Annotated in this window: 207 protein-coding genes, 1 tRNA gene, 5 pseudogenes and 2 riboswitches (1 of these 215 cut by a window edge); of the genes and pseudogenes, 63 read left to right on the plus strand and 150 right to left on the minus strand. The window is 51.7% G+C overall.

Going from position 1 to position 230686, the window contains the following annotated elements; translation table 11 throughout:
• Positions 1 to 99: 99 nt before the first annotated feature.
• The 5 genes from PEH01S_RS01180 to PEH01S_RS01200 all read right to left on the minus strand — a co-directional run bounded on the left by PEH01S_RS01180 (position 100) and on the right by PEH01S_RS01200 (position 7131).
• The gene (locus tag PEH01S_RS01180) at positions 100 to 975 is read right to left on the minus strand and encodes a hypothetical protein (protein ID WP_127483655.1); all 876 of its coding nucleotides are present in this window, start codon (positions 973 to 975) and stop codon (positions 100 to 102) included.
• 213 nt (positions 976 to 1188) lie between these two features.
• Positions 1189 to 2019: a hydroxyethylthiazole kinase gene (gene thiM / locus PEH01S_RS01185; RefSeq protein ID WP_127483656.1), complete on the minus strand. Its 831-nt coding sequence runs from the start codon at positions 2017 to 2019 to the stop codon at positions 1189 to 1191.
• Positions 2012 to 2830: a bifunctional hydroxymethylpyrimidine kinase/phosphomethylpyrimidine kinase gene (gene thiD, locus PEH01S_RS01190; protein WP_127483657.1), complete on the minus strand. Its 819-nt coding sequence runs from the start codon at positions 2828 to 2830 to the stop codon at positions 2012 to 2014. Before thiD ends, thiM begins: the two co-directional genes overlap by 8 nt.
• 79 nt (positions 2831 to 2909) lie before the next feature.
• A riboswitch (TPP riboswitch) is annotated at positions 2910 to 3009 on the minus strand.
• Between the two features lie 73 nt (positions 3010 to 3082).
• A riboswitch (TPP riboswitch) is annotated at positions 3083 to 3183 on the minus strand.
• 268 nt (positions 3184 to 3451) lie between these two features.
• The gene (locus PEH01S_RS01195; RefSeq protein WP_127483658.1) at positions 3452 to 5329 is read right to left on the minus strand and encodes an ABC transporter ATP-binding protein; all 1878 of its coding nucleotides are present in this window, start codon (positions 5327 to 5329) and stop codon (positions 3452 to 3454) included.
• The gene (locus tag PEH01S_RS01200) at positions 5326 to 7131 is read right to left on the minus strand and encodes an ABC transporter ATP-binding protein (protein WP_127483659.1); all 1806 of its coding nucleotides are present in this window, start codon (positions 7129 to 7131) and stop codon (positions 5326 to 5328) included. The genes PEH01S_RS01195 and PEH01S_RS01200 overlap by 4 nt, the downstream gene beginning before the upstream one ends.
• A 228-nt stretch (positions 7132 to 7359) precedes the next feature.
• Here PEH01S_RS01200 and PEH01S_RS35260 point away from each other — a divergent pair, with 228 nt between their 5' ends.
• Complete coding sequence (locus PEH01S_RS35260) at positions 7360 to 7665, plus strand: Rossmann-fold NAD(P)-binding domain-containing protein (protein WP_246062754.1); 306 nt, start codon at positions 7360 to 7362, stop codon at positions 7663 to 7665.
• A 9-nt stretch (positions 7666 to 7674) separates the two neighbouring features.
• On the opposite strand, the gene PEH01S_RS01210 is transcribed toward PEH01S_RS35260, so the two are convergent.
• Positions 7675 to 8097, minus strand: a complete 423-nt coding sequence (locus tag PEH01S_RS01210; protein WP_127483660.1) for a VOC family protein — start codon at positions 8095 to 8097, stop codon at positions 7675 to 7677.
• 133 nt (positions 8098 to 8230) lie between these two features.
• Between PEH01S_RS01210 and PEH01S_RS01215 the strand changes: the two genes are divergently transcribed.
• The 12 genes from PEH01S_RS01215 to PEH01S_RS01265 all read left to right on the plus strand — a co-directional run bounded on the left by PEH01S_RS01215 (position 8231) and on the right by PEH01S_RS01265 (position 18870).
• The gene (locus PEH01S_RS01215; protein WP_127483661.1) at positions 8231 to 9178 is read left to right on the plus strand and encodes a helix-turn-helix transcriptional regulator; all 948 of its coding nucleotides are present in this window, start codon (positions 8231 to 8233) and stop codon (positions 9176 to 9178) included.
• 202 nt (positions 9179 to 9380) lie between these two features.
• On the plus strand, positions 9381 to 10253 hold the full coding sequence (locus PEH01S_RS01220; RefSeq protein ID WP_127483662.1) for an aminoglycoside 6-adenylyltransferase: 873 nt from the start codon (positions 9381 to 9383) through the stop codon (positions 10251 to 10253).
• 119 nt (positions 10254 to 10372) lie between these two features.
• A complete protein-coding gene (locus PEH01S_RS01225) occupies positions 10373 to 10615 on the plus strand; it encodes a hypothetical protein (RefSeq protein WP_025852148.1) in 243 nt (80 codons plus the stop codon).
• Positions 10616 to 11000: 385 nt separating this feature from the next.
• On the plus strand, positions 11001 to 12329 hold the full coding sequence (locus PEH01S_RS01230) for a helix-turn-helix domain-containing protein (RefSeq protein ID WP_127483663.1): 1329 nt from the start codon (positions 11001 to 11003) through the stop codon (positions 12327 to 12329).
• Between the two features lie 854 nt (positions 12330 to 13183).
• Positions 13184 to 14533, plus strand: a complete 1350-nt coding sequence (locus PEH01S_RS01235; protein WP_127483664.1) for a helix-turn-helix domain-containing protein — start codon at positions 13184 to 13186, stop codon at positions 14531 to 14533.
• On the plus strand, positions 14530 to 14652 hold the full coding sequence (locus tag PEH01S_RS35745; protein ID WP_281281412.1) for a hypothetical protein: 123 nt from the start codon (positions 14530 to 14532) through the stop codon (positions 14650 to 14652). Before PEH01S_RS01235 ends, PEH01S_RS35745 begins: the two co-directional genes overlap by 4 nt.
• A 158-nt stretch (positions 14653 to 14810) precedes the next feature.
• Positions 14811 to 15371: a cupin domain-containing protein gene (locus tag PEH01S_RS01240; protein ID WP_127483665.1), complete on the plus strand. Its 561-nt coding sequence runs from the start codon at positions 14811 to 14813 to the stop codon at positions 15369 to 15371.
• 445 nt (positions 15372 to 15816) lie between these two features.
• Complete coding sequence (locus PEH01S_RS01245) at positions 15817 to 15978, plus strand: aspartyl-phosphate phosphatase Spo0E family protein (RefSeq protein ID WP_246062763.1); 162 nt, start codon at positions 15817 to 15819, stop codon at positions 15976 to 15978.
• On the plus strand, positions 15971 to 16222 hold the full coding sequence (locus PEH01S_RS01250) for a hypothetical protein (RefSeq protein WP_246062755.1): 252 nt from the start codon (positions 15971 to 15973) through the stop codon (positions 16220 to 16222). The genes PEH01S_RS01245 and PEH01S_RS01250 overlap by 8 nt, the downstream gene beginning before the upstream one ends.
• 162 nt (positions 16223 to 16384) lie before the next feature.
• Positions 16385 to 16909: a HEAT repeat domain-containing protein gene (locus tag PEH01S_RS01255; RefSeq protein ID WP_127483666.1), complete on the plus strand. Its 525-nt coding sequence runs from the start codon at positions 16385 to 16387 to the stop codon at positions 16907 to 16909.
• A gap of 610 nt (positions 16910 to 17519) precedes the next feature.
• The gene (locus tag PEH01S_RS01260; protein WP_127483667.1) at positions 17520 to 18416 is read left to right on the plus strand and encodes an AraC family transcriptional regulator; all 897 of its coding nucleotides are present in this window, start codon (positions 17520 to 17522) and stop codon (positions 18414 to 18416) included.
• Between the two features lie 73 nt (positions 18417 to 18489).
• Positions 18490 to 18870 (plus strand): RidA family protein, encoded by a 381-nt coding sequence (locus PEH01S_RS01265; protein ID WP_127483668.1) that lies wholly within the window; start codon positions 18490 to 18492, stop codon positions 18868 to 18870.
• A 789-nt stretch (positions 18871 to 19659) separates the two neighbouring features.
• On the opposite strand, the gene PEH01S_RS01270 is transcribed toward PEH01S_RS01265, so the two are convergent.
• Genes PEH01S_RS01270 through PEH01S_RS01285 form a run of 4 tightly spaced genes read right to left on the minus strand, consistent with a single transcriptional unit; the run spans position 19660 to position 22381 of the window.
• Entirely contained in the window at positions 19660 to 20217 is a 558-nt protein-coding gene (locus PEH01S_RS01270) for a GNAT family N-acetyltransferase (protein ID WP_127483669.1), read from the minus strand.
• A 21-nt stretch (positions 20218 to 20238) separates the two neighbouring features.
• Positions 20239 to 20439 carry a hypothetical protein gene (locus tag PEH01S_RS01275; protein WP_127483670.1) on the minus strand — a complete coding sequence of 67 codons (201 nt, stop codon included), beginning with the start codon at positions 20437 to 20439 and terminating at the stop codon, positions 20239 to 20241.
• 2 nt (positions 20440 to 20441) lie between these two features.
• Positions 20442 to 20651, minus strand: coding sequence for a GNAT family N-acetyltransferase (locus PEH01S_RS01280; RefSeq protein WP_174807088.1), 210 nt, complete (start codon positions 20649 to 20651; stop codon positions 20442 to 20444).
• Between the two features lie 26 nt (positions 20652 to 20677).
• Complete coding sequence (locus PEH01S_RS01285) at positions 20678 to 22381, minus strand: ankyrin repeat domain-containing protein (RefSeq protein ID WP_281281413.1); 1704 nt, start codon at positions 22379 to 22381, stop codon at positions 20678 to 20680.
• A gap of 184 nt (positions 22382 to 22565) precedes the next feature.
• Here PEH01S_RS01285 and PEH01S_RS34415 point away from each other — a divergent pair, with 184 nt between their 5' ends.
• Positions 22566 to 22703 carry a hypothetical protein gene (locus PEH01S_RS34415; RefSeq protein ID WP_164827615.1) on the plus strand — a complete coding sequence of 46 codons (138 nt, stop codon included), beginning with the start codon at positions 22566 to 22568 and terminating at the stop codon, positions 22701 to 22703.
• A 141-nt stretch (positions 22704 to 22844) separates the two neighbouring features.
• On the opposite strand, the gene PEH01S_RS01290 is transcribed toward PEH01S_RS34415, so the two are convergent.
• The 15 genes from PEH01S_RS01290 to PEH01S_RS01360 all read right to left on the minus strand — a co-directional run bounded on the left by PEH01S_RS01290 (position 22845) and on the right by PEH01S_RS01360 (position 37364).
• Positions 22845 to 23168, minus strand: a complete 324-nt coding sequence (locus PEH01S_RS01290; protein WP_127483672.1) for a hypothetical protein — start codon at positions 23166 to 23168, stop codon at positions 22845 to 22847.
• A gap of 165 nt (positions 23169 to 23333) precedes the next feature.
• The gene (locus PEH01S_RS01295) at positions 23334 to 25049 is read right to left on the minus strand and encodes an adenine deaminase C-terminal domain-containing protein (RefSeq protein WP_127483673.1); all 1716 of its coding nucleotides are present in this window, start codon (positions 25047 to 25049) and stop codon (positions 23334 to 23336) included.
• 21 nt (positions 25050 to 25070) lie between these two features.
• Positions 25071 to 26132, minus strand: a complete 1062-nt coding sequence (locus PEH01S_RS01300) for an ABC transporter ATP-binding protein (RefSeq protein WP_025852170.1) — start codon at positions 26130 to 26132, stop codon at positions 25071 to 25073.
• Positions 26133 to 26147: 15 nt separating this feature from the next.
• Positions 26148 to 26936 (minus strand): ABC transporter permease, encoded by a 789-nt coding sequence (locus tag PEH01S_RS01305; RefSeq protein ID WP_127483674.1) that lies wholly within the window; start codon positions 26934 to 26936, stop codon positions 26148 to 26150.
• A 5-nt stretch (positions 26937 to 26941) separates the two neighbouring features.
• Positions 26942 to 27763, minus strand: coding sequence for an ABC transporter permease (locus PEH01S_RS01310; protein ID WP_025852173.1), 822 nt, complete (start codon positions 27761 to 27763; stop codon positions 26942 to 26944).
• 30 nt (positions 27764 to 27793) lie between these two features.
• Positions 27794 to 28726, minus strand: a complete 933-nt coding sequence (locus tag PEH01S_RS01315) for a nucleoside hydrolase (protein ID WP_127483675.1) — start codon at positions 28724 to 28726, stop codon at positions 27794 to 27796.
• A gap of 93 nt (positions 28727 to 28819) precedes the next feature.
• Entirely contained in the window at positions 28820 to 29902 is a 1083-nt protein-coding gene (locus PEH01S_RS01320; RefSeq protein ID WP_127483676.1) for an ABC transporter substrate-binding protein, read from the minus strand.
• 244 nt (positions 29903 to 30146) lie between these two features.
• Entirely contained in the window at positions 30147 to 30494 is a 348-nt protein-coding gene (locus PEH01S_RS01325) for a hypothetical protein (RefSeq protein ID WP_025852176.1), read from the minus strand.
• Between the two features lie 277 nt (positions 30495 to 30771).
• Complete coding sequence (locus PEH01S_RS01330) at positions 30772 to 31080, minus strand: hypothetical protein (RefSeq protein ID WP_127483677.1); 309 nt, start codon at positions 31078 to 31080, stop codon at positions 30772 to 30774.
• A gap of 328 nt (positions 31081 to 31408) precedes the next feature.
• Complete coding sequence (gene pdaA, locus PEH01S_RS01335) at positions 31409 to 32188, minus strand: delta-lactam-biosynthetic de-N-acetylase (protein ID WP_127483678.1); 780 nt, start codon at positions 32186 to 32188, stop codon at positions 31409 to 31411.
• A 103-nt stretch (positions 32189 to 32291) separates the two neighbouring features.
• Complete coding sequence (locus PEH01S_RS01340; protein ID WP_127483679.1) at positions 32292 to 33113, minus strand: PfkB family carbohydrate kinase; 822 nt, start codon at positions 33111 to 33113, stop codon at positions 32292 to 32294.
• A 31-nt stretch (positions 33114 to 33144) separates the two neighbouring features.
• Positions 33145 to 33972 (minus strand): carbohydrate ABC transporter permease, encoded by an 828-nt coding sequence (locus tag PEH01S_RS01345; RefSeq protein WP_246062756.1) that lies wholly within the window; start codon positions 33970 to 33972, stop codon positions 33145 to 33147.
• 3 nt (positions 33973 to 33975) lie between these two features.
• The gene (locus tag PEH01S_RS01350) at positions 33976 to 34806 is read right to left on the minus strand and encodes a carbohydrate ABC transporter permease (RefSeq protein WP_127483805.1); all 831 of its coding nucleotides are present in this window, start codon (positions 34804 to 34806) and stop codon (positions 33976 to 33978) included.
• A 135-nt stretch (positions 34807 to 34941) separates the two neighbouring features.
• Positions 34942 to 36225 (minus strand): ABC transporter substrate-binding protein, encoded by a 1284-nt coding sequence (locus PEH01S_RS01355; RefSeq protein WP_127483680.1) that lies wholly within the window; start codon positions 36223 to 36225, stop codon positions 34942 to 34944.
• Between the two features lie 161 nt (positions 36226 to 36386).
• A complete protein-coding gene (locus PEH01S_RS01360; RefSeq protein ID WP_127483681.1) occupies positions 36387 to 37364 on the minus strand; it encodes an SIS domain-containing protein in 978 nt (325 codons plus the stop codon).
• 349 nt (positions 37365 to 37713) lie between these two features.
• Here PEH01S_RS01360 and PEH01S_RS01365 point away from each other — a divergent pair, with 349 nt between their 5' ends.
• Entirely contained in the window at positions 37714 to 38430 is a 717-nt protein-coding gene (locus PEH01S_RS01365; RefSeq protein WP_127483682.1) for a GntR family transcriptional regulator, read from the plus strand.
• Positions 38431 to 38759: 329 nt separating this feature from the next.
• Here the strand turns inward: PEH01S_RS01365 and PEH01S_RS01370 are convergent, their stop codons facing one another.
• The 4 genes from PEH01S_RS01370 to PEH01S_RS01385 all read right to left on the minus strand — a co-directional run bounded on the left by PEH01S_RS01370 (position 38760) and on the right by PEH01S_RS01385 (position 42134).
• Positions 38760 to 40217 carry a catalase gene (locus PEH01S_RS01370; protein ID WP_127483683.1) on the minus strand — a complete coding sequence of 486 codons (1458 nt, stop codon included), beginning with the start codon at positions 40215 to 40217 and terminating at the stop codon, positions 38760 to 38762.
• 133 nt (positions 40218 to 40350) lie between these two features.
• Positions 40351 to 41175: a response regulator transcription factor gene (locus PEH01S_RS01375; RefSeq protein ID WP_164827616.1), complete on the minus strand. Its 825-nt coding sequence runs from the start codon at positions 41173 to 41175 to the stop codon at positions 40351 to 40353.
• The gene (locus PEH01S_RS01380) at positions 41154 to 41546 is read right to left on the minus strand and encodes a Fur family transcriptional regulator (RefSeq protein ID WP_025852193.1); all 393 of its coding nucleotides are present in this window, start codon (positions 41544 to 41546) and stop codon (positions 41154 to 41156) included. Before PEH01S_RS01380 ends, PEH01S_RS01375 begins: the two co-directional genes overlap by 22 nt.
• 111 nt (positions 41547 to 41657) lie before the next feature.
• Positions 41658 to 42134 carry a hypothetical protein gene (locus PEH01S_RS01385; RefSeq protein ID WP_025852194.1) on the minus strand — a complete coding sequence of 159 codons (477 nt, stop codon included), beginning with the start codon at positions 42132 to 42134 and terminating at the stop codon, positions 41658 to 41660.
• A gap of 231 nt (positions 42135 to 42365) precedes the next feature.
• Here PEH01S_RS01385 and PEH01S_RS01390 point away from each other — a divergent pair, with 231 nt between their 5' ends.
• From PEH01S_RS01390 to PEH01S_RS01400, 4 genes and pseudogenes are all read left to right on the plus strand, one after another.
• Complete coding sequence (locus PEH01S_RS01390) at positions 42366 to 43058, plus strand: response regulator transcription factor (RefSeq protein ID WP_025852195.1); 693 nt, start codon at positions 42366 to 42368, stop codon at positions 43056 to 43058.
• A 1690-nt stretch (positions 43059 to 44748) separates the two neighbouring features.
• Positions 44749 to 44829, plus strand: a pseudogene (locus PEH01S_RS36060) (hypothetical protein); the annotation flags it as partial.
• A 353-nt stretch (positions 44830 to 45182) separates the two neighbouring features.
• Entirely contained in the window at positions 45183 to 45371 is a 189-nt protein-coding gene (locus tag PEH01S_RS36065; protein ID WP_407669407.1) for an ATP-binding protein, read from the plus strand.
• A gap of 182 nt (positions 45372 to 45553) precedes the next feature.
• Entirely contained in the window at positions 45554 to 46219 is a 666-nt protein-coding gene (locus tag PEH01S_RS01400; protein WP_127483686.1) for an NAD(P)H-dependent oxidoreductase, read from the plus strand.
• Positions 46220 to 46290: 71 nt separating this feature from the next.
• On the opposite strand, the gene PEH01S_RS01405 is transcribed toward PEH01S_RS01400, so the two are convergent.
• The 4 genes from PEH01S_RS01405 to PEH01S_RS01420 form a co-directional block, all read right to left on the minus strand.
• A complete protein-coding gene (locus PEH01S_RS01405) occupies positions 46291 to 47097 on the minus strand; it encodes a potassium channel family protein (protein WP_164827618.1) in 807 nt (268 codons plus the stop codon).
• 363 nt (positions 47098 to 47460) lie between these two features.
• Positions 47461 to 50613 carry a fibronectin type III domain-containing protein gene (locus PEH01S_RS01410; RefSeq protein WP_164827620.1) on the minus strand — a complete coding sequence of 1051 codons (3153 nt, stop codon included), beginning with the start codon at positions 50611 to 50613 and terminating at the stop codon, positions 47461 to 47463.
• A gap of 216 nt (positions 50614 to 50829) precedes the next feature.
• Positions 50830 to 56178, minus strand: coding sequence for a fibronectin type III domain-containing protein (locus PEH01S_RS01415; RefSeq protein ID WP_127483689.1), 5349 nt, complete (start codon positions 56176 to 56178; stop codon positions 50830 to 50832).
• 238 nt (positions 56179 to 56416) lie between these two features.
• A complete protein-coding gene (locus PEH01S_RS01420) occupies positions 56417 to 57631 on the minus strand; it encodes a multidrug effflux MFS transporter (protein WP_025852200.1) in 1215 nt (404 codons plus the stop codon).
• Between the two features lie 304 nt (positions 57632 to 57935).
• Here PEH01S_RS01420 and PEH01S_RS01425 point away from each other — a divergent pair, with 304 nt between their 5' ends.
• Positions 57936 to 59276 carry a cytochrome ubiquinol oxidase subunit I gene (locus PEH01S_RS01425; protein ID WP_127483690.1) on the plus strand — a complete coding sequence of 447 codons (1341 nt, stop codon included), beginning with the start codon at positions 57936 to 57938 and terminating at the stop codon, positions 59274 to 59276.
• Positions 59269 to 60306 (plus strand): cytochrome d ubiquinol oxidase subunit II, encoded by a 1038-nt coding sequence (locus tag PEH01S_RS01430; RefSeq protein ID WP_025852204.1) that lies wholly within the window; start codon positions 59269 to 59271, stop codon positions 60304 to 60306. The genes PEH01S_RS01425 and PEH01S_RS01430 overlap by 8 nt, the downstream gene beginning before the upstream one ends.
• Before the next feature lie 72 nt (positions 60307 to 60378).
• Here the strand turns inward: PEH01S_RS01430 and PEH01S_RS01435 are convergent, their stop codons facing one another.
• A complete protein-coding gene (locus PEH01S_RS01435) occupies positions 60379 to 61251 on the minus strand; it encodes a GNAT family N-acetyltransferase (RefSeq protein ID WP_246062765.1) in 873 nt (290 codons plus the stop codon).
• A 124-nt stretch (positions 61252 to 61375) separates the two neighbouring features.
• Complete coding sequence (locus PEH01S_RS01440) at positions 61376 to 62362, minus strand: lipoate--protein ligase (RefSeq protein ID WP_127483692.1); 987 nt, start codon at positions 62360 to 62362, stop codon at positions 61376 to 61378.
• A gap of 228 nt (positions 62363 to 62590) precedes the next feature.
• On the opposite strand from PEH01S_RS01440, the gene PEH01S_RS01445 reads away from it, so the two are divergent.
• The 3 genes from PEH01S_RS01445 (at position 62591) to PEH01S_RS01455 (ending at position 66145) form a co-directional block, all read left to right on the plus strand.
• Positions 62591 to 62941: a c-type cytochrome gene (locus PEH01S_RS01445; RefSeq protein ID WP_025852209.1), complete on the plus strand. Its 351-nt coding sequence runs from the start codon at positions 62591 to 62593 to the stop codon at positions 62939 to 62941.
• Positions 62942 to 63151: 210 nt separating this feature from the next.
• Complete coding sequence (locus tag PEH01S_RS01450; protein WP_127483693.1) at positions 63152 to 63838, plus strand: queuosine precursor transporter; 687 nt, start codon at positions 63152 to 63154, stop codon at positions 63836 to 63838.
• A gap of 783 nt (positions 63839 to 64621) precedes the next feature.
• Entirely contained in the window at positions 64622 to 66145 is a 1524-nt protein-coding gene (locus tag PEH01S_RS01455) for an MDR family MFS transporter (protein WP_025852212.1), read from the plus strand.
• Positions 66146 to 66194: 49 nt separating this feature from the next.
• Here the strand turns inward: PEH01S_RS01455 and PEH01S_RS01460 are convergent, their stop codons facing one another.
• From PEH01S_RS01460 to PEH01S_RS01475, 4 genes are all read right to left on the minus strand, one after another.
• Positions 66195 to 66773, minus strand: a complete 579-nt coding sequence (locus PEH01S_RS01460; RefSeq protein WP_025852214.1) for an NAD(P)H-dependent oxidoreductase — start codon at positions 66771 to 66773, stop codon at positions 66195 to 66197.
• 57 nt (positions 66774 to 66830) lie between these two features.
• Positions 66831 to 67409, minus strand: coding sequence for a TetR/AcrR family transcriptional regulator (locus PEH01S_RS01465; RefSeq protein ID WP_025852216.1), 579 nt, complete (start codon positions 67407 to 67409; stop codon positions 66831 to 66833).
• Between the two features lie 131 nt (positions 67410 to 67540).
• Complete coding sequence (locus tag PEH01S_RS01470) at positions 67541 to 68719, minus strand: NAD(P)/FAD-dependent oxidoreductase (RefSeq protein ID WP_025852218.1); 1179 nt, start codon at positions 68717 to 68719, stop codon at positions 67541 to 67543.
• A gap of 32 nt (positions 68720 to 68751) precedes the next feature.
• Positions 68752 to 69189 (minus strand): DUF1641 domain-containing protein, encoded by a 438-nt coding sequence (locus tag PEH01S_RS01475; RefSeq protein WP_025852220.1) that lies wholly within the window; start codon positions 69187 to 69189, stop codon positions 68752 to 68754.
• 442 nt (positions 69190 to 69631) lie between these two features.
• Between PEH01S_RS01475 and PEH01S_RS01480 the strand changes: the two genes are divergently transcribed.
• A tRNA-Asp gene (locus tag PEH01S_RS01480) sits at positions 69632 to 69708 on the plus strand.
• 210 nt (positions 69709 to 69918) lie between these two features.
• Positions 69919 to 70872 carry a tRNA glutamyl-Q(34) synthetase GluQRS gene (gluQRS, locus tag PEH01S_RS01485; RefSeq protein WP_127483694.1) on the plus strand — a complete coding sequence of 318 codons (954 nt, stop codon included), beginning with the start codon at positions 69919 to 69921 and terminating at the stop codon, positions 70870 to 70872.
• Between the two features lie 153 nt (positions 70873 to 71025).
• Here gluQRS and PEH01S_RS01490 read toward each other — a convergent pair whose 3' ends face one another.
• The 16 genes and pseudogenes from PEH01S_RS01490 to PEH01S_RS01560 form a co-directional block, all read right to left on the minus strand.
• Positions 71026 to 71997, minus strand: coding sequence for an ABC transporter substrate-binding protein (locus tag PEH01S_RS01490; RefSeq protein WP_025846604.1), 972 nt, complete (start codon positions 71995 to 71997; stop codon positions 71026 to 71028).
• Positions 71998 to 72037: 40 nt separating this feature from the next.
• On the minus strand, positions 72038 to 73063 hold the full coding sequence (locus PEH01S_RS01495) for a FecCD family ABC transporter permease (protein ID WP_025846606.1): 1026 nt from the start codon (positions 73061 to 73063) through the stop codon (positions 72038 to 72040).
• Complete coding sequence (locus PEH01S_RS01500) at positions 73060 to 74100, minus strand: FecCD family ABC transporter permease (protein WP_051570213.1); 1041 nt, start codon at positions 74098 to 74100, stop codon at positions 73060 to 73062. Before PEH01S_RS01500 ends, PEH01S_RS01495 begins: the two co-directional genes overlap by 4 nt.
• Positions 74072 to 74668, minus strand: coding sequence for a nitroreductase family protein (locus PEH01S_RS01505; protein WP_025846608.1), 597 nt, complete (start codon positions 74666 to 74668; stop codon positions 74072 to 74074). Before PEH01S_RS01505 ends, PEH01S_RS01500 begins: the two co-directional genes overlap by 29 nt.
• 109 nt (positions 74669 to 74777) lie before the next feature.
• On the minus strand, positions 74778 to 76307 hold the full coding sequence (locus tag PEH01S_RS01510) for an AraC family transcriptional regulator (RefSeq protein ID WP_127483695.1): 1530 nt from the start codon (positions 76305 to 76307) through the stop codon (positions 74778 to 74780).
• 101 nt (positions 76308 to 76408) lie between these two features.
• Complete coding sequence (gene abc-f, locus PEH01S_RS01515; protein WP_127483696.1) at positions 76409 to 78355, minus strand: ribosomal protection-like ABC-F family protein; 1947 nt, start codon at positions 78353 to 78355, stop codon at positions 76409 to 76411.
• A 97-nt stretch (positions 78356 to 78452) separates the two neighbouring features.
• Positions 78453 to 78596, minus strand: coding sequence for a hypothetical protein (locus PEH01S_RS34425; protein ID WP_164827622.1), 144 nt, complete (start codon positions 78594 to 78596; stop codon positions 78453 to 78455).
• A gap of 89 nt (positions 78597 to 78685) precedes the next feature.
• Positions 78686 to 81277, minus strand: coding sequence for a chemotaxis protein CheW (locus PEH01S_RS01520; protein ID WP_025846613.1), 2592 nt, complete (start codon positions 81275 to 81277; stop codon positions 78686 to 78688).
• A gap of 36 nt (positions 81278 to 81313) precedes the next feature.
• Positions 81314 to 81742: a chemotaxis protein CheW gene (locus PEH01S_RS01525; protein ID WP_025846615.1), complete on the minus strand. Its 429-nt coding sequence runs from the start codon at positions 81740 to 81742 to the stop codon at positions 81314 to 81316.
• Positions 81743 to 81920: 178 nt separating this feature from the next.
• Positions 81921 to 83312, minus strand: a pseudogene (locus PEH01S_RS01530) (HAMP domain-containing methyl-accepting chemotaxis protein); the annotation flags it as partial.
• A gap of 42 nt (positions 83313 to 83354) precedes the next feature.
• On the minus strand, positions 83355 to 83804 hold the full coding sequence (locus PEH01S_RS01535; RefSeq protein WP_127483697.1) for a PAS domain-containing protein: 450 nt from the start codon (positions 83802 to 83804) through the stop codon (positions 83355 to 83357).
• Between the two features lie 165 nt (positions 83805 to 83969).
• Complete coding sequence (locus PEH01S_RS01540; protein ID WP_127483698.1) at positions 83970 to 86132, minus strand: LuxR C-terminal-related transcriptional regulator; 2163 nt, start codon at positions 86130 to 86132, stop codon at positions 83970 to 83972.
• Positions 86133 to 86449: 317 nt separating this feature from the next.
• Positions 86450 to 87124, minus strand: a complete 675-nt coding sequence (locus tag PEH01S_RS01545; protein ID WP_127483699.1) for a YceI family protein — start codon at positions 87122 to 87124, stop codon at positions 86450 to 86452.
• Between the two features lie 352 nt (positions 87125 to 87476).
• Entirely contained in the window at positions 87477 to 88061 is a 585-nt protein-coding gene (locus tag PEH01S_RS01550) for a YdeI/OmpD-associated family protein (protein WP_127483700.1), read from the minus strand.
• 56 nt (positions 88062 to 88117) lie between these two features.
• The gene (locus PEH01S_RS01555) at positions 88118 to 88957 is read right to left on the minus strand and encodes a 1,4-dihydroxy-6-naphthoate synthase (RefSeq protein WP_127483701.1); all 840 of its coding nucleotides are present in this window, start codon (positions 88955 to 88957) and stop codon (positions 88118 to 88120) included.
• The gene (locus PEH01S_RS01560; RefSeq protein WP_127483702.1) at positions 88954 to 89634 is read right to left on the minus strand and encodes a futalosine hydrolase; all 681 of its coding nucleotides are present in this window, start codon (positions 89632 to 89634) and stop codon (positions 88954 to 88956) included. Before PEH01S_RS01560 ends, PEH01S_RS01555 begins: the two co-directional genes overlap by 4 nt.
• Positions 89635 to 90553: 919 nt before the next feature.
• Between PEH01S_RS01560 and PEH01S_RS01565 the strand changes: the two genes are divergently transcribed.
• The 3 genes from PEH01S_RS01565 (at position 90554) to PEH01S_RS01575 (ending at position 93567) form a co-directional block, all read left to right on the plus strand.
• The gene (locus tag PEH01S_RS01565; RefSeq protein ID WP_174807089.1) at positions 90554 to 91405 is read left to right on the plus strand and encodes a helix-turn-helix domain-containing protein; all 852 of its coding nucleotides are present in this window, start codon (positions 90554 to 90556) and stop codon (positions 91403 to 91405) included.
• A gap of 70 nt (positions 91406 to 91475) precedes the next feature.
• Entirely contained in the window at positions 91476 to 92480 is a 1005-nt protein-coding gene (locus PEH01S_RS01570) for an ABC transporter substrate-binding protein (protein ID WP_127483703.1), read from the plus strand.
• Positions 92481 to 92517: 37 nt separating this feature from the next.
• Complete coding sequence (locus PEH01S_RS01575; protein ID WP_025846630.1) at positions 92518 to 93567, plus strand: NAD(P)/FAD-dependent oxidoreductase; 1050 nt, start codon at positions 92518 to 92520, stop codon at positions 93565 to 93567.
• A 135-nt stretch (positions 93568 to 93702) separates the two neighbouring features.
• Here PEH01S_RS01575 and PEH01S_RS01580 read toward each other — a convergent pair whose 3' ends face one another.
• Positions 93703 to 95061, minus strand: a complete 1359-nt coding sequence (locus PEH01S_RS01580; protein WP_127483704.1) for a sodium-dependent transporter — start codon at positions 95059 to 95061, stop codon at positions 93703 to 93705.
• A 244-nt stretch (positions 95062 to 95305) separates the two neighbouring features.
• Here PEH01S_RS01580 and PEH01S_RS01585 point away from each other — a divergent pair, with 244 nt between their 5' ends.
• Entirely contained in the window at positions 95306 to 95533 is a 228-nt protein-coding gene (locus PEH01S_RS01585; protein WP_025846633.1) for a PspC domain-containing protein, read from the plus strand.
• Positions 95534 to 95577: 44 nt separating this feature from the next.
• Positions 95578 to 96162, plus strand: a complete 585-nt coding sequence (locus tag PEH01S_RS01590) for a PspA/IM30 family protein (RefSeq protein ID WP_025846634.1) — start codon at positions 95578 to 95580, stop codon at positions 96160 to 96162.
• 54 nt (positions 96163 to 96216) lie between these two features.
• Here PEH01S_RS01590 and PEH01S_RS01595 read toward each other — a convergent pair whose 3' ends face one another.
• The 13 genes from PEH01S_RS01595 to PEH01S_RS01655 all read right to left on the minus strand — a co-directional run bounded on the left by PEH01S_RS01595 (position 96217) and on the right by PEH01S_RS01655 (position 108450).
• Complete coding sequence (locus PEH01S_RS01595; RefSeq protein ID WP_025846635.1) at positions 96217 to 96855, minus strand: TVP38/TMEM64 family protein; 639 nt, start codon at positions 96853 to 96855, stop codon at positions 96217 to 96219.
• 46 nt (positions 96856 to 96901) lie between these two features.
• A complete protein-coding gene (locus PEH01S_RS01600; protein WP_025846637.1) occupies positions 96902 to 97216 on the minus strand; it encodes an MGMT family protein in 315 nt (104 codons plus the stop codon).
• A 12-nt stretch (positions 97217 to 97228) separates the two neighbouring features.
• The gene (locus PEH01S_RS01605) at positions 97229 to 97816 is read right to left on the minus strand and encodes a DNA-3-methyladenine glycosylase (protein WP_127483705.1); all 588 of its coding nucleotides are present in this window, start codon (positions 97814 to 97816) and stop codon (positions 97229 to 97231) included.
• A 231-nt stretch (positions 97817 to 98047) separates the two neighbouring features.
• A complete protein-coding gene (locus tag PEH01S_RS01610) occupies positions 98048 to 98995 on the minus strand; it encodes an aminopeptidase (protein WP_127483706.1) in 948 nt (315 codons plus the stop codon).
• Between the two features lie 38 nt (positions 98996 to 99033).
• A complete protein-coding gene (locus PEH01S_RS01615) occupies positions 99034 to 99705 on the minus strand; it encodes an AroM family protein (protein ID WP_127483707.1) in 672 nt (223 codons plus the stop codon).
• A 46-nt stretch (positions 99706 to 99751) separates the two neighbouring features.
• On the minus strand, positions 99752 to 100699 hold the full coding sequence (locus PEH01S_RS01620; RefSeq protein ID WP_127483708.1) for a DUF1177 domain-containing protein: 948 nt from the start codon (positions 100697 to 100699) through the stop codon (positions 99752 to 99754).
• Between the two features lie 83 nt (positions 100700 to 100782).
• Entirely contained in the window at positions 100783 to 101571 is a 789-nt protein-coding gene (locus tag PEH01S_RS01625) for an IclR family transcriptional regulator (protein WP_173426544.1), read from the minus strand.
• A gap of 46 nt (positions 101572 to 101617) precedes the next feature.
• Complete coding sequence (locus PEH01S_RS01630) at positions 101618 to 102583, minus strand: ABC transporter ATP-binding protein (RefSeq protein ID WP_127483709.1); 966 nt, start codon at positions 102581 to 102583, stop codon at positions 101618 to 101620.
• Positions 102580 to 103557: an ABC transporter ATP-binding protein gene (locus PEH01S_RS01635; RefSeq protein ID WP_127483710.1), complete on the minus strand. Its 978-nt coding sequence runs from the start codon at positions 103555 to 103557 to the stop codon at positions 102580 to 102582. Before PEH01S_RS01635 ends, PEH01S_RS01630 begins: the two co-directional genes overlap by 4 nt.
• Before the next feature lie 33 nt (positions 103558 to 103590).
• On the minus strand, positions 103591 to 104850 hold the full coding sequence (locus tag PEH01S_RS01640; RefSeq protein ID WP_127483711.1) for a M20 family metallopeptidase: 1260 nt from the start codon (positions 104848 to 104850) through the stop codon (positions 103591 to 103593).
• Positions 104851 to 104879: 29 nt separating this feature from the next.
• The gene (locus PEH01S_RS01645) at positions 104880 to 106469 is read right to left on the minus strand and encodes an ABC transporter substrate-binding protein (protein WP_025846653.1); all 1590 of its coding nucleotides are present in this window, start codon (positions 106467 to 106469) and stop codon (positions 104880 to 104882) included.
• A 44-nt stretch (positions 106470 to 106513) separates the two neighbouring features.
• Positions 106514 to 107392 (minus strand): ABC transporter permease, encoded by an 879-nt coding sequence (locus tag PEH01S_RS01650; RefSeq protein ID WP_051570221.1) that lies wholly within the window; start codon positions 107390 to 107392, stop codon positions 106514 to 106516.
• A gap of 47 nt (positions 107393 to 107439) precedes the next feature.
• Positions 107440 to 108450 (minus strand): ABC transporter permease, encoded by a 1011-nt coding sequence (locus tag PEH01S_RS01655; RefSeq protein WP_025846660.1) that lies wholly within the window; start codon positions 108448 to 108450, stop codon positions 107440 to 107442.
• Positions 108451 to 108891: 441 nt separating this feature from the next.
• Between PEH01S_RS01655 and PEH01S_RS01660 the strand changes: the two genes are divergently transcribed.
• Both PEH01S_RS01660 and PEH01S_RS01665 read left to right on the plus strand, forming a co-directional pair.
• Entirely contained in the window at positions 108892 to 109197 is a 306-nt protein-coding gene (locus PEH01S_RS01660) for a ferritin-like domain-containing protein (protein ID WP_063185333.1), read from the plus strand.
• 24 nt (positions 109198 to 109221) lie between these two features.
• The gene (locus tag PEH01S_RS01665; protein WP_127483712.1) at positions 109222 to 109566 is read left to right on the plus strand and encodes a spore coat protein; all 345 of its coding nucleotides are present in this window, start codon (positions 109222 to 109224) and stop codon (positions 109564 to 109566) included.
• Positions 109567 to 109611: 45 nt separating this feature from the next.
• Here PEH01S_RS01665 and PEH01S_RS01670 read toward each other — a convergent pair whose 3' ends face one another.
• Entirely contained in the window at positions 109612 to 110442 is an 831-nt protein-coding gene (locus PEH01S_RS01670) for an undecaprenyl-diphosphate phosphatase (RefSeq protein WP_127483713.1), read from the minus strand.
• A gap of 138 nt (positions 110443 to 110580) precedes the next feature.
• Complete coding sequence (locus PEH01S_RS01675; protein ID WP_127483714.1) at positions 110581 to 111459, minus strand: LysR family transcriptional regulator; 879 nt, start codon at positions 111457 to 111459, stop codon at positions 110581 to 110583.
• Positions 111460 to 111588: 129 nt separating this feature from the next.
• On the opposite strand from PEH01S_RS01675, the gene PEH01S_RS01680 reads away from it, so the two are divergent.
• Positions 111589 to 112329, plus strand: coding sequence for an SDR family NAD(P)-dependent oxidoreductase (locus PEH01S_RS01680; protein WP_127483715.1), 741 nt, complete (start codon positions 111589 to 111591; stop codon positions 112327 to 112329).
• Positions 112330 to 112360: 31 nt separating this feature from the next.
• Here PEH01S_RS01680 and PEH01S_RS01685 read toward each other — a convergent pair whose 3' ends face one another.
• The 3 genes from PEH01S_RS01685 to PEH01S_RS01695 form a co-directional block, all read right to left on the minus strand.
• Positions 112361 to 112840: an EVE domain-containing protein gene (locus PEH01S_RS01685; protein WP_127483716.1), complete on the minus strand. Its 480-nt coding sequence runs from the start codon at positions 112838 to 112840 to the stop codon at positions 112361 to 112363.
• 31 nt (positions 112841 to 112871) lie between these two features.
• Positions 112872 to 113411, minus strand: a complete 540-nt coding sequence (locus tag PEH01S_RS01690; RefSeq protein ID WP_127483717.1) for a DinB family protein — start codon at positions 113409 to 113411, stop codon at positions 112872 to 112874.
• Positions 113412 to 113475: 64 nt separating this feature from the next.
• Positions 113476 to 114423, minus strand: a complete 948-nt coding sequence (locus PEH01S_RS01695; RefSeq protein WP_127483718.1) for a helix-turn-helix transcriptional regulator — start codon at positions 114421 to 114423, stop codon at positions 113476 to 113478.
• A 219-nt stretch (positions 114424 to 114642) separates the two neighbouring features.
• Between PEH01S_RS01695 and PEH01S_RS01700 the strand changes: the two genes are divergently transcribed.
• The 3 genes from PEH01S_RS01700 to PEH01S_RS01710 all read left to right on the plus strand — a co-directional run bounded on the left by PEH01S_RS01700 (position 114643) and on the right by PEH01S_RS01710 (position 118170).
• On the plus strand, positions 114643 to 115209 hold the full coding sequence (locus PEH01S_RS01700; RefSeq protein WP_025846675.1) for a beta-class carbonic anhydrase: 567 nt from the start codon (positions 114643 to 114645) through the stop codon (positions 115207 to 115209).
• 109 nt (positions 115210 to 115318) lie between these two features.
• On the plus strand, positions 115319 to 117442 hold the full coding sequence (locus PEH01S_RS01705; protein WP_127483719.1) for a cadherin-like beta sandwich domain-containing protein: 2124 nt from the start codon (positions 115319 to 115321) through the stop codon (positions 117440 to 117442).
• A gap of 128 nt (positions 117443 to 117570) precedes the next feature.
• Positions 117571 to 118170 carry a short chain dehydrogenase gene (locus tag PEH01S_RS01710; protein ID WP_025846678.1) on the plus strand — a complete coding sequence of 200 codons (600 nt, stop codon included), beginning with the start codon at positions 117571 to 117573 and terminating at the stop codon, positions 118168 to 118170.
• Between the two features lie 20 nt (positions 118171 to 118190).
• Here the strand turns inward: PEH01S_RS01710 and PEH01S_RS01715 are convergent, their stop codons facing one another.
• The 18 genes from PEH01S_RS01715 to PEH01S_RS01800 all read right to left on the minus strand — a co-directional run bounded on the left by PEH01S_RS01715 (position 118191) and on the right by PEH01S_RS01800 (position 136478).
• The gene (locus PEH01S_RS01715) at positions 118191 to 118859 is read right to left on the minus strand and encodes an MgtC/SapB family protein (RefSeq protein WP_036712938.1); all 669 of its coding nucleotides are present in this window, start codon (positions 118857 to 118859) and stop codon (positions 118191 to 118193) included.
• Positions 118860 to 119169: 310 nt separating this feature from the next.
• Complete coding sequence (locus PEH01S_RS01720) at positions 119170 to 120429, minus strand: sugar ABC transporter substrate-binding protein (protein ID WP_127483720.1); 1260 nt, start codon at positions 120427 to 120429, stop codon at positions 119170 to 119172.
• A 51-nt stretch (positions 120430 to 120480) separates the two neighbouring features.
• Positions 120481 to 121299 (minus strand): carbohydrate ABC transporter permease, encoded by an 819-nt coding sequence (locus tag PEH01S_RS01725; protein ID WP_127483721.1) that lies wholly within the window; start codon positions 121297 to 121299, stop codon positions 120481 to 120483.
• Positions 121289 to 122149 carry a carbohydrate ABC transporter permease gene (locus tag PEH01S_RS01730; protein WP_127483722.1) on the minus strand — a complete coding sequence of 287 codons (861 nt, stop codon included), beginning with the start codon at positions 122147 to 122149 and terminating at the stop codon, positions 121289 to 121291. Before PEH01S_RS01730 ends, PEH01S_RS01725 begins: the two co-directional genes overlap by 11 nt.
• A 26-nt stretch (positions 122150 to 122175) precedes the next feature.
• On the minus strand, positions 122176 to 122895 hold the full coding sequence (gene treR, locus PEH01S_RS01735; RefSeq protein ID WP_025846687.1) for a trehalose operon repressor: 720 nt from the start codon (positions 122893 to 122895) through the stop codon (positions 122176 to 122178).
• A 5-nt stretch (positions 122896 to 122900) separates the two neighbouring features.
• Complete coding sequence (gene treC, locus PEH01S_RS01740; protein ID WP_281281414.1) at positions 122901 to 124583, minus strand: alpha,alpha-phosphotrehalase; 1683 nt, start codon at positions 124581 to 124583, stop codon at positions 122901 to 122903.
• 242 nt (positions 124584 to 124825) lie between these two features.
• A complete protein-coding gene (locus tag PEH01S_RS01745; RefSeq protein ID WP_246062757.1) occupies positions 124826 to 125491 on the minus strand; it encodes a stalk domain-containing protein in 666 nt (221 codons plus the stop codon).
• Positions 125492 to 125617: 126 nt separating this feature from the next.
• Positions 125618 to 126955: an ABC transporter substrate-binding protein gene (locus PEH01S_RS01750; RefSeq protein ID WP_127483725.1), complete on the minus strand. Its 1338-nt coding sequence runs from the start codon at positions 126953 to 126955 to the stop codon at positions 125618 to 125620.
• Between the two features lie 43 nt (positions 126956 to 126998).
• The gene (locus tag PEH01S_RS01755; RefSeq protein WP_127483807.1) at positions 126999 to 128159 is read right to left on the minus strand and encodes an efflux RND transporter periplasmic adaptor subunit; all 1161 of its coding nucleotides are present in this window, start codon (positions 128157 to 128159) and stop codon (positions 126999 to 127001) included.
• Positions 128160 to 128190: 31 nt separating this feature from the next.
• Positions 128191 to 129024 carry a carbohydrate ABC transporter permease gene (locus PEH01S_RS01760; RefSeq protein WP_127483726.1) on the minus strand — a complete coding sequence of 278 codons (834 nt, stop codon included), beginning with the start codon at positions 129022 to 129024 and terminating at the stop codon, positions 128191 to 128193.
• Between the two features lie 60 nt (positions 129025 to 129084).
• The gene (locus PEH01S_RS01765; protein ID WP_127483808.1) at positions 129085 to 129951 is read right to left on the minus strand and encodes a carbohydrate ABC transporter permease; all 867 of its coding nucleotides are present in this window, start codon (positions 129949 to 129951) and stop codon (positions 129085 to 129087) included.
• Between the two features lie 210 nt (positions 129952 to 130161).
• Complete coding sequence (locus PEH01S_RS01770; protein ID WP_025846703.1) at positions 130162 to 131256, minus strand: sensor histidine kinase; 1095 nt, start codon at positions 131254 to 131256, stop codon at positions 130162 to 130164.
• Positions 131249 to 131944 (minus strand): response regulator transcription factor, encoded by a 696-nt coding sequence (locus PEH01S_RS01775; RefSeq protein WP_025846706.1) that lies wholly within the window; start codon positions 131942 to 131944, stop codon positions 131249 to 131251. The genes PEH01S_RS01770 and PEH01S_RS01775 overlap by 8 nt, the downstream gene beginning before the upstream one ends.
• A 52-nt stretch (positions 131945 to 131996) precedes the next feature.
• Positions 131997 to 132884, minus strand: coding sequence for a VanY-A/VanY-F/VanY-M family D-Ala-D-Ala carboxypeptidase (vanY, locus tag PEH01S_RS01780; RefSeq protein WP_127483727.1), 888 nt, complete (start codon positions 132882 to 132884; stop codon positions 131997 to 131999).
• Between the two features lie 94 nt (positions 132885 to 132978).
• The gene (locus PEH01S_RS35755; protein WP_218032691.1) at positions 132979 to 133926 is read right to left on the minus strand and encodes a hypothetical protein; all 948 of its coding nucleotides are present in this window, start codon (positions 133924 to 133926) and stop codon (positions 132979 to 132981) included.
• A gap of 393 nt (positions 133927 to 134319) precedes the next feature.
• Positions 134320 to 134817 (minus strand): phage tail protein, encoded by a 498-nt coding sequence (locus tag PEH01S_RS01790; RefSeq protein ID WP_025846712.1) that lies wholly within the window; start codon positions 134815 to 134817, stop codon positions 134320 to 134322.
• A 21-nt stretch (positions 134818 to 134838) separates the two neighbouring features.
• A complete protein-coding gene (locus PEH01S_RS01795) occupies positions 134839 to 135303 on the minus strand; it encodes a GNAT family N-acetyltransferase (protein WP_127483728.1) in 465 nt (154 codons plus the stop codon).
• Positions 135304 to 135554: 251 nt separating this feature from the next.
• Positions 135555 to 136478 carry an AbrB/MazE/SpoVT family DNA-binding domain-containing protein gene (locus PEH01S_RS01800; RefSeq protein ID WP_127483729.1) on the minus strand — a complete coding sequence of 308 codons (924 nt, stop codon included), beginning with the start codon at positions 136476 to 136478 and terminating at the stop codon, positions 135555 to 135557.
• Positions 136479 to 137112: 634 nt separating this feature from the next.
• On the opposite strand from PEH01S_RS01800, the gene PEH01S_RS01805 reads away from it, so the two are divergent.
• Positions 137113 to 138195, plus strand: coding sequence for a 3'-5' exonuclease (locus tag PEH01S_RS01805; protein ID WP_127483730.1), 1083 nt, complete (start codon positions 137113 to 137115; stop codon positions 138193 to 138195).
• 156 nt (positions 138196 to 138351) lie between these two features.
• On the opposite strand, the gene PEH01S_RS01810 is transcribed toward PEH01S_RS01805, so the two are convergent.
• The 4 genes from PEH01S_RS01810 to PEH01S_RS01825 all read right to left on the minus strand — a co-directional run bounded on the left by PEH01S_RS01810 (position 138352) and on the right by PEH01S_RS01825 (position 140559).
• Complete coding sequence (locus tag PEH01S_RS01810) at positions 138352 to 139146, minus strand: arsenite methyltransferase (protein WP_127483731.1); 795 nt, start codon at positions 139144 to 139146, stop codon at positions 138352 to 138354.
• A 190-nt stretch (positions 139147 to 139336) separates the two neighbouring features.
• Positions 139337 to 139780: a MarR family winged helix-turn-helix transcriptional regulator gene (locus PEH01S_RS01815; RefSeq protein WP_127483732.1), complete on the minus strand. Its 444-nt coding sequence runs from the start codon at positions 139778 to 139780 to the stop codon at positions 139337 to 139339.
• 33 nt (positions 139781 to 139813) lie between these two features.
• Complete coding sequence (locus PEH01S_RS36070) at positions 139814 to 139990, minus strand: phosphatase domain-containing protein (RefSeq protein WP_407669405.1); 177 nt, start codon at positions 139988 to 139990, stop codon at positions 139814 to 139816.
• Complete coding sequence (locus PEH01S_RS01825) at positions 139987 to 140559, minus strand: TetR/AcrR family transcriptional regulator (protein ID WP_127483733.1); 573 nt, start codon at positions 140557 to 140559, stop codon at positions 139987 to 139989. Before PEH01S_RS01825 ends, PEH01S_RS36070 begins: the two co-directional genes overlap by 4 nt.
• Positions 140560 to 140782: 223 nt before the next feature.
• On the opposite strand from PEH01S_RS01825, the gene PEH01S_RS01830 reads away from it, so the two are divergent.
• Positions 140783 to 141721 (plus strand): ketopantoate reductase family protein, encoded by a 939-nt coding sequence (locus PEH01S_RS01830; RefSeq protein WP_127483734.1) that lies wholly within the window; start codon positions 140783 to 140785, stop codon positions 141719 to 141721.
• Positions 141722 to 142132: 411 nt separating this feature from the next.
• On the opposite strand, the pseudogene ppsA reads toward PEH01S_RS01830, so the two are convergent.
• The 3 genes and pseudogenes from ppsA to PEH01S_RS01850 form a co-directional block, all read right to left on the minus strand.
• Positions 142133 to 144759 (minus strand): annotated as a pseudogene (gene ppsA / locus PEH01S_RS01840) (phosphoenolpyruvate synthase).
• Positions 144760 to 144809: 50 nt separating this feature from the next.
• Positions 144810 to 145400, minus strand: coding sequence for a TetR/AcrR family transcriptional regulator (locus PEH01S_RS01845; RefSeq protein ID WP_025846728.1), 591 nt, complete (start codon positions 145398 to 145400; stop codon positions 144810 to 144812).
• Between the two features lie 153 nt (positions 145401 to 145553).
• The gene (locus PEH01S_RS01850) at positions 145554 to 145895 is read right to left on the minus strand and encodes a zinc ribbon domain-containing protein YjdM (protein WP_127483809.1); all 342 of its coding nucleotides are present in this window, start codon (positions 145893 to 145895) and stop codon (positions 145554 to 145556) included.
• 338 nt (positions 145896 to 146233) lie between these two features.
• On the opposite strand from PEH01S_RS01850, the gene glpT reads away from it, so the two are divergent.
• Together glpT and PEH01S_RS01860 are read left to right on the plus strand one after the other, a co-directional pair.
• On the plus strand, positions 146234 to 147601 hold the full coding sequence (gene glpT, locus PEH01S_RS01855; protein ID WP_127483736.1) for a glycerol-3-phosphate transporter: 1368 nt from the start codon (positions 146234 to 146236) through the stop codon (positions 147599 to 147601).
• Positions 147602 to 147807: 206 nt separating this feature from the next.
• Positions 147808 to 148347 carry an NAD(P)H-dependent oxidoreductase gene (locus PEH01S_RS01860; RefSeq protein WP_127483737.1) on the plus strand — a complete coding sequence of 180 codons (540 nt, stop codon included), beginning with the start codon at positions 147808 to 147810 and terminating at the stop codon, positions 148345 to 148347.
• Between the two features lie 3 nt (positions 148348 to 148350).
• On the opposite strand, the gene PEH01S_RS01865 is transcribed toward PEH01S_RS01860, so the two are convergent.
• Positions 148351 to 149121 (minus strand): ArsR/SmtB family transcription factor, encoded by a 771-nt coding sequence (locus PEH01S_RS01865; RefSeq protein ID WP_127483738.1) that lies wholly within the window; start codon positions 149119 to 149121, stop codon positions 148351 to 148353.
• Positions 149122 to 149284: 163 nt separating this feature from the next.
• Between PEH01S_RS01865 and PEH01S_RS01870 the strand changes: the two genes are divergently transcribed.
• Genes PEH01S_RS01870 through PEH01S_RS01880 form a run of 3 tightly spaced genes read left to right on the plus strand, consistent with a single transcriptional unit; the run spans position 149285 to position 150637 of the window.
• Positions 149285 to 149836, plus strand: a complete 552-nt coding sequence (locus PEH01S_RS01870) for an NADPH-dependent FMN reductase (RefSeq protein ID WP_174807090.1) — start codon at positions 149285 to 149287, stop codon at positions 149834 to 149836.
• A 26-nt stretch (positions 149837 to 149862) separates the two neighbouring features.
• Positions 149863 to 150210 (plus strand): ester cyclase, encoded by a 348-nt coding sequence (locus PEH01S_RS01875; RefSeq protein WP_127483739.1) that lies wholly within the window; start codon positions 149863 to 149865, stop codon positions 150208 to 150210.
• 25 nt (positions 150211 to 150235) lie between these two features.
• On the plus strand, positions 150236 to 150637 hold the full coding sequence (locus PEH01S_RS01880; RefSeq protein ID WP_127483811.1) for an ester cyclase: 402 nt from the start codon (positions 150236 to 150238) through the stop codon (positions 150635 to 150637).
• Positions 150638 to 150743: 106 nt separating this feature from the next.
• On the opposite strand, the gene PEH01S_RS01885 is transcribed toward PEH01S_RS01880, so the two are convergent.
• Both PEH01S_RS01885 and PEH01S_RS01890 read right to left on the minus strand, forming a co-directional pair.
• Positions 150744 to 151976 carry a cytochrome P450 family protein gene (locus PEH01S_RS01885; protein ID WP_127483740.1) on the minus strand — a complete coding sequence of 411 codons (1233 nt, stop codon included), beginning with the start codon at positions 151974 to 151976 and terminating at the stop codon, positions 150744 to 150746.
• Positions 151977 to 151994: 18 nt separating this feature from the next.
• A complete protein-coding gene (locus PEH01S_RS01890; RefSeq protein WP_246062759.1) occupies positions 151995 to 152696 on the minus strand; it encodes a TetR/AcrR family transcriptional regulator in 702 nt (233 codons plus the stop codon).
• Positions 152697 to 152832: 136 nt separating this feature from the next.
• Between PEH01S_RS01890 and uraA the strand changes: the two genes are divergently transcribed.
• A complete protein-coding gene (uraA, locus tag PEH01S_RS01895; RefSeq protein ID WP_127483742.1) occupies positions 152833 to 154107 on the plus strand; it encodes a uracil permease in 1275 nt (424 codons plus the stop codon).
• A 71-nt stretch (positions 154108 to 154178) separates the two neighbouring features.
• On the opposite strand, the gene PEH01S_RS01900 is transcribed toward uraA, so the two are convergent.
• Positions 154179 to 156407 (minus strand): alpha-galactosidase, encoded by a 2229-nt coding sequence (locus PEH01S_RS01900; RefSeq protein ID WP_127483743.1) that lies wholly within the window; start codon positions 156405 to 156407, stop codon positions 154179 to 154181.
• Positions 156408 to 156622: 215 nt separating this feature from the next.
• Between PEH01S_RS01900 and PEH01S_RS01905 the strand changes: the two genes are divergently transcribed.
• From PEH01S_RS01905 to PEH01S_RS01920, 4 genes are all read left to right on the plus strand, one after another.
• Positions 156623 to 157492 (plus strand): AraC family transcriptional regulator, encoded by an 870-nt coding sequence (locus PEH01S_RS01905; RefSeq protein WP_127483744.1) that lies wholly within the window; start codon positions 156623 to 156625, stop codon positions 157490 to 157492.
• A gap of 126 nt (positions 157493 to 157618) precedes the next feature.
• On the plus strand, positions 157619 to 158479 hold the full coding sequence (locus PEH01S_RS01910) for a GRP family sugar transporter (protein WP_127483745.1): 861 nt from the start codon (positions 157619 to 157621) through the stop codon (positions 158477 to 158479).
• Positions 158480 to 158626: 147 nt separating this feature from the next.
• Positions 158627 to 159094: a hypothetical protein gene (locus PEH01S_RS01915; RefSeq protein ID WP_025846755.1), complete on the plus strand. Its 468-nt coding sequence runs from the start codon at positions 158627 to 158629 to the stop codon at positions 159092 to 159094.
• Between the two features lie 84 nt (positions 159095 to 159178).
• The gene (locus tag PEH01S_RS01920; protein WP_127483746.1) at positions 159179 to 160144 is read left to right on the plus strand and encodes a hypothetical protein; all 966 of its coding nucleotides are present in this window, start codon (positions 159179 to 159181) and stop codon (positions 160142 to 160144) included.
• 58 nt (positions 160145 to 160202) lie between these two features.
• Here the strand turns inward: PEH01S_RS01920 and PEH01S_RS01925 are convergent, their stop codons facing one another.
• The 6 genes from PEH01S_RS01925 to PEH01S_RS01950 all read right to left on the minus strand — a co-directional run bounded on the left by PEH01S_RS01925 (position 160203) and on the right by PEH01S_RS01950 (position 167336).
• Positions 160203 to 161618 (minus strand): serine hydrolase domain-containing protein, encoded by a 1416-nt coding sequence (locus tag PEH01S_RS01925; RefSeq protein ID WP_127483747.1) that lies wholly within the window; start codon positions 161616 to 161618, stop codon positions 160203 to 160205.
• Positions 161615 to 162193, minus strand: a complete 579-nt coding sequence (locus tag PEH01S_RS01930; protein ID WP_127483748.1) for a TetR/AcrR family transcriptional regulator — start codon at positions 162191 to 162193, stop codon at positions 161615 to 161617. Before PEH01S_RS01930 ends, PEH01S_RS01925 begins: the two co-directional genes overlap by 4 nt.
• A gap of 115 nt (positions 162194 to 162308) precedes the next feature.
• Positions 162309 to 164873: an ABC transporter permease gene (locus PEH01S_RS01935; RefSeq protein ID WP_127483749.1), complete on the minus strand. Its 2565-nt coding sequence runs from the start codon at positions 164871 to 164873 to the stop codon at positions 162309 to 162311.
• The gene (locus tag PEH01S_RS01940; protein WP_025846761.1) at positions 164870 to 165553 is read right to left on the minus strand and encodes an ABC transporter ATP-binding protein; all 684 of its coding nucleotides are present in this window, start codon (positions 165551 to 165553) and stop codon (positions 164870 to 164872) included. The genes PEH01S_RS01935 and PEH01S_RS01940 overlap by 4 nt, the downstream gene beginning before the upstream one ends.
• 96 nt (positions 165554 to 165649) lie before the next feature.
• On the minus strand, positions 165650 to 166651 hold the full coding sequence (locus tag PEH01S_RS01945; protein WP_127483813.1) for a sensor histidine kinase: 1002 nt from the start codon (positions 166649 to 166651) through the stop codon (positions 165650 to 165652).
• A 1-nt stretch (position 166652) separates the two neighbouring features.
• Positions 166653 to 167336: a response regulator transcription factor gene (locus tag PEH01S_RS01950; RefSeq protein ID WP_127483750.1), complete on the minus strand. Its 684-nt coding sequence runs from the start codon at positions 167334 to 167336 to the stop codon at positions 166653 to 166655.
• Positions 167337 to 167528: 192 nt separating this feature from the next.
• Between PEH01S_RS01950 and PEH01S_RS01955 the strand changes: the two genes are divergently transcribed.
• Entirely contained in the window at positions 167529 to 168113 is a 585-nt protein-coding gene (locus PEH01S_RS01955; protein ID WP_127483751.1) for a DUF4062 domain-containing protein, read from the plus strand.
• Between the two features lie 1209 nt (positions 168114 to 169322).
• On the opposite strand, the gene PEH01S_RS01960 is transcribed toward PEH01S_RS01955, so the two are convergent.
• A complete protein-coding gene (locus PEH01S_RS01960; RefSeq protein WP_025846766.1) occupies positions 169323 to 169868 on the minus strand; it encodes a helix-turn-helix domain-containing protein in 546 nt (181 codons plus the stop codon).
• A gap of 332 nt (positions 169869 to 170200) precedes the next feature.
• Here PEH01S_RS01960 and PEH01S_RS01965 point away from each other — a divergent pair, with 332 nt between their 5' ends.
• From PEH01S_RS01965 to PEH01S_RS01980, 4 genes are all read left to right on the plus strand, one after another.
• Positions 170201 to 171097: an MBL fold metallo-hydrolase gene (locus tag PEH01S_RS01965; protein ID WP_025846767.1), complete on the plus strand. Its 897-nt coding sequence runs from the start codon at positions 170201 to 170203 to the stop codon at positions 171095 to 171097.
• 42 nt (positions 171098 to 171139) lie between these two features.
• Positions 171140 to 172132, plus strand: coding sequence for an alpha/beta hydrolase (locus tag PEH01S_RS01970; protein ID WP_025846768.1), 993 nt, complete (start codon positions 171140 to 171142; stop codon positions 172130 to 172132).
• Positions 172133 to 172253: 121 nt separating this feature from the next.
• The gene (locus PEH01S_RS01975; protein ID WP_025846769.1) at positions 172254 to 172634 is read left to right on the plus strand and encodes a RidA family protein; all 381 of its coding nucleotides are present in this window, start codon (positions 172254 to 172256) and stop codon (positions 172632 to 172634) included.
• 44 nt (positions 172635 to 172678) lie between these two features.
• Positions 172679 to 173590: a DMT family transporter gene (locus PEH01S_RS01980; RefSeq protein ID WP_127483752.1), complete on the plus strand. Its 912-nt coding sequence runs from the start codon at positions 172679 to 172681 to the stop codon at positions 173588 to 173590.
• 176 nt (positions 173591 to 173766) lie between these two features.
• On the opposite strand, the gene PEH01S_RS01985 is transcribed toward PEH01S_RS01980, so the two are convergent.
• From PEH01S_RS01985 to PEH01S_RS02005, 6 genes are all read right to left on the minus strand, one after another.
• Entirely contained in the window at positions 173767 to 174045 is a 279-nt protein-coding gene (locus PEH01S_RS01985) for a hypothetical protein (RefSeq protein WP_054974593.1), read from the minus strand.
• 150 nt (positions 174046 to 174195) lie between these two features.
• Positions 174196 to 174468 (minus strand): hypothetical protein, encoded by a 273-nt coding sequence (locus PEH01S_RS01990; protein ID WP_127483753.1) that lies wholly within the window; start codon positions 174466 to 174468, stop codon positions 174196 to 174198.
• A 261-nt stretch (positions 174469 to 174729) separates the two neighbouring features.
• Positions 174730 to 174876, minus strand: coding sequence for a hypothetical protein (locus PEH01S_RS34435; protein ID WP_164827624.1), 147 nt, complete (start codon positions 174874 to 174876; stop codon positions 174730 to 174732).
• 224 nt (positions 174877 to 175100) lie between these two features.
• The gene (locus PEH01S_RS01995) at positions 175101 to 177029 is read right to left on the minus strand and encodes a DUF3732 domain-containing protein (protein ID WP_127483754.1); all 1929 of its coding nucleotides are present in this window, start codon (positions 177027 to 177029) and stop codon (positions 175101 to 175103) included.
• Between the two features lies 1 nt (position 177030).
• Positions 177031 to 177522: a three component ABC system middle component gene (locus tag PEH01S_RS02000; RefSeq protein WP_127483755.1), complete on the minus strand. Its 492-nt coding sequence runs from the start codon at positions 177520 to 177522 to the stop codon at positions 177031 to 177033.
• Complete coding sequence (locus tag PEH01S_RS02005) at positions 177519 to 178721, minus strand: ABC-three component system protein (RefSeq protein WP_127483756.1); 1203 nt, start codon at positions 178719 to 178721, stop codon at positions 177519 to 177521. The genes PEH01S_RS02000 and PEH01S_RS02005 overlap by 4 nt, the downstream gene beginning before the upstream one ends.
• A 356-nt stretch (positions 178722 to 179077) precedes the next feature.
• Here PEH01S_RS02005 and PEH01S_RS02010 point away from each other — a divergent pair.
• Positions 179078 to 179371 (plus strand): annotated as a pseudogene (locus PEH01S_RS02010) (23S rRNA (pseudouridine(1915)-N(3))-methyltransferase RlmH); the annotation flags it as partial.
• 135 nt (positions 179372 to 179506) lie between these two features.
• On the opposite strand, the gene PEH01S_RS02015 reads toward PEH01S_RS02010, so the two are convergent.
• Positions 179507 to 179848: a helix-turn-helix domain-containing protein gene (locus tag PEH01S_RS02015; RefSeq protein ID WP_054974591.1), complete on the minus strand. Its 342-nt coding sequence runs from the start codon at positions 179846 to 179848 to the stop codon at positions 179507 to 179509.
• Positions 179849 to 180364: 516 nt separating this feature from the next.
• Here PEH01S_RS02015 and PEH01S_RS02020 point away from each other — a divergent pair.
• On the plus strand, positions 180365 to 182041 hold the full coding sequence (locus PEH01S_RS02020; protein WP_164827626.1) for a methyl-accepting chemotaxis protein: 1677 nt from the start codon (positions 180365 to 180367) through the stop codon (positions 182039 to 182041).
• Positions 182042 to 182206: 165 nt separating this feature from the next.
• Here the strand turns inward: PEH01S_RS02020 and PEH01S_RS02025 are convergent, their stop codons facing one another.
• The 5 genes from PEH01S_RS02025 to PEH01S_RS02045 form a co-directional block, all read right to left on the minus strand.
• On the minus strand, positions 182207 to 183880 hold the full coding sequence (locus PEH01S_RS02025) for a response regulator (protein WP_127483759.1): 1674 nt from the start codon (positions 183878 to 183880) through the stop codon (positions 182207 to 182209).
• Between the two features lie 12 nt (positions 183881 to 183892).
• Positions 183893 to 185626: a sensor histidine kinase gene (locus PEH01S_RS02030; protein WP_127483760.1), complete on the minus strand. Its 1734-nt coding sequence runs from the start codon at positions 185624 to 185626 to the stop codon at positions 183893 to 183895.
• 38 nt (positions 185627 to 185664) lie between these two features.
• Positions 185665 to 186549: a carbohydrate ABC transporter permease gene (locus PEH01S_RS02035; RefSeq protein WP_174807091.1), complete on the minus strand. Its 885-nt coding sequence runs from the start codon at positions 186547 to 186549 to the stop codon at positions 185665 to 185667.
• 34 nt (positions 186550 to 186583) lie between these two features.
• Complete coding sequence (locus PEH01S_RS02040) at positions 186584 to 187471, minus strand: ABC transporter permease (RefSeq protein ID WP_127483815.1); 888 nt, start codon at positions 187469 to 187471, stop codon at positions 186584 to 186586.
• A gap of 116 nt (positions 187472 to 187587) precedes the next feature.
• A complete protein-coding gene (locus PEH01S_RS02045) occupies positions 187588 to 189219 on the minus strand; it encodes an extracellular solute-binding protein (RefSeq protein WP_127483761.1) in 1632 nt (543 codons plus the stop codon).
• A gap of 411 nt (positions 189220 to 189630) precedes the next feature.
• Here PEH01S_RS02045 and PEH01S_RS34440 point away from each other — a divergent pair, with 411 nt between their 5' ends.
• Positions 189631 to 192249, plus strand: a complete 2619-nt coding sequence (locus PEH01S_RS34440) for a DUF4855 domain-containing protein (RefSeq protein WP_164827628.1) — start codon at positions 189631 to 189633, stop codon at positions 192247 to 192249.
• Positions 192250 to 192582: 333 nt separating this feature from the next.
• Entirely contained in the window at positions 192583 to 193731 is a 1149-nt protein-coding gene (locus tag PEH01S_RS02055) for a response regulator (protein ID WP_127483762.1), read from the plus strand.
• Positions 193732 to 193810: 79 nt separating this feature from the next.
• Here the strand turns inward: PEH01S_RS02055 and PEH01S_RS02060 are convergent, their stop codons facing one another.
• The 8 genes from PEH01S_RS02060 to PEH01S_RS02090 all read right to left on the minus strand — a co-directional run bounded on the left by PEH01S_RS02060 (position 193811) and on the right by PEH01S_RS02090 (position 199138).
• Positions 193811 to 194848: an SMI1/KNR4 family protein gene (locus PEH01S_RS02060; RefSeq protein WP_307720059.1), complete on the minus strand. Its 1038-nt coding sequence runs from the start codon at positions 194846 to 194848 to the stop codon at positions 193811 to 193813.
• 86 nt (positions 194849 to 194934) lie between these two features.
• Positions 194935 to 195201 carry a hypothetical protein gene (locus PEH01S_RS35975; RefSeq protein WP_307720060.1) on the minus strand — a complete coding sequence of 89 codons (267 nt, stop codon included), beginning with the start codon at positions 195199 to 195201 and terminating at the stop codon, positions 194935 to 194937.
• Positions 195202 to 195247: 46 nt separating this feature from the next.
• The gene (locus tag PEH01S_RS02065) at positions 195248 to 196042 is read right to left on the minus strand and encodes a hypothetical protein (RefSeq protein ID WP_127483763.1); all 795 of its coding nucleotides are present in this window, start codon (positions 196040 to 196042) and stop codon (positions 195248 to 195250) included.
• Complete coding sequence (locus PEH01S_RS02070; protein WP_246062761.1) at positions 196035 to 196370, minus strand: DUF2834 domain-containing protein; 336 nt, start codon at positions 196368 to 196370, stop codon at positions 196035 to 196037. The genes PEH01S_RS02065 and PEH01S_RS02070 overlap by 8 nt, the downstream gene beginning before the upstream one ends.
• A gap of 49 nt (positions 196371 to 196419) precedes the next feature.
• Complete coding sequence (locus PEH01S_RS02075; RefSeq protein ID WP_161782202.1) at positions 196420 to 197271, minus strand: DMT family transporter; 852 nt, start codon at positions 197269 to 197271, stop codon at positions 196420 to 196422.
• Positions 197261 to 197686 carry an NUDIX domain-containing protein gene (locus tag PEH01S_RS02080; protein WP_127483764.1) on the minus strand — a complete coding sequence of 142 codons (426 nt, stop codon included), beginning with the start codon at positions 197684 to 197686 and terminating at the stop codon, positions 197261 to 197263. Before PEH01S_RS02080 ends, PEH01S_RS02075 begins: the two co-directional genes overlap by 11 nt.
• A 45-nt stretch (positions 197687 to 197731) precedes the next feature.
• Positions 197732 to 198421, minus strand: coding sequence for a class I SAM-dependent methyltransferase (locus PEH01S_RS02085; protein WP_025844566.1), 690 nt, complete (start codon positions 198419 to 198421; stop codon positions 197732 to 197734).
• Positions 198422 to 198766: 345 nt separating this feature from the next.
• The gene (locus PEH01S_RS02090) at positions 198767 to 199138 is read right to left on the minus strand and encodes a winged helix-turn-helix transcriptional regulator (protein WP_025844564.1); all 372 of its coding nucleotides are present in this window, start codon (positions 199136 to 199138) and stop codon (positions 198767 to 198769) included.
• A 133-nt stretch (positions 199139 to 199271) separates the two neighbouring features.
• On the opposite strand from PEH01S_RS02090, the gene PEH01S_RS02095 reads away from it, so the two are divergent.
• On the plus strand, positions 199272 to 200489 hold the full coding sequence (locus tag PEH01S_RS02095) for an MFS transporter (protein WP_127483765.1): 1218 nt from the start codon (positions 199272 to 199274) through the stop codon (positions 200487 to 200489).
• A 131-nt stretch (positions 200490 to 200620) separates the two neighbouring features.
• Positions 200621 to 201463: an aldo/keto reductase gene (locus tag PEH01S_RS02100; protein WP_025844560.1), complete on the plus strand. Its 843-nt coding sequence runs from the start codon at positions 200621 to 200623 to the stop codon at positions 201461 to 201463.
• A 467-nt stretch (positions 201464 to 201930) separates the two neighbouring features.
• On the opposite strand, the gene PEH01S_RS35980 is transcribed toward PEH01S_RS02100, so the two are convergent.
• The 12 genes and pseudogenes from PEH01S_RS35980 to PEH01S_RS02155 form a co-directional block, all read right to left on the minus strand.
• On the minus strand, positions 201931 to 202230 hold the full coding sequence (locus PEH01S_RS35980; RefSeq protein ID WP_307720061.1) for an NUDIX hydrolase: 300 nt from the start codon (positions 202228 to 202230) through the stop codon (positions 201931 to 201933).
• A gap of 276 nt (positions 202231 to 202506) precedes the next feature.
• Entirely contained in the window at positions 202507 to 204036 is a 1530-nt protein-coding gene (gene ahpF / locus PEH01S_RS02110; RefSeq protein ID WP_025844556.1) for an alkyl hydroperoxide reductase subunit F, read from the minus strand.
• 13 nt (positions 204037 to 204049) lie between these two features.
• Positions 204050 to 204613 (minus strand): alkyl hydroperoxide reductase subunit C, encoded by a 564-nt coding sequence (ahpC, locus tag PEH01S_RS02115; RefSeq protein ID WP_025844555.1) that lies wholly within the window; start codon positions 204611 to 204613, stop codon positions 204050 to 204052.
• A gap of 177 nt (positions 204614 to 204790) precedes the next feature.
• Complete coding sequence (locus PEH01S_RS02120) at positions 204791 to 205804, minus strand: ABC transporter substrate-binding protein (RefSeq protein ID WP_127483766.1); 1014 nt, start codon at positions 205802 to 205804, stop codon at positions 204791 to 204793.
• 225 nt (positions 205805 to 206029) lie between these two features.
• Positions 206030 to 207529: a malate:quinone oxidoreductase gene (locus PEH01S_RS02125; protein ID WP_025844551.1), complete on the minus strand. Its 1500-nt coding sequence runs from the start codon at positions 207527 to 207529 to the stop codon at positions 206030 to 206032.
• 446 nt (positions 207530 to 207975) lie between these two features.
• Positions 207976 to 209109, minus strand: coding sequence for a hypothetical protein (locus PEH01S_RS02130; protein WP_127483767.1), 1134 nt, complete (start codon positions 209107 to 209109; stop codon positions 207976 to 207978).
• Entirely contained in the window at positions 209106 to 210557 is a 1452-nt protein-coding gene (locus PEH01S_RS02135) for a sensor histidine kinase (protein ID WP_127483768.1), read from the minus strand. Before PEH01S_RS02135 ends, PEH01S_RS02130 begins: the two co-directional genes overlap by 4 nt.
• Before the next feature lie 12 nt (positions 210558 to 210569).
• A complete protein-coding gene (locus PEH01S_RS02140; RefSeq protein WP_127483769.1) occupies positions 210570 to 211268 on the minus strand; it encodes a response regulator transcription factor in 699 nt (232 codons plus the stop codon).
• Positions 211269 to 211398: 130 nt separating this feature from the next.
• Positions 211399 to 212094 (minus strand): acid shock protein, encoded by a 696-nt coding sequence (locus tag PEH01S_RS02145; RefSeq protein WP_127483770.1) that lies wholly within the window; start codon positions 212092 to 212094, stop codon positions 211399 to 211401.
• 205 nt (positions 212095 to 212299) lie between these two features.
• Positions 212300 to 212407: pseudogene (locus PEH01S_RS36280) on the minus strand (TMEM175 family protein); the annotation flags it as partial.
• A 58-nt stretch (positions 212408 to 212465) separates the two neighbouring features.
• Positions 212466 to 213161, minus strand: a complete 696-nt coding sequence (locus tag PEH01S_RS02150) for a hypothetical protein (RefSeq protein WP_127483771.1) — start codon at positions 213159 to 213161, stop codon at positions 212466 to 212468.
• An 81-nt stretch (positions 213162 to 213242) separates the two neighbouring features.
• Positions 213243 to 213458, minus strand: a complete 216-nt coding sequence (locus PEH01S_RS02155; protein ID WP_127483772.1) for a hypothetical protein — start codon at positions 213456 to 213458, stop codon at positions 213243 to 213245.
• A 388-nt stretch (positions 213459 to 213846) separates the two neighbouring features.
• Here PEH01S_RS02155 and PEH01S_RS02160 point away from each other — a divergent pair, with 388 nt between their 5' ends.
• A complete protein-coding gene (locus tag PEH01S_RS02160) occupies positions 213847 to 214233 on the plus strand; it encodes a hypothetical protein (RefSeq protein ID WP_127483773.1) in 387 nt (128 codons plus the stop codon).
• 422 nt (positions 214234 to 214655) lie between these two features.
• Here PEH01S_RS02160 and PEH01S_RS02165 read toward each other — a convergent pair whose 3' ends face one another.
• On the minus strand, positions 214656 to 215603 hold the full coding sequence (locus tag PEH01S_RS02165) for an iron-hydroxamate ABC transporter substrate-binding protein (RefSeq protein WP_025844539.1): 948 nt from the start codon (positions 215601 to 215603) through the stop codon (positions 214656 to 214658).
• 490 nt (positions 215604 to 216093) lie between these two features.
• On the opposite strand from PEH01S_RS02165, the gene PEH01S_RS02170 reads away from it, so the two are divergent.
• On the plus strand, positions 216094 to 216261 hold the full coding sequence (locus PEH01S_RS02170; RefSeq protein WP_407669406.1) for a hypothetical protein: 168 nt from the start codon (positions 216094 to 216096) through the stop codon (positions 216259 to 216261).
• A 28-nt stretch (positions 216262 to 216289) separates the two neighbouring features.
• Here PEH01S_RS02170 and srtB read toward each other — a convergent pair whose 3' ends face one another.
• From srtB to PEH01S_RS02185, 3 genes are all read right to left on the minus strand, one after another.
• Complete coding sequence (srtB, locus tag PEH01S_RS02175; protein WP_127483774.1) at positions 216290 to 217069, minus strand: class B sortase; 780 nt, start codon at positions 217067 to 217069, stop codon at positions 216290 to 216292.
• Between the two features lie 19 nt (positions 217070 to 217088).
• Positions 217089 to 223289 (minus strand): DUF7601 domain-containing protein, encoded by a 6201-nt coding sequence (locus tag PEH01S_RS02180; RefSeq protein WP_164827630.1) that lies wholly within the window; start codon positions 223287 to 223289, stop codon positions 217089 to 217091.
• 557 nt (positions 223290 to 223846) lie between these two features.
• Positions 223847 to 224224: a winged helix-turn-helix transcriptional regulator gene (locus tag PEH01S_RS02185; protein WP_127483776.1), complete on the minus strand. Its 378-nt coding sequence runs from the start codon at positions 224222 to 224224 to the stop codon at positions 223847 to 223849.
• A gap of 126 nt (positions 224225 to 224350) precedes the next feature.
• On the opposite strand from PEH01S_RS02185, the gene PEH01S_RS02190 reads away from it, so the two are divergent.
• The gene (locus PEH01S_RS02190) at positions 224351 to 225394 is read left to right on the plus strand and encodes a zinc-binding alcohol dehydrogenase family protein (RefSeq protein ID WP_025844531.1); all 1044 of its coding nucleotides are present in this window, start codon (positions 224351 to 224353) and stop codon (positions 225392 to 225394) included.
• A gap of 227 nt (positions 225395 to 225621) precedes the next feature.
• Here the strand turns inward: PEH01S_RS02190 and PEH01S_RS02195 are convergent, their stop codons facing one another.
• From PEH01S_RS02195 to PEH01S_RS02210, 4 genes are all read right to left on the minus strand, one after another.
• Positions 225622 to 226392: a hypothetical protein gene (locus PEH01S_RS02195; protein ID WP_127483777.1), complete on the minus strand. Its 771-nt coding sequence runs from the start codon at positions 226390 to 226392 to the stop codon at positions 225622 to 225624.
• Positions 226393 to 226542: 150 nt separating this feature from the next.
• The gene (locus tag PEH01S_RS02200) at positions 226543 to 227322 is read right to left on the minus strand and encodes a hypothetical protein (protein WP_127483778.1); all 780 of its coding nucleotides are present in this window, start codon (positions 227320 to 227322) and stop codon (positions 226543 to 226545) included.
• A gap of 6 nt (positions 227323 to 227328) precedes the next feature.
• Positions 227329 to 229044, minus strand: a complete 1716-nt coding sequence (locus PEH01S_RS02205) for a DEAD/DEAH box helicase family protein (protein WP_127483779.1) — start codon at positions 229042 to 229044, stop codon at positions 227329 to 227331.
• A 12-nt stretch (positions 229045 to 229056) separates the two neighbouring features.
• Positions 229057 to 230686, minus strand: the 3' portion of a protein-coding gene (locus tag PEH01S_RS02210; RefSeq protein WP_127483780.1) for an ATP-binding protein. It continues 953 nt past the right edge of the window; only the last 1630 of its 2583 coding nucleotides appear in the window; its start codon lies beyond the right edge, outside the window; the stop codon is at positions 229057 to 229059.

Below are 230686 nucleotides of genomic sequence, written 5' to 3' on the forward strand. Positions count from 1 at the left end.
AAAGAGCCCGCCGCTCCCCTTCGGGAACGGCGGGCGAACCGGCGGCATCGAAAAAAAAGATGACTTCTTGAATTCAGAAGTCATCTTTGGCCGTATGATTTAATTGGCTCCATCAATTGCGGTGATATCACTTTCAATGATAACCGGCTGTTTGACGATTTCCCCAACCGCCCCGAGTACTCCGGACGTATTATTTCCCCAGCCATAAACTTTGCCGTCGCTTTTAAGGGCGATAACAAAGTGATCTTTCACAACAATATCCGTGATGCCGGTTAATCCTGGAATCTTGGTTTTTACCACTCTTTTCGTTGTGTCGCCAAGACCTAGCTGTCCATAGTCGTTGCTTCCCCAAGACCATACCTCGCCGTTAGTATCCAAAAGATACATCGAGTTATCTCCTACAAATAATTTTGTGGTAGTAGGAGTGGGATTAGGATTAGGATCAGGGGTGACATCCGGAGCAACGAGATCCCCTGTTTCACTAATATCAATAGCGTCAAAGACGAATAGCCCGTCATCCTTTGACTGCACTTTGACTTTATGTTTGGCGTCATTTAAGCCTGTAATCTCAAAATTTAATACTTGAGCTGCAAAACTCGAAGAATACTGCGAAAAACTTCCTTTTAAGGCGCCATCAATGTAAACTTCAATATTCGCCAATGCGCTTCTATTGCTAAAATTAGCACCGATAAATCTCATTTTTGTTCCAGTAAAATAAAATTCGACCGAATCTTTGCCTGAAACTCCGTAGCCGGTGTCGTTATATAATCCTTGTCCGCTGTTTTGATTTAGTGGAGTTCCATTATACTTAATCCACGGATGATGATCGTCAAACCTTTTCCAACCTTGTTCCGGTGCTGTTAGCTGTCCCCCAACCGTAGCTGCTTTCGCGGTTTGAGCAAAACCAGGAAAAACCAAAATGCTCAAAACAATAAAAGATAATGCCACCAATAAAATACTCTTTTTCCTAACCAATAGATTACACCTCTTTGCTGTTTTCCATCATTATATACTCCATTTGTCCTATTTATCAAATGAAAAATAGTTCTTTTGTAATGAAAATCACATCGATTTTCGTCATGGACTGCTGCCAAAATTCCGGTTGTGCAGGATGATATGAAATTGTTTCTTACCAAGCGGCTCTACCGGCAAGGCGCCGGTTTGGCTTGAGAGATTCCGCCATCCATCTCAGGCTTCATATACTTTGGCCCTCTCGTGCATCGTTTGGGAGTTTATTTTGCTTATTTCATCGATGAGAGCTACACGGTAGCTGCCGTTTCCTTGTTGACCGGCCGTTTCATAAGCAAGCTCCCCTGCAATCCCCATACACAAAAGACCGGCGACGGCCGCCATGCGGTAATCCGCCGTCACGCCGCAGAATGAGCCGATAAGGGAAGTACTCATACATCCTGTACCGGTGATAGAGCCGAGCATGGGATGCCCATTCTCCATACAAATGACGCTTTTGCCATCGGATACGATATCGGTTGCGCCGGTGATGGCCACCGTACAGTGATATTGCTCCGCCAATTTGTTCGCAATATCGATGCCGCTTTGCAGACCGTTTTCCAAGTCCGCTTCGGAGGCGTCCACACCTTTCGTCGTTGCCTGGAGTCCGGCGATAAAACGGATTTCAGACATATTGCCGCGGATGACGCTGAATTTTAACTGTTCAAGCATCATTCTAACCGTCTGATTGCGAAGCTTCGACGCGCCCGCGCCCACGGGGTCCAGAACGACGGGGGTGCCCATCTCATTTGCTTTCTTCCCCGCGGCAAGCATGGATTCTACGGTTCGCGTATTCAATGTCCCTATATTCAACACAAGCGCGGAGGATATGGCGGTCATGTCAGCGGCTTCTTCGATATCGTCCGCCATGATGGGAGAAGCGCCGATGGCAAGCGTAACGTTGGCGCAGTCGTTTACCGTCACATAGTTGGTAAGATGGTGAACCAAAGGCTTTGTTCGCCGGACGCTGCCCAATAAATCGCCGATGCTTGAGGTTGGATTATTATTCATGGATCTCAGCTCCATTCTTTAAGCCGTTGTGGTAAAGCTCATAAAAATGATGAGTGGGACCGTGCCCCTTCCCGATCGACAAGGAGTGCCGAATGGCCGTTGTGATATATGCCTTCGCTCGACGTACCGCTTCCTGTAAGCTGCACCCCAATGCGAGGTTGGAGGCAATAGCGGCCGAATAGGTGCAGCCTGTGCCATGCGTATTTTTGGTCTCAATACGCTCGGCATCAAACGTATAAAACCGCTCCCCGTCAAACAATAGATCCAGCGCGCTTCCTGCGGCATGACCGCCTTTGACAAGGACGTTTTTACAACCCATACGATGAATCGCCGCGGCCGCTTTTTTCATATCTTCGACATTGTGAATTTGCATACCGGCGATCTTCTCCGCTTCCGGAATATTGGGAGTAAGGAGGTCGGCGAACGGAATAACCTTTTCGATCAGCGTGTCTATGGCCTCGGGGTTCATAAGCGGACAGCCGTTTTTCGCATACATCACAGGGTCGAGAACAATATTAGCGGGAGCGTATTGTTTGAGCTTTCCTGCGACGGCCTCCATGCAATTGGGCTGTGAGAGCATACCGATCTTTACAGCGTCCACGTCAATATCCTCAAACACGGCGTCGATTTGTTTTTCGATCATATCGGGCCTGACATCCTGGATGTCAATGACGCGGCTCGTGTTTTCGGCGACCACCGAAACAATGACGCTCATGCCAAAAACGCCATGCGCCGAGAATGTTTTTAAGTCGGCTTGAATGCCGGCGCCTCCGCTGCAATCCGAACCGGCAATCGTCAATACTTTTTTCAAGTCTATCATCTCCGCTCTGTTAAATGAATAAAATAAAAAGCCCTTGTCCTACTGCTGACAAGGGGAAAATAACACGCACGATCCATTGTTATTTGCTTCCCTACGCCAGTATTAACTAACAGGTTCAATGGGTCAGGTTTTAACCTTCTCAACCGCGAACGGTCCCCCCGCAAACAATAAACACTATTCAGTTTTAGCATATAAAAATAGAGCGCTCTCCCGTTCGTGGAATGCGCCCTAATCATATACATAGAGATGTAATGATTCGCTTCCCTACGCCGGTATTAACCAACAGGTTCAAAGGGTCAGGTTTTAACCTTCTCAACTACAACGTAGTCCCCCCGCAAATTAGTTTCATTGAAACATACGCTTTTCCAAAAGTCAAATGCATCGGAGCGATTTCTTCAAACCACCTGTTCGGCAGATCGGACGGCTTCCTGTTCTTCTTTAGTTTGATTTGGAATCTCATAGCAAGCGAAAAAACCACCGTCGTCAGGTTGGGTGACCTGATCGGTGGCTTTTCCTAGGTAATAACTTTTTCAAACCCGGTTGATGTACCTTGGCTGACTCCGCCTGGCACGGACAGCCTATCCACTTAGCCTAAGGCAGGCTCCCGCCAGCTCACCCCGCCTCCTGTCCCCGCCCTCCGCCGGTGAACTGGCTGCGGTACAGCTCGGCATAAAAACCTCCTTGCGCGAGAAGCTCCTCGTGGGTACCCTGCTCGATCACGCTGCCTTTGTTCATGACGAGAATCAGATCGGCCTCGCGAATCGTGGATAAGCGGTGCGCAATGACGAAGCTGGTTCTGCCTTTCATCAGCTCGTTCATCGCCTTCTGAATATGGACCTCCGTCCGCGTATCGACGCTGCTGGTCGCTTCGTCGAGAATCAGGATCGCCGGGTCGGCGAGAATCGCGCGGGCAATGGTCAGAAGCTGCTTCTGGCCTTGCGAGATATTCGACGCTTCCTCGTTCAAGACCGTATCATAGCCGTCCGGCAGCGTCCGGATAAAGTGGTCCGCATGCGCCGCCCGCGCGGCCTGAATGATCTCTTCCTCGCTTGCCCCTTCGCGGCCGTATGCGATGTTGTCCCGGATCGTCCCGTTGAACAGCCACGTATCCTGAAGCACCATGCCGAACAAGCTTCGCAGGTCGCCGCGCTTCATTTCCGTAATATCCGTACCGTCGATGGTAATCCGGCCGTCGCCGACCTCGTAGAAGCGCATCAGCAGGTTAATCAATGTCGTTTTGCCCGCGCCGGTCGGGCCGACGATCGCGATCGTCTGTCCCGGCTTGACGTCGATGTTCATGTTGTCGATCAGCACGTCATCCGGCTTATAGCCGAACCGGACGCCTTCGAACCGCACCTCTCCCTTCGCCGCGCCAAGGCGTTTTCCCTCGGCATGCTCCGGGTCTTCCTCCGGCTCGTCCAGCAGCTCGAACACACGTTCCGCCGAAGCGATGGTCGACTGAATGACGTTGGCAATCGTCGCCAGTTGGGTGATCGGCATGAAGAACTGCCTGGAATATTGAATAAACGCTTGAATGTCGCCAATCTCGATCGACCTCTTCGTGACCAGGAGCCCGCCGACGACACTGACGAGGACGTAGCCGACATTGCCGATAAAGCTCATCATCGGCATGATGATGCCCGAAATAAATTGCGCCTTCCAGCCGGACTCGTACAGCTTCTCGTTAATGCCGTTGAACGTGTCGACCGACTGGCGCTCGCGGCCGAACGCTTTGACGATTTTGTGGCCCGTATACATTTCCTCCACGTGCCCGTTGAGCTCGCCAAGCGACTTTTGCTGCTCCTTGAAGTAGCCTTGCGAGCGGGAGGCGACCGCCTTGGTCACGAGCAGGCTGAGCGGCAGCGTCAGGAACACGATCAGCGTCATGATCGGACTGATCGTCAGCATCATCGCGATGACGCCGACCAAGGTGATCAGAGAGGTAATCAGCTGCGTCAAGCTTTGCTGCAGCGTGCTGCTGATGTTGTCCACGTCGTTCACGACGCGACTCAGAATTTCCCCGTTCGTCTTCGAATCGAAGAACTTGAGCGGCAGCCGCGCCAGCTTCTCATTCACCTCTTTGCGCATGGCGTACACCGTCTTCTGCGCTACGCCGGCCATCAAATACTGCTGCACATAAGCGAACGCCGCGCTCACGATATACAATACCGCCAGCATCAGCAGAATATAATGCACATAGCCGAAATCGATATGCGCTCCCGGCACGCCCTTCAGCTTCTGCATCAAGCCCTCGAACAGCTTGGTGGTCGCCTGTCCCATCAGCTTCGGACTGATGATGCTGAATATCGTGCTGATCACGGACGCGGCAAACACGGCGAGCAATTGATATTTGCGGGGCAGCAAATACCGGATCAGCCGCTTCAAGGTGCCTTTGAAATCCTTCGCCTTCTGCACCGGCATCCCCATCCCCGGGCCTCTTCCAAACGGGCCTCCGCCGCCGGGACCCGGGGTTTTGCGTTGTTCACTCATCGAGTCTCCTCCTTTCCGGCGCGCAATGCGACCGCGTCTTCATCCGCTTCTTCCGCCCCTTGGGCCGCGCCGCTTCCGGCAAGCTCGTCCTCGGAAAGCTGCGAGGATACGATTTCCCGGTACACCTTACAGGTGTCCAGCAGCTCCCGGTGCCGGCCAATGCCCGCGATCCGGCCTTCGTCCAGGACGACGATCCGGTCGGCATCGATCACCGTGCTGACTCTCTGCGCCACGATAATGACGGTAGCCTCTCCCGTCTCTTCCCGCAGGGCCGCCCGCAGCTTCGCGTCCGTCTTGAAATCGAGCGCCGAGAAGCTGTCGTCGAACACGTAAATATCCGGCCGCCGCACCAGCGCGCGGGCAATCGAGAGACGCTGCTTCTGCCCGCCGGATACGTTCGACCCGCCTTGAGCAATCACGGAATCGAAGCCGTCCTTCATCTCGCTTATAAATTCCGTCGCTTGCGCGATATCGGCCGCATGGCGAATTTCTTCCTCCGTCGCATCCTCTTTGCCGTACCGGATATTGTCCCGGATCGTCCCCGAGAACAGCACGGCTTTTTGCGGAACGAATCCGATCTTGGCGCGCAGCGCTTCCTGCGTCATCTCTCTGACGTCCGTGCCGTCCACCAGCACGCGCCCTTCGGCTGCGTCGTAGAACCGCGGGATAAGGCTGATCAGCGTCGATTTGCCCGCGCCGGTGCCGCCGATGATCGCCGTCACTTCCCCAGGCCCCGCTGTGAACGTGATGCCTTCGATCGCCGGTTTCTCTGCGCCCGGGTAGCTGAACGATACTTCCTGAAACTCGACATATCCTTTAAGCGTACCGCCGTCTTTGGCTTGTTCGGGATCGTTCAGCGTGGGCACCATGTCCAGCACCTCCCGGATCCGGGCAGCGGAAACCGATGCGCGCGGAATCATGACGAACATCATGGACACCATCATCAGCGAGAACATGATCTGCATCGCGTACTGCAGGAATGCCATCAGCGAACCGACCTGCATATCGCCGCTGTCGATGCGGAAGCTGCCGAACCAAATAATCGCAATGGTCGCAAAATTCATCGTCAGCATCATGACGGGCATCATGGCCCCCATGATCCGGTTCACTTTCAGCCCCGTCCCGGTCAGGTCGAGGTTAGCCTCGTTAAACCGCCGCTTCTCGTGCCCGGCGCGGTTAAACGCACGAATGACGCGAATCCCGGTCAGCCCTTCGCGCAGTACCAGATTCAGCTTGTCGAGCTTCGTCTGCATCGCTTTGAACAGCGGAATGCCTTTGCTTGCAATGAAGAAAATCGCTCCCACCAGCACGGGGATAATCACGATCAGGACCAGCGACAGCTTGGCGTCCTGCGATACGGCCATGACGATCCCCCCGATACAGAGCATCGGCGCGCTGACCATCATCCGCAGCATCATCGTAAGCACCTGCTGTACCTGCGTGATGTCGTTGGTCGTCCTCGTGATCAGCGAGGCCGTGCCGATCCGGTCAAACTCCTGCAGCGAGAAATTCTCCACATGCTCGAATACGCTGCCGCGCAGCCGCTGGCCGAAGCCTGCGGCCACCTTGGAGGAATAATAGCTCGCCGCGACGGAACAGACCGTGCCGGCTGCCGCCACCAGCAGCATAAAGCCTCCGATCCGCAAAATATAGGGCGTATCTCCCTGCACAACCCCAATATCGACAATGTCGGCCATGAGCGTAGGCAAATACAAATCGGATAAAGACTGCAGGAAAATCAAAGCCAGAACGATCGCGATAGACGCACGGTACGGCTTCAAATAAGCAAACAACTTCAACATGCTTCATGATCATCTCCGCTCGCTTGGATCTGTCCTCGGCACCTCAAGATGCCGGTTAGATAGACCATTGAATATTTTAGACATTATTAATTAAATAATTTAATTTTATGTCCGGTTTTCGTCCCTGTCAAATCCAAATTCGACTAAAAAAAGAATGCCCCTCCCCGATTCAGGCGGAACATTCTGACCTACGATGACAGCGGAAGTACTATAAAAGGGGGGATTCGGATGCGGGACCGCACCGTGATCGTAACGGGGGCCAACTTTGGGATGGGGCTCGCTGCAACAGTGGAGCCGGCGAGGCTGGGGGCGCATGTCATTAGCATGCCGCAGCCGGGAACGCGGCGTATAGACGCTGCAGGAAGCGTAGCGGCAGTGCGGCTGATGAAGCTGGATCTCGGCGTCGACCGCGCCACCGGGTTCGGCCGCAGGATTCACGCCCGGCTGCGGCCGTTTTTCCTAGCCCCCGAGGCGCTCGCCCGCAGGCCATGGGCCTGGAGCGAGCAGGAGGTAGGGCTTTCCGTCAGAACCTGAAGCATCAGGTTACGGTCTTTTGGTGAAGATTTGGAAGGTGACGCCGAATTTATCCGTAACCATGCCGTAAGCGGGGCTAAAATAAATCTCCTCCAGCGGCATCTTCACCTCACCATCCTGCTGAAGCGCTTCGAACAAGCGCTTCGACGTTTCGACATCGCCGCTCGTGATGCAGATGCTCAGTTGGTCGCCCCGCTGTCCAAATTCGCCCGGGTACCCATCGGCCACGAACAACTCCGCGTCGCCGATCTTGAGCACGCTGTGCGCCACACGCGATTTTACCTCCTCCGGCATCGGCTGCCCGGGGGTTTCCGGCGCTTGACCGAACAATTGCTTGAACACGACCTTGGCTCCCAAAGCTTGCTCGTAAAAACGGATCGCATCTTCCGCCTTGCCATCCAGCATAATAAAAGGGGTAACCTGCAACGTCATCCTTCAACAGCTCCTTTGTTTGGTTTCATCGATTCGGCCGGCTTCGTTTCCTTCAGCTGGTCTTGGTTCTTATTGTAGCTTATAATAGTGACAACTATTGTCACAAATACAAAAATAAAATCGGAGCCATGCGATGTCCAAATCAAAACGACTCATGGAATTGATGATGATCGTCAACCGAAAGAAGAAATTTACCGTCAAAGAGCTGGCGACCGAGTTTAACGTATCGACGAGGACGATTTTGCGCGATTTGCAGGAATTGAGCGAGCTTGGAGTGCCGTTGTATTCGGAGGTGGGACCTCACGGCGGGTATCAGGTATTGAACGAACGCATTTTGCCCCCGATCGCCTTCACCGAGGAGGAGGCTGTCGCCATCTTTTTCGCATGTCATGCGCTGCGCCACTATGCTTATCTTCCCTTCGAGACGGAATCTTCCTCCGCCTTGAGCAAATTTTATTTTTACATGTCGGGGGATGTCCGCGACCGGATCGATGAGATGAAGAACCGGATCGATTTTGTAATCCCGTCGAGACAGGCGAAGTTCCCTTACCTGTCGATTCTGCTGGACGGAGCCATCCGGCAACAGGTGATCCGCATCGAATACGAATCGCGCGATGGCGTGTCCGCCCGACTCATACAGCCGGTCGGCATTTTTGCCAGCAGCGGCTTATGGTACTGTCCCGCCTACTGCTTCCTTCGCGAAGATATCCGCTTGTTCCGGTGCGACCGGATCAGGTCCGCGGCGGAGGACACTTCCGGAACGCAGCCGCTCGACCTCCGGCATCTCCACCTCGGCAACCGGGAGGCACTGATTCCGGCGGAGCAGGAATTCACCAATCTGTATGTGGAGCTGAGCGAGGAGGGAGTCCAAAAATGCGAGGGCGAATATTGGTCGTCCACCAAGCTGCATCGTCGCGAGGACGGCACCGGATGGCTGGAAGGCCACATGCCGAAGAGGGACATTCCGTTTCTGGCGCAGTTTTTCATCGGCTTGGGCGTAGATGCGACGGTGAAATCACCGCCGGAGCTGCTCGATGACATGAAACGGAGGCTGGCCGAGATGATGGCGAGGTACGGCTAGCAGCCCAATGGAAGAAGTGCTGTATCCTTCCACAAACTGGAGTTATAATAGTGAGACAGGAGGACGATAATCATGAAAAAGCTGTTGGATAAATTATAACGTCTCGATCTAAAAGCATCCGATGTCGTCCGTATTCGCGGACCGCCGCCTGCCTCGTTGGAATGCCAAACCCAAACTATACCCTACGGAGGTTTGAACGAGGATGAGAAACGAGCAGGAAATGCTGAATGTAATTCTGGATATTGCCAGAAACGACGAGCGAATCCGGGCGGTCGGGATGAACGGGTCGCGAACCAATCCGAATGCGCCAAAGGATGTTTTTCAGGATTATGATATTGTGTATATCGTTCATGATCTGCAGTCTTTAATTGAAGATAATCAGTGGATTGACCGCTTCGGCAGCCGAATGATCATGCAGAAGCCGGAAGAGATGGAGCTTATTCCTCCGGAATCGGATGGAAGGTTCCCTTATCTGATGCTGTTTACGGATGGCAACCGGATTGACTTGACCCTGTGTCCCTTCGAGGATAAGGACAACTGGAACAACGACGATACACTGGCCGTCGTTTTGTTGGACAAGGACAATTGTCTTCCCCAGCTTCCGGCCCCGACAGACGAGGATTACTGGGTAGAGCGCCCGTCGGCCAAGCTTTTTGCCGATTGCTGCAACGAATTCTGGTGGGTTTCCACGTATGTGGCCAAAGGCTTGTGGAGGCAAGAAATGCTTTATGCCCAGGATCATTTGAACGTCGCCGTGAGACCGATGCTGATTCAAATGCTCGACTGGCAGGTTGGCATTCACACCGATTTCTCGATCAGCACAGGCAAAAACGGCAAATATTTAGAGAAGCATCTTTCGAGGGAGAGCTGGCACGAATTGATGTCCACCTTCCCGGACGCAACTTATGAAGGAGTATGGCGGGCTTTATTTGCCATGGGGGACTTGTTCCGCCGAACCGCGCAGGATGTGGCGAGCCGTTTGAACTACGAATATCCTCTGGAGGACGACAAGCGCGTCACCGCCTACTTAAAGCATGTTCGGAATTTAGCTCCGGACGCTAGTGAAATTTATTGATTGTTATGAGCTGAGCCTCCCGCCATGGGAGGCTTTAAATAATAAAAAAAGTTTTGAACCCATTTAAAGAATTAAAATGGTTACGCCTGGGGCAACCTAATTCTAAAACGGAGGTTTTTATGGAACTGTTTAGAGATGGCGAACCCCATCCTTTGTATGATGAGATTATGGGTTTGAAAGATGCAAAAATGCGTAACGTTGCCATTAAAGCTGTTAATGGAGTAATTTTAGTATCTTACATTGACGATAAGTGGATTATCACTTTAAATGACCGCTTCCAGTTGGAAAGTGCTAATATTACCGAAATCATCGATCATGTGGACAAACTGCATGGAGATAATTCCAATGTATTCATTCGCTGAGTTGAGTTATAGAAAAAGACAAAGAAGGGGTAGAGGATGAATCTATCCTTTTTTGTTGTCCCTAAGAAAAAGATTGGGGATTAAGCGAATGGGCAGAATAGCTGTGGGTACTGTTTCTCCATGAATGATTCCGACGGGAAACAATAGTTTTATTGAGAAAGTGAAATAAGATACTTGTATACCCCTGAGTCTACAGTGGAGCCTAAAGTTGGACTTCTGTTTGGAGCGAAATGGAAGGAAAATGTCCCCAAATGCTGCTGCGACTTAATCCAGCGCCTCACTGACACTTGGTTGTATGCGCATTTATTTAAATGTGGTATTTTCATTTTATTTTGATGGCATATTAAGGTAAAATTGATTTATATTTCTAAGGGAGGATTTCTTCGTGCGGGGTGTCAATCGTCCTTTGCGTTGGGAAATTGAAGACCATATGAAACTGCACGGCTATAACCTCAATCAAGTGGCTGAGTTAGCGGGGATCAACGCAGGAAATTTAAGTAGAGCCTTGAATGGTGTAGCCCGTTCGATCACAATCGGTCAATTGGATGCTTTGGCCAAGCTTTTTGGCCAAGCACCCGGCTGGCTGTATGAGCTGTATATCGAAGAATGCATTTCGGAGGAAAAATGGTCCCGGCGGCGGTTGATTCCTTACTTAGTGCGATGCGCAGAGCTCGGCCGTCATGATTGTATTGAACCGGTGATCTCCAAGCTTCTTGATAACCCGAAGAACGTATCCATTATTTTTGCCGCGGCAGAGAAGTTGTTCCAGATGGAGAGACTGCAGGAAGCAGAGCATTTCTACCAAGTCGTAATTGACGGGACCAAGGATAGCTTCTCCGAGATGCTGGCTATGAGTCATTACCGATTATTTCTCATAGCTCAAGGTACGGATGCGGAGAAAAATTGGAGGGCGGCCATTCGGTTTGAACCGTACAGAAACCGTCTGCCCGAACACCTCCAATTGGCGGCTCTATTGAAGCTGACCAAAGTCTGCTTTGCATTGCAGAAGTGGGACGAGGTTGAGAAATTCGCGGATGAGCTAGCAGAGTTAAGTATGGCATTATGCAGAACCCGAGTGAAGATTGAGAGCGAGCGACATCTGGTATACTATTACGGAGCTGGGCTTTTGTTTAAAGGCGCTACATTAGAAAAACGAGGGTTATATGACCAGTCCAAAAAATATGTTCGTGGCTATGCTAATCTGGAATGGCCGGAACCGCTCGATGAAGAAGTCAAAAAAGAAGTAGAAATGTTTAAAATCTGGGGAAAAGCGAATTTATACACGCTTGAGGTGCTGGCCGGGAACGAAGGCATTATTGACGAATATGCCGATTATCTGGCGAATCTTAACTGGCTTGCAGATATTCTGGCCGGATTGATCACGATCTTAAAATCAGCAAATACATATGCTTTCTCTGTCGATCACGTATTGTCGCGTTTTTCTGAAACCATTCATGCTTTTCATTCCTTTAACGACGATCTCATCCTTTCGGATCGACACCTTCGATTTAGGTATCATAAAGCTATTTATGAGTTCAGGCACGGACGAATCCAAGCAGGACTGGACGAGACGTTGCAGTGCCTTGCCTTGGCCCACAACATGAGCCGGAATGAGGATTATGTCCGCTGCACCGCCTTATTTGAACAATATAAGGACTATGCGTCAGAACAGCAAATAGAAAGCTTCCTCCAATATCCTATCAGAGCTGTTTAACGTTTCATTTAGACACTTTTGACAGCTGTTTTAGTAGCATTCGGGACGAAACGCTCCCGAATGCTTTTTTTGTCGAAAATAATTATTCCAAAAACCATAAATCCTGTATATGGAAAACGATCAATATAATAGGATTCGGGGACGGTTAATATGAATAAAAAGCTAAAACGGAAAATTAGGAAGCTGCGGCAGCGGTTGATGAGATTGGTTGAGCAAAAGCTTATCGTCAGACGAGGAGTACACAGCTAAGAGATGATTCCTGTACTCGTCAGGGGTCATCTTTTTTTTTATTCCGTTGGAACGCCCTGAAATCAGGTTACACATTTATTCCATGGAAAACCCCGAAAAAAGGATGAGATGTAATGAAGGAACAAAACCCAGGTGAATATCGGCCCCAGACCGATGCTTGGAAACCGCGTCATCCCCAATCCTATTGGGGTAAGTTTGCGGAAGAATCGTTGCCGTGGTATTGGAAACTGTTGGGGTACGGGGGAAGAGGCCTAATCTATGCGCTAGGTGTCTGTTATGCCGCTCTTGCCATAGCCGCTATGTTCTATTATGTCATTGCGTTCGCTCGTTTCGTACTTCATTAGCCATCCCCACCCGCAATGTCGTTTGCATTTCCCCATGGATTACCCAAGGTTAATTTTAGTTTATTCCTCATAATTAAACCCAACCTATAGAAAAAGATAAAAACTTCCTTTAAAGTCAAGATTTCGCGAAAGATAGATAAATTTTTTTGATGAAAATTGTAAAATAAACCCTTATTTTCAACCAAACTATGAATATTTTCGTTTCATAGCAATGGTATATTGTGGTAAAATATACTTATAAATTTGAGGAGGGCGCCTTTTATGCGGGTTGTTAACCGGTCTTTGCGCGTGGAAATTGAAGACCAAATGAAGCAGCATGGCTATAACCTGAATCAAGTGGCTGAATTGACGGGGATTAATGTCGGAAATCTCAGCATGGCGTTGAATGGTGTTTCCCGCGCAATGACAATCCGTCAATTAGACGCTTTGGCAAGAGTGTTCGGAAAGGTTCCCGGATGGCTATATGAGCTATATACGGAGGAATGTATTTCCGAAGAGAAATTGTCTCGGCCGCGGTTAATTCCGTATCTGGTACGATGTGCCGAAGTTGGCAGAAACGATTGTATTGAACCGGTCATCTCTAAGATTTTGGATAATCCGAAGAACGTATCCGTAATTTTTCCTGTTGCGGAAAAGCTGTTTCAGAAAGGAAGATATAAGGAATCGGCTCGTTTTTATCAACTTGTTGTCGACAATGTAAAAGATAGTTTTTCCGAGATGCTAGCCATGAGCCACTATCGTTTATTTCTGATCGCTCAAGGCACAGATGCCGAGAAGAACTGGAAATCGGTTATACAATTTGAACCTTTTAGAAAACGTTTGCCGGAAAACCACCAACTTGCGGCACTTTTAAAGCTGGCCAAGGTTTGTTATTCGTTGGAGAAATGGGACGAAGTCGAACGGTTTGCTGAAGAACTCATAGAACTAAGTTCTATTCTCCACGAGCTAAAAACGGAGGAAGCAGTAGCCGTTGAGCATCACCTAGTATATTATTTTGGCATGGGTTTATTATTTAAAGGCATTGCGCTGGAAAAAAAGGGGCTATACGAAAAGGCTAAGAAAGTCGTACAAGAGTATGCTGATCTCGAAGCGTTACTTAGGCCGCTTGACGAGGCGGGCCGCAAAGAGGCTGAACAATTTAAAGTTTTCGCGAAAGCGAATCTTTTCACGCTTGAAGTATTGATGGGTAATGATAGCATACTAGACGAATACGCTGAATATTTAGAAAATCTCAATCAAGTGAATGAGATTTTGTCTGGATTGACCACGATTCTAAAAGCTGCGAATATTTACGGCTTCTGTGTGGATCAAGTTTTGGAGCGTTTTTCCTGGTCTATCGATCGCTTCACTATGTTTGACAACGACTTAATTAATTCTGGAAGACACCTTTGGTTTCGCTATCATAAAGCAGTTTATGAATTCAAGAACGGGCGAGTGGATAAAGGCATTGATGACACGGTATGCTGTATGTCCTTAGCCAAAAAAATGAACCGGCATGAGGACTTTGTCCGCTGTGTTTCCTTATTTGAAAAACATCGAGGACAAGCATCGATGCAACAAATCAGGCGTTATCAATTTGTCGCAATAAGAGAGGAGATGCAGGAAAGATGAAAGCTTTTATCCTGATGTTGGTTCTAGGGTTTGGATTGTTTAGCGGAACGCAGTATTTAGAGATTATTCAAAGTCCGCCTTCTATTATCAAACTGCTTGATCATGGGGCAGACTACTAGACTGGCGGAATACTTCTTGACGTTTCAGGGTATTTTTTTGTCGAAAGAAGATGAGCTAACAAAAATTTCTCAAAGTAACTCATCACAGAACAAAAGTACCTTCCCAAGCCATCGTGAATAACCTATTTTATGCTTTGTGAAGGGAAGGATTAAACCAAATGTATTACTTTGAGTATATGTATCCATATCCGTACTACGTTAACGAACCCATGTATAACTATGCAAGACAACCTATGTACTGGGCGATTCCACCAGAAATAAGCCATTCAAACCAATTCGGTCATCGGCAATCATCAAAGATGAAGGGTAAAATCGAGTTAAAAGATTACGGAAGAATACCGTTTGTTGTGGATATTAACGAGGCTGCCAAGCAAAACAATACCTTTCGGACCGCCATATGGTCAGGAAATAACCTACAAGTGACTCTGATGAGTATCAATGTCGGGCAAGACATCGGTTTAGAAGTTCATCCTACCGTTGACCAATTCTTGCGTATTGAAGAGGGGCAAGGTGTCATCCGTATGGGTGATACTAAAGATACCGTAAATTTTGAAAAAAGGGTATATGATGATGATGCAATCATGATACCTGCTGGTAAATGGCACAATTTAATAAACACGGGCAATACCCCGCTTAAACTTTATACGATCTATGCTCCACCTCAGCATCCATTTGGTACGGTTCATAACACGAAAGCGGACGCAATGGCTGCTGAATAAAACCATATACTTACAGAAGTTCTCCATTCTCATCCTCAATGAAACTTATTGCCACTTATTAGCGTTATGCTGGTGTAGACTAATATGTTAATAGGGGATTCAGAAGGACGTGTTTTGTTAGTAAAGCACAGCTACGGCAAGAACTATGGGGACCCCGACCAATTAGTGACTTTACGATTAAACGAATACAGGATGCCTTTAATCCGACTAGACAGCAGCTATTTCACATCGTAGGACCGAGACAATGGATTGAATAATACCCTCGCTTGATATCACCGCCTCTTCAAGGGGCGGTTTTCTTATGAGCGCAGACTAGGAAGAAGCATTTGGGACAACACACTCCTGGATGCATTTTTTGTCGAAAAAAATATTTCTCAAATGCTAAGACCCTTAATATGGAAAAATGGCATTATTATAGAGTTGGGGATGGTGGATAACTATGAATATGAAACTAGAACGAAAAATCAGGCAGCTTCGTCAGCAGTTGGTGCGATTGGTTGAGGAGAAAGGTTCACTATCACACGAGGAGGTGGTACAGCTAAGTCAACGTCTGGATCAATACATTCTCATGGCTCAAAAGTCTTCGAAGCTGAAAGTGTGTGGATGATACAATGCACCATGATTATTTATTGGCCGGGGAAAGCGAGGAGCGGATTCTCTATCTTGCCCGGATTGGCGCGATCTTCGAGAGGCTATACGGCCTCAAGGATTTACACGATGCTGAAAGCAGGGCGATGGCGAACGCCGGAGTTACGGCCAAAATGCTGGCCGAGCTTGGTTACAGTAGCGAGCAAATTGAAACTGTTTTGCGCGAGCGGCTGTTCTTCTATAAGCAAAAAACGAACCACTAGTATACCGATTCAAGAAGCGGCAAAACTCCATGCCATATTTCCAACGGAAAACAGCCGTTCCGTGCTGACTTAAATTAACCTTGGAAGCAGATCATGATTGGAACGGAGGATGTGACTCCTTGGAGCTGAACTTTGGATCTTTAGGAGGATTCGATGACATATATGAATTCCGCACAAGCCATTATGTTTTTGAAAAATAACCAGCCCTTCACCAAAGATACGGAGGAAAAGTTCGAGGTCATCAAAAAGTATAACGACGTGAGGGTACACTTTTTAAACCATCCTGATCCTCAGTGCATTCCATTATTTCTAAATTCATTTGGCGAAGGCAGCGGCTTCGGGGTCTATCAGCTGATTGAAGATGTTTTGATGAAGTATTCGATAGAGCAAGTCGTTCCGCACTTAATTACCGCATTACATAGCGAACATATCGGCGTGAGGTATTGGTGTGCGCATATCGCTGCATCTTTTCCAACCCCAAGTTTAATTACACCTCTCAGTAATCTGCTTAGCGACCCTGATCCCGATATTAGATGTGCGGCAGTAACTGCCTTGTCCCAAATCGAGGATGACAGGATTATCGGTCTATTCAAGGGAGTTCTGGAAAAAGAAACCGACTCGGACGTGCTTGAACACATTCAAGAAGCTCTGACTGAACCCAAATTAACTTCGCTAACCCCCAAGTAACCTTGAGTGGCACTTCTGCCCATCAAGGTTACTTTTATTAAATAAAGATTTCCAGGATTTACGCTAGGAAATTCTTATTGGCATGTTATTTTATGTTAATTCCCCGTTATGGTAGTATGGTTTTATAGATTTAGGGGAGGGTGTTCCGTGCGGGTGGATAATCGCTCTTTGCGGTTGGAAATTGAAGACCAGATGAAGCTGCATGGCTACAACCTGAATAAAGAGCCGAACTGACGGGGATTAACGCCGGAATTGGATGTCTTGATTCCACGCGGCTTTTAGAATTGCCATACGGCAGCCCTCATAAAATAAGTATTTTCTTAGTGCTTAGGTTTTCTTAGTGCTTAGGTTGAGATAAGTCCCCTGTTTAAGCACTACATGCTACCCGCGTACGTTCTTTTATTAGTAATTATATAATGAGGAGGACGTAGCCCAAGCGAAGGCGCGGGAGCGTCCTTTTTATTGAACTAACGGGCAGGTTAGCGGAAGGTGATTCTGATAAAATGCGATGAGAACTTAAAATGTCCAGGAAGACAAAACTTTGTTGTGCACAAATAGTTGCGATGCGATATCTCTGGTAATTTATACTGTGGTTGAAAGGAGGAATCTGATGGATTGGCTTGAACGGATGAACCGGGCGATGGACTATATCGAAATGAACTTGGCAGGGGAGATTGAACTGAGTGAAGTTGCGCGTAGAGCTTGCTGTTCGTCTCATCAGTTCCAGAGGATGTTCTCGTTCATTACCAATGTTACACTGGCGGAGTACATTCGGCGCAGAAAGCTCACCCTTGCCGCACTCGAATTGCAGAATAACGGGGCGGCCAGAGTGATTGATATCGCCATGAAATACGGCTACGAGTCCCCAGTTTCTTTCGCGCGAGCGTTTCAATCTCTTCATGGAATCACGCCGGCAATGGCTCGACAAGACGGAATTGCTCTTAAAGCCTATCCGCGCCTCTCCTTCCTGATCACGATCAAAGGAGTAGATGCGATGAATTATCGCATTGAAACGAAGGAATCATTCGAAGTATTCGGCATGGAAAGAGTTTTTTGTAACGATGGAAGCGGTGATGCACCGAACACGCCGGCACTATTCTGGCAACAAAGCCACGACAATGGCGAAGTTGAGCAACTTGCTGCTAACGCCGGCGACTTGCCCAGTTTCGTAAGCCAAGATTCATACAAAGTACATGGGGTTTGCAGTTACAAGAATACAGGGAACGAAACTTTCCCGTATATGCTGTGTGCCTTTAAGAGCGGAACCAGTAACATAAACGGATATTCAACCATAACAATTCCCGCTCAAACATGGGCCATCTTTCCCTCGGAACCAATTGCCCGGGATGCGTTCGGTGAAACCATTGAGACGTTGTATCGACGATTTTATACGGAATGGCTTCCGACATCAGGCTACGAGCAGGTGGGTGAAATAGAATTACAAGTTTTCGGTGAAAGAGCTGGGTTTCATTCCGTTGAACTATGGTTCGCCGTAAGGAAAACCTAAGATACACTTCCGAGTTGGAGCACATGCCGAGATGGTGTGTGGAAAATAATAGGATGATAAGGGAGATGAGATTGTGAACAGAAAATTCAACCCTCCGGGAATGGTTTCCTCAGACATATATCATCACGGAGTTGAGGTTACGTCTTTCCAACGGATGCTGTTCATTTCAGGTCAAGTAGGTGTGGGACCGGACGGAATTCCCGGCAAAGATATTCGGCAACAAACGGAGTTGGCGATCAATAATTTATATAAAGTTCTTGCCGGCGCAGATATGGATGCAAACGACATCGTAAAATCCACGATCTATTTAACGGATGAGAATTTGCTTGGTGCCTTCATGGAGGCTGGTGCAGGGTACTTGCCTACCCCTCCCCCGGCGACGACGTTAGTTATTGTCAAAGCGCTCGCTTCACCGGATTTGCTCGTTGAGATCGAAGCCGTCGCAGCGAAGTGACGTTCTATTGCTCCTTTTATGCCCGAGTATCGGGGGAAAAAGTTACCCAGGGAGCAGAGTGCCGCGGCCTCTGTTCTTTTTCTTTTATGTAACGGGCAACAGACTGACAGACGATCGGCGGCCTCGCTGCGCTAACGGGAGACGTTAGTTCAATAAATTGAATTTTACCACTTTTTGGCAACATGCTAAAATAATTTAGTACCAGTTAACCTCTGAGTCTAATGTGGAGCTTAGAAAGACTTCTAATAAGTATTTGTGGTAACTGGTACGGTATTTAGAAGGAATTGGCCTTGAATAGGCGTATATATAATTTGTGCAGTGACCTCTAAGGGAACAACCGCCAGAGTAGGTTTGGAGCCGGCAGGACATCCTCCTGGACTTCTTTAACAGAAATGAGGCGCTCCATGATTTGGCGCTGCACATTTGATAATTATTCAACCTGTCGAAATGACAGGTTTTTTTGCGTAAAAATACAAAGAACTTAACAGAAGGGTCGGAAATTGTTCCCTTTCGTCGAAAGGAATTACCTAGAAGCCCTTTAAAGTTATTGAGGCGGATTCTCGACCCCTCAGTCGATTATGGGTAATGCACCGAATCTCTAAAACCTGACATGCTACATTGGGCCCATTAAGGCTACATTTTTAAGTTGGATTTTTAATTGATTTTTATCAAAATCGTCCCAAATACTGACGGGCGCGCGTCCGATGACAGCGAAGTCGGGACGGTTGTCACCGTTGGGAAGCACTGGCACAAGCGGCTCGGCGAGCCGTCGCGCTGTCGGGCATGAGCTCATTCGGACGGCGTGCCCGGATACCATACGCCGAGCCACTGTTCGGCGCCGTAGTCCTCGAACCGCTCCACCTCGGTGAACCCCAGCTTCGCCGCGACGCGCATCGAGGCCTCGTTGGCGGTCTGGGTGGAGAGCACCACCGGCTCGCCGGGATGCGCGTCGGCGAACCAGTCGAGCACCGCTGCGCACGCCTCGGTGGCGTACCCGCGTCCCCACGCCTGCGGCAGGAACATGTAGCCGAGTCCGGGCTCCCCGCCCTCTGGACGGATGTGACCCTTACGCTCCGGGTCGCGCCGATCGAGCGTGATCATGCCGATCGTTGTTCCGTTGAGCTCAACCACGAAGAAGCCAAAGCGCTGCCCGGGCACCTCGGGCAGCGCGCGCTCGAGCTCGTCACGCGGTCGGGAGCCGCCGACGTAGGTGCCCACCTCTGGTGAGGCGAACAGGTCGATCAGCGCCGCACGGTCCCGGGCCTCGGACTGGCGGAGCACGAGCCGCTCGGTCATGATCGGGGCAGGTGGCCAGGCGACGGGGTGCACTGTGATTTCATCCGACATGTTGTAATCTCCCTTCTCTATTTAATTCCGTTTGTCAATATTGGGATACCCTATCCCTTCCTCAAGAACCAACACTTTTGTTTCAGCATCAATCGAGTCCAGGTTGTTAGGTGCTTTTGAGGTATCGACCGATGGGCCAGGGCCGACTTTTTTAAACAATCCATTTTCAGTATAGATTTTTTCAACAGAGTTCTGAAGCTCCTCCATTTGCACGGTAGTCATTTTCAGTCTAATCCTATTTTTTCTCTGGACACCCCGAAGCGATACCATGAGAGATCAAGCTCCATCTCTATGAGATCGAATCCCGGCGCAAAACCGCCCGGGACTACCCGCTCCACAACGAACCCGAAGCGCTCGAAAAAGCCGCGGCTGTACTGCGTCGTCTCAATCGTCACGATGGAAAACTGCGGCTCCGCCGTCGCAATCCGCTGCAATCGCCCGGCAAGAAGCTGCCCGACGCTTACATGATGGAAGCCCCGTGCATAAGCAAGATCTCGTAAACGTCCCGGCTTCCTTCCGCTTTAGCCGGGACGACCGCTCCCGCTTGAATCAGTGCCTCGACCACAGCAGCATGCTGCATCGGATGGGAGCCGTTGCAGTGCATCGAACCGTGGATAGCGCTCTCCAGAGGCGTTCCGCCGTATCCGTTTTGGACCGAAACCGAGGCACCGCCAGCCAGCAGCACCCGAACCGTGTCGAGATGGCCAAACCACGCCGCGATGTGAAGTGCCGTACCTTCTTCCCTGCTCGTCTCCTTGTCGAAACCGGCCTCCAGCATTAGGCGAACAGCGTCCGCCCGCCCCCGTTCGGCGAACTCCAGCAGCATCTCGCGGTCATCCGCCGTCAAGGCGGACAGCAGAGCCGGGTCTTCCTCAAGCATAGCGCGTATACGCTGCTCGTCGGCTGCGGCGCAGGCGCCGAGGAATTGATCGATGGACCCGGCTTCGCGGATAGCCCCGTGGCGAAGCAGCAAAGCCGCCGTTGACGTTTCTCCGAAACGAACCGCGAGCACGTAGGCTGTTTTGCCGTCCGTCCTCCGGGCATTCACCTCGGCTCCGTGCTTCAGCAGCAGCTCGACAATGGCCTGCGATCTTCCCCGATAGACAGCCCAATGCAGCGCCGTATTGCGCTGCTCGCCCAGCGTAAGCGCCAGATCAGCCCCGTGCTCCAGAAACCACCGGACCCCGGCTTCATCGTCATAATCGAGCTTACGGAACAAAGCAGGCGTCGCATTGACGTCCACGCCGTATTCATGGAGCAGATCAAGGCAATCGTTCCGGGAAAGCTCGGCCGCGTGGTACAGCGTTTCCCCATCGTTCGGCTCCGCACCGGCCGCGAGCAGCGCTCGTCCAACCTCCATATGCCCCGCCATCCCCAGCGCTCCGTAGAGAACGGGCAGCTTGCGTTCATACGGATCATCCGGGTCTACCATGAAGGCGTTCGGGTTCGCCCCGCCCGCGAGAAGCATTTGTGCGGCTTGCGCGAAGCTTCGGCTTTTCTCGGCATCTCTGAGAAGCCAGGAGAAGCACAAATAAAGAAGCGGCTCCGCTTGGAACGGTCCTCCCGGCTTGACCGCAGAAGCGGGGTTTCGTTTCAAGTGGGCGGCAACAGCATCCGCATCCCCGGCGGCCGCAGCCGTATAAATGCTCGTCTTGGTCAAGCCCGGATGAGCCGCGAGAATCGCCCTCGCCGTCGCTTCATTCCCTTCCAGGGCAGCTTGCAAAAATTCGTCCGCCCAGTCCCGATTCGTTTGCATCTCCATCACCCTTATAATTTGTTGAAGGTTATCGACATAAGGACCCATTCCTTCTTCCACGGCAAGCTCGGCCTTCCGGATCGCCTGGACGGCCAACTGCAGGTTCCAAATCTTACGCTCGATCCACTCCCGCTGCATCGCGAGAAGCGCCGACAGCTGAATATCCTTGTTCTCGACAATCCGCCGAATCTGCTTCAAGGAAAAGCCGACGAACTTTAGCGTCACAATTTGCTGCAGCCGGACGAAATCCTCCTTCGAGTAAAGACGCTGTCCCGATTCGGAACGGTGTCCCGGTTTTAGCAAACCCATTCGCTCGTAATAGCGCAAAGTACGCGTGGTCACACCCGCCATTTCCGCAAACTTTCCGGTTCGGTATAAGCTTTGTTCTTCTTTCTTTATTTTCGGCACCTCCCTTTTGGCTGAAAGTGAATACCCTTGCCTTGATCTTAACAGACGACGTTACGTCAAAAGCAAGCATCCATGATAAAAATTCGGGCAAAGAAATTTATCATTGGACTAAAATCCCATAAAATAATATTATTGGTTTATATCGGAAATATCGGAATCATTCACAACAAAAAGGGGGGGCGGGATGGAGGAAGACAACAGCGGCAAGGTCGGCTTGATTGTCGCTTCGGTCTTGATCGGGGGCATTCTTTTGATCGCAGGCTTTTTCCTGCTCGGTTACATGGGGATGATGAGTCTGGAAAAGGAACGGCGCGGGCCGTGAATTGCCGGATCAAGCTTATTCCAACGGAGTTCAGAGACGAAGGGGGACGGTGGCATTGAGTCTTAAATATCCTTTGAGCTTCGGGATTGTTCTGGGCGTCATCCATTTCGTGTGGGGCTTGGTGATTCCCGATGTTTGGATTTAGCCGCTTGTTTCGTCATGGCGCTGGAATATCCGCTCGATAAAATGGGTATCACCAGCCGAGTAATCCCGGTCCCAGTGGGGATAGGAGCTTTCATCATGATCCTCATTTTGTTTACCTTCATCACCCGATGAGCGTTTGTGGTGGCACTTCGGCGGCTTTCCGTTGATGCTTATTTTCGTCCCCATAGGGCCATTGTCGTCATTTCCACTAAACTCACGATGATAAAAACGACGGTTCCTAACAGAAGAGAGGCTTGAAGCTCCACCTTCAAAAGGATAGGCAACATTATAAATAAAATCATAAAATTCAACACATTCCATGCCAGTCTCTTTTTAATAAAATGAATCAGGATTGGCTTCATCGGGTCATCTCTCCTTTCAAGTCCATCTAATTTTACCATAATCTTGATGCGCAATGCGAAACGGCCCTTGCCCGCAGCTTTGCGGCAAGAGCCGTTTGTTCGTCTATTATCAACCTTTCGTAGGCTACGCCTCGACCAAAAGCGGCACGACTTTGCCCGCGTTCACATCGATCAGGCCCAGGTCGGTAATTTTGAGCGCCGGGCTGACTGGGAGCGAGTGCGTGCTGATCGACATGATCGGGTTGTAGTGCTTATACCCGAGCGACTCCATCGCTCTGCGCAGCTTCTCGACTTCCTTCGCCGTCTCGTCGAGCGGCGCTTCGGTCAGGATGCCGCCGACAGGCAGCGGCAGGTGTGCCAGCACTTGGCCCGCTTCCACGACGCAAAAGCCGCCTTGGCTGCGGATCACCTCGTTAGCCGCCAGCGCCATATCGGCCGGGTTGTGCCCGACCACAAGCAGGTTGTGGTTGTCGTGCGAATACGTCGTCGCCACCGCGCCGCGCTGAATCGTATCTCCGCCGATCAAGCCGTACGCCCGGTTCCCGTTCTTGCCGTACCGCTCGAACGTCGCGATAAGCGCGTACGGGCTTTCCTGCCAGCGCAGCTCGCCGTCCCGGATCTCGACCTCGCCCCGCACATCTTCCGTGAAGGTGGAGCCGTCCTTGACCAGCATCACGCGGCACGCATGCCGGCCGTCCGGCGCGCCGTGCGGGCGCACGGCAAAGTCCGCTTCTGCCAGCAGCGGCAGCTGCACGCTTTGGTAGTAGTGCGCCGGGAACGCGTGGCCGTTTTCCTTCGGAACATACGCCTCACGCACGTCGTACACCTTGCGCCCCTGCTTGTACACTTGGCCGATCGCGAGCTCCCGCAGGTCCGACAGCAGCACGAAGTCGGCAACTTTGCCCGGGGCAATCGCGCCCCGGTCGTGCATCCGCATCCGGCGTGCCGGGGTAAACGTCGCAGCGTAGATCGCCTTCTCCGGCGTCATGCCCATGCGGATCGCTTTGCGGACGATATGGTCCAGATGACCGCGCCGCTGGAACGAATCGGCCATCACGTCGTCGGTGACGAAGCAGAAGTGTTCGGAGACGTCGTTCTGGATCAAGTAGTTCATGACATCGTCCGTCATCGACTTTTCTTGAAGCTCGATGAACATGCCCGCACCGATGCGCGCTTCCATCCCTTCGATCGTCTGATGCGTGTGGTCCGAGTCGACCCCGGCATAGATGACCCGGTGCAGATCCAGATCGAGCAGCTTCGGAACATGCCCCTCAATGACGAGCTTCGGATAATGCTTGCGGATGTGCGCCAGAATCCGGTTCGTTTTGCAATCCGGGTCCGTGATGACGTCGACGTAGTTCATGATCTCGCCGAGACAAATAATGTCTTCCGTCCGCAGCAGCTCGTCCATATCTTCGATCTCGATCGTGCCGCCGGTCGATTCCATCGACGTGGCCGGGACCGAGCTCGGAATCGCGTAGAACATGTCCGCCACGCAGTCGCGGCTCGCCTCAATCATCTGCTTCACGCCGCTCAGGCCGAAGACGTTCGCCATCTCATGCGGCTCGGGGACAATGGTCGTCACGCCGCTGCGGATCAGCCCGTACGAGAACGTCTCCGGGGTAACCATCGTGCTCTCGATATGCAGGTGAATGTCGACCAGACCGGGGATCATGTAGCGCCCTTGACCGTCCACGATCTCGCCGGCTTCGAACGTCTCCGTCCCGCGTCCGCCGATATACAGGAACGTTCCGTTCAAGACGGCGACATTGCCTTGAACGAACCTTTTAAAATAACTGTTGTAAACGTGTACCTTCTCGATCAGTAAATCCACTCGCATGCTGCCGGTACCTCCAAGTCGTTAGTCTACCAGGACCAATCTGTCCGCAGGGAACAGCAAATGCACCATTTGCCCGCTGCTGTAGGGAACTTCCATTTCTTTATTGACCGTAAAATCCCCAAGGTCCGTCTCGACGACGTACTGGTAGCTTCTTCCCAAAAACGTGCTTACCTTGATGCTGCCCCGCACCCGGTTCGGTCCGTGACCGATCTCCTCTGCGGTGCCGAGCTGCATATCGTCGGGGCGAATCGCGCCCTTCCGGCTTGCGGCGCCTTCCGCGCCGGGCTGTCTGGCGGCGTGGAACGTGTAGCCCTTCACCTTCAGCTCGATGCCGTCGCCGGCTTCGCGGCGTTCCTCGAAAGCGATGAAGTTGTTGAAGCCGATAAACCGGGCGACGAATTCGGTTTTCGGGTATTTGTAGATCGTGGAAGGCCGGTCCAGCTGCTCAATGACGCCTTTGTTCATGATCGCGACGCGGTCGGAGATGGAGAAGCACTCCTCCTGGTCGTGCGAGACGTACACGGTCGTAATGCCGAGCTCCTGCTGAATGCGGCGGATCTCGACGCGCATATTCACGCGAAGGTTCGCGTCCAGGTTGCTGAGCGGCTCGTCGAACAGCAGCAGATCCGGCTCGATGACGAGCGCTCGGGCGATGGCCACCCGCTGCTTCTGTCCGCCGGACAGCGCTTTGGGGAACCGCTGCTCGAAGCCCGCCAGGCTGACGACCTCCAGGATGCGCTGCACGCGCTGCTTGATCTCGGCTTCCGGCACCTTCCGCAGGCGGAGGCCGAAGGCGACGTTATCGTATACGGACAGATGCGGGAACAGCGCATAGCTCTGGAACACGAACCCGAAGTTCCGCTTGTTGACCGGCACTCGCGTGTAATCCTTGCCGTTCAGCATGAACTTGCCGTCTTTGGCTTCGAGGAAGCCGGCGATGAGCCGCAGCGTCGTCGTTTTGCCGCAGCCGCTCGGGCCGAGCAGGGAAATGAGCTGTCCCTTCTCGACCGTCAGGTTGAAGTTTTGCAGAATATATTGTTGATCATAGGCGACCGACACATTTTCCAAGGATAGCAATGCCATGGGTACGAGCCTCCGTTATCGTTTGGTAAAGTAAGAAAGGCCCATCAGCCTCTCGATCAGGAACATGAACACCGCCGTGAACAGCATCAGCAGCACGGAAATGGCGGCGATGGTCGGATCGAAATAATTTTCCACGTAGGTCAGCATCTGAATCGGCAGCGTGCTGATGCCCGGGCCCGTCATAAAGACGGAGATGTCCACATTGTTGAACGACTCCAGAAAAGCGATCAGAATCGCCGCGATAATCCCCGACTTGATGTTCGGGAGGACGACCTTGAAGAACGTCCCGAGCCGTCCGGCGCCGAGACTGAGCGCGGCCTCCTCGATGGCGAAGTCGAAGTTCGACAAGCTGGAGGCGATGACGCGAATAATGAACGGAAGCATGATGACCGTATGGCCGACAAGCAGCGCCGTATAAATCGGCAGATGATACGTGACGATCAGGTATTTCAGCATCGTAAACCCGAGCACGATGCCCGGGATGAGCACGGGGGAAATAAAGAAGCCGTTCAGGGCGTCTTTCCCCTTGAAATCGAAGCGGCTAAGCGCATAGGCCGCAGGCACGCCGAGCAAGAGCGCGAACAGGTTGCCCAGAATCGAGACGACGATCGACGTTTTGAACGTAGTCATGAACATTTCCACTTCGAAAATTTTCTCGTACCACTTAAGCGAAAAGCCCTGCGGCGGAAATTTCAGCACGGTTCCCGGCTCGAACGAAGCGAAGGCGATAATGACCAGCGGACCGAGCAAAAAGATATAGACAAGCAGCGTAAACAGGCCGAGGCCCCGGTTGTTCTCCTTCATCCCTTCTACCCCTTCGGATTTAAAGTGTTGGCCAGTTTGTTCATCAGGCTGATGACCACGAACGTAATCGCCATCATGATCGTGGCAATGACGGAGGCCGAATACCAGTCGTTCAGCGTGATCGCGTTCTGGTACAGGAACGTCGAGATGACGCGCTGCTTCCCTCCGAGCAGCGCCGGAGTCGTGTACGCGGTCAGGCTGCCGACGAAGACGAGAATGCTCCCGATAATGAGACCCGGCACGCTAAGCGGGATCACGACCTTGCGGAACGCGGTGAACCGGGACGCCCCAAGGCTCTCCGCCGCTTTGATCAGATCGGCATCGATGTTCTCCATGACACCGACAAGCGTAATAATGATCAGCGGCAAAAACAGGTGGATCAATCCGATCATCATCGCGGTCGGCGTATACAAAATATCGAGCGGCTCCTGAACGATCCCCAGCGCGAGCAGCGCCGTGTTGAGCAGCCCCTTCTTGCCGAGAACGATCATCCAGCTGAACGAGCGGACGACCGAGCTGGTGAGCAGCGGGAAGATGGCGAGCGCGAGCAGCACGCTCTTTTTCTTCAAGCTCTGCCGGGAAATATAGTAGGCGACCGGAAAGCCAAGCAGAATGCAGATCGCCGTCGTCACCAGACTGACCTGCAGCGTCGTCAGCAAAATTTTAAGAAAATACGGGTCCTTGAAGAAGTGCAGGTACCCGTCGAACGTCACCGTCCCTTTCTGGAAAAAGGTGGACCCGATCGTAATGAGGATCGGAGCCGCCATAAATACCGTCAGGAACAACAGTCCCGGCAGCAATAGCAAATACAGATACGATTTCTTCATCGAACGGTTCTCCTGTTCCTGGAATGGGGGCTACCGGCTCAGCGTCTGAACGAACAGCCGGAGAAAAGCGTCGGCATCCACGTCAGTGCAGACCTGAACGTTCGGCTTCTGGCCGAGCCGGTTCTGAAAATCGCAGACCGTCTGGCCGTCGCACAGCTCGCTGCGGGTTTCCACATCGACGTAATAGGGCTTCGTCGTGACCACCTCGCGGGCGAAGGCCACGCCGACGGCCAGCGGATCGTGCAGCGCGCAGGCGCGGACGCCGTTGCGTTCGGAGTAGCGCTGCATGTAATCGGCCGTGCTATGCTTCACATAGCGGCCGATCGGCGTATCGCCAAGCGCGGCGATATGCTCGTCCCTGAGCAGCGCCCGCCGGGTCACATCCAGCCCGACGAGCGTCAAGGAAGGAAAGCCGGCGCGCAGCACGAGCTTGGCCGCTTCCGGATCGACGTACATGTTGTACTCCGCCGTCGGGGTCACGTTCCCGAAGCCCGCGACGACGCCGCCCATGACGACGACCTCTTTCACGTCGTGCACAAGGCCGGGGTATTTCAGCAGCGCGAGCGCCAGATTGGTCAGCGGGGCCGTCATAATCAGCGTCACTTCGCCCGGATATTCGCGTACGCGGTCCACGATGTAGTCCGGCCCGAACCCCTCTGCCGCGCCTTGCCGGACTTCCATGTCCCGCAGCGCCCCGCCGAGGCCGTCCGCCCCGTGAATCCGGTGCTCGAAATAATGGGGACGCAGCAAGGGCCGATCGGACCCGCGGACGACCGGAATGGCCGCTTCCGCGCCCAGCAGCTGCAGGATTTTGCAGGTGTTGGCCGTCGCCTGATCCAGCGATACGTTGCCGTTGACCGTCGTGATGCCGAGCACGTCGAACTGCCCGCTTTTAACGGCGAGCAGAATGCCTAACGCATCATCCACACCCGTATCGACATCGAGGATTACTTTTCGTTTCATGCGCTCTTTCGCTCCTTTCCCTACTCCCGATATGAAAACAAGGGTACATGTCGGATCATATACCCTTGTCCAGCGTTTCGATTATGGCCGTGCTTATTGTGTAACCTCGCGGTTCCAGCGGTCGATCCAGCCCTTGAGGTTCTGGTTGACGAATTTCATATCCAGCTTGCGCAGCTTGTTCACCACGTCCGCGCCGTACGTAATGCCTTGCGCTTCCTCCGGCTTAAGCTGCAGCGTCGTGTTCACCGGCGAATCGATTTTGGACTTGGCCGATTTCTCCTGCACTTCCTTGCTTAGGTGCCAGTTGATGAAATCTTCCGCCAGCTGCTTGTTTTTGCTCCCCTTCACGACGTTCACCGTGTTCATGATAGCGTACGCGCCTTCCTGCGGCGTAACGAACTTCGTCTCCGGCACGGCGGCCTTCAAGTCCTTCACGTACATCTCCATGATCGGTCCGGCCGCGATTTCGCCTTGAGCGAACATGTTGACGAACTCCGACGTTTGACCGTAGTATTTCACGACGCTTTGATTCAGCGTCTTCAGCTTGGCGAACGCTTGATCCTCGTTGAACGTCGTGCTGCCGGCCGCAGTCGAAGCCGCATCCAGAATCATCGGGCCGCTCGTCGACGTAATGTTCGGCAGTGTCAGCTTCTTCGCCAGCTCGGGGCTCCACAGATCGTTCCACGATTTGATTTCCTTGCCCGCCGCTTTCGGGTTATACGCGATGCCGAATTGCCCGATCGTGTAGGCCGGACCGTAGTCCTCGCCAAGCGGCGCTTTGGCGATGTCGTAAATATCCTTCAGGTTCGTGAGGCGGCTGCGGTCAATCTTCTCGAACAGCCCCGCTTCGATGCCCTGCTGCGCGTAATAGTCCGAGAGGTAGATCAGATCGACGTTCGAGCTGCCCTGCTTCACCTTATTCAGGCGCTCGGCGTTGTTGCCGATTTCCAGCACGATCTTCACGTTATGCTCTTTCTCAAAGGGTGCGTATACTTCTTTCTTGAAGAAGTCTTCCGAGAAGCCCCAGGTAGAAATAACCAGCTTGGCCGGTTCCCCGCCGCCCGTTCCCGGCGCAGCGCCCTGCTCTTGGTTTCCTCCCGCTTGGCCGCATCCGGACAAAGCCAATCCAATCAGCGAAACGGAAAGCAAGCTGCGAATCATTCGTTTTTTCATCATTGTCTTCATCCTCCAGTTGGAAACATCCCAGTATCCATGATTTAAGATTTGTAGAAACGTTTAGCGGTATACTCTCATCGGCATCGGTTCTTCTTGCAGTTTATTTAAAAAAGAAAAAGCGCCCTTAAATAGAAATAAATCTTCTACGTAAGAGCGCTTTTTCTTCGTAAACAAAGATAAGGCGGCATCTATGGCCATGCATGCGGTCCGCTCGATGATAGATCAACGGCGCGGCTCCGGCCTGTTATTTCGGTTCGTTCAGAATCACATTCGTAATCGCCCACTGCGTCGCCGGGTCGTAATCCCTCAGCAGCGCTTCGATCTCAAGCCCGAACTCCTGCTCCAGCTTCTCCCGCAGCTTCTTCTTATAGATCGAAGACATGTAAAAATCGACCTCGTGCTTCAGCGTAGGCGCCTCGCCTTCCAGCGCATCCGAGCGCGGCGAACGGCGGTGCTTGGCATAGTACGTGATGATCCGGTCGTCGATTGTCACCCGCAGCAGCGTCGTTCCGAATCCGAACAAGCTCTTCGCGATTTCGTTATACAGGTGGCACAGCTTCTTTTTATTTTCGTTAGAGTCGATCAAGGGCATTCGTTCACCTTCAAGAGCAACCGGCTTTTTGTGATGCGACGTAGTTTAATAATACATAAGAATTTACGATTCTGCAAGCGATTGTTCGGATTTTTTGCCGGTAAAAACGATTTGAAATGCCTTTAATTAGAAAAAAATAGTCATTTTCCGAATAAGAGATTCGCCAGAATTCATAATAAGCCGCCATATCAACAAATAATGATGTTTTACACTCCATCGGCGCACGTTACGACAAGGTTTGCCGCAAAAGATGCGAACAAGAGCCGAGTGCAATACATCATTTTTCATTGTTTCTATTAAGGTAAATAACAAGAAAATTAACTATCGACATGATCATTACTACAATAAACATAATGAAGGAAACAGGATCGCCACCGATTGCAAGTTCATCCGAAAGAATCCCTATTTGATACGTCATAAAAGCGGATACTACTAAACAAATAAAGGAGATACTCGAAATGGCCGCTTCATTAATTGGCTTACATTGTTTTTTCCGGGATACAGCCACTATCCATGAAACGGCTTGAATCATAATAAAGAAAATATATAGGGGTCTAAAATTAGTAAAGATACTACCATCGTCCAAAGCTATTCTCCCCTCCCGTTTGTAATGATTGTTAATCCAATAGAACTTCCCCTTAAAAGAGAAGTCCCATCGTATCATATATTATGGCATAGGGAGGGTACAATCGGCGAATAGATCTGGTCTACTTGATTCCAAATTCGCTTTGTTCGAAGAATGGGAGGAGTTGCCGTGGCATCTTTCTCGAAGCAGCCCAAATTTCTCCCTTTCTACAAGAGAAAAAGCGCCGCGAGCCCTATGGCCAGGATTCGTGACGCTTGCTGCGGCGGGAGCAGCTCCCTGCACGGCATGGCAGTCCCGTAATCAGCGGGACTCCGCCCGCCCGTCTCCGCTAGTAAGACTTGACCTTCAGTTGGTCCAGACTTTTGAATTCGTAGCCCTGTTGCCGGGCAGCGTCGATGATTCGCCCGAGCGCGTCCGCGTTGTCCTTGGATACCGCGTGCAGCAGGATGACGGCTCCGGGATGAAGCTGGGCCATGACTTGGTTGTAGGCGTAGTCTGCCCCCTTTTGCGCCCTCGTGTCCCAGTCCTTGTACGCGACCGACCAGAACACGCTCGTATACCCGAGCTCCTTGCTGACGGCCAGGCTGCGGTCGTTGAAGGTGCCCCGCGGCGGTCGCAGGTAGGTCATCGTCTGCCGGCCGGTAATTTGCGCCGCGTCCGCCTTGACCTTCTCCAGCTCGTCCTTGATTTTGTCGCTCGAAATCTGGGTCATGTCGGGATGGCTCCAGGAATGGTTGCCGATCAGGTGGCCTTCGGCCGCCATGCGCCGCAGCAGCTCCGGCTGATCCTTGATATAATGCCCGGTAACGAAGAAAATCGCGGGAACCTTCTTTTCCTTCAATACGTCGAGTATGCGGGCGGTATACCCGTTCTCGTAGCCGTTATCGAAGGTCAGATACAGCTCCTTCTGCGTCGTATCTCCGAGAAAAATAGCCCCGTGCTTCTCCACAAGGGGCTTGAAGCCTTCTTCGTCGATGGAGGGGCGGCTGCCGTTCTTGCTCTTCTTGAATCCGAAATGATAAGCGCCATCCCCTGCGGTAGCCGCATGGAACGGAACGGCCGCCAGCAAACCGGCTAGCAGCAGGGTGGCGAGTGCGATACGTTTCAAGGGGTGGATTCACTCCTTCTTCTTTTTGTCAGCTTAGGAGTCAGTATCCCTCGTCCCTCGAAAAATATGTGTGCAAGCGGCCGCATGCTGCAGATTCGGCGGATCAATCCCTCTCCAACGGATGAGGGTAGCCGTAAGCGCCGTAAAAGGTGCAGGTCTTTGCCGCGCAATCCGCGGCGTAATCAAGTGCCGATTCCATCCGGCCGTGTTTGATGTACGCGGTAAGAAAACCGGCGATAAAGCTGTCGCCCGCTCCCATCGTGTCGACAACCTCGGTCGGCTTGACGCCCTGAACGTAGCGCTCGCCGCTGCGCGAGAACAAAGCTCCCTTGCCTCCCAGCGTAATACCGACGATTTCGACTCCGAGACGATGGCAAGCTTCAATCAACGGGTCGAGCTGATCATCCGGTAGGTCGGCGCCGGAGAAAAACGCATATTTGATATGAGGGCAGACCCTCTGCAAATAGTCCATGCCGACATTCGTCGAAAAGTCGAAGGAAATGTCGCACGCGGTTTTGATCTGAGCGAGTTCTCCTTCAATATTGGAATAGCAGCTGGTATGACATACGTCGAATTGGGAAATGTACTCCATGTCGTGAGGAGTCAGCCTTAAGCGAACAATGTGCTGCGCCGTATTTTTCGGGCCGCCTACGAAGATGCGATTTCCATCGACCAGTTGAACTCCGGGCGAACCGCTCGGAGCGTACACTTGCCGGGAGAGCTCGTAGGTCACGTGCTCCTGGTCGAGAGATTTCCTGATATGCTCCGCTTTCTGGTCGTTCCCGAAGACGCCGATGTACGCGCATTCGTCGAAACCGTTTCTTTTGCAATTGACCGCCACATTGACCGCGTTTCCGCCCGGATAATACAGTTGTTGATCCAGATAGCAATCGACGACATTGTCTCCAATCGCAATCATTTTCATAAATCGGCAACCTCCCATGATTCAGGCCCGATCATCCTTTCACCGAGCCTGCGGCAATTCCTCGGATAAAGTACTTTTGCATAAAGATAAACAACAGAATCAGCGGCAGCGCCGACATGACCAAGCCTGCCAGCAGCACGCCCCAGTCCGTGGATAAAGCGTCTTTAAAGCTCATCAGCCCCGCCGGAATCGTCTTGTATCTCTCGGAATCGATGAAGATGATGGCAAATAAAAATTCGTTCCATGCATAATAAGCGATCAGTATGGTCGAAGTCAAAATGATCGGAGTCGACATCGGCATGAAGATACGCCAATAAATTTGGAAAGCGGAGCAGCCGTCGATTTTCGCCGACTCCTCAATTTCTTTGGATACGCCGAGAAAGTACGAACGGATCAGCAGAACGATAAGCGGCAGCCTGAATGCGATATAAGGCAAAATTAACGCCAGGAGCGTATTGTGCAAATGCGTTTGCTGCAGCAGGATGTAAAGCGGCACGAGGCACACTTGCGGGTTAAGCATCATTCCGCCCATCACGAACAGCAGCGCCGCTCTGTCGAATCTGAAGGAATATCTGCTGAGACCGAAGGCGCACAGCGATGCGATCAGAACGACACCCGCGATCGTGCTTATCGTCACGATGCCGCTGTTCACAAAGTAATTGGCCACGCCTTTACTCCAGGCGGTCGTATAATTGGAGAACAGCCATTTGCTCGGCAGCCCCCAGACCGAGCCGAAGATTTCGTCGTAGCTTTTGAACGACGAGGCGAGCATCCAGGACAATGGATAGAGGATAACGACAACACCCACGGCGAGCAATAATAAAATGACTGTTTTACTAATGCTGAATTTGGCTGTCACGAATTAATCCCCCTTGCCTGTTCTGAAAAATAGGGTCTGCGCGAAAGCCAGAACCGCCGTGATAAGAAACATCAGCATGGCAATCGTAGAGGCATACCCCATGCTGTCTTTGAAGAATCCTGTTTGATACATATGAACCGCGACCGTGATCGAGCTTGTTCCGGGACCGCCGCCTTTCGTCATAATAAACGGTTCGTTAAAGACCATGAACGCGCCCGTGATCGTAATGACCGAAGTTACGAAGCACATCTCTTTCACCTGAGGCAGCGTGACGTTGAAGAAGCTTCTGATCTTCCCGGCGCCGTCGATTTTAGCCGCCTCGTACAAATCGGCCGGGATTTTCTGGATGGCGACGATGAACAGCATCATGCAGTAGCCGACGCTTTGCCACTGCGAAACCGCGATAACTGCATAAATCGCCGTGGAGCCCGATCCGAGCCACGGTTTCGCCCAGCTGCCGAGTCCGATCGCCTCCAGAAAAAGATTGAGCAGTCCGTCGGTAGGATGATAGACAAACGTAAACAGCAAGCAAATGACGGTGATCGAAATCACGACCGGGACAAAATAAATGGTGCGGAAAAGCGGAGAAATTTTACGGAATGCTTCGTCTTCCAATACTGCGGCCAAAATCAGCCCGAACCCCACTTGAAAAATGACCGAGATGACCGCATATTTTACATTATTGATTAGAGCGGTAACGATAACGGGGTCGGAAAAGAGCGTTTTGTAATTGTCCAATCCGATAAAGCTTCTTTTCCCCGAAAGCATGGAAAATTCCTGAAAGCTGTAAACCAGGTTTTGTATGAGTGGCATATAGACGAACAAGGCCAGCATGAGCAGGCACGGAAAAATAAACAAAAAAGGAGCCAGCTTGCTTGATTTCACTTTGTCTCCTCCGATCTTTCACCTATCAGGAGCATTGGTTTGGTAAAAACCGGCTCGCAATGCTCCCTTGTTCCGGTCGGTTCGTTACTTTGCATTTTGAAGCGATTTGGCCGCCTTCTGCACGCTTTCCATCACCTGCTGAGGCGTCATCGACTTGGACGCCATCGCTTGGCCGCCTTTCATGAAGGCGTCCGCTATGGCAATGTTGATTGCATTGTCAAGCCAAGGCGTCGTCTCGGAAGCGTTCATAATGACATCGACCGCTTCCAAAGTTCCCTTCGGGGAGTTCTCGGCGGTGGCAGAGCCTTTCACGACGGTCATCGCCCCGGCATCCTTCTGGAATTTCGCCGCATTTTCAGGCGATACGATAAATTTCACAAACTTCTCGGCGAGCTCCTGATGCTTGCCTGTATTGCTGATCATGAATCCTTCCGGAGCCCCGGTTAACGCCCCCGGATTGCCCTTGCCTTCGGGAAGCGCAGGGAAATTGAAAAAGTCGAACTCCAGCTGGGGGTTTTTCGTCAAATAGCCGAGCTCGGCAAACTGCAAATACATGACCGGCACCTTTTCCGCGATAAACAGATTTCTGGCGGCCTCGTGATCGATGGATGTCGCGACCGGCCCCATGTAAGACACCAGCTTGTCCCAATATTCAAGAACTTTTACATAGCCGGGGTCCGAATATTGCGCTGTTTCCGTCTTGTAATCCTTCGCGATGACCTCGGGGCTGAGCATCCGCTGGTTCATCGTGCCCAAGTAGTGACTGATGGCCCATGTATTTTGCAGCCCTTCCATGAGCGGTGCGTCGTATCCGGCGCCCTTCAGCTTATCAAGCGCGGCAATCAATTCGTCCCACGTCTTCGGCTTCTGTATGCCCGCCTTTTCGAACGCTTTTTTGTTATAAAAGAACGCCTTTCCGTCCATCGTAAACGGAACGCCGTAAATTTTGCCGTTAAACGTGAACGGCTTGATCTGCGATTTAATAATCGTATTCGCCCAGTTTGCATCGGAATCGAACATGGACGTAATGTCTTTAACCTTTCCGGAAGACACCAGGTTTTCCGCAAAGCTGTCGGACCAGGAAGTGAACACGTCGGGGATGTTGTTGGAAGAAACGAGCACCTTGATCTTTTCTTTGTAGCTGTCGTTCAGCACCGATTCCATTTCAACCTTCACGCCGGGATTTTGCTTCTCGAACTCCTTCACAATGTAGTTGAAATAAGAATTTCTCGGTTCGCTGGGCCAGCGGTGGAAAAATTTCAGCGTCTGTTGGTCTTTCGACCCCGTCTGATCCCCGTTCGAGGAGCTGCAAGCTGCCGTCAGTACAATGAGAACGCTTGCAAAGATTGCGACCGTTTTTCTTTTCATAGATGATTTCACACCTCCGCTAAAGATAAACTCCGTTTGGATCCGCCAATCCCCGCCTGCCGCTTCTCCGCCGCCGTTTTGGTTATGGCGGTAGTTCCCGAACCGGGAAACGCCATAACCAAAACATACGACAGCCTATCTTTTCATTCAAGCGGCAAATTTTAATAGTCCATTTTCCACATGTAACGGCGGACGGAAAGCGGATGTCCTCTAAATTCCGACAAATACTGAGCGTACTGTCTGAGCACAACGCCGGCGACCAGATTGGCGAAATAATTGCGCACTTCGGCCGAGATGCCTTCCATATCGAACGTTTCCGCATCGACGAGTACGATTTTGTCGGAGAATTTCTGGCAGAAATCGTGTGCGCGGTCGTCCATCAGACGCGTCTCGCCGATTCCTTTGATGATGATGAAGGGTACGTCGTAGTCGGTAACTTCGAACGGCCCGTGGAAGTATTCGCCGGCATGAATCGCGCTGGAATGAATCCACTGCATCTCTTGAAGAAGACAAATGGCGAACGAGTAAGCCAGCGAGTAATTGATGCCGCTCGCCATCGTGTAAATGATCGACTCCCGCTTGTACTCGCTGCCGAAAGCTTTGGCCGCTTCAAGCGTATTGGCTTTGTTTCGTTCGAACACGTCGTGAAGGCTTGTCTCGACGGAAGCCACGGCGCGGGCATATTTTTCGTTCGGATAGAGCGCATGGAGAATGCCGAAGATCAATCGGTATAAAATGCCGTAATTGTTTTCTTCCGCACGCGCCTCCGTTCCCCAGTCGTAATGCAGTCTGTATTCGGCCGCGTTCCAGAGCGGCGAGTCGACAAGGTGGGAAAGGCTAATTGTCAACGCGCCTTTAGTACGGGCAAATTCCGTCGCTTTGACGGTTTCAGGCGTATTGCCGGAATGAGAGCAGGAGATTACGACAGATTTTTCGTTAAGCGCTTTCGGAGATCGAAGAATAAATTCGTTGGACGAGTAAACAGCCGAAGGAATATCGATTTCTCTGTCAAGAATGTACTGCGCCGGGGTGAGAGTCGCCATCGAGCCGCCGCATGCAACAAAGTAAATGTTGCCGATCTCGCGTGATTTTACTGCCTCGATCGCCGCTTTCAGTTGTTGTGCATGCTCTTGATTCATAGAAATTGTAGCCTCCTGTTTGCTTATATTCATCACGTTACATTCCATAATGTATCGTATTGTAACGTGATGTACGTTATGTTACTATAGATCTTGTACAAATTCAATAGCCAAATAAAAAATATCCCCGTCTCGGATCGAACGTCATCCGTCGAACAGGCCGGGAATGGCGCGCGGGAGGAGACGACTGTGCGGCGGTGTCATTATACTCTTCCCGCGGAATGGTTTATAATGTGGGTAAGTTCTACTATCCCTGGTGCTCCGTAACGAATGTCATGCCGAGTCGGACTCAAAGGCCGGTATCCTGTACTTTAAAAAATACGGAGATTAGATTCGAGAAGGTGTAAATATGAGCAGACTGGATCAAGACAATGTTGTGCCGATGTATATTCAGTTGAAGCAAATTATTAAGGACGAACTGGCCAGCGGCAAGCTCAAGCCTGGACAGAAGCTGCCTACGGAATTTGAATTGTGCGAGATGTACTCGATTAGCCGCCGGACGGTTCGATCGGCGATTACCGAGCTTATTGAGGAGGGGCTGCTCACCCGGAAGCAAGGTAAGGGGACCTTTATCAGCTCCAACAAAATCGAAAGAGAGCTCGGGCCCATCCTGGGGTTTTCGGAAATATGCAAGCTGAACGGACTTGCCGCTTCCTCGGAGGTCATCGAGCAAAAACGAATCGAAGCCAGCCCGTCGCTTGCAACGGCAATGGGTGTTCCCGTCCATTCCGAAATCGTGTCCATCAAGCGCGTCATGATGGCCGATAACGTGCCCGTCATGCTGGACTTCACGTATCTTCCTCCCCAGTATATGTCGCTGCTGAACGAAGACCTGACGAACAAATCGCTCTATGCGACGCTGCGGGATCAATTTCACGTTGTTCTGAACAGGACTCGGAGATCGATCCAGATTGTGTTTGCCGATGCGTTCCAATCCAAACATTTGAAGGTAAAAAAAGGATACCCTCTCTTGATGATTCAGGGACCGGTCTACTCCCCCGACATGAAAGTCATCCATTACGGAGATCAATATATCGTCGGAGATAAAATAAAATTTTATATCTGACCCCCAAAACAAAAAAGCCACGATTTACGTGACTTTTCATGAGACGATATTCTTGTCTTACAACACGGCGTTTCCCCGGAGCAGCCGCTTCATGTCCAGCTCGCGGGCGGGCACGTCGATCACGCAGGCAAGCGCCGCCGCCCTTAATAAAAGCGGACGTTACGCCCTTTCCCCGACGGATCGTGGAGATCGATCGGAATAGCCGCTGCGGGCGATCGCGTCATCGAAACGCCGTCCTTAAAAGGTCCGCGGCTTGCAGGTAGAAGCGCCCTCCTTGCATGGATGATACGAAAAAAGACCGCCCTCGGTTGAGAGCGGTCTTCCCGTTTCTAGTTCGAACGCGGAATAAAGCTTTGGATATCGATGCCGAGCCCTTGCGCGAGCCGCATCCCGTACTCTGCATCCGCCCGGAAAAAGTTGCAGATGGCGCGCAGCTGGATGTCCTGGCTCGTCTGCTTCAGATCGTTGACCAGATTGCGGATCAGGTTGTCCTGCTCTTGCTTCGTATAGCTGCGGTACCGCTCGCCGGCCTGCGTGAAATCGTCGGTTTTCTCGATTTTTTGCCGGAGTGCGGGACCGGTCAGCGGCGCTTCGCTTTCCGCATAGGCCGGGTCCTCCTGTGGACTGCCGGAAGTGCTGTTCGGCTCGTAGTTAACCGTAGACGTATCCTGCTTCACGTTCATCGCCCCGTCGCGCTGATGGTTGCGGACAGGCGCATACGGGCAGTTGATTGGAATCTGCAGGTAGTTCGCGCCAAGCCGGTACCGCTGCGTATCAGGGTAGGAGAACAGACGGCCCTGCAGCAGCTTATCCTCAGAAGGCTCGATCCCCGGCACCAAGGCGCTCGGCGAGAAGGCGGACTGCTCGACCTCGGCGAAGAAATTGTCCGGGTTCCGGTTCAGCGTCATCGTGCCGATGCGGTGCAGCGGGTACGCATCCTCGGGCCATACCTTCGTCGCGTCGAGCGGGTCGAAGCCCCACCGGTCCAAGTCCTCCGGCGGCATCAACTGCACATGCAGCGCCCACTGCGGGAAGCTCCCGTCCCGGATCCGGTCGAACAAATCTCTCGTCGCATGATTGAAGTCTCGGCCCTGAACCTCCCGGGCCTCATCGGCGGACAAATTCACGACGCCTTGCAGCGATTTCCAGTGGTATTTGACGTACGTGACTTTGCCTTCCGCATTCACCCATTTGAACGCATGCACGCTGAAGCCGTCCATTTGCCGGTAATTGGCGGGAGTCCCGTGATCCGAGAACACCCAAGTCAGCATATGCGTCGATTCCGGCGACAGCGTCATGAAGTCCCAGTACCTTGCCGGGTCTTGGATATTGGTGTCCGGTGCGGGCTTGAGCGAATGAACCATATCCGGGAATTTCAGCGCGTCGCGGATAAAGAATACCGGCAAGTGGTTGCCGACGATGTCGTAATTGCCTTCTTGCGTGTACAGCTTCACGGCGAAGCCGCGCGGATCGCGGGCCGTCTCCGGCGAGCCGGTCCCATGGATCACGGTCGAGAACCGAACGAAGACGGGCGTCTCCTGCCCGGCCTCTTGCAGAAAATGCGCCTTCGTATAAGGCTTCATGCTCCGCTCGACGCGGAATACGCCGTGCGCCCCCGCGCCGCGCGCATGCACCACCCGTTCCGGGATACGCTCCCGGTCGAAGTGGGCCAGCTTCTCCAGCAGATGATAGTCCTCCAGCAGCGTCGGTCCGCGGCGGCCGGCCGTACGCGAATTTTGATTATCCCCCACGGGGGCGCCTTGATTGGTCGTCAAACGATGGTCCATAGCTTGATCTCACCTTCCAAATTGAATTTAGACTTGATCTAAGTTATGAACTCATTGTACCATCGCTGCATGACGGAATCATGAGCTTTCCGTGAGGTTTTCATGAAGATCGGATGAAGCGGGCGGCCGACTGTTAGTCGGCCAGCCGATATCCGACCCCGCGCACCGTTGCGATGTACTGCGGTGCGGCGGGATTGTCGCCCAACTTTTTGCGCAAGCTTTTCACATGAACGTCGACGACGTTGCTGCCGCCGGCAAACGAGCTGCCCCAGATGCGATCCATGATCTCGTCGCGCGACAGCACGGCCCCTTCCGCTTGAAGCAGCATCAGCAGAATTTCGTATTCCGTCTTCGTGCATTCGATACGGCTGCTGCCGCGCATAACGGTCATTTTCTTGGTATCGATCTGCAGATCCTTGAAGCTGCCGACGCTGTTCTCTTCTTCCGCATCGGCCAGGCCGCTGAGCTTGCGCTCGATCCGGTACATGGCCTCCTGCAGACCTGTCGGCCAAGGCAGCAGTTCCCCGAGCCCGGTGAAGCCGCTATCCGCCAGCTCCCGCTCGCCGCCCAGCAGCACCGAGCGGGCTTGCTTCTTCGGATCGGAAGCAAGCGCCTCCCGGATGCCGGCCACGCCTTCCCAATCCGCCGTTGTCACATCGAATACGAACAGATCGACGGCCAATGCATTCATAACCTGGGACTCGAACCGGTGAAACACAAGAACGTCGTAGCATTCGCCCGCCAATCCATTGATCAGCGGATGCAGCGAGCCGGGGAACGGACTGATCACGGCTACGCGCTTCGTTTGGGCGCATAGGAAAGGCCTCGTGCTCCCCGTCTCTCCTGTGCTTGAAGCCGTAGGCGCCGCTGGCCGCTCCGCGTCGGCCGTTCCGGTGCCCTCCGTTTGCGAATAGGTGATCCGCATAAGCGGCTGCATTACGCTTTCGGATGTTTGCATGAATAGCATACCCCCTCGAAGACGACTTGGCTGTGATGCACGTCGTAGTTCGTTTTCGCTGCAACCTCCCTAATCCATTCGGCCGGCGGCGCGGACAGCACTTCGTCTACCCGCCCGCACTTCGTACACACAATATGGTAATGGTCTTCCGTCCGTCCATCGTAACGGCTAGCGGTTTCCCCCAGCTTGAGCTCTCGAATCAGCCCCGCATCCGTCAAGTACCGAAGCGAGTTGTACACCGTGCCGTAAGCAAATTGGTGGCCGTTCATACGCAGCCGCTCCATAATCTCGGCGGCCGTCGGATGATCGTCGCAGCTTTGGATCAGATCGAGGATCGTTTTGCGCTGCGTGGTTAAATTCAATCTGCTCATCAGGCTCACCCCTTCAATAGTATTTAGACTTAGTATAAATTTAATTGGGGTGAAGGTCAATAGAAGAAAATCGAATAGGCCTGCCGGAGCCGACCTGCGCGGCTCTCCCGTTTATTTTAATAGACCCCGTTGGTTCAGCAGGTCATACCAGCCATCCCTGCCTCCGATTTCGACGTATTTTTCACCGAACACATAGCTTTCCAAAAACTCATGAAAATCTCCGTAATGCCGGATTTTCATTTCCGTTCCCGGATCGCCGGTCAAACAACAGATTCGTCCGTTCTGTTTATTTATATATAACGGATAAGGCTCGATCTTCCCGATGCATACCCATTCTTTGAATCCGCCAGGCATATCCGCTACGGGAAATTGATAGTCCGTCAGCTCTTTTCGGCCAAAAAGGATAACGCTTCCGCACCTCAAAGACGAATACTCGTTCAAGAACTCGTGATAGGCTTGCAGAGCGTCCTTCTTTACGTCCGGGTCGGGATCGGACTCTTCCCGGATCTCCCCGATTACCAAATAAAAAGGGTCTTCTTCCAGAACATGCTTCATGAAGTTTATTTTTTCTCTGGTTATTTGCCGCATGTGCTTGACTCCTAATCTCTAAATTTAGGTTCGCGCGTTTCGTCTTCTATCATTTTATCGCACTATTCCATATTTCTCCATATACGAACACCTTTGATTTATCCGTTTCCCCGGCATCGTAAGAAATTTGTAAGAAATCAGGTAGCTTTTTTGACAAAAGTCTCCTTTAATATAGACATATGCGCTTGCAAGCAGCCGTAAATCCGAATGCAGCATTCAAGGGGAACAATTATGCAGAAGTACAATGTGCTGGTGGCCGACGACGAACCCGAGATTCGAAACGCCATCGAAATCTATTTGAAGAACGAGAACATGAATGTGTTCAAAGCGAGCCATGGCCTGGAGGCTTTGGACATTCTGGAGAAGGAAGATATCCACCTGATCATTCTGGACGTCATGATGCCCGGGTTGGACGGTATCCAAACGACATTCAAAATTCGTGAAAGCCGCAATATTCCGATCCTTATGCTGTCCGCTAAATCCGAGGACACGGACAAAATCCTGGGGCTGACCGTCGGCGCGGACGATTATTTGTGCAAGCCCTTCAATCCGCTGGAGCTGACCGCACGGGCCAAGTCCCAGCTTCGACGCTACACCCATCTGGGCCATTACAAAGCGAGCGAGGACGAGATCGAAGTCCGGGGCCTCGTGCTGAACAAACGCAGCAAAACCGTCTTGGTGGATCAGGAGGAGGTCCGGCTGACGGCGACCGAATATAAAATCCTTGAGCTTTTAATCGAGCATCGGGGCCGTGTGTTTTCGATAGAGGAGATTTATGAAAAGGTATGGAAAGAGCCGTATTTCAACGGTGAAAATACGGTAGCGGTGCACGTGCGTCGAATCCGCGAGAAAATCGAGATCAACCCGCGGGAGCCCAAATATTTGAAGGTGGTGTGGGGCATTGGTTACAAAATCGAGAAGTAAGCTCGTCCCTTGGCTGGCTTGGGGCTTGCTCTCTTACCTGATTGCGCTAGGACTGCTCACAGCCTCGGACGTGCTAAAGAATCAGGAATATCTTCAAAAGGACTACTACTTTCGCTCCTCGGCCTTCTACGAGCAGCTTGAGCAGCATTTCAATCTGTTTCGGAACGTTCATGTGATCTATAACCATTGGGAGGATAAGACGGATACCGAGAAGATCGGGCAGGCCCGGATGGAGCAATGGACCCGGCATTTTGAAACGATGAAAAACATCGAGGTCGAGCAAAGAAAGGCAGAGGTGCAGGATCAAATCGGGAAGCTTCAGAAACAGCTGGCCAATGAAGTACAGAAAGCCAAGGAAAAGCGGGAACATGTCGCCAATTCCGCAGAAGAGGCGGGAGGGGAGCCGCCCAAGGCACAAAGGCAAGACCCGCAGAGCCCGCCGGATTTCGAAGAGCAAGCCGAGATTGACCGTATAAGAAAAGAAATTGCCTTACTGCAACACACAGAAAACAATATTTCATCGAACGCAGAGCGGGAGAAAAACAACCGGATCGAGAAGGAAATCAAGAACTATCTTGATTTTCATAACAAACAATACGCTGCCGTCAAACACAGCTTGTCGGCCCGCAAGGGCTTCTTCCAATATTATGTCAAGGACCTCGAAACCGGTGAGATCTATGCCAATCGGGATTGGGACCCCTCTCCGGGAGAGAAGCAGGAGGCGTTTTATGCCATCCGCTTGCCGCAAACGACGTTGGAAGGCGGCGCTCTGCAATCGATCAACCGTTCTTTCCAACAGTATCGGCTGGAAGGCACTTTTCTGTTTCCGAAGGAGCCCCGCGGCTTCAGTCAAATGATTGCCGACCACGCTTACTTTAATACGCTGCGGGAGCGGTTAATTTATGAGCTGTACCTGCTGGGGGTCACCGTGGCGGCTGTTGCCGCGCTGATCTTTTACTTACGCCGAAACCGTCTTGGTATCGAATTTGTACAGCAGAACTATACAGCCACTATTCACCGGATTCCGCTGGAGCTCCGCCTGCTGCTTATCTATGGTCTCTCGATGTTTGCGTTAAGCTATGGAAGCTCCGCCGCCTTGTTCCGGCTGCCTGTCACTCCGGGCCATTTCGCACAATGGACGCTGCTGGCGCTGCTGATCGGCTGTCTGGGACTCCTGCTTGGCGACACAGCGCTTCTGCTGCGCAACCCGCAAGCGCTTCGGGAGCAATGGAGCGCAGGGCTTTGCCGCAAGCTGCAAAGCTATGTCCGGGCTAAACTGGTTGATCGACACATCCTGACGAAGGCCGTCTTGATCTTCGTAATGACCGTGCTATTTGGGGTCTTCCTGTTCGATGTTATTGATCGCACAAGCTTCCATTACGTTGATAACAGATTCTCCTTCTCTGAAGGATATGTTCTCTTTTATACGTTCGTCGTCATTCCTTACCTGTTCCGGCGAATCCTGACCTTCTCCCGCATCCTGACCGGCGCGGAAGCCATCGCCTCCGGCCGGTTCGACCATACGGTCGAGGAGAAGGGACGCGGCAGCTTGGCCCGGCTGGCGCACCTGCTGAACAACATCAAACAAAGCATTAAGACCTCCGTGGAACGCGAGACGAAGAGCGAGCGGCTCAAGTCCGAGTTGATTACGAACGTCTCCCACGATCTGAAAACGCCGCTGACCTCCATCATGAACTACGTCGATTTACTCAAGCGCCAGGACTTGCCTCCCGAAACCGTCGCGAGCTATGTCGAGGTGCTGGACCGGAAAACACAGCGGCTGAAGGTGCTGATCGACGATTTGTTCGAAGCGTCCAAAATGGCGAGCGGGTCCGTCGAACTGGCGGTGGAAAACGTCAACGTCGCCGACCTGCTGCAGCAGGCGCTGGCCGAATTCAGCGACAAGATCGAGGCTTCCTCGCTCACCTTCCGCGTCCGGGTGGACAACCCGAAGGTCACCGCTCCGCTGGACGGCCGCAAGACGTGGCGCGTCTTCGAGAATCTGATCAGCAATGCGCTCAAATACGCGATGCCGAATACGCGGGTTCACCTCGCGTTAACCGAGGAAGCGGACAAAGTGTCTTCACGATCAGCAATGTGGCCGCCTATGAGCTCAACTTCAATGTGGACGAAATTTTCGAACGGTTCAAGCGTGGGGACCCATCGCGGAATACCGAAGGCTCGGGCCTTGGGCTCGCCATTGCCAAAAGCATCGTCGAGCTGCAGGGCGGACAGCTTCGCATCGATATCGACGGGGATTATTTCAAGGTGCGCGTCGAGTTCGGCCGGGAAGCAAAGGCCGCCGCGTCTTGAATTCTATAAGCCCGAGCGTGTGGAAAGAAGAGGTCCGGGAGACAGCTCCCGCGGCCTCTTTGTCATAACAGTATACAAATGGGAACTATATAACAAAAATGTGCGTACTTACGTATTGAGATGCTGGAGGTTATAATGCTGAACAAGGACTCATCGAAATCATCGAAAGCGAGGCGTTACTTATGGAAGCAAGAAAACAGCAAATTTTAGAGGCATTTCAGTTCAGGCATGCGTGCAAGGAATTCGACAGCGGCAAAAAGATCAGCGACGCCGATTTCCAGTTCATTCTGGAGACCGGGCGGCTGTCGCCGAGCTCCTTCGGCTTCGAGCCATGGAAGTTCGTCGTGGTGCAGAATCCCGCGATCCGCGAAAAACTGCTCCCGGTCACTTGGGGAGCGTCCAAGCAGCTGCCGACCTCCAGCCATTTTGTCATTATCCTCTCCCGGACGAAAGCCGATATGGTCGCCGATTCCGACTATATTCAAAACATGCTGACGAACGTCAAGCAGCTTCCGGAAGAGATTCGCGCCAACTATACCAAGATCTACGGCAAGTTTCTGGAAGTCGATTTCCAATTGCTCGATAACGAACGCGTGATGTTCGAATGGGGAGCCCGGCAGACCTATATTGCTCTGGGCAACATGATGTCGGCCGCCGCGCAAATCGGTATCGACTCGTGCCCGATCGAAGGGTTCGACAAAGCCAAAGCAGAGCAGGTGCTCAGAGAAGAAGGGATTCTCCAAGGCAACTTCGGCATTTCCTGCATGGTCGCTTTCGGTTACCGCGTAAGCGAACCCCGTCCCAAAACAAGACAATCGCTTGAACAAATCGTGCATTGGGTGAACTGATCCCGGCCCTATAGACAACCCCTTCGATCCGCAGCGGAAGAAGGGGTTGCTTGTTTTACCGGCCCGTGCCGTTACCGGTCCGCCGCCGGCCGCCTGGGCCCCGAATACATTTGCTCGGCGAACGACTGGTCGGATATTTTGAAATGCGTGTCCGAGGCAATTTTCGTGAAATTGGCCAGATTTTCTTCGAGCACCACTTCCAGCGTGGTCCGCACATGCCCCGCTATCCGTTCCACGCTTGTCAAAATGAACGCCGTGCGGGCATCGGCATTGTACGGGTTCTCCACCTTCAGCGACTCGTCGGCAAAGATGAGGATCTCCCGGGCTTCCGCCAATCTGGCGCGGTGCAAGGTTTTGTCCCTGGAAGGAATCCCCCGGATAAACAAGAAGTTGTGCTCGTCCAGCGGCGCTGTGGCGAGGCGGTCATCGATTAGCACGACATCTGTGGACGGCTCGGTTTTGAGAATATTCTTGATCGTGATCCGGGCGCGGCCGCTCCAGCCGATGACGACGACATGGCCGCCGCCATGCTTCGTATAGTCCAAGTCTCCGTTCTTCCTTCTTTCTTGCCGTTCGACCAGCATCTCATAGAGCCTCCCGATAAATAAGGTAAACAATCCGACGCCGCCAACAATGAGCAGAATGCCCCACAATCGGCCCAGATCGGTTTTCGGAAACGTGTCCCCATAGCCGACTGTAGCGAGCGTCACGACCGTCCACCACAGTCCGTCGTAAAACCGGGGAAACTGCTCCGGTTCCAGAAGCGGCATAAGAACCGAGCTTGTGAGCACCAACAGCCCGGTGGCGATCGACAAGGTTCTCATGCGGATTCGGAACACGGAGAAAAACAGCTTGCGGAATTGGAACCAAAACCTCACTCCACTTCTCTCCTTCGCCAAGATGTGTAACAGTTCGCCGAGCAGCCGAAGAATTCTCCTCATCGCTGCGCGCGCAGCGGTCATGACGCCCTATATTTGCAGAGCAGATCGCAGTCCGTTCATTCCCCCGTTTCCGGCGTTTTGTTCAATTTGAAATCTATTTTCAGTATATGACGGCATACGATTTGTCTACAAGTAAGATTATCTGCGCCTCGCAGCCCATGACAGGCGAGACTTCCTTTGCTTCGATATTCTTCAACCGCAAAAAGTCCCTTCCGTCGACCGGAAAGGACTTTTTCATACAATGTTCCCCGTGAAACGCTTTTTTTTGTCGAAAAGAGCAAAGCTGCACTGAGCTCTCCCTCAACGACCGAGCGGTAAAGCTGCGACTTTATCCGCCACGTACTGCACGTCCGTGTTGTCAATGACGCCGTCGTTGTTCAGGTCGAACAGGCTGTCGTACTCCGGCTGTCCGGTGCGCGTGCCGCTGTGCTGCGAGATGAGCACGAGATCGCTTAAACCCGTCCGGCCGTCCCCGTCGAAATCCGCCGAACCGATGTGCACGGTCAAGCTCACCGGCCCCGGCATGGTCCGAACTCCTCCCCGGCTGTCGGCAAGCTGCGAATCCGGCTGCAGCGTGAAGGTGCCTCTGCCCTGCTGGAGCACAGAGAACCTTAATGTCGCGAGGCCCACGTTACCGTTCCGCCCGGGTGTCTTGCCCAGAAGAGACCCGCTGACGTGAACCCGGTCCGGTGACGGAGCATAGTAGCCTCTCACCGCGGTGGTCCCCTCCGTACCGAATTCCGGGTGCAGCGAAGCCTGCAGCAGCTTGAACTTCGCCGGATCGTACTGGAGCTTCGCCAGAAACGCATAGACGTCCGTCGCCTGATCCGCCCGCACCTGCAGCTCCAGCACCGAGCCGACGTTCAGGAAACCGGGCCGGGCCTGCAAGCGCCCAAGCTCCGTCGTGCCGTACGCCCCCGTCGTTACGGATACGATCGGGTTATTGCTGCTGAAGCGCCCTCCCGCATCCCACGCCTGAACGGAAAACGTATACGCCGTGCTTGGCCGGAGTCCGGTGACGTCATACGCATACACATGGCCATAGACCGTGCCGACTACACTGCCCTCCTGGTATATGCGGTAGCCTGCCGCTCCTTCGGCCGGCGTCCAATTTAACGACAGCGATGTCGCCGCTATCTTCGACGCGCTGAGCTTGCTTCCCTCGGGCCATGTCGGCCCCTGCGATGCGGAGGAAACGATGAAACTCGTCTCCGAATCCGCTCTATTGCCCGCTTTGTCCCGTGCCGAGATCGACAAGCTATGCTTGCCGGACGCCAATCCGTAAGCCGCCGCCGTCACGGCATGCGCAGCGGCGTCATAGCCGGCCTGCAAGTTTCGGTTATCTACCTTTACCGTAACCGAAGCCGGATCGACGCCCGTTTCATCATCGGTAATGATTGCCGATACGAACAGATTCGATTCGGATACGGTCTGTCCGTCTGCCGGCTGCACTTGACGAATCAGAGGCGGCATCCGATCGGTCACGGGGGCCGATTTCGTCGTCGCCTCCACAGACGGACCGGTCATGCTCCAATGGCCCGCCGCATCTCCCGCTTCCACCTTGAACCGATACGTTGTCCCCGGCTTCAATCCGGTGACGGTGTACGTCGTACCCGTGACGGTTGCGACGAGCTCCGAGCCTTGATACACCTTATATCCTGTCACCGCTATGTCGTCCTGCGCAGGGCTCCAGGACAGACGCACGCTTTCGGACGTCACTTCCGCAGCGTCCAATCGGCTTTCAGCCGGCCAAGTCGGCGCGGAGGTATCGGGAGTTCCCGCATGGATCGCGAATAACGTCCCATAAATTTTCCCGAAAAGCTGCCCTTGTACCCATACAGGCTGAACCAGGGTGGAAGAAATCCGAATATAATCCTTCCGGCCGGAGGCCAGATTCTCACTGAGATAAAGACCGGTATCGTTAAAAAAGGCGACATCCCCGCGGCCCGTCACATAAGCAATGGAATGCTCTTGGTTCATGTCCGACAGTTTGCGCAGTTCCCCTTGCGGAGACCGTACCCATACCTGCCTGGCTTGTCCGTTTTCGCGGGTAAAAGCAATCCATCCGTTATTCACCTGATAATCCTTGCCGGGATTTGCATAATTAACTTCGCTTAAAAGCTGTTTGCCCCCAAGGCTGTGAACGACAATCGACGCACCATTATTTTTTTTCACCATGTAGACAATAAGCGTACCGTCTGTAACCGGAAAGTAAGGTTTCTTGTCCGTATCATATGTTATTTGCGTTACTGTTCCGTTTTCGTATTGGTAAACCTGCCGATTTTCCGACTCTATCGCCGAAAAGACAACTTTGCCATCAGCCGTAAGATCATGCCCCTCATTTGGGATATCTTTTGCCGTAAAAATATCCTGACATATGCCCTTCTTTAAATCGCGAAGCACAAGAATATTTCCGTCTCTCCAGTTTTTAGGGTTGATTAAGCGGACGTACAGGGCATAGCCATCCTTCACGTTTAAGCTATTAGCTTGACTCATCGTTCCCAGATCGATAAGACGGCCTTCCCGCCACTCCCATAGCCGGGCCGGGCCTGAATCATAATTCACTCCAAAAATTACGCCGTCTGACGTTAAATAGGCTTTTTCGAAGTAACGGCTATCCGTCGTCGTATAAATAACGGTCTCTTCTCCGGACGAACGATATTTTAAAACAAGTTGTCTGGCTTCCTCGCGAAAGTACACCATTTTGTCCGTACTAATATCCAAAATTCGGCCGTCTACCTGGTCCAGACGCGTCAGTTTGTCGCTGCTTTCAACATAAATATTAACGGTATAGTCGGTTTCTTGCGACGCGGAATCTTTCGCTTTAAAAGAAATACTTTTGGATTTCCCATCCAGATGTTCCAACGACACCTCTTGGTCGATCATATCTTTGGCTTTTATTTCCTGGTCGCCGACCCAGGCGGACAACGAAACGCAGCCTTTTGCCGTATCGTCATCCTTACATCTCGCCTGAATTCGAAGCTTTGGCGTTGCAACCTCTTTTGGCTTCGGTGCCAGCACTTCGATGATCGGCTTTTTATCGTAGGTCAGGTCGAACTGACGCGTTGCTTTATTGCCGTGGGAATCCACTGCGATCAGAGTGACCTTTTTTACGCCTCTGGTTAACGAGCTGATATTCATTTTGCCGCTCCAGTCGAAGCAGCCGTATCTGCGGCAAATATCGTTTTGGCCGTATTTTAACTCCAAAACTACGCCCTCAATTTGAGCGGTAACGCGGACGACCTCATACTTCGATTTGACATAGGCTCCGATCATAAATTCGCTATCCACCGTGTCGGCCGGGATATAATGTTCGGAAAAATAAATTTCTGCGGTCTGGGCTGCCGGATTCGCAGCTTCCGGGGAATCGGAGGACTCGGCGTACGAAGATTGCGGAAGAAGCAAAACAATGAACAACAAAAAAGCAATCATAAGGCGGTTGATGAGGGACAACGTACGGGCACCTCCAATGTGTATAGATACGTTTTGTATCAATAGTTTCATATAAACTGATAAAATACGACAAAAAAAGCACCCGTATAAAATAAAATTTAGGGATTTTGATACAAATTATAATTTTAAGCATCAGATGGACCACCAAAATAGGTGGTCCCTTATTGAGTTGCATCGCTTTTCGTATCTGTAGGATAGCGCCTGTTTCGCAAACTGTTACTTTTGCAGCAGCTTGTAAATCACCGTCGTCGCCTCCGCGCGGGTCGTCTGGGCGGTCGGCACGAATTTGCCGTTCTCGCGGCCTTCCATCAATCCGGCTCCAATCGCCTGATTCACTCCGGCTTTCGCCCAAGCGGAGATGTCTCCTTCGTCTGCATAACCGTACAGCTTGCCTTCTGCCGTCGAGATGGCGCCTTTTTTATGTTCGAACGCCCGCACCAGCAGCACCGCCATCTGTTCGCGGGTAATCCGCGCATCCGGCGCAAACCGCGTGCTGTCCGTTCCCTGCACCAGCCCGGCATGAACCGCCGAAGCTACCGCGCTGTAGTACCACGCATTCGCTTCCACGTCACCGTACGCCAGCGGCTTGTCGGCTGAGGCTTGCGGCAAGCCGAGTGCACGCACGAGCAGCGCAACGAACTCGGCCCGCGTCACGAGCTGTTCCGGTGCATATTTGTCGCCCGACACACCTTCGGCAATATGCTTTGCACTCAGCGCTTGAATGTAGCGATGCGCCCAATGCGTCGCCGCTACGTCGGCATAAGACTTCTTGTATTCGAGCACTGCATACTTCGAGGTATGGCGCAGCGCCACGCGGATTTTGCCTTCCGTACTCGCTTCCCCGCCTTCATATTCCCAACGCTGCTGCTGTTCGTTCAAGGAGTACACCCCGACAAGCGGCAGCTCCGTATCCGCCGTATTCACATTTAACGTCAACGTGACCGGCTGATCGAACCCGCTTAAGCGGCGTTCGGTGCCGTCCTTCTCGACGGCGACCAAAGCAATATCGTAGAACGATCCGCCGATGCGGACGGCCGCGCCGGACGCTCGACCTGCCGCCTGGATAAGCTCGTTCTCCGCTGCGGGGTCAACCGGCGTGAGCCGGACTTTGATCGTCGCTTCGTTGCCTGCCAGCTTCGCCAGCGCCGAGAGCACGGAAGCCGGAATGTCCACCGAGGCTCCGGTAGCGGCGATGTTTAGCGTTTTATCCGCTTGCCGCAACAGCTCGCCAACTTCCTTGGGCAGCGTCACTTCATGTGATTCGCCCGTCTCGATCGTCACGCTGGGCGTATCGCCCGCTTTCTTAATGAGCTCCTCGATCTGCTGCTTCGTGAACGTTCCTTCCGGCGTTGAAGCAGCCCCGCCACCCCAACCGAAGCTGGAGCAGCATGTCGACGTGCTGCCGACGCTTACCGTAAACGACGTCTTGGATTCGGCTTTATTCCCCGCCTGATCCTCTGCGTCGATCTGCAGTGTGTAGCTTCCGTTCGCCAAGGAGTACGTCGCCGCCGTCACGGTCGAGGTTGCTGCGTCATAGGTCGCTTTTAGCGCCCGATCGCCGACCTTGATCTTCACGGAATCCGGCTTCACCCCGGAGCCCGCGTCCGTTATCTTGGCGGATACCGCCGGAGTAGCGGTCGTGACCGTTGCGCCGTTCGCAGGAGCTACGTCGGCGATCACCGGAGCCGTTGTATCCTTAGAGGACGAGGACGATGTTTTTACGGATAATCGCGGACCATCCGTTGTCCAGCCGCCTCCCTTCAGCTCCGCCTCGATTTTAAACGTATACGCAGTATCCGGCTGCAGTCCCGCCAGCGTTGCAGAGTATACATTGTCCGCAACCGTTTGGACCCGGCTGCCGTTCTGGTATAGTCCATACCGAACAACCCCGATAGCCGGATTCCAGCTCAGCGTAACCGAGCTTGCTGTCACCTTCGACACGTTTAACGCGCTTCCTTGCGGCCAGCCCGGCGTCTCTTCCTGGCCGACGTCGACCAAGAAGCGGCTGGAAGACTCCCTCCAGTTTCCGGCCAAGTCCGCCGCGCGGATCAGCAGCGTATGATTGCCGTTCGCAAGCCCATAAGCCGCCGCCGTTACGGTATGGGCTGCCCCATCGTAGCCGGCCGACAGACTTTGGTTGTCGACCTTGACCGTCACCGAAGCCGGATCGACCCCCGTTCCGTTATCCGTAATCACTGCGGATATATGCGGATTGGACACCGTCACGGTTTGGCCGTTCGCCGGAAACACGCCGCTGATGACCGGAGGCGTCGTATCCGTCGCCCCTGTTCCGGTTTTTACCGTTACCGCCGGTCCGTTGTTGGTCCATACGCCCGCAGCCGGACTCGCTTCCACCTTAAACGTATACGTCGTATCTTTGGCCAAGCCCGTCACATCCAGCGAGTACACGTTCCCGGTCACCGTCCGCAGCTCCGTCCCGTTTTGGTACACGCGGTATGCTGCGGTTCCGGCCCCTGCCGGCGACCATGTCAGCTTCAGACTGGTGTCAGTCACCTCCGTCGCCGTCAAAGCGCTGCCTCTTGGCCACAGATACGACGGCTGCGCTGCCTTCCAAAACTCTTTTGCAATCGCCTGGTATCCTTCCACGCTCGGATGAATATCCGGTGTCGGCAAATAGGTGCCATAATCCGCCGCAATGGCGTCTTTCGTCGGTACGAACACCGCGCCTGCCTGCTGCGCCACACCCGCAATAGCTCCGTTGAACACATCCAGCGCTTGCAGCAAAGCCTCTTTTTTCTCGGGCGGCAGCGGCGCGTTATGGAATGCATTATAATAACCCATCAAGTATACGGGTGCCGCAGCATTAAGCTGTCTGATCTCTGCCAGGATGGCTGTCAGATTCCCCGATACCTGCCCGAAGAGCGTCCGCATCTGCTCCTCCGTTAATGTATACCCGTTTGCCTCCAGCAGCTGAATCAGATCGTTGGCTCCGGCATCCAGCGTGATAACGCCCGCCCGGCGGATATTCGCTTTCAGACCGATCCCGGCGCCGTCCTTGATGGCATTATTGCGAATGTCGGCCAGAACCTGAGCGGTCGTATAGCCCGGCACCGCGTAATTTTTCACGAATTCGTTCAAATAGCCGCTTTCCCGCAGGTTCTGCGCAAGGAAGTCCGCGTAGCCAAGGCCGATGGTGCGCGTCGGTGAAAAGCCTGCCGCAAGCGAATCGCCCAGCGCCAAATACGTCACGCCATCCGCATCGTTCTCCACTGAAACACGAATCGTCCCGGTCCACGTCGGCATCCGGTTGCCCGCTTGATCCGCGGCGTCGATCGTCAGCGGCAGCGTCCCGTTCGGAACGTTCCCCGTCAGCGCCACTATCGTTGAAGCGGCAGGCACATACTGCGCCGGAACCGGCTTCCCGGCCAGCTTTACTACAATCGACGCCGGATCGACGCCCGATTCGGCGTCGATTACCGTCGCAATAATGTTCGGCGATGACGTATATACCGTCTGACCGTTATGCGGACTCACCGCGGCGACCGTCGGCGGCGTCGTGTCCGCCGCCGGAACCGGCTTCGTCGTGATATCCACAACCGGCCCAGTCGTGCTCCAGTTGCCCGCCTCATCCCCTGCTTCCACCTTGAAACGGTATGACGTCGCAGGCGACAGCCCGCCGACGTCATACGTCGTCCCCGTCACGGTTGCGATTAATTCTGTGCCTTTATACAGCTTGTAGCCTGTCACTGCCTTATCGTCCTCCGGGGCGTTCCAAGACAAGCGGACACTGTTTGACGTCACATCCGAGGCATCCAAGCGGCTTGACTCCGGCCAAGTCGGCGGAGTTACGTCCGCCGCTCCCGTACGGACCGTGAACATCGTGCTGTTAATCGTCCCGATCCACTTTCCCTGCAACCATAACGGCTTTAACAGAGTTGACGAGATATATGCGTAGTCGCCCCGACCGGTAACGGGATTTTCGCTCAGGTACAGTTTACATTTAATGAAGCTCGGGTAATTATTAAAAACGACATCTCCGCGACTCGTCAGCGTAACAATAGTGCTGTCGGATCCGAGATCGGATACTTGCTGTTTCGTGCCGTCCGGAGCTTGAACCCAGACTTGTCGAATTCCATTCGATCCTTCCTTCGTAAAGGCGACCCATCCTTGATTGATCTGATAGTCGGCGCCTGCCGTCGTCATTTTGTCGAACGTACTCAAGGTCTGCGATCCTGCCGGCCCCTGAACAACGATGGATTCGGCCTGCTTCTTTGGATCTATTCGACGGGCATACACAATCGAGTTTCCGTCGGTTAGCGGATTGATGTTGCTGTTAGCCGTATCGTTCGTAATTTGAGTCAGAGTGCCTTGCGACCACTTATAAATGTTGTGGGTGCCTTGAGACATGTTTAACGTTGCCGAGAAAACGGCCTCTCCGTTAGCCGTTACATCCATGCCGGCAAAGCGCCCTTTCGGAAACACTTCCTGGTCCGTTCCGGAAACCAGATTCCGGAGTACAAGCCTGTATCCGTCAACTGTGTTATCCCCTAAAGCATAAGCGAATAAGGCATAGTTCCCTTTAACCTTCAATTCATCGATAGAACCCGGTCTGCCCAGTACAAGCAGTTGCCCGTCTCGCCACTCCACTACGCTGCTCCGATGACTATTCACGTCATTCGAAACAAAGATAGCGCCATGAGGGGTTAAATAAGCCGGGGAATTGCTATCGGGAGCCTTATCAGGCAAAGCAGGAATGGGTGTTACTTGGCCCGTCAGCCGATTTTTGATTTCTAGTTTTAGGTAATCGGTAAATGGCTTATCCTTATCCGGCTTAGCGTACAAGATACGGTCCGGGCTAATATCGAAAATCTTTTCTCCGTCAACCGTATCCATCCGGGAGAGCTTGTCGCTGGAATCGATACTGATGTCCCGCTGCTCTATCTTCTCCTGCCCTTTGGAATCCATTGCGGTAAAAACCAGCCGGACCGTACCCCCGTCCCACGAAGCTAAAGAGACTTCTTCATCAATCCGGTCCACGCCGCTAATGGTTTTATCCGAATCGCCAAGCCTAACCTTTAGCGACGTGCAGCCCACTGCGGCATCATCGTCCGTACAAGAAGCTTGGATCCGCAGCATGGGCGTTGCCACCGCTTTGTTCGCCGGGCTGGCAATTTGGATAACAGGCTTCTCGTCGTAAACTACTTGAAAGCTTTTCGTATCCCTATTGCCTCTGGAATCGACAGCGGTTATAGTAACCTTTTTTTCGCCTTTGGATAGACCCGCGATCCGAAGCTGGCCGGTCCAATAGTAGCATGCCATCCGAGTGCAGAAAGGATAATCCAGCTGGGTCAAATCCACCTTGGCCGTTTCGACCTCGGCGTAAAGCTGTTTGATTTCATACGTACTGTTCACATTGGCAGCTACGCGAAACTCGTTCCCGACAAACACCTTGCTCTCCGGATAATATCCGGTAATGAGGATCGGAGAAGTATCCGCCGCTGCGGCCGAGCCCGAGAATGGCAAGTAGGCCGGATGAGGAACAAGTAAAATAATGAACAACATGACAGCAATAAAACGGCGGATGCTTGAGGACATAGCTAACATAAGGCACCTCCAACATTAAAGATACATTTTGTATCTTGTTTAGCTATTTTACTCGTAAAATGATTTAAAATCGAGTACCTTTAAGCAGATTTTAGAATTTATTTTCCACAAAAGTTACAAACTGTAACAAAACACACAAAACAGCGGGAAACGCTCTTTTTCTTCTCTGCGAAACGCAAAAAAGACCTTCCCACACCGGAAGGTCGTAAAGATGCGGAGGTCCCGCAACGATCAAACTTTATTTTTCATACCGCCATACGAGCAGCAAATAGCACAGCACGGAGCCGACATCGGCTGCAGCGATGACAATACCCATCGGCACGGCGGTCTGATTGCCGGCGATGCCGACAAGCGGCGCCACAATCCCGCCGAAGATGAACGACAGCACGCCGAGCAAAGCCGAGGCGCTTCCTGCCGACTCACTCTGGTTGCGCATCGCCAGCGAGAAGCCGGCCGTGGACACGATCCCGACGCTGGAAACGACGAAGAACAAAGGCACCAGAATGGCATACAGCCCGGCTCCCGACAAGATCGCAAGCAGCAGCGCCACACCGGCGACCGAAGCGAGCGCCAGTCCGCTGACCAGCAGACGCTTGTCGCTGACCCGACCGGCCAGCCTGCCCGTGATTTGCCCCGCGAGTATGATGCCAAGGCCGTTAATCGCGAAGCAGACGCTGAACATTTGCGGCGAAACGCCGAAAATATCTTGGAGCACGAAGGGCGAGCCCGAAATGTAGGCGAACATGGCGGCAATGACGAAGCCCTGCGCCAGGGCGTAGCCCATGAACGTCCGGTCGCTCAGGAGACGGCGGAACGTCGTGAGCGTATTTCCCAAGCCCCCCTTGGACCGCCGCTCCTGCGGCAGCGTCTCGGGCAGCGCCAGCACGACTGCGATCAGCATCAAGACGCCGATCAGGCCGAGCACGACAAACACTCCTCGCCATGAGGTGACTTCGAGCAGCTGCCCGCCTACGATGGGCGCGAGAATCGGCGCCGCCCCGTTCACCAGCATCAGCAGCGAGAAAAACTTCGTCAGCTCCGTCCCCGAGTACATATCCCGCACGATAGCCCGCGAAATGACGATCCCCGCTGAGCCCGCCATCCCCTGGATAAAGCGCAGCAATACCAGCAGCTCGGCGGATGGCGCAACGGCACAGAGCACCGAGGATACGCCGTAGAGGATCAGTCCGATCAGCAGCGGCAGCCGCCGGCCGCGCACGTCGCTGACCGGCCCGGCATACAGCTGGCCGAGAGCCAGCCCGAGCAGACAAGCCGTCAGGCTAAGCTGGGCCATGGACGTGCTGCTGTTCAGATCGCCCGCCAGCTTCGGCAATGCAGGTAAATACATGTCGAGCGACAGCGGGCCGAAAGCGGACAACGAGCCTAGGATGAACACCATCCATATCCGGCGTGACGGCACGGAGCCTTGTGCCGAAGCTTCGAGCCGGCTCATAAGCCCAGTCCTCCGTTCTGCATCTTATACTCAAGTACAACCATTTCTACCCGATTCATAGCGCTACACATCTCTTTCTTATCCGTAGTTGGGGCAGAGGAATATTTCCCCATTTTGCGGCCCCTTGCTGTAACAATTATAGTTACATGTGAAATTAAATGTCAATCCACAATATGAAGGCTTCTTACTGCTGTTCAGATCCTAGCCGACCGTCCGAAAAGCAGCTAGCCTTTCACGCATAATTCTAGAACATATTACCAAACCTAACGGGAACACTGAGTGAATAAAAGGATGTGCTCCGCGTATGGATACGGTGATGCTCGCCAGGTCCCTGTTCGGATCGTCGATGGCGTTTCACATTATTTTTGCCACCTTGGGAGTAGGGCTTCCTCTCATGATCGTTGTCGCCGAGATCTTGTTTCATGTCAAAAAAGACCCCGATTATTCCACTATGGCTAAACGCTGGACAAGGGGCTTTGCCATTATTCTTGGGGTAGCGATCCCGTCCGGAACGATTGTGGGAGCGATGCTCGCCCTTCTTTGGCCGGGTTTCATGGAGTATGTCGGACAAGTGATTGCGCTTCCGTTCCAAATCGAAATTTGGGCGTTCTTCCTCGAGGCGTTGTTTATGTCCATCTACGTCTATGCAGCAGACCGGCTCCCCCCGCTGCTGCGGATTGTGAGCGTCATCTTAGTGGCGATCGGCGCCAGTGCATCCGCCGTGTTAATTACCGATGCCCATGCCTGGATGAACACGCCGCGCGGCTTCAAGGTGGTCAACGGGGAAATAACAGACGTTGATCCCTGGGCCGCGGTGTTGAACCCGAGTATCTGGTCTACGGGAGCTCATGTGCTCTCCTCCGCCTACATGACAGGAGCTTTCGCCGTAGCTTCGGTGGCCGCCTATAAGCTGCTGAAGCGGGGACGCACCGAGCTTGAGTGTGCTTACCATCGTAAGGCCTTGTTCGTCGCTCTTCTGATTGGAGGGGTCATGTCGGTAGGTACGGCGGTAAACGGGCATGCCACCGCGCAAATGCTCCATCACTATCTGCCGGAGAAGCTGGCGGCCGCAGAGGGCTTGTTCGAGACCCGTGCCTACGCGCCGCTGGCGATCGGAGGCTCGGTAGACGGTGAGGACCGGACGATCCGCGGAGCGATCGAGATCCCGTGGGCGCTCAGCTTTCTTGCCACGAACCGGTTTGATGGCGTGGTGAGAGGGTTGAACGATTTTCCTAAGGAAAACTGGCCGCCGCTTTACATTCATACGTTGTTTAATTTAATGGTAGGGATCGGGACGCTGCTCATCCTGATGTCGTTCGCGCCGATCGCTTATCGGCTTCTGCTTAAGCGGCCCTACCCGAGATGGACGCTGCTGGCCTTGGTGGCCTCCGGCCCCCTGTCCATGATTGGGATCGAAACGGGCTGGATCTTCAGTTGTACGGGCCGGCAGCCTTGGACGATTTATCATGTGCAGCGGACAAGCGATGCGGCCACACGCTCCGAGAGTCTGGGCCTGTTGTTTGTCTTGTTTATCGGGATCTATTTATTTCTGCTGCTGGTGACGATCGTAATCATGCGGTACTATTTCAAGCATCATCCTGTACTGCCCGAGCTCTCGTCCAAAGGAGGGGCTCGCCTTGAGTAACGTGACGATTGCGATCCTCATACTGTGGGTGTTCATCTTCGTGTACTCGATTCTCGGATCGATCGACTTCGGGACGGGCTTCTGGGCGATGCTGTTCGACAGCAAGAAGCCTCCCTCGAATGCGGCCGTAATCGCGAATCGTTTTCTATCCCCAACCTGGAAGGTAACGAATGTCTTTTTGGTGCTGCTGGTGGTGGCGCTGGTAGGTTTTTTTCCACGATCGATGTACATGCTTGCAGACGTATTGGTGCTGCCCGTCGGGCTCGTGCTGCTCCTGCTCACCATACGCAGCACCTTCATGGTGTATGCCTTCGCCATCCGCAAATTCAGCCGCCTTCTCATCATCGTGTCCGGCCTAACCGGACTGCTTATCCCGGCATTGCTGGTGAGCGTATTGCCCGTTTCCCTTGGAGGCTTTGTTGCCGTGGTCAACGGGGTACCCCGGCTGGAGATCGCGAAGCTGTTCACTTCGCCTACGGAATATGCTCATTTGGGGTTTGGACTTGCGACAGAGCTGTTCCTGTCTGCCGTATTCCTGGCCGACTACTCCCGGGAAGCGGAGGATGAACACTCCTACACCATTTATCGGCAGCTGGCGGTTGCGCTTGGTCCTGCCACCCTGGGTATGGCAATCTTGACAACGGTGACGATGGCGCCGGAAGCCTCTTGGATCGTGGAGGGCTTTCGGAGGGAGTGGCTGTGGTTCTCCTTATCGGTCGCGGCCTTCACCTTAGGCTACAGCGCGTTATTCTGGAAGCGTCGGGACGGGCGGGTCGGTTCTCCGCGTTGGACCGTAACCGCCGTTGTTCTCCAGTACGCTCTGGCCAGCTTCGCTTACGGAGCGGCGCACATGCCTTACCTGATCTATCCTTACCTAACCGTGGAGCAAGGCTTCACGAACCCTACGATGTTCGTTTCGCTGCTGATCGGCTACGCCGTCAGTTCGGTCGTGCTGGCTCCGGTGTTCTATTGGTTCTGGCGGTTATTTTTGAAGGATAAGCGGTATTTAAAGCCCGACGGTACGTCTTGACCGGATGAAAAAGAACGCAGGCAGCCTCCCGTTCCGAGGCCCCTGCGTCCTGCTGCCGATCGCTCCCCGCTATCAGCTAAGCTCAATCGTATAATAATCGTTCGCGTTCAGCGCCCGGAAGCCGCACGATTCGTACAGCCGGAGCGCCCGGGGATTATCCGCCGCAACCTCCAGCTCGAAGCGGACTATCCCGCCTTCCCGGTATACGCGCTCCATCGCCCGGACCAAAATTTCCCGCCCGCACCCGCGTCCCCGGTACTCCGTTAATAAGCAAAAACCGAAAATAAAGGCGATGCCTTCATCCACACGTACAGCCAGCTTGCCGATCGGCTTGCCGCCCAGCTCCGCGACATACGTGATCTCCTTCTTGTCTGCTACGGTATTCTCCGCGAATACTCTGGCATCCTCATACGACATATCGAACCCCTGCCGGTTAAGCTCTGTCAGCACTTCGATATCGTCCTCCACCGCCAATCGGAGCTCCAGAGCTTCCGCTTGCAACGTATCCGGAACTTGCGGCGGTTGTCCGTCCTGCACCCGCATCTCCATCCAATGCTCGGAGAACGAATAGACCGCTCCCCTGGCCTCCAGGAACGCTTTACCCGAAGCCGAACGCTCCTGGCATATAAAGATCAGCTTCGGAATCCCGCGGCGTCTGCATTCATCGGTCGCCGCATCGGCCAGTCTCGTGAACACGCCCTTCCGCCGATGCTGTGGATGCACCATGCCGCTGATCTCCACTTCCGTCAATCGGAAGGAGTAGATCGCCAGAAAGCCGATAAGCTCTTCCCCTTCATACATCAAAAAGTCGTTTGTCACACCGGCCGGCCGTTCGGAAAGCATTTCCCAATTCAGCTTGAGCGTAATGCCGTCCTCCGCGTTGCATCGGTCTGCGAGTGCACGAATGTCGCGTAATTCTTGCTCCGAGAGCCCTTGTTTCTCCATCAATTTCAATCCGCCATCCTCCACTTCGCTACATATTATTTTAAGTATACAGGGATGAAGAAGGTACCGGCGGATAATGATTGGTTTACAATCGTTTTTTCCTGCAGCATCCGGCCCGCATGCGTTACAGCAGCAGCTCCAGCCACTCGTCCTTGGTCACCTGTCCGAAGTAATGCTGCAGATTCACATCGTCCAGCACCGCGACCAACGCAGCCGTATCGTAACGGACGCCTTGCAGCTTGGCGGCAAACTCCGCTGCATCCCCTTGGCCGAAGAAATCTCCATATACGGCAGCCTCGCGGATCACCCCCGCTTCCACATACAGCCGGACGTCGAACGTGCCGGCAGACAGGCGCTTCACGCGGTGAACGTTGAACGCCGGGGAACGGCCGTAGTTCCAATCCCAGCTCCGGTACCGTTCGTCCGCAAGCTGCCGCACCGCATCCCAATCGGCCGGGCTCAGCTCATACCGCTGAACCTCCGACCCTTCAAAGATCGAGTCCAGCAGATGCTGTCTGAACGCCTCAATCGTCATCGGCCCGCTCAAAAACTCCGTAATGTTCGCCACCCGACTGCGGACCGACTTCACGCCCTTCGACTTGAACTTCTCCGGATTGACGTTCAGCGCGGACGCGACATGGTCCATCTGCGAATCGAACAGCAGCGTGCCGTGGGTAAACATCCGCCCTTTCGTGGCAAACTGCGCATTGCCCGATATTTTCCGCTCCCCGACTTGAATGTCGTTGCGCCCCGTCAGCTCCGCCTCGACGCCAAGCCGGTGCAGCGCCCGGATCACCGGCTCGGTAAACTTGCGGTAGTTGTGGAAGGACTTGCCGTCATCCTTCGTAATGAAGCTGAAATTCAGGTTCCCGAGATCGTGGTATACCGCCCCGCCGCCGGACAGACGCCGCACGACATGAATGCCGCGGGATTCGACATATTCCCGGTTAATCTCCTCCGCCGTATTCTGGTTTTTCCCGATAATAATCGACGGCTCGTTGATATAAAACAATAAATAATCATGGTCCGCCGGAAGCTGCTTCAGGGCGTATTCCTCCAGCGCCAGGTTTAATGCGGGATCGGTAATGCCGTTATTGTCAATGAAAAGCATGGGCTTCTCCCCCTTCTCCTGTTCGAACGGACAGCTCCCCGTTCCATCTCTATTATAGCAAGGGCCGCGGCCGGGATCGAGCGCCTTGACCGCCGCGGCCCGTGCATGAAAAAGAACGCGCAGGAAAACCTAGATCAGACGTCCCTCAATATACAGGGACCGAAGCTTGTTGAAGTCCGGGGTTCCCCGGCCGACAAGCTCAAGCATTCTTCCAAAGGAGCTCGCCAGATGAACAAACCATTCGTATGCGCCGCACTTCTTCTTGCCGTTTCGCTGTCCGCTTGCGGTCAGCCCGCCAAAACGCCGCCTGCGGACCAAGGAGCCGCAACTCCCGCCCCGGGAGGCGGAACCGCTACCGTGGATGCGCAAGCGATTTATAAGCAAAATTGCCTCAGCTGTCACGGCGCCAATTTTGAAGGCGGGGTGGGTCCTAACTTGACGAAGGTAGGCGGCAAGTACTCCAAGGACCAGATCGCAGCGATCGTCGCCAACGGCAGAGGGGCAATGCCCGGCTTCAAAGGCCGGCTGTCCGATACCGATACCGGCGCCCTCAGCGATTGGCTCGCCGCCCAGAAATAAGGGCTCCCGCTGCGGAACGGTAACCCGTGCCGCTCGAAATCCCCTGAACCGCACGTTGTGAACGATGCTGCGGCTTTTCAGGGGATTTTTATGTAAAATCGTTCCATTCCTTTTCTTGGGCGTTTCTGCTATTCTGTTATTCGATCGGGCTTCCGGCCCATCCGCGGTTCGAGACCATCCCGCGTTATCAAAACTAAGGGGGAAACGTAAGTGTTTAATTTGGCTTGGGGAATGTTGTTTGTTGTCGTGAATTTTGCTTTGTTTCTGCTTTGCTATCGTTTTTTCGGGAAGAAAGGACTGTACGCCTGGATCGGCTTCGCCACCGTGCTGGCCAACATCCAAGTCGTCAAAACGATCGAACTGCTCGGCATCGTGATGACGCTCGGCAACACCGTCTACACGTCGATCTACATGTCGACGGACCTGCTTAACGAGAAATATGGGACGAAGGAAGCCAAGCAGGCGGTATGGTTTGGCTTTTTCAGCTTGGTCGCTTCGACGGTGATCATGCAGATGGCGCTCGTGTTCACGCCGCAGGAAAGCGACATCGCGCAGAGCTCGCTGGAGACGATATTTGGCTTGATGCCGCGACTGGCCGCGGGCAGTCTGTGCGCCTATTTTATCAGCCAGTTCCTCGACGTGCGGGTGTACAGCTACCTGAAGAAACGGTTTCCCGTGTACAACCAGTTCTGGATCCGGACGAACGGCAGCACGGGACTCAGCCAGCTCGTGGACTCGCTGGTCTTCTGCACCATCGCTTTCGCCGGAGTGTATACGCTGGACGTCTGGCTGCAAATTTTGCTGACAACCTACTTATTCAAATTCGTCATCTCCGTCGCTTCGACGCCGGTGCTCTATATCGCCCGCAGCTTCCGCATCAAGGAAGACGAGGCTTGAGTTAGATGTAAAAAGGCGCTTCCGTTCGTATATTGAGCGGGAGCGCCTCTGTCGTTTAAGGGGCCATGCTGCGTCCTTCGTCCGTATTGTTACCAATGCGAAGATATGGTATGAGTTTCATATGCGATAGCGTTTATATCGCGCATGGAGGCAATGCATCCAACGCCTCGGGAGCCAGGGTGAAGGACGGTAAAACCAACCACAGGACAAACCGGTATCGCGGAGATTCGAGAAATCCGAGGGTTACGCCCCGGAAGTAATGGTGGGGTCACCGGCATGCATGTAGCCGTCGACCGTCGACATGATTTTGGCAAGATGCCAAAATACGATTTCAAAAGAATACACACGATTCGTGTGCCCTTTTGAAGGATCCGTTCACTTCTCGAATCTCGCTGCCCGTTTGTCTTTTTTGATGAAAAAAAGATAGGCTCAAGTGGCGGTGGATCGAGAGGCAAGGTGGCCCTCGGGTCACCGCCCTCTGTTTTTTCAGAGGGACTGCTTGCTGTTTTGCCACTATGAAAAAAGAGGTAGCCGAGACCATGAGCTGCATGATTAAGGTGAATGTTTTTGGACTTTTTATAATTGATATTCGGTTGAAAAAAATAAGGCTGACTTACTCCATCCATGCACGGTGATTTTAACGTGTATGGATTTTTTTGATCCAGCTCTTCAAAAAAACTTTAAAACTAACCATTGAATCCTGACATCCAGTTGTCAGTTAGACTAAGGTATAGTATGTCTATAAAGCTTAAAACATTTCATATCGGAGGTAGACATCGACTCATGAGCAAAACAAGCAACAAAACCGGGATGGTCCTAGCGGGGCTGCTTCTCGCGATCCTGATGGCCTCGATGGACAATACCATCATGGCGACCGCGATCGGAACGATCGTCGGGGAGCTCGGCGGGCTGGATAAATTCGTCTGGGCGACCTCCGCCTACATGGTGGCGGAAATGGCAGGGATGCCGATCTTCGGCAAGCTTTCCGATATGTATGGACGCAAACGATTTTTCGTCTTCGGGATCATCGTCTTTATGCTCGGCTCCGTTCTCTGCGGAACGGCGACTTCGATCGTGCAATTAAGCATCTATCGCGCGATTCAAGGGATTGGCGGCGGGGCCTTGGTGCCAATTGCCTTTACGATCATGTTCGACACGGTTACGCCGGAGAACCGGGGGAAGCTCGGCGGGCTATTCGGCGCGGTGTTCGGCATGTCCAGCATTTTCGGTCCGCTGCTCGGGGCTTACATTACCGATTACATCCACTGGAGCTGGATCTTCTATATCAACCTGCCGCTCGGGTTAATCTCCTTCGTCATGATCGCGTTCTTCTATAAAGAGTCGCAGCAGCATGCCAAACAGCGGATCGACTGGTGGGGTGCCACGACGCTGGTCGGAGCGGTCGTCTGCCTCATGTTCGCGATGGAGCTCGGCGGCAAGCAGTATGCCTGGGGCTCGATTCAAATTCTGGGCTTGTTCGCCGGATTTGCGGTTCTTGCCCTGCTGTTCCTGTTCGTCGAAAAGCGTGCCGAAGAGCCGATCATTTCGTTCGGCATGTTCCGGAACCGTCTCTACGCCACAAGCAATGCGGTTGCGATCTTAAGCGGGGCGGCGTTCATTACGGCTTCTGTGTACATTCCGATCTTCATTCAAGGCGTGCTCGGCGGAACGGCCACTAATTCCGGCCTGATGCTGCTGCCGATGATGCTCAGCTCGGTCGTTACGGCGACCTTGGGCGGGTTCTTGATGACGAAGATGCCGTTCCGGTCAATCATGATTCCGACGCTGGCCTTGCTTGTGCTGGGTCTCGCTCTTCTTACGACCTTGACGCCGGAATCGCCGCGTTTTATCGTCACGCTGTATATGATCTTGACGGGCCTCGGGATCGGAGCTTCCTTTTCCGTGCTCAGCAACGCGGCGATCCATTCGTTCCCGGCCAGCCAGCGTGGGGCGGCGACGTCTACGCTCAATTTCCTTCGTTCGCTCGGCATGACGCTCGGCATCACGCTGTTCGGCATCATCCAAAGCCATGCGCTGACCCGGAAGCTGACGGATTCCTTTACGGGGAGCGGTCAAGCCGCCGTCCCGCAGGGCGTCGACTTCAGCGACCCGCATGCGCTGCTGGACCCGGCTACCCGCGCCCAGATCCCTCCGCAAGCGCTGGGCACGATCGCGGAAGGTCTCTCCTCCTCCGTCGTCCTGACATTTGCCTGGAGCCTGATCCCGGCAGGCTTGGCGCTGGTGGCAGCCTTCGCGATGAGCAAGGAGAAGCTGGACCCGGCCGCCGAAGCGGCGGCTTCCCACTGAGATGTACAAGAAGCCTGTGTCCCCTTACGGAGGCACAGGCTTCTTGTGGCTACGCCAAAGCTTGTCCCAGACGGTTCACTTTCACCAGCCAACGCTCCCGCTCCGGGTCCGTCAATTTGCCGACTTGCCCGATGGAGGTGACCTTGACGGGCCGGATACCGCAGAACTGCAGCGTGGACACCTTCATCATCCGATGTCCCGGCTGGCCTTGCGCGAGCCGGTAATACCAGACCGGCGCATCCATCGTCACGATCAGCCGCGCCGTCCTGCCTTTGAGCAGCTGATCGGGCAGCGAGGAACCTTTCTTGTATTTAAAAGCGTACCCCGGTAAGAAGACGCGGTCGAGAAAGCCCTTCAGCAGCGCTGGCGGACCGCCCCACCAGATCGGATACGTAAAGACCAGATGCTCCGCCCAGCGGATGAACTCCTGCGCCTTGACCAGATCGTCCTCCAGCGGAAGCTTATGCTTGTACCCGCCCGACAGATTCGGGTTAAATTCGAGCTCCGCCAGACGAAGCACCCGAACCTCGGCACCGGAGGCCGCAGCCCCCTGCGCATAAGCATCTCCGAGGGCCCATCCGTAGCTGTGCTCCACCGGATTTCCTTGCACGATCAAAACTTTCTTCATGACTGAACCCGCTCCTTTTGGTTAGCATTCACTAACTTTGTATGTAAAAAGAATAGGTCAAAGCTGACCTAATAAATGGGAAAACCTTTGCTTCACTTCCGCTGCCAGCGGCTCCAGACGGGCCGGGAGCTCCCCGTGCAGGCTGGAGACCGCCATTTGGTTGAATGCGCCGATGATCAGCACGGCAGACAACCGGGCATCCTGCTCGGGAAGCTCTCCACGCTCGATGCCTTGCTCGATCAGTGCAACGAGGGCGTCGGACGGCTGTCTCGCCTCGCCGCGGCTGGCTTCCACGAAAATTTCGTGCTGCTGGGCAAGCAGCAGCATGCCGTACTGATCCTCATCGTGCATGCGCAGCACTTCGTCGATCAAGCGATGGAACCGGCTGCGGAACGTCCCCGGCTGCCCGGCCATATAGTCGATCAAACGCGTATAGCTGGCGCAGTAATGGGTGAACGCTTCGAGCGCCATCGCCTGCTTGCTTTTAAAATGCTTGTAAATAGCGGCATCCGTGACGCCCGCCGCATCCCCGATCTCTTTGACGGAAATGCCGTCGATCCCTTTGATGGCGAACAGACGCATGGCCGCCTGCAAAATGTCCTTTTTCTTGCTATCGATATGCGCTTTCTTCATCATCATGATCATATTGTAAGTGAATGCTAACCAAAATGCAAGAACAACCATGGGACAACGATAATAACGGCGTATCCCAAGCGACAGTAAATAAAAGAGGGCACCCGACAGACAGGGCACCCTCTCGTTAAAAATTAATAAGCCAGTGTAAACAGACCGTTGATATGGGTCAAATAGCGCATGTTGCTTGCTTCCTTCATCAGCGAAGCCGGAAGGCCTTTGAGGCGCGTTTGGTTACCGCCGATGGTGCCGATCGCATCCTTGCGGCCAAGGCTCGCCAGCGTACCGGAGAATACCGGCGTGAACGTATCCATCGGCGCGTTGTTGAAGTAAGCGAAAATGTTATGTCCGATCGTCTCGCCCATTTGCCAAGCCAACTGCGCCGTCGGCGGGTATGGACGTCCTTCGCTGCCCATGACGACCGCGCTGTCGCCGGCGAGGAAGATGTCTTTGTGGGACGTGGATTGCAAGGTCTCCGTGACCGTTGCGCGGCCGCGGTTGACTTCGATACCGCAGTTGGCTACGACGGAGTTGCCTTGTACGCCGCCGGTCCATACGAGCGTGTTCGTCTCGATGGAGCTGCCGTCCTTCAGGAATACCGTATTCTCCTGCATTTCCGTAATCGCAACGCCGGTCAGGAACTTCACGCCGCGCTTCTCAAGGCTCGTTTGCGCACGCTCGACAAGCTCCTGTGCGAAGCCGGCCAGAATGGACGGACCCGCTTCCACCGTATAGAGGGAAATATCGTTAAAGTCGACGCCTTTGCTGCGGCAAAGCTTAGGCAGCATGTCCGCAAATTCGCCGACAAGCTCGATGCCGGTCAATCCGCCGCCACCGACAACGAACGTCGCGTCGGCTTTGTTTTTCGTACGGCTGTACTCGTCGATGCGAGCTTCCACGTGCGCGCGAAGGCGGTTGGCGTCGTTCACGGATTTCAGAACGAAGCTGTGCTCCTTCAGACCCGGGATGCCGAAGAACGCCGTTTCGCTTCCGAGAGCAATAACGAGCACATCGTAATCGTACGTTTTGCCGCTGGCCATCAGAACTTCCTTCTGGTCCGGGCGAATCTCTTCGACTGTGTCGATCTGAAGATTGACATTTTTACCGCGCAAGAGCTTTTCCAGCGGCAGCGCAACCGCTTTCTCCGCCAGGTTGCCCGCAGCAAGCCGGTGCAGCTCCGTAATAATCTGATGCGTCGGATAACGATTGACGACCGTAATCGTCGCTTCTTCCGCCGTCATGTACTTCCGAGCCGTCAAGGCGCTCAGCAACCCGCCGTAGCCGCCGCCCAGGATCAAAATATGCTTAGCCATACTGCTTCCTCCGCTCCTTGATTCAAGTTCCTTTATTGTTGACGCTGCTGTTGGCGCTCAGCCAAGACATCCAAGAATGCCTGAGAAAAACGGAACATCTTTTGTACTTGCGGGTCTTTCAGCATTTTGAGCAAACCGAACAGACCGATCGTCGTAGATTCGTCTTGCGCACGGTCATTGGCTTCGATCGCCGCAGACGCCAAATTTTTGGCCGTGTCCTGAATCGGCTTCACGAATTCTTCGACGCCGCCTTTGATATCTTCGATAAATACGCGGTCCGTGGCCACATTTTGCACCAAATCGTACGTTTTGGTGAGAATGGTCACCATTTCCGCCAGCTTCGGCAAATTCTCGACCAACACCGTTAAAGATTCCTGCACCTCGGGCTTCATCAACTGATCAAGCACATCCAAGGATTCCCGGGTGGGCTCGGCTGCAACTACCGCTTGTTGAGTGGATGCTACTGACATTAGAGAACGTCCTCCTTTACTTTGGAATAGAAGTCCGTTAATTGTGTCGACACCTGGTCAGCAAGGCAAACATCATGTTTTTTCTCGAAAATACAGGAAGCGAGGAGAAGCCATTCGGAGGCTTCCCCTCAGCTTGTTACAATTTTCACATTTTCGGGAGCATGATCAGGTCGAAACGGAACCCTATATACTTTAGATTATACCTCCGAAGAGCGGAGACGTGGAAAAACAATATTCGACAATTGTGAACATTTTGTGACCAACCGACGTTCATTTTCTGGAATGTGTCCATTTGTAGTCAGGAACCGAAAGAACCGGGAAAACCGGCGGCCCCGGATTTCTTTCCGGGAACTGCACGGCTGCCTTCATCCGGCCTATTCTTCTCTCCGGGCTACTTGCCAAAATCGGGAGGTCGTGGTATTATCATAGTTGTCCCTAACGCGGAGCCGTGGTGTAGAGGCCTAACATGCCTGCCTGTCACGCAGGAGACCGCGGGTTCGAATCCCGTCGGCTCCGCCATTGATATACTGCTTTGCAAGGGGTGAGAACCCTTAGGGTTCGTCGGAGCGTTCACTTCGGCAGCGTTACTTCGCAGTCTCGGAGTGAAACGGAGAGTATCCCGTCGGCTCCGCCATTGACATACTGCTTTGCAAGGGATGACATTCAACATACATAAACAACCGGGCAGGGGAAATCCTGCTCTTTTTTGTATACCTGCGAGGTGATTCGATGAGACGCGGACGGTTCGCCCCGACGCCTTCGGGACCGATGCATATCGGCAACGCCTTCACGGCGCTGCTCGCCTGGCTGCAAATGCGGCAAGCCTCCGGCACGTTCGTGCTGCGTATCGAGGATATCGACGGGCCTCGTTCCCGCCCGGAATATGCTCAGCTCATCGTAGAGGATTTAACCTGGATGGGACTGGACTGGGACGAAGGTCCGGCCGCCGACGGCCCTTACGGTCCTTATCTGCAAAGCCTGCGGCTGGAGCTGTATGAGCAGGCCGTCGATCGCTTGCAGCGCTGCGGACGGCTCTATCCTTGCTATTGCAGCCGGGCGGAGCTGGCCGCCATCGCCAGCGCCCCGCACGGTCTCGCCTCGGAAGGCGCAGTTTATCCCGGGCTGTGCAAGGCCCTCGGCGAGGAGGAGCGCAGGCGCAAAGCCCAGGCTAAGCCCCCGTCCTTGCGCGTGGCCGTTCCGGAGCGCCCTTTCTCCTTCAAGGACGGCCTAGCGGGCATGCAGCACGTGCCGCCCGGTGCTCTTGGCGATTTTGTCGTCAAACGCGCGGACGGCCAATTCAGCTACCAGCTGGCGGTCGTCGTCGACGATGCCGCTATGGGGATCACCGATGTGCTGCGGGGTGGGGATCTTCTCGATTCGACCCCGAGGCAGCTCGTTCTGTACGAAATGCTGGGGGCTGTGCCGCCGAGCTTCTGCCACGTTCCGCTGCTCTGTGGGCCGGAGGGCGGCAGGTTGTCCAAACGGGACCGCAGCCTCTCTCTTGCCGCTCTCCGTGCCGCCGGCGTTCCGCCGGAACGCTTGATCGGCCACTTGGCGTATGCAGCCGGCCTGCTCGATCGCCCCGAACCGGCAAAAGCGGCCGAGCTGATCCCGCTTTTCTCGCTGGAACGCCTCTCCGGCGAACGAATTGCCTTAAGCGAAGAAGCCCTGGCCTTGGGCTGAGCAAAGCCGCCGTCATCAGCTTGAGACCAAGCCTGAAACGGCGGCTTTTCGTTTACGGTTTCGGAGCATCCCAGCCTTCCTGGCCGCTGCTGCCACGTTATTTACCAAGGAAGCTCCCCGTTTTCGTCGAAAAATGCGTCCTTTGTCTTCTCTCTATTTCTTCGTCCCGAGATGCTCTTTAATCGCCTGAAGCCCGGCCACCTGTCCAAGGAAGAACGTATCACCGGCAAGCGTATCGATCGGATAGACGCGGTTCTCCTTAACGGCCTTGAGATTGTTCCACACTGGATGATCCTTCCAAATACTTATCAAGCCGAGCGGATCTTCGGCCTTCATCTCCCGGCGGTTGGCGGCAATAAAGATATGATCGGGCTTGAATTCACTGAGCGCTTCGATGCCGATCCGCCCCCCGATCTTTCCGTCCTCGGGCAGCCCCGCTACTGGCGTCAAACCTATTTCCTCGTAGTAAATCGGGAAGTTCTTGGGATGCATGACTGTAAAATCTTTGCCGTTCGCCACGAGAAACAACGCCGTTTCGCCCTTGTGGCCGGCCGCAGCCGCTTTCGCTTCGCTCTTCAGCTTCTCAAAATCGGCAATCACTTGCTTCGCTTTCTCTTCTTTGCCGACAATTTCGGCGAATTTCATCAGCCTCGACGCCGCATCTAAGGAAAAGTCGACGGCAATCGAAGGGGCCAGCTTATTGAATTCATCGTAGCTGGAGCCCTTCCCTGTGCTGGTCATGACAATCACCTGCGGATCCATTTCCAGCAGCGTTTCCCGGTTCGTCTTGCTGCCGAGATCGACCACCTTCATCCCTTCCGCATACTTGGCGAAGATCGGCGACTTGGCTTTCGTTCCTTCGAAGCCTTCCGACACGATGGGAGCTACCCCAAGCACCAGCAGGTAGTCCGTGCCCATAATATCGACGCTGGCCACTCGCTCCGGCCTCTCCTTCAGCTCCAGCTCGCCCTTCACGTGTTTGATCGTACGCGGAAAACCGGCGGTCTGGCCGGAGCCCGCGGCCTCCGTTCCCGCTGCCGCATTCTGCTGGCCGCTGCATGCGGTGAGCCCGGCCGAAGCCAAACAAAGCGCGAGTAACCCGGCCGCGAATCGATGTTTACGCATTCTCCTGTCCCCCTTTGGAAATATTGACCGATTTTTCAAATCACGCCTTGGCCCGCATTAACAAATAAATAAAATAAGGACCGCCCAATAACGAAATAACCACGCCGGCCGGTATCTCCGTATTTTCCATAAAGCTCCGGCCGATCGTATCTCCGGCGAGCACAAGCAGCGCGCCGACCGCCGCCGTAACAGGCAGCATGTATTGATGCTGCGGCCCGACCAGCCGCCTGGCCATATGCGGGCCCAGCAACCCGATAAACCCGATGCCGCCGCCGATGGCCACGCTGGAGGCCGCCAGGCCGACGGCGGCTGCCATTAACACGAGCCTCTCCCGGTTGACTGAGAGCCCTAACCCGCCCGCGATCTGCTCGTTCATGCTCAGTACGTTCAGTACTCTCGATTTCCAATACACGTATGGCAGCAGGATGACGATCCAAGGGAGCAGCGCGAGGACGAATTTCCAGTTCGAGCCCCATAGCGATCCCATCTGCCAAGTGACGACAAATTCGAAGTTTCGCGGATTGAGCTGCAGCGTCAAAATGACGCTGACCGCGCTCATCCCGGCCCCCACGGCGATACCCGTGAGCAGCAGCCGCGTCGGCGAAATGCCGCTCTCTTTTTTATACGAGAGGATGTAAATGAGAAGAGCGGACAAGCCAGCGCCCGCCAAAGCGAGAAAAGGCATCAGAAACGGCGGCGCCACGCTGGTCGCCGGATAGAACGAGACGAACAGCAGGACCGCGAAGCCCGCGCCGGCATTGATGCCGAGAATGCCCGGGTCGGACAACCCGTTGCGCGATATCCCCTGCAGCACCGCGCCGGACACCGCAAGCCCCGCCCCGATCAGCACGGCAATGATCATGCGCGGCAGACGCAGATCGAACAGGACGATGTTCTGCTTACGGCTTCCTTCGCCAAGCAGCGTCTGCACTACCTCCAGCGGGGCCATACTATAGCGACCCGTATTCATGCTAACGACAAACAGCACAAGCAGCAGCGCGCCGAACAACACGATCAGCCGGAGGCTGCGGCGGCCGCGATGCTGCACGAACGTATCCGTACTCACGACAGCTCCCTCCGTTCCTTGCGCGCCAGATAGAGAAAGAAAGGAACGCCCAGCACGGCAATAATGGAGCCTAACGGCGTCTCATAGGGCAGAGCGACCATTTTCGCTCCGATATCGGCGAAGACGACCAGCACCCCGCCCAGCACGGCGGAGCAAGGAATAATCCACCGGTAATCGACACCGACCAGAAAGCGGACCATGTGCGGAACGATCAACCCGATAAAACCGACGCCGCCGACCGTAGACACGGATGCCCCGACCAAGACCATCACCACCACCGTGCCGATCCCTTTCACCAGCTTCGTCCGTTGGCCAAGCCCCGCCGCCACGTCTTCGCCCAAGCTCAAGATCGTCACGGACCGGGAGACGGCCATCGCGGCGATCAGCCCGCCCGCGATCCACGGGAGCATCACGGATACCTGAAACCACTCCGCCGTCGAGATGCCGCCGGCCGTCCAGAAGGCGAGATCGTAATTGATTTGGAACAGCAGCGACAGCGCCTGACTGACGCCCGACAGCAGCGAACCGACGACGGCGCCGGCCAATACGAGCCGCAGCGGCGTTAACCCCCCTCTGGCAAAGAAAGCGATGCCGTATACCAAGCCCGCGCCCAAGCCCGCACCGATGAACGAGAATAAGATAATCGCTCCGAAGGGAAGCCAAGGAAAGAACGCAAAGACGAGGACGAGAACAAAGCCCGACCCCGCATTGATGCCCAGCAGTCCGGTGTCGGCAATCGGATTGCGGGTCATCCCCTGCATGATCGCTCCTGCGACGGCGAACGCCGCGCCGACCAGTACCCCGGCAAGCGCGCGGGGCATGCGCAGCGATTGAATAATGACATGATGATCGTTGCCCGGATCGTAAGCCACAATCGACTCCCACACCGTTCCGAACGTAATGTGCGCTACCCCCGTCACAATCGAGGTGCCGATCCCGAGCAGGATTGCACATACGCCGACCGTCAGAAGAACGGTGGCCATCCACGGGCGGCTGCGGATCGGCGCTTTATCGAAGGCCGGCTGGGATAGAGCCATCGGTATGCAGGTCCTCCGTTGCATTGGATGAGCGAACGACCGTCAGCTTTTCTTCCGCCCGCGTTCTCGGCCTTGCCTCGGGAACCGCTTCCGGATAGCCGATGTGAAGAAGCCCGACCAATTTTTCCCCCGGCTTAACGCCGACGCTTTTCAAGAACCCCGGGACGAAAGTAAACGGCTCCGTCTTCCAAATCACGCCGAGTCCGCGCTCCCAGGCGGCCAGCTGGAAGTTCTGTATCAAGGCGCACGCCGCCGCATAATCCTCTTCCCGCTCCCGCTGGCGGGGGTCCTCCTGAACCACGACCAGCAGGTGCGCCGGGATGTTCATATAGGTCTCCGGCGAACGGCTCTTCACGGCATGGCCCGCAATCGCCTCGCCCAGCGTCCGCTTCCCTTCGTCTACAAACAAAATAAACCGCCACGGCTCCCGGAGCCCGTGATTAGGCGCCCACACCGACACATTGAGCAGCTCGTACAAGAGCTCTTCCGATACGGGGTCCGGCTTGAATTGCTTGATGGATCTTCTCTCTATGATCGTCCGAGCCGTCTGAAATTGCGCAGCCTCCACGAAAGTTGTCCCCCTGTCAATGATAGTGATATTCATTCTCACTATAAAATTGTACAGAAAACGCCCCGGATTGAAATAGACGAATCTTCGCCAAGACCTGTATTTTTCTTCAGAACTCCCGCTTGCCGAACAATTCGACAGCTTCGGCGAGCGCTTTCTCATGGCCGAGCGCCGAATAGTGCAGCCACGGATACTCTCCGGCCTGATATACCTTGCCTTTCAACCCGTGGAGGCAGCCGGCGTCAAAGCCGGGCTCGGTAAAGAGGAGGAGATGGTCCGCCTCATAATCGTTCAGCTTCCCGACGCTGTCGAGCTCCTCGAAAGCGAAGCCGCGGATACGCGCAGGGGCGTTCAACCGAAGCTCCCGGTATAAAAAATCTCCGACCTTGCGCCGCTGCTCGCCGAATACCCTAACCCGCCCATGCCGCCAGATGCGGGCGGCAAGCACCGTCTCATTCCGCAGCGATTGATGGATCCGATGACGGGCCGCCGCTGCTTTGCGTTCGTAAGACCGCATCCAATATCCCGCGACCTCCTCCATTCCGATGGCCGCCGCCAGCTGAATCAAGTGCTCCTTCCACGATTGGCGTTTATACGGAATGAGCCGGGTCGAGGCGATCTCGGCCAAGACGTCGTACCAGACGGCCTCCTTCTCGGAGCCGAGAATCAGATCGGGCTGCCGGGCGCGCAGCGGCGCAAGATCGAGCTCGGCCGCCGGGTCCTCGCTGTGCTCCTCTTTGGACAGAACGACCATACGGTCGCCCGGAATTCCGAGCGCCGTTAATCCCGCCCATAAGAAAGGATTCAGCACAACGATCGTTTTGCGAAGCGACTGCATGTATTCGACCGGGGATACCCCAACCGCGCTTTTAAAGATTCGGCTGAAATAATAAGCATCGGTATAGCCGACTGCCTTGGATACTTCTTTTATTTTCATGTCGCGGGTGGCCAGCAGCTCTCGGGCTTTCTCGATCCGCTTGGCGGTAATATATTGAAGCGGACTTAAGGAGGTGCTGCGTTTGAAGCTCTGGAAAAACGACGTCGGCTTCATCCCCCGCGCATAGGCAAGCTCTTCTACCGGGAACGTCTCGGTATAATGTTCGTCGAAGTAGTCCTGAATGCTGCGGATCACAGCCTGCGAGGCCTGCGGCTCCTTCGCATCCGCGCCGGGCGTCAGGATCGACTGCCACAGCTCGGTCAGGCCTGCCTGAACCCGATGCGCCTCTGCCTCGGAGCCCGCGTTCCAGCATTCGTACAAGGTTTCCATACACCGCCGGACGATAGGAACGGGAATGTTTTGCACGATCCCTTGCACGGGCAAAGGGCACTCCTCAACCGCCCATTGCCCCCCCTGTCTGTACGTTTTGGCCGAAGCGAACTCGATGTAATAAATCGCCAGCCCGCCTCTTACGGCACGAACCGCATACGGATTCAAGCCCGGCCGGCAGACGAACAGGCTGCCGGCTTCCAAGCGAATGCGGGCATCGGAAGCGCACAGCTCCCCTTCGCCGCTTACCACAAAGACGAGCCGGTTCATACCGGGATCCGAATTCGTCCGGAGGGTCCAGACCTCGGAGATTTGCTTCAGCTGCATATCGACGAAATCGAATGCGTAACAATTCCATGCGCCGCGGTCCACCGAGCAGTTCCTCCCTTAATCCTATTCTTGTGATGGTTGTCAGAGCCTTATCATCCCCATTGTAGGGGCAAACGCGGACCGGCGGCAACACGGAAACCTGCTTACTCCTCCGCCGCCAGCCATTGCTCATAGAGGCGGTCGAGCTCTTCCTGCACGGCTTCCCGCTCCGCCCATCGCTCGCTAAGCGTACGGGCATCCGCACCCGCCTCCGGCTCCTGCATGGCGGCATCCAGAGCGGTAAGCCGCTCCTCCGCCTGAACAATGGACCGCTCCAGCATGTCGCGCTCCCGCCCGCGGTCTGCCGCTTTCCCGCGTCCGTGCGGCTTACCCTGCGCCGGGGCCGGACCCGCAGGCTTTGCCTTTACGGCCGCAGGAGAAGCTCCGGCTCCCTGAACCATACCGCTCTCGCCCGAGCCTCCGCGCTGCTTCCGTTTCTCCTGATACTCGTCGAAGTTGCCCAGATAGACGGTGATCCTGCCGTTGTCCAGCTCCCAGATGCGCCCGGCGAGCCGGTTGATGAAATACCGGTCGTGCGAGATGGCAAGCACGGTGCCCGGGAACGTCTCCAGCGCTTCCTCCAGCGCTTCCCGCGAGGCGATGTCCAGATGGTTCGTCGGCTCGTCGAGCAGCAGCAGATTCGGCTTGCGAAGCACCAGCAGTGCCAGCCTCAGCCGCGTCCACTCCCCGCCCGACAGCAGGTTGACCGATTTGAACACGTCCGGGCCGTAAAACAAATATTTGGCCAGAATTCTCCGGGCCTCCCCTTCCTCAAGCCCCGCTTCGCTGCGAAAATAGTCCAGCACCGATTTCTTCGGCGCATCCGGGTACTCCTGCTGGGCCAAATAGCCGATGTCGACGCGCGCGCCCCATTCGAAGCGTCCCTCGTCCACGGCTTCCTCGCCGAGGATGAGCTTGAACAAGGTCGATTTCCCCGACCCGTTCTTCCCGATAAGCACGACCTTGTCACCATAAGCCAGCGCTCCGTCGACCGCGTCCAGCAGCTTCCGGCTTCCGTAGCTTTTGCCGATGCCCTCCAGCGTCACAACCTTGCGGCCCGAGCGCTCCGCCTGCGTCAGCCCGAAATCGGCGTTCTTCGCCTCCAGCACCGGCCGTTTCAGCTTCTCCATGCGGTCCAGCGCTTTTTGCATCGAAGCCGCCCGCAGGAAAAACTGCTCATTGTCGCCGATCCGCCCCCACGTTTCCAGCCGCTTGATCGCCTCCGTCATTTTCTTAATCTTCTTCTGCTGCTCCTGATAGTCGGCGAACTGCTGAAGCAGCCGCTCCTCCTTCTCCTTCATATAGCCGGTATAGTTGGTGAAGTACGACTGCGATTCGCCGTCCTCCAGCTCGACGATCTTCGTGACGACCCGGTCCAGAAAATACCGGTCGTGCGAGACGATCAGACATGCTCCGTCGTACTGGGTTAAATAGTCTTCCAGCCATTCGACCCCGTGCAAGTCGAGGTGATTCGTCGGTTCGTCCAGGAGCAGCAGCTCGGGCTTCCGAATCAACTGCGAGGCCAGATTGATACGGGTCTTCTCTCCTCCCGACAGGGTGGCGTACGCCTGAGTATAACAGCCACGGTCAATCCGCAGGCCGTCAGCGACCCGCTCGATGACGGCATCCAGCTCGTAGCCGCCCTCGCGCTCGAACTTCTCCTGCAGCGCCGCGTACTGCTCCAGCCACCCGGCCAGCCGGTCCGGACCGTCGGCGGCCCCCGGCTCCGACATGAGCTTCTCCAGCTCCGCCATCTTCAAGCGGCACTCCAGCAGCTCCTGATGGCCGAGAGCCAGCACATCATACACGGTCCGGCCTTCGAACTCCGCCGGAACTTGCGTCAAATAGCCGATTCGGGTTCCTTTCCGGACGGTCAGCTGCCCGGCGTCGGGACGAAGCCGCCCGGCGATCAATTGCAATAAAGTCGATTTGCCGCTTCCGTTGCGGCCGATCAGTCCGATGCGTTCGCCTTGCCGAATGTCCAAGGTTACGTCTTCAAGAACAAGCTGTGCGCCATGGTACGCTTTTATATTTTGACAGTTAACGATCATCTTAAGGAGTCCTCCTCGTGTGATCCTAACCTGTGGGCAACAAAAAGAGCCGCGGGAAAAAATCCCTACGGCTCTTCGGACTGGCATCCGTTTGCGGTTAAGGTAGGATTATTTTCGCGAATGGTGAAACCGTATAGGCATTTTTGGACAGACCTCTCCCGTTGACGGAAAAAGCATGCACAATGCCAGCCATAGCCATCGGCAGCTGGCTAATACGGTTGTTCGCCATCTCGTGATTCATCCTACCTTCACCTCCTCTGTTCAAGTTATTTACAACTTTACCATAACGGACGAACGGTTGGCAAGCTTCATCGGCAATCGCCTTCCGGATTAGCGCGGAGATAATATCTCAAGCTGCGTTTGCACGGCTTCCCCGGCCGCTGTGCCTTCCAGCAGACGATCCATATCGAGCAAAATGAAGAAACGGTCGTCCTGCTGATAAATTCCGCGAAGGTACCGGTCATCGATGCGCATGACGGAGCCGGCAGCCTTGATCTCGGCATCCCGGACGCGCAGCACTTCCGTCACCTCGTCGATCACGATCCCGACGTCCCGTCCTTCCGCCTCCATTACGATAACCCGCGATTTCGCCGTCGGCCGTTCCTCCGGCAGACGCAAGCATAGCCGCAGATCGTAAACCGGCAGCACCGTTCCGCGCAGATTGATAATGCCCAGCAGCTCCGAAGGGGCGTTCACCATCTTCGTCACCGGAGGAATCGCGATAATTTCCTTGACCTTGCGGATGTCCAGCCCATACTGCTCGCCGGCCAGCTTAAAGGCGACGTATTGGGATTCGCCGCTTTGGATCGCGTCCTTCTTCTGCATCTCGCTCTCTTTGGCCAAGAGCAGCGAGCCTTCTTCCTTGACCAGCGACCCGACGTCCAGAATGAGCGCCACATTGCCGTTGCCGAGGATGGTCGAGCCTGCGATATACGGCACCTCGCCGACAAACGGACCGAGCGATTTGATAACAATTTCCTGATTGCCGACCGTCTCGTCCACGACCAGACACACCCGCTTTTCGGCCAGACCGACGACAACGACAAGCAGTCTTCGGGGCGCAGCGTCCTGCGGAATCCGGAAGCGCCGATGCAGGCGCACGAGCGGGAAAACGGTCCCGCGAATGACGCATACCTCCTGTCCTTGGACGGTCTCGATATCCTCGGCGGACAACCGGACGATCTCGATGACGTTCACAAGCGGAAGGGCGAAGGTGCTGGTCCCCAGCTTGATGAGCAGCGAACGGATGATCGCCAAGGTCAGCGGCAGCTTGATCGTAAAGACCGTGCCCGCGCCCGGCGAGCTGTCGATGTCGATCAGGCCGTTCAGCTTCTCGATATGCGCGCGGACGATATCCATCCCGACCCCGCGGCCCGACAAGTCCGTCACGCGGTCCGCCGTCGATACGCCGGATTTGAAGATGAGAAACATCAGCTCTTTGTCGGTCATCCGGCCCGCTTCTTCCTCGGTCACGAAGCCCTTGGCGATCGACGACTGTTTAATTTTGTGCGGATCGATCCCCCGCCCGTCGTCGCGGATGGAAATGACGATCTGATTCTCCTGATGGGCGGCCTTGAGCAGCAGCCGGCCCTTGGCCGGTTTGCCCGCTTTCCCCCGCTCTTCCGGGCTCTCGATGCCATGATCCACGGCATTGCGCAAAATATGAATGAGCGGATCGCTGATTTCTTCAATCAACGTGCGGTCGAGCTCGGTCTCTTTTCCTTCGATAGCGAAATCGATCTCTTTCCCGATATGGTGGGCCAAATCTCGGACCATCCGCGGGAACCGGTTGAACAGCTGCTCGATCGGCAGCATTCTCGTCTTCATCATCCCGTCCTGCAGCTCGCCGACGACGCGGCTCAGATGGTTGCAGATGTCGTGCAGCACGGCGACGTCCGGGTTTTCCTTGAATTGCCCGGACAGCCGGTTCTTCACTTCGATCAGACGGGTGTTGTCGATAATCAGCTCTCCGACGTAATTGAGCAGATTTTCGAGCCGGTCCACATCGACGCGCACCGTCGGATTCACCTTGATCTTCGCATCCGGCTCCGTTCTCGCGTTGACAGGCGCTTCGGGGGCCGCCTCTTCCGGCGTGCACGCTTCGGCAGGAGCTTCTTCCGTCCCCCTGCAGAAGCTGTCCAGATTGTCCGGCGTAATCGGCGTAATGTGATAGGAATCAATATGCGAGATATGATTCAACGTATCGACGAGCGACTGCTTGTCTTCCTCCGTGATCAGCGTGAGCAGCAGCGTGCCCTGGAACGCATGCTCGTCCTCGATTGTTTCCGTCGGCGGGTATACGGCGATCACTTCCCCCGATTCCTTCACCTTCGTATAAACGAGCAGCGCCCGTACCGATTTCATCACGGCGTCCGATGCAATCCTCACATACAGCGTCATGACCTGATAACCCGATTGCAGCGCATGCGCGATGGCTTCTTTCTCGTGGTCGTGGAACTTTGCGACCTGTTCCCACGCGTCATGGGCCTCGTTCTTCAGGGGCGCCTTGCTTTCGGGCTCCGCCGGCTCTCCGAGCGCCCTCCGCCGGATGCCGTCCAACGATTCGACGAGCGGCCCGATGTCCGCTTCCTCCGGCTGCCCAGCGACAATCGCCTGCTTCAACACCTTGATATAATCAATGCCTTGGAACAGCAGCGTAATCAGCGAGGAGTCCACCGCAAGCTGCCTGTTCCGAATCAGCTCGAACACGTTCTCGATCTGATGGGTCAGCTCCTTCATCCGGTCGAAGCCCATCGCCGCAGAGGAGCCTTTGAGCGTGTGGGCTGCGCGGAAGATGGCTCCGACCGTCTCCATATCGTCTCCGTCCTGCTCCAGCTTAAGCAGCATTTCATCCAGCACCTGCAGCTGCTCGTCCAGTTCGTCGAGAAAAATGCCCAGGTAGGCCTCCGTATGAAAGCTCACCTTGAAAACCCCCTTCCTTGCTCCGAAAATGCCGTCTCACCCGAACAAAATGCGCTCTGGCTTCAAAATGCCCGCAAGCCCCGCCCCTGCCCGGCCTACGCCCGAGATGCAGGGGTGCTCCGCTCCGCCCGCCCGGTCCGGGGGCGGCTGGATGTCCTCGATGGCGGTCACCTGAAACACCTGATCGACCACGAGTCCCACCATCATCTCTTCGTGTCGGATGACGACAATCCGGCTCGATTTCGTAAACGGCGCCTCCGGCAGTCCGAACCTGCTGCGCAAGCTGACGACAGGGGTTACTTTCCCCCTCAGGTTTATCACCCCCAGCAAGTTCGGCCGTCCGCCGGGAATCGGCGTAATCTCCTGCATTTTAATAATCTCATGGATTTCGTGAATATGGATCGCATATCTTTCTTTCCCGATCCCGATCTCGACAAATGGCCCCCGCTCCGTTACCGTCGTCATCTGCGGTCACCTATATGCGAAAAGCGGACACGGAACCGTTCAGTTCCTCTGCCATCTTGGCCAGCGATTGCGTCGACGAGGCGGTCTCTTCCGCCGCAGCCGCCGCTTCCTCGCTGGCTGCCGCAATCGTCTCGACGGCTCCCAGCACCTCTCCGGCCTGCGCGGCTTGCTCCTCGCTGGCGGCGGCGATTTCATTCACCTGAACCGCCGTTTCGTTGACCTTGGCGACGATCTGCTCGAACGCCGTCCCGATCTTATGCGCTAACGCCACCGCATGGCTGACCGCGTCCACGCTTTGCAGCGTATTTTTTTGCATGCCGCTGATAATCGATGCGATTTCTTTGGTCGCATTGCCGCTCCGCTCGGCCAGCTTGCGGACTTCGTCGGCGACGACGGCAAAGCCTTTGCCTTGTTCCCCTGCGCGGGCCGCTTCGATAGCTGCATTCAGCGCAAGAAGATTGGTTTGATCGGCAATATCGTCGATGACCGCAATGATTTGGCCGATCTTGCCCGAATCGTCCTGAAGCAGCGACATCTGCTTCTCGACCTGCGTCATGGCCGCTACCGTCGAGTGAATGGTCGTACCGCCTTCCTGCGCCATCTCCTTCGCCTGCGTCGATAAATCCGCCGAGGCTTCCGCGCTTTGCGCTACCGAATCGATGGCGATCGACAGCTCGCGGAATAATTCGTTCACGCTTTGCGCAGCGGTCGCCTGGCTCGAAGCGCCGCCTGCGATCTCCTGCGAGCTGGCGGATATTTGCTGCGAAGCGGCCGCGACGTTTTGCGCCGATTCCAGTACGCTTGCAATCAGACGGCGCAGGCTGACGATCATGTCGTTGGTCGACTGGGCCAACAGCCCGAGCTCGTCCCGGCTCGCGACTTGAACGGGATCGATCGTCAGGTTGCCGCGGGATACTTCACTGATGCTGCCGGTGACAAGCGCCAGCGGCTTTGTAATGGAGCGCGTCAGGAATACCGCGGTCCCCGCGCCGATGACAAGGCCCGCAATCAGGAAGATGAGCGTCATCAGGAAGCCGGAATCGTAAGCGTCGCTTGAATCCTTGCTCGATTGAACGGCTCCGTCATGGTTCAGCTTCACGAGCGCCTCTACGTCTGCGAACAAGCCCTTGAGCGCCTCCTGGCTCTGCAAGTAAAGGGCATAGGCTTCGGCCTCGTTCCGCTTCTGGCTTTCCTTAATCGTCTTATCGTTCAAAGGGATGAACGCCTTCCACGCTTTCACCATGGCGTCGAAGTGCTTGCGGTCCTCCTCCAAAACGATCGTCTTCTCGTACGCTTGGAATTCCCGGTCGATCTTCGTCAGAAGCTCGCTGCGGGTTTTCTCCAAAGATTCCATCGTGCTTTGATCCGGCGATAAGATGTGAGAAAGCGTCGTCGTGAGCACGAATTCCTTCAAGTAATTGATGTTATTGATCGATTCCACTCCCGGCATCCAAACCGTCGTAATTTCTGATGTTTCTTCATTCATCTTTTGCATCCGGTTGATCGCGGTCCAGCCGATAATTCCTGCGATCAGCAGCACGATAATAAAGCCGGCATACATTTTCTTTCCAACTGATAATTTCACGGTTTCGTCCTCCCTTGATTAGCGACTTTAGGTTGAGTTTCCGTAGGCTAGCAAAAACGTTTGGATCACGCTTCTTCCGGCCAGCGCATGCTCGGTCAGCCGGCTTTCGGTCACGTCGCGCTGGATGCCGACGTAATACGCAAGAGAGCCCTGGTCGTCCGGTACCGGGACGATTTTGACCTGATTCCAGAACGAGGTCCCATCCTTGCGGTAGTTCAAAAGCTCCACGCTGAACGGCCGGACGAGCGGCAGCTGTTCCCGGAAGCCGGCGATGGCGTCGGGATCGCTGCCCAGCCCTTGCAGAAAGCGGCAGTTGCACCCGATGACTTCTTCGGCCAAATACCCCGTAAGCTGCGTAAAGCCCTGATTTACATAAATAATCGGATTGTCCGGAAGCGTCGGGTCGGTAATGACCACTCCCGTCTTCTGATCATGGATATGGGCGAGAAATGGACCGTGCGGCAAACGACTCCCCATAGCGTTCCTCCCCGTTCGTTTTCATTGCCACTTTCATTGTGCCCGAGGAACTAGGATAAAAGTATCACCTATCTCTCTCAAAATTCGCCCAAATCCGGCACAATAAATGAGGAACCGGTTCCTATAGACACAAAAAAACCCGCCGTACGGCAGGTGAATAGGACGTCATATTTTAACTTGCAAGCCGGTTAAGTATACTTTGGCCAACGCCTGTGTCCGGTCGCTGACGCCGAGCTTTTCGTAAATTTTTGTAATATGGTTTTTTACGGTATGGGTGCTGATGAACAGCTTTTCGGCAATTTCCAGATTGCTTAAGCCGCGAAGGATCAAGTTGAACACTTCCCGTTCCCTTGGCGTCAGGGGGATATAGGACTCCATCAGCCCCGGGGAAGGCAGGTCCTTCTCCATATCCGCATCGGCCGTCCCCCTCGCCTCCCGCAGCGATATAAGACTCTCGATCACCCGCTCGCCTTGGACGAAAGCGGCAAAGGCCTGCCTCAGCTCCGGTTCGACCGCCGGGCACGGTATGGCAGCTTGATTCTCCCGGTGCCGGACATACCGCAGGACCAAGGACAAAACCTGTGCTTTCATCGAAAAGGAGGTCGTCAGCTTGGGGCCGGACTCCTGCATCAGCCCGCGGGCATCCCGCAGAAGCTTCGCACCCGGATGGCTCCCCGCCGTCCGCTCCAGAAACGCCGGCTCGCAGCCCGAGAGCATGCAGGCTTCGCTAAGCTCCTCGATCTCCGCTTCCGGCAGCCGCAGCTTTTGGGCAAACCGGCGGGCAAGCTCTAGCGCCTGCACGGTCTCGCGGTAGGCCGGTTCGTTCCACTCCGCCATGGCCGAATGCAGCAGCCCGGTCCGCTCCCGGTCCTGTAGCCGGGCCGCCCCCTGCAAATGCTGCAGCCGGATTTCTCCAAGAAGCGACAAGGCGGTCAAAAAGGGACGGTACACCGCAACCTCTTTCTCGTTATGCAGACCGACGCCCAGAATCCCTTTCACTTCGCCCGAACAAACGAGAGGAACCTCGCACACGACAATTCCATTGTCCGCCTCGAACACGGTCGGATGACGCAGCGTCCCCTCGGGACGGTTCGTAAACTGACGGACGGCCGCGTCTTGGGCGTAATGTTCCATCTGCTCCGCTGTCATGCCCCGGGAGATCGCCTGCACTCCGGTTCCGGCCGCCGGGTCCTTCCATAACATGCAGGAAAAAGCGCCTTGGATCAGATGATGCGACACATCGGCCAGCATAAACAGCACGCTTCGCGGGTCGTCCACGTCCACAATCGCTTGCGCGACGCCGAGCAGCGTGGACAACCGGGCCATTTGCTGGCTCGCCGCTTCCTCCAGCCGAACCGTATTCAGTTGCGAAGCCAACACTTGTGCAATGAGCCGGCCCAATTCGATCGATTCGGAGGTGATGCCGCCCGGAGCAAATCGTCCTCCGAACAAGACGCCGACCAACTGGTCCTTTATTTTCGCGGGGAAGCCGACGAAGGCTTGGGGATGAAGGCCTTTGTCGGTAAAAAAGCCTCTCCGCGGATCCCACGTCACATCTTCCCAGTACCCCATTTTCTCCGTTAGCCCGATCTGACCCAGAAAGCCCTCTCCCAAACAAGCCTGGGCGCCAATCAGCTTCTCGCAGTCCTCTCCGCCAACCATATATTGAACACACAGCCGCTCGTCCTCCCCGGAAATGGCGAATCCGGCAAAATCCAGCTTCGCTGCGGCCATAAGCCGCTCGGCCGCGGTTTGGAGGACGGCAGGCTCCGCCGCCCCGGCTTGGCCGAACAAGTCGTGAACCCGCTTCAGGTCGCGGGCATGCGCTTCGTCGCTTTGGGCTTGCCCGAGCCATACGGAGGCGATGTCCGCAAACTGCGCGACCTTCTCGACCAGCTCGTCTTTTAACGATTCCGGGGTGTCGGGAACCAGGTCCAATGCCCGGCGCCAATCGTCGGCATCGTCCGCAAAATCGGTTTCAATGATGCGTCTGATCAATTCCCGGCTTTGCTTCTCGATGATCATACCGGACCAGACGTAGAAGGCCGGCTGCTCTCCGATCTTGAAGGGCATGACGATCATCTTGGGTCCCCGCAAATACTGATACACGACCGGTCTCAGCTTCCAGCCGACTTCGCGGATGATCGCGGCAAGCCGCTCCTGCAAGGAGGGCTGCGGCTGCTCCCATATTTTACGCGCCAGCGCCTGATCCCCGGAAATCCGGGTCAGCGGAGCGCCGGCCGCGTCGGTAATGAACATCGAAAGCCCGCAGACTGAGGAATAAGTATCCTGTACACGCTGCAATTTCTTGATTTGCGTTTTCCACATCGGTTATCCGTCCTATCTGCGTCTTCATGCTGTACGTAGTGAAAAGCAAGATCGTCTAGGTTTCTTATTCTCCGGTATGCTCACACTATAATCAAAGAAAATTGCCCTGACAAGATGAAAAGGACACAAATCGGCCAACTTTTGGATGGTCTGAAAGCATTATCTTCCATGTTTTCGGCGGGATTAGGACGACGGTGGAAGGTGGCGGCCCCGAACGGATGCCAAAGCGCAAAAAAACGCGCCGATGCGCAGGCTGCAGGCCGTTATAGCGTCGGGTCCTGCAGCCTGCGAACGCGCGATTGCGGTGCACGGGCGGCTTACTTCTTCAGGATAAGTCTTAACTGTACGGTCACGTTGTTCTCGGTGGATACGACCACCGCGTGAGGATTTTTCAAGCCGAAATCTTCGAAGGTCACGATCGTGCTGCCTTCCATGCGAATGGCGTCTTGGCTGTAAACCGCGTCGCTCTTGAACGTAACGTCCTTGGATTTGCCGTTCACGGTAAGCGTGCCGGTCATGTCGAAGGAAACCTTCTCCCCCTCTTTCCACGTCTTAGGGAAGTTCTCGAATGACTTTAAGGTGAATTTGGCTTCAGGGTTCGCAGCGGCGTTCAGGAACTTCTCTCCTCTGATATGCTCGTCCCGCTGCGAGTTGCCGGATGAGATCGATTTGAGGTCGAGCGCCGCCTCGGCTTTCATCTTGGACGGGTCGGACGAATTGAGCGTCCAGCTTCCTTTCACCGCGCTGCCTTCGAAGTTTACGGTTTCCTTGGAGGTCGTTACCGAGAAGTATACTTTGGAATCCGGGCCGATATTCCATTGCCCGTCCAGCTTGCTTGCTTCAACGGCTCCCCCGGCAGCCTGTGCCGAAGCATTCGCAGGTATCACATTCTGTACCGCCACATGGTTCCCGGCATAATAATCGTAAGCGGCATAGCCTCCGACGACGATGACGACAGCACCTACGGCAAAAGCGACCAACTTCAGTTTCATAATGATGATTCCTCCTCTGTCATATGAGCTGCGTTGCAGCCTGTTTTGTTCATGGGCCTTTGCGTTGGCCCTCGGCCCCCTTCAACTTCACTACATAATGTAGTGCTATTGACCAAAAAAAAATCCTTGTTCACCTGATGCCAAGATAGGTTGTGTTCAGCTTCGATAGCTCACGGCATCCTCAGCACCGGTTACACTACAAAGAGTAGTGTATTAAAGCGTGAACTTTGCGCCTTTTTCGTTCCTGAGGCCTATCGTAACGGGTCTTCCTTAATTTTAACTGAAGCGAAGATTAAAATAAGATTAAAAAAATTTGGCGAGACCCTCGGGCGGAAGGCCTCGCTTGATTTTTCTACGGGTAAATCTTCTCGCCGCGCTCCAGCATCGACACGAATTGCTGAATTCGTTTCGCCCGCGTTTCCGCCTTTTTCGCGCTGTGGATACGAAACAGAACGGCGTACCGGTTCTGGCTGTCGAGCGATTCGAAGAAAGCTTTGGCTTGCGGATTGCGGTCCAATTCGCTTTGCAAATCGTCGGGCACGGCGGCGCGGCTTTGCGGCTCATACGCCTTGTCCCACTGCCCGTTCCGCTTCGCGGCTTCAATGGCCAGGAGGCCGGGAGGCCGCATCCGGCAGCTGGCGATCAGCGCTTCCGCTTTGTCCTTATTGACCTTGGACCAGATGCTTTTCGCGCCGCGGGGCGTAAACCGTTGAAGCCAGGTGCTCTCGTCGTAAGCTTCCTTCCGGCTGTCGATCCAGCCATAGCACAAGGAGCTTTCCAGCGCCTCCTGGTACGTTATCGTAATGACATCCGCTTGCTTCTTCGCCAGACGCAGCCTGACTCCGGCCGATGTGGCATGGTTCTGCTCCAGCCAAGCTTCCCAAGACGGCTGGTCTGCAAATAATAAGACCGGCAGCTCGCTCTCTTTCTTGGACATGCGTTTCGCCTCCCGGGCCAAGTCGTTTATCTGTCGGTTGGTTGGTCCCCCGCTCCTCAGCGCAGCAGGGACAAGTCGAAGGACGGAACCAACCCTTCCTTCGCCGCCCGGCCCAGCAGAGCCTCAACCGCGCCGTAGCCGCTCTCGCCCAGATTCGCCGTATACTCGTTCACGTACAGGTCGATATGCGCGCGTGCCACTTCCGGAGACAGCTCCTGCGCATGGCTCATCACATAGTCCTGAGACGCTTCGGGATGCGCCCATGCGTACTTGACCGAGGCGCGGGTCCATTCGGCAATCGCCGTCCGGTCCAGCGACCGGCGGACGATAATCGCTCCGAGCGGAATCGGCAGGCCCGTATCCGTCTCCCACCAGCTGCCGAGATCGGACAGCAGAGTCAAGCCGTACGAAGGGTATGTGAACCGGGCTTCATGGATGACCAGCCCGGCATCCACTTGACCGTCGCGCACCGCGGGCATAATCTCGTGAAACGGCATCACGACGATCTCGCCCACGCCGTCTGGCACCTGCTGCGCCGCCCACAAGCGGAACAGCAGGTACGCGGTCGAGCGGTCGCTCGGCACCGCGACCCGGCGCCCTGCCAAGGCGGCCGGACCTTCGGCGCTGACCGCCGGATTGTTCGTGAGCACCAGCGGCCCGCACCCACGTCCGAGCGCGCCCCCGCAAGGCAGCAGCGCGTAGTCGGACAGCACCCACGGCAGCGCCGCGAACGATATTTTGAGCACGTCCGGCCCCCCGGGCTCCGCCGCGAGCCGATTGGTAATATCGATATCCGCATACGTTACGTCAAGCTTCGGAGCACCGGGAACCAGCCCGTGAACCCAAGCGTGAAACACAAACGTATCATTCGGGCAAGGAGAAAAAGCGATCTTCATCGTAGCACCTCCAGTAAAATTGCACCCGCCGCTTCCAACGCGTCCAGCGCCTCTTTGATCCGCCAGGCTTCGCGGTCGCGCGGGCCGACCGCATTCGAGATGGCGCGAAGCTCAAGCACCGGCAGCCCGCGGTCGCGGGCAGCTGCCGCCACGCCGAAGCCTTCCATGGCCTCGGCCGCAGCTCCCGGCACCCGGGCCGCCAGCTCCGAGGCGGTCGCCGCCGTGCCGGTCACGGTGGACACCGTGAGCACCGGACCCGTATGCGCCGGCAGCCCGGCTCTTTGCAGCGCCTCCGTCAATCGCGCAGCGAGAGAGGCATCGACCGCGATCCGGCTGGAGCCGAAGCCCAGCTCGTCCACACTGCGGAAGCCTTCGGGCGTCTCGGCGCCCAGATCGGCGGCGATGATCGCGTCCGCGACCACCAGCGAGCCGATTTCCGCCCGGCCGGGAAAGCCGCCGCCGATTCCGGCGCTGACGACCAGGCCGTATCCAGCCGCAGCCAAAGCCTTCGTGGCGCTTGCGGCAGCCGCAGCCGGGCCGACGCCTCCGGCCACGACGTCGAACCTGGCGTCGCCCCGCAGCCCGCGCAGCACGGCATCTCTCTCGGCCGCAACGGCCGTTATCACCAATACGCGCAGCCCCGTCTGTTCGCGGCTGGCGTTGCTTTCATGACCCATCGTTACCTTCTCCTTCACGGCACCCTTTTTCTCATCAGGTAATGGCTATCCACGAGGACAACTGTCTTTCTTCTTTTTACTTTAATACTTCTAAGGAATTTAGTAAACTTTCTGCCGCAGCCACGCCGTCGGCATAGATTGCTTTTGAAGAAGATAAAAGAGGGCTTTCGTCTAGCGACAAAAAGTTATTGAAGCTCTTACACCATCACAGGCCAGTCACTTCCCGATTCCAAGAATGAAACGATGAACATAATAATTGCAACTTCGTTAATCATCATCCCCTATTCCATAGTGGGAAAAGTAATGCGGTCAAGTGAAAGCAAACGTCGAAGGAACGCCTCTTTCGAATCGGGTTCTGTGGTGGAAATCGATTTTATCGAAAGAGCGGCCTTTTTCTAATTTTCTGGGTATCTTATTTTGGTCGTTGCGGAAGGAAAAAGGATCAAACAGCTTGATATCGAAAAAGAAAAGCAAGCCTATTTAGACGGACAAAAAACAGTTAAAAGAATTACGTAAAGAGCTCGATCTTCCAGCAAATAATCTTAAATAAAAAGAAAGCACTCTTATCCAAAAAAATGACCCTTGTTCGCATGGCTTGCGGCAAGGGCCAATCTTTATTTGGATGTCCTTTGCAAATTATTTTCATCAGACATTTGCCCCCGGCTGCCGCCAAGATCGGAAGCGCCTCTTGTTAAAGAAATGGAGTTTCTACTTGCTCTAACAAGTGAATTTATTCAGCTTAGCTTCTTTTGCGCCCCATTCTTAGGAAATTCCTTCCGAAATGAGATTGATTATCAATATCAATATAGGTATGATTAAGTTGTGCGGTTTTACCAGGAGGAAGGCGACCGCTCGTCCCAGCGGGGTGGAGTGGATGAGCACATCGCGCAGCGGCGCTTGATTGCAGGAGGTGTGTGAAATGAAGATAGACATCAACAAGCTTGCCGAGCATTTTGCGCGTACCTCTTTTCAAGTGGAACAAGTCTGTCGCTATGTGCGCGGTCCGGGCATGAGCTGCGATGACTATACGGAGCCTTTCCCGGGCTTTGTATTCCCATTAAGAGGAAAGGCCGAGTTTGATTTCAGCGGAACGTCCTATACGCTTGCCCCGGGTCATGTAGTGCACGGCGGCGCCCGTATGCCACTGAATCGGAGGGTTCTCGGCGACACCGGATGGGAGTACTTACTTGTTTTATACCGGGTCTGCGCGCCCGAGCCGTCCGGATTTTCCTTGTCCCAAGCGCATTTTCAGCTTACCCCGGGACAAAGCCCCCGTTTGACGGAGCTGCTTGAGCTTTTGTGGCGCTCTTCAGGTGAGCCGGGCGGGATTTCCGCTTTTCAGACAGAAACGTTGTTTCGCTGCGTCTTGGAGGAACTGTTTGTCTGTGTGCGAAACCAAAGCAACGATGGCGAGCAAGCGTTATTCGAGCAAGTATCCAGGTACATACACGAGCATTATATGGATGGACTTAGCGTACGTGCTTTGGCTGAACAAAATGACATCAACGAAAATCGCTTGTTCTATGTCTTCAAGAAGTATGCGGGCATGGGCCCCGGCAAGTATTTGATGGCCTATCGTCTGAATCGGGCGAAGGAATGTCTGCTGGCTAACGACGCGCCGATCGGCGAGGTGGCGAAAGGCGTCGGCTACGCAGACGCTTTATATTTCAGCCGTATCTTTAAAAAACAGGTGGGCGTCTCTCCGGCCGAGTTCAGGGGGCGATTCAGGAATAATCCATATGGATTTCAGGATGGCTCCATTCCTCTCTAAAATGCGTTTTGCTAAACTGACCGTAGCTTCGTTTTTCAAGCAAAACTCAAGTCACAACGGAGGAGTCAGAATGAAAGCACTCATGAGACTATTCGTCTCTATCGCACTTTTGGCGGGTATTTTAGCCGGTTGCGCCGAAACGCCGAAGCCTAACAACGGTTCAGCAGCAAACAGCACAGCCCCGGCCAAGGAGGGAAGCGCCACTCCCGAAAAAGCCTCTCAGGAAACGGGAAAATGGCCGAGAACATATGTCGATGCTCTTGGACGCGAGATCGTACTGGAAAAAAAGCCTGAGAAAGTAGCTCTTTTGTTCTTCCGCAATTTTGAGCATTTGTTTTTGCTGGATGAATCTCCTGCAGCGGCGACAGACCTGAATGTTCTGAAGGAATGGGAATCCCTCGCTCCATATAAGGACAAACCGATTGTCGACATCGGTTCCATGACGAGCCCCAATCTGGACAAGCTGCTGGAAATCAGCCCCGATCTCATCATCATGGTCTCGGGTCGGTACGGGAGCTACGGCGACAAGCTGGAGAAAATCGCCCCGGTTGTAACGGTGGACAGCAATGAAAACAATTGGCAAGGCGCGCTGCGGGAATACGGAAAAATCTTCGGCAAAGAGCAAAAGGCCGAGGATGAAATTACACGGATTCAAACATTGATTGCCGATTCCAAAGAACAGTTGAAAAAATTCAGCGACAAAACCTTTGGCGTGATCATGTTGGGTGACAAGCAATTTTGGGGCTTTACCACACAGTTTGTTTTCAACAAGGAAAGCGGTCTTGCTTTAAACCCGCCAAGCAAATACGTAGCCATGTCGACAAAAGGGGAGCAGATCTCCCTGGAAGGGCTGGCAGCGATGAACCCCGATTATATGTTTGTTGCTGACATCGGAGGCTCGTCGAAAAAATTGCAAGGCTATCTGAAAAACCTGGAAAGCGATTCTGCCTGGAACTCTCTTCAAGCCATTAAGAACGGGCATATGTACGCCCTGGACAGCTCGATTGCGGCGGGTGGGCCGTTGGGAATTGAGCTGGGGGTCAAAACGATCGTGAAACATATTTTGGCAAAATAGAGCGCGTCGCTAAGCTTAGCAAAGGAGAGGATCACGGATGAACAACGAGGAACTGTTTGACGTCACGATTATCGGCGGAGGCCCTGCCGGGCTGTTCGCATCTTTTTACAGCGGTTTAAGAGAAATGAAGACCAAGCTGATCGAATATCAGCCAAGACTGGGCGGGAAAGTCCATGTCTATCCGGAAAAAATGATTTGGGATGTCGGCGGTCTGACGCCAACGCTCGGTGAGAAGCTGATCGAGCAGCTTGTTCAGCAAGGGTTAACCTTCGATCCTACTGTGGTATTGAATCAAAAAGTAGAGCGGATTGAGCGTGGCGAAAACGGCGTATTCGTCCTGCATACTTCTGCAGGCGAGCGGCATTACACCAAAACCGTCATTCTTGCCATCGGCGGGGGAATTTTGGAGCCGCAAAGAATCGATTTGGAGGGCGCCGAGAAATTCGAGGTATCCAACCTGAGCTATACCGTCAAATCACTGAGACGGTTTAAGGATAAAACCGTCATCATTTCCGGCGGAGGAAACTCGGCCGTCGACTGGGCAAACGAGCTGGAGCCGATCGCCAAGCAGGTGTATTTAACTTATCGCAAAGATACGCTCTCCGGGCACGAGGCGCAGGTGAAGCAGCTGCTGAACAGCTCGGCCAAGTGCTTCTTTAACACGACGATTACGAAGCTGATTGCGGCCTCCAACCAGGAGAAGATTGAGCGGGTGGAACTGACCAACCATGAGACGGGCGAAGTACAGGAGCTGACCATTGACGAAGTGATTATCAATCACGGCTATGAACGGGACAGATCGTTGCTGGAAAATAGCCAGGTGAAGCTTGAGATGGCCAATGAGTACTTCCTGGCCGGACAGACAAACAGCGCTACATCCGAGCCGGGGATTTTTGCAGCGGGAGATATTATTTCGTACGAAGGGAAAGTGCATTTGATTGCCGGAGCGTTTCATGACGCGGCCAATGCCGTCAACCAAGCCAAGCTGTACATTCAGCCGGAAGCCCATGCAAGCGGAATGGTTTCTTCCCACAATGAAATTTTTCAGAGCAGAAACCGCGAGCTGATTAAGCAATTGATAAAATAGTTTTGTTGCTTATCTTGTTTGGCATTACCGCAGTGTCGTATTAAATCATATGGATATAAAAATGACTGTCGAACATTTGTCGACAGCCTGAGAAGGGCAGGAGCCCTTCTCTTTTTTTATCCCATCCTTCCCGTCCTAAAAGGACAGAAGGCCAACCGAATACAAGAACACCAGAATAATCAGAATCGGCGATACGACTCTCAGCAGGAACATCCAAGCGCGGTACCAGAAGCCGCTCAGGCCCGCTTCTTCCCCGGCCAATTTCCACGCATAGCCGGTAAACAGCGTAACGACCAAGCCGCCCAGCGGCATGAGCACGTAAGACGTCATAAAATCGACCAAGTCAAAGATCGACTTTCCGCCAAGGGTGAAGGAGCCGAGCACGCCGCCGACCGAGAGGGCCGACGGGATGCCGACCACAAAGCACGCGACGGACACGATCACGGCCGCTTTCTTCCGGGTCCAGCCCCAGCGGTTCATCGCATACGCAACCGGAACCTCCAGGATGGAGACGGCGGAGGTCAGCGCGGCAATCGCGAGCAGCAGGAAGAACAACCCTCCGAAGATCGCGCCAAACGGCATCTGGGCGAATGCGGCAGGAAGCGCCATGAACGCCAGGCCTACCCCTTCGCCAGGCTTCAAACCGTAAGAGAAGACGGTCGGAAATATAACGATCCCGGCAATAAACGCGTAAATCAGATCCCCGAACCCGATCGCCAGCGTTGCGCTGCCAAGGGATTGTCTTTTATCGACATACGATCCATACGTGATCATGATGCCCATCCCGAGCGATAAGGAGAAGAAGGCATGCCCTAATGCAATGAGCGCGGACTCCGCGTCCAATTTGGAGAAATCCGGCTTCAAGAAAAACTCGACCCCTGCGCCTGCGCCGGGAAGCGTAAGCGAACGGACCATCAGCACCAGCAGGATGATCAGGAAGCCCGGGATCAAAATTTTATTGAACTTCTCGATCCCTCCGGAGACGCCCCTCGCAATAACCCAGCCGCTGAGGATCATAACGGCCGCTTGCCAGAACACAGGCCAGGACCCGCCCGCGAACGTGACGAACTTGTCCTTGTAGTCCGTACCTTGCTGGAATAACAGCCCTGTAAACGATTCCACAGTATAATGCAGCGTCCACCCAGCTACGACGGCATAGTAAGACATGACTAAAAAAGCGGTAAGGACGGATAGAAATCCCAAGTAGCCCCATGCTTTTTTGTTGGTCAGCTTGTAGAAAGCTAGCGAAGCGTTCGCCCGGCCGCCCCGCCCAATCGTCATCTCGGCCAGCAGCACCGGCAGCCCCACGACAATCAAACAACCGATAAACAACAGGAAAAATGCGGCTCCCCCATGCTTGCCCGTAATATAAGGAAACTTCCACATGTTGCCGAGCCCTACCGAGCTCCCGATCGCGGCAAGAATAAAGCCGCTTGAAGTAAACCGTTCCCCCTTGGCTTTAGGAACGTTCTCAGCACCTTGATCGTTTTTCATATTCTACTCCCCAACTTTTATAGGATAGCATTAGTATAAACAAATTATGGCCGTTGTCTAAAGGTAAAATTTTACATTTGTTCCGACTTTGGTAGAATTGATTCCCCTCCTTAGGTCCAGTTCAAAAACCGACACAGGTCGGTTTTCGCAAGACCGCATCCGGACTACAATTAAGACATGAAGCAAGCACAACTCAAACGACTAATGAAAACGAAAGATATATATTTCGAAAGGAGAATGTTTTATGAACAAAAAATTATTCCGCTCCCGCAGCAACAGCAGACTTACCGGCCTTTGCGGAGGCCTTGCGCATTACTTCGGCCTGGACGCGACGCTCGTTCGCCTGCTGGTCGTCATCGCCGCCTTCTGCAGCTTCGGAACCGTCACGCTGATCTATTTCGTTCTCAGCCTGCTTGTCCCGAAAGCGCCGTACGACGACTACGCAGTCATGAACTCTTATCATAACTACTAATCTACGCCAAACGATAAAATACAACAAAAGGAGCATGAATAACCATGGGAGTTTTAACCCGACTGTCCGATCTATCGAGAGCCGCCGCACACGAGGCGTTGAGCAAGCTGGAGGACCCGGTGATGATGCTGAATCACTACCTCCGCACCATGAAAGAGGAAATCGACGCGGTCCAGCGGACGCTGAACAAGCAGTCCGGCGCGGAACGGTCGCTGAAAATGCAAATCGACGCCTACAACCGGCTGGCCGCCCAATGCGAGAAAAATGCGGCCGAAGCGCTGGCCGACGGTCGCGAAGCGGAAGCCCGCCAAGCCGTCGAAGCGAAGCTGCATTATCTGGATAAGTCGCTGGAATGCTCGGAGTGGTACGTAGCCGCCAAGCAGCGTTCGGAAGAGCTCTCGCAGCAGCTGGAGGAAACGAAAGCGGCTTACGCGGCCATGCAGGAGAAGCGCACGGAGCTTATCGCCCGCGCCCAAAAGGCGGAAGCCCAAGTCAAGCCTTCGGCGCCCCGCTTCCTGTACAGCATCGAGGGCGGCGCTGCCGCTCGCGGCTTCGAGCGGATCGAAGAAAGAATTATGCAGTCGGAAGCGCTGGCCGAGCTGAACCGCCGGCCTGCCGTTCAACGGTAAGTCTTGTCTATGGATCAACAAAGAGAGGGCCTAAACTCAACGGCCCTCTCTTTTTCATGCGTTCCGGTCGCTCTGTACCGGCTCCTTGCTTCGCTTCCATTGCCGGTAAGCCAATAGCGTGACCGCCAGGAAGCCTCCGTAAATTCCAATGGTGAGCCATACCGCTCCCGGCTCCGTCATCAAAGTATCGCCCACGAATGCGAACAAGAGCATCGCCGGGATTTTGCCCAGCGCGGACGACGCGGCATAAGCGGCAAAGGAAACGCGGCTTAAAGCGGAATACGCATTGATGACAATCGACGGAATGAAAGGAATGAGCCGGGCGAAAAGGATGGTCAGAAAGGCATTCCTTTCGAACAGAACGGTAACCTTGCCAAGACGCTCGTAGCGGTACAGCATGCGCTCGCCCCATTCCTGATACCCGTAACGGACAAATAAAAACATCAGCAGCGAAGCCGCCGTCGAGCCCGCCCATGTGATCGCCGCGCCGAGCACCGGCCCGAATGCCGCGCCGATGACCCCGCCGACAACCGGATAGGGAATGACCGGAAACAGGGCCATGGCCGTAGCCGCAAGGATGACCAAAGCAATGCTGTTGGGGGCTTGAAACCACGCCACGAGCTCTTCGCCGTGCCTGTAGATGACATAAGCTGCGGCGGCGTAGAGGAGGGCTAAGCTTATTTTTTTGGACATGAACCTTCTCCCCGGAATGGCATTTATGATCTGTGCGAGAGAGCCGTTACTCGCCATGCGGAATGAAGCGCCACCGGTCCAAGTCCACTTGTCCGTTGTCGTCCACCTCGACGCCTTCGTGCCGCAGATATAACATTTGGAGCATGCGGCCTTCCTCGTGCCGGATCGCAATTTCCCCTTGGGCATTGACCACCCGGTGCCAAGGGAGCCCGTATTTGCCGCTCGACGAATGAAGAATGCGCACGACTTGTCTGGCCCCTCTCGGACTTCCGGCCAGCCCGGCGATTTGACCGTAGGTCATCACATGCCCTTCCGGAATGCCTTGAATGATCTCGATGACCCGCTGCGTAAATGGGTTCATCCGCTACCTCCTCTATTTCGAGACAAACCGGTTGCCGCCGATCCAAAAGCGCCATGGATAATCGCGGGCTTCGCCGCTGTTCGCAATCCCGATTCGGGTACCGGTCTCCATCGGCCCGAACGTCTTTCCTTCGGCGATATAGAGCGGCGGCTCGAAGAGAGGTCTTCCGTAATCGTCCATCGTAATACCGAGCGCTTTCGTCAGCTTCCCCGGGCCGCTCGTCAGCTCCTGCTCCTTCTTATCCCGGCCGCGCCGTTCGTACATAAGCTCCGTTCCCGTGCATGGCTCGACCGCCCGAATCAACACCGCCTCCGGATGGCCGACCGGCCCGCTGACCACATTGACGAGACAATGCGTATGCATCACATAGGTATAGGCGTGGCCGGGAGGGCCGAACATCACTTCCGTTCGGGGCGTCCTCCGGTTGCCGAAGCTGTGCGCCGCCCGGTCTCCCGGGCCTATATAGGCCTCGGTCTCCACAATCCAGCCCGATGCCGTACCGGCTGCGGTTTCCTTCACAAGCAGCATGCCAAGCAAGGAACGGGCCAGCTCCAGCGTCGGCTGCTGAAAAAACGAAGCGGTGATAGGCTTAAATGACATGACAGGCACCTCACATGGAATCACTCTGGCCGAATTCTCCTTAAAGCCAAATTGTAAATGGAATGCCTCTTCGAAGCAAGTTCGGCGCGGAAGCCAAAAGCATGCCCTCAATACGCGCTGCACTCCCGGTCATCCTTATCCCGGGCTTGTCGCGGAAAAAAAGCGCCGTTAAGGAAAGGAACGTATCGCGTCCCCCTTAACGGCGCTTGGGATTGGAACAGGCTCATCGGGTTAAAGCAGCAGCCTGCCCTTGTCTAAAATAAGCATATCGTCGATATAGACGTCAGGCCGGTTTACGACCAGATCGATATGGACTCCGGCTTCCACGGTTCCGCCGAACGTGTGATTGCTGCCGAAGGCCACATGGATCGTGCCGTATACCTTCTCGTCTTCCAGCACGATGCCGGTAATTCTGGCCTTGTCGTTGGTGCCGATGCCGAACTCGCCGAGGAGCCGGCCGCTGCCCTCGCCGAGCTTCCGAAGCAGCTCCTCGGCCGCTTCTCCCTGCGCATCGGTGAGGCGTCCATTCTCCACCGTGATTGTCACCGGGCTCTGGAGCTTGCCGATATCCGCAATCGAGCCGTCGACCACGATTTGTCCCGAAGCGGACCCTTCCACCGGAGCGACATAGCCTTCTCCGGACGGCAGATTTCCTGACTCTCCCGGATTCACATAGACGCCGGTGCTTGGAATGCCGCTGCGCCCTTCGATCGAGAAGGTCAACACCTTGCCGTCCTTCTCGATCCTTACCTGCTTGCCGCGGCTAAGGAGATCAGCCACCTGCTCGGTGACCTGCTTCACTTTATCGTAATCGGCCGATATCGCGCCTTCGAGGAACATATCCCGGGTAATGCCCGGCATCGTTGCCAACCGGACTCCTTGCGCAACCGCCTCTTTGCGCGCTTTCGTATGGGTGAGGGAATGCTCGGTCGCACAGATGACAACATCGGCCAGCTTCATCGCCTCGCTGACCGGAGACGGCGGCTCCTGGCCCGACTTCTCCCGCTCCTTCATCACCATCAGCATTGCCTCGGCTCCCAGCTGCTTCCCGGCCTCGTACAACGCTTCGCCGATGTCTTTCTTCCGGTCGTCGGCGACAACTAGCAGCTTCTCGTGCGGCTTGAGCCCAAGACAGCTTTGCAGCAGACCGCCGCTTACTTTGATCAAAGACGTATCCATAGCCTAACTTCCTATCTTGCGAATTTGACTTGCACCGTTCAGATCATCTCCGAAATCACCTTGGCCATCAGCGCGTTGGACAAGATCACGGGCAGCCCCGTATGCCTCGCGACAAACGCCCTCATCGCTTCCGTATATCCCATGCAATCGAGCAGCACGATGTCCGCCTGGTCCTTCAGCTGCGCGCATGCGGCAAGCGCCTGCTTTTCCTTGAAATCGTACGGCGAAGCGGCTGCGATGAACGGGTCAAGCCCGCGATGCCGCCATTTCTCCGCCAAGGCCTCCTGCTGCTCGGCCAAAGGAACGAGGACGCCGAACCGCATGCCGCGAACCATCGCCGCGACGATCGGAGCAAGCAGCTCGTCAGGCTCCAGCAGACGGGCTTCCTTCGTCGTCAATCCGTCGAAGACCCCTGTGCAGAGAACAACAATTTGCCGGCAGCCCAGCTCTTCGAGCCAATCGATCTTGTGCTGTAGCACCGGCGCGATTTTTTCCCTTGCCATCACGACGGCGTCGCCGTTGGCCAGCCGCGAGGTCAGCACATAGTGTTCCGGGCCCGGAGACAGCGAGGCGGCGATTTCTTGCTTGGTCATCCCATCCAGAACGCCGACCTGAAGCAATTCAACCCGGTCCCCCAGGTGCCGCTCCAGAATCGGCGTCACGTCCGGGCGGGGCGCTTGCCCGATGGTGACGGTACCTAATTTCTTCATTCCAGCCATCTCCGTTTCTGCCCGCGTATCTGAACCGGACCGGGTATTAGGCGTTGACCGACGTGCCGCCCATCGTCTGAAGAACCTTCATCGAGCCGTAAAGCTGCTGGATTTTCGCAAATTCGTCCTTGCTGTAGAAGGAGCAGGTGCCGTTCGTGACTTCCTTCGCCGTTTCGACGGCAAATCTCACCGCGGCGGCAATATCCACCTCGTGGCTGGCTCCTGTGCCGCAGCCCGGGACGGTCGATTGTGCGGTAATCGCCAGCCCGACCACCGGCGCGTTCGTGGCAACCGCAGGCTGCAGGATGCTGTTGATATGGTACAGATCGTTGCCGTAAGGTGTAATGTCCTGCATCGTAATCGGGAAGGTGACCGGATGCTGACCGGTGGTCATCTCCATAATGCGCAGCAAATCGTCGCTGATCCGCAAAATATAGCCTTCCTTGACGGTCGGCGAAATCGTGATGCCTTTATGGTTGATAACCCGGTTGCCCTTCGTCGTATCGATGGACAGGATCGCTTCCATCTCCGGAACGACCTCATATTGATTCATAGTCAAAATATCGACGGGAGAATCCATGAAATCGACCGGCTCATGCGGCCGGGTCGGCGCATCCGGGCAGATGTGCGTCGTGACGATCACGTCGCCTTGAAGATGATCGCCCTTCCGCTTCATGTCCGCCAGCTTCAGCGCGCTGGCCACCGCAGCCACGGCGCCGTCCGCATCGGACACGATGCCGATCCGGGACGGGCGGGCACCGATGCCGCCCAGGCGTCCGATAATGCCGAACGTCGGCGCGGAACCGCCGCTTCGCTTCCCTTTCGTGCCCGGGATGACGATTTTGACAAAATCGGTCGAGCCCTTCTCCCCGTGCACCGTCTGGACGGTGACCTCAACCTCCGGATAGGCGGCGAACAGATCTTTGATTTGCTGTCCGTTAACATAAGCGCTATCCATCGTTTCATAGACAAGCAGCGTTTGCTGTAAAGACATGGTGTCATTCCCCTCTCCTCTTCGAAAACTTGCGTTTTATCCGATCGATCGGCCTCGGCGGGCGGGAATGCTGACATTCGTTGTCAGGATATCGGATGGCGCCGTCCGGCAACCGAAGAGATGCTCAGCTTGTGCAGGCACGCTTCAATCTCGTCGCGCTTTCTGCGCATCATATCCAGCACCTCCGACACCTTCGCTTCCGGCATCCGGTACTCCGGCCCGGCGAGCGTAAGCGATGCTACGATTTCGCGCCGCTTGTTAAAAATCGGGAGTGCAATCCCGAATGTCGCATCGGAGTATTCTCCGACGGAGTAAGCCCAGCCCGCCTGGCGGATCGCCGCCAAATCCTCCAACAGCTTCTCCGGATCGATGACCGTCTTGCCGGTCTTGGGCTTCAGGCCCTTATCGATGATCGCCTCCTGATCGGCCTTCGGCAAATACGCCATAATGACCTTGTTGGAGGCTCCGGCATAGAGCGGCGTCCGGTCTCCGACCGAGGACATCGCATATTTGATTCGTTGCGGGCTTTCCGCGATTTCCACGCAGATGCCTTCATGATCGTCCAGCCAAGTGAGGAACACGGATTCGCCCGTTTCCTCGGACAATGTATGCATAACGGGCAGGATCACATCGGAAATACGGAGGTTGTCCCTGATAATCGAACCGTATTCCCATAGCTTCGTTCCCAGCTCGTACTTTTTCGTTTCGTCATTCTGAATCAGGAATCCGCGGGACTCGAAGGTCGTCAAGATGCGGTGAACGATCGAGTGGCTCATATCCATCTCTTTTGCCAATTCCCGCACGCCCCAAGACGGCGTTTCCCTTGTGAAATATTCCAAAAGCTCCAGCGCATTATCTAACGTTTTCAGCATGATACTTTGCCCCCAAACCCAAAATTGCCCATCACTTTTAAATTTATCATGAATACAAGTGACAAGCCACGCTGCGCCCGGGAGAGACTTCCTTCCATTCAGGGGGGACGCTCCCGCATTCGGGTTTGGCCGCCGGACACCGGGTATGGAACGCGCAGCCGGCCGGGGGGTTTTGCGGATTCGGCACGTCGCCGGTCAAGATGATTCGCTCCCGCTTCATTTCGGGATCGGGTACGGGCAGGGCTGACATCAGCGCCTGCGTGTAAGGATGCAGCGGCTTGTCGTACAGCTCCCGGGTCGGCGCCAGCTCTACCATGCGGCCCAAGTACATCACCCCGACCCGATCGCTGATGAACTTCACGACGGACAGATCGTGGGAAATAAACATGTACGTGAGCGAAAACTGCTCCTGCAGCTCCTGCATCAGATTGAGCACCTGAGCCCGGATGGACACGTCCAAAGCGGATACCGGCTCGTCGCATACGATGAATTTCGGCTTGAGCGCGAGCGCGCGGGCAATCCCGATCCGCTGCCGCTGCCCGCCGGAAAACTCGTGCGGGTAACGGTGGGCATGGTACGAGGACAGTCCCACGACTTCCATCAGCTCCGCTACACGGCGCTTCAGCTCCTCCTCGGGCAGCTTCTCGTGGGTGCGCAGCGGCTCCTCCAGCGTCTGCTGCACGGTCCACCGCGGATCGAGCGAAGCGTACGGGTCCTGGAACACGATTTGCATCTTCGTCCGGAACTTGCGCATGTCTTCCGGCGACAGCTTGCGGACGTCGGTTCCCTCGAAGAAAATATCGCCCTCGGTCGGCTCGATGAGCCGCAGAATCGATCGGCCCGTCGTCGATTTGCCGCAGCCGGATTCCCCGACGATCGCCAGCGTCTCGCCTTTTTCGATGGTCAAGGTGACGCCGTCCACCGCCTTGACGACGCCGACCTGCTTGGAAAATAAGCCTTTGCGGATCGGGTAATGCTTCTTCAGATTGCGGATTTCCAGCAATGCGCTCATAGTTTCCCCTCCTGAACGAGCAGACAGCGGCATTTGTGCCCGGCCTCGACCTCCGTCAGCTGCGGAGGCACGGTATCGCATGCGTCCGTCCGGAAGGCGCAGCGGGGAGCGAACCGGCACCCTGTGGGCATCTCCGCCGGATTCGGCACGCTCCCGGGAATCGGCTCCAGACGGTGCTGCTCGCCCGCAAGCTGCGGCAGGGAAGCCAGCAGCCCCCGGGTGTACGGATGCTTCGGCTGCCGGAACAGCGTCTTCACGTCGGTTTCCTCGACCACCTGCCCGGCATACATCACCACGACCCGCTGGCACGTCTCCGCCACGACGCCAAGGTCGTGGGTAATGAGCAGCACCGCCGTCCCCTGCGCTTCCTGCAGCTCGCGCATCAGGTCCAGAATTTGCGCCTGAATCGTCACATCGAGCGCGGTCGTCGGCTCGTCGGCGATCAGCACCTCGGGGCCGCACGCCATCGCCATGGCGATCATGACCCGCTGCCGCATCCCGCCCGACAGCTGATGCGGATATTCCATGGCGATCTGTTCGGGACGGGGGATGCCCACCTTGGTCAGCATCTCGACCGCTTTGCTCCAGGCTTCCTTCTTGCCAAGCTTCATATGGAAGCGGACCGTCTCGGCGATTTGCGAACCGATCTTGAACACAGGATTGAGCGAAGTCATCGGCTCTTGAAAAATCATCGCCATCTTGTTGCCGCGAATTTTCCGCAGCTCCGCGGCGGACAGGGAGAGCAGGCTTGTGCCGTTATACCGGATATCTCCGCCGGCAATCCGGCTGACCCCCTTGGGAAGCAGTCCCATGATCGACATGGAGGTAACGCTTTTGCCGCAGCCCGATTCGCCGACGACCCCCAAGGTCTCCCCCTTGCGAAGCACCAGATCGACCCCGTCGACCGCCCTCACCACGCCGGAACGAGTGACGAACTCCGTTTGCAGTCCCTGCACCTCTAGTAAAGCGTTCATTGCCCCGTCCTCCTTTCCTGGGTGGCTTACTTGTTAGCTGCCGTCGGTCGTGCCCAAATATTTAATCGCGGTCAACGCGTACACTTTGGCCGCTTGAACGACCTGCCAAACCGGCGCGCGCTCGTTGAAATTATGGATCGTGGACAGCTCCGCCGGCCCGTATTGCAGCACCGGGATCCCGTGATTGCGGAAATGGCGGGCATCGCTCGACGCCCACTGCAGCACCCCGTAAGCTTCCTTCCCGCTGACGTCCGTGATGCTTTCGACCAAATAACGCACAATCTCTTCTGTCGGCGGCGTCCAGTTCGCATTGCCCCGGAACCCGATCGGCTTCAGCTCGGCATCGATTCCCACTTCCAGCAGCAGACGCTTCGCTTCCTTCAAAACATCGCGGTAGTCGATGCCGAACGGCACGCGCGAATCGACTTCGATCGTGCAGCGGTCCGCGACCACGTTCGCTTTCGTCCCGCCGTGAATCGTCCCGATATTGACCGTCACATGATCGTAAACGGCGCTGACATCGGTCGATTCCCGCTCGCGGACATAGTTCTTCGAAATTTCGATAATGTCGCGCATTTCCTCGGGAATGTTCGGCTTCATGTCCGTCAGCCGCTGCAGCACCTCGACCGCTTTGGCCGCCTTGACGATCGCGCTGTCGCCCTTGAACGGCGACAGGCTGCCGTGGCCCGGCGTGCCCTCAACCGTCAATTCGAACCAGCTGCTGCCTTTTTGCCCGATGGTCGGATGCTCTGGCGAGGAAGGCTCGGCGATAACCGCCGCCGTCCCCGTAATCAAGCCCCGTTCCAATACCCACGGAACGCCGAAATGCCCTCCGGTCTCCTCGTCCGGCACGATAAACAAGGACAGCTCGCCCGCCAGCGGCACGCCCAGCCGTTTCAGCAGCGCGGTGACGAAGATCAGCCCGCCCAAGCCGCATTTCATGTCCGAAGCGCCCCGGCCGAGAATATAGCCGTCCTTCACCTCCCCGGCGAAGGGAGGGAAGTCCCAGCGGGACAAGTCGCCCGCCGGTACGACATCGGTGTGCCCGCAGAAAAGCAGGTGCTTGTCGCTCTTCGTCCCCACGGTGGACAGCAGATTGAACATATGCTGCTCCGACTCATGGGCGGTCGTCCCGATTCCGGCTTCCTTCAAGTAGCCGGTAATAAACTTGCTGATGTCGCGGGTATCGCCCGGCGGATTTTCGCTTGGAAATTGAATCAGTTTACAGCACAAGTCTATAAGCTCGTCCTGACGTTTATCGATTTCTTCCAGTACGATTTTTTTCCAATCCATCGCACAGCCTTCCCTTCTCCTTGAAACTGTTACTGCCCCTTGCTCATCGGATAGAAGCGGAGAATTTCATCCGGGTAGTACACGTAGCCCTTCAGGTTCTTGTTCATCCCCACAATGCGGTTGTATTCGTACAGGTACAGCCAAGGCGCGTCCGCCGTAATCAGCTCCTGCGCTTGCTTGTACAGCTCGTTGCGCTTGGCTTGATCCGCTTCGTTGTTCGCTTTCTCCCACAGCTCGTCGACCTTCGCGTTCTTGTAGTTTCCGTAGTTCGAGGTGCCTTTTCCGTACAGCAGGAAGCCCAGATGGTAGCTCGGATCGTTGACGAAAGACGTCCATTTGGAAATATAAGCCGTCAGGTTGCGCTCCCTTTGCATTTGCAGGAATTGGGCGCGCGCGACCTTCTGGATGTTCATCGTCACGCCGATTTTGGCGAATTCGGCCTGCATCAGGACGGCGTCGTCCTCCCAGTCCTGGAAGCCCGATCCAAGCGTGAGGTCGAAGCTGAGCCCGTTCTCGTAGCCGGCTTCTTTCAGCAGCTGCTTCGCTTTGTCCAAGTCGTGCTTATAGATAAATCCGGAATCGGAGTACCCCGGCGTATTGCTTGGCACCGCACTCTTCAACGGCTTGGCCTGATCGTACATGACATCGTGCACCAACTGATCATAAGGAACCGCATACGCAAGCGCTTGTCTGACTTTCACATTGTCGAACGGCTTCTTGGTCGTGTTAAGCGCAAAATACAGAATCCGGTTGCTCGCATCGGACTTGACCGTCAGGTTGGCGTTGTTCTTCAGATCGGCAACGTCCTTCGGAGGAATCTCGATCGCCAGGTCGACATCGCCTTTGCCAAGCAGCATGACCCGGTTCGAAGCTTCCTTCAGAAACTTCATCGTCACTTTGTCCACCTGGGGAGCGCCCTGCCAGTAGTTTTTGTTCGCCGTCATGACGGCTTCCGAAGCCGGGTCCCATTTCTCGATGGTGAACGGACCGGAGCCGGCCGCATTTTTGGCCAAGAAGTCGTTGCCCTTTTCCTTGACCACTTTGTCGTCGAGAATGGAGAAGTTATATAGTGCCAGCATTTGCAGGAACATATGGTTTTCTTTTTCCAGCTGAATGCTGATGGTCTGCGCGTCTTTCACGGTGTAAGCTTTGATGCCGGACAATTGGTAGAGGAAGCTGCCCGCTTTGGAGTTTTTCAGATGATCGAGCGAAAAAGCGACCGAATCCGCCGTGACCGGATTCCCGCTCTGGAACTTGGCGTTCTCCTGCAGCTGGAAGGTGTAAGTCAGCTTATCGTCGGATACCGTCCAGCTTTTGGCCAGCATCGGCTTGATCTCGTCGGTCTTCGCCACCTGCCCGCCGTCCACGGTTTTAACCCCGTACGTTACCAATTGGTCATACGCGGCGACGACCAGCGTGTCGGAGGTCAGATCGCTCGCTTCGGCCGGGTCCATGGTCGTGCCGCCTTCCGAGTAAGCGATCGTAATGATCTTGTCCTTCTTGCTTTGCTCCGGCGCGGCGGAGGCGTCCGGCTTCTGGTTCGCATTCGGGCTGCAGCCCAAGGCCGTCAAGAGCAGTGCGCTTGCGGCAAGTCCGGCTAACCATTGGTGCTTCTTCATGTGTTCTTCCCCCTCAAAGTTGTCAGATGGTCCAGCGTATAAAGTTACTTGCTTGAGCGAAGCCTCGGGTCCAGAACGTCGCGCAGACCGTCGCCAAGCAAATTAAAACCGAGAATCGAAGTGGCGATGGCTAATCCCGGAAAAGTAACGATCCACCAATCGCCGGAAATAATGTAGCCGCGGCCTTCGGAAATCATGGCGCCCCATTCCGCCGTCGGCGGCTTGACTCCGAGCCCGAGGAAATTCAGGCTGGCCGCCGTCAGGATCGCGAAGCCCATGCCAAGCGTTACCCGCACCATGAGCGGAGCCAGGGCGTTGGGAAAAATGTGGCGGAACAAAATGACGGAGTCTTTCAAGCCGATCGCCCGCCCCGCTTCGACGAACTCTTTCTCCCGCAGCGAAATGGTCTGCCCGTGCATCAGCCGCGCGAATTCGGGGACGCCGACGATGCCGACCGCGATCATCGCGCTGGTCAGTCCCGGCCCCATGGAAGCGGCGATCGCCATCGCCAGCACCAGAGAAGGAAAAGCGAGCAGCATGTCCATGATCCGCATGATGATATTGCCGGGCATCCCGCCGTAATAAGCGGCGATCCCGCCCAGCGGAACGCCCACGCAGAAGGAAATCCCCACAGCGATCAGACCGGACCAAATCGTAATTTGCGCTCCGTAGAGCACCCGGCTGAGGATATCCCGGCCGAAATTGTCCGTGCCGAACCAATGCGCCGCGCTCGGGGCCTGCAGCTTGACGGCCGTATTCGTCTCGTTCGGACCATACGGAGCGATGGCCGGCGCAAGCAGAGCCAATACGGACCAGATAACAATAAACGCAAGGCCGACCACGGCCAGCCGGTTGCGAAGCAGCAGTCTGAGCGTCGCCGCCGCCTTGCTGCCTTCCCGCGTCTTCGCCTGAGCGGCCGGAATGGAAGCTGTAAATTTACTCACGTGTCGATCTCTCCTTTCCCCGGCGGTTATTCGTATCGAATTCGCGGATCAATGAATCCGTAGAGCAGGTCCACCGTCAAATTGATGACGCTGTACAAAACGGCGCTGATTAGCGTAAACGCCTGAATGGGCGCATAATCGGTCGCCAGGATGGATTCGGTCACATAGCCGCCGATCCCCGGCCAAGCGAAGATCGTCTCGGTAATGACCGCGCCGCCCAGCAGATAGCCGAACTGCAAGCCGAGTACGGTCAACGTAGGAATCAGCGCGTTCACGAGGGCGTGCTTTAAAATGACGGTGCGTTCGTAAATCCCTTTGGCCCGGGCCGTCCGGATAAAATCCTGTCCGATCACTTCCAGCATGCTGGAGCGCATCATGCGGGCGATGATCGCCATCGTCCCGGTGCTGAGACAGATCGCAGGCAAAATCAGATGTGACAGCGCTTTCTGAAAGGCAATGAAGTCCCCCGAAAGCAAGCTGTCGATCAGGTATAATCCGGTAACATGGGTAGGCGGGTTGATGTCTTCGCCGATGCGGCCCAGCGGCGCCGGGGCCCAGCCTAATTTGGAATAAAAAATGGAGATGAGGATCAATCCGAGCCAGAAGACGGGAACACAGGCTCCGATAAGCGAGAAAATACGCGAAATGTGGTCGACGGCCGATTCTTTCTTCGTAGCGGCGATAATACCGACGGGAACGGCGACGAGGACGGCAATGATGAAGCTCGCAATAGTCAGCTCCAGCGTGGCGGGGAACCGTGTGGCAAAATCGCCGAGCACCGTATTGCCCGTATGCCAGGCCAGTCCGAAATCCCCTTGCAGCAGCTGCTTGACGTAATCGATAAATTGCACATAGAGCGGATCGTTCAGCCCCATTTCTTGACGAATTTTCTCGACCACGGCCGGAGGGGCTTGTTCGCCTGCCAGCATCACCGCCGGATCGCCGGGCAGGACTCGCGAGATAATGAATGTAATGAGCGCGATGCCGATCAGCCCCGGAATCATGAACACGATTCGCCGAAGGATGTAGTTAACCACCATCTCTTACCCCCTTTTTGTAAAAAAATCAGTAACGGCATAGCGGCTCTGGTACGCCTGGAAGGAAAGGTTCATGCAGCGCCGTCGTTCATCCCAAACGGGGCTCCCCGCGTCACTTCCGGGCTCCATGACGATGGAAGCTTATAAGTCGTCCCTCCCTTTTTGTACCGATTATCGGTACAGTGGTTCTTTTTTAAATTTTTTGTTAATTTTGATTATACTCACTTTTCTTAAAAAATCAATCGTTTTTCACAGCTTTTTTGACTGCCTATGTAAGTTAAGGTGACACAAAAATTTACCAAGGTACAAAAAATCAGCCCTACGGGACCGTTTTCGATCCTGTAAGGCTGCAGCTTATCTCCATTTTCCGCCAAGCATATTCGGCCCTGAATAGCTCATTCTATACCATGTACGCCAATTCACCAGAAAAGGAGCGAACTTATGCCAGCGACGATGACCCCTCCCGCTCAGCAGACGCAGCCGCCGATTCCCGTTCCGCCGCGCGTGATTACCACGAAAGATTTGCTCTACCTGAAGGATGCGCTGTCTTGGGAGCTCTCGGCCTTCAAGAAATTTCATTTTTTTGCCCAGCAGGCGACGAATCCGCAAATCAAGCAGGCGCTCGACAAAGCCGGGCAGATGCATCAGCGCCATTATGAAAAGCTGCTTACGCATCTGCAAGTGAACAACACCGCCGCTATGGCCAACCTGCCCCGTCCGCAGCAGTCGCAGCAGGCGTCCCAATAATTCCAAGCAAGGAGGATGCACCCGATGCCAGGCCAGCAAGCCCAAAACCCTAATGAAATCGGCAACCCGCAATCCGGACAGCTGCCGCAGGTCAAAGGACCGGAGATGAACGACCGCGACTTCCTTAATGACGGACTTGCCACATGCAAATTATTGACCGACAATTTCAACGTGGCCGTCCGCGAGGCCAGCCACGAGCAGCTTCATGCCGATATGCTCCAAATTTTGACGGAAACGCATCAAAGCGCACGCGACCTGTTCAACCTGATGTTCCAGAACGGCTGGTACAAGCTCGAGGCCGAGGAGCAGCAGAAGATTCAGCAAGCGCAGCAGCAGTTTAGCGGCTATTCCTCGCAGTTCCCTTATTAAGTGATAGGAAGGCTCCTGCCTTTTGCGGCGGGAGCCTGTTTTTGTCTACAGGAATACAAAATAGATCAGAGCGGCAAGCGCCAAGCGGTAGATGGCGAAAGGAACAAGCTTGATGCGCTGAATCAGCTTCAAGAAGAATTGGATCGATAGCAGCGCAAAGACGAACGCGCTGATCATGCCGACGGCACAGAAGGAAATCACGTCAGGGGTAAAATATTCCCAATGCTTCAAAAGCGAAAAGAAGCTGACGCCGGCCATGACCGGTACGGCCATAATGAAGGTGAAATCCGCTGCCGCGCGGTGGCTCACCCCCATCAGGATGCCCCCCGAGATCGTCGATCCCGAGCGGGAAAATCCCGGCCACATGGACAAGCATTGAAATAAGCCGACGGCGAAAGCTTGCTTGTAGGTCAGTTGATCGACGGTTTCCGTCTTCGGCTTGCTCGGCCGGAGCCACTCCGCCGCGAGCATCAGCACGGCTCCCGCCACCAGTCCGATAACGACCGTTTCGGTGGAAAACAGGTAAGTATCGATGTAATCGTCCAGCAGCAAGTACAATATCCCCGCCGGAAGGAGCCCGACCAGTATCTGCAGCAGGTTCAAGCGCGGCCCGGTAGCGGTCTGTCCCTGACTTTTACGAAGTCCGAGCAGGTCCATGAAGCGGTCCCACATCAGAACGACGACCGCCAGAATGGAGCCCAGCTGGATCACGATCTTGAACGCGACGGCGGCCTCCGGTGAAAACATGCGCTTCGTTTGAAACAAGAAATCGTCCACGATAATCATGTGCCCGGTAGACGAAACCGGAACAAACTCGGTCATTCCCTCGACCAACCCAAGAATTAACGCGACAAAAGCATCCCATAAAACGAACAATTCAAATCACTCCCGCCAGTACTGTTTTCGAGTGCCACTGGACTTCAGTATAGGCAGGAGAGTTTAAATGCCTCTTATCCGGTTCTTAACTGTTTCTTAAAGAACGCCGGTCGGGAGCGTGCTCCGCCCGCAAGCCCTCTACCGGAGCTCTTGCTTGAGAAATTGATACAGCTTCGCCCCCGCCAGCTTCAGAGGAACCTCCGACGTTTTGCAGAGCAAGCCGAAGGTCATCTCTATGAGATCGCCGCTTATCGCCCGGGCCGTCGTTCCTTCCGGCAGCGAATCAACGGTAATCTTCGGCACCAAGGCGATGCCTAGCCCGCCGGCGACATAATATTTCAATGCGTTCATGCTGCCAATTTCCATCGTGTTTAACGGCATGCCCCCGGCATCCTGCATGACCATCTCAAGCTTCCGCCGATACGGACAGGTGGTTGAAGTGATAAGCAGCGGATATTCCCGGATCTGATCCGGTTCCACGACCTCCTGCTTCGCCAGCGGGTGGTCTTCGGGCATCAATACGAGAAACGACTCTTTGAACAAAGGCTCGAAGTAGAGCTCGGCTCCCAGATCCGGCGCAGAGCAGAGAGCCAGATCGATGTCGCCTTGAAGAAGCCGCTCGCTCAACGCCCGCGTACCCGCGAACTCCACCGCAATGCGAATCTTCGGATAGAGGGTTAGAAACTTCTTCAAAACGGCCGGCAGCCGGTAGCTTGCCGTCGGCTCCGTCACACCCAACCGAAGGCTTCCCGCCATGCCCCATTGCAGCTCGGCCATATTGTGCTGCACCCGCTCCATGTCTCGGACGATAGGCAGACTTTGTTCGTAGAGCAGCCGGCCCGCTTCGGTTAGCCGGATTTTCTTCCCGCGCTCGATCAGTTGAACGCCCAAGTCGGACTCCAGCTTCTGCATCTGCATCGTGACGGTAGACTGGGCATAATTCATTTCTTCCGCGGCGCGGATAAAGCTGCCGTGATGCACGATCGTCTGAAAGGTTTTTAGCATTTTCAGGTCCATTCTCATCCCTCACGCTATCGAATTCAATTTTTATGAACTTTGAATTCACTTAATTCAATTATACAGAATGTGATTCCTGCCGTACAATTCAGGTATATCAAGCAGTGAAGGATAAGGAGGGCATTTTCGATGAATTTGCGTAATAAAGTAGCACTGGTGACGGGCGGAGGTACGGGAATCGGGAGAGCGGCCTGTCTTGCATTGGCTGAACGGGGAGCGGCGGTTATCGTGAATTATTCGCGATCCGCTGCCGACGCGGAGGAAACGGTTCAGCGCATTAAGGACATAGGCGGACAAGCGGCAGCGATCCGGGCCGACGTCTCCCAAGACCGCGAGGTGCGGCATATGGTCGATCAGGCAGTCCGGCAGTTCGGGACCGTGGATCTGCTCGTAAATAATGCCGGGATCACCCGGCATCTTTCGATGGAGGATCTGGAAGCGGCAACGGACGAGGTATGGGACGAGCTCTATGGCGTCAATGTGAAGGGAATGTTTTTCTGCGCGAGAGCCGTAGCTCCTTTTATGAAAAGCAGCAAGCAGGGCGCCATCGTGAATGTAGGCAGCATCGCCGGGATCACCGGATTAGGCTCTTCGCTTCCGTATGCCGTATCGAAAGCGGCCGTTCACGGCCTGACGAAATCGTTGGCACGCGCCCTGGCGCCGTATATCCGCGTCTCCTGCATCGTTCCCGGAGCTGTCGCGACCCGGTGGTGGGACGGCAAGGAAGAGCAAATGAAGCGGCTGGCCCCGCAGCTATTGCTGCAGCGCATTTCCACGCCCGAGGATATCGCCCGCATGATCTGCGCCGCCTTGGAGCAGGAGGCCATGACCGGCCAGATCATTACGGTGGACAGCGGACAGACGCTGTAACGGGAGTCCGGGGCAAAGGTCCCGCGGCTCTTCATCCCTTGGCCGGGGCCGCCGGAGCGGTAATTAACGCCTCGCCCAGCATCGCCCCGGCAATTGCCAGAAAATCCTCCCGTGGGACCTCAAAATGGCCCGTACGGAGCTTATACCCCCAATGCCGGTTCCCGCGCGTGAAGCTGAGCCTTTCCAAGAGGCCTGCGATTTTCACTTCCTTGCAAGGAAAATAGCGGACATCCCGGCGGAACGGCACGAAGGAGTCGGACATCCGGTACTCGTAAACCCGGTCGTCCGCCACCCGCCCGATGGCGGTAAAGGATTGCAGCGGCTCCCCATCCTTCATGTCCGTACGCGGAGAATAATAAATGAGCCAGTCACCGGGGCGCATCCTCCGGAGCGGCGCAGACTTGCCATGGCACAGCTGGGCGAACCCGCCCTGCACGCCCCGGCTTACATGGGAAGCGGAGACGACGCCGATCCAGTAGCGCTCTTGCCCGGGAACCGATCCGTCCGGCATTTGTCATTCCTCCTGTTCATTTTCGCCGAATCTAGACGTTTTGTGGGAGCGCTTGTTTCAAGCGGTCCTTCTGCAGAAGATGGTGGCGGTAATGCATTTCGACGAGCCTAAACCATTCTTCCGCGTTCAATCCCCCAAATCGCGGATGAGCGACAGTATGGTGCAGCGGCGCATTTTCCAGCTTGGATGCCATCTTGTTCATTCGGCGCACGACCGATTTCAGTCCTTCGACAAGCTGCTCTTTGCTTTCGGGCTGCTGTGGCGTATATTGCGGCGAAGGCGGAACCTGGATGCGCACCGGCGGCAAGCTTCCTTGCTCGAACACCGCCTTCCCTACGTCCGTCTTTTCGCCTGCGGAGACGGCGTCATCCCCGCTCGGCTTCAAGCAGCGTTCCGCGTTGGCAAGCTGCATGTACAATGCGGCGTTAATCAAATGCTGGTACATTTGTCCAAGCGACCATTCGTTCTCTCCCGGCTGCCGCTTCAACCGCTCCATACCAAAGCCTTCCAGTTCCTGAATGTAATGCTCCGTTATTTCCTCAAACCGCTGCAAAATTTCCGCTGTCTTCATCGTTTATCCAGCTCCTTTTCATCATCTGCTCTTACTATACAAAAGCGCTACTGACAACAGTATGTCAGTAGCGCTTCAACATCTTTTCGGCTTCCTGCCGGACCCGGATCTTCAGCGCCTCCGGCTCCAGTACCACGACATTCGCGCCCCAACCGAGCACCCAATGCAGCAGCTCCTCGGGCTGTCGGACGCGAAACGTGATGACCAGGCCTTCCTTCCGATCCTCGAAGGCTTCCAGGTAAAAGCCGCACGTTTCCTTCACCCGATCCACGATCACCGGACTTGCCAGAATACGCACGTACACGTTCCGGTCATCGGCAGGCAAGTAATCCTGCAATTGAAAGTCCGGGGGAAACGAGAACGGGTCTTCCAGAACGGCCAGGCCGCTCATTCGGGACAGCCGGAAATGGCGAAGCTCCTGCCGCAGCTCGCAATGCGCGATCAAGATCCAGGAGCCGCGGACAAGGATTAGACCGTAAGGGGCGACCGTGCGGTCGCTGTGGCGGTCTCTGTCGATTTCCGGCCTGTTTTTGGAATAACGGAACCTGACCTTCCTCTGCTCCAGTATCGCTTGCCGCAGCGCTTCCAAGTACTGCTTCTCCGGCCCGCCGATCGGCGCTTCTCCCGCAGCCAGCAGCCGCATCGTCGCGCGGACCCGGGACGCCTCGCTGCGGACGCTCTCCGGCAAGACGGCTTCGATTTTGCCCCGGGCGCTCTGCGCCTTCGCCCCATACCTCGCATCAAATTTTTGTTCGACAAAGTCCGTTCCGATCAGCAGCGCCACCGCTTCTTCTACCGTAAAGCTCACCGGAGGCAAAAAATACCCTTCCATTAAGGAATACCCCTGCCCCGGAGCGCCGACAACCGGAACCCCCGCCTCGCTAAGCGCTTGAATGTCCCGGTAGATGGTCCGCGTACTTGTCTCGAAGCGGGCCGCCAAATCCTCCGCCCGCAGCACCCCTCTGCGCTGCAATTCAATGACAATGGCTAACAAACGATCCGTTTTATTCATCTCTGCCGCCTCCTCTCCTACGGGATCGAATCGGATGATTTCGCCGAAGCCTTATTTGTTATCATCATATTATTACAATTACCCGATGACAAACATAAACATTTTTGGGGCCCGTCCCTCTCCGCATGGAAGTTAAACAGATTTTTACTATTCATGATCCTCCATTTGATGCTAGACTTAAACATAAGAATTTGACGTGCGACAAGGAGGTTACACACGATGTCAATTGTTCCAAGCTTACTGGAGTTCAACAAGAAATTCGTTGCGGAGAAACGGTATGAAGATTACTTAACGGACAAATATCCCGATAAAAAGGTCGCCGTGCTGACCTGCATGGATACGCGTCTCAGCGAGCTGCTTCCGAAGGCGCTGGGCTTCAAGAACGGAGATGCAAAGTTCATCAAAAATGCGGGCGCGATTCTAACCCAGCCGTTCGGCAGCGCCATGCGCAGCCTTCTGGTCGCTGTCTACGAGCTGGGCGCGCGCGAGGTGATCGTGATCGGACACCACGGCTGCGGCATGACAGAGATTGATCCGGCGCGTATGGTGAATAAATTCACGGAGCATGGCATCGATCCGTTAGTGATCGAGACGCTTGAAAATTCCGGCATCCGCATGGAAAAGTTTTTGCGCGGCTTTAGCTGTGCGGAGGAAGGCGTAATGCACAGCGTCAAAATGATCCGCAGACACCCGCTCTTCCCCAAAGGGATCCCTGTTCACGGCTTCGTGATGGACCCGGAGACCGGGGCGATCGAGGTCATTGTCGAGGACTACAGGGAAGGCTGACCCGTTCGGGCATTGAAACCTCCTGCTTACCTAAGCATCCGACACGCGGCAGCAAGAACGCCATACCTTTTTTTACCATGGCGGTTATCATCATGAAGGAGGACGTTTTGTGCGAATCGCAAAGCTTTTGATGATCATTTTCACAGCCATGATGTTTATTGTTGTATTTCCCTGGCATGCGCGGGCGGCGGCTAGCGATGCAAATGCCGATCTGACGAGTATTCATCAGGGCGCAGGCGCGCTTACGCCCGCTTTTTCACCGTCCGTGACGGAATATTGGCTGAAGATGCGCAGCTCGGAACAAGGCTTCTACACGGCCGCCATCCCTGCGAATGCCGGGGCGACGATGGCGTACGCGATGAACGGAAGCGCCTGGATCACGCTGCCCGAAAATACGTCAACCGGCTATATCGCGACGAACCGGGGAGAGAATACGTTTCAAATCAAAGTCACCTCAGCCGATTCGTCAACGGTGAAGACGTACACGATCCATGTGTATTTTCCGGCGACGAACGATGCGGATTTGAGCGACTTGCGTATAAGCGGGGTGGCGTTAAATCCGGCATTCCAGCCTTCAAGGACGAGTTATACGGCAAGCGTCCCTTACACGACCAGCAGCCTGTCGCTCACCGGGATGCTCGACGACCGCGCCGCCACCTTCGTCGTTAATGGAACGTTGGCAGCCGACGGAACCGCATTCGGCCCCATTCCTTTGAACGTCGGGAGCAATACGATCACCGTACATACGACATCGTATGATGGAACAGCCAATAAAACGTATACGATAACGGTCATGCGGGCCGAACCTGGCACGAATTCGCAGCTGAGCGCCTTAAGCGTATCCGGGAGCACGTTAAGTCCGCCTTTTCAACCGGATCTTCTGGGATATGTTCTGGCGGATGTCGGCTATGCGACCCGAGAAATGACGGTCACGCCGACGGCGGCCGATTCCGCGGCGACCGTGCAGCTCCGCGTTAACGAAGGAGACTTCATCACGGTTAGCAGCGGCTTGCCCAGCCAGCCGATTGCCCTGAACGTCGGAGGCAACCGCATCCAAGTCAAAGTGACCGCGGAAGACGGAACGGCAGCGACGACCTATACGATGACCGTGAAGCGGCAAAGCAACAACGCGTGGTTAAGCGGGCTGGACGTGGCCCCGGGAACCCTGAACGAACCGTTCGCGTACGACAGGCTGGCCTATACGATGGCGAACGTCCCGTACGCTACGTCCAGCTTGGCCGTAACGCCCGCGTTATCCGATGCGAACGCCTCCGTCTACGTTCGCGCCAACGGAGGAAGCTACAAGCCCGCGGCGAGCGGCTCCCCGGCTATCCTGCCTCTGACCGTGGGCAGCAATACGCTGGAGATCAAGGTATTGGCCGAGGACCCGTCCGAGGAAAAGATATACACACTCACGGTAACGAGATTGAAGAATAGCGGCGCCAGCTTGTACGGCTTATCTGTTTCGCCGGGACACCTTGACTTTTCCAGCCAGGTGACCGACTATTCCTTAACGGTAAGCCGGTCCGTCTCATCGCTCACGGTGAAGCCCGTTTTGCCGGACAGCAGCCGGGGTGCTGCGATTCAAGTCCGAATCAACGGCGGCAGCTACGTTCCCGTTCAGAGCGGCATGAACAGTCCGTCGCTGCCCTTGATTTCCGGCGTACCCAATGTCATCGAAGTGCTGGTGACCGCGCAGGACGGGACGACAACCCGGTTGTACACCATTCGCGTGTCTCAAGCCGGAACGCCGGTGCTGACGAAGCTGGTCATGGACGGGATGAACGTGCGGCTGACCTTTTCCGAGCCGCTGCGGTCCGTCGCGGATGCGACCTACTTCAGCGTCACCAATATGAGCCGCAACGCCGCGCTGTCGGTAACCGATGTCATCTACACGCCGGGAGCCGCTGAAGCAGGCTTCACCGCAAGCGGCCCGCTGCAGCCGGGGGATGAGCTGGAATTCCGTATCCAGGCCGGCGCCGTAAGCAGCTTTAGCGGGGAGACGAACGCGGCCGTAAACCTCAAGGCTGTCTACGGAGACGCCATGCAGCAAATGCTGCGCAGACTGGCCGATCTCGATACCGACCATGACGGGATTGGCATCCGCGAGGTTCTGGCTTATTTGAACTCGCCGTATGGGCACAATGACTTGAACGGAGACGGTCAATTTACCCGCGAAGATGTGGCGATCGTATTAAGACAGATTGGAACCAAATTCGTCTCGCCGACTTAAGCGCGCGAAGCAGCCGTTCCCCGGCATCGGGGTACGGCTGCTTTTTTTGATCATCCGAAGCATTCATTGAACCGGAAACAAGGCCGTGGTAAAATCGGTGTCAATACGATTTGAAAGGCGGTTACCTGATGAGAATATTAGTTGTTGGCGCAACGGGAACGCTCGGCAAAGCTGTCGTCGACAGATTGAAGGATAAGCACGAGATTATAAAAGCGGCGCGGAGCGGCGGCGATGTGACCGTAGATATGACATCAACGGAGAGCATCGCGGCGATGTACGAAGCGGTAGGAAAAGTCGATGCGGTCGTTGTCACGGCAGGAAGCGCCAAGTTTCTTCCTTTAACCGCTATGACCCCGGACGATAATCAGGTGGCCATCGACGGCAAGCTCAAAGGCCAGATCAATATCGTTCTGCTGGGATTGGATTATGTAAATGACGGCGGCAGCTTTACGCTGGTATCAGGCATTTTGATGGACGACCCTATCCCGCAAGGAGCCTCTGCCGCTATGGCCAACGGCGCCATCCGGGCCTTCGTCAAGTCGGCTGCGATTGAAATGCCGCGGGGCATCCGGATTAACACCGTCAGTCCGAATGTGCTGGAAGAATCGTGGAACGATTATGCCGATTATTTCGCCGGGTTCGTGCCCGTTCCCGCCAGCAAAGCGGCCGCTGCGTATCAGAAGAGCATCGAAGGCAAGCAGACCGGCCAGTGCTACGAAGTGTATTAAGGCCGGATGCGTTAATTAGGCTATGCGGTAATGGTTTCTACCTCCACGGCAAAGATGTGCCGCATCTTCTTTAACGTATAATAGACCGTTGTCGTACGCATCTTGGACGAAGCGGATACGACGATCTGCATTTGACGCTTGCCGTCGCTTAAATCCTTAATCTTGATATGCTTGACCTTCATCGAATTTTGTTCGATTTCGTCGATCAGCTTGGTCATTTCGTCATTTTCCCGAACCACGATGTTGATCGACAAATCGCGCTCGCTCAGCTTGCTCGGACCTAACAGCTTGAATAGCGCAGGAACAAAATTAATAGCTGTAATGATGAGGATTGCTGCGCACCCCGCTTCGAGATAGTAGCCGGCTCCCGTCGCAATGCCAAGTGCGGATGCGGCCCAGACCATCGCGGCGGTCGTGAGACCCGAGATCACGTCGTTGCTGCGTCTAAGGATAACCCCGGCGCCAATAAAGCCGACCCCGCTGACGATTTGGGCGGCCAGGCGCATCGGATCCATATTCGTGTGTCCGGGGATCGAATATTGTTGTACCGACTTGATCGAAACAAGAGTGATCAAACAGCTCGCTACGGAAATGACCATACTTGTCTTCATCCCAAGCGGCTTATGCTTGAGTTGACGATCCAAGCCGATCAATAAACCGAGCAGCAGCGCGATCGCCATCTTAACCATGGAGTCATAAACGTCCAATCTTTCCGCCCCCTTGCCGCTACATTAAAATAAGGGGGGAAGCTCCCCCCTAGAGCTTGTTGGGAAAGTGGGCAATTGAGGAAATAGAGGTTACGAGGGGGCGGGGTATCCACTTCCGACCGCTGTTGTCCTCGGGAAATTTGATTGGAAGCCGCTTAGTAGCGGACATTTCCCGAGGACAAAGGCGGCCGCTATCGCTTCTCCAGTGGATACCCCACCTCCGTATGCATCTCTATTTTCGTAAAAGCCCACTTTCCCAGCAGCCAGAAAGGGGGGAAACTCCCCCCTGACGTTATTTTTTCTCGTAGTCCGCTTTCGCTTTTTGAATCAAGGCCGCGTATTTGTTCAACGTTTCTTTCACATCTTTCTTATCCATCACGACTTCGCTGAGCGCCCCGTTGATCGCTTTGTTCACCTCAGCCCAATAAGGAACGTTGGATAGAGGCTGGGCTACTTTCAAGCCTTCTTGAGCCGCATCGAAATACGGTTTTTGCCAATCCTCCACCACCCCATAGACGTCGCTTCGGAACGACGGCCAGCCGAGCTTGGAAATCAGCAGCTCCTGAACCTCTTTGGACATCAGATATTCCATGAACTTCACGGCCAATTCCTTATTCGGAGAGCCTGCCGGAATACCGATGACTTCTCCGCCCAATGTTTTGACGGCGCCTTTCGGCCCGCTGTAGCCGGAATACGCTTTAATTTCTTTCTTCCCGCCGTCCTTCACAATCACATTCACGCCAAACGGCCAGTTCGGGGCATAATACACCGATTCCTTCGCCAAAAATCCGTTCGTCGCGCTGAAGCTGGCTTTCAGCGTATCTTCGGATAAATAAGGCCAGAGCTGCTGCAGGAACGTAAAGGCCTTGATCGTTCCCTCATCATTCAGTACCAGCGGATCGCCGCCGGCTTGCCGGATAAATTCGACGATCTCGATGACATCGCCCGAAAGCTTGATTTTCAAGGCCAGCCGGCCGATGCCTTCCTTTTCCTTCAGCGTCTTGGCGACGTTCAACAGCTCCTCCCAGGTTTTCGGGGGCTGCAATCCGTACTGCTTGAATTTATTTTCGTTGTAATAGTTAATTTCCACATTCGGCCGGTACGGCATGAAATACGTTTTGCCTTCGAATTCCCCGGCTTCCACCAGCTTTCCGATCGCTTCCTGCGGAATTCGGGCTTTATAAGAGCTCAGGTCTTCGACCAAGCCCTTCGACACGAGCGCCGCCGTATTGTTGACATCCTGCGCAATGAGATCGATCTCGGCCTTTCCGGCCAGCTTCATCGCCTCCAGCTTCTTCACGACGTCCTTCGCTTCGACCTGAATCGCTTCCACCTTCGCGTTATTCTCTTTTTCAAACTTGGGGAGAACATCGCTGCGCATGACAGACCATTCTTCTTCGCTTAACGCCATCGTCACCCGCAGCGTTTTCGCTTCGGCCGGCGCGGCCGCACCCTTCTCCTTGCCTTCTTTGTCGGCGCACCCCGCAATCACACCTGCCGTCATCGTTGAAACCAAACCTACCGTCAATAGCTTTTTCACAGACCCATTCATGTTGAAATTCCCCCCAGATGGTATTGGCTTTTATGTTATCCAAGGAAAGCGTCAGCCTTTTACGGCGCCCCCCAGATAATCCGATTTCAAGTATCTCTGAAGCACGAAGGTAATGATAATAACCGGTATCGCCAGAATCGTGGCATAAGCCGCCTGCTGGAAAAAACCGCCCCGCTCGACGTAGTAGTAAATTTGCAAAGGCATAGTCTTGGTGGACAGGGACAAATACAGCGCATAAGTGAATTCGTTCCACGAGTTCAGCCATACGTACATGGCCGAAACGGCAATCCCCTGCATGGACACAGGCAGGATGACCTGGATTAGCGTCTGCATCCGCGTTGCCCCGTCGATCGCGGCCGCTTCCTCCAGATCAACCGGAATCGCCTCGAAATTGGCTACGAGAATCCAGGCCATAAACGGAAGCTGCCCGATCAAATGCGCCAGCACAAGCCCCAAGCTCGTATCAAGCAAGTCCCATTTCAGAAAAATAACCGATATGGGAAGCGCGATGCCGACAACCGGAAACATTTTGGTGAAAAAAAGCGACAGCATATAAGCATACTTCGCCTTCTTGCCCAAGCGGGAAATGGCATAAGAGGCAGGCACGACGATCGCAAGCGAAACGAGCATGGTCAACGTGGCAACGGTAAAGCTTTTCTGCAACGGGGGCCATAAATTGCCGGACTCAAAAACCTGCTTCCAATGCTTGAATGTCACTTCATGGATCAGAAAGGTCGGGTGCTGGGTCAGCACTTCCTGCGGGTTGCTGAACGATATTTTGACCAGGATGTACACGGGCGCAACCATGACAAGACTGATCAACAGAACGACGAGATACAGCCCCAATCTGGACAATCCCTTAGCGGCCATGGCCGAACCCCTCCCCTTTGTCGACATATTTCAGATAGACCGCGACGAACAAGACGATGAGGATCAGCAGGATCGTGGAAGCCGCTCCCGACGCGCTTAAATTGTTGTAGGCGTACTCCTCATAGGCATAGGTGGCAAGAAATGGAACCGCTTTCCCAACTAAAATTTGAGGGAGCTCGAAAATCCGGAATTGGTCGATCGCCCGCAGCAGCACGGTCATCGTAATGGTCGGCTTTAAGATCGGCAGCGTGACGTGCCTGAAGATTTGCCATTTCGTCGCTCCGTCCATGCCGCCGGCTTCGTACACCTCTTTCGAAATCGATTCGAGGCCTGCCAACAGCAGAAGCACCACAACAGGCAGCACCTTCCACGTATCGGCAAAAGCAATGACGAATAAGCTGCGAATGCTTCCGCTTGTCCAATTGACCGGTACGGTGACGAGCCCAAGCCTGTAGAGCAGCTCGTTCAAATAGCCTTGCGTTCCGAACACATACAGCAAGGTGACTCCCGATACGAGCGTCGGAATGCCCATGGGCATCAGGACGAGCGACCGGATCAGCCCCTTGCCTTTGAACGTTTGTTTGAGAACCATGGCTACTAACAAGCCTAAGCTCATTTGAATGCTTAAGCCGATGATCGTCACCCCGACCGTGTTCACAATGGCCCGGAGGAAGTCGGGCTTTTGAAAGACGGACTCATACACCTTCAGCGTCCATTCTCCCGTCAGATTGTCCTGAAAGCCCAGCATGATCGTCTTGAAGATCGGCAGAAGCGTAAAGCCGAAAATATAAAGGGTCATAGGCAAAATAAAAATAAGCTCCAGCCTGTACTTTTTCAAGGATTGCAGCATCGTGCGAATCACCCGCTTCACCGTTTTTACGTGTTGTGTATTCTTCTCGCAAAGTCGACAAACTTGAATTTATCCGGCCTGTGTCGGGACTCCGTATATTGGAATAACGTCGTATCGTTCAAACAAACGTAATTCTCCACCACAACGACCATATTGTAGGCGCCGAGATCCAAATAGCTACGGTCTTCTTCGGTAGCTTCTTGTACGGAAATGACCTTTTTCGCGTATCCGATTTTCAAGCCCAGCCCATGCTCAATATACTCATAGATGGAGTCCTCGCATATTTTGATGGTTAAATCGGTGACGTATTTCTTCTTGAAAAAGTCTTTGTCCAAAATAATTCTCTCGCTGCCGATCTGCCTTACCCGCATCACTTTCCAGATCTCGTCATCCTCATCGGTATCCAGATGGGTCGTCAGAAAAAGATCCGGCTTGATCACCGTCAGCTCTTCGACGATGGTCTTGGGCTCCCGGCCCATTTTTTGCGCCAGCTCCTTAAAGCTGACCAGACCGGAAATCGGGAAATTAAACCGCTTCGTTTCCAGCACGATGGAGCCTTTGCCTTTGATCTTCTGAATATAGCCGTTCTGCGACAGCAAATTAAGCGCTTTCCTCACAGTCTCTCTGGAGGTTTCGTAAGCCGTCACAAGCTCGTTTTCGGAAGGCAGCATGTCGTTGGCCTTGATGTCGTTGTTTTCGATTTTATTGACCAGATCGTGGTAAATGGACAGGTACTTGTTTTCCAAATTCATCACCAACCATAATAAATTATCGACTCGTACGGCCTAAGCTGCATCTTGCCGGGCAGCGCCTTGGAATCCTTGTAGTTCGACAGCAAGATCCGCCATGATGCCCCGCTCCACGCAGCTTCCGTCCACTCGAAGACCGGCTGCTTGTCCGTAAAGTTGCTGATCACCAGCAAGGTTTCATTATTGTATTTTCTCAGATAAGCGAAAAGTTCCGGGTGCTCCATCAGGATCGGCTCATAGCTGCCATAGGTAACGATATCGAATTGCTTTCTTAACGAAACCAGCTGTTTATAGTGGAACCATACCGAATCAGGGTCCCGAAGCGAAGCCTCCACATTGATCTGGCTGCTGCCCGGAGCGACTGGAATCCACGGACATCCGGTCGTAAAGCCCGCATTCGCGCTCGAATCCCACTGCATCGGCGTTCTCGAGTTATCGCGCGATCTTCTGCGGATAATCTCCATGGCCTCTTGCTCGCTTTTTCCCTGCTCCCTCATCATCCTGTACATGTTCAAGGTTTCGACGTCCCGGTAATCGTCAATGCGATCGAAGCCAGGATCAGCCATGCCGATCTCTTCCCCCTGATAAATGTAAGGCGTTCCTTGCATCATGTGGATGGTAGTCGCAAGCATTTTCGCAGATTCCTTAAGGTAACGCCCGTCGCAGCCGTAGCGGCTGACGATTCTCGGCTGATCGTGGTTGCACCAGAACAAGGCGTTCCAGCCCCCGCCTCGATGCATTTCCACCTGCCAGTCGGACAAAATTTTCTTCAGCCGGGGCAGGTCGAACTCGCCCAGCTCCCACTTGTTGCCTCCAGGGTAATCCACCTTGAGATGGTGGAAGTTAAATACCATATTTAATTCCTGCCGCTCGGGACGGGTATACCGGATACAATGGTCGATCGTCGTAGACGACATCTCGCCGACGGTCATCATATCGTACTTGGAGAAGACTTCCCGGTTCAGCTCCCGCATATACTCGTGAACCCGGGGGCCGTCGGTATAAAACCTTCTCCCGTCCCCAATCTCATCGTCGGGAAAATCCTGATCTTTGGAAATGACGTTAATGACGTCGAGCCTGAAGCCCTGTACGCCCCGCTGAAGCCAGAAATGCATGATATCGCAAACATTCTTTCGGACCGCCGGATTCTCCCAATTGAGATCCGCTTGCGTCTGATCGTATAAATGCAAGTAATATTGCTGCGTCTTCTCGTCATATTTCCATGCGGGACCGCCGAATTTGGACTCCCAGTTGTTCGGCTCCCGGCCTTCCTTCGGGGCTTTCCAAATATAGTAATCCCGATATTCGTTATCGACGGATTGCCGCGAGCGCTTAAACCATTCATGCTCGGTTGACGTATGATTGACAACGATATCCATGATGATCTTAAGGTTTCGTTTGCGCGCTTCCCGGATCAGGAGGTCGAATTGCTCCAAGCTGCCGTATCTTTCGTCGATCGCGTAGTAGTTGCTGATGTCGTAACCGTTATCTTTTTGCGGCGATTCGTAAATCGGCGTCAACCATAAGACGTCCACCCCCAAATCCGCCAAATAGTCCAGCTTTTGTATGATTCCTTGAAGATCCCCGATCCCGTCTCCGTCGGAGTCCATAAAGCTTTTCGGATAAATCTGATACACAACGCTTTTCTTCCACCAGTCGCTTTCAAGCTTATGGCGCAGCTCCACAACAATCATCCTTTATAGCAAGAAGTGGTGTTATGGCGTTATGATCCAACCGGACCAATCTCAACCATTATTCAAACCTGTATATACAAGATACGGCTATTATATTCCATGTTAACAAGGCGGTCAATATGATTTTTCACAGTTGTATATACAGGTTACCGGGTGCTCTGAAGAGCGCATCGCCCAAAAAATAAAAAGGCCTCCGGTCGCCATCAGCGACCGGAAGCCCGCATACCCTTCTTCTATTTCACATCGATTGCAAAAATATATAACGTTTGGCCTTGCTCCCAAGCGGAGGATATCAAGATATTGTAGAGTCCGGTTTTTTGGGGTAAGTGCAGCCGATTCCCGTCCAAGGGCACAGCCCTACCCTCTTTTTTTCCGGCGACCGATTCGGTTTCCATGAAAACCTCCAGTACCTCGGGCACCATGCCCTTCGGGTATGTAATGACAATATCCGATTCCGGCTTCACGGCCACCGGAGGGTACTCGGCTTGTTCGAGAATTTTGGATGCCGTGCCGGGCCGCTTGAAACAATCCAACCAACAAGAGATGCCATCAAGCAATGGAATCTCCTGCATCCAGACGATTCCGCTGTCGGTTTTCTTCTCATAGGCAACGGAGGGAACGGGCGCCAAGGTCCGTTCGTCAAATTTGACGCTGTATTGCTGAATATAAGTTGTCCGCCTGTCCTCTCGGTAATAAACGTCCGCAGCCATCTGTTCCGCCACGAAGCGCAGCGGGACATAGACATGTCCGTTATAGTTGATCACGGACAACTTTTTATCTTCCCCGTTGATGACGAATTTCTCGGACGTCAGAAAGTCCAGAGAGGAGCTTGCCCCGTAAGCCGCAACGGTAATCACTACGAATACGCAGACGATCGAAGCTATAATATATTTTCTCAAAAGATACCGTCCTTCCTTTTCCGCATCTTGATCCATTATATTACGCGGAGCGGCTTTTTGCCGCTGCTGCGGCTGCCATCGTTACGGTTGCGGCATACGTTCTGCTCTTCCCGCCGTGCTGTTTCCTTATTCGTTCAAGTAGGTTGTCGTCCGGTTCTGGATCAGCTTCGCGACTTCCTCCGCAGACTTCTGGCCGCTGAAGAACGCTTCGGCCTCGTCATAGATGATGTTCAGCACTTTAACGTCCTCGTCCGCATAACGATCGGCCGTATGAAGGAACTGCTTGAATCGGGCAAAATCCTCCTCCGACACCTTCGCCGTTTTTCCATCCGCAAGCTTATACGCTCCGTCTTTCGTCTGCTTCTGAAGCTCGTCCAGCTTCTTCTCGTTCACCGATTTCAGGAGGGAAAATCTGTCCTCGTAGGGTGACGACTGCACTTCTTCGGATAGCAAGAAGGCCATAAACTTCCATGCTTCCTCTTGGACCTCGGATTTGGCTTGTATCGCAAGCTCCGAGGTGGTAATGATCCGGATTCCGCCGGTTTTTCCTTCCGGGTGCGGCTTTTGCAGCAGCTTCGGATTGGAGAGTTTCGTATAGGGGCCCTTAATAAAATCGGCCGGCGAGAAGATCCGCTCAGAGTAGAACAGCGGCCTTTCGTTATCCGTCGGTTGAGCCGTCATGATTTTGTCGTCATACAGCTTTTTAACTTGCCGCAGCAGGTCCGTGAACGCCGGGGAGTCGAAGCTGGCTTTCCGGGTCGTGCGGTCGATCAATTCTCCGTAGCTGTCCATCACCCATTCCTGCAGGATGACTTCCGGCTGCTCACCCCCCAAGGCATAGCGGCGGTCCTTGCCGCTCGCTGTCTGCTGCACCAGCTTTCGGGCTATCTCTTCAAATTTCTTCCAATTCCAGCTTTTGTCGTCGACCTTCACGTTCGCCTTCTGCAGAGCGTCCCCGTCCCCTACGAATGCCCGCAAGAAGAAACTGGCAGGCATCGTATACAAGCCGCCGTTCCATTTCATCGCGTCCAAAACGTTCATCTGCAAGTCGCTTTTAGTCACCGTTTTGTCCTTGTCCAGCATATCGCTCATGTTCAGGAGAAGCTTTTGACTCACATATTTACCGACGGGCAAGCCGGTCACTTCGATAATATCCGCGCCTTTTCCCGATAGCAGCGCCGTGTTCGTCGTTTTTATATATTTCTCGTTATCGACACGCTCTTCGCCCGGCTGCTTGAAGCTCTGGATTTGCAGGTCGATGTCGGGATACTTCTCCTTGAATTTCTTCGCAACCGCCTCGTAGTACGGGTTCGACTCTTTTAGAGATAAGGTCACGACCTTCTTTCCCTCTTTCGATTTCGGCTGCTCCTTACCCGCCGTCGTCTCTCCGCCGTTTCCAGCCTGGCATGCGGTTGCCGCGGCGAGAATCACGCAGGTGAATCCAAGCCCCAGTCGCTTTTTCATCGTAGATTCCTCTCTTCTATCGAATGATTGTATTCGTGCGCGGCTACTGCAGCCGCACCCGGTTGCCCTCCTGCAAGGGCTCGCTGCTTTCCAGAATGATCAGATCGTTCTCGTACACGCTGTCCCGCGGAACCATCGTTACTTTGTCATTCGTTTCCATGGCACGAATTTGGACCTTGCGGACAATAAAGACATTGCCCAAGGCGCCTTTCCGTTCTTCCACTTTATAGAAAAACCTGCCTTCGCGGTCCTCATGAACGGCTTTGTTCGAAATCAACAGCCCCTCCTGCTGCGAGCGCTTCGTGAGTTTAACCCGTGCCTGCTCACCTCCTTTCAGCTCGGAGCCCGCCACCTTCACGCGCACCACTTTGCGGGCGATCGCAGCGGTCGGATTGGCCGCTTGATCGGACGGGCTCGCCATGCGCGGCTCGGCATCCGCCAATTCCAGAATGGCGCCTTCCAGCATGGTCGGCTGCTGATCCGCTATGGCCTGAACTTCGACCTGCACCTTGTCCTCCAACGACACGCCCAGACTGGTCAACAGCGGCGCATCGGCGATAAACTCGAACCGGTAACCCCGGCTTTCGTTCGCGATCACAAGATCCGGCTCTCCCGCAGAAGCCAGACCCACGACGGCATTCAATTTCGTAACCATCCCGTCGAACGGGGCGGAAATTTGTTTTTGGCTGGCCAGACGGTCGTTCAATTGCTTGATTTTCCGTTCCTGGATGCCCAAATCGATTTTTTGCTTCTCCAGATCGCGGCTAACGCTCCGCTTCTTCATCTCGTCCCCTTCCTGTGCCGATACGATGAAGCGGTCCTGGGTATTTTGCAGCTCGATTTGCATCTTTTCCCATTGCGCCTTTTCATCCTGCAATTCCCGCTCGGCGGACGAGCTGTCATAGGTGACAAGCGCCTGCCCCTTCGTCACCCGGTCCCCTTCCTTCACGTGAACCGCTTTGACCTTCCAGCCGCCAGGATTCGTTAGCTTGGCCTCCGCGATCGGCTTCAGGTTTCCGCTTCCTTCAAGCGTATAGACAAAGCTCTCGTGCGTCGGCTTCTCCGTTCTGACCTTCGGCAAGGTCAGCGACTGCAGCGTATTGCCGAATAAGGTGAACAGCACAAGCAGCGCGATAAAGCCGCCGAACACCGCGCGAAGCTTTCTTTTGCGACTACGTTCTAAGGGCTCTTCGTTCGGTCCCATTTCCACGTCCTCCGCCTCCTAACCGTACAAGCTACCCCTTGATGCCGGACAGCTCGATGCCTTCGATGAAGTAAGTTTCCGCATACAAAAACAGCAGCACCATCGGCGTCATATAGAGCATGGACGCAGCGAAAGCAATCCCCCGTTCGCCTTCGTGCACTTTCGATAAATAAACCGACAGCGGCTGCATGAACGGATCGTCCAGAAAAATAAGCGGCTGCTCCACCATGTTCCAATAATCCGCGAACAGCAGAACGACGAGTGCCCCCAGACCCGGCTTGAGCATCGGGACAATGATCTCGCTGAAAATCCGCACGTGCCCGGCCCCGTCCATCTTGGCCGCTTCGATATAGGAGAACGGAATATGCAGCGCGAACTGCCTGAGCATGAATACGCCGAATGCCGCGAAAACGCCGGGCCATATGACCGCAGACGGACTGTTCAGCAGCCCCAGCTTGTCAGCCACCATATAGTTGGGCACCAGCGTCACTTGGAACGGCATAAGCATCGTCAGCACATAGACGAGAAACAGCACGTCCCGGCCCCGAAAACGCAGCTTGGCGAAGGCATAGGCTGCCAGCGCGCTGACGAAGGTCTGTCCCGCAATGATCGGCACCACCAGGAAGACGGAATTCCAGAACATCCTCAGAAAGCTTGAATCGAGGACCAGCACGCTCGCATACTGCTCCAGCGACGCCAGATCCGGCAGCAGCTTTAAATTCACAAACCGGTTCGCATTCCCTGCGGCAGCTTCGTTCATCTTCCCGATCAGCCCGTAATTGATGCCGATTTCCTGTTCGGTCATCAGCGAATTTGTGAAAGTAATCACGATGGGCAGTAGCAGCACCGCCGCGATGACGGCCATGACGGCCGCTAACGCTCCTTTTTGCCAAGCTCTTGAACTTCGCAGCCGACTCTCCTCCCGCTATTCCATAAACTGCCGGAAACGGCGCTCCAGCGCAAACAACGCGAAAACCACAAGCAGAATGCAGCCCGCCATCAATGCCGCCGCCGCAGTCAATTTCTGCAGCTCGAGCGTCATGAACATATTATTCATGTAGTGCTGCAGCGTATAGATGCTGTCGTGCGGATAATCGCCCGCGATCAAATACGTCTCCCGGAATATTTTGAACGAGCCTGTGATGGCCATGATGACGACGAAAAACATCGTCGGCGTTAAATAGACGAGCGTAATGCTGCCGAACTGTCTGAGTCGTCCGGCGCCTTCCATCCGGGCGGTTTCGTAGTAATCGTTCGGAATCTGCTGAAGCCCGGCCAGAAATAAAATCATGTTGTAGCCGACGTTTTTCCATAAATAAATGACCATGACCACATGCCGGGCCGCCTCCGTCTTCATCCAATCCACACGTTCGAGCCCGAAATATCCGAGCCACGCGTTCAGCGAACCGTTCCAGTCGAACAGCATCTGCCAGATGAGAACAACCGAGGCGACGGGGACGACAAGCGGCAGCACGTAAGCCGTTCTCAGCATATTGCGTATGTACATCTTCCGGTTCAGCAGCAGCGCCAGCCCTAAAGACAGCCCTACAATGAGCGGCACGCTGACCGCGGTAAAATAGAACGTATTGGATGCCGCTTTCCGAAAGGAGCCGCCCGCAAGCAGCTCGACGTAATTCGCCAGCCCCACGAACCGGCCCCCGACCGGGCGATCCAGGAAGGAGTCGTACACCCCCGCAGCAAACGGAATGAGGTAGAACAGCGCGAAGCCTGCGACGCTGGGTGCCAGAAACAGCAGAGCCGCCGCCGCATCGCTCCGGGTCCATCGTTTCATTCCTGGCTTCAGCATGAATCGGCAATCGTCGTCTGACCGTCACGGCCAAGCCGCATGGCAGCTTTCCTGTTGTTCATCGGATCACTCCCGCTTTCTGTGCGTGATAACAAAAAAAACCTGCTTCTTCATCCCAGTGCTGTCCTGTCCTGCATTCAACCATAGGATAGGAAAAACTGTTTAAAAAGAAGTAGGGTAATCTTAAAATTTTTCTTAATTTGTTTGCGGCAGACGCACTTCAAAGATGGTTTGGCTCGCGCTGCTTTGGGCGGTTACCGTTCCGTCATGCTGCATTACAATATTCTTCGTGATGTACAGGCCGAGACCCGTGCTTCCCTCCTGATACGTGCGCGCCTTGTCGCCGGTATAAAACATATCGAAGATGTGCGGCAGCTCATCCGGCGAAATCGGGACTCCGTAATTGATCACTTGAACCACGACTGCTCCCGCTTCGGAATAAGCGTTCATGTCCACGAACCGGCCGTCTTTTCCGTAACGGATGGCATTGGTCAGCAAATTCTCGAAGACGCGCGCCAGCAGGTCTCCGTCGCCCGATACCGACAAACCGGGAGCCACCTGCAATCGGGCCGTCAATTGCTGCTTCTCAAAGGCTGGGTACAGCTCTTCGTTCAACTGGAACAGCAGCTCGCTGAGATCGATGGTTTGTTTTTCAAAGGCAAGCATACCGTAGTTCATTCTCGTAATTTCGAACAGCTCGTCCACAAGCTTCTCCAGACGCTGCGATTTTTGAAAGGCAATATCCGCATACTGTCTGACCTGCTCCTTGGTCAGCTGCTCGTCCTTCAGAATAAAATCCAAATAACCGATCACCGAGGTCAAGGGCGTACGCAAATCATGCGCTAAATTGAGAACCAGCTGATCCTTGCTGCTTTCCGCAAAGTCCCCTCTTTCCACGGCCTGCTGCAGCTTTTCGCTCGCCAGATTGATATCTGTCGCGATATCCTCGAACTCGTCGCGGGAGGAAATATAGACGCGATGCTTAAAATCGCCGCTCGCCAGATGATGGATACCGTTGGAAATTTCATTAAAATAGGTGGCGTAGGGCTTGGTGAGGATAAAGAAAAACAAGGTCGCTAACGGGATGAAAAAAAGCAGGAAGAAGTTAATATCTCCGACAATATTGATAAACAAGCGAACGTAAGCCAGCGGATCTTCAAATTTAACGTAAGTACGGTAATAAAACTGAAGAATTTTATAAAGCAAATACGTAATGAGGCCCGAAAACAGCATGCTTAAACCGAGCAGCACGATCATTTTGGACCGGAAGGTGCGCACCATGCTAACCATTGAATGTATATCCCACCCCCCATACCGTTTTAATCAGCTTATGTTTACGCTCATCCTCCTGTAATTTTTTCCTCAGCTTCCGGATGTGCACCATCACCGTATTGCCGCCTTCATAGTAATCTTCGCCCCACACCTGTTGAAAAATATTTTCCGCGCTGAACACTTTCTTCGGATAGCTGGCCAGCAGATACAGGATATCGAACTCTTTAGGCGTCAGCTCGACGGGTTCGCCATATAAGGTAACCGTGCGCTGATCGGGATAAATGGCCAAGCCTCCCGTTTCCAGCACGGGCTTGTTCTCCGGCGACGATTGGCTGAGCAGTCTGGAGCGCCGCAGCTGAGCGTTTACGCGGGCAATCAGCTCCATCGGGTTGAACGGCTTGGTCATATAATCGTCCGCTCCCCTCACCAAGCCTGCGATTTTGTCCAGGTCGGACGTTTTGGCGCTCAAGAAAATGATCGGCATATGATTCGTTTCCCGGATTTGCCGGGTCACTTCGTAGCCGTCCACTTTGGGCATCATAATATCTAAAATCGCCAGATCGATCGGATGCGTCTGAACAGCCTGAATCGCTTCCTGCCCATCCGATGCTTTAATCACATGGTAGCCCTCTTTGGCTAAGTGCAATCCGATCAAATCGGCAATGGCCGTCTCGTCGTCCGCGACCAAAATCGTGATCCGCTTCATGGTATCCATCCTCCGCGTAGAGTTAACCTTTCCATTGTACCAGAACTTCCGGTCAAGGAAGCAAAGTCACAATGACGCCGTCCATATTGTTTCCCGATATTTCATAGCGGCGTCCGGCCGGCACCGGAACCGTCGTATTCCCGGAGACGGGATAATACGAGACCTCGTAGGCCTGCCCCTCAACCGTCGTCGAAACCGTCTTCCGCTCCTTCAGGAAATCCAAATATTGCTCCAATGTAAAGTTTTTCTCCTGCATGATCGCACTATGCGGCAAGCCGACATAACGAAAATGCCACGGCTCGTATTGAATGCCCGTAATCTCCGTCTTGTCCTTCGGATAGCGCAAAATAAATCCGTAAGCCCAGGCGTTTTTTTGCAGCCATTTTCCTTCCGGAGCGCGGTTCATCTCCGTTTGAGTCGATCCGATATCAAGGGATAAGCCTAAGTTATGCTCGCTATGGCCCGCAGGGAGTGCATAATCGGCGCCCATGCTTTTATACAGCCGGCCTTGCTCTTTGTTATCCCGGTAACCGCTGCTGATCATAAAATGACGCACCCCTTCTTTGGCAGCGGCATCGACCATCGTTTGAAATTTTTGCGCCACGCCTTGCGACAACCGGATTGTTTTATCCAGCAGCCCGTATCCCTTGACCAGCTCCTTATGCTGAAACAGGTTGACCACATCGGCCGTAACGCCCTCTTCATGCACCGGATACTTCTTGTTGACCAGCAGCAGATTCCCTTGGTAAATCTGGTTTTTGGTTACTTTTATGGTTTTAGCCTTTGTTTGAGTCTTCGTTGAAGCCTGCTTCTGAGGAGCCGCCTCCTGAGCTTGGCCGCCCGACTTGCTATAATCCTCGTTTGCGGCTTGCGGTTCCTGTTGAATGGCTTCACACCCCAGCGGCAAAAGAATGGCAAGCAAAAAAAACCACTTCTTCATCTCCGTTTCCTCCTAACCATTTCATCCTGTTAGGATAAGGAATAACGTTTAACAAGAAGTAAGGTAAAGATAAAGATTTTCTTAATATTTTTTATTATAGAACAATAAACAGATTTTCGGGTTCGGGCGTTATCGTTTGCACCAGTTGACCGCCCTGCCCCGGTTGAGACGCTACCGCAGGCTGTCCGGCAACGGGGGTTCCTCCGCCATTGCCGCCGTTTCCGCCGCAAGCGCCGCCGCCAACAGCAATGATGCCGGTAACCCCAGGCGCGTTAACTCCACCGGTGCCGCTATTAACTTGCAGTGTGCCCGTAAGATTGGGCGAGCTTGAGGAAATCAGGCGGATAATCCCGCCGCTGCCTCCTCCGCCGCCACCTTCGCCATCTCCGCCGTTTCCATTCCAGCCGTCTGCTCCGTTGCCGCCGTTTGCAGTGACCGTCCCCGCGATGGTCAGCCCGCCTTTGGCAACGATGACAATGACCCCTCCTGCGCCTCCACCGCTTCCGACAATGCCTCTTCCGGCAAGCTGAGGGTTCGTGCCGCTGCTGCCGTTTGCTGCCACAACAGCCCCGCCGGCGATTAGAACCTGTCCCTTGGCAAGAAGGACCAGACCGCCGCCGCCCTCGCCACCGCCGCCCAGCAGCACCCGGCTTCCCGCGCCTCCGGCCGCAGCCTTCGGAACTACCTGTGAAGCCTGGAGTGTAGTAAGTCCGATCCCACCGTTATACGGCCCTGCCTCTGCAACCGATACGCCCGGATTCGGGGAGCCGTTACCCGAGTCTGCGGAGCCCGGCAGGACATTTACTGTACCTGTAATGGTAATATCGCCCGTAGATTGCAGCACAATACCGCTTGGAACGATCAGAGAGCCTGCAATCTCGATTCTGGAGAACTGCAGGTTCAGTCCGGCAGGCAATCCGGCAAGACCTCCGGGGGTGCTTAAATCCAGCACCTGTCCGCTGACGACGATGAGCTCACCCGCCGAGCCGTCCCCATAAACGCCAAGCGCGCCACCGGCTCCCTGCGGGCCAACAGGCCCCACAGGTCCTTGTAGTCCCTGTACTCCTTGCGCCCCCTGTGCTCCTTGTGCTCCTTGCGGCCCCTGTGGCCCTTGCGGTCCCTGCGGTCCTTGTAGACCTTGAAGCCCTTGCTCGCCTGCGGGCCCTCTGGCTCCTATCGGTCCTCGCAGAACCCGACGTTCCAAGAAGCATCGCTTCCTGATCATTTTTAATTTGAATCTTTTGCATTTCAAGCCCTTTTTCTTCGCTTTGTCCGGGCATTTCCCTCGATGCACGACTTTTCTTCGGCCCACGGCTTTACTTTTGCATCCCGACACGACCATCCCTCCTCCCGCTATTTGACCAGTGTATGCGCCAAAAGCAGACAAGAAGTGGTCTACTGACTAGAAAGGAGCCTATTTGTACCGATGCCGGATTCAAGGACGGGGCGGGAAGATGCCGACTAAGGCTATGCAATAATTAAGCACAAGAAAAGGCTGCATATTATTGTGCGCCTGATTGCCGCCGACAGCGCTGATGGCGGCCGGGCTCATCGGCGAATTTGCCGACTGGTTATACGTCAGGCTATCGGCGAGCGCCCATGTGCCATTGTCAGGAAGGACGCTGTTCGCAGCATCGGAGCTCCCTATCGCTTGATGCGTATGGCTCGGCAGCTCGGGAATCGTCAGGGTATGTGTTATCTCGCCTCCCGTCTGGCCCATCGCGAAGCTGGCCGACCGATGGATCGCTACTCTGCCTCTCAAGTCCGGAAGTGCAAAGTTGGTGGTCCCGTTCCCCCCATACGTGGTTCCTAACAGGGAAAACAAGGGTTGGTTTTGATTGATAGACAGCAATTGACCGTCGCAAAACGCCCATCCTACCGGTGCAAAGTTAAAAGCGAATAACCGGATTTCGCCCAGAAATGGATCTGCCACTTGAATTCCTCCTAGTATTCGTCAATTCCCGCCCCACTCCATGGCTGCGTAAAGTTCGTCTCCCTCCGACAAACGAAAGCCCAGACGCTCGTATAAAGCTACGGCTGGATTGGAACGCATCACATGGAGCCGTACGGATTTCCCGTGAGCCGCAGCCTTTTCCTGCAGCCGCTTCAAGACAGCCGTCCCGATCCCGCCATTCCTGTATTCCGGCAGAAGGGACAAATCAATCAAACGAATGTCTTGAGGCGACTCCTGCAGGATGACCCCTCCTACCCTCACCCCGTTGTGCAAAAGAACCGCATGTTGAGCCTGAGGGTATTGGAGCCCATAGGATCGCTGCCGGAGGTCGAACTGCATGCGCAGAAACGCGTCGAGCTCCCTATCTTCCCAGCCCCAGGCAGATACTTCTTCGATTCTCGTCCTGCGGTACAATTCATACAGAAACGCCTGATCGTCCTTCTTCACATCGACGATGGTTACCATAGGCAGCTGTTGTCCTTCCCTTTGCCAAATCCCAAAACAATCGCGGTTTTACAGTTTATGCGTGGCGCCCCAAGTAAGGTACAACGAACACATAACCATGAGCCTGACGATTTGCGGCCCTTGCCGGGCCGACATTTGGCAAAAATATCCAAACGCCATGATTTGATTAAACGTCTGTATGCCGCTGATTCTCAAAAAAAACAGCTGATGCGCGCCTGGCAACAAAAAGGCACATCAGCTGTTTTTACGATCTAATGAGTACGTTTGCCGAAGAGAGGACTAGCCGCACAATACTCAACAATAATGGAACCGCTTTGTTTAATATTCACCAAGTCATTCGTATATAACTCGACGGTTGTATAAGGGTAGCCTTCCGGATGAATATAGTCCCCAAAAGAGCGGCCGTTTCTTTGGAATATCTGGGCAACTTTTTGAGAGTTAACAGGGACTTGTTGTGTTTGCATCACACCCTTGTCAAAATACATTAATGTGTTGTCTCTCAAAGTGAACGAAACGCGATTTCTCCATAGACTCGCAATTGGTTCTGGCAAAAACTCAGAGCCAAGCTTCTGGATCGTTAATGTTTCTGGCTTGGTGCTTTTATCGTATGTAATGGATATTCCTTTATCCTTAAATCCTTTTTCTTCGTCCTCCGGAACCCCTACCCACGGATTGGAATTATTGGGCTCATATTTAGCCTTAAGTCTTAAATATAGGCGTATCAGCTTATGAAAAGTTTCATTATCCACCCGCATTGTCGGGCTTTCCCCATCATCCGCGTACTCATGAGGCATAATCGTTAACACATCGCTGCCCCCACTAAAAAACGATGGCCTTTGGGATTGGATAATATCTTTTAACTGATACATGTAACCCCGAACCAGGAACAAGTTCTTCCCATCAAAATCAATTTCCAACTCTGTCTTGTCCTTAATTCCTAAAGTGACGAGTATATGTTTCGGCACGGTAATTTGCCCCTTGTGCGATACACGATATACACCTTCCCGATGCTTGCTTATTAACGAGAATCGTTTTTCGGGAGTTAATCTTATAAAAACTTTTTCTTTCTCGAAATTAGCTTCCTGGTACTCCAATTCTGAAAAACCTGGCTCGATTCCGAGCTTGTCCCTTAACTGCGCCGGGATCGTGAACTGCAGCTGCTGTATGTCAAGCATTTAACGAACCCTCCTAAAATGTGGATCATAATCCGATTATATATTAAAGTAAATAAAATGTAAATGTACATAAAACGTAAATGTGCATTCAGAACCAAGCAGCACCAAGTGTATCGCATCTTGGGTGAGAGCAGCTGGACCTGCCACGGCCAACCATCCGCCGCCCTGATCGGCAACAGGATTGGCTTTCCAACGTCGGTACATTTTCCAGAAGAGACCAAGCCTCTTGATATGATATTAGGGAGATTGAAGGATACACTACAGGAGTTGGATACGAGAGTTAAAGCGTATGCCGATGAGTATAAGGAATCCATGAAATATCTCTCGGAGAATAAAACCGGGATGGACGCTATGGAGATCTTTTCAAATCAAACATCGATCTCGCGTATAAATACAAAGATCGTTTATCCTCCCAAAATATCGTCATCATCTCCCCGAATAAAGTGTTTGCCGACTATATCTCTAACGTGTTGCCGGAACTGGGGGAAGAGCCAATTGCCGAGATTGGCTTCGAAGATATTGCTTCAGAGCAGTTGAAAATGTTCTGGAATTTGAGCGGTTTGCTGAACAGATTGAAGAACTCTTGGAAGGAAAGGATGAAACATGGGCCGAGAGAATCAGGTTCAAATCTTCGTTGGAGTTTTTACGGCTACTCGATAAGTACCTCGAATATGTTAACGAAAATTACTTTGAGCCCATTGATTGCACTTTTGGCAACGTCACCGTTTCGAAAGACTTTATATTGCAGAGATATCATGCCTATAAGAAACAACCGATTGCTGAGAGGTTTACAGAAATTGCGGATGATATGGTTGAACAGATAAAAAAAGAAAGATGGTTAGAACGTAAGATTCCTTCCAAAAAGGAGGTTATAAAGAAGCTCCTTCCCATGTTCAAGTTGCATAGCACCTTGGCTTTATATACGGATTTCTTCACGTTCATCAACCGTCCCGATATGTTTGTTTTCAAAAGCAAAAACAAATTAGAGAACGCAGATGTATTCCCCTATATTTATCTCAAACTATTTTTTGAGGGCATGAAAGGGCTGGAAGGAATTCAGCATGTTGTCATTGACGAAATGCAGGACTATACTCCTGTACAATATGCTGTTATCAAAAAACTTTACAAATGCAAAAAAACAATTTTAGGTGATTTCGGTCAAGCCGTTAATCCGTATAATTCTAACTCGGTAAAATCATTTAGGGATCTCTTTGAAAAGGTCGAGTTGGTCGAATTGACTAAAAGCTATCGCTCAACCTATGAAATCATTACATTTGCGCAAAAAATCCAAAATTCAAACATAGAACCAATAGAGCGGCACGGGGACGAACCGCAGATTATTGCATGTGATGATCTGTATTCCGAAATATCGTCCATACGTAAACTTCTTGATGATTTCAAGAATAGTCCTTTTACATCGCTCGGGATTGTCTGCAAGACAAATCGCCAGGCACAAGAGTTATATGATGACTTAAGCAAGACGCATGAAGTTCATTTACTCGATTTTAACAGCGTGAAATTCATAAACGGAATCACCATTACGACCATTCACATGGCAAAAGGCTTGGAGTTCGACCAAGTGATTATTCCTTCCGTGAGCTCTGAACTGTATCAGTCGGAATATGACAGAAGTTTACTGTATATTGCATGTACAAGGGCTATGCATAAGCTTACTTTAACCTATTATGGAGAGATTACGGGCATGTTGTCCCAATAAAACATAGCTTATCCATTGGCTCGTGCGCCCCGCCGCCCGGCTTGTTTTATGTGATGGTACCAGTGTCGGCTGACCAAAGGTAGAGATGTAGAAAAATTGAAAAAGCCCTTGCTCTGAAAAGGGCTTTTTCATACCAATAGTCAGTATTATATGCGATTACGGTTTGACCCCTTTAATAACGGCAGAGACAATATAATCCTCTACCTTCGACCCGGGAACCCAATCTTTGATAAACGCCCTGGATTCCTCTTTCGGCTCGATGACTACATCCTTAAATCCGCTTTGCGTCAACATCGTTTTCAACTCGTCAACGGACGAAGCCCCCGAAACGCACCCCGAATATAAAACATCCAAGTCGTTTTTGATTTCCACTGGAAGCTCTGCTGTCGTTACAACATCTGAAATGGCCAGACGCCCACCGGAACGCAGAACGCGGAACGCTTCATGAAACACTTGCTGTTTATCCGGCGAAAGATTGATGACACAGTTGGACATGATGACATCCACCGTTTGATCCGGGACGGGTAAATGCTCGATTTCCCCCAGCCGAAAGCCGGTATTCGTGAACCCTCCTTTGACGGCGTTATTACGGGCGCGACTTACCATTTCCGGTGTCATATCTACCCCGATGACTTGGCCGGTGTCTCCCACTTGCCGGGACGCCAGGAAACAATCGAAACCGCCGCCGCTGCCGAGATCTAATACCACTTCTCCCGGCTTAAGCTCGGCGATGGTTTGCGGATTGCCGCAGCCAAGACCAAGATTTGCCCCGTCGGGAACAGCGGTTAACTCTTCGGACGAGTAGCCTAATTTGGAAGAAACGTCATCCGCCGATCCACAACAGCTCGAAGCTGGCGAACAGCGCGCACCCGACTCCACTTCTTGCAATGCGATTTCCTTATAACGACTGCGTACATTTTGGCGAATTTGATCGTTGCTTACTTGATTCATGAATTATCACTCCCTAAATTTAGTTATAGAATCAGCAGCAGCCAGGTGAACAAGCCCGTTCTTCTTCAAGCAATATCCGGAAGTAAGACCGGCCTGCCCTCCCCGATCACAACTGCATCTAAAAACCGCCATCCTAATTCCCCACGCAAATTAATTGCAATTTGCAAGTAATTAAGAAAAAAGATTACCCTCAAGGGGTAGGGCAGCACTGGCCCGATTTCGCCATCGCTTCGTTTAAAAGCTTGATCGAGCGAATGACGGTATCTTGTTCAAAGTCATTCATATGCGAGAAGATTTCGTTTAAATAGGCGTTCATTTGCTGGTCAATCGACGCCGCAACATATTTACCTTCCGTCGTCAGGGAAAGCAGACTCACCCTCCGGTCGTCCGGATCAGGCGTTTTTTTGACTAAATTCATCTTGATCAGGGATTGAACTTGTCTGCTAAACGTCGTTATATCTGTACCTAATGCCTCGGCTACTTGCTGTATGGAAGGTTTATGCTGGCGATCGATCTCGTAAAGAATGTGGCTTTGAATTAAAGAGATGTCGCAGCCACCGGCCGAGCAGCAATTTTTGTTAAGAAGACCAAAACGACGAGTCATGATTTGAAATAGCTCGCGTACATTTTCCACGGTGCTTCACCTCATGAAACAGTTATACATCATTTATTTGTAATTTGCAAGCATTTTACCCCAAAGCAAGTAATGTCCTGCCGCTACCGTACCGGTTCTTCCTTTTCCTCCGCCACAATGAAAAGCAATTTTCTTGCCCTCGTGATATACCTCCATGAATATCTTATCTTCGATCAAGGCATGATCGTCTAGTCCCTCAACGTTATTCATGGATGTGCAATTAAGCCAAATAACAGCAGCTGGTTGAGTTCGGCCATTTTATCTTGATACTTCCCGCTTCTTGCCCAGGATACTTGCAACGTACCAATCGCATTTAACAATTCCAATATGGTTTCAAGCGAAACCGAAGGACCGATAGCTCCCTCCCTTTTCCCAAGTTCTATAAACTCTCGTATAATCTCCTCTCTGATCTGATTTGTTTTTTCACTATACAGGCTTTGCAGCACGCGATCCTCTACTGCACCCGGAGAACCAAGCAGCTGGTAATCTTGTTCGGCACACATTTCAAAAACCTTAAGAAGCTTGTCTTTAAAATCCATGTTTTGGGTCATGAGTTCCTTGGCCATACAAACGGTTTTCAGCGCCAGAAAATTCGCACATTCTTTGACGACGCCCTCTTTGCTGCCGAAATAGTTATAAAGTGAAACAGACGATACGCCCGATTTGGCGGCGATATCTTTTATACTCACATGAATAAAGCCTTTTTCTTTAAACAGCTCCAGAGCTGCGTTAACGATGGCATCCTTCTTTTTCTGTGTTCTTAATTCAAATTTGTTCATTACCTTTTTTCACATCCCAAATCCTATAACTGCATCCACTATATCATGATTCGAATAATTTTTAAATATAGCGGTACGTTATTTAAAAACTTGTTGACAATCATATGGGGCGGGGATAAAATCGTGCTGAGCTAATTTTTAAATATTCACTGCTTAAATTTAAAAATTATTCGCAAGCTGCCATTGTATTAACATCGAAAACATGTTACGGGAGGACTATCGTATGAGAATATTAGTTTACGGTGCCGGCGTCTTGGGGAGTTACTTAGCCCATGTCCTGGTGCGCGGCGGCAACCATGTTACGGTGTTGGCCAGAGGGCAACGGTTCCATGAACTGCAAAATGACGGGAACGTTATTCGTCATTATTTGCAGCTCCGTACTACGGTTGATAAAGTTCATGTGATCGGAGAGCTGCAGCCGGAAGATGTTTATGACCTTATTTTTGTAGTCATGAAATATCCGGATTTTCAGGCGGTTCTACCTGCACTTGCAGCAAATCACAGTAAGCATGTCATTATCGTGGGCAATAATGCCAGTCCCCATGAGATGCGCGAGTATCTATTGGCCGAAAGTCCTGTTAAGAAACAGATTGCCTTCGCTTTTCAAGTGAGTGCCGGATGGAGGGAAACCGGCCGGATGATTTGTGTTCGCGGACCGAAGGGACAAATGGCCATTGGCGGATTAGGCGAGGATCTTTCCTGGCGCTCGGTGATCGACCAAGCTTTTAGCAACACCAGCTATAAACTAACCTATATCAAGGATATGTATGAATGGTTGATAAGTCACATCGTTATGATCTTGCCTTTGAATTCAATCGCTTCTTCTTATCATGGCGACTTGCTCCAAGCCGCAGGAGATAAAAAGCTGCTTCATCATGTCATTGATGCAGTCGATGAGGGCCACCAAGTTTTAGAAAAACTCGGATATACGGTTACACCTGCAAGTCAAAAACAATTCGCCCGGAAAAATAGGAAGATGTTTTACTTAGGGCTGAGAATATTGCTCGCAACCCCTGTTGGCAGAATCCTTTTGAGTGAAAAGGCCGTTTCCGCTAACGAAATGTTTGCACTAAATCAAGCCTTTCATCATTTGAAACAAAGCGCGAATATCCCGACCCCAAATTGGGATATCCTTGAAAATTATTCTCTCACTTCAGAATAATAACAGATAACGCATACTTACATGAGGACGGCGAACAGTCGAAGGGGCACTTCTCGGCCCCCTATTCCTGCGGAACGAATACGGCTCCTCCTCTTCTTCGAAGCGGTTATTTACGGCTGCATACCGTGCACTGCCTTCTGACATTATATTTGGCGATGCCCAACATAATCAGCACGGCCGCCACTTCGAGCGCGAGGAGCACAACCATCGTCGTGAGAATATAAAATAAGGTCAACTTCCATTGCAATCGACGGAAGCGCTGGACAAAACGGGGTAGGAATCTCAATTCATTTCTTTTCCTTCCTGGTAAAAAAGTAATCTTTCCCCTTCCTCCATCTTATCATCCATCCGGTGGATCTGTCTGTCTGATCTGTCCAAACGCGGATACCTGCGGCCTTTGTCCTGTCCCCGTTACAGGATCTCGACATAACCTTCCGTTCCGTTGACCCGGATGCGTTGCCCGTCCCGGATCAGCTTCGTGGCGTTCTCCACGCCTACGACGGCCGGAAGACCGTATTCCCGCGTAATGACCGCGCCATGCGTCATCACCCCGCCGATTTCCGTCACCAAGCCCTTGACGGATACGAAGAGCGGAGACCAGCTTGGATCGGTGAAGACCGTGACCAGAATATCGCCTTCCTCCAGGCGGACACCCTCCATCTTCAACACGACCCGCGCCCGGCCCTCAACCGTGCCCGATGAAACGGGGATGCCCGCCAATGCCCCCCGGGGTATGCTTCCGGCCTGGTACTCGCCAAAGATCACCTCTCCCTCGGACGTCATTAGCCGCGGCGGCGTCAGCTTCTCGTACACCTCGTATTCCTCTTTCCGCTTGGTGATGATGCCGTAATCGAGCCGGTTGCTTTTCGCCGCCTCCCTCAGCTCCTCGAAGTACAGATAGTAGATATCCTCCTTCTCCCGGATAACCCCCCGCTGCACGAGCTTCCCGGCCTCCTTTAGCAGCGCTTGCTTGTAAAGGTTATAGCGTTGGAGAAAAGCGTGCTTGGAATATTCCCGGTAGCCGGCAAAATTGCGCAGGAGGCGGATCAATTTCTCGTCTTCTTGGCCTTTCGCCGGCCTCCGGGCAATCGTTCCAGGCGTCGCAAGAGCTCCTGTTCCTTCCGCTCCGCTTCGAGCCGCCCCTGCTCGAACTTGGCGCTATGGGCATTGGGCTCAAAATTGTTGATATTGCCGAGGATCATCGGAACGAGCGACGTCGGCTTTTCGCTCCAGCGCGGTCTGGTGATGTCAATATCTCCGGAACAATGCATGCCGTATTTGTCCAGATACGCGCGTATCGACCGGCTGACGGCTTCGCCGCCTTCCACTCCGGCCAGATCTTGGAAGAAGGTCTCGTCCTTGGCATGCCGCAAATACGCAATCACCGCCGGGTAAGGTCTGACCGCATCCGCGACATCCAGCAGCTCAAGCCCCATTTCGGAGGTGACGTTGTTGGCTACCGATTGGGAGAGCGTGTCGACCACACTCTTTTCGCCAAGCCACTGCTTTATTTTCTTATTAAGCGAGCTTGCCGCCAAGATCCCGACCAAGGCCGCTGCCACGCTTCGCGGCTCCGACATGATGGCGACCAATTCCTTATGGTCCTGCAATATAAAGTCGAACAGCTCGTCTCCAGCTTTGTCGGCGATTCCTCGTTGCAGCTCCCGGACGGACTTCTCGTTGTTGGCCATAAGCTCCCGGACGATCGCCGGGTCGTTTTTGAGGTAAATTTTCAGCGCCTCGATCGCCCAAGACAACGCCCCCGTCCCCATGCTCATCGTCGTTTTTCCCCGGGGCAGCGTTCGAATAAATTCTTTGCGCTTCATCAAATGATAGAACGCATTCTGCATCAGAACGTCGACCGAACCGATGTTTTTGAGAAACATATTCCTTACCAGCGGCGATGACAGCTCATGGGATACATCCTTATAAAACCTTCCGCCAACTACAGGCATTTCCGCGCTGCCCAGCATGGTTTGCAGGAGTTGAAAAAAAGAGATGCCCAGCGGCTTGAACGCATCCGTCATCATCTGCCGATGGCCGTACGACATGTACACGCGGTTTTTTCCGTCCTTGTTCGCCGGCACGGGGTATAAAGTCGTGATGGGACGGCTCTGAACGACAAAAAATGTCCCGTCTTCCAAGCACCATTCAATGTCCTGCGGGCAGCCGAAATAGGCCTCGATCGCCCTGCCCATGTGCTCAAGCTCGATAATCTGCCCGTCCGTCAGCGTCTGTCTGGTCTGCTGCTCGGGCGCAAGCTCGCGCTCCTCCGTACCGCCTTGCTCCAGCGCATAGATAGCCAGCTTTTTGGCAGATATCTTCTTATCGACGATTGCGCCGTCCCGCACCTTATAGATATCGGCATTGACCAGACCGGAGACCAGCGCCTCGCCAAGTCCGAAGCCCGCATCGATGGACAGCACCTTCCGGTTCGACGTGACGGGATCGGCCGTGAACATGATTCCCGCAGCCTGCGGAAAAACCATCCGCTGAACGACGACGGACAAGTAAACCTTGCTGTGGTCGAAGCCGTTCTGGATGCGGTAAATGACGGCACGATCGGTAAACAGCGATGCCCAGCACTTGCGGATATGCTGCAGAATGGCAGCCCTGCCCTTGATGTTCAAGTACGTATCCTGTTGGCCTGCAAAGGAGGCCAGCGGCAGATCCTCCGCCGTCGCGCTGGAACGTACGGCATACGCGTTCTTTTCGCCCAGCTTCGAGAGATAGCCGGTAATTTCGTCTTCGATGTCCTTGGCCATCGCGATCCCTTCGATGACCGCACGGATCCTTCCGCTGATTTCGCCGATATGGTCCCTGTCATCCACCTTAAGAAGCGATAATCGTTCAAGCAAGAAGCGAAGCTCTTCGTTATGCTCAACGATGCTTTTATACGCTTCGGTGGTCACGCAAAAACCGTCCGGTACCCGTATCCCCTCGATTCCGGACAATTCCCCCAGGTTCGCACCTTTGCCGCCGACCACCATCAGCTTCGTTTTATCGATCTCCCGAAAACCAAGCACATAGGACTTCATCTCTACCGGCCCTCCTCCTGAATGGTTGTGCAAGCCAACCGGATACTTGTTTATTGATTGGAAATTCCTTCCTTGATGATTTTGATGCAGTTGCCAAGCTTCTTCAAAAACGTCTCTTCATCCAGCCCGGCCCAGAAATATTCCTTGATCAGAAGGGTGTAGATCATATCCGCAACCAGCTCGGAATCGATATCCGGCTTGATGCGGCCTCGCTCCTTGTCGCGCTCGATCATGGCGATCAAGCCTTGGGCCGAATCCGTACGGAGCTTGGTTATGAACTCGCTGTTATCGATCTCCATCAGCATGCTGATCCGGCTGTATTCCGGCTTAACCCGGGCCCACTCGTAGGAGGCTTTGACCGATTGGATGCAGGCTTCGAAAACGTCGGCCTCCGGGTCCAAGCTCTCCGTGCTGCGGATAACCTCCCGCTTCTCCCTTAAAATTTCCTCGAACATATAAAGAAAAAGGTCTTCCTTGCCGTGGAAATACTGATAAAAGCTGCCCCGGGGGATTCCCGCCGTCTTGACGATCTGGTTGATGGATGCCTCGCTGAAGCGCCGGCTTGAAAACTCCTGGACGGCAGCATCGAAAATCTTCCGTTTTTTATCTTCGCTCAGGTTATGAAAAGTATCTTTTGGCACGTAACCACCTCCGGTTAAATCATATCATGGCATAAATTTTACGAAATGACAAGGGTGTCATATGACAATATTGTCATTTTATTTTTGACAAAAAAAGAAGCCCTCCACATCGAGGACTTCCTTGTACAAATTCGCCGGCATTCTTAAACCGCACTAGATCTTTTTAACAAACTCGGATTTTAATTTCATCGCTCCAAAACCGTCAATTTTGCAATCAATATCGTGATCTCCGTCAACCAAACGTATATTTTTTACTTTCGTGCCCATTTTTAGGACCGATGAGCTGCCTTTTACTTTCAGGTCCTTGATGACCGTTACCGTATCGCCGTCGTTTAAGACATTCCCATTTGCGTCTTTGACAATCTTTTGCTCTTCGCGATTTTCCGCGTCTGCTTCTAACGTCCATTCATGGGCACATTCCGGGCAAAGCAGCAGATTTCCGTCCTCGTAAGTGTACTCCGAATTACATCTCGGGCAGTGTGGCAAATTAGACATCATTCAATTTCTCCATTCGTTCGTATTAAGCTTATACTGTCATAGTCTTCGCCGGTTTGCAAACCTTTGCGCTAAGCTCGCCAAGGAAATAATGCGTTTCCATGTAACCGTTCTTTGCTCTGCGGATGCCAATACGTGTAGCCAATATCACTTTTTCATAAAAAAAACTTATTGACAACGTTTACATGGAGTACTAATATAATGTCTATAACAAGTAAAAACTATGATGGAGACACTGAGACTCATACTTTGTGGCACTTTCGCTAAAGAAAGTGTTATTAAAGTATGGGTTTTTTTCATGGTTTCTGTTGTTATTAATGACATCAAGGAGGACAACGATGCTTAATTTCTTCAAACCTGCTCCGCCGATCGACAGATTGCCCGGCGACAAAATCGATTCTGAGTATAAGAAGCTCAGACTCCAAGTGTTTCTCGGCATCTTCATTGGCTACGCAGCGTACTATTTAATTCGCAAAAACTTCTCGCTGGCGATGCCGTACTTAACCGCAGAAGGCTTCTCCAAAGCAGAGCTCGGCTTTGCGTTATCGGCCATTTCGATTTCTTACGGGATCAGTAAATTTGTGATGGCTACCATTTCCGACCGAAGCAATGCCCGAATGTTCTTGCCCGCCGGCTTAGTCCTTTCCGCAATCGTTAGCTTGCTGATGGGGGCGTTTCCTTTCTTCACCTCGTCCGTTACCATCATGTTTGTTATGCTTTTCTTAAACGGATGGTTCCAAGGGATGGGATGGCCGCCGTCCGGCCGCGTCCTTGTTCACTGGTTCAGCTTGAATGAACGGGGGAACAAAACCGCCATTTGGAACGTTGCCCATAACGTCGGCGGAGGCGTCATGGCGCCGCTTGCGGTGGCAGGGGTTGCTATTTTCGCAGGAATGTCCGGCTTCTCCAAATCGGGGTATGAAGGCGTCTTTATTTTACCGGCATTGGTTGCTATTGTGTTCGCCGTTGTGTCTTATTTCTTAATCCGCGATACTCCGCAATCGGTCGGATTGCCGTCGATCGAAGAATATCGCAACGATTATCCGAGCAATACGAAAAAAACGTTCGAAACCGAATTAACGACAAAAGAAATTCTTTTCAAGTATGTGTTGAACAATAAGTGGGTTTGGGCGATTGCCTTTGCGAACATCTTCGTTTATTTCGTCCGGTACGGCGTATTGGACTGGGCGCCGACGTATCTGAGCGAAGAAAAAGGCTTCAACATGAACAAGTCCAGCTGGGCTTACTTCCTCTACGAATGGGCGGGAATTCCGGGGACGCTGCTGTGCGGCTGGATTTCGGATAAAGTGTTTAAAGGCCGCCGCGGCCCGGCAGGCGTCGTATTTATGCTCGGCGTATTGATCGCCGTTCTGGTTTATTGGTTTAACCCGGCCGGCAATCCGACGGTCGACATGCTTTGCTTGATCGCGATCGGGTTCCTCATTTACGGTCCGGTCATGTTGGTTGGTCTGCAGGCGCTGGACTTTGTTCCGAAAAAAGCCGCCGGTACGGCAGCAGGACTCACCGGTTTGTTCGGTTACCTGGGCGGTACGGTAACGGCGAATGCTTTGATGGGTGTCATCGTTCATGCCTCCGGCTGGAATGCAGGGTTTATTCTGTTAATCGCTTCTTGCGCGATTGCAGCGCTGATCTTTGCCTTCACTTGGAACGTTCGCGGTCAAGAGGTCGTCAAAAATCAGCATTAATCGATAGAAGAAGGAGTAAAAATCGGTGCGATTTTTATTCCTTCTTTTTTTGTTTTCACCCGCTCATTCCGCAACCCAAGCGGCGTCTATGGTACATTTTGCAGGACCTGGTACGGAAAAAGAGCGTACTTTGCAAAAAGGCAATTGTCCCCAATAATGAGGAGGTGAATGGAGAGGTTTCATAAAACCGAGAAAGGATGACTCTCATGAAAATCATGGTTATTGTCGCCCACCCGAATCTGAATCAATCCCGTGCCAATCGTGCATTAACGTTTGAACTGGCAAAGCATGCCGACATCGAGATCCGCGACCTGTATCAGGAGTACCCGAATTGGGAGATCGACGTGGAGCGGGAGCAGCGATTGCTGCTTCAATATGACCGGGTTGTGTTCCAGTTCCCCTTTTATTGGTACAGCTGCCCGCCGCTGTTAAAAAAGTGGTTCGACGATGTATTGACGTTCGGTTGGGCTTTTGGGCCCGGAGGCGACCATTTGAAAGGCAAAGAGTTTATGATCGCAACGACCACAGGCGGTACGGAAAAAGAATACCGCGCGGGAGGCTGCAACTGGTTCACCCTGAGCGAATTATTAAGGCCGATCCAAGCCACCCTCACCCGATGCAACGGTACTTATCTCCCCGCTTTCGTCACCTATAACGCGGACCAAGGGACAGACGCTTACCTCGCGGATGAGGCTGGCAAGTATGCGGAGCATATCCGGGCTTCCGCGCAGGCGCTCGTTCATTAGCGCCTATTCAGCTCCGGCCAGGGTTGCCCCGGTTTCGAGGAATGTCTTCATGCCCGAGAGTACGATCGGCAGCCCATTTTCCAGAATAGCGGCGGTATTTACAGCCTGCTCGAATTCATCGTGCACGACCGTGACGAGAGTCACCCCTTGCAGCTCGGCATGCGGATCGATTTCCCATGTCATGCGCGACGGAGACTCATGAGCCGCATGGGGAAACGAAAGAAACTTCCAGCTCATCGTCAGCCTATGCGGAGGGTCCAGCGCGAGAATCGTGCCTTCGACTTGCTTCTTCCTTTCCGGGTTCCACAATTCGAAAGGGGAACCGACCTCCCAGTCCGATCGGATGGAGCAATTGAACCAAAACTTCGAGGTCTTGGCCGGATCGGTGAGGGCTTGCCAGACTTGCTCGGGTGTAGCTTTAATGGCAATCCGGTTGATATGCCGGGGTTTATTGTCCATATTCGTTTCACGCTCCAGTTCGCTTTTAAGGGATGTTAGTTCGATAGCCCAAGGTTCGGCGTATTTGCTGACCCATCGGTCGTAGATTTGGCGGATCGGCACCGCGTTCAGATAATGCAGCTTTTCCCTGCCGACTTTGCGGGTGGTAATGAGGCCGGCTTCCTCCAAAATATTCAGATGCTTCATGACGCCGAATCTCGACATTTGCAAAGGGGTGCAAAGCTCGTTCAGCGTCCGCCCGTCGGAGGCGTGAAGCAGGTCCAAGAGCGTGCGCCGGCTGGGATCGGCCAAGGCCTTGAAGATTTCATTTTCCAAGAAGAACACCTCCTTCTGACAGCATGCTTCAGCATTTTATTTTTTTTGCCCCTTGACATGTTACCAAATAGTCACATATCATAAGGGTGACAATATAGTCACATGTTATCACAAACAGAACGGTTTGCAACCGTCAAAATCAAAGGGAAAGGTGATATCTGATATGAAAATTACCCTGATTGCCGGCAGTAACCGCGAAGGCGCTACGAGTACGTCCCTCCTTCGGTCCATCGAGCGTCTTTTGAAAGACCAGCATTTATCGGTGACGTTTGTTGATTTGCGGGAGCTGCCCCTGCCGCTTTATTCCCCTGATGCCGAGGCGCTTCATCCCAATGTCCAACGTATGGTCGAAGCGGTTGCGGACGCAGAGGGCCTCATCCTCGCGACCCCGGAATATCACGGCTCCATTTCTGGAGTCCTGAAAAACGCCTTGGACTATATGCATGCAGGTCTGGTTGCCGGGAAGCCGGTGCTTTCCGTAAGCTCCGCCGGCGGGCCGATGGGGGTAAGCTCGCTGCTGCATCTGCAGGGTATTGTGCGCAATTTGCACGGCGTTAACTGCCCGGTGTGGATTTCCATCGGAGCCGGCTACCATAGCTTTGATTCGGACGGTCATCCGTCAGACGAGGGGATGCGGGGAAGGGTCGAAAGTGCGGTTGGGAAGTTCGTAGACCTCACCCGGAAGCTCGCGGCCGGAGTCGAAGCAGCCATATAATCAAACAACAAAGGAGATGCTGTGCTATGAAAACGGTGGAACAGAAAAATATCGAAATCGTCACCGCGTTTATCGAAGCACCGGCCAATCGAAGGGTGTTGGATCGCACGGATCAATTTTTTGCGGAGCAGCTAAGCGAGGCCTTCACGGATCGGCACTACGCCGTGGACGAAATTTTGGCTCAAGGCGGGAAAGTCACGGCCAGAATCGTAATCACAGGTACGCATCAAGGCACGTTTGCCGGTAAAGCGCCAACGGGCCGATCGGTGAAGATTACGCAATTCCGCGAATTTTGGATCATCGACGGCCAGATTGCCGAGCATCGCGGGTGGTTCGATACCGGAACGCTGCTGCCCCAGCTTCAAGCCCATTAAAACGAAATGAGGGAGATGGTTGATGATGAAACCGACGGAGCAGGCGAATGTGGAAACCGTCACCGCGTTTATCGAGACGTTCTGGAATCAAAGCGATCTGGACTGTACGGACCGTTTTTTATCGGACGATTATCAGGAGCTCGCTTATGAATCGAAGGAAGGGCTGAAGCAATTCGCCGCCAAAATACTGGAGGCCTTCCCCGATAAGCGCTACACCGTAGAAGAGGTGATTGCCCAAGGGGAGAAGGTCCTTGTCCGAATGACTGTGAAAGGCACGCATACCGGGATGTTCTTCGGAACCTCCCCTACAGGCAACACCATTGATGTCACGCTGTACCGCCAGTATCGCGTCGTCGACGGCAAGATTGCCGAGCACCGCGGTTGGATCGATATGGTGACCATGTGGCGCCAGCTTGAAGCGAATTAACTTGCAGAACAAAGGCCGGGAATCCCTTGAATGAGAGATCCCGGCCTTGCCTTGAAATTGCCAATCCACTGCCGGGCGGGCGGGCTGAACAGCTGGCAGACACAGGCTAGAACAGCACCGGCAGGCTTGCAAGAGAACGCAAGGTGCTGGGATTATACGTCAGCTGCTCCGGTGCGACGGCCAGGCGCAGATTAGGCAGCCGCTGCAGCAGCGTGCCGAACGCAATCTGCCCTTCCAGGCGGGCCAGCGGGGCTCCCAGGCAAAGATGGATCCCCTTGCCGAAGGCGAGATGCTCATTCTCTTCCCGCGTAATATCCAGCGCTTCGGGATTGGAAAACTGATGCGGGTCGAGATTGGCGGCTGCCAGAGAGACCACAACCGTTTCCCCTTTGCGGATGTTCTTCCCGTGCAGCGTGAGATCTTCTCCGGCAATACGGCTGCCGATGATGACGGGCCCCGCATAGCGCAGCAGCTCCTCAACGGCGGAGGGCAGCAGGGACGGATCGCTGCGGAGCAAGCGCATTTGTTCGGGATGCTGCAGCAAAGCCAAGATGCCGCTGCCGATCAGATTTACCGTCGTTTCATGTCCGGCGACAATGAGCAGCCAAATGGTCGAAATAAGCTCGTTCTCGCTTAATTGATCTCCTTCATCGTAAGCTTGGACCAGGCCGCTCGTGATGTCATCGCCGGGATGTGCGCGTTTTTCGGCCAGCAACGTTTTGATATATTCAACAAACTTATCGAGAACTGCATCAACGTCATCCGCTTGCTTCGGATCCAAGGAAGCGCTCAAGAGCTCGCGGGTCCATTCGCGGAATGCGTTCCGATCGGCTGCGGGAATTCCCAGCATCTCGGAAATGACGGTCATGGGGAGCGGATAGGCGAAATCCGCAATCAGGTCCATCCTTCCCCGCTCCTGCACGGCATCGAGAAGCTCGTCGGCAATCTGCTGAATACGGGGACGCAGGCCTTCGATCGTATGAGGAGTGAAGGCTTTGGAGGCCAGCCTGCGCAAGCGGGTATGATCCGGCGGATCGACCGTAAGCATATTCGGCATCTTTTTCGTCCATTCCAAGAACTTGTTCACGGACGCGTTCTCCTGGGAAGGTTCCCGCTGATCCTGCGGTGGGGAGAGCTTCCGCATATCTTTGACAAAACGAGGGTCCTTCAGGATCGCAACGACATCCTCATGGCGAAAAGCGACCCATGCTGGTCCCCTCCCGAAAAAGTCTTCAAGACGGTAGAGAGGCTCTTGCTGCCCGGCAAGCCGCTTATAGAACGCAAGGAAATCACGCATCGTCTCGGGTGAGGCAAAATCGTTGCCAGTGATTTTTTCCATATCACTTACCCCTTTCCTTTACTCTGCAATTCCATGCCGAATCATGCTGTAGAAACGATTCATCTCATCGAACAAACCGTTAGCAGCCTCGTCATCCAGAGCTCCGGTATCCGTGAACGCCGCTGAGAACTTATTTTCAAAATGCTTCAATGTGATCATAATCAGCTCGAAGGCCTGCTTCCGGTCTACCCCTTCCCGAAGGGGAACGGCTTCAAATAACCGCTCCATCGATTGGTTCTTCTCAGCAATCGCTTGACCATACTTCTCTTCAATGTCCGCTTTCAGCTCATTCGGTGGCGAATAAAACGCTTCGTGTACCAATTTCAATTCATCGGGATGCTTGCGAAAGTAGGCGAGCTTGATGCGGCTAAGTCTGTCTATGGTGTTAAAAAAATCCTCCTGCTCTGAAAAAACGTCAAATCGCACGACGGTCCTAACCTTCTCAAAGCAATGCTCCAGCAAGCTGAGATACAGCTTTTTTTTGCTGGTGAAATGATGAAAGATCAAAGCCTTGGAAATACCGGCCGCCTCCGCCAGCATCTCCGTCGAAGTGTTCTTGTATCCATAGCGAGCAAAGACAGACAAACAGGCCTCGAGGATTTTTTCCCGTTCGTACAGCTGTAAAGGCAGATGTTTCACTCCTTCCCTTGTTGCTGACCAATTGGTTAGTAACATTGTATTATATGCTGACCAACCGGTCAATATGTCTATCGGCTTCATTTTTATTTCCAACTTCGGTCACAGCTTTGCCTTTTCTTGAGGCCGCGATCGTGCAAAATTCGGCTTTTCATGCCTCTTTGCATGCACTATAATACGGTAGATAACAATAATTAAAACGAGCAAAAGGGGAACTTCAATGTCGCGAATCATCCAAGTTCATGAGAGACCGCCCTTCTGGAAGAGCTTGCCGCTGGGGCTGCAGCATCTGTTCGCCATGTTCGGATCTACGGTTCTTGTGCCCATCCTGTTCAAGGTCGACCCGGCCACGATCCTGTTGATGAACGGCTTCGGAACCTTGCTGTACCTCTTCATTACCAAGGGGAAAATTCCCGCTTACCTCGGCTCCAGCTTCGCCTTTCTTTCGCCCGTGTTCGTCGTCCTGGCGGAAAAAGGGTACAACGCCGCGCTCGGAGGCTTCCTGGTGGTCGGCGTCATCTTCACCATCGTCGCCCTGCTGATCCGCTATACGGGGACGGCCTGGATCGATGTCGTCTTCCCTCCGGCCTCCATGGGGGCGATCGTCGCGGTGATCGGGCTTGAGCTCGTTCCGACAGCCGCCAAGATGGCCGGCTTCATCGCTCCGGACGGCGCGCCTGCCGGTTGGTCCCCGGATGTCACGACCGTTACGGTCTCCGTGGTCACAATGCTGGTCGGCGTGCTCGGATCGGTGCTGTTCCGCGGCATTTTCAAAATCATTCCGATCCTGATCGCCATCGTCGCCGGCTATGTGCTGTCCAGTATGCTCGGGCTTGTGCATGTACAGGAGACGGTCGGCGCAGCCGGCTGGCTGACGCTGCCTACCTTCTATGCGCCGGCTTGGGATTGGACAAGCATCGCCATTATTGCCCCAGCCGCGCTGGTGGTCATTGCCGAGCATATCGGCCACCTGATTGTGACCGGCAATATTGTCGGCAAAGATCTGTCCAAGGACCCGGGACTCAGCCGTTCCTTGCTCGGCAACGGCGTCTCCACCGTGCTCTCCGCGGCGGTAGGCTCCACCCCGAATACAACGTATGGGGAGAATATCGGCGTCATGGCGATCAGCCGTGTCTATTCCGTTTGGATCGTCGGTCTGGCAGCGGTTATGGCCATCGTCCTATCCTTCGTCGGCAAGCTATCGGCGCTTATCCAAACGATTCCTACCCCGGTGATGGGAGGCGTCTCCCTGCTGCTGTTCGGCGTCATTGCCGCATCCGGGATCCGTATGCTGGTCGAGACGAAGGTCGACTATTCCAAGCCTGCGAACCTGATCCTGACGACAGTTGTGCTGGTGGTCGGTTTAAGCGGGGCTGCGTTCAAGTGGGGGCATCTTGAGCTGAAGGGCATGGCCCTTGCCACGGTAGTGGCGATTTTGCTCAGCTTGGTATTCAAACTGTTCGAGGTTCTGAAGTGGTCCAACGAAACGAATTAAGAAGTGTTGGAAACGCGCAAAGGGCGCTGCCCCGAAAGTCTGCTTAGACCTTGGGGCAGCGCCTTGTTTCTCTAACGATCTATTTTTACTAAGGTAAATAATTTTGAAGAAAAATCCCTTTTGTCTAAAATGTTGAAATCCATGACTTCGTTTATCTTCGGCGTAAGGGTTATGCCCATATACATTAATTCGCTTCCCGAATAGGCACTGTCCAATTCCTCAATATAGTAGATCGCCGCTTCCTCCAGCCCCGTTAATTTCACACGCTTGTAGGCTTCGTTTGGCTCGGATAGCACTTGGTACCATCCGACAACGGCCTTTTCTTTCTTTTCATCGACCACCATCCAGGCTGTTTCGTTTCCTTCAAAAGGACTAAGGAGCCGGTAAAAATCGCCGGTTGCCATCAACCGCCGATGTTTCTTACAATAAGCGATTTGTTTCCGGATTTGCTCGATCTCCTGCTGCTCCAACGCACAAGGGTCCAGCTCATACCCAAATGTTCCGAAATAAGCGACATTGGCTCTTGTGTCGAGTGGCGTCATTCTTCCCACTTGATGATTGGGAATGCTTGACACGTGACTGCCCATACTGCTGATGGGATAAACATAAGAAGTGCCGTATTGGATTTTCAATCTTTCAATGCCATCGCTGTCATCGCTTGTCCACGTCTGTGGAGCATAATAAAGCATGCCGGGGTCAAAGCGTCCGCCGCCGGAGGCGCATGATTCGAATAAAATATCGGGATACTTCTGAATTAATTTGTCATACAGCTTATAGACGCCTAAAATATAACGATGGAAAAATTCACCCTGCGCCTTGGCGCTTAATCCGCAAGAATAAGCCTCCGAAATACAACGGTTCATGTCCCATTTTATATATTCTATGTTCGCCGAAGAGAGGATTTGATCCATCAAGGAAAACACATAATCCACGACTTCAGGTTGAGAGAAATCCAGCACGTATTGATGCCTTCCCTGCTTTCTTTGACGGTGCGGCGTCCCGACAACCCACTCCGGATGTTCTCTCATGATGTGCGAATCGCCGTTCGTCATTTCAGGCTCAAACCACAACCCGAACTTCATTCCCAACGCATTGATTTTTTTGGACAGATGCCCCAGCCCGTTCGGCAATTTTTCCTCGTTTACAAACCAGTCTCCCAAAGAAGTCGTATCCGTGTTTCTTTTGCCGAACCAGCCGTCATCGAGAACAAACAGCTCCACCCCCAGCTTGCTTGCCTGTTCAGCCATCGTAAGGATCTTCTCTTCATTAAAGTCGAAATAAGTGCCTTCCCAGTTATTGATGACGATAGGCCGCTCCCTTCCGGCATATTTCCCCCGTATCAAATGATGATTATATAAGCGGTGGTAGGCTTGACTCATTTTATGGAAGCCTTGGTCGCTATAAACGAGAATCGCTTCCGGCGTATGGAAAGCTCCTCCCGGAGGCAGGACCCAATTAAATTTACTTGGGTGGATCCCCATCATGATCCGCGATATTCGGTAAGGATCAACCTCGACTTGCCCTAAAAAATTGCCGCTGTAAACCAGACTCATACTATAAGCTTCCCCGGTATGCTCCGTTGTCGTTTTTCTCGCCAGCAGCAGGAATGGATTGTGAATATGGCTGCTTGAACCTCTGGTGCTGCCTACGGCTTGAATGCCAGGACGAAGAGGCGTCCGGTAAAGATGCCGCTCTCTCCCCCATGCCCCCGAAAGATGCACAAATTCATAATCGCAATCCGGTAAATCGCAGCTCGCACTCATCATTCTCTTGAGCATTAACGTTTGACCGCCATCATTATGAATCGATGCCGCGCGGGCGATGACAGGGTATTTTTCAAAAATCGTATAGTTAAGCAGAAGCTCCGTTTGCGTCAGGTCATCCTTCATTTTAATTTGCAAGGTGGATGCGTCGCCGGGGTCATTCACAAAAGTGGCCGGCAAATCCGGAATCTTATGTTTCCCCGCACGGATTTCATAACCCGCATACTTAAACTCCATGACATGCGAACCGTTTTCTAATTCGACTTCGAAAGCCGCTTCTCTGAAATCGCCGCCTCCAAAAGAGGGATACTCCTGCTTAATGCTTTCCAACGATGTCACGAGATCCCCTGTAAATTCCCCTACGGAAACCGAACGGTAGCTTCTCTCGACAAAACGTTGGAAATGGCCCGTGTAGTTGATTTGCTTTCCATAATAAAGCTGCTCTAATTGTCCGTTTTCCATGATTCGAAACAAATAGCTGATCTCGTCATTTGTTAACAGAAACGTGTTCTCATTCTCGTTTACATAAATGCCCATAGAAAGAAAATCCTCTTTTCCATTTACGTTACGCCCAAAATTGAAAGCGTTTCATTTTTGAGAAAAGTATACCATCCACAAATTTATTCATACATGCTTTTTTCAAACAAAAATATAGTAAAATCTAATCTATATCCTTCTCCATCTCCAAACCGGTCAATATTTAGACAAATCTTCATTCTATGTTTAGGTCATCCTCGGATAAGGAAGTGAACATGATGCAGAAAATGAACCAATATGTCGATACGCAAACAAGCTCCAGCCATAAAAACGTAAGCGATCTTATTTTGTATAACTGCGGAACGGAAAACTGCGACCCCAATTATTCTTTTGGACCCATAGCGCGGGATTTTCATTTAATTCATTTTGTCGTCAAAGGCCGCGGAAAGCTATCCATTGACAACGAAACTTACCCTATCAAGGAGAACCAAGCCTTCTTAATTCCCGCCAATAAAATCGCTTTTTACCAAGCGGATGCCCAGGATCCGTGGGAATATTGCTGGGTGGGCTTTATGGGGATTCAATCGGAATATTACTTGCAGCATATTGCGGTGGTGAATGGCGGGGCGTACGTGATTAACGTCGAGAATGCGAACGATTTTTATATGCTCATCCAAACCATGCTTGACATCTCCGGGGCCAGCTTGTCCTCTTCTTTATTCATCCAAGGCTATTTGTACCATATTCTCGCCATGCTGGTAAGCGCCGGTAAAACTATATCCGCGGTCCATCGAGGGAGTCTTTCCTACGCTTTGCAGGCGATGAACTATTTGGACAAAAACTACAGCAACACCAACGTTCAAATTCATGCGATTGCCGATTTTCTAGGCTTGCACCCGAACTACCTGTCGACGATTTTTAAACAAGACATCGGGGTTACCCCCAAAGAATACTTGATTCAATTGCGTATGAAAAAGGCTTGCGAATTGCTGCAGCAAACCAGCTATCCAATCCATATCATCTCCAACTCGGTCGGGTATGCCGATCCATTGACTTTCTCCAGAGCGTTCAAAACGGTGACCGGCATGTCCCCGAAAGCGTATCGAGAAAGCTCCCGGCTCCCGCCGGAATCCAATGATCTATAATTTTGCTATATTGTTCTATACAATTCCTATGTTTTCACTCTTTTAGATTTGGTATCTTTTATTTATTTGATAGCAAAATCTCATATTGAGGTTGAACCCAAATCTGGTAAAAAGAGTGTGTGAGCCATGAGTTTTTTCATCGTTTTTGTCCCGGCTTTGGGCTGGGGAATTATGCCGATTATCGCCCAACTGACCAAAGCCTCTCCCAAAGAACAATTAACCGGTACGACGTTGGCGGCCTTATTTTTTGCAACCGTATGGTACGCAATACATCCGTCTTCATTGGTCATTTTTCCATTCCTGATCAGCTTTATTTCGGGTATTTTGTGGTCCATCGGACAGTATTTGCAGTTCCAAGCTTTTCAAAAGATCGGCGTTCCGAAAGCCATCCCCGTCATTTGCGGATTACAGCTGATAGGCACAACGCTGTTCGCCGCCATGATGTTTAACGAATGGCAGACCCGAACCGAGATGATTGTCGGCTCTCTGGCGCTGCTGTTTATTTTGCTGGGCCTTATTTTAACCAGCTACCAGCAAAAACAACACGGTTCTTCCAACGGAATACCGCTTAACCTTCTTTTTATCCTGATTTGCTCTGCTCTGGCTTTAACCTGCTATGCGTTAATCAATCAGCTGTTTGACATATCAGGCAATGAGGTGATTTTGCCCCAGGCCTTGGGGATGTTCTCCTCTTCGTTGCTCATTAATGCATTCTCTAAAGCGAAGCCGCGTCCCGCCAAAGTGTATTTGAACGTGGTAACGGGGAGTTGCTGGAGTGTCGCAAACCTTGCTTTTTTTATCGCAAATGGAACGGTCGGCACGGCAACGAGCTTTCCGATCTCTCAAGCGAGTATCATTATCGCTACATTAGGAAGCATCTTCATTTTTAAAGAAGCGAAGAAGCGGCTGGAGTGGTTGTCAGTTGTTTCCGGCATTGTTTCCGTTGCGATTGGCGTAATCATGATTAGTTTGATTAAAACGACCTGAGGAAATTTGTTAGGCGATCCCCCCTTGTGAACGCGCCTTGCTGCCATTATAAACAAACCTCCTTAGGGGATAGACAGTTCCGGACCAAGGCACAATACGTCTTGTGTTCTTTGAACAACACCTATTCCTAAGGAGGCCTGATTTGTCATGACTACTAAAAAAGAAGCCATAACTCAAGAACAAATCGCCGATAAGGTAAAAGCCGAAGTCGCCAGTGAGTTGACCCCGCTGGAAAACCAGCTGAACCAGATCCAAAAGATTTTGACTCAGGTTCAAAACCCTTCCCAAAGCACCGCTACGATGGGCTCCAATCAAAACCAGCAGCAGCTTGGCCAGCTTGTTAACCAAATGAACCAATTCAACCAACAAGTGCAAAGCCAACAAAAACAAGCTATTCAACAGCTTCAACAATCCATTCAACAAGCCAGCCAAACGTTGAACCAAGCGAATCAAACCGTCCAATCGTTCCAAATGCTAAGCCAAATGCAGCAGCTGATTCAACAATCTCAGCAGCAAGCCAATCAAATGAATCAACAAAATCAACAAAATCAACAGAATCAAATGAATCAACAAAGCTTCAATCAAACCAGCATGAGTATGAACCAAACTCACTAAACCTCATTCTGTACGAATACGGGTTGCGTTCCGACGTAACCCTCTTTTTTGGAGAACGTTGAAGAAAAAGGGGAAATGATGGGTATGCTAATTACAGCTTTTGTCTTTATAATGATTGCTGTTGTCATAGGCATTATTTTCTTGAGAAACTTCACCAAGGAAGTGTTCGACAATGAGGACCGCGGTCGTCGGGAGCATCCTCATCGCTTGAAAGAAGCAGCGAGTATGGAAGCGGCTCAAGAGCTTTACCCGTTCGAAGAAACGAAAGGCAGTATTGCTCCCGCGAAGCATGAGCCGGACACAAAAAGAAGCCATCTTCAAGTTGTGCCCGATATGTGGAAAGATAAGGCGAAAGACACCGGGCAGGCTGTGACGCCGAAGCCCGATGTCAGGGCTAAAAGCAACGTGCAGACTGCTACGCCTAAGCTCGATGCCAAGGCTAAAAGCAACGTGCAGACTGTTACGCCTAAGCTTGATGCCAAAGCGAAAAGTACCGTGCAGACTGCTACGCCTAAGCTCGATGCCAAGGCTAAAAGCACCGAGCTGCCTGCAACGCCTAAAGTCGATGCCAAGGCTAAAAGCAACGTGCCGCCTGCAACGCCTAAAGTCGACGCCAAAGCGAAAAGTATCGTGCCGCCTGCAACGCCTAAAGTCGATGCGAAAGCTAAAAGCACCGTGCCGCCTGCAACGCCTAAAGTCGATGCGAAAGCTAAAAGCACCGTGCAGACTTTATCTTATAGTCAAGCTGATAGTAATAGTCCATCTTCATTTCTTGCTAATGAACAGCCTTATCAGCAAGTTTGGAGTCAGAGCATCGATTCCGCAGCATTGATTCCCTTATCTTTAGAAAAACAATTGGACAATATTGAAGTCACAGAGAACAAGCTTCAACTTAACGTATATCATAACCTTGTCCAACAGTTGGAAGAAGCTTCGACGGTATTAGCGCAAATCGATGACCAGATCAAATTCATCGAATTAACGAATTTTATAGATGATGAATTTACCAAATTAAGCACGAATACGGAACATCAAGAGAACAGGGCATAAACACCTAGCATGCGGGCCCGCACCGGGTGTTTCAATCCCCCTACACTGTGAGGCAAGTTCATTTAACTTGTGCTTTTCGTTTCGCTGCAACGAAGATCACGGTTAACAGACCGTAAACGGCCAATACCCCAATGAGACATTGCACAAGAAATGCGATGTCCGGAAGGAAAAGGCCGACAGTTCTCCACGAGATGCCCATACTATAGGTGAATAATGGAATAAGTGCAGCGGCAATGATCAAAGATAGCGTACCCGCACATACCCACAATGGTTTATTTATAGCCGTTTTGCGCTGCAGGCGGATTAAGCTGAGTACGGATACCGCAGCAAGCAATAGAACAACCCCAAGCGTCATCCGCTGCGTGCTGATGTTCATTTCCGCCAAATGGGGCTCCTGCCCCTTCATAATGGACCGGATTCCCTCCATGATGCTCAAATACGAAACGGCTTCCAACTCATGGTATTTATTCATCAAAAGAACGGCGCCCAGCTCCTGCTCGGGCATAATGAACAGCTCCGATCGATATTCAGGCGTTGCCCCCGTATGGTAAGGATACTTCTCCCCCGATCTGGGGAAATGCCAGCCCAGGCCGTAGCGTCTGTTAGGTTCCGGCGGCGTTCGCAATTGCTTCAGGCCCTGTTCCGTCACTAAATCCCCGCCGTACAGCATGAACTTGATGAATTTAGCCAAATCGGCTGAGCTTGAAGACATATAACCGTAAGGCGATCCCGATGGATCATACAGTCCTTCGCCTTTCACCGGTTTGCCTAACCACGAACGATAACCCTGCATCAATCCTTTGCTGACCGCGCTTTCGTAATCGGCAGCCGTCCGGTTCATTCCGAGAGGAGAAAAAATCCGGGTACCCATAAATGCCGAGAACGTTTGGCCCGACGCTGACTCAAGAATCGCCCCCAAGAGCAAATAGTTCGCCGAATTATACTCATAGGTTTCGCCCGGAGCATGGCTCAGCTTGACTCCGCTCAGCTCCGCAGCGGCTCGAGCAATGCCCGTTTCCTGATCACGATCTTGCCGGTCCGTCACCTTCATGCCGTCATAAGCACTGATCCCGCTCGTTTGTTCCAAAAGATGGCGCACAGTTATCGATTTGCCGCTGTCCGTTTGATAGGTGAACCACGGGATGTATGTCTCGATCGGATCATCCAGCTTGAGCTTGCCTTCCTCCGCCAGCATCATCATGGCAAGAGCCGTCAGAGGCTTGCTGACCGAGCCGATCAGAAAGGACGTGTCCTCCGTGACGGCCGATCCGTCGCTCATGGTCCCCCAGCTTTCTTGATAGACGGTCTGCCCTTGATGCACGACCGCCAGCGAAGCCCCCGGAATATGATATTTCGCCAGCGCTGCTTTCATAAATGCGTCGATTTGCTGTGCCGTATCCCGGTCTTCAGCAGCAAGAGTAAGAGAAGGAGCAAAGACCAGGAAGAGGAGTAGACCGATGACGATTTTCTTCATCTGCTCTCCCCTTCGGACTTGCTTAGATAAAGCTCAAGCAGCTCAGTCAACAATCGATACGACCGGTCAAGATCAAACTCGTTGTCGACGATTTTCTGAAGTGCCAGCCCGTCGAAGCAGGCCAACAGGATACTTGCAAGCGCCGAGGCGTTATCAGAATTGCCCACCAGGTGCTGCAGGGGCGCGGAAAGACTCTCTCTCCCGCTCTTGAGAATCGACGCGACTTCCCGTTCCAGATGACCGCTCTCGCTTTTCATCCCCAACGAATACAGCTCATACCGCCAGCGGTACCAGTCGGGATTGTCTTCCGCTCTGGATTTGATTTCGAGCAGCACGGCTTCGGGGGTTGCGGCATCATCCGGCTGCCCGTCATATTGCTTTTGGTAACGCTGTTGGACCTCTTCCTGTACGGAAAGCAGCAGTTCTTCTTTATCTTTAAAATAATAATGGACTAGCCCCGATGTCATCCCGGCCTCGCCTGCAATATCTTTGATCGAAGCGTTGAGGTACCCTTTTTTTACAAACACTTTGTAAGCCGCATCGATTAATCGTTGTCTTTTCTCCTGTGTGCTCATCCGATCCCGCCCTTTTCTTGGTTGGTCAACCAACCAAATTATAAGGACGGTGCAGCATAATGTCAATCCTTGGACGCTGCCGTCAGGCGGCTAGGATATGTCCTAACCGCGCATTCTATAGATTCTCCTGCTTCAAAGCATCAATAATGTTTGCTTTTTTTACTTTTATGCTGGCGTAATACATGGACAAGCTCACGATAACAAACACGGCCGCAATCACATACAGAATACTGGTCCATGGCACCATGAAACCGTACGAAAAACTGTAGCTGAAGGCCCGGTAGATCAACACCATAATCACTGCGCTGACCGGAAGCCCATAAGTTAGGGCCTTGATTCCATAAAATATGCTTTCATAGTTTATCATTTTATTAAAGCTTTTCGGCGTCATCCCCACCGATCTCAGCATCGCAAATTCCCGTTTGCGAAGGGCAATGCTCGTCGTAATCGTATTGAGAATATTCGCCATCGAAAGCGCCGTAATTAAGGCCACAAAACCGTAAACAAATACGGACAATAACAGGATTATTTGTTCAGAGTGCTGTCTTACTTGAAATATGTTTGAGACTTCCAGCTCTTGATTCATTTCTTCGATGTCTTGCTGTGTTTTCAAAGGATCTTTACTATTCAGGTAAAGTGAGGAAAACGGTTTATCCTTACTTTTTTTCATTAACTGGTCGAAGACGGGCTCGGATACAACAAGATGAACTTCAAAGCTGCTTGGAACAAGTCCCATCGGGAATTGTTCCGTTACCGCGGCAAGCTCCACTTTGCTGACCGATTCCTTATTAGAATCGGTGGAGACGAGATCAAGCATTTCCCCTACTCGGCCCTGGATAGCTTTCGTTTCGATAATTTTGTTCTTTTCATCTTTATATTTCATGACATCAATCAATATGCCGGTTGGGTGAGCGGGATTCGTTAGCTTGGCGTACTCGGTGCCGACCTTTTGGGCATAGGCTTTCAGCTTGTCTTCACTTAAAGCATTTACTCGTATATCGTATTTATACCGACCTTGATCAGGAGCCCGAGGGGGTTTTGCCCCCTCGGGAACGGACTTCTCTGCAACCCAAGTGAAGACGCCAAACCACTGTTTTATCAGGCTGTATTCCGTAACGCCCTCCAACGACACAATCGATTTCACCAAATGCTCATCGAGCGTCGCCACTTCACCGTTCTTGTATACCCCGATATCATAGTTATAGCCTTTTTGGGAGACACCAAGCGATTTCTGCAGGTTGGAAGTGAAGAAGGACACGGATAGAAACAGCACGATACTAATGACAAGCGAAAAGACCGTAGCGTGATACCTGCGTTTGTTTCTTTTTAAATTTTTCAATCCGAACTCCGCTTCAATGCCGAATAACCGTTGGACCAACTTCGAGGTTTTCACCGTTTTCCCCGTCAGTTTAATATCCATGGTTTGCCGAATCGCGTCGATGGCAGAAATTTTAGATGCTTTTTGGGCTGGAAGATACGTTGAAATGAATATCGTGACGATCGAGATCAGACACGTCATTGCGAGCGATGAAGGCGTGACGACCAACGTTAATTTTTCGGTAACACTGATCGCATCTTCGAGCATCGAGTTAATGAAGCGAAAGGTAATGCCGATTCCAATCATGCCGCAGATGACGCCTAAGGGAATGCCAATGACGCCAATCACCGCTCCCTCAAAAAATACCGAATTTCTCTTCTGCCTTCTCGTTGCTCCAACACTCGACAGCATCCCCAGATAACGTGACCGTTCCGAGACGGAAATCGCAAAAGCATTGTAGATTAAGGAAACGGAGCCAATGACAATAACAAGCACCACAATGACGAATAGCGAACTATAGGTTTTGCCTAACCCGCCGCCCATGACGCCATAATAACGCAATAGAGACTCATTTGTTTTAAACGAGCTGATGTTGTTTTTCGTGGACAAATCATTGGCATGAGCAAATACAGTGCCGTCGACTTTCTTGAGGACCACGCTCACATCAACGGTTTCGTTGGTGTCCACCATGTTCTCATCGACATAGGTAAGGGCCGTATACCCCGGCGCCCACGTCTGCTCCCACGAAGGACGTTTAATAAAGCCTACAACGGTATACGTTTCGGTTGTTGTATGAATTAAGGTTTCCGAGCTTTTCCCGTTTAAGAATCTCAATGGTTCATTTTGATTAAGATCCGTATTACCAGGATCGGCAGGATTCGAGCGCTGCCCGACATCAAGGGTTAACCGATCGCCAATCCGGTAGATGACTTTGGCGTTCGGGGCGATAGCTTCCGAAAGGACGATCTCATTGGCTTGTTGAGGCAGACGCCCTTCACTCAATGCAATAGGGAAGTTGTTAAAGCCTTGGGTATTAAACGCTTTAATGAACAAATATGGCTTGTTGATATTTTGGCTTCCTGGCAATAGAGCGAAGCCGCGTTCCTTGGAAGTGATTAATTGTTTGGTTGCCGCATCCTGTTTGATCGCTTCGAGCTGATCTTTGTTGACGTTTTTGTACAGGACATGCCATTCTCCATAGTCTTGAATCGTTTGCTTTTGCATTAACACCAAGAAAGAGGAGCCAAGCGTTATAACCGCCGTCACCATGGCCACGGAAATCACAACTCCGATCACGGTCACCAGCGTTTGCTTCTTATTTTTCATTAGATGTCGAAGTGTTAGCTTATGGATAATGTTCATGGCCGAATGACCTCGTCTTTGGCAATCTTTCCATCTTCAATGGAAATAATTCTGTCGGCTTGCAAAGCAATTCGTTCATCATGGGTGATCATGATCAGCGTCTGATGCAAGCTCTTGTTGAACATTTTCAATAAGTCAACGATTTCGCTGCCGTTTTTACTGTCCAGATTACCAGTCGGTTCGTCTGCCAAGATGATAGCGGGCTGATTCATCAACGCTCTTCCGATCGAGACCCGCTGCTGTTGGCCGCCGGAAAGCTGGTTCGGCAAATGATTCAAGCGATTTTGTAAATTTAACGTCTTCACAATATCCTCAAACTGCTTCCGATCCACCTTATGCTGATCGAGCAAGAGCGGCAGCTGGATATTTTCTTCAACCGTTAAAATCGGAATAAGGTTATAGAACTGATAAATTAAGCCAATTTGTCTCCGTCTAAAAATCGCCAGCTGCGTTTCATCCAGACTGTACATGTCCGTACGGTCCACAAACACTTTTCCGCTTGTCGGTCTATCTACACCGCCTAGCATATGTAAAAGCGTCGACTTCCCCGAACCGGACGGACCGATGATGGCGACGAACTCCCCTTTGTCCACCGAGAAGGATACGTCATCAAGCGCTTTTACCGCCGTGTCGCCTTTTCCATACACTTTAGACAGATGTTCGATCCTCAGAATTTCCATGCTGAACCCTCCATACGTTTGTCGATGGATTTAGTATATCTGCCCGAAGTGACTTTACAGTGACATGAAAGTGACAGTCTAGTCACTTAGCCCTGGTTAGACGACTTGCTTGTAGAAGCGAATCCGAAATTGGGTTCCCTTATGGAGTTCACTCTGAACCTCTATATCTCCATTCTGCTTCGTTATAATGCTGTGAGCCAGCGAGAGACCGATGCCGCTGCTGCCCTCGCCGGCACCCTTTCCTTTATAAAAACGTTTAAAAATATGAGAAATCTCTTCCTTGGGGATGCCTTTACCATTATCTTCAATCCTGATCTCCGTAAATAGCGGGTTCTCCGAAAAGGAAATCGCGATGGTTCCGCCTGCTTGCGTATGCTCCACCCCGTTTTTTAAAATATTGATTACCGCTTCGGTTGTCCAATTCAGATCGCCTAGAAATGAGACGCTGTCATCGCCCGTTACCGAAACTGTCTGTTCTTTGATGTCGATCGGAATGAGCACGGGCTGTAACGCTTTTTCAATAAGCTTGGTCACCCTGACCTGATCTTTCTTGAACTGCACGGTGCCTGCGTCGATCTTCGAAAGCTTCAATAACGAAGAAACAAGCCAATCCAGCCGTTCGAGCTGAATGCGAATATTGCGCGTAAATTCCGTTCTTTTCGCTTCAGGCAGCTTGGCGTCGTCCAATAAGTCCGCCATGACCATCATGGAGGTTAGAGGCGCTTTGAGCTGATGGGATATATCCGAAATCGCGTCGGTAAGATGGATTTTGTCTTTGTGCAACAGGGCGCTCTGCTCCGACAGCATGACGGTTACTTTATAAATCGTATTTTTCAGAATGCTGAATTCCCCTTCCCGATTATCCCGGACGTCAAGGGAATAGTCGCCGCCGCTAATTTGCCGCAAATAGCCGGACAATTTCTCAATCTCTTGATATCTCAACCTCGTAAACAGGTGGCTGCATCCAATGAGTAAAATGGAAGTCATTAGAACGAGAACCACGGCAGCGAGCGAAAAAAAAGCCGCGGCGGCAAGCATAACCAAACTTATCGTGCACATCAACAAGAGTACGAGGCGGATCTCGCGATTACGCAGCATGCTACTCACCGACCTTATATCCTAAACCGCGTACGGTTTTAATGAACGTTGGATCTTTCGGATCATCCTCTAGCTTTTCCCTCAGCCTTTTGATGTAAACGGTTAGCGTATTGTCGTTGACGAAATCCCCAGCCACATCCCAAATTTGTTCTAAGAGCTGATTTCTGGAGAGGATCTGCCCGATATGGTTCGCGAAAATCAGCAATAATCGGTACTCCAAAGCCGTCAGTGGGATTTCATCGCCATGTTTATATACCTTGCCTTCAAGCATATTGATCCGGATAGCATCTACTGCGATGATGGCTCTTGCCTGCGGCTGCTTCTGATATCTTCGCAAAACCGATTTTATCCGTGAGAGCAGCTCGCGAATTCGAAAAGGCTTCGTAATATAGTCGTCCGCTCCCATATCAAGCCCCATCACGACATTGACTTCATCATCAACGGCTGTCAGGAAAATAACGGGAACATCGCTTCGCTCCTTCACCATTTTACACAATTCATACCCGCTTCCATCCGGCAGCGATAAATCGAACAGACATAAAGCGAACTGATCCAACTGCTCGGCTATCACCTTTTTCGCAGATGCAACGTCATGGCACAGAACCGTAGAAAACTGGTCTTGCTGTAGAGAATACTCGAGGCCCGACGCAATAGTTTTATCATCTTCCACAAGCAAAATGTTCATTGGATCATCATCCCAATTTGAATTTTTAAGAAAAAGGACTATTAACTCATGATTGTATCATACAAAAAAGGGGATGATCAGCAAAGAAGCGGCCCGGCTGCAATATCCGAAGCATTGAAATCTGGGCAAATATTGACATCTAAACGTAGCCAACGGTATGATTTATATTAATTTCATTCCATAAGGTGGCCTATAAGAAAAAAATTACAAATCTACATATCGTCTACTTTTGCCGATCTGGTTGCAGAACGTCAAATCGCTGTAGAAGCTATTCTTAAAGCTGGTCACATTCCTGCTGGAATTGGAATCGACCCATTCTTTTTGGAACGCCCAATGGACACAATTAAGAGATGGATCGATGAATCCGATGTATTTATCACCATTCTCGGAGGACTCTATGGAAACATGCTTCCCGACGAATCGAAGAGTTATCCGCATTGGGAATATGATTATGCCGGAGAACTAGGTAAGCCAAGATTCGCTCTTGTTTTAACCGATGAAGCATTAAGACGACAGCCATACGACTTTGTCGGCGTGTCAGGCTATCAGAAGTTCCAAGAGTTTAAGCAATCCGTAATGGAAGATGTGGCCATATTTCATATTGCAGAAGAATGGCACATTAGATGGGTACTTCATGAAAAATTGAAGGAGTATAAAGGAAGAGACGATTTGGGCGGCTGGGTTTCCGGCAAGGATATACCCGATGTACAAAAGTTGTTGGAAGAGAACGCCAGATTAAAGGCTGAGTTAGAGCAATATAAAAGAGCAGATAACTGATATGAAATATTCCGAAATAGAGAAAAACCTGGGAGCAAAAATAACAGAAGGAATGACAAAGGGAAGAACAATGAAAAACACCATTATTGGTAATATCCCCTCATGGTAGACAATGTAAAAAGACATCTGGAAAGATGGACTTAAAACGTTATCGACCGGAGGGGATTTTTTCATAGGAGAACGAAGCCGTACGAATAACAGTTATCCTTTAGAGTTAAAAAATGCAAGCAGTTAGGCTGGTAACCGAGAGGTGACCAGACAACTTGGGATTCGAAATAAGACACAGGTAGAAGTATGAGTAAAGCGTTATCGGGAAGGCCAGCCCTTTAAGCAAGAAGCCTTTCGCCAAGGACGACCGCAGACCAAATTTGTAGCTTAGAAGAAGAAATGGCGTAAAAAAGCAGCTTATCCGAATCCCCTTGTGCTGCAAGAGAAGTTGCTGGAATCAGTATCTTAACAGGCTTTACGTTTGCCTATTTTGTTACTTATTATTTTTAAATACTAATTCTTTAACTAAGTTATACAATCGTGGTAGGTCAATTTCAAATCCCTTACCTTTGTATTTTGTGAGAGAAACGTTACCACCTAAAAAGCTAATACTATCCTCAACCTTTTTTTGACCATCTGATATCTGTTTAAGATTCAATGGCTTTATTCTTCAAAAACTACTTAATCTTCCGGGATGGGCAGCAAATATTGTAGTTGGCATTGGGCTTGTAAAGTTGGGTCAAATTATTTATGCAGACAATGGTAGGGGAACATATGTGGATATTTCATATTGGAACCCTAACATGCCTAACATTTATGGTGCTTAAGCAAAAACTTAGGTAATATATGCACTTATAAATGCTTATTTCTGGTACCTATTGATAATTGCTATTGTGATTTTGCAACTAACATTGGGAGATAAGATTAAACTACCATGAAAGAATTTGATTATGTTTATAGCAGGTTTCGCGATATTGCTATTAGACTGGTTTCTAATTAAACGAATTTCTTCAACGTTTGTTCCAGAAAAATTAATATAGCGCTTAGGTATTCAAGATATCCCCGGACAATTGGCTTTATAGGCCAACACCCCATATTTCGCCGTCACTTATGGTACGGTTACTCCTCTCTTATTCTTTCCCATATTCTGCGAAAGGATGCGGCTACCCGGTTCGGCCGATCCGCTTGCACGCAGTGCGAGGCATCCTCCAAGCGACCTAGTCAAAAAGTAGGCGGAGTAGCAACTGCTATTAGCAGCGTTTCGCCTTCCCAGATATTCCTATAACTATGGGGGATTCTGGCATCATAATAGATGCTGTCCCCTTCTTCGAGCGTATAACGTTCATTTCCAAGCACAAACTCCAATCGCCCGGAGTGCACAAATAGAAATTCCTCGCCATCGCTATGGCCGACCCCGATGTCGCCGTAGGCTGCTCCTTCTTCCAACACTCCCCATATCGGTCCCATCCGGTTGCTGCTTCCTTGACTGAGCGCGTACCAGGTAATACGGGATCCCTCGGAATGCACCAAAGGTTTGCGCTCGTTTTTTCTAACGACAATGCTTCGCTTCTCCTCGCCGAACAAATCGGTAAAATTCACGTTTAATGCATTCGCTATGCGCTTCAGAACACTGATGGACGGATTCGCCTTATCGCGTTCAATTTCACTGAGAAAAGATAAGGATACAGAGGCTGCTTGAGCTACCTTCTTGAGCGTTAATTTCTGTTTTTTTCGCGTGCTTCGAATGGCTTCGCCGATCGAATTCATATGCAAGCCTCCTAAATTTTCATTATGATTTCGCTACCGGCGAAATTTATATCTTTATAATAGGCGTAAATATGAGCAATATCAAGCCCTTTCACTAGGGTGGAATTACGGTGTAAAAACGTTGATTTTGCGCCATTATTGGACTACTATTTAATAAAGGTTGACGAACGAATTTTACCCGGGTATCTGAACATCGTTCATCTCAACAGAATCATTTTCATTTACAGCGAAATTTTTTAAGGGTACCGAGATACGAATCACAACATTACAGCGGTTTCCTTGTTATCCGAGTTCATAGAAACATTGTCAGAAGGATGAAAGGGGCTTAAAAAATGACTGCCAAAAATCCCAAGGTCTATCGAGTAGGTGATGTAACCGTTACGCGTGTCACGGAGATGATGCTTGACGGTGTTCCGCCAGAAGTATATTTTCCGGGATCGTGGGACCCCCTGTTCCTGGAGGAGAATCGAAACTCTCTTCCGGCTGGCCTGATCGATGGCAATTCTCAGCTTATCGTCAGCATTGGAACGTGGGTGGTGAAGACCCCGAAGCATACGATTCTTATCGATACGGCTACAGGAAACGATAAAAACTTGCCTTTAAATCCCGATCTCGCCAATCTCCAGCTTCCCTATCTCGAGCGGCTGAAGGAGGCGGGGGTTACGCCCGAGGAAGTGGACTACGTTCTGCTGACGCATCTGCATGTGGACCATGTCGGTTGGAATACAAAGCTTGTGGACGGAAAATGGGTGCCGACCTTCCCCAATGCCAAATACGTATTTCCGCTCGCAGAGCAACAATATTACTCCAGCGAGGCCAGCCACAACAAAGCAAACGAAGCAAATTTTAACGTTTACGAAGAAAGCGTATTGCCTGTTGTTGAAGCCGGCTTAACGCAGACCATTGGCCCTGAGGGCGGAGAATTTCTTAATATATTCAAATTCATTCCGACACCCGGCCACAGCATCGGCCAAATGTCCATCCGGCTTAAATCCGGCGGAGAAGAAGCTTTATTTGGCGCCGATGTGATGCATCATCCGTTTCAAGTCTATAATCCGGAATGGAATTCCATGTACTGCGAATTTACCGATCAAGCGCGTATTTCACGGCTCCGGGTGCTGGAATCCGTAGCAGATCGCCAGGTCATTTATTTCAGTACGCATTTCCCCGGAAGCGCGGCGGGATACGTGACCCGCAGCGGGACTGGATACAAGTGGGACTTTATTTAATACGACCTGACAACAAAACGCAATATGGAAGGCGCTGAGCTTATGACAACCCATCTTAATAATATCCATATCGTGACCGAAGACTTGCGTATCCCGAGCGATACGCCCGGAATCGAGCTTTATGTGCGAAATAAACGTCCGGCTTCCATGAATACCTTCTCTAACGAAAAAACAATCGTGATGGTTCATGGCGCTACCTATCCAATTGGCAGTCTGTACGATGTGGAGCTGGACGGCTTCACTTTTCTGGACTACCTTGCCAGCCATGGCTATGACGTGTATGCCGTGGACGTTCGCGGCTACGGCGGCTCGACAAGACCGCCCGAGATGGAGCAGCCTGCCGACCTTAATCCGCCGCTTGTCCGCACGGAGACAGGGGTCCGGGATTTTGGTGCAGCCATAGACTACGTTCTGAAACGCCGGAATTTAACGAAGGTCAACGTACTTGGGATGTCTTGGGGAGGAACGGTTGCGGGAGCTTATACCAGCCGAAACAACGATAAAGTAAACAAGCTTACGCTTGTCGCTCCGCAATGGCTAAGCTCCAAACCGGTTCCGATCGATACCGGAGGACCGCTTGGTTCGTATCGCCTTGTTGCTGTCGGCAGCACGATGGAACGCTGGCTAAGCGCCGCACCGGAACATAAACGCGGCGATCTGATTCCGGATGGCTGGTTTGAACAATGGGTCAACGCCACTCTTGCTTCTGACCCGGGGAGCCTAACCGATCATCCTGAGCATATCCGGGCGACCAACGGCCCTATCCTGGATATCCGCGAATACTGGACGGCTGGCAAAGCTTTCTATGATCCTAAGGATATTACGGTTCCCGTCCTTCTTGTCCATGCCGAGTGGGATATCGATGTCCCTCTTGAATTGGCTCAGAATTTCTTCACTTCCCTGACAGGAGCTGCCTATCGCCGCTGGGTTGAAATCGGTGAAGGGACGCATATGGTCCTTCTGGAGAAAAACAGACTTCAGGCTTTTCAAGCCATCCGCGGATTCCTGGATGAAGCATACGCACCGGCGAAATAAAGCTTCCGCTGTACGAGCGGACTTTAGGATTATATCGCTTGCCTAATTAGAGGCCCGCGGCATTGTCGCCTCGGGCCTTTTTATTCACCAATTTATAAAAGACGGAGAGAAATTTAATACGATGAGCCATACCGCTATTACAACAACAAAAGCACCCGCAGCTATCGGCCCTTATTCGCAAGCCATCACTTTAGGAAATGCCGTCTATACGTCAGGCATGCTTCCGATTGATGCCGAAGGAAATCTGAAAGAAGGCATCGTTGACCAAACCCATCAAATATTAAAGAACCTGCAAGCCGTTTTAGCTGAAGCTGGATTATCTTTAGTAGACGTTGTAAAAACATCAGTTTTCATGACGGATTTAGAGCAATTTCAGCAGATGAACGAAGTGTACAGCCAATATTTCAGCAATCATCACCCTGCTAGAACAACCGTAGAAGTGTCTAGACTTCCAAGAGACGCCAAGATTGAAATAGAGCTTATCGCAATCAAACACATTTAAATCCGCTCCATTATCCGTATTTCTGTGAAAGAAGGCGCATCTGCTTGCGAACTTATTTGCCTCTCTTGTTTTGCGCAACCCTTTACGGAAGCAATTTCGTCTTAAGTTCGCTGCTGCTGCAAGCATTTCCCGCCTTGCATCTGTCGGCATACCGGCTTATGGTTTCATCGGCGTTCCTGCTTATTTATTTGGTTGCAACCCGTGGCATGACGAAGATTACGTTCCGCGACTCCGTTTATTTGGTACCCTTCGTTCTGATTGGGATGCTGCTTCACCAAGTTTCTTTCTTTACGGGACTCCGGACAACGGATGCAACGACGGCTTCGCTCATCTTATCGTTAGCTCCAATTTTTACGGCGCTGTTTGCCCGCTTATTTTTGAAGGAGCTGTTAACGAAACGCATGGCTGCAGGCTCGATTGTCGCCCTCGCTGGTGTCTTCTTCGTGGTTGGACCCGGCGGAAGCATGGGCACAGCCATTACCGAAGGCGTCTGGATCATGTTTATCTGTATGCTGGCATTGTCGGGATCTATGATCCTCATGAAAAAGCTGACGGAACGTATGGATGCATTTGTCGCAACGGTGTATACCACCGTGCTGGGCTGCATTTCGGTATACCCGGTGGCGGTCTGGAGCGAGCCTCACGTACAGGTGGAGCCTCACTTCTGGTGGTGGGTTCTCTTGCTTGGATCGGCTCTGCTTATTCAGGGCTTATGCGCAGTTATCTGGAATGCGCAAATCCGCAAGGTAGGGGCGGCTAAAGCCTCCCTGTTTCTGAATTTACAACCGTTTGTCGCCATGATTTTAGGTTATATCACGCTTGGCACCCCGATTTCCTTAACGCAAGCGGCAGGTTCTGTTCTAATCATTTGCGGCGTAGTTCTAGCCACTGTGCAGGGACAGAGAACAAGGAAAACACAAGACGATAAACTAAAATTCTCCCCTGTGGAGAGATAATGGCCTACGCGGCAATCGAGGCTAAAGAGGAAGATTGAGGATTTACGACAAACCAAAGGGAGCGCTTTTTATCATGGCTCCTTTGAAACGTACACCTGCCGCGGCAAACTGTTCCTTGTTTCGTTGAGCTATCGTACCCGTTACTTCAACAAAGTTACCGTCGATATACAAAAGGGCTACTTCCCGAATGCAATAGCTGTGATAATTTGGATAATCTGATATATCATAAACGAAGCGAAGCCAAGTACCGAGATGGTTGCATAAATTCTTCGGGGATTCTGATACCACTTTGGAAATTGTTCTAATCGTTTAGGGGCTTGGAAACCTTGAACAATATCCCCATGTTTGATTACATCGTTATAGGGAACTCTCTCGTCTAAAGAATTCGATTGGGTTTGATTTACAGTAGAGTGAAGCGTCTCGTCATTAAATGGATTGTAGGAAGAATTTTTCATTTTAAACCTCCTTCAATTTGCCGTCCATATTATAACATTTTTTACTAATTCGCGTGGAGGTTTGTTAAATTATGCTCCCTTTAGCTTAACGCGGCTGCCCAATTCATGCAGGCAGCCGCGTCTTGGTTGTTTTTTAAGTTATCGTGTCCGTTAGCGAATTAACTCGTCTCTGTACGCTTTCTCAAACAATATCTTGTAATGAGTTAATCCGAAATCCCTTTCAAGACCTCTTACTTTGCTCCAAAACTCATCTTCGTCAAAACCTTCAAAATCTTCAATGATGAACAAGGCAAGGTTGTGAAAAACATGAGCGATTCGAAATACTTGGTTGAAGTTTTCTTTACTGAATTCACTACTATTTTTAATATCTAAAAACGCTTGATAATTGATCGTCAAGTATGCCTTTTTTTTATTTTCTTCCAACAGAACTCCTCACTTCAGATGAATTTCCGTTAAAATTTTTAACCTACTCCAAATGTTTGTGGACGGCCTCGTGGGGAATATATCTAAACTAACGTGTCCCGTTAGTTCAGCAATTCTCGTACACAGTCCGCCGCATAACCCGCTAAATGAGAGTACCGCTTCAGAGTACCACTCCGGCGTTCAAGGCGATACCTTTCGAAAATGATAATTCAGATTTGTCACATTTTCATGTGGAATCAGACCGGCCTTCCTCTCTGTACCTCATGAAAATGGGCCGAAGATGAGAATGGCAGTCATCAGGAGCAATCCGCTACAAATGAACTGTTCAACTTTCATCCAGACCGGCAAGGCCAGGAAGAAAAGCACGGCGGTGAACGCGATGAGCAAGATTATCACGACGATGCGCAATCGTAGCAATGCTCGCTGCTTGGGCATGATAAGCTGGTTAGCATCGCGAAGTCCTTATGCTTCGCGGCTTTCGCGAGTACTCATGCCCGCAGAGGCTCCATGTCAAATCGCTCTATTAGCCTAGAAAACGTAAACTTTACTCACGAAGTAGAGCGAAGAGCCGATAAATGACTCATTCTTGATCTCCCTTTCTCACTAAAAAGTAATATTTCAAAAGCAAATTCTTATCTCCAATCATCAGGAATTAGAGCTTCCCCTCTCCAGCGTTCGATAACAGCAGATTGGAACCTAGAATCGGCCAAGTCTGCATGATCTGTTATTATTACTTGAAAGTTTGGTGAAAGGCTCTCAATTACATTGAATAAAAGGTCAAACATTCTCTTAACTGCTAACTTATCATCGTCAATAAGATGGTTTATAGATCCAAGAAGTTCACTATCCTGATCCCTAGGATAATAAACTTGTGTAGGCTGATCCAAAAATAAAAATCTAGGTACTGGTCTACCATGTTGAATAAGAAATTTATGAAGTGCCAAATGCACCAATAAATGATATGCTACCCAATTCTGCCCGCTACCCATTCTTTCTAAGGTTATTGGCCTATCTTCTCTATCTATTACTACCGTGACATTGGTCAAATCAAACCTTACAGGATCACCACTATGCTCCAAGTTCAGATTATTTGACCATTCTGTCATTTGTATTCCAATTCGATTTAAAATTGATTGCAATCTTTCTTGTTTGTTTTCTTCATCTAATTGACTTTCCAGCAGGCTTACTTTTTGTTTAGCTTGATTTACTGCTTCCACATATTTAGTTATGTCATTGTCTACATTAATGCTCTCTAGCCATAAGCTAATACGCCCTGCTACTCTACCACGTCTAACATTCAAATCCCGTAGCTGTCTAGCAGCAGTCTGCTCCCGAAAAATGCCGTCAATCTCTTGATTCAGTTCTTGGAGCCTTTTTAATATTCCTTCTTGCTCGTTCTCCAGATTCTCAATATATTCCCTCAATCTCGGCCGCTCTTTAACAGCAGTTTCTAGGCTTTCTCTTACTTGTTGCAATGATTTTTTAATTGCAGTAGCATGAGGTACTAATTCTTCCACTTTACTAGAACATAGTGGACAAGTATTAGGATCATGGCTGCCTGTATTAAATAAATTTATTGACTCCAATCTAAATTCTTGTTGTTGCACTTCCACAGCGTATCCATTTGCTTCATTGACAAAAGTTTTCGCAGCCCGGATTGCCTCGGCTTTCTCATTGAACTCAATTCTAGTTCTATGAAGTTCCACTTGGAGTTGAGTTAACTGTTCAACTCCAGGAAACTCAACTTCCCCTGGTTTCCATTCTGATAAAGGTTGCAACAGTTTTACCAGTTCAAACAAGGCAATATCTTGATAATCTGCCGCGGCATCAATTAAACCAACTTCACGTGCTTCTGAGAGTAGGCTAACTGCCTTGCTAACGCCTTCTCCTCTTATCAATTCAGCTTCTTTTAGCACTTGCTCCGCTTTCTTTAATTCCCGTTTAGACCGAGCCAGTTCCTGTTCCAATGCTAATCTATCTTCTTGAATGGCTCCTAAAAAGTAGGGTAAGGTATCTTTTATTGTTTGTTTCATAAAATCTTCAGATTGTCTGTGGAATAAATACCTCTTACTTGCAATTTCATCCTGTTGCTGGAAGCAGTAAAAAAGAGCATGTTTAATATTTGCTTCTAACGCATCTCTAGTTTGCCCAATAGGAGGTGTATGAATATTTGGTGAAATTCCTATCTTTTGTGTCAAGAATGCCGAAATCGCATCGCTAGTTGTGTTTGCCACAGGGGTGTTATCTGGGCTAGAAACTACACTCCCTATTTCCAAATAAGATGCATTTGTGCTAAGAGCTGATTTTGCAGGATTAGCCCGCCCAATAAATACTTCATCAGATTCAAACTTCAATCTTACTCCATACCATGAAACTGTATCACGGATAATCCCCTCGGGAACAAGGCACTTTCCTCTACCTAAGCAGTATTCAACAATCTCAATTAACGCTGACTTTCCAGTACCTGAACTACCCGTAATAATATTGACTTTCCCAGGTTCAAAGTTTACAACTCGTTTTTGTCCCTTGTGACTATATAAAACAATCTCCAGTATCTGCAATTTAAGGTTTCACTCCCCACATGGTGTATATCGTTGAGACAGTTCCTGCACGAGAAAACCATTTACCTATCATTTCTGCCCTATTCATTATCTCGGCTATCTCACCATCTGTATTTCCATCCAATTTCACTTTTCTATATTTAGGCACTTGAACGTTTCCGTTATTATTAATTGCCAACGCATCTAACTGCATTAGAAAGATAATTGACTCTTTGGTAATTGGAACCAATTCCTTTGCCCTGCTTGCAAAGCCTATACGTACGCTCTGATTTTCTTGTAGCCAGACATGCATCTGCTTACGACTAGAAGAAGGGAATTTATCCCTTGTCGCTCTATGTAATAAAATGGGTAGTATTAAATACAAAAGAGGATACTGAAATGGTACATCAGTATTCTCGTAGTATTTTGTGATACTTCGACGAATAACTTCACCACAAAAGGCTGGATTTAAAAGATATGCAATCTCTTGAGGACGCTCATACCATGACTTCATCTCACTCCCTCCAATGTTCTTTCTATTATGCTCTCAAGTCTATTGATGAAATCAGAGTGCCAACCTACTCTTAATTGATTAGAAAGTAGATGATAGCTCCCACGCATTACATAAGGTTCTGTACAACGCGGACGAATGTGGATGTTAGCCTCTTGGTCCATCCAATTAAACAGCGCTCTTCCCGCTTTTTTTATTTGTGTCTCAGAATCATCCTCAAAGTCCTCTTTCATAGCTTCAAAACGTCGTTCCCACTCGTCAGTCAATCGCGTCTCATACGTTTCAAGTTCATTCACAAATAATAATTCATCCCTTACCCACCTAGACCGTTGTTCAAAAGCTCTATAGTAGTCACTGATGGCCTTTTGAATACGAGGCTGACTAACTGCAACCAATTTTAATTGTTCAATGAAAACTCTTTGATGCTCGGCAATTGATTCTTCTGCCGGAGCAATGTAATCTAAAAAGTCGATCGGTAGATTATCTTGATGAAATTGCTCTTGAAGATCGTTTATGTAGTCCACTATCTCGGTTTGCGAAATTGTGTCTACTGAATCCGATGATAAGTGTTGTATCACCTTGTTAAACCAAATTCCTTCCAATCTTTGGAAGATGGCTTCCTTAAATTGTGGCCTTGTAGCATACCTTAGTTCTCTTAGAATATCTTCTTTTGTATCCACTATATTAGGAGATGCATCTAAAACGTATACACAACTTATTAGTTGTTCGCGTTGTATCTCAGATAATCCCAAAAAAGCCTCATAAGCCAATCTATTCGATTGGCTTGTTGAATTTTCAGCAACCTCATTAAGAAGTGTTAGAGCTGTGTGAATGTCCCTATACTCCTGATACGGATATAATTTACTGGCAATTGACCCTTCAGGAGCTACTCCTGTAGTAATCAAAGTAAATTTTACTGATTCAGTACTGACTTCACCATTTTGAACTGCTGTACTCCAAACACGTATGGTCTTCCATAAATCAGAACAAGAGTTAGTTAAGGAAGAAATAGAATTCATGTGATGTTTTGTTTGGATTAATTCAATAGGAGTTCCGTCTTTCTCAAAAGCAATATCATCTAGTTTCTCAATGGAAATATGTAAATCAGGACTAGACTTCAATAACATATATAATGCATATCTGGCTTGGTAGAAGTATCCCAGAGCTTGTGCGTTAGCCGAAAAGTTAGTAATTTTAATCAACTCCTGTCCCTTAAACCAAATTTTCCCTATCCTACTCTATCTTAATTCTTGTTTATTTTTTTATCAATCCTTTCCTCATACCAAAGGACTATTTTTTCGATCTCCATTGGTCTTAAGAACCATCCAGTGCTTCAATCAAGAAACATGCAATATAAATTTTAGAAAGGATCAGCAAAGTGCTATACTATGCACATTCATTTTATTAAACACCATATTGAAATTGAGGTATCGTCATAAAGTTCACAGTATACACAATTTGCGAGAAAGTAGAGAAGTTCTATAATGAAGCCATAAGGGAATACGAAAAGCGGCTTAGGCCGATATTGCACTATTAAGTTAATTCATCTCAAAAAGGAAGATCGCTTGAAAAGAAGCTTAGCGATAGCAGCTATAAGATACTTGTGACCAACACCAAGCAATCGCTGTCGTCGGAGGAGCTTGCGGAGAAAATCAGTAGCTTAGGAGTATCGGGGACATCAGATGTCTCCAGTATTATCGGCTCAGAAACCGCACCATACGATGAGAGGCTGACGCTGAATCAAATGAATATGGAAGCAGGACTCAAAATAACTATATTAATTGAACAGCTTTATCGAGCACTTCGTATCATCAACAACCATCCCTACCATAAATTAAATATTGTGCGATAAATGCTATTGGGAGTCGGCCAATGATCTGGATAGACTTATGGTACGTTCAGCTTTACTGTTATAATGGCAAAAAAAGCTAAAAGGAGCATGCCGCGGCAGCTCCTTTAGCAATCAAACCAGAATATTTCCGATTTTTCAATCCAACGGGTCATCCAGCATAGCGCTGATGACCTTCAGTACCCTCTTTTGCTCGTTTACACTTCGGCCTCGGAGCTTGTTCACAATTTCTTCGAGCGTAGACTCGCTTCCCTTTCCACTCACAGGCTGGACATACCTAAAGAACTCAACCATCGACAGATCGAGCGCATTCGTAATTTTATCCAGCACTTCTACGGAACAGACTTTTTCGGAACGCTCCAGCTTGCCAATGTAAGTTTCGTGTACCTCAGCCTTATTTGCAAGTTCTTCTTGACTTAGTCCACGTAATTTTCGAAAGTGCCGGATGCCTTCCCCTACCATTTTCATCAAATCGCTCACGGTAATCACCCTAAGCAAACCATAGACCAGCCAGTCAGTTACTCCAAGAGACTATAGAGCTTATTTCTCTAAAAATATATCCTAAAGGGATATTTTTTGGTATAATAAGACCGGCCCCTTTTCCAAGGTAGGCCTTCGGTATCAAGTCATTTGAATGAAAACAGGCTATTTCAAAAAAGAAAGGACTGAACACCATCAGAGTACTATGCATATACCCCGACGACACGGTGGCAGATATTTACGTCACCGACATTGGAGAATTTCTTCGTCTGTCCAAACTGGTAAACGGAATCACCATGGAAGGAATAAATTATGCTGTAGTCCATACCGAACTGATTGTAGAAAAAGATACCTACTACATATCCATGTCGTTAAAGCATAAGCATGCGCCATAAACTCGTTTCATCTCCCGGGGAAGAAATTTTTACCATACCAAATTTTATTGAATAATAAACAAACCGTCATTATAATGGGTTCAGCATCAAGACTCTATACATACTGCGGGGTATACACATGATGGAAAAGAGAACATCCGGGAAGCTCAAAAACAAAGTCGTAGGCATCACACTTCTATTGCTGCTACTCATGCTCGCCACTTCAACCGTTGCCACGATCTATTCCATCCGAAGCAGCATGAACACCATTCTGATTGACAAGGGAGTCGAGTTGAACAAGGAAATTGCCGATCAGGCCGAACTGATCCTGGCGGGGAATCCGGATAGCGTCAAGAGCCTCCAAGCTTTCGTCGAGAGAAAGATCAAGGAAACCAATCTTACCTACGCGATTGTCATCGATACGAATGTGACGGCTGTCGCCCATAGCGATTCTCAGAAGATCGGCAAAGTATATAAAGATGATCCGTATACGGAAGACGGAGCCAAGAACGGAAATATCAAGACAAGCACATTTTATGCCGATGTGCAAAAAATCTGGACTTACGATATCATGACCCCGATCTACAAGGACGGAAAGCTTTATGGCGCCATGGATATCGGCATCCCGCAGAGCGAAATCAGCCAGACCATAACCAAAATTCTGACTAATGTGGGCATTATAGTCGCTATTAGCTTGGTCCTCTTTATCATCGTCATGCTGATGATCTACGATAAAGCCTTCAAACCGCTGGACCACTTGGTAGCCCTTATTCAAAAAACCAGCAAGCTGGACCTGAAAGAAGACACCTCCTATGAAAAGCTCATGAAAAGAAGCGACGAAATCGGAAGAATGACGGTCGCCATCAGTGAAATGAGAAGTGCATTAAGAGAGGTTGTCGGTTCAATCAAGCAAGCATCCGGCAGTGTCACCGCCACCTCCGAACATCTGAACCAAGTGTCCAACGACAATTTGGTTTCTACGACCGAACTGTCGCTTGCGATCGACAACATCGCCAAAGCAAGCGAAGAGCAAGCCAATGAAACGGAACACGGCTCGGATAAAGTATCCGATTTGGCGCGCGGCATGGGAGACATCTTGAACAGTACCTCGGAGATCGAATCGATGGTCAATCAAACCAACAATTTATGCCATGACGGCGTTTCGATTATTAAAGACCTGACCCTTTCTTCCGAAGAGAACAAAAGAGCTTCCGTAAATGTGGAGAGTATCGTGGTTGAGGTGGACCGCAGCTCGGTCGAGATCACAAGCATCGTCGGCACGATTTATGCTATTGCCAACCAAACCAACTTGCTCGCGCTCAACGCGTCGATCGAATCCGCCAGAGCCGGGGAAGCCGGAAGAGGCTTTGCCGTGGTAGCCGCCGAAATTCGGAAGCTTGCGGAACAAACCTCGAAAGCGACGGAGGAAATCCAGCAAAAGGTCGATACTATTCGAGGAAAATCCGAGCTGGCCGTTGCAGAAATGAAAACCAACTTGACCATCGTGGGAGAAAACGTCAAGAACGTGAACGATACCCGGGACATTTTCATGAACATCTCCGACAATCTCGGCATCCTGCAAACGAAAGTGGAAAACATCTTATCGAGCAGCAAGCTCATGAAGGAAAGCAACGACAGCTTGGTCGATTTCATCCAGAGCATATCGGCAACGTCGGAAGAAACAGCCGCCAGCTCGGAGGAAATGGCTGCTATGGCCAAAGGCTATTTGCACAGCGTCGAGGTGCTTGCTAAACAAGCCGAAGACCTTAGCCAGCTTTCCACCACATTGAACAAATATATGAATAAGTTCGAGATTTAACAGAAAATGCACCTATGCCGGATGTTCGGGTAGGTGCATTTTTGGTTCGGTTGCGTGAAGGCCTCTCAGTCCGTGGAGTCGGGAGAGACCTTTTCCTTCCGAAACTAAAAAAACAAGCCATCTCGATCGAAACAAGACGGTTTGATTTTTTTCATTTAACTATTGCTAACCAGGCATCGGGCTTCGCGTCGTGCGAAAATCCTGCGGCGTCGTCTCGTTCTGCTTCTTGAAGAAGCGAATAAACGCAAGCGCCGAGTTATAGCCCAGAGCGGCCGCGATTTCATTGACCTTCATCGAGGTGTTCAGAAGCATGTCTTTTGCGATCACGTTCTTGTAATCGTTCACATATTTCGACAGCCCGATGCCGGTCATTTGCTTATACAGCCTGGATAAATATGACGGGTTCAAGCCCACGTAATCCGCCAGAGCGGTTAACGAAATATCGGTAGCGATATGCTCCTCGATATAGCGATGCACCTTATTCACCACCTCCGTCGGCAGCTGCAAGCCCCGCTGCGCGTTCCATTCGAAGATGCAGTCGGCGATTTTCCAATAATATTCCACCAGCTCCGGCCAGGAAGCCGAATCGTCATAACGAAACAAAATGTCGAGGTCCACCTGCAAATTGACGTGGTCGCGAAGGTCCCGGTATTTGTACAGATAGAACAAAAACACGGACGAGAGGGAATGGTACAGCTCGCTCTTCCGCTCACAGGGCGTGTCCAGGTCGTTCCATATGGCCGTCAGCTCGACGAACAGCTTGTTGAACTGCTCGCGGTGATTGTTCTCCAGACAGGTCATGAGCAGTTGTACCCGGGCGTGGAAGAATCCGTCATGATAGCTTTCCGCTTTGTCGTTAGGGTCCGCCTTCTGCATGTCCTTATCGGTCATAATGACCTCATGCAACAATCCGTGTCCTTGCATCAAGCCGTATTTGATTGAATGAAACCGGTCCGACAGGCTGCTCCACGGGATCGCCTCGCTGCCGAGCAGGAACGAGACCGACAGCCGCAGCAGCTTCTTGCACGTTTCCTGCACGCTGTCCAGAATCCCGCTCGCATACCGGTGGGCTCTCATCCAATCCAGGCCGCCGGCAGGACCGGACAGCTCGTCGGAAGCTTTCGGCTGAATGATCCAGACGATCTTCGAAAGCTCGAAGACGACGGAAAAGCTTCGTACCTGTGCCGACAAATACTCATCGCAAATATTTTGCAGCGCATAGGTGAGCAGCGCTTTATCCGGCATGGTGAACATCTCTTTCCAGGCATCCACCCTTCCCATGAGCAAATACACCGGCATGGTCGCATCAAGCGGAATATCAATCTCTTTGAAGGCCTGCCTCAGCTCCTCCTCCGTGACCTGCTTGCCTTGCAAGAGTCCCCACATATATTCTTTTTGTAGCGAGGGCAAGGCCATTCTCATCTTGGATTGCGCTCTCGCAATCATCTGCACTTGATCCTGCTCTTCTTCGATCTTCTCGATAGCCCGTTCGACGGATTGAATGATCTTTTCGTCGCTTTCGACCTTCAGAATATAATCGAACCCGCCGTAGGTAATGGCGCTTCGGGCATAATGGAAGTCGTTATAGCCGGTCAGAAAAATCACCTTGCAGGCGGGCCACTGCGATTTGATTTCCCGCAGCAGCTCGATTCCTTCAATGCCCGGCATCTTAATATCGGAAATGACGATATCGATCCGGTGATGGGACAAAATCTCCAACGCTTCTTCGCCGGAATAAGCGCTCATCACCTCAAGCGGCAGATGACTGGTTTGCTCGAATAGCTCAAGAAGGCCGTCGACGATAATGGGTAGATCATCCACGATCAGCAGTCGGTACATGCCGCTCCCCCTTTAGCTTACGCTCAGTTTGATGATGACTTGCAGCCCGCCCAGCTCCGAACGGGACACGGTAATGCCATATGCTTCTCCGTAGCGCAGCTGAATTCTGCGATGGACGTTCATAAGGCCGGTCGTCTCCTCGATCCGGTTCGAGGAATAACGCAGCTTCTTCTGCAGCCCCTCGATCTCCTCGTCCGTGATGCTTTGGCCGTTATCTTCAACATACAGCAAGAAGTCGCCGTCCCTCCGTTCGCTATGCACCCACAGCTCGCCGGGCTGAAGCATATTGCCCAATGCATGCTTGTACGCATTCTCGATAATCGGCTGCAGAATGAGCCGCGGCACAGCAATAGCAGGGACATCTCCCTCGAACAAAACCTGAATCCGCTCCCCGTAGCAGATCCTTTGCATCTCGATATACGTGCGGGAGTGTTCCACCTCCAGCTCAAGTGGGATTTCATCTTCATCGTTGCGGGTAATGAACTGGAAGTATTGCCCGATATATAAGCAAAATTGATACGCTTTCTCCTTCTGGCTCTCCGATTTAATCAGCCGGCACAGCACAAAGAAGCAGTTATATAAAAAATGAGGATTAATCTGCGATTGCAGCCGCTTCAGCTCCGAATGCTGGTTCCGGATTTGCTGCTCGTAGTTTTCCTCGATCAACGTTTTCAAGGACCGTACCGTATCATTGAAGGCCCGGTACAAATAACCGAACTCATCCGCTCCGCGATCGATGAGGATCGGCTCCAGCCGGTTCTGCTGAACGCGGCGGAAGGAATGCACCAGCTTCATCAATGGCCGGTAAATAAAGCGCAGCAGAAAATATGTAAAAAACACGACGATACAAACGGCCAGCGCGCACGCCCACCAGAACAACGTCCGATACATCTGTAATGATCCCAGAACCAGCTCTTCCGGGATGCAGGTGATCGAATAAGCATGCCACAGGCTGGAATATTTATACACCGCCAGATACCTTTTGTTATCATGAACAATCGTTTCATGACCTTCATCAGACTGCCGTTCCCGCTTCTCCAAGGCAAAAGACTTCATTCGCTGAAGCAAAGCCGGGTCCATCCCCGTCTCCATACTCCACCCCAGCTCCAAATTCAGCAGGACGCTCTGCCCGCCCCGCGTCCGGCCGATTTGCGCGAGCGTTTCCTTGATCTTGGCCGCCGACAGCTCAACCCCCAGAATATATAACGGACTTCGAACCGTATTTCCGGGATATGGCATCGTAATAAACAGCCGGTTGTTCCAGTAAATGAACGGCGCTTCGTACAGCTTCGCATTTTGTTGCATCGCCATATATTCCTCCGGCTCCAAATGGGTTTCATAGTCGTTGCTGAGAATGCTGCGCTTGAGGAGCGGGACGTAGGCCTTCGCTTCTTCGATAAAAGGGCTTGAATTTTTCATCAGCTCAAGCCGCCGCTGAATATCCAATATTTTGCGTGTCCGCTCGTACGGGCTCATGTCATTGCCGGTTGCCGCAAGCTCCATCAGATCTGTATCCATCACATAGTTCGGCAAGTAACGGCTGATGCGGTCCGCTTCCTTGTCCAGCGAGTCCATATAAAACCGCGTCGTATTCAGAACCGACTCGGTAATTTCGCTGCGGATATTGTCCGAGCCCTTCTCGTTAATCGTCCAAGTAATTGCCATAAGCGGCAGCAGAGCCGCCAGAAAAGCCGCCATAATCTTCTTGAAAATCGAGGAATCACGCAAAAAGAATAAGCAGTTCATCGTATGTTCTCCTCTAGTGCCTACAGACCGCTTCTCTATTATCCTTTTACACTCCCCATGACGATTCCTTTAATGAACAGCTTCTGCAAGAACGGATACACCACCAGGATGGGAAAGGCCGCTACGAAAATTTGCGCCGCTCTGCTCGTTCGGTCGGACAGCTTAAGCATCAATTCGGCATTCTCCGCTTTAATGAAGCGGAAATCCATCTTGATAATGACCGTCTGTAAAAACGTTTGCAGCGGATAATTTTCAGTATGATTCATATACAGCATTCCGTCAAACCAGCTGTTCCAATGGCCGACCATCGTGAACAGTCCCGTCGTAGCCAAGGCGGGCAAAGAAAGCGGCACGTAGATTTTCCATAAGGTCGTAAAATGGCCTGCGCCGTCGATCCGCGACGATTCCTCCAGCTCCTTAGGCAGATTGCGATAGAAATTCAGCAGCAGGATGACATTGAACACCGGAACGGCCGTCGGCAAAACCAACGCCCAGATGCTGTCGATCAAGTTCAGCGATTTTACCGTGAGATAGGTGGGAATCAGACCGCCGCTGAACAGGATCGTAAAGACGAAGAACCAGGCGTAAAACGTTCGCAGCCGGAATTGACGAGGCTCCTTGGACAAAGGATAGGCTGTTAGAATCGTCAGAAACATGCTGAGCGCGGTTCCCAGCACGACGCGCTGGACCGATACCCAGAACGCCCGCAAATATTCGGGCTTGCCGAACACGTTATTGTAGGCGGCCGTCGTAAACTCGACCGGCCACAGCGTAACCTTGCCGGCCGCGGCCGCAGCGCCGGAGCTGAACGAAATCGCCAAAATATGAATAATCGGCATCAGGCACAAGAACGACTGAAACGCCAGGAAGATATAGTTGCATACGATAAATAGTTTTCGGCCCAAGGATGTCTTGATCGGCAACTGACAGGCCTCCTTTCTCAATAGCGGGCGAATTCTAGAAAATCCGGTAATTCGCTACGCGATAGGCTAATACATAGGAAATGGCGATCAAGATAAACGATACGACGGATTTCAACAGACCTACCGCCGTGGCGAAGCCGAACTGCGCCTGCTGCACCCCCATGCGATAAACGAAGGTGTCGATAATGTCCGCGCTTTCATAGACCGGCGGGCTGTACAGGTTGAAGATTTGCTCGAAGCCGGCATTCAGGACGTTCCCGATATTCAGCGTCAGCATCAGGATGACGATCGGCATCATGCCGGGTAACGTAATATGGAAGGTTTGCTTCCATCGCCCCGCGCCGTCGATTTCCGCCGCTTCATAGAGCGACGGGTTGATGTTGGTTAACGCAGCCAGATATACAATTGTGCCGAAGCCGAATTCCTTCCATACATCCGACAGCACCATCGCATACGGAAACCAGGCGTTGCTTCCCAAGAAAAAGATAGGCTGGATACCGAATAGCCCCAGAAATTGATTGAGAATGCCGGACGATGGAGACAACACATCGACCAAGATCCCGCTTAACAGCACCCACGATAAAAAGTGAGGCAAGTAGACGAGCGTCTGGAACGTTCGCTTGATCCATTCTCTCCGCAGCTCGTTCAGCAGGATGGCCACCGTGATCGGCACGACCAGACCGGCGATGATTTTCATCACGGCAATATAGACGGTATTGAAGAAAATACGCCCGATATCGGGATAATCGATCAATAATTGAAAGTTTTTCATCCCGATGAAGGGTGAGCCGAACAAGCCTCTGTTCGGGATATATTTCTGGAAAGCCATGATGAGGCCCGCCATGGGTACATAGCTGAACATCACCACCAGCACGATTCCCGGAAGCAGCATGAGGTGCAGGGGCCACTCCCGCCTCCACATCCGTGTCAGTCCATTCACGCCATTCACCTCGCCGTATACCTTAAGATGTTGTTCGATACCATAAAAAAGAGGGAGGGACGATGTACGCCCAATCCCTCGATTCGCCCGGATAGCCGTTATTTTTTCGTCTTGTACCACTCGTTCACTTCTTTGGTCATGGCATCGCCGCCAAGCTTCTTCCATTCTTCCACGAATTTATCAAATTCATCGACCGATACTTGATTCATAATAATTTTGAAATAGACCTCATCCCGCTTCTTGAGCAAAATTTCCTGTCTTTCGGCCATGGTCGGCGTCGGCGCGCCATAAAATTTATTTTGCAGATACTGCTTGTTCTTCTGGATGGCCGGAATGAGCGAATACACGCCATTCGGACCCGAGATCAGGTATTCCCACCACATGCTCGTATCGCCGTTAACATACTTCATCGCACGCTCGTATCTCGTTTTTTGGTCCTTCGACTCCAGAATACCCGTATCCTTGTTGGCAATCGCTTTAGGCAGCACCTCGCCGTTGTTATCGATTTGCTTGCCGACGCGCAGCGGATTGATCAGCCAGTAATTGTTGCCCTTCTCTTTACGGTCTTTCCCGAACTCATACACCTTCTGCTCTTCGGTCGGGTGGTTGTCGACGGCGATCCATTGGTTCAGCAGCTTGATGACGCCTTCCGGATGCTTCGCTTTCTTGGAGACAACGTAATATTCGTCCACGCCCAGTCCGATTTGCGATAACGCCGGGTTGCTGTCCACCGTCGGAATCGGGAACACGCCCCACTCCTGCACCACTTTTCCGTCCTTCACGGAGCCTTTGACGAGCTGGGCCGGCGTCCAGGATGCGCCATAGACCATCCCGATGCCGTTGCCGTAGATCAGCTCAGCCGCTTTCTCCGCATCCTTCACCGCGAATTCGGGATCGATCAATCCTTTCTTGAACATGTCCTGCAATGCGGCCAGCGCTTGCTTCACCTGCGGCTGAATATCGCTGTTGACCAGCCCGCCCTTGCCATCCTCGATCCAAATATTTTCATAGGCATGGTATCCGTTCAGGAAAGCCCGCAATCCCGTGACCCCGGTTTCAATATTAAAAGGATTTTTGCTGATCGCGAGTCCGTACGGCTTCCCCGTACCGCCAGGATCTTTGGTTTTAAAAGCCTCGGCGATCGTCATCATGTCTGCCATCGTCTTGGGCTCGGGCAAATTCAGCTTCTTCAGCCAGTCCGTGCGGACATACAGAAACTGGTAATTATACGGATTATAGGTGTTGGGAATCGCCATCAGTTTATTGTCGAACATGGCCGTCTTCATCTGCATGCCGCCGTCCATCGTCAGATACTTCTTCGTTTCGTCCGTGGCATACTTGTCGTACACTTCCGTCAGGTCCATGATCATATCCGCTTCGGTCAGCTCTTTCAATTGCGTCGCGTTCACCGGGAAAAAGTCCGGAAGATCGCCGGATGCGATCGTGATTTTGATCTTTTCCTTGAATTGGCTCGTATCGGCTACCCACTTGTTGGTCACTTTTACGCCAATGTCTTTTTCGTACGCATCATACACGGAGTTCTTGGTAAAGTTCTCGCCTTCGTCGAACTTCAGATACTGATCGCTTGGCGAAACCGTCGAAACCTCGATCACACCGTTTCCCGGCTCGGATGCTTTGTTCTCCGGTTCGTTTGCGTTGCTGCTGCATGCCGTAACCGCCAAGCTCATCGCCAATGCGGCGAACGAAAGCGCCTTCGTTTTCTTCTTCATACGACCCCTCCAACTTATTTACAAGCCTCCGGTTGTGTTCCTCCGAGTGTTTCCTTAAGTATGGATAACGCCACCCGCCTAGTTCAAGTATAGGCAGGGAATGCGCCTTCAACCATATACTACTCTTTACTTTCGTATACACCTCTTGACGTGGCCTCGCTCGATACGGAAGCAAACAAGTAAACAATTGTATACAAAAGTCATAACTTATCTCTTTGAAAATAGGCCCGGATTACTTATTGTTACAGTAAGAAGATTCCTGCAGACGTCAGCCCTTGACAGCGAAGGAATCGTCAGGAAAGGAGGCCCTGCCGCATGAATGGACCCGAGGTTTGAACAAAACGTCTCCTGTATGCTGAATTCGGACGAGCTTGATGCTGCATTCACTCAACGTTGGAAGGAGCGGGATTAATGGGATTGAAAATGAAATGGACAGCAGCCGTCATGACGGCCGTCATGTTCTTGTCACAGATTTCGGCCGTGCAAGCGGAAGAGGCGAAGCCTCAGGAACGGAACCTTGCTTTAGGGCTGAATTATACATGGTCGCAAGCGCCGGAAGCCGGGCATCCGGATCATAACCGCAAGCTGACGGACGGAAAATACGGCGCATTGGATAAGTCGGACCCGGCGTGGGTAGGACATGTGCAGAAGATGACGCGCGAGGTCGTGTTCGATCTGGGCGAGCAAAAGTCGATCTCGAAAGTTAAAGCGCACTTCTTGCAGGATTGGCCGACAAACTCGATTCTTGTCCCGTTGTCGGTGTCGATGTACGCCTCTGACGACAGCCATAATTGGGGAGCGCTTTCACACAAGGCCACGCAGCTTCTCTGGGGAGACGGGCCTCCAAGACAAGAGACCTTCGAGTGGGACGGAAGCCGAGACGGCATTCAAAGCGACAAAACCGTTACGGGGGTGGTTTACGCCCGCTATGTGAAAGTTACCTTCCCGATGCATACCCGGGCGTGGAGCCTCATCGATGAAGTGGAGATTTGGGGCACGGATGGAAAAGTAGCAGGAGCGGTAACGGTTCCTCCCGATCAAGTGGGCTTCTTAAAGCCGGGAGAAGCGACAGCCGGCATCCGCCATCTGGGCTTGCTGTACAACGGCCATTATAAGGATAATCTGGGCGATTGGACGAAGGAACGGATTATTCCCAACATCAGCTATGTGAATCAAGCCGGGCAGCCGGTGGATCGGCTGTTTGACGGCGTGCTGTATCTCGGTCTTACATCCCCAGCCGGCCGGGGCTACGACGGGAGAGCCAATCTGGAAGATTGGCAATGGTATCTGAATAAGACTTTCGCCGCGGCAGGCGATATGCAGCAGCTCAACGAAGCGACCAAGGAAGTCGGGGCCAAGCTGGGGCAGCCGGATTATAAGGAGAAGGTCGTTCTGATGATTCCGGACCCGGGCGAGTACTTGAACGATTTCGGCGTGGTGAACGGGGAAGCTTTAAGCTTTAACGCTTCGACGGTCGGAGAAGAGAAGGCGTTCGCCAACCGGGAGAAAGCGATCCAATGGTGGCTCGATCAAGTGAAGCAAAAATGGGAAGCGGCTCAGTACTCCCATCTGGAGCTTGTCGGCATGTACTGGCTGGAAGAGCAGATCAGCACCAGCGCGAAAGGGCCGGATTTGCTTCGTTCGACGAGTGCCAAGGTTCATAACATGGGCCTGAAATTTTTCTGGATTCCGCATTTCTTGGCTTACAAGAGCTTTATGTGGAAGGATGTCGGCATTGACGCCGTCAATTTCCAGCCGAACTATTTCTTCGAGGAAATGGGCTATGACCGTCTGGAGGATGCCGCCAACACAGCCAAGCGGTACGGGATGTCCAACGAGCTGGAGTTCGACGATCGCATGCTGACGGATAGCGTCTTCCGCGACCGGTATATCGATTATTTGAACAGCGGCGTGGAAACCGGCCTGATGCAGGAAGGCTTCAAAGCATACTACCAAGGCAACAATGCCGTATATAATACGGCGGTGAGCGCCGATCCGACCAACCGTGTGATGTACGACTGGCTGTATCAATTCGTCAAAGGAACGTATGTCAAAAATACGGCCGTCGCTCCGGAAGCCGAAGTGCAGATGAACGGGAAAACGATTCAAAGCAAAGCTCTCGTGCCGGATACGGAGCCTGTTCAGTTTACATGGAAGCCGAAAAGCAGTGACGGCAGCGGGCTGACGAAGGTCACTGCTACGTTTGACGGCAAGCCTTACACGGCAGGAACCGTCATGAATCTGACAGGCAAGCTTGGGAAGCATGAGCTGATCGTTACCGTGATTACGGCGGGTAAATCCCGAAAAACCTCTTATGTGATTGAAGTGTCCACCAGCGCAGCAGCCATGAAACAATTAGCTGAGCGTTTCGCGGCGGAAAACCAGATCACGAATGCCAAAGCGGCTCGTGCTCTCATCAAAGATCTGGAAATGATGACCTACCTCGAAGGGGCCAATCAAACGAAGTTTATCGAGTTTCTGAAAGTATTTAACGCCCGGCTGGATCGTGTGAAGGAAGAGCGCATGATTACGGATACGGCGTACAATGCGCTCAAGGAAGGCGTCTATTACCTGATTGGCAATCTGGCGGAAAATAAAGCCGCGGAAGCTTCTTCGGTGGAAAGCGGCAGCGCCGGCTATGCCGCCGGGAAAGCGGTTGACGGCTCCCCTGTTACGAGATGGACAAGCGAGTACAGGGACAATACGTGGTTCCAGGTCGATCTCGGTGCACCGACGGATATCGATACGGTGAGAATCGATTGGGAATTGGCCCGGGCGAAAACATTCCAGCTGCTTGTTTCGAACGATAAGCAGAACTGGACCAACGTTACACAGGAAAACGGCGGCATCCTTACGGCAACGGACGGGAAACAAACGGTATCTTTTAACCCGGTTCAGGCCAGATACGTGAAATTCCAAGGGATTCAAAGAGCGACGGATTACGGATATTCCTTCTATGAGTTTGGCGTATACAGCCTTTCCGGCGCTAAAAAACAGCAAAGCGGATTGGCGGACTTCGACGCGCAGTAAGCGCCGCGGCGGCGAATAGAACAGCTTGCCCTCTATGGGGGGCCGACTAACAGAATGCAGGGGAGCATGCTCCCCTGCTTTTTCGTTATGCTATGCGTTATGTTGCGTTCCGGCGAGAAGGTATTGTTCCCGGTTCCGGAAGGTCGAGTCGGGCGGCAATATTGTTTACTTCCGCTTTGCCCCAGTGGTTAAACAAAATCTAGACAACCGAGGGTCTGTTCAATATTTTCGTATGAAAGCCGATATAAGATTTGTGAAAAATGGGTGGTATAATATTGAAATGCAGTAAAAAGCACTCAACAACAAGAACCGACTATCAAGGAGGATGCTCCTGTGAGAGCCATATTGGTTGACGATGAACATTTGGCCTTGATTGGGCTGAAAAAAGCGATGGAAAGAGAAGCAAGCGAAGTAGAGATTGTTGCTGCATATTCCGATTCTACCAAGGTCATGGCAGGCGTATTGCTTCATCGCCCCGATGTTGTGTTTCTTGATATCCATATGCCGGATATTAACGGCCTAAATCTTGGTAAACAGATCCAGACGGTTGTTCCCGGTATCGAAATTGTATTTGTGACCAGTTACGACAAATATGCTGTGCAAGCTTTTGAGCTTTACGCCCTGGATTATATTATGAAGCCGCTGCAAAAGGATCGTCTGCGCCAAACGATCCTGCGGATAAAAGAGAAATTGTCTATCAGGGGCACCAAGAAAACACATGACGCGAATTCGCCTTTGATTTGCTGCTTTAATCAGCTTCAGTTTAGGCTGCCCGGCATGAACGCCCAGAACGCTAAATGGCGTACAAGCAAAGCGCAAGAATTGTTTGCCTATTTGCTTCATCACCGGGACCGGACCATCAATCGAAGCGTTTTGCTTGAACTGCTATGGCCGGAGCTGGAAGAGACCAAGGCAGCGCAGCATCTCTATACAACGATTTATCATATACGTCAAACCTTGAAAAATTCCAATATGGACACGATTTCCATAAACAGTGGCAATTTGGAGGCGGGATATAAGCTTGACCTGGGGGAGGCCCGGGTAGACACGGAGGAATGGGAATACGCCATGAGGCAATTGGGTGTCCTGGATGCAAGTACAGCTGACGCCTATGAGCATGTGTTGAATTTGTACAAAGGCGACTATCTGGGAAATTACGATTACCTGTGGGCCGAACATGAACGGGAACGGCTTCGATTGCTGTGGTTGTACCATATGCGAAAATTATGTATGTTCTACGAGCAACAAGAAAACCAGAAAAAAGCCATCCAAGTCCATCTCCGGATTCAACAATTGCTTCCGGACGAGGAGGAAAGCTATTTCTCACTGATGAAGCTTTACGATGCGATTGGCGACAAGATCGGGGTAGAAGAACAATATTTGCTCCTGAGAACGAAAATGGAACGGGATTTGGAGTTACCGATTAGCGCTGACATTACGGATTGGTACACACGCTGGAAGTCCGTTAGCCTTACTTCCTGACTCAGCTTCATGTCACATCACCCGGTGCCGCGCATCATTCCGGCCCGGGTGATCCCTTGCAGCGCCTGAACAACTCGGGTCATGAAGCGTAGGCTTTCAGCCTTTCCAGCAATTGCTCTGTTGCCGTATCCGTGAACGTAAGCGCATCGCTTGTCCCGACAATCACGCCTTGCCGGATTCGATCGTCCAGCCAGTCCGTGACAAAGCCAGGAGCATATCCCCCCGTGCTGAACGCTCCGCCAAAAGCAATAATTTTCTCATAATCCTTCAGATATTGTTCACGGTTTGTATGGGGGTAAGACTTGGTATACAACCAAAATTGCAAGTCATACATCAACGTGGAAAGTTCGTCCGCATGAAAAGCAAAGTATCCCTTGTCCTCTACAATTCGGGTACAAACGGCACGGATGATCTCCTCCATGTTCCCGACCTCGGTGACTCGGGCACACAGCTCCGAAAGCAGCGGGGAAAATTCCTCATGGGCTACCTTCCGCAAATCCTCCTGCTTATCCTCCTCCGAGGTGTCGTAGACATCGTCATGGACCAATCCCCGGATAAAGGCCTCGAAGTTCTCCGCCAAAAACGTAATTTCATAATCACCTTCCTGATCGACATGGATCACCTCGGGCTCCCCATCCCTGCCGCAATTCCGGTAATCCAGCATTACGACATCGTGACCTGCCGAAGGGCAATCGCAGATGACCACGCCAATGTCGGGATAGCCCCATTCCTCAATCATAAACCGGCTGCCTAATTCTCCGCAGAGCGAATAATGCTTGTCTCGTCCAATCCCCATGATCCCCGTAATCGCAATATGGTCTTCCGTCCAAGACGTTGCTTCCTCTGTAGGGAAGCAAGTGTTGACCGGCACACCGCCGTTATGTAACTTCATCATCGCAATGTAAGAGGCAGGCAATTTATAGCCCAATTCTTGTTCGATCGAAGCAATAAGCTCGTCGGTAGGCGGCTCGCTGACATATTGTTTTAAAGCGTAGTCGCTATCATTCCAAAAGTTCGTCAAGTCAAACCCTTCAAAGGGAGCTTTTCCCGCTCCGTGATTGCCGCCCTGTTCGTTCTGAGCCTGTATGGCCATCGACCGCTTTCGCTTACGGTTCACTGCATTCAGGCCTTGTCGGCTCCATGTTAGAAAAGTCAGCGTGTTTGTATCCTTGGGGGCCAGTTTGTCCGCGATTTCAAATTCTCTTACCGCGTCCTCGTATTGCTCCAGATAGTGTAGGCATAGCCCGCACGGAAATGCCACAAAGGGTCGTTCCCGCCTTGCTTCTCAATGGACAAAAGCTGCTGCAGCGCTTCTTCGTAACGTTCCAGATTGTTCATGGCTCTAGCCAAATGGCTGATTACATCATAATCGCGCTCCCGTTCGGGAATTTCCAAAATCCGATCGATTATGTTTTCAAATTCGTCCTCTTCATGCCAAAGGTTCAGCTGCTCCAACAGGTCTCTCTCCATACTCTGCCTCTTTTCATTGGTGGATTCATGCTCGGTTAGCATTATCTTACAGAAACGCGCTGAAGTAAAATTCCAGCGCTTCCCGGGAGTACCCGTCGCTCCCCTGCCAACCCGCAACAGAGTTAAAATCATGACTCCCTCCCCGAAGCTTACGGGGCGTATCGCGCTCCACCAGCAATCCGGCATACCCCCATATTTCCATCGTCACGTCCCGCTCCTGCTTGCTTGAAGGAAACGCGTTCTTCCAGCGCTTCTCCAGCTGCCGCGCGCTTTCGTGCTCCGTGCAGTCCTGAATCGCTGCGGTCATTTGGTTGAGCATGCCAACATCCTCGCCGGTGACCTCGAACTCTTCTTCTTTGCTGAACAGTTCAAGGTCCAGCCAGCAATACAGAAGGTAGTTCAGACGAACACCTCCCCATTTGACCCGCTCGAAATTCAGCACGTTCAAATCCTCATTCACATAATCACGGTCCGACATGAGACCATGGAAATTGCAGTCTCCGCAGCTGCTGTAATTCGGCCGCACGACACTCCGCTGTCCGTAGGTGTGCAGAGGCAGCCGGGAGGTTAGGGCCCAGCTCGAAAGGGCGCTCCGCAGGTAGACTTTTTTCGTAGACAGACTATGCAGGAACGCAGCGGCTACCTGTTCCTTGGTCACCGTCTGGTGCAATTCGTGCAGCCGTTCGACCAGTTGATCGTGCGTAATCGTGATAGGATCAAACATCAGCCCTTGGCTTTTGGCATAATCGAAATCCTCGCCGGCAAAGGCATTCGGCCGATCCTTCCAACCGCTGGAAGACCAGAAGGTGTTCATGAGTATCTTTTTCGCTTTTTTATCCACGGCTTCTCTCCAAATGAATTTCTCGTTGTAATAAAAATAAGGGCAGGCCCAACGAAACGCCAACGGTTAATGTCCCAATGATCGGTACCCATAACCATTTCATTCCTTTACGACTCCCTTCATACACGATGAAGGCGATTAAGACCACGGCCGAAACCGCGACATCCAGCCACGCGAATGCGCCGATGCGGGTCTGACTTGCTTCTCCTATCAATAAAGAAAGGTTAAGTCCATGCTCACGAATCCATGGTATGAACTGGGAATAGGGCAGGATTGTCCCGAGCAAAGCTAAAATACCGTAAATGTATTTCAACCGCTTCACCTCCATACGAGATATGAGCTCTCCCATATCATAACACATTTTGGAAAGCGGTTAGCTACTCTTGCTTCAGGTTCAACCAGATGACCGAAACGACAATCATCACGCTGCCTGCGATAAACTTGGCCGTAATTTCAATCGGGAAAAAGGGATAGGAATACATGAAAACAATGACCGGATTCAACGACCGGATCAGATTGGCTACCGAGAATTTGATGTACTTAATGCTTTCGTAAAACAGGATAATGCCAAGAAAGCCGCTGCAAAATGCCGCAATCACAATAAACAATAAGCTTTCTCCGGCGAAAAAAACCTTGTAATCTCCCCGAGTGATCCAGATAAACGCACCGATCAATACGGTAGAAGTCATCTGGTTGTAAAATAAAATAATGGAGGAATCGACCCGATCCACCAGTTTCTTTGCCAGCAAATTGGTTAATGCAAACAAAAAGGTATACAGTAACCCCAACACAATCCCCATCATATTATTGTTCGATGATCCTGTGTTCACGACCAGAAAGGAGCCTAAAATACAAATAACGATCGGAACATAACTCGACGATTTAATTTTTTCACGGAGAATGAATACGGCCAAGGCCAGCGAAAAAATAATATAAAACCGGCCGATTAAGCCAAAAGCGATCGGTCCCAGCATAAATAAGCTGAAATATTGGCACACGACGCCGATGGAATTTGTAACCCCCAGCAAATAGATTGCTTTGTCATTGACGAGCACCAATCTCTTTTTTCTTACCCACAGAAACAACAAGCAGAATAAAGCGGAAAACAGACTGCTGTAAAAGCTGGCGACCATCGGGTCGATCGACGATAGAGAGAACATATTGGTAAGCGGCGAAAGGCTCATCACCAGAACGGAAGCAACGCTGAGTAGAACGCCTTTAACTTTCATATCCATGTTCCTTGATATGGCTGAAGATCGATTTGTAAATTCCATCGGTAAACGACAATTCCTCTTCGCTTGGCAGCGTTGTCGATAATCGGACTTCCGTCGTTTCGGAGAATGCGGGAATTTCCTCGAAATACAAGACTTCCGCGGTAGAAATAATTACATTTTCATGATTGGCCAATGTATAGTAGCCTACAACCTGTATATGTTCGATCACGGCCCCGGCTTCCTCCCAAGCTTCCCTTTTGGCCACATCCAGAATCGTTTCGCCGTCCTCCTTTTTCCCCCCTGTAAATTCCCACTTTCTTTTTTTGTTTTTCACGAAGACAAATTTATCTTTATAATGCAATATAACTAAAACATACTGGTAGCTTTCAGGACATTGATTGTAATGAAGCTCCATGCCGTCGATCATCATGACCTTCACCTTCTTATCGTTTTTAAGTGAGCGTCAACCATTTCCCTACTGCTTTTTCTTCAGATGAAGAAAAAGATATCTGCCGCTCTGTTTATTGAATTTGTGAATCAAATTATCCAGCAAGGTCCAAATGCCCTTATCGCCGACGCATGGAACGACTTTGCAGCACAGAACATCAAATTTACCTTCAAGAAATTTGTAGATTTCTTTTTGCGACATTTCTTTCTGAAAACCATAGTTCCAAAGGTTCAGCTTCTCGTACAATTGACGCTGCCACTTAAAAATCGAATACGCATGGGACCATACCATGATGGCTTCCCCGGAGCTTTCCAAACGATCGTACAACGTCTGTAAGCCTGTCTCGTAATTTTGAACATGCTCCAGCACGCTAAACGCCATAATAAAATCATGTTGTTCGGAATGGTCTGTCATCGGAACGTTCAAGTCGTGCTGCTTAAAGCTGACATGGGTGTATGCCGCCAGGTTTTCTTTGGACTTGAGCAGCGCATCCTCCGAATAATCGTATAATGTCACGCTTTCAATACTGGGGTATCGGTGGATTAATTCCAACGTCATATAGCCCCCGCCGGCCCCGAAATCTCCGACTTTTTTAGCCTTATGAAAGTTGACTCCCAAGCTTTCGTATATATTAAATTTTTTCAGCGCCTTGTTATTCCTTACTTTCTCCAGCGCGTAGTTATCTTTTTTCCATACGACATTCCACACCTTCTCCATCCTTGGAACACCCCTCCAATTTTTTCCTATTTGAATTATATCTTTAGTAACAGGAGGTGTATATAGCAAATGTAGTAGATTTATGTCGATTTTGTAATTATATACTTATTTTCATTTATTAGTTAAAATATAGTTTATTGTAAGTGAATTATTTTTAATTAGGCTCGATCTTAGAAAAAAGAAAAATAGCACCACGATGTTAATCATTGAGGACAAAGTTACGTCAAGAGAAAAAGAAAGAGAGTACCTCAACGCGGTACTCTCTCGGGAATACTTGAAGCCTTAGCTCAAGTATTTCTTTTTTTTATCGTCCAAAGGAATCGTGGAAAGATTCATGTTCACGTCTCAATGATTTAAAATATTGTCCTCCAATACGGTGAACTTATCGCCGTATTCTTTAATAATATGGCGCTCTCCCCAGGAGCAAAGCGCATCCAGAATCGGCTTGAGGCTCCATCCGTATTCGCTCAGCTCGTATTCGACCTTGGGCGGCACTTGATGATACGTAATCCGGTTGACGATCCCGTCCGCCTCCAGTTCCCGCAGTTGCTGGGTTAGCATTTTTTGTGTAATGCTGGGCATAATACGCTTAAGATCGCTCGTCCGCTTCTTTCCATGCGTCAAGTGACAGAGAATCACGCACTTCCATTTTCCCCCGATAACTTCCAAGGTCGCTTCCACCGAAATATTATACTTCTTTTTGGTTCCTGTGCTCATGCAAAGTCCTCCAATTGTTATAGGCACTTTTTAGTACCTACCATACTTTGAAGTACGTACTAGCCAAAAACGCTTGCTCCTCTCATAATAGCATATATCGGCCGATGATTACCACGAATAGAGGTGAGAAAACATGCAATTGGATCAAAAACGGAGTACCCTCGCGCTTCTGGCTCTGGCCATCAGCGCCTATGCGATTGGAACTACCGAGTTTATCAGCGTGGGGCTGCTGCCCCTGATCGCCGAAAACCTTCATATATCGGTCACAACGGCAGGACTGACCGTGACGCTGTATGCGCTCGGCGTCACCTTCGGGGCTCCCGTGCTGACCTCACTCACCACGGGAATGTCCCGCAAGTCGCTGCTGATCGCCATCATGATCGTTTTTATCGCCGGCAACAGTCTGGCGGCGGCTTCCGGAAGCATCGGCATCCTGTTGACGGCCCGCGTGCTGTCCGCATTGTCGCACGGCGTATTTATGTCGATTGCATCGACCATCGCCGCCGACCTCGTGCCGGAAAACAAACGGGCGAGTGCGATCTCCATGATGTTCTCAGGCCTGACGGTCGCCATCGTGACTGGCGTGCCGCTCGGTACCTGGATCGGCCAGCAGATGGGCTGGCGGGCGGCTTTCGTCACCATCGCCGTCATCGGCCTGGTCGCGCTGATCGCCAACCTGATCTTGATCCCCGCCTCGCTGCGTAAGGGCGTTCCGACTCCGGTGCGTGAGCAGGTGAAGCTGGTGACGAATGGCAGGCTGCTGCTTGCGTTCGCCATCACGGCTCTCGGGTATGGAGGCACCTTTGTCGTATTTACTTATTTATCCCCATTGCTGCATGAGATAACCGGATTTGCCGAAAGCACGGTAGCGGTTATCCTGCTGATTTACGGCGTTGCGATTGCGATCGGCAACGTCATCGGGGGAAAGGTAGCCAACCGCCGGCCGCTCAAGGCTCTGTTCCTTATGTTCATCCTGCAGGCAATCGTGCTGCTGGTGTTGATGGTGACCGCGCCATTCAAGGTAGCCGGGTTGATCACGATCTTCTTCATGGGCCTGCTGGCCTTCATGAACGTTCCCGGGCTGCAGATTTATGTCGTCATGCTGGCCGAGCGCTTCGCGCCGGGAGCTAAGGATGTCGCTTCCGCCGTCAACATCGCCGCGTTCAATGCGGGCATCGCCATTGGGGCCTATCTGGGTGGTGTGGTCACCGATTCGATGGGATTGATTCATACCACCTGGATCGGCGCTGTCATGGTCTTGGCCGCGGTTTTGCTGACCGGCTGGAGCATGGCACTGGAACGTAAGGGCAGGCCGGTTCGCGCCGTGCAGGCAGAGCCGGCCCGGTCTTGACGGTCGAGCTCTTGTTTCCGCTATCTGGGCATCATCCAAGCAGCCGCGCGCAAAATGGCCAGGGCCGCTACCTGCTCCAACAAGACATCATGTATTCAAATCTACCATTTCTGCTACTGGAGGTTTTATCAATGACAACGCATCTGCAAGCAACTACGACTCTAAATAACGGAAAGGCTATGCCTTGGTTCGGCATCGGCGTATTCAAAGTCGCGGAAGGTCCCGAGCTCGTGGACGCGGTCAAAGCGGCTGTCGCCCATGGCTACCGCAGCATCGACACGGCGGCCATCTATGACAACGAGCACAGCGTAGGCCAGGCTATCCGCGAAGCTCTCCAAGAAACGGGACTTTCCCGCGAAGACCTGTTCGTCACTTCCAAGGTATGGAACGCCGATCTCGGCTATGAAGCGACGCTCGCCGCCTATGAGACCAGCCTGGAGAAGCTCGGGCTGGATTATCTCGATCTGTACCTGATTCACTGGCCGGTGGCCGGCAAATACAAGGACGCTTGGCGTGCGCTCGAAGCACTGTACAAGGCCGGACGCGTTAAAGCGATCGGCGTCAGCAACTTCCAGATTCATCATCTGGAGGACCTGATGAAAGATGCCGAGATCAAGCCGATGGTGAACCAGGTCGAGCTCCATCCACGGCTCAGCCAGCAAGCGCTTCGCGACTTCTGCGCCCGGCATGACATTCAGATCGAGGCATGGTCGCCTCTGATGCAGGGCCAACTGCTGGACAACCCGGTGCTGCAGGAAATCGGCTCCCGTCACGGCAAGTCGGTCGCCCAAGTCATTCTGCGCTGGGATCTGCAGCACGGCATCGTAACGATTCCCAAGTCGACGAAGGCTTCCCGGATTATCGAGAACGCCTCGGTGTTCGACTTCGAGCTGACGAGGGAAGAGATGGCCCGCATCGATGCGCTGAACCAGAACCTGCGGGTTGGGCCGGACCCTGACAATTTTGACTTCTAAGCCTGGCCGGCCATAACGAAGATCGCCAGTTCCCCTCGCAGGGGGCTGGTCCGCCATGGCGGTGGTTGCATGCTTCGCTCCAATCCGAGCCTGGTTTATTCCAAATATGGACTTTTTGGGAAACCTCTACATTTTCTCGTCGGAAATTCATTCCCGATCCTGTAATGGGTCACTTAATGGCTTAACGCGAGTACAAGAACCTCAACTCTGAAAGGTGACCCGCGGGAGGAACACTTTAAAAAAGGTCCCTCCTGCGGGTCAATTGTGTTTTGATCAAAAGTACGAATGGACAGAACGGAGTGGCTAGCGAAATAAGGTATTGTTTTTTGCGAGGAAGCGTTCGAGTATGACACGATGGCTTTTCACCAGTTCGGGAACCTCTTGAAGATCGAAAAATTGAAAAGCCAACGATTCCGCATCGTTAATGGAAGGCGTACCGGTAAAGCTTCTGGTTGCATAAGCAATGGTTACGAATAAAATTCGTCCCCATTCGGAGCCTTGATAAAGTTTTGCGGCCCGGAAAACACATCAATGAGCTCCAAATCCCCGATCGTGATACCTGCTTCCTCGAACAATTCACGGCGAGCCGTATCCTCTGCGGTTTCCCCCAACTCCATGAGACCACCGGGGATTCCCCATGACCCAAGCGGATGTTTGCGCTGTTGAAGCAAGATTCTGTCACGGCTGTCCTGAACAATAACCACAGAGCCGACAAAAATTAAAGGACGATGCCCAACAATGCTTCGCAATTCCTCAATATATCCCATCTCCACGCTCCTGCACACAGATGTAACATTCCAGTATCCATATCTTAGCATAAACTGACTCTTCAAGTCTTTTTTGCCACTGGAGTTAACTGCCCTGCAGCTTTCCAGGTACCTGTCGTAGATTCTACTGTATGCATGCGCAGACGACAGTTTCCAGGTCACCCCATCCATTCCTCAATAAGGTTCAAAGGGAACTTACAATCTGCAACGGCAAGTTATATGATACGCAAAAAGCCCCTAAGACAGGGGCTTTTCAGAGTTTACACAAGGTTATTATTAATTTCGTATGAGATAATCGAATGCGCCTAAGGCTGCATTCGCACCGGATCCCATGGAAATAATGATCTGCTTATAAGGACTATTGGTGCAGTCGCCTGCAGCAAATACACCAGGTACGTTCGTAGCGCCATGACGGTCTACGACGATTTCACCAAAGCGCGTACGCTCAACCGTATCGGCTAACCAATCGGTATTGGGAACAAGACCGATCTGAACAAACACGCCCTGCAATTCGATATGCTGCTCCTCTCCCGAATCGCGGTCGACATAGGTAATCCCGTTGACTTTGTCCGTGCCGGTAATCTCTTTGGTCTGCACGTTCTTGAGCACCGTCACGTTCGGGAGACTGTAGAGCCGCTTCTGCAGGACGGCATCGGCTTTCAGCTCGGGCATGAACTCCAGCACCGTCACGTGCTTCACGATGCCTGCAAGATCGATGGCCGCCTCGATACCGGAATTGCCGCCGCCGATCACGGCTACGTCTTTCCCTGCAAACAAAGGACCGTCACAATGAGGGCAGTAGGCTACGCCTTTGTTCTTGAATTCCGCTTCGCCGGGAACGCCAACATTCCGCCAACGCGCGCCGGTTGAGAGAATAACGGTCTTGCTCTTTAACACAGCCCCGTTCTCGAGTTCGACTTCGATGAGATCTTTCTTTTCCAAACGCTTCGCGCGCTGGAGCTTCATCACGTCAATGCCGTATTCTTTGACATGCTCCTCAAGGCTGGCCACAAGCTTGGGACCTTCAGTGTATTTCACGCTGATGAAGTTCTCGATGCCCATGGTATCCATGACCTGACCGCCGAAACGCTCGGCGACAATCCCGGTACGAATGCCTTTGCGTGCCGCATAGATCGCCGCGCTGGCGCCGGCGGGACCTCCCCCGACGACCAGCACGTCGTACGGCTCCTTGTTCGCAAATTCGGATGCGTCAGGAGCCGTCCCCAGCTTGGCGAGAATCTCTTCAAGCGACATTCGACCGCTGCCGAAAAATTCGCCATTGAGGTAGACGGAAGGCACAGCCATGACGTTTTTGCTCTCAACTTCAGCTTTGTACGCCGCACCGTCGATCATCGTATGCGAGATGCCAGGGTTTAGGACGCTCATGACGTTCAATGCCTGTACGACGTCGGGACAATTGTGACAGCTCAAGCTAACGTAGGTCTCGAAGCGATATTCGCCGCGGATGTTCTTGATCTGATCGATGAGGTGCTGTTCCACCTTGGGTGGTCTTCCGCTCGCTTGCAGCAGTGCAAGCACCAAGGAAGTGAACTCATGTCCTAAGGGGATGCCGGCAAAAGCAATCCCCGTTTCTTCCCCCGCACGGTTCACATGGAAGCTCGGCGTTCGGGACAATTCGGTTCTCTCCACCGTAATTTTGGAAGATAAGCTGGCGATTTCATCCACCAGCTCCAGCATTTCATGGGATACGGCATCGGACCCCGCACTCACCTGGATCTGCACATCGCCTTCCATGAGCTGCAGGTATTGACTTAGTTGTTCTCTAATATCTGCGTCCAGTGCCATAAGTTTTCGCTCCTTAGATCTTTCCTACAAGATCGAGGCTCGGCTTCAGCGTTGCGGAACCTTCCTGCCATTTCGCAGGGCACACTTCGCCCGGATTGTTCCGAACATATTGGGCAGCCTTGATTTTGTTCACCAGAATGCTTGCATCGCGGCCGATGCCGCCTGCATTGATCTCAATCGCTTGGATCACGCCGTCCGGATCGATAATGAACGTACCGCGATCCGCAAGGCCGTCGGCTTCGATCAACACGTCGAAATTGCGGGAAATCGTATGAGAAGGATCGCCAATCATGATATATGTGATTTTGCCGATCGTCTCGGAGCTATCGTGCCATGCTTTATGCGTAAAATGAGTATCCGTGGAGACGGAGTATACTTCGACGCCGAGGCTCTTCAACGTTTCATATTGATTTTGCAGATCTTCAAGCTCCGTCGGGCATACGAACGTGAAGTCGGCCGGGTAGAAGCAAACGACGCTCCACTTCCCTTTGAAGTCGGCTTCCGTAACATCGATAAATTTGCCGTTGTGATAAGCCGATGCTTTGAATGGTTTTACTTCAGTTCCGATAAGAGACATACTGATAGTTCCTCCTTAAATTTGGAATTGAGATTTGGTTTATGTATTAATCATAACGCAGACAGCCGTTTTGATCATGAAGCTACGATGAGGATATTATGAAGGTATGATGAAGATCGTGAAGCTAGACCTGCTCCCTTCGGCTTCATTCTGTCACTCGTCCTGTGGAGCAGAGGGTCATGGCTTGCTTGTTTTTTCCTTCAAGATACTCTCCAGCACATTGTCAATCATCTGGCGATTTGCAATGGCACCTGTATACAGCCAGCTTGAAGTGCGGTCATATTCGAATACGCGCCCGTTTTTGACTGCAGGAATACCGGCCCAAACCGGGTCCTTCAGGATCTCCTCTTTCGTTGCGCCCTTGCTGTTCACAATAAACAGATAGTCAATGTTCATTTGAGCAAGCTTCTCCATCGTAATGGGATTCCAGTTGGCTGTAGCCGTTTCGGAAATTTCCTTAATTTCTTCCGGCACGGTTAGCCCCAGGTCCCGGTACAGAACGTCGCCGCTGGACAGATGCTCGTTAGGCACATAGACCGTTTTCTCGGTTACCCAGAGAACAGCCACGGATTTGGTTCCGATGGCCTGATTTAATTTCTCCTTGGCTTCCTTCACCTTCAAATCGTAGTTCTCCAAAACTTTCTTAGCTTCCTCGCTTTTGTTCAACACCTCGGCCACAGTCATGAATTCCTGCCGCCAGTCATTGTTGACGCCGCTCCCCACGGTGAAGGTCGGAGCAATCTTGGCATATTGGGCGTATTTGTCTCCAGCTACCAGCTCTGCACTATCCATGAGGATTAAGTCCGGAGCAAAGCTCATGACCGATTCGAAGGGAAGATCGCTTGGGATGGTCGGAATCCCGTCCAGCTCCTTCTGGAGGTAGCTTTGCACCGACTTTCCGTTGCCGACGGACCATTGGGCGACCGGCTTCACCCCAAGGGCAACCAGATGATCCTCCAAATAGGACACGACAATCCTCTGGGGGTTTGCCGGTATTTTCACTTCGTGCCCCAGCGCATCCTTCAGCACACGCTCAGCGGCGGGCTTCACTGTTGAAGAAGCATCCGAAAAGGATGCTGACGGAGAAGTGCTGGAGGCTGCGCCGTGATCCGTTGTGTTTGAGCATCCGCTTCCTGCTATTACAGCTCCTAACAGCAGTCCTACCCATGGATATGTACGTTTCCAGTTCATAGGATGCCCTCCCTCCGTTTATTTATGATGGATGTTGCCGCAAGCAGCATCAACCTAACGACAGGTTGACCTGCTATACCAACTGATAACTATAATCATTATCAATTATCCTGTCAATGGATTGTTCGTTGACCCACCGTTACGAAGAATTGCAGGCAAAACTAAACGGCCTCCGTCCCAGGGAATTTCAGGATGAAGGCCGCTGCATTCATTTTATTTTTCCGTCTACATGGCAGGTTGCAATTCAGGGTTTAGCCCAAGCGCCCGCGCTGTTGAAGTATGAATTTCGTGGATCAGCTCTGGGTTTTTCAACAGGGACACGCCATAAGAAGGAATCATTTCTTTTATTTTCGGCTCCCACGCTTTTATATGCTGCGGGAAGCATTTTTTTATGACCTCAAGCATAACGGAAACGGCGGTAGAAGCCCCCGGAGAAGCGCCAAGCAATGCAGCTATCGAGCCATCGGCGGCATTAATCACTTCCGTACCGAATTGAAGCGTTCCTTTGCCGGCAGCCGTATCTTTAATAACTTGCACACGTTGGCCCGCTACCACGATATCCCAATCCTCGCTTTTGGCGTTCGGGATAAACTCGCGTAGCTCTTCCATACGCTGTTCTTTCGATAACATCACTTGCTGGATCAGGTATTTTGTCAAAGGAACGTTTTTGGCGCCTGCCGCCAGCATCGTTACCAGATTATTCGGTTTCACAGAACCGATCAAATCAAACATGGAACCGGTTTTTAAAAACTTTGGCGAGAAGCCGGCAAACGGTCCAAAGAGCAACGATTTTTTATTGTCGATAAATCTTGTGTCAAGATGCGGAACAGACATCGGAGGAGCGCCAACCTTGGCTTTGCCGTATACTTTGGCATGATGCTGCGCTACAACATCCGGATTTTTACACACCATGAATAGTCCGCTTACCGGGAATCCTCCGATATGTTTCCCTTCAGGAATACCGGATTTCTGCAGTAAGGGCAGACTTCCTCCACCGCCGCCGATAAAGACGAATTTTGCCGTATGGCGTTCGATGGTACCGCTATCGACATTCCGCACTTTCAATTCCCACGAGCCGTCGCTAGCGCGTTTAAGATCGTCAACCTGATGTTTGAATTTGATATCGACGTTTTTACTCTTTAAGTGGTCAAACAATATGCGCGTTAAAGCGCCAAAGTTGACATCCGTTCCAGAGTCGATTTTTGTTGCCGCTATAGGTTCGTTCGATGTCCGGCCTTTCATAATAAGCGGAATCCATTCCATCAGCTTTGCCGGGTCGTCGGAAAACTCCATCCCTTGAAACAGAGGATTGTTAGACAGCGCTTCGAAACGTTTTTTTAGAAACGTTACATCTTGCTCCCCTTGTACTAAGCTCAAATGAGGCAGCGGCATGATGAATTCCTGCGGATTACGTATCAGATTGCTGTTTACCAGATAAGACCAGAACTGTCTTGAAACCTGATACTCTTCATTAATTTTTATAGCTTTGCTAATATCTATGGATCCGTCCGGTTTTTCGACGGTGTAGTTAAGCTCGCACAGTGCCGCATGCCCCGTTCCGGCATTGTTCCATTCGTTAGAGCTTTCCTCTCCTGCGTTTTCGAGCTTCTCAAACACTGTAATTTCCCAGTCCGGCACTAATTCCTTCAGCAGCGTTCCCAAAGTCGCACTCATGATTCCGGCACCAATTAAGATAACGTCTGTTTTGGTTTGTCTGTTACTCATTTTTACCGTCCTTACGCGCTATTATTTGAAGAAAAGATGTAGGCACTCTTGCTTTAAGCTCCACAGCAAGCTAGGGCGCGACCTAGTCACACCCTTTTCTGAACCAATTATAATAAACCTAACCATCGCGTATCGCTATTAAATATAGATTAAGATATCTACTATTATATGATAGTTAGCTGCTATTTAAAAGCCGGAAAATTTAAGTGAGACATACGGTTGCCGTGAAGAATCGGGAATCCGCCCACAAAACCATAGGAATACTCAAAAAAACAAGGCTTTAGCCCAGCTGCTTGCAAGGGTTCACCACTCTTACTATAAATGGCAAGTTTTCACTGAACGACAAGAGGCCACCAAAATGGCGGCCCTAAGATTGGAATTATGCCTTTCTTCTAATACTTTTCGACTCATCCGAGACGTCTGTCCCTTCCGGCAGCTCTTTGTCTTCACGACGGGTTAAATGTGATCCTGTATAGGGTGGTTCCATCCGTATTTTGTTGAAAGCAGTACAGCATCTGGCTGTCTTTGCTCCATAGGAGCTTATCTATAAATTGGTTTGATTCTTTATAAATCACTTCATGACTGATGATTTTTTTATTGTTGAGATGGACGGCATGAACTTCAACTCCGTATCCTCCCACATTGTTTTTCAGAATGCTGTAAGCTAATTTCTTGCCATCCTGCGATACACTGATATGGATTAATTTCTGGTTATTCAAATCGATAAACGGCTCAAGTGAATTCGTTGCCGCATCGTAAAGAAAGATGCCAAGCTGATCCTCGAACAAGCCTACGGCTGCAGTATTGGTGTTGTCGATGGGAACCAAGTTAAAAATTTGCCCTTTTAATGTGCTGCTCCATTGTTTTCCTGTTTCCAAGTCGACCAATAACAGATTGGCATTGCTAACATCAGAGTACAAACATACCGTTTGGCCATCGTTTAATACATAAAAACTTAGAGAGGTTTTGGGGTGCTTTCCGGCATATTCCGTAAGGTTCAGTAAGTTTTCCCGCTGCCCGGTTTTTATATTCTGAACGAACAAGTAATCGTCCATGCCTACGAATCGAAGACTGTCGGGCAGCCATGTTGCCGCAAATGTTCCGTTAAACGTATATCGTTTGCTGTTCGTCGTGGCCTCATACACATAGGTTGCACCGGGCCGATCTTCCATACCCATGTAAGAAACCAGTATCATTTTGCCGTCAGCAGAAACGCTGATTTTACTGTCCTTTACTCCGTTTTGTTGATCGAACTCATGGGTCAACTGGTTTTTGGACATGTCGTAGATGCCGGTTTGAACCGAATGTTTAACTTCCCGGCTCGAACTCGTAAAAGCGAGTGAATTCATGTTCAGGAGATCGCTCTCCAGTAAGTTGAACGGTATGGTGAACTTTACAATTCTGCTAACGGCAAAAGGGTTTTCCCCATGATTGGACGATGGCCTCTGAAAAAGCTCCTTATCCAATGTTGTCAGATAGGAAGCTTTGCCTCTGAAGGACAGGCTGCTCAACAGATGAAATCCCGCTATAAATACACCTAAGATCAGAGCTAAAGTGATAAAGCTTCTGAACGATTTCATGAAACCACACTTCCGAACCGCAAAATGACCTCAGTTCCCTGATTCCATCTGCTTATAATCTCGATTTGACCATGGTGCCTTTCGACGATCTCCTTCACAATCGTCAGTCCAAGTCCCGAGCTGCCTAATTCTCTTGAAACCTTTTGGGAGACCCTGTAAAATGGGTCAAATACCTTCTCAATACTTTCCTCGGGAATTCCCGTTCCTTGATCCTTCACTGTAATAATCACGTCGTTTTGCTCCCGATAGCAAAGGACATGAACGGTCGAATTCACATCCCCATATTTAATGGAATTGTCGATGAGATTAATCAGTACTTCCTTCAACCGGCCCTGATCTCCCTGCAAATAGATATTTCCCTGTACATGACACGTTATGGATATGTTATATTTTTTTCCTTTGATCGTCATTTCTTCGCAAGTTTCCCGGATTAGCTCGCTCATATTCACATCGGTAAAATCGTAGCTGAACTTCTTGGACGAAGCTTTGGACAACTCGATCAGTTCGATGACCATGTTATTTAATCGATTGCTTTCATTGATAATGGATGCAAGTCCTTTTCTGGTGAATTCATCGTCTTTAATGCCCAAATCTTCAATGGCCTGGGCATACCCGGAGATGGTGGTCAGCGGCGTTTTTAGCTCATGGGTCACATTATCGAAAAACGATTTATTCTGCTTCTGCATTTCTTCGAGCTTGTCTCTATCCTGTTTAATAATGTCGATCTGTTCTCTGATTTTACGAACCATCATCTTAAATCTGGAGCTCAGATGTCCGATTTCATCCGTCAACGCAATATCAATATCGACATCGAAATTCCCTTTTGCAACCTCTTCGGAGGCTTCCGTAAGCTTCATAATGGGTTTGGTGATTTGCCTGGAAAAAATGTAAGAGGTAACGAATATCATAACGAAAATGATCGTGGCAAAAAGACTGATGATACGTTTGAACCTTTGATTATAGTCATATAATTCCGTGTAATCTTTGTAGTATCGGACAATGCCGATGCCGGATTCCTTAATCGGGTAAGACAAGCTCACCACCACTTTATTCCCTATAAAATTCGTTGTATAGGAAATCTCGCCTTTTATCGCCCTTTCCAAATCTTCGGAATCGTCAAGAGCGGCTATCGGCGCCGAATTGGATGACAGTTTTTGTCCCTTCCGGTCGTAAATATCTACCGTGCTTCCCACCTGTGCGGTTAACTGTTTGGATATATTTTCAGCGTCGGCCATGATCGACGTCTCGCTGCTGTCCATATTATTAAACAACAAATACTGGCTCAAATAGATATCAAGATTTTTCTTGGCTTCCATCATATCCGCTTTTATGACACGCTTCGTATTTTGTTCCGTCGTATAATAAGCGGCGAACGTAAGCCCGGAAAGTCCTACAAACAGGACAATCAAAACATAAATTAAGATTTTTAACCGAATCGAAAATTTCATCGCGGTTCCTTCTCAGCCAAGCTTGTATCCGACGCCGAATATGGTTTCAATGACGGATGAGTGTTTATCTTCATCCAGCTTCTTCCTGATCCTTCGAACATGGATATCCACCGTTCTGCCGTCGCCTATGTACTCATAACCCCAGACTTGATCCAAAAGCTCTTCCCTTGTTGCTACCCTTCCGCGACGCTCTGCCAAATAGACCAGCAGTTCATATTCCTTATTGGTAAATTCGATTTTCGTTCCGTTTTTATAGATCTCGCGTCTTTCTTTAAAAATCTCGATTTCGTCCCCGATTTTCATCGCTTTATGCTCACGGTGATCGGCCTTGGCTTCGGAAATTAAATCGATCCTTCGGAAGATCGTTTTGATTCTTACAATCACTTCCCTGATGTTAAAGGGCTTCGTGATATAATCGTCCGCACCAAGCTCCATACCGAGTATTTTATCGATATCGTCCGATTTTGCGGTAATCATAATAATGGGAATGATGTAATTGGCGGAAATTCGCTTGCATACTTCAAACCCGTCCATGTCCGGCATCATCAAATCAAGCAATATAAGATCAGGGGCAAATTCTTGTACGAATTGCAGTCCTTGATTTCCGCAATGGGCCACTCTGGTTTGAAAGCCTTCATTGTTCAGGTAATGCGAGAGTATATCCGATATGTTCTCCTCGTCCTCAATAATCAGTATCTTTCGATTCCCCACCGGTTTCCCTCCTGCACCCAATACAAGGTCCTTTCGACTATTATATCATCTATGTAGATAGACGTTTTAAACCTAAAAAGAGGAGCTTGCCGCCCCTCTATAGTATTGGTTCAAGATGATGCTGTGCAGCCTATTGGACTTCCTGCAAGCTGATTTCTTTCGTTTCGAACAAGCTGCCGTCGTTCTCGACATTCTTAAATTCGTATACGTAAGTGTATAATAGGCTGTTCGTGCCGTTTTTCTCCTGATAAATTTCACCTTGCACCGGCAATCCGCTTTCATCCAGGAATATCGATTCCGTATAGGTCGTTTTAAATGCTTTCGAATGATCGGTTCTGGACAGCTTTTTCAGCTTCTTCCCGTCCGAAGTCGGTACCATTCCCTCATCCGTCCAGCCTTCACGCCGCGTCCCCTCTTTGTATTCATTGATATATTCTTGCTTTTCGGTTACCAATAAGTCCGACATACTCTTATCCGAATCTTTTGCCGTTATTGCAGATCCCATGAGGTTGCCCTCCGTGTCCCGTCCGACCTTAATATACCTTTTGCCGTTGTCCAACACATAACCGCCGCCGATTCTTTGCATGGCCTCCGTTCCTTTAACAGGTTCCAAATAATCAAGCCGTTCATTATGGGTTACGGGATCGGCCCATGTTTCATATACGGCAGCTGTGCTTCCGTCCGGGTTAAATAAAGTTCTCTTCGCATACTCGATGGCTGTGCTTGCGGTTTGGGTATTGCCACCAGTCGTATGTTCCGCGGCGAAAGCCGATGCCGAACCGATTGCCATCATGGCAATGATCGTAGGAATAAGTACTTTTTTCATGTTCAAAAACTCCTTTTATGGAAAGATTTTTATGATGATCATCATGCTCTTATTGTATAAAACGGTTGTTTCCATCGTTCGTTAGGTTGTTTCCAACTTGTAAACTCTTTGTTTCCGGATTGAACCGTTCACGCGTCCTGTTTGTTGCTCTGAGTCAAAAAAGCTCTCCGAAGCCCGCTTGTACGCGAGAATCGAAGAGCTTTTCTTACGGGCCTTTCAGAGCATGCTCGATTCGCTTATCTGGCACAAACCAGATGACGGCAGCGAGTACGAAAAAGAAGCACGATATCCAAGGACTCACATGGGCGGTCAAGGCCGTTTGCCCATCCTTAAGCATGCTCTCCCTCCGTTCCATAAAGCTGTTTTAAAATTTAAGATGTAATCTTTATAAGTTTTATGGAAGAATAGGTTTCATCGTTAAAGACCGCAGGCGAATCACAATTATATCCTAGCCAATATTGCCCATGAAGCTCCATCACCAATACGTCCCCGCAACGGTAAAATGAATGAGTAGGCCCATCTTCTTTGGGGCTAATATAGTATCCATGAAGCCACACTTCTTCAATCGGCTGATCAAACAACGTCTGGATATTATCGATTTTTCCTTCTACCGTATAAAGATGTTTGCAGCCAAAAACAACCTCCTGCAAGCAAAAGCTTTTCAAAAAATGATATAAAGAGTCATTTACGATGATGTGTCCTTCTACATTGTCATCCCAAAGCAGGCATTCATCACAGTAGACAGGAGAATGGTTGTTGCCGGCCTCCACTTGACAAGTCCAGTTTGCTTGATTTTCCTCAAGAAACGTGACCTTATTCTTATCCTTTCTCAGTCGCTCCACCGAATACAGGCAATCCTGATGTTGAAATATCTCCGGGGAGTTCTCAAGGTGGCCATCCGAGCCATCTTTCCAGCGCCCGGCAAACGCATATAACTCACGCAACGCCTCGGGCAGATATGCCGGAATCTCGTCCTCAGGCACACCGTAGGAGCTATCATAACTTCCGTACCAGCTAATTAGAAAAGCCTTTAAATCATCCAGTTGATCGGTATCTTTCAGGAGCATGGTAATTCCCCCCAGGTCTAACAATTAAGATCTCCATGATTCAGCTATCTTTTCCGTCAGCGTAATGAAGCTCCCATGAAGTTACGGAAAATAAGCTGGGCATTGATGATGCGAAACATCTCCCTCCTCAATCAATCGACCAGAAGTGATCTCCTCAACCTCCATACGCCAGTCATACTCAATGCCTGACGTCTTTTCGATCAACCGCTTATCGACGGAAGGATTTCTTCGATAGAGCGTATCCCGTTCCACCAGACTCAGTATTTCCAAGCTGCCGCCGATGCAGTGTTCATTCAAGTCAAAATGCTCCGCGCACCAATGCAGCATTAGTTTATCTTTTATCGCCTGGATCTTGTGCATTTTTCTGCTTATTACGAAGTGCTGTCAATCTTTCTTGGTATTCGTTCCCGTAAATATCCTGAATGATCTCTTTATCGTAATCCATACCTTCAATCGGCTACTCCTTTTTAGTACGGTTTCGCAATAATAGGCCTGCGTTTATTTTAATACGATTTCGTAGTAATATCAATAACGAATTGTGTTCTCATGAGGAGTGACACCATACGTGATGGGACGTTAGACTAGCGGCTAAAATTCATTATTGACAGCACTTCATACTCAATGTTAAATTGATCTTCAGTAATTACTACGAAATCGTAGTAATAATCATTGGAGGTGTATGGCTATGGACTGGAATAGTATTGCCTTGATGACGGCCGGAGTTATCGGCGGCGGTACGGCAGTGGCTCACGGCATTCTGATGCAGCGATTGATAATCAAGCCGATCGAGGCGGTTTTTGTGGCGGATGGGCGGATATCTGCGCAGCTGCAAAAGCTCGTGACGTTGCTTCTGCAATTCACCACCTTCAACTGGTTGCTCAGCGGGCTCACTTTGATCGCCGCCGCAATCTGGTTCGGGCAGGATGCAAGGCTCGCGACGGGCCTGCTTGCTGGCAGCTCTTTTCTGTATGGTTCCATCATCTCTCTTTGGGTAATGCGCCGCCCTCATCCTAGCTGGATCTTGATGGCCGTTGCGCTCATTCTGACCGTCTTGGGGCTGACACTACGCTAGACTCCAGTACAACCACCCTATCGTATTGAGGTAAGACAGATGACTCAAGAACATCGTGCTTGGGCGGACCACCGCCGCCAAACAGGTACCGCCCCAAGCCATGGAAAGAACGGCAAATGTTGTGTACTGATGAGGATTTTTGTTCGCGGCGCTCCACGTTTATTGACTTGCGGGGGGGAAGCTCGGACTGCCGATTGACGGTAACATCTACAAGAACCTGCCACTGCTGATTATCGATATCATTGCCGTCCCGATGTGCCTCTTGCCTCCGCCACCGGCTTTCTTTCGTCCATCCTTGGGGAGACCGTAATAAGAGTCCCTACCTTCGGATGCAAATAGTCCGACAAAGGCAATCCCAAAATAGAAGGACACCCGCATAAAGGTGCCCTCCAAAAATTTCAACGTCTTGTAGTTTTCTTCGGCTACTCTTTACCAAGAAAGCCTTTCTTGAAAATACCCAGCAAATACTCAAGTGTTATCGGATCACTATAACTAGAGGCTTTAGTATCGATCTCAATGATACGATTGTTCTTGACGGCCGGGATATTCCTCCATAGTTCCGAATCCATGAACGATTTATCACCCTCCAGGTTCCTGCTAAGAACAATGTAATCGCCTGCATATTCCGGCAGAACTTCTTGAGAGAGCATGTGGTAGCCGGGCCCAAGTGCATCTTTCTTGACACGCTCTGGCATATGTAACCCCATCGCTTGATACAGAATCTCTGTGCCGCGCGCCCATTTATCCCCAAATACATAAAAGGTTTTCGTATCCGTCTCAAGCACCGACACGGTGAAGTTATCGCCGAGCCTGGATTTGATTTCCTTGCCTGCCGCTTCCGCACGCTGCTTGAAATCGTCGATCCACGCTTGCGCTTCCTTTTCTTTGTTAAGCAGCTTTCCGATCTCCAGCTGTTGTGCCAAATAATCCCGTTTGCCCCACGTATAAGCAACGGTAGGCGCAATTTTACTTAGCTCGGCGTTGTTTTTCATTTCGGTGCCCACAATGATCAGATCCGGATTCAGCGCCGTGATTTTCTCTAAGCTCTCGTCCGACACGACCTCAATGCCCTCCAGCTTCTTCGTAAACAAAGGGTTCTTCTGCGTCCATTGATCCACTCCGACCAATGTCCCGCCAAGCGCGAGCACATTCGGCGCATACGTCAAGGCTACAATCCGCTTCGGATTCGCCGGAACCTCCACAGGACCCGATTCGGATTGATACGTTACCTTTCCAAGCTCCTTGGAGTCTGCGACCGGTGCGGCGGCATTCTTAGTATATGCGCTCTCCTTATTGCTGGCTTGGCTGCCGCATGCGCTGGATATGACCATCAACAGCAGGATGATGGGGATTAACAGCTTGTTATTCATGTTCGGCTCTCCTTGTGTTGGATTGCAGAAAGCAAAAATTGATAATGATTATCAATATCATTTTCTATTTATACAATATAATCACATCGAAATCTTGTCAAATAATTTCGTTTTCAATCATTATGGCTGACTTCCCTGTCGGCCAGTTTCTTTTCTAATCATGTGTACCACCACTTGTGATACGGTATGTTGAAACTGCTAACGGATGCGAAGCGACTTTTATCTGTTTACATTTACGCTCTTTTGCGCTGAAGCGCCTGAAGCAACATGTTACGGGTACATGGAATTGAATCAGGATGGCAATATGATCACGCTCTACCATAGGTACGGTGAGCGCCCCCCCCCCGTATGCTTTCGAGATATGATGAATTTCCGAATCTGAAGAGCGATTTCGCTTTTTCCAACCTCGCATAAAATGATCTTCAAGGGATGTGGGATAAGTGGTTTCCAAACAATGGGCGGAAAAAAATGAACAATCGGGAGGTAGAAGATGGACAAACGGGCTCAAGACGCAAGGGGAATGAAAAGAGGGGCAATGTTAACCGCTCTACTCATCGGTGCATTTGTCGCGTTTCTTAACGAAAATTTACTTACCAATGCGTTTCCTGGATTGAAGAGGGAATTTAACGTTGCTGCTTCGACCATACAATGGTTATGAAGCAGCTTGACTCCGTATTTCAACATCGTCATTTTCGCTTTCGGGCGACCACCGCTAACCGACCGTTTTCGGTCGAGTACTCACACGTAGACAGTACAATAAGCTTGTCGCCATACCGGGCTGTCACGCCCGTGTCGTAAAGAGCGAGTTTTTTGATGTTCTGAACATACGAATCGAACTCGGCGGGCGTACTTACCTTCTCAATCTGGTAGTATTTAAAAACGTCGTCCGATTTACGATAAACTTTTGACAGAATGACGGCGACAATCTCATACTCTTCCTTTTCGTAAAGCGTACTGAACTGGAACGTAGCATGCTCCTTATAGAAGCTTTCTTTCTTGTACTTCATCAAATCTTTAAACATCCAGCCGTTTTTCATGTGATGACCGTGAATCAGCAAAATGCCCGAACCGTTGATCCGGCTGTGCGCGTCCAAAAAGGGGAGACCGCCTTTGTTTTCCTTTTTATCGAAATCATGATTGAGATAGTACTGCTCATCCTGTGGATTCTGCATGACCGGGTACTCAATTCGGGTGCCGTCCATCTTCAGCCAACCGACGATGTCCGGGTTTCTCTCGTAAAGCTCTTGAAATTCGGAAAGCATGGCCGGCTCATCCGCCTTGGTGATCAAAGAGGAGGGGAGTACCTCCCCTCCGCCTTTGTCCGACTCTTCCTCCCAAACTTTTGTCAGTTCTTCGATTTTCTGTTGCTCAGCATAATCCCGCAGGAGAGTTCTCGCAATTTCGACGAGAGAAAACACTAACAGAATTAAGGAAATGGCGATAAGAAATTTTTTGGTTTTACTCATTTTCTTACCGCCTTTCCGGTTACTGGATGTGCTTTTTCTTCTTGCTTTCGAGCAGACAGATTCCGAGCGTAATCAAGGACATCAGCGCCAAAGCCATATAGATGATTAGTGATGGGCTGCTATCCCCTGTTTTCGGAGCATCGTCCAGCTCGTTATCGGCGTTGCCGGTTCCGTTGTCGACGTTGTCGGTTCCATTGTTGCCGTCGCCGGTTCCTTTGTCACCGTTATTGGCTCCTTTGTCACCGTTATCGGCTCCTTTGTCACCGTTATTGGCTCCTTTGTCACCGTTATTGGCTCCTTTGTCGCCGTTATCGGCTCCTTTGTCGCCGTTATTGGCTCCTTTGTCGCCGTTGTTGGCTCCTTTGTCGCCGTTATTGGCTCCTTTGTCGCCGTTGTTGGCTCCGTCGCCGCCGCCGGACCCGGAATTATCAGGTTGGGTGGATCCGGGGTTCGCGGGGTCAGGCCCAGGGTTGCCGGGTCCAGTTCCTCCGTCATTGCCGCCGGAACTTACCGGCTTCAACTGTACATCGTGACGTACGATGTCGCTTCCGACCGAGATAGTTGGGCTCGTATACGTCTCATATCCGGTTTTCGTTACAACCAGATAGTAGTCCGTGTTCGGGAACACCATGTACGCATATGCGCCGTTTGCGTCGCTGTTCTGACTTGGGCTGGCGTTATCGTTCGGCGCAAAGCCCGGAATCGCAGGCAACGTCACTTTCGTGCCTGGCACGATGCCATTCGCCTTATTCTTCGGCGTATCGGCATAGTACAGCGTCACTTCGGCGCCTTCGATCGTTGCGCCGGTCGTTGCATCCGTAATGATGCCATACGGGTCGACGAGCTCCTGAGAAATATTCAATTCTCCATTCGCCTTCACGTCCAGCCCCGCATCCCGAATGAGCGTCAGTTCTCTGCCCGGCTCAACTTCGTAACGCACTTCCATTTTGTAGTTCTCTGCAGATAAACCATTCACGGCGAATGCGCCGTTCGGTTGCAAGCTGAATGCTTTCGGAGCGCCGTTCTGATCCACAATATATTTGCCGTTCGCATCCCGCAAATAAATGCGTACCTTGCCGGCGAGCGAGCTGTTCAGCAGCGAAGACTGTCCTTCAGGCTGCTTCAGGAGCACGACGCCTACAGCCGTGATGTGCGCCGGAACCAGCTCGCCGCCCTTCACATTGCTGTCAACATCCGCTTTTTGCGTGAAAGTAATCGACTCGTCTACGCCATTGACTTTGATCTGTTTCGTGAAGCTGATCGTATACTCGCCGCCATATGGCACAGGGAGGAAGTACGCGCCAGCGGCATCGGTCGTGATCGTGTGCTTCTCGCCATTCGCCTCGTTGGTGATTACAACGGTCGCATTCGGAATCACTTCGCCCGTTGTGTTGTCGCGCAGTACCCCGGTGATGGCCGCCGGTACGGCGGTTACCTTCGTGGTGGCGGTCAATTTTCCTTCCGTCAGACTGTCCACCTTGGCCGTGATGTGGTGATCCTCAGGCGTTGCGGCGTCCAGCTTCGGCGGTGTGTAAGGGATGACCGCTTTTCCTTCCGCATCGGTCTTGGCCGTTACTTCGGATTGATCTGGCAGGATGAAGATGACATCTTGGTTCGCAACCGGCTTGCCTTCATGATCGGTCAACGTTGCCGTCAACTGCGAAGGCGACGTACCGTTGCCGGGAACGACCGCGGGATCCGCCGTCAGCGTCAGCTTGCCGGAGAGATGCCTCGCATTGACGAAGCGGGCTTCGGCAATCTTCTTCTCCATGATGGTGCCGCTATGCGTCCAATTCACCGGGTCGGTGGTATAACCCTCGCCCGAATAATCGGTCTGGGTGACGATATAGCGAACACCGCTCGGGATGCCTTCAACGGCGACGGTCTGCCCATGCTTGAGGGTGATCGTCTCGCCGGATCTGATCGTTCCCGTCGTGCCGTCCGACTTCGTGTAGGCGTACGCCTCATCTGCAGCGGCGTCCGGGAATTGGACAGTAAACTCAAATTCTTTATTCTTGTCCGCCCCGCTGCCTTCCACCGTCTGCCCGATCAGCAGGCCGCCGTACACCATCCGCGTGTTGACGACCTCCTCTTTATGGTCGCCCTCCTCGGCAATGATGCCGGTCGTTTGCCGGTCCGGCCAATTCGTCGTGTAGCCGTCGTCCGTATAATCGGTCTCGGTGACGGTGTAGATTGTATCCTTAGGAATCCCATCGATAACGGCGGTTTCCCCATGCTTGAGGGAGATCTTGCCACCGGACCCGATGGTTCCCGTCGTACCGCCCGAAGTCGTATACGTATACGTCTTGCCCCCACCCGCGCCTTCGAAGGTGACGGTGAACTCGAACGCCTTATTCTTGTCCGCGCCATTGCCCGCGACCGTCTGACCGATCGTCAGCTTGCCGGGGAGGTACTTGCCGTTGACGAACTTCGCTTCGACCGTTTCGTTCGCTACGATGCTGCCGGTACGCTTCAGATCCGCCGGATCGGTAGCGTAGCCCTCATCTGTGTACCCCTTCTGGACGATGGTGTAGGCGATGCCGTCCGGGATATCCTTGATGGTGATGGCCTGGCCGCCTTTCAGCTTAACGGTTCCGCCGCTGGGCACGGTGCCGCTTATTGCGCCAGAATAGGCATAGGACTTGCCGTTGCTGAAGGTAATCGTATATTCAAATTCCTTGTTGAGGTCCGCCGCTTTCCCCTCTATCGCCGTGTCCAGCTTCAGATGGCCCGTCTCCCACACCGGGGTTGGCACAACGAGCGGCTTGGCGCTGGTCACCTCCACCCCGTCTACCCAGATGGGATTCCAAGGAGTGGACGCCACACGCACCTGATAAACCGTTGTGGTCGGCAGATAGGTGATCGGGTCGATATAAGTTTGCTTGAGCACGTAAAGCCCCGCTTTGGCAAACAAGCTAAGCTTGCCGTCCGAACCTGTAGTTCCCTTGGTGACCTCTGTTATGCCGTCCGGCTCATACAGCGTGAATATTACGCCGCCGAGCGGCTTGCCTTTGGGGTCGACCTTGACCAGATCCAGCTTGCCTTGGGTTTCGGCGCTACCGCCCACGTCACTGTTGTCGACCGCGTGTTCGCTTTTGGCACCGATGTTCTTCAAGGTGTCGTCGCCCATCAGCTTGATCTCGTTGCCGACCTTCCCGCCGCTGGGCACTTCAGTGACCTCGGTCTGATACACGATCTGGTAGAGCTGGTTCGGATTCGCTATCCGGAAAATCAGCCGGGTCGCGCCGCCTTCTGTGACGGTTTCCACCTTGATCTCGCTGTTCGGATCGTACAGGTTCAGCGCATCGCCGTCCCTCGTCAGCTCGCCGCTGGGGGTCAGCTTGGCACGGTACACCGCCATGTCAGGGCGTCGCAGCGAGAGGTTCCCGCTTTCATCCTTGCGCAGCGCCAGCCCTTGACCAAGGGTGTCCTGCAGATAGACGCCGTCCTTCACCTCGAAGGGCGGGGTGTAATTCACCGTCCACTCCAGCACGCCGGGGTTCGGCTTCGTCACCGATTTGCCCAGCGACTGCATCGGGACGATGACCTTGCGGGTGGCTGTTACTGTGCTTGGCTCATCCCCCCATGTGATTTTCAGCTCGGCGGTGTTCGTCATCTCATGCTTGGCTTCGCCGGTTTCAAAGTATTGACGCAGGGCCGCCTCGGTGGGTCTTGCCTTGACCAGAACGACATAGGGACTTTCTAGCTTGGTAAAGGAAAAAGTACCTATGTTCCCTGCGGCGGAGAAGCTCACAAGATCACTTGGGTCGGAAATAAGCGTTGCTGCGCTAACAGTCGCTCCGTAATCTGCCCGGGTTCCCTTGTAAATCGCAAAAGCCTGTCCCTCCGAATAGGGCACAAACTCCCAGCCCTCGGGTAGAGTATCGACGAGTTTAATGTCGCTGGCAACGTGATTGCCGCCATCCTTTGCCATCTCCTCGGTCTTCAGGCCGTTCATATTGACCGACAGCCGGAAGGTCACCGTCTTGGTCACCTGATCATAGGCTGCCAGTGTATGTGCTTCGTTAGCGTCATTTCGGATGTAGTGGTTGACATTGGCAGGGTTAACGGATGTCCCCGCCGGCTTTGATGCATAGAGCATCTCTTTGGCCAACATACCGCCGTTGATCTGGTGATAAGGCCGATTTGAATCGCGTGTCCGATTTGTTCCTTCAAACAGAGACGCCTGATTAGAGTGAGTTGTGGAGCTATTGCCCGCGAAGTGCTGCCACTGCGTCATCAGGGAATTAAATGTGAAGGAAGCGGGCGCATCGGTATTGTAGCCGGTGACACGAAGCAAGTCGGCGACAGGCTTCCCATCCTGTGAAAGTATGTATACCTGATGCGTTAAGCCGTCACTCGACTGAAAGGACCCGGACTGAAACCGCTGGTAGTATCTCGGCCCATTGTTCCCCTTCAACTGATCCAGGATTGCAGCGTCAATCGCCGGGCTGGCGGTAACCTTGGTGAAGTCGATGGAGTTCGCATCCCCATACACCAGCAGATCGTACACCGCACCGTCCGGAAGGGCCTCCTGAGGTGTAAGGGTAACCTTCCACGGCAATATGCCCAAACCAAGGGTATCACCGGCACTTGTGCTCTTTGTCAGGGTATGGGCTCCAATGGTGACAGCGGCAGCATCCTTCACAGTAGCTTGGTCATTGTCTTGCACAGTATTGACATCCAGCTTCCACTGGGCGGTGGCCGTGTTGGTGAAACCGGTTGTATTGCCCGTAACTTCGGACACAATGACCAACCGGATCGGGCCGTTTACCTCACTGAAAGAATACAGATTGTTTGCGCCAGGGGTGATCGGCGTTGCCGTAGCTGACCAGTCTTTCTTGGCACTGTCCCACGACTGCCATGCGGCGGATCTCAAGGTAAGTCCGGCCGGCAGGGCATCGGTGATGGTGAAGTCTTTCAGCCCCTGCTTGCTGTAGTTCTTGTTGACATCAATCGTCCATGTAATCGTGCGCGGGTCTGCGGAACTCGAACGCTTGTCCAATACGCCGCTCTTCTGAATCCAGTCGGGCTTGAAGGTGACGCGCCACGGATTCGAGGAAAGCAGCTTGCTATCCGACGCGTCCCTCAACTCCGCGGTATTGGTGACGGTCTCGAACCCGCTACTACCGCTGTTATACTCACGGTAATACTTCACCTTGGGAATCCACGTCTTGAAGGTGACGGTCGCCTTGTCGCCGAAGCCCGCGGGGAAGGTATACGCCAGCGCGTTCGTGGTGCCGCTGTCCGGTGTCACCGAACTGCCGTTGACCTTGAGGGACCCCTCCACGTAGGTGCCCACCTGAACCGGATCGAGCGCGTCATAGAACTTCAGCCCGTCCAGCGGCTGTGGAATGGCAGGGTCAAACATATCCGTGGCGGCAAGTTCCACCTGCCACTCGATTGCACCCTCTACAAAAGCCGCCTGATTGATCCAGTTGTTATCGGAAGCGTTGCTGTTGGACCTCTTTGTAATGCTGTACGCAGGCGTGACATTGGGGTTTTCGAGCATGTAGCCCGCCCCGAAAATGCCAATCGGCTTTTGTTGGCCATAGTCTATGCCCGACAAATCCGCCTTCGCGGTGGATTCAAAGCCGAAGGTAATGTTCCTGCCCTGGCCGTTGAAAAATCGTTCTTCGCCGTTAAATACCACCTTGATACCCGCTTCGGAGAAATAGGCCGTTCCAATGGTGTAGCCCGATCTTTCCTTCAGCGTCATGGTGGCAGTCGGCAGAATCACTTCCGGAAAATAAGTCGCTTTGTCCAGCATCACCCAGTCCCCATACAAAATGACCGTGCTGCCATCCACCGTGTTCGGGTCGGCGGCGTCGCCTTTCACCGGAACCTTGATGTCGTTCGATCTCAAGGAGAAAGGCTTTCTGCCGTGAATGGCGGCACCCCTCTGTAAGACATTCCCGTCCTGTATGACTTCCAGCGGAAAGGGTGAGTTGACTCCCATGAGCACCGCCGTTTTGTCCGCCGGGACTGCTTGCATCGCTGCGAACTTAGCCGGCATAGCGTACACCGCATTAGGTACCGACGGCGGTTCATCCGGTGTATCGTACACCGCTTCAGTTACCGACGACGATTCGTCCGCGCTCGGCGAGCCGCCTTCGCTCCCCGCATATGCAGCTGCAGAGAACATCAACGTCTGCAAGACAAGCAAAACTGCTAGACAGAAAGATAGCACAGTTTTACCTACACTGCGTTTTCGTTTCAATACAAAAATCTCCTCCACTCCCCAAATTCCCGAAAATTTTGGTGACAGCAGAATCATCCGGCCGATATAACGAACAAGCGAACAGACATATGCTATCGCTTGATCCCAACGGCCCTTAGATCATCGAAACCTTGCGGAGTTCCGAATGAACGGTTAAGTGCCGCGGGCGTGCAGGCCATTGATCATGCGTAGTACTTACTTCCCCCTCTCCATTGATCATCTTTTCCATTTACATCTGTAAATGGCATACTACGCCCAGTTTACACAGCGTATGTCACCATTATAGTACCGCGACCTATACAAAATATAGACAACCCCTTGACGATAAGAGCGCTTTTGGCCATCCTGGTCTTGTCCCCGGAATTTTCAATATTGTGTGCAAAACATCTGTAGATTTGTGCAAAGCTTACCAGGCGGTCGAACAACCGTCATAAGTAAGCATAGCGGCAGGTCGGAAGCGTCTTGGTAGAGTGAAGTGATGGGCACCGTTGGCGTAGCCGTTGTTGTTGCTCCAACGTTACTAGTACCCACCGCCTGGCTTGTTACCCAACTTGACTTTAACCCTCCTCCACTTGTATCGTGCGATTTTCATCAAGCCGCGCTTTATAAGACTCCCCCCAGGCTTTCATAGACATAATCACCGGTTCCAAAGTCCTTCCGAAATCAGTAAGGGAGTACTCTACTCTTGGCGGAACCTCTTTATATATTTCTCGATGAATGATGCCGTCCCGTTCAAGCTCTCTTAACTGCAATGTGAGCATAAACTGCGTAATTCCCGGATTGAGGCGCCTGAATTCATTGAATCTTTTCGTTCCATCCAGGAGCTGATAGAGAAGGATCCCCTTCCACTTTCCGCCAATAACATCCAGCGTTGTTTCAACCGGACATGCTTGCAGATCTGGATGCATTCCATACTTGTTTCTTCGGTCTCCCATCGGCTTATCCTCCCAAAGGTTTGGTTTTTAATACTATACCATAAAAATATGCGTACTTACTTAAAGTAATTAACTGATATACAATGCTGTCTGTACAACATTTGCTATTGAGAGGATGGAATACCTATGAATACTGGCCAAAAAATGAAAGCAATCGGCGCTTACCGATACCTCCCCATATCGGATCCGGAAAGCCTTATGGATCTGCATTTGGATAAACCGGAACCTACAGGCCGCGATTTGCTTGTAAATGTAAAAGCTATCTCTGTCAACCCTGCAGACGTAGGCGTTCGCGAAAAACATAACTACGAAGCCGAATCACCGAAAATTCTTGGTTGGGATGCTGCCGGAATAGTAGAACAAGTTGGCGCTGACTGTCAATTGTTTAAACCAGGGGACAAGGTCTATTATGCGGGCAGTGTCGCTCGACCAGGCACCAATAGCGAATTTCACTTGGTTGATGAACGAATTGTAGGAAAAATGCCAAGAAGTTTGGATTTCGCGGCAGCAGCCGCATTACCGCTTACCTCGATAACTGCATGGGAGGGCCTGTTTGATCGTTTAGGAATTAGCCTAAACACAAATGAAAACAAAAGTATACTTATTATCGGCGCAGCTGGAGGAGTAGGATCGATTGCCGTGCAACTTGCCAAATTAGCAGGTTTGACAGTCGTCGGTACTGCTTCGCGTCCGGAATCAACTCAATGGGTCAAAAGATTAGGCGCGGATTTTATAATAAACCATAACAACCCTTTCCAACCTCAGCTCAAGGAATTTGGTATAGATACTGTGGATTATATTTTCTGCTTGAATGATACGGTACAACACCTGGCGAATATGTCGGAGGCCATTACCCCACAAGGTAAAATTTGCTGTATCGTTCCTACGGATAAGGCTTCCTGGGCAGGAAGCTTGAAAATGGACTTGCTGTTTGCTAAAAGCGTAACGTTTGTATGGGAGTTCATGTTTACACGGTCCTTGTTTTACACCGAAGACATGATAAAACAACACGAATTGCTGAATGACCTGGCGGACTTAATCGATGACGGAAAATTAAAAACTACACTAAATGAACGACTAGAACCCATTAATGCAGCAAACCTGCGTTTAGCACATGAGAAGTTGGAAAACGGACGGTCTATTGGTAAGATTGTTTTAGAAAACTTCTGATACCTGCGAAGAAGGCACGTTTGGTTCCAAAAAGCGGTATAGCGTATAGACAAGACTAAGGCCCCTTGCCGCTTTGGGGCCTTTTGTGTAGAACGGTATAGTGCAGGCGAGAGAAAATTCTCCCAAACTTTGTAAAAAGCACTTATGGTAAGGTTCACCGTATCACTTGATATGGTAAACTAAGCAAAGAAGGAGGGGCTTTTAAAAAGCCTCTCCTCCACTCTTTTTTACGTGCTAACTTCAACATTTAAGATGACCTGAGCATATAAAAATTCATTTATTATCATCTTTACAACTATCTCATCTCCAAATCTATAACTTGTATAAGAATATCTTTTCTCCTGAACATCCACCCAATCTAGCAAAACTAGTGGTGCGGTTAATTGTTCTGGGTCACTAGCTGCAGCAAAGTTAACCTCAAGAAACAAAATTCTTTCATAAACCCTGCTTCCAATCTCTGGGAACAACTGTCCGTTAAGATTAAAGGGTAAAGAGAATTCATCTACTTCTTCGGCAGACAAATGATTAAGAAAAGAATATTTGACCGTTCCGTCTTCAATACAATATCCTTCAGAGAGTTCATAAACAGAATGACCAATAGCTAACTTAAATATGACCCTTGAAATTTTCTTATTAAATTCATCTAACCTTTCGTTTTCTATTGCGGCATCAATCATGTGAGCTAACTTTTCATTCTGTTTTATTCTTCTATCCGCTTCTTCTGAAAGAACATAGTTTTGACCGAAATGCTTGATCTTTAATTTCTCTATCAATATCGATAGAAAAAGTTCATCATTTGAAAATGAATTATTGCACTTTACGCAGGCAGGAACGATAGCAAGATTAGAAGGGTATGGTTTTGAAAGAAATACCCTTGAGGGGATGTGCTCCCGTGTATTTGCCTGTTTCCCGCAATATATACACTCAGAATATGAATTCTTATTGTAGACAATTTTATGACGTAATCTATCATCTCCATAATAATCTACAAATTTCATTTCACTCCCCCTTTTAATCTCACGTTCCATTAAATTTACAACCTATTTTAATTACGTGTCTCCAGATCTGAGTATCTATCTGCATTCCAAAACAAACACATTGCTAGAAGATAACTTTCGAACATGTATCTATTCCATCCTCAACGTTGATTACCAAGTGGTATGTAACTTTTCGCTGTATATTACTGCAAAGTTTTCTGGTCCGTATATGACTAACTGTTTTGGGAATATATCATCGCTCTCTATTTTAACCACTTTGAAAGTTTGCCCAGACATACTCATAAATGTTTTTTCAATATCTTGTACAATTACCAGTGGACCAGAAGTCCCTTCACTAATACCTTGCACAGATTTTCTTAGAACGATAACTACACCTTCGCTTTTAAATACCGCATAGTGCGTATCTATTGTCTCAGGTTCTTGTTTCATGATTTCTTTATAATAATTTATTGCATCACTTATATTGATGCAAAAAGACAAGATTGTCCTTGTCTGTATAATTCCGTCTGGGTTAAAGACAGATCCAGTCAAGATATTTGTTTTAATCATACTTGCCGTTTCAGGATCAACTTCCTTTTTGGTACCATAGGGATGTGTTCTCTCTTTTACCCAAACGATATGCTTTTTGTTTTTTATTTTAAGCCATTCGATATAAGGTAAATTGGCTAATATAGTTTCGGGTTGATTCCTGCTCGAACCACTGCCTTCCAAAATCGACTCAACATGAACCGGTTTTTCGCTAGAAAGTGCTTGAACAATTCGCTTCATCTCGGATAGAGGTCTTTTTACTTGCTTCCCTTTTGTATTCTCAATTATCAAACCGTTTTCTGTAACATCAAGTAACGTAATGTCCGAACCAGGTATGATGGATTCGAGCTTTTTATTTTTCAGTTTTTTCAAATCTTTTACGACATCATAGAAATCCATCATATCACCTTACCTGTCTGTTAGCGGCGGAGGAAACTTTAGAATGTGATCATCTTCTTTAGCATCTTGTATTTCCGCGACATCCTGAAGCCATTGACTTAAAAAATTTTCTGCTTTTTTATCTTCCCCAGTAACATTCATAAACTTGACCGGATTTCCGAGTTCCAAATAGACTGGAGCTCCTTCTAACGATTGCTTTAACTCAAGCCCTGCCGCAAACCTGCGAATATCAGATACAAAATCCAATACAACCACTTTCTTTTTGCCAGGGCTTATTCTAAGTCCTCTTCCTAATTGTTGTATAAAAATTCGTCTGCTGTGTGTTACTCGCTGAAAAACAAGGATATTGACATCCGGTACATCGACACCCTCATTAAAAATATCTACAGCACACATTACTTGAATTGTACCTGCATGGAAATCAGCAAGCATACGATTCCTTTCGGCAGCAGATAACCTAATCCCGGAAGTATTGCCTGAAAATATAGCCTCAGCTTTAGCAAATCCCATAGTATTAATCTTATCTCTCATTGTCATAGCATGGTCAATTGTTGAGCAAAAAACTATAGCCCTAGGTTTGTCTACTTCAGTCCAAGTGTCCCTTAGTTTATATATTACAGCATCGTCCCATTCTCTAATAAATAATCTCCGGTTTAGAGCTTTGGGGGTTAGCTCATGTATATCTGCAAGTGCCTCCCAATTAATATTATCGACAAACATCCTATAATCAATATTTGCTAAATAACCGTTCCTTAGGCCATCAATAATACTTAAACTAACCAACTTAGGCCCAAAAATGTCCTCAACCTTCTCATCATCACTTCTCCATGGAGTCGCAGTGATTCCGAGTAAAAATGCCCCCCACTTTTTCCCTGCTTGGGCTTCATCTAATACTTTTTTATAAGTTGCAGATCCGGCATGGTGACACTCATCTACTATAATCATGTCGTATTTAGTTGGTAGTTCATTGGTTCGTGAAATATGCTCTGCCATGGAATCAAGACATGCAAATGTAAATAATGTCTGGTTCGGGTAGCCTTTTTCGTATCCATTCCAAACAGTTGAATTCATCGTTTTGTCCATGAATGGCCAGAATGCTCTTTCTAATTGATAAACTAATTCATTTGTATGAGCAAGTACTAGGATTTTCTTAGGACGTATTTTTTCAGATAATTCTAAAATTCTTCTGGTTGCTTCAGCCGCGACAAATGTTTTTCCCAAACCGGTAGCAAGAACAATTAATGCCCTCTTCAGTTCGTTATTTTGAAAAGCCTCAACAATGCTGTGAATTGGTTCCTCCTGATATCTTCTCGGGGTCCTAAGATATGGACTTTTTATTGGCAAGCGGTCCCAATCTTTTTTTAGCTTATATCTGTCCCATAATTGGAGGTTTATTTGATTGGCTAACAAAGAAGCTTGCTTTCTCTTCACTTCATCAGTGAACATTTGATTGGTTGCAATAACTGGTACATTTGCTTTATAGAATCGAGCAGCTTCTATCGTTTTATCTACGACATCAATGCCAACATTACCAGATTTTCTGAATTTGACCTGTACTAGCCACCTTTTCCCTGAACGGTGTGCTAATATGTCGGCACCATGATCGCTGCTCTGTCCCACAATCCGTATATCCTCAAAACCAGAATGCTGCATTAAACGGGCAACATTTCTCTCCAAGGATTGCCACGGGCCTGAATTCAACAGGTTGTCATCAATAAATGACATATTTACCACTTCCTATACCAACTTCTTACTCAACAATTCTAGGGTTTGATTTACCCTTTTGGTGTAGCCTTCATCAGGGTTCCTGTTTTCGTAGTAACCCAATATATCTTCGAGGAAGTTCCGGTATTTATTCTTGATATGATTTCGTATCTCAGTGACAGTAGACTGAGCAAATACATTTGAATCAATGTTCAAATACGAATCAGACCAGAAGTTTCCATCGAAAAACTTTTCAGCGTATTGTACAATGAGTTTCACAATTAACCTATTTGAAAGATAGCCTAAAAATTTGCCTTCCTCAATAACCTTAGTTATTTGTGAAGGATCAAAACCATTACTTACAAGCGTTAATGCCAGTTCGTGTTTTTCTTCGGGCAACATATTGTTTTGAATGTCCTCAGCTTCTGATTCCAAAAGATATGGCAGTTCTTCTTTTACCCTCTTGAAAAATGCTTCGATACGGTTTCTAGTCTCATTAGCATCTATGGCTAAACCTGCCCCCCAATGAGCAGCTCTAATAATTTCCCAATACAGACTGCTTATAGACCATAGGTGCATTGAATCTCCTGACATATGCCGGCTATTTTGATCCTGTATCCATTTTGCCAGTTCAACTGCAATAACGTCCTGTGCTCTGACTTGATACTTCGTGAAAATTGGATGCTTGGTATCGATAAATATATCAAGTGACTCAGACTTATGAATAATTAGAGGTGTTGTTTTTCCTTCCCTCTCTAATCCAGTCCCATGTTTTAAGGTATAAACATTTACGGCAGTTGTTGCCATACTAGCATTCCCCGGCAAGTTTATTGCAAAGGTCTCAATGGAAAGTTCATCACTCTTTATTGAGTTTTCTAATAGATGCTCCTTATTAAAGGGATTTTGTTCTCCTTTTTCGCGATGACAGTTACGGCAAACAGTCGCTTCTGGTGGATTCTTCCTCGTACAAAACGAACATTGCCATGGTTCAACAGGTGTAGGTATTTGTGACGTTCCACAATGGGAACATTCCGTTGCCGAACGAGGAATCAGATTGCCACATTGGCTATTCAGGCATACTTTACCGATTAAAACACCTTTACATTCTGGACAAACTTCACTTGTTGCAACACATTGAAATCCGCAATGTTGGCATTCGACTGTGTCTTCTGTCGGTTTTTTATCTGCATCCTCAACTAACTTCCACCAGTTTTCATCATCATAATATCCTTGTACTTTCTCCTGGAATTTCTGGTAAAACTCACGTTCAATTTCCCTAGGGATCCTCTTAGCCTTCTCTGCACCAGGCTCCCAATAACCCATATACATGTCTTTAGTACCGAAGTCCCGCACCCTCCGGTAACCCTGATACAACATGAATATAGGTGACCTGTTTTCTTCACCTGACTCCGCAGCTTTTTCTGGCTGTAAAGAAGTGTTCCCTCTCAAGAATCGGATAGCTTCTTCCCACTCAGATGAAGTCTTTTGGAAGTCTTGTTTTAGAAAATCAGTTGGAACATGGTTCAAATGCACCTCGCCAACAATACGCCCATATCCTCCACCAGCATCTATGGGATAATCTTTAATAGAGTATCCCAAATTGTCTGTCCATGTGAAAAACGCTTCCTTCTCAGACTTCCTTATCACCCTGCCGTTTCTAATC

Origin of the sequence: Paenibacillus ehimensis NBRC 15659 (assembly GCF_004000785.1) — a bacterium.
In the GTDB taxonomy this organism is placed as follows: domain Bacteria; phylum Bacillota; class Bacilli; order Paenibacillales; family NBRC-103111; genus Paenibacillus_G; species Paenibacillus_G ehimensis.

Coding starts and splice junctions, on each gene's coding strand:
- thiM (WP_127483656.1), bottom strand. CDS start 2,019: ATGAATAATAATCCAACCTCAAGCATCGGCGATTTATTGGGCAGCGTC.
- PEH01S_RS01195 (WP_127483658.1), bottom strand. CDS start 5,329: ATGAGTGAACAACGCAAAACCCCGGGTCCCGGCGGCGGAGGCCCGTTT.
- PEH01S_RS01200 (WP_127483659.1), bottom strand. CDS start 7,131: ATGTTGAAGTTGTTTGCTTATTTGAAGCCGTACCGTGCGTCTATCGCG.
- PEH01S_RS35260 (WP_246062754.1), top strand. CDS start 7,360: ATGCGGGACCGCACCGTGATCGTAACGGGGGCCAACTTTGGGATGGGG.
- PEH01S_RS01210 (WP_127483660.1), bottom strand. CDS start 8,097: ATGACGTTGCAGGTTACCCCTTTTATTATGCTGGATGGCAAGGCGGAA.
- PEH01S_RS01215 (WP_127483661.1), top strand. CDS start 8,231: ATGTCCAAATCAAAACGACTCATGGAATTGATGATGATCGTCAACCGA.
- PEH01S_RS01220 (WP_127483662.1), top strand. CDS start 9,381: ATGAGAAACGAGCAGGAAATGCTGAATGTAATTCTGGATATTGCCAGA.
- PEH01S_RS01225 (WP_025852148.1), top strand. CDS start 10,373: ATGGAACTGTTTAGAGATGGCGAACCCCATCCTTTGTATGATGAGATT.
- PEH01S_RS01235 (WP_127483664.1), top strand. CDS start 13,184: ATGCGGGTTGTTAACCGGTCTTTGCGCGTGGAAATTGAAGACCAAATG.
- PEH01S_RS35745 (WP_281281412.1), top strand. CDS start 14,530: ATGAAAGCTTTTATCCTGATGTTGGTTCTAGGGTTTGGATTGTTTAGC.
- PEH01S_RS01240 (WP_127483665.1), top strand. CDS start 14,811: ATGTATTACTTTGAGTATATGTATCCATATCCGTACTACGTTAACGAA.
- PEH01S_RS01245 (WP_246062763.1), top strand. CDS start 15,817: ATGAAACTAGAACGAAAAATCAGGCAGCTTCGTCAGCAGTTGGTGCGA.
- PEH01S_RS01255 (WP_127483666.1), top strand. CDS start 16,385: ATGAATTCCGCACAAGCCATTATGTTTTTGAAAAATAACCAGCCCTTC.
- PEH01S_RS01260 (WP_127483667.1), top strand. CDS start 17,520: ATGGATTGGCTTGAACGGATGAACCGGGCGATGGACTATATCGAAATG.
- PEH01S_RS01270 (WP_127483669.1), bottom strand. CDS start 20,217: ATGTCGGATGAAATCACAGTGCACCCCGTCGCCTGGCCACCTGCCCCG.
- PEH01S_RS01275 (WP_127483670.1), bottom strand. CDS start 20,439: ATGACTACCGTGCAAATGGAGGAGCTTCAGAACTCTGTTGAAAAAATC.
- PEH01S_RS34415 (WP_164827615.1), top strand. CDS start 22,566: ATGGAGGAAGACAACAGCGGCAAGGTCGGCTTGATTGTCGCTTCGGTC.
- PEH01S_RS01290 (WP_127483672.1), bottom strand. CDS start 23,168: ATGGAATGTGTTGAATTTTATGATTTTATTTATAATGTTGCCTATCCT.
- PEH01S_RS01295 (WP_127483673.1), bottom strand. CDS start 25,049: ATGCGAGTGGATTTACTGATCGAGAAGGTACACGTTTACAACAGTTAT.
- PEH01S_RS01300 (WP_025852170.1), bottom strand. CDS start 26,132: ATGGCATTGCTATCCTTGGAAAATGTGTCGGTCGCCTATGATCAACAA.
- PEH01S_RS01305 (WP_127483674.1), bottom strand. CDS start 26,936: ATGAAGGAGAACAACCGGGGCCTCGGCCTGTTTACGCTGCTTGTCTAT.
- PEH01S_RS01310 (WP_025852173.1), bottom strand. CDS start 27,763: ATGAAGAAATCGTATCTGTATTTGCTATTGCTGCCGGGACTGTTGTTC.
- PEH01S_RS01315 (WP_127483675.1), bottom strand. CDS start 28,726: ATGAAACGAAAAGTAATCCTCGATGTCGATACGGGTGTGGATGATGCG.
- PEH01S_RS01320 (WP_127483676.1), bottom strand. CDS start 29,902: ATGATGAAAAAACGAATGATTCGCAGCTTGCTTTCCGTTTCGCTGATT.
- PEH01S_RS01325 (WP_025852176.1), bottom strand. CDS start 30,494: ATGCCCTTGATCGACTCTAACGAAAATAAAAAGAAGCTGTGCCACCTG.
- PEH01S_RS01340 (WP_127483679.1), bottom strand. CDS start 33,113: ATGAAAATGATTGCGATTGGAGACAATGTCGTCGATTGCTATCTGGAT.
- PEH01S_RS01350 (WP_127483805.1), bottom strand. CDS start 34,806: ATGCTGGCCTTGTTCGTCTATATGCCACTCATACAAAACCTGGTTTAC.
- PEH01S_RS01355 (WP_127483680.1), bottom strand. CDS start 36,225: ATGAAAAGAAAAACGGTCGCAATCTTTGCAAGCGTTCTCATTGTACTG.
- PEH01S_RS01360 (WP_127483681.1), bottom strand. CDS start 37,364: ATGAATCAAGAGCATGCACAACAACTGAAAGCGGCGATCGAGGCAGTA.
- PEH01S_RS01365 (WP_127483682.1), top strand. CDS start 37,714: ATGAGCAGACTGGATCAAGACAATGTTGTGCCGATGTATATTCAGTTG.
- PEH01S_RS01370 (WP_127483683.1), bottom strand. CDS start 40,217: ATGGACCATCGTTTGACGACCAATCAAGGCGCCCCCGTGGGGGATAAT.
- PEH01S_RS01375 (WP_164827616.1), bottom strand. CDS start 41,175: ATGCAAACATCCGAAAGCGTAATGCAGCCGCTTATGCGGATCACCTAT.
- PEH01S_RS01380 (WP_025852193.1), bottom strand. CDS start 41,546: ATGAGCAGATTGAATTTAACCACGCAGCGCAAAACGATCCTCGATCTG.
- PEH01S_RS01385 (WP_025852194.1), bottom strand. CDS start 42,134: ATGCGGCAAATAACCAGAGAAAAAATAAACTTCATGAAGCATGTTCTG.
- PEH01S_RS01390 (WP_025852195.1), top strand. CDS start 42,366: ATGCAGAAGTACAATGTGCTGGTGGCCGACGACGAACCCGAGATTCGA.
- PEH01S_RS01400 (WP_127483686.1), top strand. CDS start 45,554: ATGGAAGCAAGAAAACAGCAAATTTTAGAGGCATTTCAGTTCAGGCAT.
- PEH01S_RS01415 (WP_127483689.1), bottom strand. CDS start 56,178: ATGTTAGCTATGTCCTCAAGCATCCGCCGTTTTATTGCTGTCATGTTG.
- PEH01S_RS01420 (WP_025852200.1), bottom strand. CDS start 57,631: ATGAGCCGGCTCGAAGCTTCGGCACAAGGCTCCGTGCCGTCACGCCGG.
- PEH01S_RS01425 (WP_127483690.1), top strand. CDS start 57,936: ATGGATACGGTGATGCTCGCCAGGTCCCTGTTCGGATCGTCGATGGCG.
- PEH01S_RS01435 (WP_246062765.1), bottom strand. CDS start 61,251: ATGGAGAAACAAGGGCTCTCGGAGCAAGAATTACGCGACATTCGTGCA.
- PEH01S_RS01440 (WP_127483692.1), bottom strand. CDS start 62,362: ATGCTTTTCATTGACAATAACGGCATTACCGATCCCGCATTAAACCTG.
- PEH01S_RS01445 (WP_025852209.1), top strand. CDS start 62,591: ATGAACAAACCATTCGTATGCGCCGCACTTCTTCTTGCCGTTTCGCTG.
- PEH01S_RS01455 (WP_025852212.1), top strand. CDS start 64,622: ATGAGCAAAACAAGCAACAAAACCGGGATGGTCCTAGCGGGGCTGCTT.
- PEH01S_RS01460 (WP_025852214.1), bottom strand. CDS start 66,773: ATGAAGAAAGTTTTGATCGTGCAAGGAAATCCGGTGGAGCACAGCTAC.
- PEH01S_RS01465 (WP_025852216.1), bottom strand. CDS start 67,409: ATGATGAAGAAAGCGCATATCGATAGCAAGAAAAAGGACATTTTGCAG.
- PEH01S_RS01470 (WP_025852218.1), bottom strand. CDS start 68,719: ATGGCTAAGCATATTTTGATCCTGGGCGGCGGCTACGGCGGGTTGCTG.
- PEH01S_RS01475 (WP_025852220.1), bottom strand. CDS start 69,189: ATGTCAGTAGCATCCACTCAACAAGCGGTAGTTGCAGCCGAGCCCACC.
- gluQRS (WP_127483694.1), top strand. CDS start 69,919: ATGAGACGCGGACGGTTCGCCCCGACGCCTTCGGGACCGATGCATATC.
- PEH01S_RS01490 (WP_025846604.1), bottom strand. CDS start 71,997: ATGCGTAAACATCGATTCGCGGCCGGGTTACTCGCGCTTTGTTTGGCT.
- PEH01S_RS01500 (WP_051570213.1), bottom strand. CDS start 74,100: ATGGCTCTATCCCAGCCGGCCTTCGATAAAGCGCCGATCCGCAGCCGC.
- abc-f (WP_127483696.1), bottom strand. CDS start 78,355: ATGATCGTTAACTGTCAAAATATAAAAGCGTACCATGGCGCACAGCTT.
- PEH01S_RS34425 (WP_164827622.1), bottom strand. CDS start 78,596: ATGAATCACGAGATGGCGAACAACCGTATTAGCCAGCTGCCGATGGCT.
- PEH01S_RS01525 (WP_025846615.1), bottom strand. CDS start 81,742: ATGACGACGGTAACGGAGCGGGGGCCATTTGTCGAGATCGGGATCGGG.
- PEH01S_RS01535 (WP_127483697.1), bottom strand. CDS start 83,804: ATGGGGAGTCGTTTGCCGCACGGTCCATTTCTCGCCCATATCCATGAT.
- PEH01S_RS01540 (WP_127483698.1), bottom strand. CDS start 86,132: ATGTGGAAAACGCAAATCAAGAAATTGCAGCGTGTACAGGATACTTAT.
- PEH01S_RS01545 (WP_127483699.1), bottom strand. CDS start 87,124: ATGAAACTGAAGTTGGTCGCTTTTGCCGTAGGTGCTGTCGTCATCGTC.
- PEH01S_RS01550 (WP_127483700.1), bottom strand. CDS start 88,061: ATGTCCAAGAAAGAGAGCGAGCTGCCGGTCTTATTATTTGCAGACCAG.
- PEH01S_RS01555 (WP_127483701.1), bottom strand. CDS start 88,957: ATGAAGATCGCTTTTTCTCCTTGCCCGAATGATACGTTTGTGTTTCAC.
- PEH01S_RS01560 (WP_127483702.1), bottom strand. CDS start 89,634: ATGGGTCATGAAAGCAACGCCAGCCGCGAACAGACGGGGCTGCGCGTA.
- PEH01S_RS01565 (WP_174807089.1), top strand. CDS start 90,554: ATGAAGATAGACATCAACAAGCTTGCCGAGCATTTTGCGCGTACCTCT.
- PEH01S_RS01570 (WP_127483703.1), top strand. CDS start 91,476: ATGAAAGCACTCATGAGACTATTCGTCTCTATCGCACTTTTGGCGGGT.
- PEH01S_RS01575 (WP_025846630.1), top strand. CDS start 92,518: ATGAACAACGAGGAACTGTTTGACGTCACGATTATCGGCGGAGGCCCT.
- PEH01S_RS01580 (WP_127483704.1), bottom strand. CDS start 95,061: ATGAAAAACGATCAAGGTGCTGAGAACGTTCCTAAAGCCAAGGGGGAA.
- PEH01S_RS01585 (WP_025846633.1), top strand. CDS start 95,306: ATGAACAAAAAATTATTCCGCTCCCGCAGCAACAGCAGACTTACCGGC.
- PEH01S_RS01590 (WP_025846634.1), top strand. CDS start 95,578: ATGGGAGTTTTAACCCGACTGTCCGATCTATCGAGAGCCGCCGCACAC.
- PEH01S_RS01595 (WP_025846635.1), bottom strand. CDS start 96,855: ATGTCCAAAAAAATAAGCTTAGCCCTCCTCTACGCCGCCGCAGCTTAT.
- PEH01S_RS01600 (WP_025846637.1), bottom strand. CDS start 97,216: ATGAACCCATTTACGCAGCGGGTCATCGAGATCATTCAAGGCATTCCG.
- PEH01S_RS01605 (WP_127483705.1), bottom strand. CDS start 97,816: ATGTCATTTAAGCCTATCACCGCTTCGTTTTTTCAGCAGCCGACGCTG.
- PEH01S_RS01610 (WP_127483706.1), bottom strand. CDS start 98,995: ATGGATACGTCTTTGATCAAAGTAAGCGGCGGTCTGCTGCAAAGCTGT.
- PEH01S_RS01615 (WP_127483707.1), bottom strand. CDS start 99,705: ATGAAGAAATTAGGTACCGTCACCATCGGGCAAGCGCCCCGCCCGGAC.
- PEH01S_RS01620 (WP_127483708.1), bottom strand. CDS start 100,699: ATGTCTTTACAGCAAACGCTGCTTGTCTATGAAACGATGGATAGCGCT.
- PEH01S_RS01625 (WP_173426544.1), bottom strand. CDS start 101,571: ATGCTGAAAACGTTAGATAATGCGCTGGAGCTTTTGGAATATTTCACA.
- PEH01S_RS01630 (WP_127483709.1), bottom strand. CDS start 102,583: ATGAGCGCATTGCTGGAAATCCGCAATCTGAAGAAGCATTACCCGATC.
- PEH01S_RS01635 (WP_127483710.1), bottom strand. CDS start 103,557: ATGAACGCTTTACTAGAGGTGCAGGGACTGCAAACGGAGTTCGTCACT.
- PEH01S_RS01640 (WP_127483711.1), bottom strand. CDS start 104,850: ATGGATTGGAAAAAAATCGTACTGGAAGAAATCGATAAACGTCAGGAC.
- PEH01S_RS01645 (WP_025846653.1), bottom strand. CDS start 106,469: ATGAAGAAGCACCAATGGTTAGCCGGACTTGCCGCAAGCGCACTGCTC.
- PEH01S_RS01660 (WP_063185333.1), top strand. CDS start 108,892: ATGCCAGCGACGATGACCCCTCCCGCTCAGCAGACGCAGCCGCCGATT.
- PEH01S_RS01665 (WP_127483712.1), top strand. CDS start 109,222: ATGCCAGGCCAGCAAGCCCAAAACCCTAATGAAATCGGCAACCCGCAA.
- PEH01S_RS01675 (WP_127483714.1), bottom strand. CDS start 111,459: ATGGACCTGAAAATGCTAAAAACCTTTCAGACGATCGTGCATCACGGC.
- PEH01S_RS01680 (WP_127483715.1), top strand. CDS start 111,589: ATGAATTTGCGTAATAAAGTAGCACTGGTGACGGGCGGAGGTACGGGA.
- PEH01S_RS01685 (WP_127483716.1), bottom strand. CDS start 112,840: ATGCCGGACGGATCGGTTCCCGGGCAAGAGCGCTACTGGATCGGCGTC.
- PEH01S_RS01690 (WP_127483717.1), bottom strand. CDS start 113,411: ATGAAGACAGCGGAAATTTTGCAGCGGTTTGAGGAAATAACGGAGCAT.
- PEH01S_RS01695 (WP_127483718.1), bottom strand. CDS start 114,423: ATGAATAAAACGGATCGTTTGTTAGCCATTGTCATTGAATTGCAGCGC.
- PEH01S_RS01700 (WP_025846675.1), top strand. CDS start 114,643: ATGTCAATTGTTCCAAGCTTACTGGAGTTCAACAAGAAATTCGTTGCG.
- PEH01S_RS01710 (WP_025846678.1), top strand. CDS start 117,571: ATGAGAATATTAGTTGTTGGCGCAACGGGAACGCTCGGCAAAGCTGTC.
- PEH01S_RS01715 (WP_036712938.1), bottom strand. CDS start 118,859: ATGGTTAAGATGGCGATCGCGCTGCTGCTCGGTTTATTGATCGGCTTG.
- PEH01S_RS01720 (WP_127483720.1), bottom strand. CDS start 120,429: ATGAATGGGTCTGTGAAAAAGCTATTGACGGTAGGTTTGGTTTCAACG.
- PEH01S_RS01725 (WP_127483721.1), bottom strand. CDS start 121,299: ATGGCCGCTAAGGGATTGTCCAGATTGGGGCTGTATCTCGTCGTTCTG.
- PEH01S_RS01730 (WP_127483722.1), bottom strand. CDS start 122,149: ATGCTGCAATCCTTGAAAAAGTACAGGCTGGAGCTTATTTTTATTTTG.
- PEH01S_RS01750 (WP_127483725.1), bottom strand. CDS start 126,955: ATGAAAAAGCGACTGGGGCTTGGATTCACCTGCGTGATTCTCGCCGCG.
- PEH01S_RS01755 (WP_127483807.1), bottom strand. CDS start 128,159: ATGGGACCGAACGAAGAGCCCTTAGAACGTAGTCGCAAAAGAAAGCTT.
- PEH01S_RS01760 (WP_127483726.1), bottom strand. CDS start 129,024: ATGGCCGTCATCGCGGCGGTGCTGCTACTGCCCATCGTGATTACTTTC.
- PEH01S_RS01765 (WP_127483808.1), bottom strand. CDS start 129,951: ATGAAACGATGGACCCGGAGCGATGCGGCGGCGGCTCTGCTGTTTCTG.
- PEH01S_RS01770 (WP_025846703.1), bottom strand. CDS start 131,256: ATGGTTAGCATGGTGCGCACCTTCCGGTCCAAAATGATCGTGCTGCTC.
- PEH01S_RS01775 (WP_025846706.1), bottom strand. CDS start 131,944: ATGAAGCGGATCACGATTTTGGTCGCGGACGACGAGACGGCCATTGCC.
- vanY (WP_127483727.1), bottom strand. CDS start 132,884: ATGAAGAAGTGGTTTTTTTTGCTTGCCATTCTTTTGCCGCTGGGGTGT.
- PEH01S_RS01795 (WP_127483728.1), bottom strand. CDS start 135,303: ATGGTAACCATCGTCGATGTGAAGAAGGACGATCAGGCGTTTCTGTAT.
- PEH01S_RS01800 (WP_127483729.1), bottom strand. CDS start 136,478: ATGCTTGACATACAGCAGCTGCAGTTCACGATCCCGGCGCAGTTAAGG.
- PEH01S_RS01810 (WP_127483731.1), bottom strand. CDS start 139,146: ATGAATCAAGTAAGCAACGATCAAATTCGCCAAAATGTACGCAGTCGT.
- PEH01S_RS36070 (WP_407669405.1), bottom strand. CDS start 139,990: ATGAATAACGTTGAGGGACTAGACGATCATGCCTTGATCGAAGATAAG.
- PEH01S_RS01825 (WP_127483733.1), bottom strand. CDS start 140,559: ATGAACAAATTTGAATTAAGAACACAGAAAAAGAAGGATGCCATCGTT.
- PEH01S_RS01830 (WP_127483734.1), top strand. CDS start 140,783: ATGAGAATATTAGTTTACGGTGCCGGCGTCTTGGGGAGTTACTTAGCC.
- PEH01S_RS01850 (WP_127483809.1), bottom strand. CDS start 145,895: ATGTCTAATTTGCCACACTGCCCGAGATGTAATTCGGAGTACACTTAC.
- glpT (WP_127483736.1), top strand. CDS start 146,234: ATGCTTAATTTCTTCAAACCTGCTCCGCCGATCGACAGATTGCCCGGC.
- PEH01S_RS01860 (WP_127483737.1), top strand. CDS start 147,808: ATGAAAATCATGGTTATTGTCGCCCACCCGAATCTGAATCAATCCCGT.
- PEH01S_RS01870 (WP_174807090.1), top strand. CDS start 149,285: ATGAAAATTACCCTGATTGCCGGCAGTAACCGCGAAGGCGCTACGAGT.
- PEH01S_RS01875 (WP_127483739.1), top strand. CDS start 149,863: ATGAAAACGGTGGAACAGAAAAATATCGAAATCGTCACCGCGTTTATC.
- PEH01S_RS01880 (WP_127483811.1), top strand. CDS start 150,236: ATGAAACCGACGGAGCAGGCGAATGTGGAAACCGTCACCGCGTTTATC.
- PEH01S_RS01885 (WP_127483740.1), bottom strand. CDS start 151,976: ATGGAAAAAATCACTGGCAACGATTTTGCCTCACCCGAGACGATGCGT.
- PEH01S_RS01890 (WP_246062759.1), bottom strand. CDS start 152,696: ATGAAGCCGATAGACATATTGACCGGTTGGTCAGCATATAATACAATG.
- uraA (WP_127483742.1), top strand. CDS start 152,833: ATGTCGCGAATCATCCAAGTTCATGAGAGACCGCCCTTCTGGAAGAGC.
- PEH01S_RS01900 (WP_127483743.1), bottom strand. CDS start 156,407: ATGGGCATTTATGTAAACGAGAATGAGAACACGTTTCTGTTAACAAAT.
- PEH01S_RS01905 (WP_127483744.1), top strand. CDS start 156,623: ATGATGCAGAAAATGAACCAATATGTCGATACGCAAACAAGCTCCAGC.
- PEH01S_RS01910 (WP_127483745.1), top strand. CDS start 157,619: ATGAGTTTTTTCATCGTTTTTGTCCCGGCTTTGGGCTGGGGAATTATG.
- PEH01S_RS01915 (WP_025846755.1), top strand. CDS start 158,627: ATGACTACTAAAAAAGAAGCCATAACTCAAGAACAAATCGCCGATAAG.
- PEH01S_RS01920 (WP_127483746.1), top strand. CDS start 159,179: ATGCTAATTACAGCTTTTGTCTTTATAATGATTGCTGTTGTCATAGGC.
- PEH01S_RS01925 (WP_127483747.1), bottom strand. CDS start 161,618: ATGAAGAAAATCGTCATCGGTCTACTCCTCTTCCTGGTCTTTGCTCCT.
- PEH01S_RS01930 (WP_127483748.1), bottom strand. CDS start 162,193: ATGAGCACACAGGAGAAAAGACAACGATTAATCGATGCGGCTTACAAA.
- PEH01S_RS01935 (WP_127483749.1), bottom strand. CDS start 164,873: ATGAACATTATCCATAAGCTAACACTTCGACATCTAATGAAAAATAAG.
- PEH01S_RS01940 (WP_025846761.1), bottom strand. CDS start 165,553: ATGGAAATTCTGAGGATCGAACATCTGTCTAAAGTGTATGGAAAAGGC.
- PEH01S_RS01945 (WP_127483813.1), bottom strand. CDS start 166,651: ATGCTGCGTAATCGCGAGATCCGCCTCGTACTCTTGTTGATGTGCACG.
- PEH01S_RS01950 (WP_127483750.1), bottom strand. CDS start 167,336: ATGAACATTTTGCTTGTGGAAGATGATAAAACTATTGCGTCGGGCCTC.
- PEH01S_RS01960 (WP_025846766.1), bottom strand. CDS start 169,868: ATGAATTCGATCGGCGAAGCCATTCGAAGCACGCGAAAAAAACAGAAA.
- PEH01S_RS01965 (WP_025846767.1), top strand. CDS start 170,201: ATGACTGCCAAAAATCCCAAGGTCTATCGAGTAGGTGATGTAACCGTT.
- PEH01S_RS01970 (WP_025846768.1), top strand. CDS start 171,140: ATGACAACCCATCTTAATAATATCCATATCGTGACCGAAGACTTGCGT.
- PEH01S_RS01975 (WP_025846769.1), top strand. CDS start 172,254: ATGAGCCATACCGCTATTACAACAACAAAAGCACCCGCAGCTATCGGC.
- PEH01S_RS01985 (WP_054974593.1), bottom strand. CDS start 174,045: ATGAAAAATTCTTCCTACAATCCATTTAATGACGAGACGCTTCACTCT.
- PEH01S_RS02000 (WP_127483755.1), bottom strand. CDS start 177,522: ATGAAGTCATGGTATGAGCGTCCTCAAGAGATTGCATATCTTTTAAAT.
- PEH01S_RS02020 (WP_164827626.1), top strand. CDS start 180,365: ATGGAAAAGAGAACATCCGGGAAGCTCAAAAACAAAGTCGTAGGCATC.
- PEH01S_RS02025 (WP_127483759.1), bottom strand. CDS start 183,880: ATGTACCGACTGCTGATCGTGGATGATCTACCCATTATCGTCGACGGC.
- PEH01S_RS02030 (WP_127483760.1), bottom strand. CDS start 185,626: ATGAACTGCTTATTCTTTTTGCGTGATTCCTCGATTTTCAAGAAGATT.
- PEH01S_RS02040 (WP_127483815.1), bottom strand. CDS start 187,471: ATGTGGAGGCGGGAGTGGCCCCTGCACCTCATGCTGCTTCCGGGAATC.
- PEH01S_RS02045 (WP_127483761.1), bottom strand. CDS start 189,219: ATGAAGAAGAAAACGAAGGCGCTTTCGTTCGCCGCATTGGCGATGAGC.
- PEH01S_RS34440 (WP_164827628.1), top strand. CDS start 189,631: ATGGGATTGAAAATGAAATGGACAGCAGCCGTCATGACGGCCGTCATG.
- PEH01S_RS35975 (WP_307720060.1), bottom strand. CDS start 195,201: ATGGAGAGAGACCTGTTGGAGCAGCTGAACCTTTGGCATGAAGAGGAC.
- PEH01S_RS02070 (WP_246062761.1), bottom strand. CDS start 196,370: ATGGAGGTGAAGCGGTTGAAATACATTTACGGTATTTTAGCTTTGCTC.
- PEH01S_RS02075 (WP_161782202.1), bottom strand. CDS start 197,271: ATGAAAGTTAAAGGCGTTCTACTCAGCGTTGCTTCCGTTCTGGTGATG.
- PEH01S_RS02080 (WP_127483764.1), bottom strand. CDS start 197,686: ATGATGATCGACGGCATGGAGCTTCATTACAATCAATGTCCTGAAAGC.
- PEH01S_RS02085 (WP_025844566.1), bottom strand. CDS start 198,421: ATGGAGAAGGTGTGGAATGTCGTATGGAAAAAAGATAACTACGCGCTG.
- PEH01S_RS02090 (WP_025844564.1), bottom strand. CDS start 199,138: ATGAGCACAGGAACCAAAAAGAAGTATAATATTTCGGTGGAAGCGACC.
- PEH01S_RS02095 (WP_127483765.1), top strand. CDS start 199,272: ATGCAATTGGATCAAAAACGGAGTACCCTCGCGCTTCTGGCTCTGGCC.
- PEH01S_RS02100 (WP_025844560.1), top strand. CDS start 200,621: ATGACAACGCATCTGCAAGCAACTACGACTCTAAATAACGGAAAGGCT.
- PEH01S_RS35980 (WP_307720061.1), bottom strand. CDS start 202,230: ATGGGATATATTGAGGAATTGCGAAGCATTGTTGGGCATCGTCCTTTA.
- ahpF (WP_025844556.1), bottom strand. CDS start 204,036: ATGGCACTGGACGCAGATATTAGAGAACAACTAAGTCAATACCTGCAG.
- ahpC (WP_025844555.1), bottom strand. CDS start 204,613: ATGTCTCTTATCGGAACTGAAGTAAAACCATTCAAAGCATCGGCTTAT.
- PEH01S_RS02120 (WP_127483766.1), bottom strand. CDS start 205,804: ATGAACTGGAAACGTACATATCCATGGGTAGGACTGCTGTTAGGAGCT.
- PEH01S_RS02125 (WP_025844551.1), bottom strand. CDS start 207,529: ATGAGTAACAGACAAACCAAAACAGACGTTATCTTAATTGGTGCCGGA.
- PEH01S_RS02130 (WP_127483767.1), bottom strand. CDS start 209,109: ATGAAATCGTTCAGAAGCTTTATCACTTTAGCTCTGATCTTAGGTGTA.
- PEH01S_RS02135 (WP_127483768.1), bottom strand. CDS start 210,557: ATGAAATTTTCGATTCGGTTAAAAATCTTAATTTATGTTTTGATTGTC.
- PEH01S_RS02145 (WP_127483770.1), bottom strand. CDS start 212,094: ATGAAAAAAGTACTTATTCCTACGATCATTGCCATGATGGCAATCGGT.
- PEH01S_RS02150 (WP_127483771.1), bottom strand. CDS start 213,161: ATGCTCCTGAAAGATACCGATCAACTGGATGATTTAAAGGCTTTTCTA.
- PEH01S_RS02160 (WP_127483773.1), top strand. CDS start 213,847: ATGGACTGGAATAGTATTGCCTTGATGACGGCCGGAGTTATCGGCGGC.
- PEH01S_RS02165 (WP_025844539.1), bottom strand. CDS start 215,603: ATGAATAACAAGCTGTTAATCCCCATCATCCTGCTGTTGATGGTCATA.
- PEH01S_RS02170 (WP_407669406.1), top strand. CDS start 216,094: ATGGACAAACGGGCTCAAGACGCAAGGGGAATGAAAAGAGGGGCAATG.
- srtB (WP_127483774.1), bottom strand. CDS start 217,069: ATGAGTAAAACCAAAAAATTTCTTATCGCCATTTCCTTAATTCTGTTA.
- PEH01S_RS02185 (WP_127483776.1), bottom strand. CDS start 224,224: ATGGGAGACCGAAGAAACAAGTATGGAATGCATCCAGATCTGCAAGCA.
- PEH01S_RS02190 (WP_025844531.1), top strand. CDS start 224,351: ATGAATACTGGCCAAAAAATGAAAGCAATCGGCGCTTACCGATACCTC.
- PEH01S_RS02195 (WP_127483777.1), bottom strand. CDS start 226,392: ATGAAATTTGTAGATTATTATGGAGATGATAGATTACGTCATAAAATT.
- PEH01S_RS02200 (WP_127483778.1), bottom strand. CDS start 227,322: ATGATGGATTTCTATGATGTCGTAAAAGATTTGAAAAAACTGAAAAAT.
- PEH01S_RS02205 (WP_127483779.1), bottom strand. CDS start 229,044: ATGTCATTTATTGATGACAACCTGTTGAATTCAGGCCCGTGGCAATCC.